The following is a 210,291-nucleotide window of genomic DNA, read 5'->3' as shown; positions in this document are numbered from 1 at the left end:
CCCGCGGAGCGGGTACCCCATCGCTGCGCGATGGGCAAGCGCACACCCCCGCTTCGCGGGGGTGTGGCGGTTCGCTGCGCTCACCGCGGCCACGGCTTCGCCGTGGCCGGCTCCCTTCGCTGCGCTCCGGGAGCCTAGGGAGCCGGCCGGCTGCGCAGGCCGGGGGGCGTCCGCTTCGCGGACGCCCCGGGGGGGTTGCGAATTGCAATGTTTTCAGCCTGATGTGGTTGAGAGTCAGGGTGGCTAGCGCCACCCTGGGGAGGCGGGTCCGCTGCGCTCCCCCGCCTGACGGTCCTTCCGGCTGCGTCTCCAGGATCGTCGAGGGCCCGCTGGTGCGGTCCGTGCTGGCTGCGAGGGGTGGGGGTTCAATCGTGTCGGTGGAGTGTGTGCATCACTGATGCAGCATGTACCATTGGTGGAAATAAAGGGTAGCTAGGGTCGTCTATGAATCAGATCGGGACGACAGATTTCGCAGGGTCCTCGCTGGGCCTGCACTTCGCTGCGTGGGACGGACTGAACATCATGGGTCTCGTCTCCTCTCCAACGAGCGTAGCGCTGCCCATCTTTGATTCCTTCACAGCTAGGCGTCCTGTGGTAGACGCTCCCGCCTTTGGTGACATACACCCTCCGGGGAAGCTCCGATCGTGCTGTGCGGCAGTGGTCACACTGGGAGCTGGGCAGGAGCATCACTTCGCAGAAGCCTTCATCCATACCTCCCATTCTCTCGTGCCGGTACCTCCGTGACCACCTCATATAAGTCAACTACCGTGTCACCACGGATTTTGACGCCCTGCATGAAACCGTGACCTAAGCCCTAGATTTGCGAGTCTGTCAAGAGATGCATGTGAGGTTTGAATCTCGATGATCCAGCTCCGTGAGCACCAAGTCGACCAGAAGTCGGCGTTTCGGAAATGGGTGGGATTTCCTGCAAGGTCATCAGTGTCCCCTGTGGGAGCCCGGGGCACGATCGTGTCCGCAACCGGATCGGGGAAGACGATCACGGCCGCCGCGTGCGCGCTGGAGTGTTTCCCGGGCGGGCGGATCCTCGTCACCGTCCCCACTCTGGACCTGCTCGCCCAGACCGCCCAGGCGTGGCGCCAGGTAGGGCACCGGGCGCCGATGATCGCGGTGTGCTCGCTGGAGAACGACCCGGTTCTGAACGAGCTCGGGGTGCGCACCACCACCAACCCGATCCAGCTGGCGCTGTGGGCCGGTCACGGGCCCGTGGTCGTCCTCGCCACGTACGCCTCCCTGGTGGACCGCGAGGACATCGACGCACCCGAGGGCCAGCGGAAGGTCCGTGGGCCCCTGGAAGCCGCCCTGGCGGGCGGGGAGCGCCTCTACGGCCAGCAGATGGCGGGCTTCGACCTCGCGATCGTCGACGAGGCCCACGGCACCGCCGGCGACCTCGGACGCCCCTGGGCCTCGATCCACGACAACGCACGCATCCCGGCGGACTTCCGGCTCTACCTCACCGCAACCCCGCGCATCCTCGCCGCGGCCCGGCCGCAGAAGGGCGCCGCGGACGAGAAGCTGCAGATCGCGAGCATGGCCGACGACCCGGACGGCACCTACGGCCCGTGGATCGCCGAGCTGGGGCTCTCAGAAGCGATCGAGCGGGGCATCCTCGCCGGATTCGAGATCGACGTGCTGGAGATCCGCGACCCCTCCCCCGTCCTGGGCGAGTCCGAGGAGGCGCAGCGGGGCCGGCGCCTGGCGCTCCTGCAGACCGCACTCCTAGAGCACGCGGCGGCGTACAACCTGCGCACCGTCATGACCTTCCACCAGAAGGTCGAGGAAGCGGCCGCGTTCGCGGAGAAGATGCCCCAGACCGCCGCCGAGCTCTACGCCACCAATGCCTCCGACGCCGACCTAGCCGCCGCGGCCAAGCTGCCGAAGTCCTCAATCGACGCCGACTTCTACGAGCTGGAGGCCGGCCGCCACGTCCCGCCCGACCGGGTCTGGTCCGCGTGGCTATGCGGGGACCACCTCGTCACCGAGCGCCGTGAAGCCCTCCGGCAGTTCGCAGGCGGCATCGACGCCAACAACCGGCGCGTACACCGCGCGTTCCTCGCCTCCGTACGCGTCCTCGGCGAGGGCGTCGACATCACGGGCGAGCGGGGCGTGGAGGCGATCTGCTTCGCCGACACCCGCGGCTCCCAAGTCGAAATCGTCCAAAACATCGGCCGCGCACTCCGCCTCAACAAGGACGGCTCCACCAAGGTCGCGCGGATCATCGTGCCCGTCTTCCTGGAGCCCGGCGAGGATCCGACCGACATGGTGGCCTCCGCCAGCTTCAAGCCGCTCGTAGCGGTCCTCCAGGGCCTGCGCAGCCATGACGACCGCCTGGTCGAGCAGCTCGCCTCCCGCGCCCTCACCAGCGGAAAGCGCAAGACCCACCTGCGCCGCGACAAGGACGGCCAGATCGTCGGCACCGGAGGCGAGGGCAAGGGCGAGGACAAGGAGGACGACGCCGACGCCGACGCCGCGGCCGATTCACCCCTGCTGCACTTCTCCTCACCCCGGGACGCAGCCACCATCGCCGCGTTCCTGCGCACCCGGGTCTACCGGCCCGAATCCCTGGTATGGCTGGAGGGCTACCAGGCCCTGATCCGGTGGCGGGCCGAGAACGGGATCACCGGCCTCTACGCCGTCCCGTACGACGTAGAGGTCGAGGTCGGCATCACCAAGGCGTTCCCGCTCGGGCGGTGGGTCCACCAACAACGCAAGGCCCTGCGCGCCGGAGAGCTCGAGGACCGGCGCAAGGTCCTCCTGGACGCACCAGAGGCAGGGATGGTCTGGGAGCCCGGAGAGGAAGCCTGGGAGGCCAAGCTCGCCGCACTCCGGACCTACCGGAAGGCCACCGGACACCTCGCACCCCGACAGGACGCCATGTGGGGCGAAGACGACGAGATGGTCCCCATCGGACAGCACATGGCCAACCTCCGCCGCAAAGGCGCAAAGAACGGCCTGGGCAAAGACCCAGACCGCGCCGCGAAACGCGCAGCGCAGCTCACCTCGATCGACGAGGACTGGAACTGCCCCTGGCCGCTCCACTGGCAACGGCACTACCGGATCCTCGCCGACCTCGCCGCCGACGAGTCGGGCGGGCAGCTGCCCGACATCGCACCCGGCGTCACCTTCGACGGCGACGACATCGGCAAATGGCTCCAACAGCAGAAACAGCCCGCCACCTGGGCGCGGCTGCTGCCCGAACAGCAGAAACGGCTGACCACGATCGGCGTACAACCCGACAAGGCGCCTGCTCCCGCCCCTACCCCCCGCCACGGAGCCAAGGGACCGAGCAAGACACAGCAGGCATTCCAGCGCGGCCTGACAGCCCTCACGCAGTGGGTGGAGCGCGAAGGCGCCCACCGGCACGTCCCCCGCGCCCACAGCGAGGAGATCACCGTCGACGGCGAAGCAGAGCCGGTGACCGTGAAGCTCGGCGTATGGATCTCCAACACCAAAACCCGACACCACAAACTCACCCAAGACCAGCTGGACGCGCTGCGGGAGCTCGGCATCCACTGGACATGACAGGCTGCCCGGCTCGTCGTTGAGCGGGGAGGTCAGCGAAGTGGAGGCCCCGGGACCTCGTGACGGCCCCCGGGGCCTTCCTCCTGCCTCCCTGTATTGGATCGTGGTGCAACGGGCTGCAACACAGAGGCAGCCGCGCTGATCGTCCCGCGTCTCGCCGCCGCGCTGACGTCGGTGCTTGACCAGCGGAAACTGCTGGCCCGGCCACAGGTGTCGGTCTAGCTAACAGCCTCTGGACGAAGCAGCACATGCCGAGGTGCGGGGTGTGTCAGCGGCCTGCGGCATGATGCTGGGTGTGACGGCGCAACTTCCGAGTCCGTCTGTAACAGGGGGCTTTGTGCACAAGTTGTTCGCAGATGAGGTAGGGGTCACGGAGGATCCGCAACTGCACTATGAAAGGTGGCAGTGGGGCGGAAGGCTGCCAAGCAAGAGGCTGCGCGGTGTCCGCGGGAGCAACGTCCTGGGTCTGCTCACCTTCGACAGTGACCTGGTGCACTGTCGCGGGACCCGACGTCCAGCGTTCAGTGGCATTGCCCAGGGCTGGCAGAGGGGCAGGCACTCGGGTCAGCGGGGCGGGCGGCTGCGGGTCGGTGTCCGCCTCTGGTCAGCTGGCCATGGGGTGGGTGGCCTGGGGGCCGTGCCAGTCCAGGCACAGGACGGTGGCGTCGTCCTTGGGCGGGCGGCCTTCGTAGGCGTCGGAGACCGCACCGACAAGCGTGCGTACGACCTCGCGGGGGTGGTCGTCGGCGGTCTTGCGTAGCAGACCGGCAAGGTCGACGGTTTCGGCGTCGCGTTCCTGCATGCCGTCGGTGTGGAGGAGCAGCCGGTCACCGGGACGCAGGTCGAGGCCCTGTACCTGGTAGGCGCCCTGCAGCTCGACGCCGAAGGGCATGTTCACGGCCAGAGCGAGTTCGGTGACCGCGCCGTCGCGCAGCCGCAGGGGCCAGGGGTGGCCGGCGTTGACGAGCTGGGCGCTCGTGCCGTCCAGGGCGATGCGCAGGAGCTGTCCGGTGGCGATGCTGTGCTCGCCGTGGTCGATGAGGGCCTGGTGGAGCTGGCGGGCTTGTTCGGCGAGGTCTTCGCCGGCGCGGCGGGCGCCGCGGGAGGCATTGACCAGGAGGGTGGCCATGAGGGAGGCGCTGACGTCGTGGCCCATGGCGTCGGTGATCGACAGGTGCAGGGTGTTCTGGTCGAGGCTGTAGTCGTATGTGTCGCCGGCGATGTCGGAGGCGGGCACCAGTGCGCCGGCGAGCGTGAACTGGGGCGCTTCGCAGGCCGAGGCGGACGGCAGGAGCTGGCGCTGGATCTCCGCGGACAGGCTGACCGTCGTGGTGCGGTTGCCCCAGTGGTAGAGATCGGTGAAGCGGCGGTCCGTGACGATGATGTACGCCAGCGCGTGCGCGGCCTCTTGGACCTGCTCCAGCACGCCCCGGGTGACGTCGGTGAGGAAGAGTTCCAGGACACCGATCGTGTCCCCGCGGTTGGTGACCGGGGCCAGGACGCGCCGGCCTTGCCCGCCGTCCGCTGCCAGGAGCAGTCGCTGGTTTCGCAGGACCTCGTCGTAGACGCTGCTCCCGGCGAGCGGTACCTGCGCGGCACGGTCCTCCCGCTGCGGGCCCGCCGTGTCGTGGACCCGCAGCAGGCGCCGGCCGACGACATCGACGAACAGGAACGACACGTACTGGGCGCCGAACCTGTCGCGCAGATTGGACGCTACGACGTCGAGGGAGTTCACCGGCGCTGCGGCCTCTGCCGCCGCGAGCACCTCGGCCAGCCCGATCCGATCATCCGCCACATCAGCCTCCTAGGGGTCTGCAAGCTCTCCTTCCCGTCTTTATGGGTAAACAGCGGTTGTCGCCGGTTCGGGCGGATAGGGGTCGGGCACGATGTCCAGCCCGAGTGCGCCGACTGCGGCGAGCAGGCGGGCGGGCAGGACGCTGGTCGTTCTCGCTGTCGAAGCTGGGAAACAGCTCCGGGTCGCAGTCGACGGACGGGCTCGCCAGCTCCTCGCGAGCCCCGCCGACGAGCTCGACCAGCGCTCGCATACGGCGCCACCCCGGCCCGGCAGGGTGGGCGGGGGCCGGCGGCGGCCGTCAGGCGACCGCTGCACGGCGACGGCAGCACGAGGAGCCGCGGCCTCGGCACCGGCCCCCGCGGCGCCGTGGACGCTGGTACCTACGACCCGGCGGGACGCCGGGGCCCGCAACAGTACGAGCACCTAGTGATGGTCGTCTCTCGAAAGCTCCCGCTTACGGCCGGAGCAGCCACCCCCGCCAGGGGCGCAGGTCTCGAACGTGGACGACGTTTGCAGCGCGGATGGACGCCGCCCCCCTCCCCGGGGCCATCACCGGGCCTCACCGAACGGGATGCCGACCTCTGCCGCTGCAACGTCGAGGATGGGGACCGATCTCCGCAGCAACGTCCGCGGCTTCGGCCGGGGTGGCTGCATCAGCAGCCCGATCCTCCAGCGCGCAGGCCCTCGGTGTCGCCGACGGCTGCGGGCCCGCGACACGCGTGGTCGGCCGACCCGATATTGAGTGAAATACGGATTTAGCGATTAATGCTCGGTTTGAGGGTAAGTGCGTGGTAAATCACTTCTTTCTCTGGAGGTCACCATGGCGTCGATGCACCGCGCCCCTATAGAGGAGCACCCCGACCTCGTGGAACTGCGTGCGCGTCACGACCGTGCGGCAGCGACGCCAAGGGCCCAGGCCGTTGAAGCCTGCGCGCTCATCACCGGCGTGTACCTCGCCGCATCCCCCTGGATCGTCGGCTTCAACGGGTTCACCACCCTAGCCGTCACCAACCTGATCGCCGGCATCGCCTACATGCTCCTGCTGGGCGGACTCGGCAACTCCTACGAACGCACCCACTCGATGGCCTGGGCTGCCGCTGTCATCGGCATCTGGACCTGCATCGCCCCCTGGGTCGTGGCCGGGGACGTCGCCCACACACGTTCCATCACCAGCAACCTCATCACCGGCGCCGTCGCCACCGTCCTCGCCCTCGCTGCCGCGTCAGGCGCCCGCGACCGCGCCCACCACGGCAGCCGCGCCGCCTCGCCTGACCACCGCATGATGCCCGGCACACGCCCCTGACTGCTGAACCGGAAATGGCGCCGCCAGGGTCCACTGGCGGCGCTCGGGGGCGTCGCGGCCACCCTGCGCACCGCGCACCGACGTAGTGGGCGAGCCGCCGGGACCTCGGGCGGGTCAAGGAGGCGTGCGGTGGCGCCGGGCAGGGTCACTGTCCCCTCGGCCTACTGGCGTGCGTGTCCCGGCGGGGTCAGCGCTTGCGGCGGAAGGCCGCTGCGGTCAGGCATACGGCGGCCGCCGCCAGTGCGGCGATGACTGCCCGCCGCCGCCCGGGGGTGTGACTCAGCAGATCGCGGGCACGGTCGAACGGGCTCAGGGGGACGGCTGCCAGCGCGTTGCCCGGTGGGCGGCGCGGAACGGCCGGGTGGGGGCGTGTGGGTGCGGTGCGCCGTACGGTGTCCCATGCCGCACCCAGGCGTCGCAACCGCGCGGCATCGTGCCCGACCGCCTCCTGGAGGCGTGGCAGCAGCTCGTCTTCCTCGTCCCGGATGTCCTGGCGGATCAGGGCGAAGGCCGCCGCGACGAGCTGGTCGTGCCGGGTGCCGCCCGGGTGGGTCGAGTCGATCGCGGCGACGAGGTCGTTGATCTGCTGGTGTTCCTCTTCCACCCGCGAGGTCAGCTCCTCGCCGTCGGGAGCGAGCCGCCGCAGGGCTGGCCACAGGACGGTCTCTTCGGCGAAGGCGTGGCTGAAGGTGAGCTGGACGATGTCCTGGAGCAACTCCTGCCGCTCCGGCAGGGGCAGGTCTTTCGCTTCGTAGAGGTGCATGAGCCGGTCGAGTTCCGCGTGGTCGCGGCGCTGACGGGCCAGGACGCTGGACCGTCCGCCGAGCTCCTCGACGCTTTGCCGTGCAATGGACAGGGACATGGGACGGTCCTTCTTCAGAGACGCAGTGCCGGCCTGGGCGGCCGAGCAGGACGCGGCGGTTGATCATGCCGACGCCGGCAGCGGAGTCGTCACGCCGCCGGCGATCGGGTAGGCGCGGGCTCTCTCCTTCCGCGGGGGCGGGTAGGGGGCGACGGTTACGTCCCCGGGCGGATGACGGCGCGTACGCAGCCGTCCGTCTTGTGCTTGAACATGTCGTAGGCCTCCGGCGCCCGCTCCAGGGGGAAGGAGTGAGTGGCCAGGTGGGAGGTCCGGAGTTCTCCCGCGGCCAGGCGTTCCAGGAGCATGGGGATGTAGCGCTGGCCATGCATCTGTGCGCCGCGCAGAGTCAGGCCCTTGTTGACGACGGCGCCGAGGGGGAACTTGTCCACGGCCCCGGTGAAGACACCAAGGACGAACACCGTGCCGGCCTTGCGGCAGGCGTGGATGGCCTGCCGTACGGCCGTGGGCCGGTCGGTCTGCAGGCGCAGCCGCTGTTTGGCCTGGTCGTAGAGGTGCATCGGGCCGTCGCTGTGGGCTTCCATGCCCACTACCTCGATGCAGACGTCCGGTCCGCGGCCTCCTGTGCGCTCGCGCAGTTCAGCGGCGACATCGGTGGATGTGTAGTCGAGGGTTTCGGATCCGGCGAACCGCTGGGTCATGGCCAGCCGTTCGGGGATGCGGTCGATGGAGATGACGCGTTCGGCTCCGAGGAGGAACGCCGCCCGCGCGGCCATTTGGCCGACGGCACCGCAGCCCCATACGGCGACGGTGTCGCCCGGCGTGACACCCCCGAGGTCGGCGCCCATCCAGCCGGTCGGCACGGAGTCGGAGACGAACAGGGCGCTGGTGTCGTCAATGCCCTCGGGAACGGCGAAGGCGCCGTAGTCGGCGAAGGGGACGCGCACATACTCGGCGTGGCTTCCCCGTAGCCCTCCCATGGCGTGGGAGTAGCCGAAGATGCCGGCCGATTCGTAGCCGAAAAGAGCCTGTCCTATTCCGGGGTTGGTGTTGGTGTTGTCGCACAGTGACCACAGGTCGTGGGCGCAGTACCAGCACCGGCCGCAGCCGACGAACGAGCAGACGACCACCCGGTCGCCGACCCGGTGGCGCCGGACGTCGGCGCCGGTCTCTACGACCTCGCCGATGAACTCGTGCCCGATGACGTCACCCGCCTGCATGGCCGGCACGTAGCCGCTGATCAAGTGGAGGTCCGACCCACAGGTGGTGCCGGCGAGGAGCCGTACGATCATGTCCTGGTCGTTGCGGAGCTGCGGATCGGGCACCTGTTCGACGGACAGCTTGTTGACGCCTTCCCAGCACAACGCCTTCACAGCACTCCCTCCCCGCCTGAGCGGCGGCTGATCCAGCCGACGAGCTTGCCTGCGGGCGTACCACCGGTCGCAGTGGGCGGGTAGTCCGGCAGCATGACCTCTCCCGTCTCCAGGAGTGCCTTGGCCTCGCGCAGGGCGGTGCGGACCTCCTGCCGGGGGTCACGGCCGGCGAGCCGCGCGGGCCACGAGGCGGCCTTCGGCGGAACGGGGCGGCGTATCCGCGCCGCGAGCTCCGTGCCGTGGTCGCCCGGCGCCGGGCGGACGCGTACCTCGAGCTCGTCGCCGAACCGGTCCAGCGGCTTCGGAGGAGCGCCCTGTATGCCCACGTCGGTGGGGGCGCGGTTGACCGTGACGACGAGCCAGCGGTCCGCTTCCTGCGCGGCCCGGCGTCGGCGCGCGCGGACCCAGCCCAATCGCGCGGCGGCGGTCAGGACGGTGGCGAGCATGACGGCGCGGTACGACCACTTCACTTCTGCCTCCATGGCAAGTGGTCTCGCCCTGCGGCTGCCCCGGGGAAGGGGCTGCAAACGACCGCCGGGGCAGAGTCCTGAGGCGGCGAAGCGCCTCGGCGCCTTACCTGCACGCACAGCCCCTGCTGGCGGCGTTTCCCCGAAGGCGTGAAGACCAGAGACTGCCGGGGACTCGCGGACGTGCTGACTTCCAAGGCTGTGCGCGGAGCCGACCGACGGGTCGTGTCTTCGCCGGCTCGGAGGCTCGACCCGAAGCGGCCCCCTGCGAGAGGGCCCGTCGGGCGCGTCGTCGTGCGTTGAGCAGCCAGTGGGGGGAACTACCGGCCGTATGCCCGGCCGCGGGGCAGGGGGCCTACGTCGGCCTGACGTCCACGGCGGAGGGCGGCGTGGCGACGTCCGGGTCCGGGGCCGCCGCCTGCGGCGAGCGCATCGGCGACGGCGCCCGCGGTGAAGGCGTAAACCGTCTTGTGGAGAACGTCGATGACGAGCTCCTGGCGGGGCCAGGTGGACGGCGGGGCACCCACTCCGGTGGCGTTCTCCAGGATCTGATCGTTGGTGAGGCGCACGACGGCGAACTGCGCCGAGGCCAGCGGGCCGCGAAGTCCGGCGTGGGCCATCACCGACCGCAGCACCCCGATAAGGGCTGCCTGGCCGAAGTGCATGCCCCAGTTCACCGGCAGCGGCTGCCGGCCCGGCTGTTCGGCCATGCCGGTCAAGCGTTGGAGGACCCGCGCCGGCACGTGCGAGTCGGGCCGTCGAGTGAGGGCCTGTTCGATCTTCTCGCCGAACGTCATCACGATGCCGCCTGCGGTGCCGGCGATCAGTCCCTGCCACAGCGCACGTTTCATCATGCCCAGCGGGTACCCGCTTCCAGGCCGCTGACCCAGAGGCCTTCCGCCCACACCCGCGGACCGGTGGCACTACCCGGTGTGGGGGGGCGGTCCTGAGCCGCATGCGGCGGTCCTCCGGGCTGGGAGTCACCGCCTGGGGCCTTACGGATGCCCGCCCCCAAGCCGCGGTGTGAGGCTGAGGCGGTCAGCAGATCCACCCCGTCACCGACCGGTCTGGTCTGCCGGTCGCGGTCGCCGTCCCGTCGCGCCGATACCGCCGATCCGCAGCCGCCGCGGTCCCGCAGGCGGCCCGACAAGCCCCCACGGAGACGAAGGCTACGACTACCCTCACCTGCGGCGGTGGCTCCGCGGGCGGGGCATCACGCCCCGGATCGCCCGTCCGGGGACCGAACATCACAGCGACTGGGACGTCATCGTTGGGGGGATCGCCTCGACGAGCCGGTCGCGCAGTGGGCCAGGGACGCGAAATCCGTCCTCGGCATCAAGGCAATGCACCCGCACCGACATGGACCGCGCCGACATCTGCACCGCCACCGCCGCGGTCCTCTCCCGCCACAGCGGCTACGACGCCAGCATCACCCGCGCGATCCTCCAGGCGTGCACCGTGGCCTGCAAGGCGCTCGGGAGTGTCCGCGTGGGAGGCGGGCGCACTCGTTGCGAACGCAAGATGACGCCCCTCGGCGCGGTCGCGCCCGGCAGCACGGGCCGCCCGCCCGTGCCCGGGTCAGTTCGCGCCGAGCATCTTCTTCATCTGGGTGATCTCCGCCTTCTGGGCGGTGGTGATGTCGTCGGCGAGGTCCTCGGCGGGAATCAGGGGCGTACCAATACGGCACAGACAAAGACACCTCATGCAGTTGGCCTGTCAAGGGGAGGCAGTCGTGGCCTCATGTAGCGTGGCTCCTCGTTGATCGGAATCGGGGGGCAATGGACATCGCACGGATCATGGAAACGCTGGCCGAGCAGGGTGTCACGGTCACCTTCAAAGCAGATGCCGAGCGCATGCGCGACGGCACCAAGCCCTGGACGTTCGTGGCCAGCGGGGCGCCGTTTCGGCAGGGTTTGCTTGTCCGCACCGACGCGAAGTCGATGGAAGACTGCCTGGCGGTCTGTCTTCCCCGGCTCAGGGAAGCTGGTCTGATCGTCCCGGAGTGAGCCCCAGCGGGATCAGCCGGCCACTGGGAAGGCCGTCGGCTCATCGAAGTCACAGCGATCGAGCAGACAGTGGCGGAGCTGGCCGAGCATGCGGTTGAACAAGCGCCGCAGAGCCTGCATGCGCCAGCCCCCAGTGGTCCGTCGGCGCCGGTAGCGAGCGTCCGCGCCGGACGAACCGCTGAGGGAGGCGAAGGCCCAGAGATGGCCGACGTGGTTGAGCCGGTTGTTTTTGACGAACCGGCGTCCGACGTAGCGGCGCTTGCCCGACGCCCGGGTGATGGAGGCCGCGCCCGCGTACGCCTTCAGCCCTCCGGCGGTGGCGAACCGCGTGCGGTCTTCCCCGGTCTCCGCCAGGATCCGTGCGCCGGTTTGGGCACCGATGCCGGGAAAGCTCAGCATGATCGGGGCGCCCGGGATGGGATCGAAAGGCTACCTCAGTAGCCTGGCCAAGGTCGGCGACTGCTTCGCAGGCGGCGTCCAACTGCAGCAGCAGGGCCGCGGCCTGCTTACCCATCGCTTCTTCGACCAGCGGGACCTGGTGGGGCGCCTCCCGGCGGAAAAGCTGCTGCAGACGCTCGGCATCGGCCTCGATGTTCCAGCGCCGGCCAGCCCGCGCGCGTGCCACCCGGCGCATGCAGCGCGCAAGCCACTGCTCGAACGCGGGAGCCTGCCCGAAGAGTTCTTCGCTCCGCTGATGGCCGCGGCCGTCCACGACCCCGCCCCGAGCTGCTGCCGCTGGTTTGTCGGGCCGGTGGTCTACGCGTTCGCACGCCGCCGGGTCTTGGCGACACTGCTCCACTACCTACTGACGGGCACGGACGCCGAACGGGCTGGCGACAAACGGGCCTGGTACTGCGCGCACGTGGCGCTGCACGCGTACAGGTCCCCGGCATACGCGCCCGGTGGGCGCCGCGATCCCGCCCTGGACGAAATCCGCGACCTGGTGGACGAGTGGCTGGAGTACGCAGCCGTGCCCGGCCGCAGCGACGTCTGATCCCGCGCACCGAGCGATCGGCGATCGGTACCCCACCTTCTCGGCTGTGGGCAAGCCTCCTGAGCAGGGGTTTTGAGACTGGGCCAGCCTCGCCGCTTAGGGGCCAGCCCTGACCCCGAATCCGGCCCGCCCCTGGGGGCGGACCGCCGTATTGCCCTGGAGGACTGTCCGCGGGTCAGCGGCCGTCTCCATCCTGGCGATCGGTGCCCACGAGGCCGGAGGACGGCTCGGTGGAACCCGCAAGAGTAGTGCGGTCCGAGTTCTGCGGGTGGAACTGCATGGTGTGCCCGCTCTGCCGACGATTGGCTGGAGGCACACGCACAGCACGGTTCCGGCAGCGCCGGGCGAGAGAGAGACCCCTGATGAGAATCCGAAGCGGTATCGCGGCGGCCCTGACCGCGATATGCGTGACCATCGCGCCGGCGCCTTCGGTTCAGGCAGCCGAGCCAGCCGTCGGCCGTTCGGACTCCGTTGAGAACGAGGCGACCCGGCTGTGCCTCTGCTCGGACACCGACGGGCACGTCCACACGGCGGAGTGTCGCTGGAACAGCCCGTACCGGCAAGGGGTGCCGGAGGTGACGACCCCATGGGGCACGTCCAGAAACGTCGGCTACAGCCGGAAGGCACGGTCCGACACGGGCACGCCCCCTCGACTCGGACGCCCCGGCCACGGCGGGCCACCGGTACCAGGGCGGAGTGTCCTACCGCAGCTTGCCCACCTGTCGCCCTCTCCCAGGACGACGGACGTCCCGGCACGCCACCACATGCGCAAGTACCACCGGGCAAAGCGCCACTGGGCACCGCGGTCCTCCCGGTGGGCCGGGCAGGCCTGCCAGGTTGCACGTTCGCGGCCCATCGGATCGCAGCGGGTGCCTTCGACCGTCCTGGGTGGCGTGTCTTGCCGCAGTGAGGGCGCCGGGCTGACAGCAGAGCCGACCTGCCGTACGTAGCGCCCGTCGTCGGGCCCGCAGGCGACCCCTGGACCGGTGTGCGAACGGTCCGGCCCACCGGACGTGAGCGGCCCCTTTGTGACGTTCGTGCTTGCGGGTCAGCTGTGCACACCCGGCGGTTTCACCGACCGGGGGCAAACGTTGTACGCACGCGACCGTGCATGTGGCGCACCGTCAGTGACCTCCCGCGTAACCAGCCTTGGAACGCGACATTTCAGAGAGAGAGAACGATGAAGGCAAGAATCGCCACGGCCGCCGTCGCGGTTGCCGTGCTCGCCACCGGTTCCGGCGCCGTGATCACCGTCGCCACCGCCTCCGCTTCGGAGACGGCCGACGCCGCCGTCTCGGCCCAGGCCGCGACGGTCGCAGCGAAGCCGGCGGCCACGGTCGCGGCGGAGCCGAACGCCACGGTGGCGGCGCAGCCGAACGGCTCTGTGCTCGCTCCGCAAGCGGGCGGTACGACGGCACCGCCGTCGAAGCCGAGCAAGACGCCGGCTCCGTCGGGCAGCCCGCAGCCGGACACGAGCACCACACCTCCCCCGAAGCCGGGCAAGACCGCGACGGCCTCTCCGCAGCCGGACAAGCCTGGTGAGACCTACAAGGGCACCGCGACGTTCTACTCCCCCGGCCTGGGTGCGTGCGGCAAGGTCATCAAGGCGAGCGACTTCGCCGTCGCGCTCGATCCCACCATGTTCGGGCCCGGGTACCCGTCGAGCAACTGCGGACGCAAGGTCGTCATCACCTACAAGGGGAAGTCCATCACGGCGACGGTCCTCGACGAGGCTCCCGGCGCGGGCCGACACGGCCTCGACCTCACCCCGGGGGCGTTCAAGGCACTCGCCCCGCTCGACAAGGGCAAGGTCGACGTCACCTGGCGCTTCGCCAAGTAGCTCTGTTCTCAGGGCAGCGCGCCGACCATACGAAAACGACGCGGGGTTCATGCCGTACCTGGTCCCGACCCGTACGCCGCTGACGCCCGAGCACAAGGAGCGGGGCTTCGGCTACCTCCCGGCGCTGCAGTTGGGTGGCGGCACCGGTGCCGCCGGGCGGGCGGAGGCGGACCCGGAGCCGGCGTTCGTCCTGCTACGGCTGGCCGAGGACAGGCCCGTCACGGCCGTGGACGGAGAGGCTGCCGACCCGTGTACGGCCTCCTTCGTGCGGGACGAGGTCGGGTGCGTGGTGCTGTCCGCGCTGCGGGACGGGCGCGACTCCCCACCGCAGCGGTGCCCGGCATCGACCGCAGCATCATCCGCTTCGTCGAGGTCCTCGACCCCGACGACCACGGAATCACCCGCGCCGCCCTGGAGACGATGCGCGACGAACACCTGGCGCCGGCACGCGCGGCGCACTGCCGAGGGGGCGTCGCCCGTGTGGGCAACCACGGGGCGGCGCCCCCCTCGTAACCCACGAGTCCCCCCAACGGAGGGTCTTGCGCTCCGGCCGCGGAGGACCTGCTCGCCATCCGCTGCTGCCCGGTGGTGACCTCGTCACAGCAAGGAGGTGCGGGTGACCTCGAGGCTCTGTCAGCGTTCGCGCATTCTGGCCCACCACCAGCACGTCGCCGCCCACTCGTTGTAGTGGGGTTCCGGCAGGGTTCGGTGCTCGAACTCCTCATCGATACGAGTGATCAGACGCCCCAAGTCCCTTTTGGCCCCGGGTGGGAGAAAAAGCATCGCCCACTCCAGGTCGTCACGGGCATCTCCCACCCCGGGCGATTCAAACGCGGAGGCGTCCAGGTAGCGCCCAGGCTCACGGAAAGCCCACTCGAAACACGAGAGTGCCTTGGCCACTGCGTTGGGCCACATCTTCTGCTCTTCGACCCGGCGGATCGCGGCACGGGTCCGCGCGGAGACACCGGGGACCCTGAAAACCGGATACTGCCATCGTGGCCGCCACTGCTGAGCGCGGACGGCCTTGGGACGCCTACGCGGCATCGCCCTTTCGGATCAACATGAGGACATCCTGCCACGGCTCGGCGCCTGCATGCACTGGCTATACGTGGCCTTGGCTGCACAGGTCACATCGGACGCGGACGGAGAGCTGATTTCCGATGTGTCTGACGGCGCCCTCGGTGCCCGGAGCTGCTGACGGCCGTCACGGCCAGCCGGTGCCTTTGGAGCCAGCCGTGCCGGCGCACCGGGAGCAGACGGTCGGCCCAGACCTTGGGCCAGGCGTTCGCCCGGTGACCAGGTCCCTGCGCCGGACGCCGTCGCACCAGCGAGCGAGGGGTTGCGTGGGGGTGCTCGGTGACACCTGCCTCATCACCCGCCACGTCCGAGGCCTTTGTCAGGACCTCTTGGACCGTGTCCCATCTCGTGATGCGAAGGGGCCCGTTGGTAGCAGCAGATGGCGGCGGCGAGGTCGAGGAAGGCTGGGTGGTTGCGGGGTCGGCGTTCGTAGCGGTGGTTGAGCCGGCGGTAGCCGGTCAGCCAGGACATGGTCCGCTCGATCCCCCACCGCCGACGCCATAATCGTTCGGACGACTCCATGCCTTTCCGGGCGATGCGGACGCCGATCCCTTTGCCACGGGGCGATTTGCGCAGTTCAGGCATGCCGTAGGCCTTGTCGGCGTGCAGGGGCTGGGGTTTGAGTGGCGGCCGCGGTGGGGTCGTGTCTCGTTCGGTGACCGAGCATCATGGGCTTCACGGCCTGGCTGTCGTGGGTGGTGGCGGCCGAGACGCCGACGAGGAGGGGCAGTCCGGCCGCATCCGCCAGGCGCGGGCGGGATCAAGTGTGGATGCGGCCGTTGGTGCCGTCGTGGTGGTCGGCGCTCTCGTCGTCGAACCAGTAGTCGCCAGCGGCGAGGTAGCGAAAGGAGTGACTGCTGTGCGCGGGCAGGGAGACCTGTGCCGCGCGGGTGCCGTCACCGCGGGGTTCAAGGGGGTGGGCGGCGGGGTTCCAGTGGTTGAAGTCCCCGACCACGCTCACCGGTCCGGCAGGGCTGTCTTCCGGCAGGACGAAGGTGGCCTGGGTGCGGCCCTTGAGCTGCTTGCGTTCGAGCACGGTGATCTCCAGCCGTGGAAGTCGGGACAGGCCCGTGGATCGTCGCCCGCTCGGCATCCGGGCGGGCGCGGGGCGGGGGACGTGAGGCCGCCACCGGGTCGGGGAGGGGTGCGTGGCAGGGGCCCGGCCGGGGTGGCTTCTTCGTCCGGCCGGGCCCTGCGTGCGTGGACCTCTCGTCGCCCTGCCACCGTGACACGGGTGGGACGGTCCTGCCCGATGTGCGGGCCGACCGAGGGAAGAACGGTGCGTGGTCCGCGGGTGCCGCGGTCAGGTGTCCGCGAACCGGAACAGGGTGTCGGCGCCGCAATCGCCAGCGGTAGCGAGAACGGGGTCTGGGCGCGCGAGACGAAGCCGCTTGCCCCATTCGCGCTCTGCAGTGACGGCGGCCGGCCGTCAGCGACTCGTATGGACCCCGCCGGTCGGCGTCAAGATCCCGTCAGGGGGCGGCTACGAGGGCACTGGGCCGGGGATAGCTTGCGAGTGCAGCCCCGGACTGCCTCCCCGCAGCGGGGCACCGTCTTGCGTTCACGGCTCCGCGAGGAGGGCCCATGTGTCTCTTCCAGTACGACGACGATCCCGACCCCGAGGAACGGGTCCCGGCCGGGCTCCTCTATGTCCCCGTCCGGCCGGGAACGGCGGAGGTGGTGGTGCGCATCTTCCGCACCCCGCTGGGCGCCCGCACCGCTGTCGGCTTCACCGACCCGGCCCGCCTGGCCGCCACTTTGGGCGCGGAACAGCCGTGGATCCGGCTCTCCGAGCCCGCGCTCCGGGCCCTGGGCGAGCCACTCGGGGCGGCACTGCTGACCGTGGACCCGACGTTCACCGCTCCCCCGGTCGCCGGACCGCCCATGGCGGGCTCCCCCATGACCGGTCCCGCTCCGGTCGCGGCGTCCCGGCGCGTCGCTGCCACCCCCGGCGACCGAGACAGGGAGATCACACGATGACCACTGCGGTCATACCCACACCGGCCTCCGGTACCGACGACCTGTCCGTCTGGCCGGCCTCGGCATCCCGGGTGGCGCGCGGCGGCCTGACCGTCGGCGGGGTCGACCTCGCGGAGGTGGCGGAACGGTTCGACACGCCCGTCTACCTCCTGGACGAGGGCGAGGTGCGCGAGCGCTGCCGGTATTACCGGGACACCTTCCACGGGGCCGACGTCCTCTACGCGGCGAAGGCGTTCCTGTCCCGCGCAATGGTCCGCTGGGTCCACGAGGAGGGGCTGGGCTTGGACGTCTGCTCGGCGGGAGAGCTGGAATCGGCCGTCATGGCGGGGTTCCCGCCTGAGCGGATCGTGCTGCACGGCAACGCGAAGTCGCCCCGCGACCTGGGCACCGCCCTGCGACTCGGCGTCGGGCGGATCGTCATCGACAGTCCCTCGGAGATCGCCCGCATCGCCGCCGCCGTCGGGCCGCAGGGGCGGCAGAGGGTGATGGTGCGGGTGGTGCCGGGCGTCTCGGCCGGCGGCCATGACAAGATCCGTACGGGTACGGACGGGCAGAAGTTCGGACTGTCCCTCACCGACGGGTCCGCCCTGTACGCCGTAATCCGCGTACTGGCCCAGCCTCAGCTGGAGTTGACGGGGCTGCACTGCCACATCGGCTCCCAGATCACCGAAGTGAAGCCCTACCTCACCGCACTCCGCCGCATGGTGGGGCTCATGGCCCGCATCCGTGACTCCCAAGGCCGCATCCTCCCCGAACTCAACCTGGGCGGCGGCCACGGCATCGCCTACCGGCCGGGGGAACCCGCCCTCGACGTCACCGCGCTCGCCCGCAGGCTGCGGAACACGCTGGCCGAGAGCTGCGCCGCCGCCTGCATGCCCGTACCACGACTCGCCGTCGAACCGGGCCGTGCAGTGGTGGGGCCGGCCGGAGTCGCGCTGTACCGGGTGCTCGCCGTCAAGCTCACCGGTGACACCCTGTTCGTGGCCGTCGACGGCGGTATGAGCGACAACCCCCGGCCGGCTCTGTACGGGGCCCGCTACGCGCCCCGGCTGATCGGCCGCTCCCCGACGGCGGCATCCCGTACGGCCACGGTCGTCGGCCGGCACTGCGAGGCGGGCGACCTGCTCGCCGCCGGGGTGGAACTGCCCGGGGACACCCGGCCCGGAGACCTGATCGCCATGCCGGTGGCCGGCGCGTACCACCTCTCCATGGCATCCGGATACAACATGGTGGGCCGCCCGCCGGTGGTGGCGGTCCACGAGGGCACTGCCCGGCTCCTCGTCCGCCGCGAGACCCCGGAGGATCTCCGCCGGCGCGACATCGGAGCGTAGCGCCCGGTCGGCGGAGGAATCCTGCCGGTCTCCCTCCGTCGCGAGGGGACCGGCGGGATACCTCGTGTTTGCCGTACGGAAGGCTCGGCCGACGGGAACGTGTTGTCGGACCGCCCCGGAGGGGCCGTTTCTTCACGGCGGGTCAGGGGGGCGGCGTAAGAGAGTCGTTAAAAATCCCCCCGCGCCCGTATGAACATCATCAAGGCCTCTTAACGCATGGGTCCATCCGCGGTTTGCTCTGTCTCGGCCATTCCGGCCGATTCCGTTTTCGTCACTTCATTCCAGGAGCTCACGATGGCCGATCTGGCCTTCGTCGCCACCACGGTCGCGGTATTCGCGCTGGTGGGCCTCATCGCCAAGGGGGTGGTGAAGCTGTGACCGTCGAGAACATCGTCGGCCTGCTGGTCGCCCTCGCCCTGCTCGGCTACCTCGTCCTCGCCCTCGTCAAGCCGGAGAGGTTCTGAGCACCCTCATGAGTTCCCAGACGGCTGGTGTGCTCCAGCTGCTTGCCCTGATCGCCGCGCTCGCGCTGGCCTACCGCCCCCTCGGCGAATACATGGCCCGGGTCTACTCCTCCGAGAAGCACCACGAGCCGGAGAAGTGGATCTACAAGGCGATCGGCGCCAATCCGACCGCCGAGATGCGCTGGCCCGCGTACCTGCGCGGTGTCCTGGCCTTCTCCGCGGTGGGCGTCCTCTTCCTGTACGCACTCCAGCGAGCCCAGGGCGTCCTGCCCGGGTCGCTCGGCTTCCAAGCCATCGATCCGGACCAGGCCTTCAACACCGCCGCGTCGTTCGTGGCCAACACGAACTGGCAGTCGTACTCCGGCGAGCAGGCCATGGGCCACGTCGTGCAGACCGGCGGCCTCGCGGTGCAGAACTTCGTCTCGGCCGCCGTCGGGATGGCCGTGGCCGTCGCCCTCGTCCGCGGTTTCGCCCGCTCGCGCACCGGTGAGCTGGGCAACTTCTGGGCCGACCTCGTGCGCGGTGTGTTCCGGATCCTGCTGCCCCTCTCCGTAGTCGGCGCGATCATCCTGGTCGCCTGCGGTGCGGTCCAGAACTTCTCAGGTATCCACGAGGTCGGCCGGTTCACGGGCGGCAGCCAGGAGTGGAACGGCGGGGCGGTGGCCTCGCAGGAGGTCATCAAGGTGCTGGGCACGAACGGCGGCGGCTACTTCAACGCCAACTCCGCCCACCCCTTCGAGAACCCCACCCCGTTCTCCAACCTCTTCGAGGTCTTCCTGATCCTGGTCATTCCGTTCTCCTTGACCCGCACGTTCGGCCGTATGGTGGGCAGTCTGCGTCAGGGCTACGCGATCCTCGCGACGATGGCGACGATCTGGATCGGCTTCACCGCGCTGATGATGTGGACGGAGTTCGCGCACCACGGCCCGGCCTTCGAGGTCGCGGGCGGTGCGATGGAGGGCAAGGAGACCCGCTTCGGCATCGGCGCCTCGGCGATCTTCTCGGTGGCCACCACGCTGACCTCGACCGGCGCGGTCAACTCCTTCCACTCCTCCTACACCGGGCTCGGCGGCGGGATCCAGCTGCTGGGCATGCAGCTGGGTGAGATCGCGCCCGGCGGCGTCGGCTCCGGCCTCTACGGCATGCTGGTCATGGCGATGATCGCGGTGTTCATCGCCGGTCTGATGGTCGGCCGCACCCCCGAGTACCTGGGCAAGAAGATCGGCACCCGCGAGATCAAGTTCGCGGCCTGCTACATCCTCGTCACCCCGGCCCTGGTCCTCGGCTTCACCGCCGCGGCGATGGCGCTGCCGACCCCGCCGGACTCGATGCTGAACTCGGGCGCGCACGGCTTCTCCGAGGTGCTGTACGCCTACACCTCCGGCGCCAACAACAACGGCTCCGCCTTCGCCGGCCTCAACGCCGACACCCAGTGGTTCAACTCGACCATCGGCATCGCCATGCTGCTGGGCCGCTTCCTGCCCATGGTGTTCGTCCTCGCGCTGGCCGGCTCGCTCGCCGAGCAGAAGCCCGTCCCCGCGACCGCGGGCACCCTCCGTACCGACAAGCCGCTCTACACCGGTCTCCTCGTCGGCACGATCCTCATCGTCACCGGTCTGACCTACTTCCCCGCCCTCGCGCTGGGGCCGCTCGCCGAAGGGCTCGCATCATGAGCACCGCCACTGAGACCCGTGCCCCGCACGAGGACCTGCCCACCGGCCACAAGCCGCCCGCCGGCCGTGTCGGCGGCGGCCTGTTCGACCCGAAGCAGCTGCTGAAGTCCTTCCCCGATGCGGTGAAGAAGCTCGATCCCCGCAGCATGATCAAGTCTCCGGTCATGTTCGTGGTCCTCGTCGGCTCGGTCGTCACGACCGTGCTGGCCGTCATGGACCCGACGGACTGGTTCGGCTGGGCCATCACGGCGTGGCTGTGGCTGACCACGATCTTCGCCAACCTCGCCGAGGCCGTGGCCGAGGGCCGTGGCAAGGCCCAGGCCGACACCCTGCGCAAGGCCAAGACCGACACCGTCGCCCGCCGCCTCGCCGCCGACGGCACGGCCGAGGAGCAGGTCCCCGGCACCGAGCTGCGCATCGGCGACCTGGTGGTCTGCGAGGCCGGCGACGTCATCCCCGGCGACGGGGACGTCGTCGAGGGCGTCGCCTCCGTGGACGAGTCGGCCATCACCGGCGAGTCCGCGCCCGTCATCCGGGAGTCCGGCGGCGACCGCTCGGCCGTCACCGGCGGGACGAGGGTCCTCTCGGACCGGATCGTCGTCAAGATCACGACCAAGCCCGGTGAGACGTTCATCGACCGGATGATCAGCCTGGTCGAGGGAGCGGCCCGGCAGAAAACCCCCAACGAGATCGCCCTCAACATCCTGCTGGCCTCCCTCACCGTCGTCTTCCTGCTCGCGGTCGTCACCCTCAAGCCCTTTGCGATCTACGCGGGCGCCGACGAGCAGACCTCGCTCATCGTGCTCACCGCCCTGCTGGTCTGCCTGATCCCCACCACCATCGGTGCGCTGCTCTCCGCGATCGGCATCGCCGGCATGGACCGCCTGGTCCAGCGCAACGTCCTGGCCGTGTCCGGCCGGGCCGTCGAGGCCGCCGGCGACGTCTCCACACTCCTGCTGGACAAGACCGGCACCATCACCCTCGGCAACCGCCAGGCCGCCGAGGTCATCCCCGTCAAGGGCACCACCCAGGCCGAGGTCGCCGACGCCGCCCAGCTCTCCTCCCTCGCCGACGAGACCCCCGAGGGTCGCTCGATCGTCGTCCTCGCCGAGGAGGAGTACGGGTTGCGCGAGCGCCACCGGGGTGAACTCACCCGCGCGGAGTGGATCGCCTTCACCGCCCAGACCCGCATGTCGGGCGTGGACATCGACGGCAGGAAGATCCGCAAGGGCGCCGCCGGATCCGTCATCGCCTGGGTCGAGGCGCACGGCGGCCGGGTCGCCGAGGAGGCGGGCTCGCTCGCCGACACGATCTCCCAGGCCGGCGGCACGCCGCTGCTGGTGGCCGTCGAGGACGACAAGGGCGCCCGCGTCCTGGGCGCCGTCCACCTCAAGGACGTCGTCAAGGAGGGCATGCGGGAGCGGTTCGACGAACTGCGCCGCATGGGCATCAAGACCGTCATGATCACGGGTGACAACCCGCTGACGGCCAAGGCGATCGCGGAGGAGGCCGGTGTGGACGACTTCCTCGCCGAGGCCACCCCCGAGGACAAGATGGCCCTCATCAAGCGGGAGCAGGCGGGCGGCAAGCTGGTCGCGATGACCGGCGACGGCACCAACGACGCCCCGGCCCTCGCACAGGCGGACGTGGGCGTCGCGATGAACACCGGCACCTCGGCCGCCAAGGAGGCCGGGAACATGGTGGACCTGGACTCCAACCCCACCAAGCTCATCGAGATCGTCGAGATCGGCAAGCAGCTGCTCATCACCCGCGGCGCGCTGACGACGTTCTCCATCGCCAACGACGTGGCGAAGTACTTCGCGATCATCCCGGCCATGTTCGCGGCGGCCTACCCGGGCCTGGACAAGCTCAACATCATGGGCCTGTCCTCCCCGGAGTCGGCGATCCTCTCCGCGGTCGTCTTCAACGCACTGATCATCGTCGCGCTCGTGCCGCTCGCTCTGAAGGGCGTGCAGTACCGGCCGTCCGGCGCGGACACGATGTTGCGACGCAATCTCGGCCTCTACGGACTGGGCGGCCTGGTCGCCCCCTTCATCGGCATCAAGATCATCGACCTGCTCGTCTCCCTCGTACCCGGAATCGGCTGACCGCCCATGAACACTTCCGTATCCCACACCGTGCGTCTGATCGGCGCGGGCCTGCGGGCCCTCCTCGTCCTGACCGTGATCTGCGGCGTTCTCTATCCCCTCGCCGTCACGGGGATCGCCCAGGCCCTCTTCGGCGACAAGGCCGACGGCTCCGAGATCAAGGACGAGGCCGGGAAGGTCGTCGGCTCCTCCCTCATCGGGCAGACCTACAACCTGCCCGGGCAGAACCCTGACGACCCGGAGGAGGCGGCCAGGCCGGACCTGAGGTGGTTCCAGCCGCGCCCCTCGAACGGTCTCGGCACCAACAGCGTCAACACCCGGTACTCCCTCATCCTCTCCGGCGCCACCAACCGGGCAGGAGACGACGAGGAGCTGATCAAGTGGGTCACCGATGCCAAGGCCGCCGTGGTCGCCGACAACTCCACCGCCGGCTTCAAGGTCAGGCCCCAGGACGTGCCGGCCGAAGCCGTCACCTCCTCCGGCTCCGGCCTCGACCCGCACATCTCGCCCGTCTACGCCGGACTCCAGGTCCACCGCGTCGCGGAGAGGAACGGTCTCGACGTCAAGGAGGTCGAGAAGCTGGTGAGGGACCACACCGAGGGTCGGCAGCTAGGCTTCATGGGCGAGCCGCGCGTCAACGTGCTGGAGCTCAACACCGCCCTCAAGGCTCTGTCCCAGAACTGATGGTTCATGTCGCGTGAACCCGGAACCGGCGTGGGCGGGATTTCCGCGCCCACGCCGGTTCGCCACTGTGTTGCTCGCAACGAAGGAAAGGCTGCACACCGATGACCCGGGTGCTCGTGGTGGAGGACGATCCCCAGCTCGTCCGCGCACTGAGGATCAACCTCCAGGCGCGCAAGTACGACGTCGAGCAGGCGGCCGACGGCGGTACCGCCCTGCGGCTCGCCTCCGCCCGCAAGCCCGACGTCATCGTCCTCGACCTCGGGCTGCCCGACATGGACGGCATCGAGGTCATCAAGGGGGTGCGCGGCTGGAGCCGGGTCCCGATCGTGGTGCTGTCGGCCCGGCACACCTCCGAGGAGAAGGTCCGGGCGTTGGACGCCGGGGCCGACGACTACGTCACCAAGCCGTTCAGCATGGACGAGCTCCTGGCCCGGCTGCGGGCCGCCTCCCGGAGACAGTCGGAGCCGGTCCGGCGGGCCGACGACGTCACCGTCGTCGAGACCGACGACTTCACCATCGACCTGCTGGCGAAGAAGGTCCGGCGCGGTGACCGGACCGTTCGGCTCACTCCGACCGAATGGCACCTGCTGGAGATCCTCGTCACCCATCCGGGCCACCTCGTCACGCAGAGTCGGCTCCTGCTGGAGGTCTGGGGGCCGACCTACAGTGAGAACACGAACTACCTGCGCGTCTACATGGCCCAGCTCCGGCGCAAGCTCGAGGCCGACCCTGCACGGCCCCGGTACCTGATCACCGAGCCCGGCATGGGCTACCGCTTCGAACCCTGAACAGAAGAAGAGCCACCATCATGGGACGCGGAAAGCTCCGGATCTACCTGGGCGCGGCTCCGGGCGTCGGCAAGACGTACGCCATGCTGTCCGAGGCACACCGCCGGATCGAGCGGGGGACCGACTGCGTGGTCGGCTTCGTCGAGCACCACAACCGGCCGCGCACGGTGGTGATGCTCCACGGCTTGGAACTGGTTCCGCGGCGCGACCTGGAGTACCGGGGCACCACGTTCGCCGAGATGGACGTGGACGCGATCCTCGCCCGCAGGCCGGCTGTGGCCCTGGTGGACGAGCTGGCGCACACCAACGTCCCCGGCTCCCGCAACGCCAAGCGGTGGCAGGACGTCGAGGAGCTGCTCCAGGCCGGAATCGACGTGGTGTCGACGGTGAACATCCAGCACCTGGAGTCCCTCGGCGATGTCGTCGAGACCATAACCGGGGTACGGCAGCGGGAGACCGTGCCCGACGAGGTGGTCCGGCGGGCCGACCAGATCGAACTGGTCGACATGTCCCCCCAGGCGCTGCGCCGCCGGATGGCACACGGCAACGTCTACAAGGCCGACAAGGTCGACGCCGCCCTGTCCAACTACTTCCGGCCCGGCAACCTCACCGCGCTGCGCGAGCTGGCCCTGCTGTGGACCGCCGACCGGGTCGACGAGTACCTGCGCGAGTACCGCGGCGAGCACGACATCCGCACCACCTGGCAGGCCCGCGAACGCATCGTCGTCGGCCTCACCGGCGGCTCCGAGGGCCGCACGCTCATCCGCCGGGCCGCCCGCCTGGCCGAGAAGGGAGCCGGCGGGGAGGTCCTCGCCGTGTACATCTCCGCAAGTGACGGGCTGAGCACCGCCTCGCCCAAGGAACTCGCCGTCCAGCGCACCCTGGTCGAGGACCTCGGCGGCACCTTCCACCACGTCATCGGAGACGATGTCTCCGATGCCCTGCTGGAGTTCGCCCGCGGGGTGAACGCCACGCAGATCGTGCTCGGCGTGAGCAGGCGCCGTTCCTGGCAGTACGCGTTCGGGCCCGGGGTCAGCGCGACCGTGGCCCGCGAGTCCGGGCCGGACCTCGACGTGCACATCGTCACCCATGACGCCGCTGCCAAGGGGCGCGGCCTGCCGATCCCGCGCAAGGCGCGGCTGGGGCGGTCCCGCATCATCTGGGGCTGGCTGACCGCCGTCGCCGGCCCGGCCCTGCTCACGCTGCTGCTCAACCAGGTCCTTCCCGGTCTCGGGCTCGCGAACGACATGCTGCTGTTCCTGACCTGCACGGTGGCGGCCGCCCTGCTGGGCGGACTGATGCCGGCGCTCGCCTCGGCGGCCTTCGGCTCGCTGCTCCTGAACTACTTCTTCACCTCACCCCTCCACCGGTTCACCATCGCCGACCCGAAGAACATCGTGGCCATCGCGATCTTCGTGGGGGTCGCGGTCTCGGTGGCCTCCGTCGTGGACCTGGCCGCCCGGCGCACCCAGCAGGCCGCCCGCCTCCGGGCGGAGTCCGAGATCCTGTCCTTCCTGGCCGGCAGCGTCCTGCGCGGCGAGGACTCCCTGGACGCGCTGCTGGAACGCCTCCGCGAAACGTTCACGATGGACTCCGTGTCGCTGCTGGAACGCGCGAGCGAAGTCGAGCCCTGGACACTCGCGGCAAGTGCCGGCAGCCATCCGGTCAGCCGCCCCGAGGACGCCGACGTCGACATGCCTGTGGGCGAGAACCTGTCCCTGGCGCTGTCCGGCCGGGTGCTGGCCGCCGAGGACCGGCGCGTGCTCGGCGCGTTCGCCGCCCAGGCCGCCGTCGTCCTCGACCGGCAGCGTCTGGTCGGCGAGGCCGAGGAGGCCCGACGGCTCTCGGAGGCGAACCGGATCCGCACGGCGCTCCTTGCAGCCGTGAGCCACGATCTGCGCACGCCGCTCGCCGGGATCAAAGCCTCCGTCAGCTCGTTGCGCTCCGACGACGTCGAGTGGTCCGAGGAGGACCGGGCCGACCTGCTGGAGGGCATCGAGGAGGGCGCCGATCGGCTGGGCCAGCTCATCGGCAATCTGCTGGACATGTCCCGGCTCAACACCGGCACCGTCGTGCCGCTCATCCGCGAGAGCTACCTCGACGAGGTCGTGCCGATGGCCCTGGGCGGCGTACCCGAGGACAGCGTCGCACTCGACATCCCGGAAACCCTCCCCCTGGTCGCCGTCGACCGCGGACTGCTGGAGCGCGCCGTCGCCAACATCGTCGAGAACGCCGTCAAGTACAGCCCCGCGGGGCAGCCGGTCCTCATCACTGCAAGTGCCTTGCACGACCGGCTCGAACTCCGCGTGGTGGACCGCGGCCCGGGCGTCCCGGACGAGGCGAAGGACCGCATCTTCGAACCCTTCCAGCGGCACGGCGACGCCCCCGCGGGTGCCGGCGTCGGCCTGGGCCTCGCCGTGGCCCGCGGCTTCACCGAGGCCGTCGGAGGCACTCTCGCCGCAGAGGACACCCCGGGCGGAGGGCTGACCATGGTCCTGACCCTCCCCGTGGCGGGGAGCGAACACCCCGTCTCGGCAGAGTTGCCCGCTTCGGCAGTCAGCTGACGGCCGGCGGTCCCCCTGTCGGGGATATCGGCCGTCCGGCCCGGACGCCGGGAACTCTGGCAGCCGGCCCTCTCCTCGGCCTCGACCGGCAAGGCGATGGCTCCCGCGCCGATCCAGAGGTTTTCGACGGCTCCGCCCTCCCGGCTGGCGAGTCGGGCCCGGCGAGCAGTGTGGGGCCTGGACCGAGGGCGTTCGACGTTAAAAATCCGTATGGATTTCGCGGCGCAGGACGCCGTGCGAGGCTCTGTGGCCGCCTCCGGTAAGGCAGGGCAGGAAGGCCCACGGCATCGCACTGAACGGTGCATTTCCCCGCAAAACGCCGCCTGTTCAGGGCGGAGGTCACGGCCGGCATGGTGCGTGGTCGCCTGCGCAACCTCGGAGGGCGGGTGAGGGGACCGGTCCCTTCGGTGCGGGGCCGCGTCGGCAGCGGGCCCATACTCGGTGATCGACGAGAGGCCCCCGCGCTGGTGGCCAGTTGTGAGCAGGCCGGAGAGGTTGATGGGGGACATGAGGGACGCGGGTCACACGGGTATGCCCGAGGTGGTGGACAGCCCTGCCCTTCCGCCGCAGCCGTCGGGCGGGCTGGGACGGTGGATGCTGCGGCACCGGGTGCAGCCGGTGGGGCCGGCGGCCGACGAGGGCCATGCCAAGCCGCACCCCTGGTGGAAGGTGATGTGCCTGACCGGTGTCGACTACTTCTCCAGCCTCGCCTACGTACCCGCGATCGCCGCTCTCGCCGCAGGGGCGGTCTCGCCGCTGGCGACGCTGCTCATCGTGGCGCTGACGCTGCTGGGCATGCTGCCGATGTACCGGCGCGTGGCGAAGGAGAGCCCGCACGGCGCCGGGTCGGTGGCGATGCTGGAGGACCTGCTGCCCTTCTGGTGGGGCAAGCTTTTCGTCCTGGTCCTGCTCGGCTTCGTGGCCACCTCCTGGATCATCACCATCACCCTGTCCACCGCCGACGCGTCCGTGCACGTCGTGGAGAACCCCTTCTTCCCCGCGGCCCTGCACGGCCACGAAGTCGCCCTGACCGTGGTGCTGCTGCTCGTACTCGGCGGGGTGTTCCTGCTCGGGTTCAGCGAGGCGGTCAGCGTGGCCATCCCGCTGGTCGCCATCTTCCTCGCGCTGAACGCGGTCGTCATCGGCGTCGGACTGGTCCACGTGTTCACCACCCCCGGGGCCTGGTCGGCGTGGACCGACGCCCTCGCAGCGGGCGGAGGCGGCTTCGGCGACCTCATGGGCCCGGCCCTTCTCGCCTTCCCGCTGCTGGTGCTGGGGCTGTCCGGCTTCGAAACCGGCGTGAGCATGATGCCGCTCGTCGCCGCCGAGGGCGCCGATGCCGAGCAGCGGCTGCGCTCGCGGATCCGCAACACCCGCCGGCTGCTGACCACCGCCGCGCTCATCATGAGCGTCTACCTGCTCTCGGCGAGCTTCGTCACCACGCTGCTCATCCCGCACGAGCTGTTCGAACCGGGGGGCGCAGCGAACGGCCGCGCCCTGGCCTGGCTGGCCCACGAGCACGTCGGCGAGGCCTTCGGCACCGTCTACGACATCAGCACCATCCTGATCCTGTGGTTCGCCGGAGCCTCCGCCATGGCGGGCCTGGTCAACATCGTCCCCCGCTACCTGCCGGACTACGGCATGGCCCCGGAGTGGGGACGCGCCGTCCGACCGGTCGTGATCGTCTACACGCTCCTGTGCATCCTCATCACGATCGCCTTCGACGCCGACGTCGACGAGCAGGCCGGCGCCTACGCCACCGGCATCCTCGCCATGATGGTCTCCGGCGCCTTCGCCGTCACCGTCTCCGTCGCACGCCACCGCCGACGTGCCGCGACCGTCGGGTTCGCGCTGCTGACCGCCGTCCTGCTCTACGCCCTGGTCGCCAACATCGTCGACAAGCCCGACGGCATCGTCATCTCCGCGTTCTTCATCGCCGGCATCATCACCGTGTCGCTGGTCTCCCGTGTATCCCGCACCACCGAACTGCGCGCCGACAGCATCGTCTTCGACGCCGATGCCCGGCGGTTCATCGACGACACCCTCGCCCACGACAACGCGATCAACATCATCGCCAACCGCCGCCAGGCCGGCGACGCCGCCGAGTACCGCGACAAGGAACGCGAACAGCGCGGCGTCAACCCCGTCCCCGGCCGCGCCGACGTCATCTTCCTCGAGATCGACGTGGTCGACCCCTCCGAATTCAGCGACACCCTCACCGTCCACGGGGCCGAGGTCGGTGGCCACCGGATCCTCCGCGCGGCCGCCCCGGCCGCACCGAACGCCATCGCCGCCATCCTGCTTGCCCTCCGGGACGCCACCGGCATCCGGCCGCACTGCCACTTCGCCTGGGCCGAGGGCAGCCCGCTCGTCCACATGGTCCGCTACTTCCTCCTGGGACGCGGGGACACGGCCCCGGTCACCCGCGAGATCATCCGCAGCCACGAACCCGACCCCGCGCGCCGCCCCGGCATCCACGTCGGGGGCTGATCACTTCAGCCGCACACACGCCGTTCCCGCGTGCAGAGGCGTCGTGGCGAGGGCTGTGACGGCTCCGGCGGTGGCGATTGCGGACAGCAGGGCGAACAGGGGCGCGTAGCCGCCGAGGGGAGCGGCCAGCAGTGCTCCGGCGAAGGGGCTGAGGGCTGCTGCTGCATGGGCGGGTGCGCCGAGAAGCCCGGAGAGCCGGCCGTAGTGGGCGGTGCCCCAGCGGTCGGTGACGGCGGTGGCCTGGAGGAGGGTCAGGTTGCCGCGGACGATCCCGGCCAGGACGGACAGCACGACGAGGAGGCTGTAGGGGCTGGGGGTGAGGGCGAGGGCCGCGGTGGTGAGTCCGCCGAGCCCGACGAGCGTGGCCGTGCGGGCGGTGGTGCCGGTGTGGCGGGCGAGGGTGGCGTAGAGGGTGCGTCCCAGGACCTGCCCGGCGCCGCCCAGTCCGAGAGCCCAGGCGGCTTGGGTGGTGGTGTAGCCGCGTTCGAGGAAGAGCGGGACGAGGGTGATGACGGCGGCGTACATCGCGAACGCGGACAGGGCGAAGGTCACGGCGAGCATCCGGAACGCCCTGCTGCGGACGGCGGGGTCCGGCCCCGTGGCCGGTGGGTGGATGCCGGCGCCGGAAGCCGGTGGCCACGGGGCGCGCAGGGCGAGGGCGTGGGTGGGGATGGTCAGGGCGGCGAGGATCGCGGCGAGGACGGCGTAGGTCGTGCGCCAGGAGCAGTGGTCGGCCAGGACGGCGGTCAGGGGGGCGAAGACGGTGGAGGCCAGTCCCCCGGCGAGGGTGACGATGGTCAGGGCGCGGATGTGGTCGGGAGCCCACCAGCGGGTGAGGGCGGCGAAGGCGGGCGGGTAGAAGGTGGCGGCCATGGAGGCGCCGGCCAGGAGCCATCCGGCGGTGAATACGGCGAGGTTGGGGGCGGCGGCCACGATGAGGAGGCTGAGCGGGCCGAGGACGGAGCCGGCCGTCATCACGGCGCGCGGGCCGCGGTGGTCCAGGACGCGGCCGACGTGGATGCCGACGGCCGCGGAGACGATGAGCGCGGCGGAGAACGCGGCCGTGGTCGCGCCGACAGGCCAGCCGGTGGCGTGGGTGATGGCGGGGTTGAGAACGGGAAAGGCGTAGTAGAGGACGCCCCAGCCGGTGATCTGCGTGACGCACAGGGCGGGCAGGACGGCGCGTGGCCGCGACCGGACCCCCGTCCCGGTCGCGGCCACGCCGGCCTCGGTGTTCGGCACCGTCAGCAGCCGCCGGAGGAGGCCGTGGCGGGTGCGCCGATGGTGAGGGCGGCCGGTGCCGCGCAGCAGCCGCCGCTCTGCTCCTGCTCGGCAGCCTCGGGCTGGTCGAAGAGGCCGGCGCCGCCGCAGACGCCGGTTTCGGGGAGGGCGAGTTCGACGCGCTCGGCGGCTTCGTGGTCGCCGGCGAGGTGGGCGGCGATGGAGCGGACCTGCTCGTAGCCGGTCATGGCGAGGAAGGTCGGGGCGCGGCCGTAGGACTTCATGCCGACGAGGTAGAGGTCCTTCTCGGGGTGGGAGAGCTCGGCCTGGCCGTGGGGGTAGACGGTGCCGCAGGAGTGCTGGTTGGGGTCGATCAGCGGCGCGAGGGCGAGCGGCGCCTGGAGGCGTTCGTCGAGGCCCAGGCGGAGTTCGTCGAGGAAGGTCAGGTCGGGGCGGAAGCCGGTCAGCACGATCACCTCGTCCACGGCGTCCAGGCGGCGTCCGTCCTCGCCGACCAGGACCAATCGGCCGTCTCCGTCCCGCTCGAAGGCGTCGGTGCGGAAGCCGGTGACCGCGGCGGCGTAGCCGCCTTCGACTGCGGCCTTCGCGGCCAGGCCGAGGGCGCCGCGGGCGGGCAGCTGGTCGGCCTCACCGCCGCCGAAGGTGGAGCCGGAGATCCCGCGGCGCAGGATCCACGTGGCGTGCGTGCCCTGGCCGTCGTCGGTCTTGGCGAGGGCGGCGAGGTAGGCGAGAGCGGTGAACGCGGATGCGCCGGAGCCGATGACGGCGGTGCGCTTGCCCGCGTACCGGGCCCGGACGGCGGGGTCCTTCACGTCGGGGACGCGGTAGGTGATCCGGTCCGCGGCCGCCTTCTCCCCGAGGGCGGCGAGGCCGCCGGCGCCGGCGGGGCCGGGGGTCGACCAGGTGCCGGAGGCGTCGATGACGGCGCGGGCGAAGAGCCGCTCCTCGCGGCCGTCGCCGGTTTCGGTGTGCACCACGAACGGCTGCGCGTCGCGGTCGGCGTCGACGATGCGGTCCCTGCCCGCCCGGGAGACGCCGGTGACACGGGCGCCGTAGCGGACGCGGTCGCCGAGGGCGTCCGCGAGGGGTTGGAGGTAGAGGGCTGCCCAGCCGCCGCCGGTGGGGTAGGTGGCCGGGTCGGGCTTCACCCAGCCGGTCGGTGCGAGGAGCTTCTCCGCGGCCGGGTCGACGACTTCGCCCCAGGTGGAGAACAGGCGCACGTGCGACCACTCGCGGGTCGCGGTCCCGGCGTGGGGGCCGGCTTCGAGGACGAGGAAGTCCAGGCCGCGCTCGCGGAGGTGGGCGGCGGCGGCCAGGCCGACGGGGCCGGCCCCGATCACGACGACGGGCAGCTCGGTGGTGGTCTCGCTCATGACGTGTCTCCGGTGTTCAGCGGCAGCGGGGTGGACGTGGGTGGGGGTCAGCAGCAGCGGGCGCCGGCGGCGACGGCCTCGTGCTTGGCCTGCGGGCCGCAGCAGGTCCCGGCTGCTTCCGCGTCCTCGCGGGTGCCGCAGCACGGGGAGGGGTGGGCAGGGGTCGACTCGGCGTCGGGCTGGACGGGGGCGGGGCCGCAGCAGGAGGCCGCGGGTTCGGTGCGGTGGGGGGTGGTGGGGGTGGCCTGCTCGTTCATGACGACTTCCTGGTGTTTCGACGTTTGTCTATGGCTTGCGTGATCAGCATGGCACCTGTATCGACAGACGTCAACATAGACATTTATCTAATCCTTCGGGGTTGACGGCGGAAAAGGCGGACGCGGTGATCCTCGCGACCGGATACCGGCCCCACCTGCCCCACCTCGCCCGCCTGCACGGCGCGCTGGACTCCGCCGGGCGCCCCCGCCACCGCGACGGCGCCTCCCTCGCCCGCCCGGGGCTCGCGTTCGTGGGGCTGGAGTGGCAGCGCAGCCCGTCCTCGAACAGCCTGCGCGGCGTGGGCCGGGCAGCGCGCCGCCTCGCCGCACACCCGGCCCGGGCCTGCCCGGTGAACCCGGCCACCCGACTGATTCGACATGTGTCAACATAGACGTATGCCGAATGTGAAGGTTCTGCCGCTGCTGGAGCCAGACGTCGTCGCGTGCTGCCCCCCGCTGAACGAGCGCCCCATGTCCGCGGACGAGGCGGAGGTCGCGGCGAAGATGTTCAAGGCTCTCGGCGACCCGGTCCGCCTGCGCCTGTTCTCCGCCGTTGCCTCCCACGAGGGCGGAGAGGCATGCGTGTGCGACATCTCCGACGTCGGCGTCTCCCAGCCGACCGTCTCCCACCACCTCAAGAAGCTCAAGGAGGCCGGACTGCTGTCCTCCGAGCGCCGCGGCACGTGGGTGTACTACCGGGTCGAGCCCGCCGTCCTGGCCGCCATGGGCGCGCTCCTGGCCGGCGCTGCGAAGGCGACCGCATGAGCAGGGTGAGGATCGAAGCACTCCTGCCCGAGCACGCCGAGGACGTCCTGGCCGTCTACCAGGCCGGGATCGACGAGGGCAATGCCACCTTCGAAACCCGGGCTCCCACCTGGGAAACCTTCGACAAGGGCAGGCTGCCCCAGCACCGCTTCGTCGCCCTCGACGACGGCGGCACCGTGCTGGGGTGGGTGGCGGCGAGCGCCGTCTCGGACCGGTGCGCGTACGCGGGCGTGGTCGAGCACTCCGTATACGTCCACCCCGACGCCCGCGGCCGGGGCGTCGCCCGAGCCCTCCTGGACGCCCTGATCGCCTCCACCGAGGCCGCCGGGATCTGGACCATCCAGTCCGGGATCTTCCCCGAGAACACCGCCAGCCTCGCCCTCCACCAGCGGGCCGGCTTCCGCATGATCGGCACCCGCGAACGCATCGGCCGCCACCACGGCACATGGCGGGACGTGATCCTGCTGGAGCGCCGCAGCACGCTCGTGGAGTGAGCGGTGAGCGGACTGTCGGCGTACGCCTGAACGTGCTCAGTGGATGATGCGCCGACCACGGGTTCTCGTCCGCCCGCAACGGAAGGTCGACAAGGTCAGACGGCGGGCACTTCTCATGCCACCTTGATGACACGTTGCCCGAGGTATGACCGCTCTCGACGGTGGCGAGGGCGGCCGGAGCGTCCGAGAGCGGATGGACCGCGGTGATCACGGGTGCGAGTAGTCCGTCGAGGGCCAGTCGGGCCGACCGCTCCAGGTTCTCGCGGTCGACGCGACGCTCGACGAAACGCCCGCCGAGCTCGGACACGGACACATCCCCCACAGAGATGACGTTGCGGGGCTCCTGGGCCAGCGGAGCGACCGTCCGCAGCGAGGTGCCCCCGGCCAGGTCGACGACCCCGTCGAAGCCGTCCGGAACCAGCTCGCGTGCCGCGGTGGCGACGTCCTCGGCGGTGTAGTCGACGAACCGCACCCCGATGACCTCGGCGTGGGCGCGTTTGGCGGTGCTCCCGGTGCCGATCACACGTAGTTCGCGCCCGATGGCCAGCCGGGCGACGGCGAGGCCGACGCCGCCCCCGACTCCGTTGACCAGCCGGGGCGGCCTTCGTCGAGGGCCCGGCGGCGGCCGGTCACCGCGTCGAAGAGGGCCCGGCCGTCGATGTCGTCGGCCAGGTACCGCGGCGGGCGCCGGGCGCCGGATGGGCGTCCAGGACGACGTACTCGATGCCCAGGCGGCGCAGGTGGCAGCCGGCGGCGAGCCCGGCTTGGCCGCCGCCGATCACCACCGCGTCCATGCGCTGCGTCATCGGAGCGAGGGCTCCCCGGCGCTCTGGTCCCGCCTGGTGTCGGTGAAGATCAGGGTGACCAGGCACAGTCCGGCGACGGCGCCGAGCAGCTGCATGGCGATGAAGCCTGCGACCGAGGAGGGGGCGATCCCGGCGAAGGTGTCGGTGAACGCACGGCCGATCGTGACGGCTGGGTTGGCGAAGGAGGTGGAGGAGGTGAACCAGTACGCGGCGCCGATGTAGGAGGCGACCGCGACGGGGGCGAACCGCAGCCGGTCGGTACGGGCGAGGCCGAAGATCAGCAGGACCAGGCCGGCGGTGGCCACCACTTCGCCCAGCAGGAGGTTGCCCGCCGACCTCTCGTGCGTGGACCACTTCACCAGCGGCTGCCCGAACATCGCGTCCGCAAGGATGGCGCCTGCGATCGCACCGGTGATCTGGGCGGGGATGTAGGCGGCGAGCTCGCGGCCGGTGACGCCCGGGCCGCCGCGGCGGGCGGTCCACCACTCGGCGAGGCTGACAGCGGGGTTGAAGTGGGCGCCGGAGACCGGGCCGAGGAGAACGATCAGGACGCCGAGGCCGAAGACGGTGGCGGTGGAGTTGGCCAGCAGCTGCAGCGCGACATCGTCGGTCAACTCGGTGGCCTGGATGCCGGAGCCGACCACGATCGCGACCAGAGCGGCGGTACCGACCAGCTCGGCGGCCGCGCGGGACGGGAGCGGCTTGCACGGCGGGGTTGCCCCCGGTGCGGGGTGCGGCGCCGGAGCGGCGGCTGTGGCGTCGCTCGTGGCGGGTTCGGTGGCGGTCAAGGCGGAGTTCTCCTCGGGCAGGCGGGGGAGGTCAGGGGCAGGACCGCTTGAGGTTCGCCTCGGCGGTGGCGCGTGCGGTCCGGGCGAGGCCGGCGAACTGGCCGGCGAGCGCCTCCAGGACGTCCGGGCGCAGACGGTAGTAGATGAACCTCCCGCACGGCTCCGTGTCCACGATCCCGGCCTCGCGCAGCACCTTCATGTGGTTGGACAGGTTCGTCTGCTTCGCGCCCGTCTCCTCCACGAGGTGGGTGGTGCACAGCGTCTCCTGCGCGAGGAGAGTCACGATCTTGAGCCGGAGCGGGTCGGCAAGCACCCGGATCAGTTCAGTGTCGACTGACGTCAGCATGCACTGATACTGTCACATCATCCGAGGCTGATACCAGCCTGGGGTGAACTGTTTGGCCGATGCGCGGCTCGTCCCTCCCGGCGTGCCGACGGTCGCCCGCTCCCGAAGGAAGAGCCGATGTCCGCCACCCCGCTCGCGTCCGTGCTGTTCGTCTGCATCCACAACGCCGGGCGCTCCCAGATGGCCGCCGGGTTCCTGCGCCACCTCGCCGGCGACCGCGTAGAGGTCCGCTCCGCCGGATCGATGCCCGGCGACCGGATCAACCCCTCCGCGGTCGCCGCGATGGCCGAGCTCGGCATCGACATCTCCGAGCAGACCCCCAAGGTCCTCACCCCCGAGGCCGCCCAGGCTTCTGACTACATCATCACCATGGGCTGCGGCGACGCCTGCCCGTACTTCCCCGGCAAGACCTACCTCGACTGGCAGCTCGAAGACCCGGCCGGCCAGGGCGTCGAGGCAGTCCGCCCCATCCGCGACAAGATCCGGACCCTCATCGAGGGCCTGATCGCCGAGATCGACACCAAGCAGCAGGCATGACCCGGGCCGGCCCGGACCCGCACTGGCGTCACCACGACCTCCTGCCCACCGGAGACCTTCATTCCACCCAGGTGGCCGCGTGGATGCGGTGGTAGGGGCCGCCCGAGGACAGCCACTCCGCCGATCCTTGTCCGCCTTGGAACGGTTCGAGGCGGCGGAGACCGCGATCGGCATGTCCGGGGACGCCTGGTCGTTGGCGTGGGCCTCCCGCCGGGTCGCGCTCCACGGTGTCCGCTCGGAATCGTAGACCTCCATGAGCGGCACGAAGCGGCCGGCTTCCGGGTGCCGCGCGGGCTTTGGCGCCGCCGGGCCGGACCGCAATCGGTCCGGCCCGGTCGCAGTGGCAGGCGGTCGCCGTCGGGGTTGTCGAACGACCGTCAGGGTCTGCTCGCCCGTCCGTCGCGGCCGATCCGCCGGGAGGCGACCCAGTCCGGGGTGCGCTTGCCGCTTCCGAAGGTGGACGCCCGTACCGGCGCGGCTTCTGTACCGGTCGTGGGCGTCATCGGTGCGGCAGGCGATCTCCGCCGACTTCAGGGCGGATCACCATCCGGTCTGCGGCTCGCCCAAGACGTCACTGCCTATGTAACCGGCGAGCTTCCGGGCCCGAAGCAGGTCGCCGAACTTGCCCGTGTGCACGAAGACGGTGTGATGCTCGGCCCACCGGCCCCACTGGGCGTCATCGCCGTGGAACACCACTTGGACCCCGTCGTACTTCGGCGACCCGTGGTGACCGGCCTGCGGTTCGTCCGGCCACGAGCCGTGCCAGTCGATCGCGGCCATGCCCCGGCCGAGAGCGGCTACGAAGCGTTCCTCCACGCTCTCCTTCGGAACGTGCACCATGACGTCCAGCGGCAGGTGCGGCCCCAGTGCGGCATCGTCCGCCGTCGTCACGTCGAGGTCGAACCAGAGGTGCTCACCCGCCGGACCGGTCCGCAACTCCGGGTACTCGAAGCCCGCCTCGGGCAAGACCTCGGCGATCTTCCGCACATCGGCGACCGTGCGCAACTCGGCGAAGAGCCCTGTTTCGTCGTCGCGCTCCGCCATCAGGGCGCACAGGCGCTTGGCTTGCGTATACGCCTCGGCCGCGTCGGTGGTCCGGAGAACGGGATATGCCACGGAGTTGCCCATGCGCCGAACCCTCACACGCCGCCACGGGCCGCCGCCACTGCATTTTGCCTGGTCAAGCCTCTGTCGGTTGTGGCAGGGTGCTCGCATGTCCAGCCCGATCACGTACCCGGTCTTCCGCACCCCCAACCCTGCCCTGGCACTGTCCGTGGCACGTCGGCTTGTGGCGGTCGGTGACCGGCAGCACGCCGAGGTGTCGGTCGACGTCGAGCTGCGCACCGTCTCCGAGGTGCTGCGGATACGGGAGGCTCTGCCGGATGCCTGGTTCCGGAAGGAGGACATCGGGGACTGGACCCGTGACCCCTCCGACCCGACGGGTCTGCACGGTGGTGTCCACGCGTCCGACCTCCGGAGCGATCCGGAGTTCCTCTCTCCGCACCTGCCGCTCTGGGCATCGATGGAGTACCGGCCCGTGGGCTCCATCGAGGACGAGTTCACCGCCTTGGTCGGCTCAAACATCGGCCGGATCTGGTGGTCCGGGCTGCTCTGGCCCGACCTACCGGAGCTCGATCTCCACGGCGAACCCAACAATGCCCGGGTCTTCCTCCTGTTCAACAACCGCCACATCGGTGTCGGCGAACGCACCGACGACCACACCGTTCTCGTGACGGTGCGCCGCCGCGGGTCCTCCCACGACGAACGGCACGCCTCGTGGCTGGCCGAACAGATCGGCCAGTCCGTCATCGGCCCCGGCCAGCAGTAGTCCGTGGCGGTCCCGACGGCCGGACGGCGGCCTCAGGTCGGGAGCGCGGGCCAGACCTCGGGGGCCTCTGGGGGCTCGGGGGGCTTGGGGTCAGGCGGGGCGGGTGGGGGCTCGTAGTTCGATCTCGTATCCGCCTTGTGGGGTGGGTTCGGCGGTGAGGGTGCCGTCGAGCAGTTCGGCGCGTTCTTTCAGGCCGATGAGGCCGTGCCGGGCGCTGGGCAGGGCGACGGACGGGCGGGTGGGGGCGGTGTTGGTGACGGTGACGCCGAAGTGGTCGGCGTCGTGCCACAGGCGGATGTCGGCGCGGGCTCCGGGAGCGTGCTTGCGCACGTTGGTGAGGGCCTCCTGGACGGTGCGGTAGACGGTGCGCTGGGCGGTTGTGCTGATGCCGGGAGGGAGCCCTCCGGTCAGGGTGGTCTCGATGCCGCTGTTGGCGATGAGCTGCTGGAGGTCGGCGAGGGTGGGCTGGGGGCTGAGTTCGGTCGTCTTGCCGCCCGAGGCGCGGAGCAGCGTGACCATGTGGCGGAGTTCGTCGAGGGTGTTCGCGCTCAGGGTGCGGATGGTGCGGGCTGCCTCGCGGGCGTCGGGGTCCTTCGCCGCGACCTGCAGGGCTCCGGCCTGTACGGCGATGAGGCTGACCTGGTGGGAGACGACGTCGTGCATTTCGCGGGCCAGCTGGGCGCGCTCGCGGGCGAGGACGGTCTGGGCGTGCAGGGCGCGTTCGTGTTCCCGGGCCTCCTCGACCTCGACGAGCTGGCGGGCCACGTCCCGCCTGGCCTGCACGAGCTGGCCGAACAGGACGGGGGCGACGGCGGTGGCCAGCGTGTAGACGAACTGGACGAGCGTCCAGGCCCGGTCTTCGGCGAACGCGTCGGCCAACGGCCAGACGAGGGTTCCCGCGGCCGCGTTGAGCAGGGCGCAACCCGCCAGGAGCAGACGGTTGCGGGTCGAGGCGGACAGGGTGTACAGGGCGGCGATCGGGGCGACCGCGACGTCCATGAACAGGGTCATGGGCAGGGTCAGCAGGAAGACGGCCAGCGGGAAGCGTCTGCGCAGGAACAGTCCTGCGGAGCCGACGGCGGCGCAGGCCCACATGACAGGGGTGCCCTCGCCCAGGAGGTTGATCCATGCGTCGAGCGCGGCCAGTGCGACGAGGCCCGTGTCGACGGCCCGGGGCGGCAGTCGCCGCCACGGTGCCCGGCCCGTGCTCACCGGCCGTAGTCCCGGGTCGTGTCGTCGTCGTTGTGGGTGAGCAGGCCGGCCCGCTCGGCGAGGAGTGCGGCCTGGACGCGGCTGCTGACCCGCAGTTTGGTCAGGATCGAGCTGACGTGGTCCTTGACGGTGCCCGTGCTCAGGTGGATGCGGGTGCCGATGTCGGCGTTGGAGAGTCCTTCCGCGATCAGGACGAGGACGTCGCGTTCCCGGTCGCTGAGCAGCCCGACGCGCGCGATGTCGGCGTCCTGCGGTGCTCCGGCCCCGGGGTGGCTGCGGAGCAGCGCGCGCGAGGCCTTCGGCGACATCACCACTCCCCCGGCGGCGAGGGTGCGGACGAGTTGGGCGAGTTGTTCGGGCTCGGTGTCCTTGAGGAGGAAGCCGGATGCTCCCGAGCGCAGTGCGGTGAGGATGTACTCGTCCGTGTCGAAAGTGGTCAGCATGGCCACGTGCGGCGGTTCGGGCAGTGTCCGGATCTGCCGCAGCACGGTCAGGCCGTCCACGTCCGGCATGCGGATGTCGAGGAGGACGACGTCCGGCAGCTCGCGCCGGACGACGTCGGCCGCCTGGGCCCCTTGCGCGGTCGCCACGACCTCGATGCCGTCGGACGCGTTCAGGATCATCTGGAAGCCGGACCGCACCAGGGCCTCGTCGTCCACCACCACTACCCGGATCACCGGTGTCCCGCCTCGCACTCGTCTGCTCCGTTGCTGTATCCGGCTGCTGCCCGGCGACTCGTCCGCCCGGTGCTCCGCGCTCTCGACCGGTGTCCGCCTGGCTCGACCGTACGCCGGGCAGGGTACGCGGTGACGTGATCGCCCGTGAACGGTGGCCACCCGGTGGGTGGGCTCCAGCCGTTCGGGGGGTGCGGCTGCTGCCGTCGGAGTGGCCTGAAGGGCGAGATGCGGGGGGCGCCTTCACGTCACCGTCCGCCCCGGCCCGCCGGTCGGCGGGGCGGTCCTCGCCTGTCGGCGGGGGTCTCACCGAAGCCTGCGGGATGGTCCGCTGCCGTGCAGCACCGGGAGATTCCTCGTATGACACAGATGCAGCCGCCGCAGGCGACGTCAGCTACGCGGGAGAACGCGCCTCCCGTGCCCGCAGCCTCGCCCGACTCCGCCGGGACACCCTCGGGCGGCCCCCCGATGGGACGTTTGGTCGGCGTGGACCTGGCCCGTGCGCTGGCGGTGTTCGGCATGTACATCGTCCACATCGGCCCGGTGCTGTCGTCCACGCACGGTGTCGGCAGCTGGGTCCGGTATCTGGCCGACGGTCACTCGTCCGTCCTGTTCGCCACGCTCGCCGGGTTTTCGCTGATGCTGATCGCCGGCCGCCGTGAGCCGAAGACCGGGCCGGCCGGCAGGCAGGCGACGGCGCGGATCGCGATCCGTGCCGTGGTCCTGCTGGCTTTGGGCACGGTGCTGGCGATGGAGTACGGGGGTGTGATCATCCTCGGTTTCTACGGCGTCTACTTCCTCCTCGCCCTGCCCCTCCTGCGGCTGTCCGCGAAGGCACTGGCGATCACCGCCGCGGGCCTTGCGCTCGCCACACCGCAGCTGGCGTTCGTCCTGAACTCCCGGCTCAGCGAGTCCGTCCGGCAGACCGTCGACGCCTACGACCCGCTCAAGAAGGTCAGCGAGGTGGGCGTGCTGGATCTGCTGCTCACCGGCTTCTACCCGGCGATCACGTGGATGTCGTTCGTCGTCGCCGGTATGGCGCTGGCCCGCCTCGACCTGTCGGCCGCATCCGTCCGCCGGCGCCTGGCCGCGTTCGGTGCCGCCCTGACGGCGGGCGCCTACGGGCTGTCCCTGCAGCTGGCGGGCGAGGACGCGCTGCGGAGCATGGCGGAGGAGGCGAAGTCGTCCGCCGTGTTCGAGAAGACGTCCTCCTTCGGCAGCGGATCCTTCACGACACATCGGCCGGCCTCGGATCTGCTGTCCGCGGGACCGCACAGCGGCACCACGTTCGACATCGTCGGCAGCGTGGGCGTCGCGATCCTCGTGGTCGTGGGCGCGACGGCGCTGATGGACCGCGTACCGCGCCTGCCCAGCCTGGCGAAGCCGGTCATCGCTGTGGGCACCATGTCCCTGACGGCCTACGTCGGCCACTTCCTCGTGCAGTCCGTGCTCGGCGTACCGGCCGGTGAGAGCACCCAGGTGTCCTGGTCGCCGGTGCTGATGTCCATCCTCGGGGCGATCGTGTTCGCCGCGGTCTGGTCCCGTCTGTTCCGCCGGGGACCGCTGGAGGCGTTGCTCAACGCCGCCACCAAGCCGGCCGTGTACGTCCGCTGACGCCTGGCCGGGCCGGGTCCTCCATCGCCCGCCCGGCTCAGCTGCCGTGGCTGCCCGCTCGGAGGGACCGCCGGGACCGGGCGGGCCCGGCGGTCACTCCGAGCGGCTGGGACCCCGGCCCCACGCCTCGTGTGGTCCGCCGTCATCGACGGATGCCCGGTGCCGCTCCGCCACCCGGCAGGGCTGTCCCCGCCGTGCGGCGGGGACAACCCCCGCACTGCGCTCACCTGCCGGGACGCCCGGCCGGGAGCAGGAGCTGGGTCGCGGCGAGCTCCGCGTACAGCTCGTCCTCCGCCACGAGCTCCTCGTGGGTGCCGGTCGCTCGGACCCGGCCGGCGTCCATGACGACGATGCGGTCCGCGTCCGTCACCGTCGACAGGCGGTGCGCCACCACCAGGACGGTGGTCTCGCGTGCCGTCTCGACGATGACATCCCGCAGCGCCGACTCGTTGACCGCGTCGAGCTGCGAGGTCGCCTCGTCGAGCAGCAGCAGGCGGGGCCTGCGCAGCAGTGCGCGGGCGATCGCGACGCGCTGCCGCTCGCCGCCGGACAGCTTCGAGCCGCGGTGCCCGACCAGGGTGTCCAGGCCGTGCGGGAGACGCTCGACGAGGGCGTCGAGCCGGGTCCGGGCGAGGACGGCGCGGATGTCGTCGTCCGTCGCGCCGGGCGCGCTGAAGACCAGGTTCTCCCGCAGGGTGCCGGCCAGCACCGGCGCGTCCTGCTCGACGTACCCGATGGCGGACCGCAGCTCGGACAGCGGCCACCGGCGTATGTCCTCGCCGTCGACCAGGATGCGGCCGCCGGTCGTCTCGTAGAACCGCTCGATGAGCGAGAAGACCGTCGACTTGCCCGCGCCCGAAGGCCCGACGAAGGCGGTCATCCCGGCACCCGGCACCTCGAAGTCCACCTGCCGGTGGATGTACGGCAGCCCGGGCCCGTACCGGAAGGACACGTTTTCGAAGCAGAGCGACGCAGGACGCGGCACGGCTGCCGTCGCCGCGGTTCGCTCCGGCGGGTTCGTGGCCGGCGGCTCCGCCGCCAGGCGGTCCACCTCCTTGATCCGGGAGATCGCGGCCGAGCCCTCCTGGTACGCGGAGGCGGCCTCGACCAGCTTGTACACCGGCTCCATCAGGTAGAACAGGTACAGCAGGAAGGCGATGAGCGTGGAGACGGGGATGTCCCCGGACGCCACTCGCGCTCCGCCGACGGCGAGCACCGCGAGGAACGCCAGTTGGACGGCGAGGTTGTCCGCCGTACCCAGCAGCGCCTCCCACTTGGCACCGCGCACGCCGTGGCGCCACGCCCGCCGGGCCGACGCCTCGACGCGGGCGGTCTCGCGCTCCTCGGCGCCGGACGCCTTCACCGTGCGGAACGCGCCGAGGGCCCGCTCCAGGTCGGTGGACATCTCCCCGACCGCGGCCTGGGAGCGTTCGGCGGCGTGCCCGATCCTCGGCATCACCAGGGCGGCGCCCGTCCCGACGACCGCGACCACGAGGAGGGTGACGCCGAGCAGGACGGCGTCCAGAACGGCCATCACGACGAGCGCCGCGACGAGGGCCAGCACGCCGGTCGCGGCGTTGACCACGGCCTGGGTGCTGACGGCCCGCAGCAGTGTGGTGTCGGACGTCACCCGTGACATGAGATCGCCCGGCTGCACCCGGTCAACCGCCGAAAGCCGCAACCGCAGCAGCCGGCCGATCAGACTGCGCCGAGCGGCCAGGACCACCGACTCCGCCGTCCGCTCCAGGACATAGGCGCCGAAGGCCTCGGCCACCGTGCCGAACAGCACCAGCAGGGTCAGGGCCAGCAGGATGTCGGCGAGCGTGCCGCCGGACGAGAGCCGGTCGACCAGCGCCTTCGTGGCCAGCGGCTGCAGCAGTCCTCCGGCCGTTCCCACCAGCGCCAGCAGCAGACCGAGTACGACGGTCCACCGGTGCGGTCGGACGTACCCGTACAGCGCCTTGAGCGTCTCGCGGGTGCGCGGGGCGTCGGCACCCGTCGCCTCCGGGGCGGATGCGGTGTTCACAAAATTCCTTTCCTACGTGCTCTCCGGCGCAGCGCGTCAGCAGCGGCGGGCATCGGCCCGAACGGCCGTGGCGCTCGGTTCAGGGGGCCGGTTCGACGGCCGTCGCGGCGAGCGCGGGCACAACGGCAGCGCGGAGGTCAAAGCTGACGACAGCCAGACAGATGCCGCTCGCCGCCCGTGCCGTACCGCGGAACTCCCCGAGCGCGCCCTTGCGCAGCCCGGTGTCGCTCCTGCGCACGCTGTGTCATGCCACCAGCCTGGAGGGCCATGCCCTCCGTCGGCCATCCGGCGATCGTCGGGTACATCCCCGCCGAGTGGCTGGAACCCCCGGCCGACCGGGGACAGTCACCCGAGCCTGACGACCTGGTCGAAGTCGGTACGGCCCACGCCGGGGCGGCGGGCGGGCCGGCCCCGGCCGAGGGGAACGTGCCGGTCGAGGGCGGGCAGGTCCCGCAGCGAGCGAGGGCGGCCACCTGGTCCGAGGGGGATGTCGGGGAACCGCGGGCCACCGCCGAGGCGGACCACAGGCCGGCGCGGACCAGGTGGCCGACGGCTGACGCAGGCACCTCGGCCGGTGGAGCGGCACCCCCCGGCGGGCGGCTACTGCTGGTGGAGCCCTCGGCCGGCGAGCGAGAGGAAGGCTTCGCCCACCGCCTCCGACAACGTCGGGTGGGGATGGATATGGCGGGCCACGTCGGACGGCTCGGCGTCCCACCCCACGATCAGCTGGCTCTCCGCGATCATCTCGGACACGTGCGGCCCGACCATGTGCACCCCCAGCACCCGTCCGCCCCGCTCGGCGATGACCTTCACCGTGCCGCCCTGCCCGTGCACCATCCCCTTCGCCACCGCGGTCAGCGGCATCGTGTTCACCACCACGTCGTACGCCGCCTCGCGCGCCTGCAGCTCCGTCAGCCCCACGGCGGCGGTCTGCGGCGCCGAGTAGGTGACCCGCGGCACCGCCGCGTAGTCCACCGGCGCGCTCGCCACCCCGGCCAGTGTCTCGGCGACGAGCAGCCCCTCCGCGAAGGACGCGTGCGCCAGCCCCGGCGAGGGCGGCGGCAGGAGGTCGCCGACGACGTGGATGCCGGGGACGGCGGTCTCCAGCCGGGACCAGTCGGCCGGCGCCACGAACCCGCGTTCGTCGGTGGCCAGTCCGGCCGCTGCAAGGTCGAGCCCGTCGGTGACCGGGACCCGGCCGACCGCCACGAGCAGCTGCTCCGCCTCCAGCCCGCGCAGCTCTCCGCGCGCGGTCCGCACGGTGGCCCGGACGACCCCGTCCCCCACCGCCGCACCCTCCAGCCGGGCGCCCGTCTGGACGTCGATGCCGCGCTTCTTCAGGCCTCGTGCCAGGTGCCGGGACACGTCCGCGTCCTCCGACGGCACCAGCCGGTCCGCCGCCTCGACCAGGGTGACCTCGGCCCCCATGGAACGGTGGAAGGAGGCGTACTCCACGCCGATGGCCCCGCCGCCCAGCACGAGTACCGAAGCCGGCAGCCCGGGCGCGAACAGCGCGTCGTCGCTGGTGACCACCGTCTGCCCGTCGGGCTGCAGCCCGGGCAGTGTGCGCGGCCGGGACCCGGTGGCCAGCACGAGCCCCCGGGTGGCGGTGTACTCCCGCCCGTCCTCGGTCCGGATGGACCGCGGACCGGTCAACCGGGCGCCGCTGCGCAGCACCCGCACCCCGGCGTGCTCCAAATGGCCTTCCACGCCCCTGTGGTTGCGGCCGACGATGTCGTCCCGGGTCGCGCCGAGCGCCGCCCAGTCCACCGACTCCACGCTCGCCCGTACGCCCCAGCGCTCGCGCGCCTCGGCTATGCCGTCGACGAGTTCGGCCGCGTGCAGCATGGCCTTGCTGGGGATGCAGCCGCGGTGCAGGCAGGTCCCACCCACCTTGTCGCGCTCGGCGAGCAGCACGGTCAGTCCGAGGGCCGAGGCGCGCAGGGCGGTGCTGTAGCCGCCGGTGCCGCCGCCGATCACGATCACGTCCGCAGTGCCGTCGCCGAAGCTGTTGCTGTCGTTGCTCATGTACCGAGCCTGTACCGGCCGTTCCCCGCCGTCCAAGGCAAAGATGTTCTGGACCCCATGCAGGTTCCTTATGCTTGCCGATCATGAGTCTGCGTCAGATGGAGTACTTCCTCGCCGTGGTGGAGGAGTCCTCCTTCACCCGGGCCGCCGACGCCCTGCACGTCACCCAGCCCGCCCTCTCCCACCAGGTCAAGGCGTTGGAGACGGCCGTGGGCGGCGCGCTGCTGGAGCGCCTGCCGCGGGGGGTGCGGCTGACCGCCATGGGCCGCGCCTTCCTGCCGCACGCGCAGCTCGCCGTCCGCAGCGCCCGCGAGGCGGAGCGGGCCGCCCGGGCGGCGGCCGGAGTGGCCGGCGGCGAACTGCACATCGCGACCGTGCACGCCATCGCGGTCGGAATGCTCCCGGGCGTCACCGCCCGCTGGCGGGCCCTGTACCCCGGGGTCTCCCTGGTGCTGCGCGAGTACGGTTCCACGGACGCCCTGGAGGAGCAGTTGGAGCGCGGGGCCGCCGACCTCGCCGTGGGCCCCGAGCCCAAGGACTGGACGGGCCCCCTGGTGCGGGTGGGCCGCGAGGAGCTGGTCATCGTCGTCCCGTCGGGCGACCCCCTCGCCGGGCGCGGAGCCGTCCGCCTCGCCGAGCTCGCCGACCGCGACTGGGTCCGCTGCGCGATGGAGCCGCTGGTGGGTGGGCAGCCCGTCCTGGACTGGGCTTGCGGGGCGGTGGGTTTCACCCCGCGCACGGTGCTGCGTACGGACCACACGTCCACGGCCGTGCGGATGGCGGCAGCCGGGGTGGGCACCGTCATGGCCCCCGCGCACATGGTCCGGGGCGCCATCGGCGAGGACTGTCTCCTGCTCTCCCTCGACCCGCCGTGGCACCGCCCCCTGGCGGTGTTCTCCCGCGTCCCGCTGACCGGCGCGGCGGCCGCCTTCACCGAGCTGACCGTCGGCAGCCAGGCGGCCGTCGACACCGACTCCGCAGGCCCGTGGCAGTAAGCGCCCGGGGGATCCGGCGGCGATGGCGAGCGCCGTCCTCGCGGAGGCAGGTTTCCGGCCGGGGCGGGAAGGGATCCGGGAAGTCCGCGGAGCCGGTGAAGACGGGTTCAGCTCGATCGGGGCGGCCCGCAGGCGGCGGGTGCCGCCCCCGTCCGCAGCGAGGGCAGCGGGCCGGGGCGGCAGAGCGGGAACCGGACGTACGGGCCCACGCGCAGGACCGCCACCACCGGCGCGCGGGCCGGCGGGCCGGACGGCTCCGCCGCCCTCTCGTACGGGGTTCCGCGCCGCCCGCGAGGCCGGGGAGCGGGGACCGCGGGCCCGGCGGCAGGAGCAGCGCGATCCCGCGCCGGCCGCCCGCCGCGGCCGGCCCGGCGGAGAATCGGGTGGCCACGACCGCGGGGCCGGGGAGGGGGTCGAGGCCGGGCGGTGTTCCGCCGCCGTGCCGCGGGCGGGCAAGGCCGTCATCCCTCGAACAGCCCGGGCCGGCTGCTGCGCAGCCGCAGCAGGGCGGCGGTGAGCGCCGGCTTCTCCCCGGCCGGCGCGTCCGGCGCGGCCTCCGCGTCGAGCCGGGGCGGCTCCCCCAGCGGGAAGCGGGGGGCGGGAGCTTGGGCGGACGGCGGTACGTGAGCGTCCGTGGCCTCCTCGTGCACCGCGGGCACGGGCGGGCGGGGAATCCCCACCCGCCCGTGCCCGCGGTGCGGTGTCCCCGGCGTCAGTCGGTGCCGTGCACCTGGCGGACGGTGTAGTCCCGGACGTTGAGGTACCGGCCCTTCGGGTCCGAGGAGTACGTCCACGGGGCGTGGCCGATCCAGCCGTCGATCAGCCGGAACTGCTCCAGGGCCTCCGGGTACCGGTCCTGCCAGTACAGGAACCAGGCCAGAAGGTGGCGGACCCGCACCACGCGCCGGTCGTCCGGGTCGGCCGCGTCCACGTCGAGCAGGGCCGCGTCCACCGCCGCCACGATGTGCGGCTCCTTCAGCCAGACGTCCGGGTCGATGTCGTCCTCGTGCTGCTCCTGCTCGAAGCAGGCGTACAGCGGGAGCATCGACAGCAGCTCGCCCGGTTCGCCCTTGGCCGCGGCGGCCCGGGCGAAGGACTCCGCCCGCTCGTGCGAGCCGCACCATTTCGCGCACCAGTACTGCAGGGCGCCGGTGTGCGGGCCCAGGGCCTTGGGGGCCCGCTCCATGATCTCCGCCCAGAGGCGTTCGTACTGCTCGTGCGAGTAGCCCAGGCCCATCGCCATCGGCTGCTCGATCATGTACGGGAGCGGGTCGGCGGGGTCGGCCAGCCGTTGGGCTTCGTGGGCGGCCTCCTGGGCCTTGCCGAGCAGCTGGTGGAAGACCCGGAACTGCTCGCGGGTGGTGTGCTTGGCCCGCAGGGAGCCTCGTACGTTCCACGCGACCAGCACGGCGGCGTCGGCGTTGACCTGCGCCGCTATGGGGTCGGCGGGCCGGGCGGCCTGCCACCGCAGCAGCCAGGCGTCGTCCTCTGCGGCGAGCTCCGCGAGGGCGCGGACGCGCTCCCAGCGTTCGTCCCAGTCCTGGCCGGCCGCCTCGATCCAGGCGGCGCCGGCCTCCCAGTCCCCGGCGCGGACCGCGGTCTCGGCGGCGGTCCGCTCGGCCGGGACCGGTGCCCACGCGTCCGTGTACAGCCGGTCGCCGGGTACGAAGCCGCGGGCGACGACCGCGCGGGCGGCCTCGGCGCGGTTCGCGTCGGTCTCGGCGTCCAGCCGGGCGACCTCCGCCTCCAGCCGCTTGGCCTTGCGGATGAAGTACACGCCGCGCAGCACGTAGCCGACGGCGAACAGCAGCAGTGTGCCGAGCACCGCGAGGAAGATCATCACGAGGCGAGCACCAGTTTCCGCAGCGGTTCGGTGTCGGGGCGATCGGCGACCGCCGCGTCGAGGGCGAGGGTGACCTGCTCGGCGAAGCCGTCGGCCGGGTAGCGGACGCATGCCGCATGGCGGCGCGGCTGACCGTCACGGGGCCGGGAGCTGGACGGCCGGCCGGCGTGCGGCCGGCTCTGGGAGGCGGTCGCGATCAGCCCGCTCGGTCGCGGCATGGACGCTCGCCGTGCTGCCGATCAGCCCGCGCCGGGGCCCCCGGTCCTCGCCGCTTACGTCCAGGACGACCTGTGCGTGATGGTCCCGCCCGGCCCCGGGCACCTGGCCGCGATCCCAGGAGGGCGGCGTCATGACGAGCAGTCCGTACGTCGTCGGCGACGCCCCTGAATCGGGGCCGGCACCGGGAGTCACCGGCTCCGACCCAGCCACCGGCGAACACGGCGGAAAGGAAGGTCTTCCCCCTGGGGTGCCTGCGGCCGACGGTCCGCGCCTGTGCGGCGAGCCCGTTTTGCGAGCCGACCGGAGCCGAATGCGGGCGCCGGATTCCAGGAGCCGCGTACACCCGGGAACCCTGCGCAGAGGGCAGAGCGCAGGGGCAGGCCCGATCAGTTGGCCGGCGTGTTCCGTGTCCTCTCGGCTGCCTCGGAGATGGCGCGTCGTCTGAGATCGCCGAACAGCTGAATCGTGCCGGCGGCCAGGACGTCGTCCCCTCCCACAGTCCTCCCGTCGCCGCGGCGGGTGGACAGGGCGAGGAGGGGGTCCTTGAGCAGCGGGGCCGGGGCCGGCTCGCCCGGCACCATCAGACTGACCGTCCCGAACCGCTTGACCCCGCCCTCGCGGACGACCATGGCCGCGTCCCGGGCCAGGTCCGTCAGGAACACGCTCGCGATTCCGTCCAGGTCGCGGACCGTCGCCGGGACCGCCCTCACCCCCCGACTCCTCAGCAGCCTTCTCACCCCTGCCTCGAACCGGTGGGCGCCGGCCACACCACTCGGTGTACGCGCCCCGCGGCGCTCACGAAGAGACACAAGAGCACCATCGGCGTTGCGCACCTCGCCCATCCGGCCGTGGAAGGTCGGGCTGTGCAGGTACCACGCCGATCCCACCTCCACCTCGACGTTCCGGTCGATCGCCGAGATGAGGTCCTCGGGAGTGAGCCTCTTCCTGCCCTCCTCGGCCGCCGCGCTTCTCGCGCCCTCGATGATCTCCGTCAACACGGTCCGCGTCACCGACGCGGCGGCCCACGCGGCCGACTTGGAGACGTGCAACGACGTCACGTCCCTGAACACTGCTTTGACGAGCTGAGGCTTGAACGGCAGGTCGGTCGCAACGGAAGCGGTCTGCGGACCGCTGTGCCCGGTGCGTGGAGGTTGTGTGGTCATCGAAGAAATGTGCTTTCTGCTGTCGGAGGTGTCAGCGGCCCATACCGGACCGGGCGGCGAGGCCACGGCGCTCTGCGGAGGGCGCCGAGCCGACCACAGGGCCTGCCGGGCTGGGACGCCGGCACACGGAAGTACAGGCGGCCCCCGCTCGGATTCGCGACGTTCCGGCGACCGGGCGTGCGGCAGGGGCTGCCACCCGGGCGACGCGCTGTGGTGCGGCGCCGTGCTCGTGTCACACGTCGGCCGCTGTCCGGGTCGGCGAGGATCCGGACTGTGGCCACCTCAGGTCGTCGGCGTCCGGCTCGTACGCGGACGAGGACACCGCGGGGCACCGTCACCCGATCGTACCGCCGTGGCCGCGAAGGACGGGGGCGAGCAGGAGGGCCGGGGCAAGGATGCCCGCAGCGATGCCGGGCGCTAACGCCATGCAGTCGCAAGGGACATGCTCCTCTGCGTTCGCGACGGGGGTGAGTGGAGGACGCTTCAGGGCGTTCACTTCGCTGATGCTGCCAGCTGGGTCTGACAGTGGCAGTGTCCTTGCTGCGGTCGCAGGGCACCGTCGCCGCGGACGTGGCCTGTGTTTCACGGCGACGTGCCTTCGACAAGGGCGGCCCTCAGCGCGGCTCGTGGCTGCCGGGGCAAGATCGGGGCAGGACGATTCCTCGGGCGGTCGTGCTGTGGTCCGAGCGTGTGGTCTTGCGTGATGGGGCTGGTCCTGTCTGCCGGGATGGGGGCGGGCCGGGGGAAGCCGGTCGTGCTGCTGCACGGCTTGGCCGGTCATGCGGGTGAGCGGCAGGTGGTGGCCTCGCGGCCGATTGCCGGAATCGGATCGTCGCGGCCGATCAGCGGGCGTGGATGCAGGGTGTGATGCCGCGGGTGCGGCACCACCTCAACACCTATAACGGGTATGCCGCGCGGGAGGTGGGCAGATCCAGCAGGACACGGTGGCGCATCCGCAAGTCAGTGGCTTCGGCGAACACCCGCAGGGATGCCTCCGGCCAGGCGGCGTTGATGCCCTGTGACTCGTCCAGCGCGGGATCACGCACCCCGCCGGGTGCGTACGCCGGAGACCGGTCTGCACGCAAAGGGTCACGTGCGCGCTGTACCAGGCCCGCAGACGCACCGGCTCGCTCGGCATCCGTGCCGATCCTCAGGCCCATGCCCGACGGCCGCGGGCACTTGGGCGGAAGAGCACGCGCTCGGCCTCCCCTGGATGCCACCATCACGGCGCGACTGGTGCGATCGCGGCGCCGGAGCCGTCCCCGCGCAGCCCCTTTCTCCGGGCTGAGCCCTCACGCCTTCGGGAACACTGGCGACCGTGCTGCGACGTGGAGGTGCAGATGCGGAACTGCCGGACCGGGTAGGGGTCAACCGATCTCACAAGCAGGTCCGGGCCCGCGTCGAGTACGTCTTCGCCCGTATGACGACACCGAGATCAACCATTCCGCGGCGACCGAAGTGCATTTACGGGACAGCCCCTCGGCGGCTGTGCGGGCGAGATTCTCGGGGTGCGAAGCAAGCCTGGGCCGCCAGGACGGCTTCGGTGTAGCGTCCGGCCCACATCCCCATCGCGCGGATCGGGCCCAGCAGCGCGAGGCCCGCCTCGGTGAGTGAGTAGTCGACGCGCGGCGGGGCCTCCGCGTACGCCCGGCGTACGACCAGGCCGTTGTACTCAAGGCGGCGCAGGGCTTCGTTGAGGACCTTGGGGCTGATCCCACCGATGCGGGTGATCAGCGCACGCGGCCTCATGGGTCCGCTCTCGCCGAGGATGTACACGATCACGCTGTCCCAGCGGTTCGACAGTACGTCGAAAGCCACCCTCGCCTGGCAGTCCGCAGCGTACTCGCGGCCGCCCAGGTACTCGTCCAGGCCTTGTTCGTCTGCCTCTGCCCCCATGTCGCCCATGTGCTGATCCTGCCCGGCCCGATGCACACCATGTGGTGTGCATCGGCGCCCCTAGCGTCTTTTCCGTCACACCTCGCGGATCTTTCGGCATGGACGACAGGAGCAAGCACATGCGCATCGGCATTCTTGGTACAGGGGCGATGGCCACCGCCCTCGGTGCGGCCTGGGTACGGGCCGGCCATGACGTACTCGTGGGTGGTCGGGACACTGGGGCGGCCTCCCGCACCGCCCTGCTCACCGGCGCCTCCAGGCTCGGCAGCCTGGCCGATGCCGCGGCCTTCGGGGAAGCGGTACTCATCGCCGTACCGGCGAGCGCCGCGCCGCAGTTGGCCGAGGAGCTGGCCCACCTGCTCGCCGGGCGGACGGTGATCGACTGCACCGTTCCCATGGCGCCGGGCGAGGACGGCCCGGTCCTGACCACCGGCGGCGCCACCTCCGTCGCCCGGCTCATCGCGGACGCCGCCCCCGGCGCCCACGTGGTGAAGGCGTTCGGGGTATGCCACGAGAGCATCTGGACCACGGAACGGCCGACCTTCGAAGGGTCCCCCCTTGCGGTCCCGTTCTGCACCGACGAGCCGGGCGCCGCCGCGCGCGTGGCAGAAATCGTCACCTCCATGGGCTGCACGCCGCTGCCCTGCGGCGGGCTCGATCGCGCTGCGCTGCTGGAGGCCACTGCCGTCTTCGCCATCGGTGTCTGGTGGTCGGGCGCCGAGGCCCGCTTCGCGTTCCCGGCACCGGCCCTGGCCCCGGGAGCCGTGGACGACTAGGACTTGTCCGGCCGGTCATGTGGGGAGCGGGGTGACCACGACCGCTGGGAGCACGACATCAGCACCTCCGTGCCGGCAGCCCGCATCGTTCGCAAGTTCTCCGACGGTTCGCCGAATGGGTCTCCGTCGAAGTTGGGTGGCCGTCCGCCGTGTGATCCTTTGCGCAGGTGGGCAGCAAGGGCAGTCCGGGCCGGCGCAAAGGCCGTGCGAGCCGGGCGCCGGGACCGCGGGCGTGCGCCACACTGGCCAGGCCGGAGTGAAGGCAGACCACGAGGGGCATCACGGCCGCCCTCAGGATGCCGTGGCGGGCAGCGCACTCTCCGCACCGTCGAGGCGGGGACCTGCGCCGCCCGCGATCCGGCAGGGTGGCTACGCGGCGCCGGCCGCTGCCAGCGCTGCGACCGGCAGGAGCAGAATCCACTGCGGTAGGCGGAGCAGGGGCCGGGGCCAGCCGACGGACAGTGTGACGGCCAGGAACACCGCCGCGTACGCGGTGAAGTGGGCGGCCACGAACCACGCCACCAGGCCGGTACCCGGCGTACCGTTCGCCAGGGAGAGGAAGAGCAGGGCGAGTCCGGAGAGCGCCAGATCGGCGCTCACCATGTGCCAGACGGCGTGCAGGACGCGCTTGGGTTCGTCCGCGAGCCCGCAGGACAGCAGCGGGCGCACCACATCGCGGTGCCCGCCGACGATGTGGATCGCGGTCACGCCCAGAGCGGTGATCCCTGCCGCGAGGAGCCAGCCGTTCACCGGACCTCGATTCCTTTGGCCACGACAGCGGCCAGCAGTGCGGCGAGCTCCTGGTCGGGGTGCTCCCCGATCAGCCCGATGTGGAAGAACACAGCTCCTGCCAGCGTGTCCAGGACCAGGTCCACCGGCGTTTCGCCCGCGATCTCGCCGCGCAGCGCGGCGCGTTCGAAGACGACCAGCAGCCGTGCCTTCGACGGAGCCAGGAAGTCGCCGCGGATGCGCGCCCTCAGCTCCGGGTCCGCTGCGAAGTCGGCCAGCAGCCCCGGGAGTGCCGCCGCGGCGGCAGGCGCGCGGAACTCGTCGACCAGACCCTGCAGCAGCACGGTCAGATCCCCGGCCAGCGTCCCGGTGTCCGGGGGCGGGAGGTCATCGGTGGTCGTGAACACGGCCTCGAAGACCAGCTCCGGCTTGCCCGGCCAGCGCCGGTAGATCGTGTCCTTGCCGACGCCGGCCCGCGCGGCCACCGCCCCGATCGACGTCGCGGCGTAGCCGACCTCGACCATCAGTTCTGCGGTCGCGCGGATGATCGCCTCGTGCGATCGGGGATCCCTGGGACGCCCCCTGGAGGGCGGGGAAGAGCTCATGAGATTTACCCTACGGGTCGACCCGTAAGTAAACAAGGGCCGGCCTTCCCAACCCGGGCGTCGTCCCGGTCTCTGTCGTCGCCGGGCTGCCCGCCTAAGCCGGTGCGAAGACCGCCACCTCTGCTCCGGGCCGCCCGCGGGCAAGGAAGACGGGCACCACAAGGCGGACCAGCACCAGCCGCGCCGTGAAACAGCCCAGGCGGCGCGGGGGCGTTCTGCTGCGGCCAGCCCCTGGACAAACGCGCAGCGACGGGAGCCGAGGCTTTCGAGCCCCTTCGCGATAGATGCGCTGCATGTCAGCCGGTACCACGCGGCGTGCAGGGCGGGCGGGACAGGGCAGGCGCAGGAGTGGAGGGGGCAATTCTCGCCGCCCTGCGAGCCGACGCCGGCCCCGCTCCGCATCGGCTCTGCCGCCGCCCGTAGCAACGTACGCGCGCGGGGGGCCGGCGCGCCTCGTGCCACAGCCGGGAGGCCTCCGCGGCGACAGGCCCGCCGATGCCTGCAGGCCGCCGCTGCGGTCGCACAACACGCACCGACCGGGAGGTCCACGCCCTCGCCCGGGCCCCACACCGACGGTCCCCGCGAAGGGGCGTCGGAGGACGAGGTGGCGGTGGCTGCCGGGCCGCCGGCCGGCATCTGCCGAGAAGGGGACCGTAGATCACCCGCCCGGTGCCCCACCGGCCGGCCGCCGTACCGAGTCGGGGGGAGCAGTCGCCCGGTCCGGTAGTCGCGGTACGCCGAGGCGGCACCGATGACCGCGCCGGCCGCGACGTGGGAGGTGTGTGCGCGCCGCTGGCGACCTGTTCGAGCACCGGGAGCAGCGCGGGGAGGGCGTGGGCGATCCGCACCCTGGGTCGGGCGAGGGCAGGGCCGCGGTGAAGGTGACGGCGGCTGCGGTGTGCCCGGCCCGCCGGCCCTTGCGCTCGTGGCACGCCATGACCGCTGCCGCGCCCCATACCGTTTCGTGTGCTGCGCCGCGCCCTCGAGCAGCGGCCGGCCGCGCACCCGCGGGGACTCCCGGGAAACGGCACGCCGTGTCAGCCGGGCACCGTCCTCCGGCGGGGCGGTCCGGACCTCCGCGGGCGGCGCCTTTCCCCACGCCTGCAACCTCTCCGGCGCGGCGGGGGTCAGGTGAGCAGTCGCCTGCTGACCGCCGCGAGGACCTCCGTGCGGTCGCGCGGGCCGTTGTCGGCCGCGATCAGGTGGTCGCCGATGCGCAGCGAGAAGGTGATCAGGCAGCGGGCCTCGACGTCGTCCTCGTCGTCGCAGAAGGCGCTGTAGAGCCGGCGCAGGTAGTCCATGCGCCGGTTGTCGACCCGGCGGAGCCGGAGGGCGACGCCTTCGTCGCGGCGGGCCCAGTCCCGGACGGCCAGCTCGACGCCGGCGCTGGTCACGGGCGACTCGGCCGACCCCACGAACGCGAAGAGACGCGCGAGCCGCTCACGGGCATCGCCCCCGTCGCGCTCGATCCGCTCGATGACGTCCTCGGCGACGCCCCGTTCCCAGGTGTCGAGCATCTCCTCCAGCAGAGCGCCCCGGTTGCGGAAGTACCCGTAGAAACCGCCCTTGCTGACGCCGAGCCTCTGGGCGAGCACCTCGATGCGGACGGCCTCCGGCCCGCCGGCGTCGAGCGCCCGCAGCCCCTCTTCGATCCACTTGTCCCGCGGCGTGCGGATCGCGCCCATGTCCGTGTCCCTTCTCACCGTCCGAGAGAAGTATACGGAGCCGTATGTGCCGGGTTAGGCTTCATCTATACGTCACCGTATAGAAGGGGGCCTTTCCATGCACGAGCTGCGCCTTCCCGCGACCGAACACACCTCGCGGCCCTGGCGGATCCACGAAATCGCCGGCGACTTCCGCTGCGAGGACGTGTGGGTGCTGCCGACACCCGGAGGCCCGGACGACCTGCACCACCTGGTGCAGCAGATGGCGGACGGCGACGGCGGCCCGCACGGCGGGAACCCCGTGGGCCGCTTCCTGTTCGCGGTGCGCTGGAAGCTCGGAGCGCTGCTCGGCTGGGACGATCCGGCTTCGGGTGTCGGCGGCCGGGCCGGGACGCTGCGCGACCGGCTGCCGGACGACCTGCGCGAGGGGCCGAGGGGACCCGACCTCGGCTCGGCGCCCTTCACGTCGGTCTTCCAGACGCACCAGGAGTGGGCCGCCGAGTACGCCAACAAGACCATGCACGGTGTGATGCACATCGGCTGGGTCCCCGACGGGAACGGCGGCCACCGCGGCCAGATGGCCGTCCTGGTCAAGCCCAACGGACGCCTCGGCCGCCTGTACATGCTCGGCATCAAGCCCTTCCGGTACCTGGGCGTGTACCCGGCGCTGATGCGGTCGATCGGCCGGGAGTGGCAGGAGAACGCGGGGCGTCGAACCCCGGGTCGACAGCCTTCCGCCTCCTGACCTGCAATCTCCTTCGACCGCCGATTCGGTGACCGGGTCTCGCCGGTCGCGAGGCCGGTGGAGGAGAACGCGCGGAGCGCCGGCCCGCAACGACGGTGCTGGCGCTCGTAGGTGCACCCCGCCGGCCGGCGTCCCCATCGGGCAAGGCCTTGGGCTTGGCCCGGCCTGATGGCGGAGTACGGCGCTCGATGACTCGGGGCAGCCCTGCACGCCTGATGGCTGACGGTGCCGGGCCCGGCCGGGCCTGGCGCCGTCGTCCGCGAGTGCTGTTCCCGTGCGCGCCAGGCCTGCGCGGGAGCCCGGCGGCGTACCGACTCTTCCGGTGAACTCGTTCCCCCGAACGGCCCGCCGGCGGTTGCGGGGCGGGCGCCGCCCGTCTGAGGGGCGCTATCCATGGGACGTATGATCCAGAACGCCGTCCGCGGCCTGGCCGCGCTCACCCTGATCCCGCTCGCCCTGCCCGCCTCTGCGCACGCGGCGCCGGGCGCGCCCGGCGCCGTACGCGCCCTCCCCCTCGTCTACGCCGTCGACCAGATCCTCGTGGCAGAGGAGAGCCGGGGTGGCTACACGCGGGAGAAGTTCCGCCACTGGAATGCCGGCCTGGATCCGGCGGACGGCTGCGACACCCGCAGCGAAGTCCTGCTCGCCGAGGCGGCGGAGGCACCGACCGTGGACGCCGGCTGCGGACTGACCGACGGTGAATGGCTGTCGTACTACGACGAGCAGGAGGTCACCGACCCCGCCGCGCTGGACATCGCCCACACCGTCCCGCTCGCCGAAGCCTGGGGCTCCGGCGCCGGCCACTGGCCCCCGGCACGCCGGGAGGCCTACGCCAACGACCAGGACGCCCCGGCCTCCCTCGCCGCGGTCACCGCGCGGACGAACCGCCACAGGGCCGACCGGGACCCGGCCGCCTGGATGCCGCCCGCCCCCGGTGCCACCTGCCGCTACCTCGGCGAGTGGGTCGCCACCAAGCTCCGCTGGGGCCTGACCGCCGACCACGACGAGATCGACACCATCAGGGTCTACGCCGCCGGCCCCTGCGACCGGCACGTCGTCCACTACGCCCCCGCCCCCTAGCGAACCGCCCCCGCCGAGCGCTCAGGGCGTCGGTCGGCTGTGGTAGCCGCAGGAGTCCTCGGGTTGTCGGCGCGCCGTCGGCTGCTGTCCCGCCAACACCTTCGGCGGGGGTCCGCTGTGAAGGTGCGGTGCCGCGCTGCACCGCTCGTACGGGCCGCGACGCCGGGGGCCGTTGCTTCCGCCGGCTGTCAGAGGGAGCGTGCGGCTGACGGGTCCTGCTCGATGCCGTCCGGCGCCTGAAGGACCATTGGGCCGGGATTGGGCCGGGCGATCGCCAGACCGGGAGGTGCGCGCCGCGCGGCGGTGGGCCCCTCCCGGCGTAGAGCGTCAGGACTGGTCGGTGGTGGGGGTGGCGGCGGCCAGTCGGGAGGCCAGGCGGTGGCACGCCTGGGCGAGTTCGGGCGGGTGAAGGTCGGTCAGGTCGGTGTCGAAGGTGGCGAGGATGCCGGCTATGCCGGCCCACGACCAGGCGCCCAGGGTCAGCCGGCAGTGCTCGCTGTCGAGGTGTTCGACGACCGAGCCACTCGGCGCCCAGCGGGCCACCGTACCGGCCGGCAGGGCGAGGCGGGCACGGCCGGTACAGGGCCAGGCGGCGGGGACGTCGCCGCGGTCGTGGCTGCTCATGACGAAGTGGGCGAGGTCGCCGTCGGGGAACGGGCGCGGGGTGAACGGGCGGCCCGTGGGGCGGGCGCGGAGCCGGTCGACACGGTGCACCCGCCACCGGTGGTCCTGGAGGTCGTGGGCGACGACGTACCACCGGCCTGCCCAGACGACCAGGTGGTGGGGCTCGATACGGCGGGCGGGGGTGAAGTCGTCGTCGCCGGGTCCGGGGCGTGAGCCGTCGGCGCGCAGTGTTTCGGTGACGAGTACGTGGTGGTGGCGTACCGCGGTACCCACGGTGGTCAGTGCTTCCGGGTCGGCGGGCGGTGCCGGGAACTCCCAGTAGTTCGGCAGCGCGGTCAGGCGCAGGGATTTCATCGACTCGCGCAGCGCGGCGGGCATGGCCTGTTCCAGGGTGACCAGTGCCCGGGCCGCGTCGTCCCTGAGGCCGAACACGGTGCTCGGTGCGGTCTGGAGGGCCACCGCGGCGGCGAGGGCCTGGTCGTGGTCGAACAGCAGCGGAGGGAGGGTGTGGCCCGTGCCGAGCCGGTATCCGCCGCCGGGTCCGTGGACGGTGGTGATCGGGTAGCCGAGCCGGCGCAGGGTCTCGATGTCGCGGCGGACGGTGCGCTCGCCGGCCCCGAGCCGGGCGGCGAGGTCCCGCAGGGGCCACACGCGGCGGGAGCCGAACAGGGACAGGAGCCGTAACGCCCGTCGTGAGGTGGTTGCCATCCGCTCATCCTGCCCGGTGGCGGCCACTCGGCGTCCACTACCGGTGTCAGCGTGGTGCCAACGCAGGCTGAGAAGGCAGAGGAGCGGATGCGGATGCGTGTCGTGGTGGTGGGTGGCGGGATCGGCGGGCTCGCGCTGGGGGCGGGGCTGCGCCGCAGGGGGTTCGAGGTGGCGGTGTTCGAGCGGGACGGCGACGTCCGGGCGACGGGCGGCTACCACCTCACCCTGGACGGGCGGGCCCAGGCGGCGCTGCGGGAGCTGGTGGCCCCGGAGACCATGCGGCGGCTGCTGGCCTCGGCGTCCGCGCTGCGGCTGCGCGACCGGGACGCGTACTGGGACCGCCGCGGCCGGCTGCTCGGCCACGGACCGGATCTCCGCGGTGACGCGGGTATCGATGTCGACCGGATCACCCTGCGCACGCTGCTGGCGCAGGAAGTCGGCGCGGACCTGCATCTGGGGCGGACGGTGGCCGGGATCGCAGCGGGTGACGGCGGGCCCCGTGTGCTGTTCGCCGACGGCGCCTCCGCCGCCGGGGATCTGGTGGTGGGAGCGGACGGTGCCCGCTCCGTGGTCGCCCGGCATCTGGCGGGCGGCCCGACCAACAGCCCGGCCGGCATCGTCGGATTCTCCGGGCGGACGCTGCGGGGGGATCTGAGTCGCGGTGAGCGGGAGCGGCTCGGACGGCGTTCCGGGATGTCGGTCGGCCCGCGGGGCGCGGGGCTGTACGTCGGCTACCTGGATCCGGTCGGCAACGCCGCGCTGGACGCTCCGGAGCTGCGGATGTCCGTCACCACCGGACCCACCTACATCTGGGGTGCCATGTTCCCCGAATCCGTCGCGGCCGGCCTGCGGGGCCTGCAGGGCGGCGCGTTGCGGGATGCGCTCGTGGGGCTGTTCCGTGAGCGGCGCTGGGCCGAGCACACGCTGGAGGTCATCGCCCGCGCCGATCCGCACGGCCTGGCCGCGTACCGCTTCAACGCCGCCGCGACGCGTGCCGCCGAGCTCGCGCCGTGGTCCGCGGGTCCGGTCACCGCGCTCGGCGACGCCGTCCACGCCACGCCGCCCACCGCCGGGATGGGGGCGGGAGCGGCCATCCGCGATGCCGCCGACCTGATCCGGCACCTCTGCGACGGCCGGACCGCTCCGGTCGACGCCGTGCACCGGTTCGAAGCGGACATGCGCCGGCGGGGCAGCGAGGTCCTGACCCTCGCCATGAGAACCGTCCGGTTGATCCTCGCCACCGACACCGCGGCCGGCGCCGCCGCCACCGCCGTGTGCATCCCGGTCCTGGCCGCTGCCGCACGGTTGCGTCACCGGCGCCCCGTGCCCGGGTAAGCCGCCGGCCGGCCGCACACCGCCCGACCCCGGCGCCGCCGAGTGTGGCCTACCCCTGGTGGAGAGGGCTGCCGCTGCCTGAGCGGGCACCGGCTCCGGCTCGTGGGGACGCTCCCCGCCGAGCCCCAACGCCTTCGGGGACTGCTGCCGTTGCCAGCCGGCGGCCGCCTGGGGTGTGGGGCGCCCGTGAAGGACCGCCTCCCTCTTCGCCGGGGCCTCGTTGCCGGAAGGCTGCCCGGTAGGCGTAGGGGGAGGTTCCGGTGTGGCGGGTGAAGTGGTGGCGCAGGGTCGCCGGTGAGCCGAATCCGGTGCGGTCGGCGAGCAGCGTGACGGGCAGGTCGGTGGTCTCCAGCAGCAGCCGGACGCGGTCTATGCGGGCACTCAGCAGCCATTGCAGCGGGGTCGCCCCGGTTTGGGCCCGGAACTGGCGATTGAGCGTCCGGACACTGATCTTGGCGTGGCCGGCGATCTCGGCCAGTGTGAGGGGGCGGTCGAGGCGGCCCTCCATCCACTGCATGACGGGCTGCAGCGCGCCGGGATCGGTCGGGGCCGTGGGGCGTTCGATGTACTGGGCCTGACCGCCGTCGCGCTGGAGGGGCATGACGATGCGCCGGGCGGTGGCGGCCGCCGGTGCCGCGCCGAGGTCGTGGCGCACCAGGTGCAGACACAGGTCCAGTCCGGCGGCCACCCCGGCCGATGTGAGCAGACGGCCGTGGTCGACGAAGAGCACGGCGGGATCGACGACGATGCGCGGATGGCGGCGGGCGAGCGCGTCGGCGTACTGCCAGTGTGTCGTGGCGCGGTATCCGTCGAGCAGACCGGTGGCGGCCAGGGTGAAGGCGCCGACGCATACGGCTGCCAGGCGCGCCCCCCGCGCCGCCACCTGCTGCAGCGCCTCGATGACGGCAGGGGGCGGGGGTGCCAGGAAGCCGGCGTGGGCGGGGATGACGACGGTGTCGGCCTCGGCGATGCCCTCGAGGCCGTACGGGGTGCCGATCCGGAACGCGCCGTGCTCGGGGGAGGTCGTTGCGCTGCGGCCGGGAGCACAGACCCGGAGTTCGTAGTGCGGGGTGCCGGCGGCCTCGTTGGCGGTGCCGAAGACCTGGCCGGGGGTGGACAGTTCGAAGGGGACGACGCCGTCCAGTGCGAGTACGGCCACCTTGATGGTCATGGCCAGAATTTAGCGCATGACGGCATTGCGGCCGCTGGCCGGGCGGCGCGGGGGGCCGCACGATCAAGAGGTTCCCCGCTGTCACACATGAGGAGTCGCTGCGATGGCTGTCCCCCTGCCTGCCGTCTACGACGCATTCGACCTGCCCCGCACGGAGCTGGCCGCCCAAGCCCTGCGCCATGCCGAGGACGTGGAGCCCGAGGTCATCTTCCGACACAGCGTGCGCAGCTATCTCTTCGCCCGGGCGCTCGCGGACCACGACGGCATGAAGGCTGGAGAGGACTTCGACGACGAGCTGGTCTTCCTGAGCTGTGTCCTGCATGACCTGGGGCTGTCCGAACAGGGCAACGGAGACCAGCGGTTCGAAGTCGACGGTGCGGATCTGGCGGCGCGCTTCCTTCGTGAGCGCGGCACCGATGAGGGTGCGGTGACGGTGGTCTGGGACGCCATCGCCCTGCACACGTCGGTGGGCATCGCCTCCCGCAAGGGGCCGGAAGTCGCACTGGCCCATGCAGGCATCACGGTGGACGTTCTGGGCCTGGGCAGGGAGAGCCTCCCCGCGGGCTTCGCCGACCGCGTGCACGCCGCGTTCCCGCGCACTGATCTCGCGTACGAGATGACGGACCTGATCACCCGCCAGGCTCTGGCCAACCCGGCGAAGGCCGGCCCGCTCAGCTTCCCCGGCCAGCTCCTGCGCCGCCACCTGCCGCCCGGCGCGCTGCCCGACTGGTACGACCTGATCGCCGAGGCCGGCTGGGGCGACCGGCCGCCTGCCCACCCGGACACTCCCACCGCCTGACGGCATCCCGTGGTAGGACCGATGCCGCGGTGCCCCGTGCCGCGGCGGGCCGGAAACGGCAATGGCAAGGAGAGTGCTCTCCTTGCCGCTCTCAACTTATAGCGCACCCCGGGGCTTGCCGCAAGGCCCCGGGCAGGGCGCAGAATCGCTGCCCGAGCCAATGACCGCCCAGGAGGCAGCGCAGTGAACGAGCAGTACGTGTGGAGCCTTCACGAGGTGGACGAGACCCGGACCGCGACCTTCGGCGGCAAGGCCGCACACCTGGGCACGCTGTCCCGCATCGAAGGGGTCCGCGTGCCGGCGGGCTTCTGCGTGACGACCGAGGCCTTCCGGCGGATCGTCGCGCAGGCACCCTCGGTCGGCGACCTGCTCGATCGGTTGTCGCATGCGGACCCGGACGACCGGGAAGCGGTCCGCGCGCTCAGTGCGCAGATCCGCCGGACCATCGAGGAAACCGCGGTGCCGGACGACCTCGCGGCGGCGATCACCCGCGCACTTGCCCGCTCCGGCGAACGGGCCGCCTACGCCGTCCGGTCCAGCGCCACGGCCGAGGACATGCCGACGGCCTCCTTCGCCGGCCAGCACGACACGTACCTCAACGTCGTCGGGCCGACGGCGGTCCTCCGGCACATCAGCCGGTGCTGGGCCTCGCTGTTCACCGAGCGCGCCGTGGCCTACCGCCGTCGCAACGGCATCGACCACCGTACGGTCCACATGGCCGTGGTCGTGCAGCAGATGGCCTTCCCGCAGGCGTCCGGCGTCCTGTTCACGGCCGACCCCGTCACCGGCAACCGGAAGGTCGCCACCATCGACGCCGCATTCGGCCTCGGCGAGGCGCTGGTCTCCGGCCTGGTGAATCCGGACGTCCTCAGCGTGCGCGACGGCAGGATCGTCGCCCGGAAGATCGCCGCGAAGCAGCGCGCCCTGACCGCCCGGCCGGCCGGCGGCACGCACGAGGTGGCGGTCCACCCGGAGGAGCAGGAGCAGCCGGCGCTGACGGATGCGCAGGCCCTGCGGCTGGTCGAGCTCGGACGGCGGATCGAAGCGCACTTCGGCCGCCCCCAGGACATCGAATGGTGCCTGGTGGACGACGGCTTCCGGATCGTGCAGAGCCGGCCGATCACGACGCTGTTCCCCGTACCGCAGAGGGGCGACCGGGACAACCGCGTCTACGTCTCCGTCGGCCACGCGCAGATGATGACGGACCCCATGAAGGCGCTGGGGTTCTCCATGTGGCAGCTGACGGCGATGGTGCCGATGCACGAGGCCGGCGGGCGGCTGTTCGTGGACGTCACCCAGCGCCTGGCCTCGCCCGCAAGCCGTGCCGCCCTGCTGGACGCCCTCGGCAAGGGCGACCCGCTGGTCAGGGACGCCTTGGAGACGGTCCTCGACCGCGACGGCTTCGTTCCCCCGCTCCCCCGGCCGGCCCCGGGAGCGGGCGGGCCGCCGCCGGGCGGTGGCGGTGCGCCCGAGCCCGTCGAGACCGATCCGGCCATCGTCGCCGACCTGATCGAACGCAGCCGGGCCTCCCTTGCCGCCCTGGAACGCGACATCCGGACGAAGAGCGGACCGGCGCTGTTCGACTTCCTGCCGGAAGCCTTCGAGGAGCACAAGCGCCTCCTGAGCGATCCCCTGAGCATGCAGGCGATCATGGCGGGCATGGAGGCCACGTGGTGGCTCAACGACAAGCTCGAGGATTGGCTGGGAGAGAAGAACGCCGCCGACACGCTGACGCTGTCCGCCCCCGGCAACATCACCTCGCAGATGGGACTGGCCCTCCTCGACGTCGCGGACGTCATCCGCCCGCTGCCGGAGGTGGTGGCGTACCTGCATGACGTGCAGGACGACGGCTTCCTCGAGGAGCTGGCGAAGCTCCCGGGAGGGCCCGAGGCACGCGACGCCATCGAGGCCTACCTGGACCGGTACGGCATGCGCTGCGTCGGCGAGATCGACATCACCCGGCCCCGCTGGCGCGAATGCCCCGGCGCGCTGGTCCCCGTGATCCTCGACCACGTGCGCACCTTCGCACCGGGTGCCGCCGAACGCCGCTTCGAGCTGGGACGGCAGAAGGCGCACAGGAAGGAACAGGACGTGCTGGCACGCCTGCGCGCCCTGCCGGACGGGGACCGCAAGGCCGACGAGACCCGGCGGATGATCGACCGGGTCCGGACCTTCATCGGGTACCGGGAGTACCCCAAGTACGCCATCGTCAGCCGCTACTTCGTCTACAAGCAGGCCCTGATGCGGGAGGCCGAACGCCTGGTCAAGACGGGCGTGCTCGCCGAGCGGGAGGACGTCTTCCACCTCACCTTCCAGGAGCTCGACGACGTCGTGCGCTCCGGTCGGCGGGTCGACCCGCGGCTCGTGCGGCAGCGCAAGGATGCGTACCGGGCGCACCTGGACCTCACCCCGCCCCGGGTGCTCACCTCGGACGGCGAGGCCCTCACCGGGTCCTACCGCCGGGAGGGCGTCCCGGCCGGTGCCCTGGCCGGCGTGGCGGTCTCGGCCGGGACCGTCGAAGGGCGGGCCCGGGTCGTCCTCGACATGGCGGACGCCGAACTCGAACCGGGCGACATCCTGGTCACCGCCTTCACCGACCCCAGCTGGTCGCCGCTGTTCGTGCGGATCGCGGGCCTGGTGACCGAGGTGGGCGGCCTGATGACCCACGGCGCGGTGATCGCCCGGGAGTACGGCCTGCCGGCCGTCGTCGGCGTGGAGCGGGCCACCCGCCTGATCCGGGACGGCCAGCGGATCCGCGTGCACGGCGCAGACGGGTACATCGAGATCCTCCCCTGACCGGCCCCACCGGGCGCACCGGGCGTGGCCGGCCGCGGGGTCGTGTGCGGAGGTGCGCGGTGCCGGTCCACCGGGACCACGACGGGGCCCGCCCCGACGGCGTCCAGCCGGACGAGGCCGCGGCCGCGGCCTGCGGTCGCCGACGTCCTGCGCCAGGTAAGGGACGGCCCGTCACGGCAGTGCCTGGGCAAGCCGCCTTTCGCAGGCGGCTTGCCCAGGGCGCCTTGGGCTTGCGCGCACGCGCGCGCCTGCCGCTACTTCAGCAGGGTGCGGAACTCCTCGAAGTCGAGGACTCCGTCGTGGTTCGCGTCGGCCGCCATGGCCTTCTTGACCTCTTCGGCAAGGTGCCCCTGAGCGCCCTCGGCCTTGAACCCCTCCGCCAGCTCGACGATGTTGATCCGCCCGTCGCCGTCCGTGTCGATCTGATCGAACAGCGCCCTGAGCTCGGCCTCGTTCACGACATACCCCTTTCACGTTCCCAGGCCCCGAAGGCCCACATGCCCCACTACCCTGCCACACCATCGACATCGTGCCTGCCGCCGAGCACGGCGCCGGCTGCCACGGCACCGGCCGGGAGGCAGGAGACCCCCCGCAGGCAGCTCGGCCGGACTCCCCTTCAGCGGCGCAGCAGTGGTGTGGAGGCAGGGCATTCCTCGCCGGCGATCGTCGGCGTGGCGGATGCCGCACACGGTCCGGTCCCGGCCAGGCGGAACTCGGAGTCCGCCGAAGGGACCGCTGCGGCATGGTCCTCCTGTCCGGTGCGGGGGCCGGGCGCCCGTGGCGGATCACCAGTGCCGGTGGCGTCCGATTTCGTCGGCGGCCGACTGAGCGAAGCCCGCCACGTTCCGCGGGCAGCGCCAGGAGGATCCGGGGCCGGTTCCGGCGCCGCGACCGTCGAGGTCCTCCCAGGTGTAGTCGGATTCACCGGCCAACAGTGACAGCCACACCTCGAAGGACTCCAGGTGCGCGTCCAGGTCGTCGTCGCACGGGTGGCTCTCGTGGTGGCACACGGTCTGCCCGGCGCCGGGGTCAGAGGCGGCGGCCGACAGTGCCGCCACGACCTGCCGTGCGACGTCCGGGTCCGCGTCACACGACGTGTGGGCGTACGTCCACACGAGGCCCAGGGTGTAGAACGCCGTCGTCTCCGGATCACGCGGGCGGACGGCACGTGCCTCGTCGAGTCGCTGCACGCACTGCAGCAGGGTCTCGTCGTGCTCCCCGAGGAAGTACCCCTGGTATATCGACTCCCAGTCGTCCATCACGTCGCGCGCATCATTGATCATGATCGTAGGAGACGGTCAGCAGGAGGTTCCGGTTCCCGGTGGCATGCTGCAGCGCGCTGCGACCGTCGGACCCGGCCCTTCGTGCACCTGCCGCTGGGCCACGGGCGCCAAGCGGGCCCGGCGCGGCTGCCACCTCGGCGGCGCGCATCGTGAAGCGGTAGGCGCTGTCCTCTCCATCGCCAGGAGACCACAGGCCGCCGCCCCGCGGGCGGTTGGAGCTTGGTCAGATCGTGACCGGGCCGTTGGCGGTGGCGAACTCGACCGAGACCAGGCCCGGTTCCTCGTCCTCGACCCAGGTGACGTCGATCTGGTCGAGGGGATGGTCGGCCGGCTCGCCCAGGAATTCGGCGATGGAGGCGGCGTCGCCGGCGATGGAGAGCCCGTGGATGGTGGTGGAGGTGCGCGGGTCGGCGCTCGGGCGCTCCTCGCTGGGCACCAGCCACTGCAGGAAGTAGGGCAGTTGCGGGTCTTCCATCAGTTCCAGCAGGCCGATCTGCTTCCAGCGCAGGTCGAACCCGTCGGGGCGGACACGGTGGCCCTCGGCCGCGGCGCGGCCGAGACGGTCCTCGATCGGGGTGATGTCGTCGACGCCGACCACCCATCCGAGCCAGCCGCCGCCCTCGGCAGCGCGGCGCGCGACCGCCCGGCCGAAGGGTGCACGGTCGGCGGCGGGGTGGTCGAGCGTGGTGACGACCTCGACGTAGGTGCCGCCGCTCAGCGGCAGGATGAAATTGCGGGTGCCGAATCGCGGGTGCACGCCGCCGTCGACGAACCCGGCGCCGAGGGCCGATCCGATCCACTGGACGGTCGAGACGAAGCTGTCGCGGGCCACCGCATAGGACACGTGGTCAAGTCGCACTGCGCCATCATCGCCCGACAGCCCGCACACACCCGGGCGCCACGCCCGCCGCGCGGGCCGTGTCCGCCGTGGATTCGGTCGTGGAGCGGATCGATTCGGCCCGCGCACGGCTGAAGTGCCGAGCCATCGACGGACACGCACACGCCGCCCGGTTGCGGGTGCCCCGGCGGATCGGCCGCTTCCGGACCACGCCCAACGCGGTCCTGGCCGACAAGGCGTATGCACCCCGGGGACCGCCACCGCCTTGTGATCCCGAGGGGCGGCCTCAGACGCGCTCGAGGTCGGTGAGGGTGGTGCGCAGCCAGGCGAGTTCCGCCTGGCTCGTCGCGCGGGCGATCGTGAGGATGCCTTGGCGGAAGCGGTCGTCGAGGTCCTCCGCGCGCAGAGGGTGCTCGCCGGCATAGAAGAAGCTGGCCGGTTCCTCCAGGAAGGCGAGGCGGCGGCGCAGGACGGAGGCTTGGGCTGCCGGGTCGTCGAGGTGGCGCAGGAAGGCAAGGAGGGTGAACCAGCGGTTCTCGTCGGTGATGTCGGGTCCGTCGGCCGCGGCGAGGCGGCGCAGGAGTTCGTCCCGGCCGGCCGGGGTGAGCGTCAGGACCTGCCGCGGGGCGGCGGCCGGGCCCGGCTGTGTCTCCCGGACCAGCAGGCCGGCTTTCTCCAGGCGCTTGATCGCCGGATACAGCGTGGACTCGCCGACCGGGCGTACGTGGCCGGTGAGGGCGGTGATGTGTTTGCGCAGCTGGTAGCCGTGCAGCGGGGTCTCGTAGAGGAAACCGAGGATGGAGAGTTCCAGCATGGCGTCATCTTGCCTCATACCCTTCCACGCCGTCGCAGTACTCCGACAGCGCATTACTACGTTGACGTAGTACTGTGGCAGCTAAGTGTGGAGAAGGTCGCTGCGAGGGTGTGGCGGGGAGAGGGGTGGACGGTGCGCGAGGCTCCAATCGATGGGCAGGGCAGTGTGATTCGGTGGACCGAGTCGGTCGGCAAGGGGCCGGCGGTGGTGTTCGTACACGGCTTGGGGGCCGCCTCGACCGTGTATCACGCCCACATTGCAGGTCGCAGTGAACTGGCCGGGCGACGGATGCTGTTCGTGGACCTGCCCGGGCACGGCATCAGCGACCGGCCGGCCGAGTTCGGCTACCGCCTGGAGGACCATGCGGACGCCTTGGCCGCAGCACTTGACGTGGCACAGGTACGCGGTGGCGTGGTCGCCGGGCACAGCATGGGCGGCGCGGTCGCCATCGTCCTCGCCCACCGCAGGCCGGACCTGGTGGGGCGGCTCGTCGTCACCGAGGGCAACCTCGACCCGTTCCCGCCGCCGACGGCGGGCAGCAGCGGCATCGCCTCCTACACGGAGGAGGAGTTCGTACAGGGCGGTGGGTTCGCCCGCGTGCTGGAGCGCGTCGGACCCACCTGGGCGGCGACCATGCGCCTCGCCGACCCGCTTGGCCTGCACCGCTCCGCCACCCATCTGGTGCGGGGAAGCCGCCCCGTGATGCGGGAGATGCTGCAGGCCGCTCGCATGCCGCGCACGTATCTGCAGGGCGAGTTGAGCGGTGATGTGGTCGGCGCGGGCGGGCTGCGGGCGGCCGGCGTGGACGTCGTGACCATTCCCGGAGCCGGCCACAACGTCATGTTCGACGCTCCGGCCGCATTCGCACGCGCGGTCGCGGCGGCGGCGTGAGGCGGCCCTCCGGGGGGGCCGCAGCACATAGGCCCGGGGGGCGTTCCGGCCCGGCCAGCACCCCCGCGGAGCTGCTCGAGCCGGCCAGGCGGGGCGGGTGGTGCTACTCGGCGGCCTTGGCGCAGGTCACCTTCGCGAACTTCGAGGTGACGGTGTAGGTGTCGTTGGGGACGCCGGTGAACTCGAAGAACCCGTCCTGGATGGTTTGCGTGGTGTTCAAGACGGTGCCAGAGCTGTTCTTCAACGTGACCGTCTCCGCCACCGGGAAGCCCCTGCCGGACACTCCGTAGGTCGTTCCCGGGCCTTTGGTCACGGTGCACTTGATCGCAGCTTCCTCGTCCGAAACGAACTTCGGGCAGGTCGCCCTGGCGCGGCGTCCCGCGGCGCTGTAGGTGTCGTTCGGCAGTCCCGTGACCTCGAAGAAGCCTCCGGTGATGGCTCTGGTCGTGCGTACCGTGGTGCCCTGTGAGTTCTTCACGGTGACGCGTTCGCCGGGCCTGAATCCTTCGCCCGACACACCGAACGTGTTGTCGGGGCCTTCCGAGAGGAAGCAGGTGGCGCCGGGTGCGGCTCGTTCCGCTGGGTGCGCCGTCGTTGCGGTGACGGCTGTCCACCCGCCGAACGCCACGGCAACCGCAACCGCGGTGGATAGGGTCTTCCTTCGCATGAGATGTCCCTTCCCTCGGCTGAAGGCAGTCGCTTCACCCGAAGAGGGCCTCGTTCACGTACGTTGTCCACGCCTCGCGGAGGAATGGTGGCGGTGAACGAGCCTTCAGCGCGGCGGGCCTCAGAGCCGCCGCGTGAGGGTTCGGGCTCGGGTCCCGCCGGTTGGTGTGGGGAGTTCAGCGCCTTCGGCTTCGGCATGCAATGGAGTTGCCGACGATACGTGGAGGTCCGTGAACACCCGCGCCCCCAGGGGTGGCGTCCGCCCGCTCCCCCCACTATTCCACTGGGCTGGACGGGCCGCATGTGGGCGTGGTCGGTGATGCCGGGGAGGGTACCGGAGGACCTCCTGCCGCCTGCCCCGAGCCCCGCCGGCCGGGCCCGGTCCGGGAGTTTTCGCGGTGGTAGCGGCCGCCGTCGCCGTCGCGGGTGAAGCGATGCGAGACGAGCACCTGCTCGACCAGCTCGAAGGTGTCGAAGCCGAGATGCTGCCGAGAGACGTCGAACGGCACCGCGACCCGGCCGGGCGGCAGGAGCCGCAGCGGCGGCACCCCCGGCCCGATGACGAACCGGCCCGCCGGGCTCCGGATGCCGTGCGGCGTTGCGGAAGCACTCGACCTGCTCGTCCTGCGTCAGCAGGTTCGCGATGGTGTCGTAGACGAGGTAGACCAGGGTGAACCCACCGGAAACGACCGCGGTGGCCATGTCCCCGATGACTACCGGGAGGGGGTCGTCGATCTTGCGCCGCAGCACCGCTGCCATGTGCTCGGACGGTTCGATGCGCACCACCGGCACACTCGTTCCCGGAGCGGGACTCCCACCCGGCCGGTTCCGATGGCGAACTCCAGCGCCCGGCCGTCTCCGGCGGGCTCGGCGAGGAAGGCGAGGGTCGGTTCGAGGACGGCAGCCGAGGACGCCTCGGCTTCCTCGGCGTCGTAGCGGTCGGCGGTCGCGCGGGTCCACAGGCTGTCACGCGTGCTCAGCGCCATGAGTACGGGCACAAGGTGACCTGAGTACGATGGCCCACGCGCAACAGCGCCGGAGCCGCTTGGCTGGAGCCATGCACCGAACAGCCCCCGGAACAACCACCGGCAGCAATGCAGCCCCCGCCATCGACGCCGTACCCATGTGGACTACGGCCGTAACGGCGGCACTGGTGCCGGTCGCCTTTCTCTTCGGCGGTCTGGCCCCTATGGCCGGCGAGGCTCACCCTCGGACCGTGGCCGTCGTCACTGCCTGCTGGTGGGCTTCCTGGACGGTCACCCCCGTCCTCGTGGTGGCCTCCCGACTGGCTGCTCGGCGCCCGGTTGTCACCAGGGTTCGCCGTTGGGCGGGGCTCGTCGCGCCGGTGCCGCCAGTCGTTACGGTCTTGTTGACCATGGGGTTGTGAGCACCCCGCTCGCGATCCCGCATACCCGACGCAGCGGCGTGAGCCTGGAGTGGCCCGCGGCCGTCGATACGCGAGCAGCGGGTGGTCCGGGCCGGGTCTCCTTGCTCCTCCCCCGCCGCGCGCCGTGCACCCTGCGGGCCGGAGGGGCAGGGCGAGGAGGGGGGATGCCTGGTCGGGGTCAGGTCGTGGGGCGCAGGCCCGTCAGGAGGCGGTCGAGGGCCTGCTCGGCGGCTTCGGCGTTTCCGCCCTGCGCGATCCAGAGCGCGGCCTCGTTCATTGCCCCGGAGAGGAGTCGGGTCAGGGGCTCCACCGGCTGGTCGGCGATGATGCCGGCGGAGGCGAGTGCCGTCAGGGCGTCCGCGAGGTGGCGGGCGGAGGCCTCCTCGTCCATGGCCCGCCACTCGTCCCAGCCGAGCACCGTCGGCGCGTCGAGCAGGAGGATCTGCCGTACCGCGGGGTCGGTGCCCGCGGACAGGAAGGCCCGGCAGCCGGCCCGGAACTGTTCCCAGAGGTCCACGTGCTGCTCGGCTGCTGCCGCGACCCGCTCGCCCAGTTCCTGCTGGACCTCGCTGACGACGGCCCGGAAGAGCCCGGCCTTGCTGTCGAAGTGGTGGTAGGCGGCGCCCTTGGTGACGCCTGCGGCCCGCGCCACCTCGGCCAGCACCACGTGGTGGTAGCCGTCGGCGGCGAACTGCCGTCGCCCTTCCGTCAGCAGTGCGCGCCGCGTGGCCGCGCGCTGTTCCGCTCGGCTGACCGTCATTGACGGACACCGCCCTTCCCCATTGACATACCGAGGGTATGCTAGCGCTATGATTCACATACCCGGGGTATGTGAAATGAGGATGGGAGACCCACTGCCATGACGGACGAGCGCACCACCCTGCCCGCGGCCGAGCTGGGCGGCTTCTACCCGGTGCTCGCCACCCGGGACGTGGCGGCCGCCCGCGACTTCTACACGAGCCACTTCGGGTTCGAGGTGACCTTCGCGGCGGACTGGTACGTCAGCCTGCGCCGCCCCGACGCCCCGCAGTACGAGCTGGCCCTCCTCGACCACACCCACCCGACCGTCCCGGAAGGCCACCGGGTCGCGCTCCAGGGCGGCTTGCTGCTGAACTTCGAGGTGGACGACGTCGACTCCGAGCACCGGCGGCTCGTGGCCGAGGCCGGCCTGCCGGAAGTGCTGCCGCTGCGCACCGAGGAATTCGGCCAGCGCCACTTCATCATCGCCGCTCCGGACGGTGTGCTGATCGACGTCATCACCGTCGTGCCGCCCAGCGGGGAATACGCCGCCCAGTACACCGGCGTCTGACGGTCGGGCCGGGCCTGGCGCCAGCCGTGCTTTCGGCCGCTGCTTGGGCATCACCGGCGGGGCGGGCGTGCTTCCGCAGTCCCTGGAGGAGCTGGACGAGCACACGAAGGTCCACGACGGAAACGGGCCGAACGACGCCCCGCGCGTCGTGTTCGAGACCCCGTGGAGACACTGGACCGGTTCGACGAGCTGACGCAGAAGCGCAGCCGGGTGGAGATCTTGGGAGGCAGAGTTGTTGTTCCGCAACGACGAGGAGCTGGACGTGACGGTCGTCGCGGTCGCGTCGGTGGGCGCGAAGGTGGAGGTGGAGGGAGCCGAGGGCGTCTTCGGCTTCATCGACCAGGTCAAGCACCCGTCGTGGTGGGATGCCGAGGTGGCCCCGCCCCAGGCCGGTGACAGGCTGCACGTGTGCGTCCTGGATGCGACGCGGGAACCGTTCCCGCGGTTGAGCGCCCTGCAGGACGACATCGCCATCGCGCGGCGCCGGCGGGGGGACGCCTGACGTTCGGCCGAGTCACCGCGCGGATCGATCCGGCCGCGCGCAGTGTGGCACGCGGTGGCACGGGAGCCCCTTGAGGCGCGTCCCCTCGCGGACGTGTTCTGTGGTGTCGTACCGAAGTGGCCTGGTCGCGCTCTGCCGGGTGGCCCGAAGTGCCGTCACCTTCGAAGGGGAGACAAGTCGAGCGAAAGGTACGCCTTGGCCACGTCCGCAACGCCCTCACCGCGCAACACGTTGACCGCCTGGCAGGGCCGGATACTGCTCCGCTTCGTCGCACTCGTGCAAGGCACACTGGCCCGCCACCCCTTCCGGCCGGATGTGGCGCTGCGCAACGCCTCCATGCGGGCGGCACACAGGTGCGGCGTGTCCAAGTCCGACCTGATCCGCGCCACAGGACTGACGGGGCAGACCGTCACCAAAGCCCTGGCCGGCAAACCCACACCCGAGTAGCCGACCCACCGAAGCTGCGCGCTCCTCGAGGATCAGGGGCCAAGCGGCCCAGTGGACAACAGCCGAGGGCGGCTGTCCGATCAACGGTGGCGGCTACTCCGTCCGCAGCCGCCACACGGAGCGAGGCGCAGGCTCCGGCTGCCTGCTTCGGCCCCGACGACTGCCACGGCGTCGCCCGGTCGCTGCTGCATCTGATCGAGACAGGGCAACCGGCCCGGTCCCCCTGGGGACGCCCGGTTACAGGGGGCGGTACCAGTCCGTGCCCGGGTGGGTGAGGGCGTTGCGGAGGAAGGGTTCCAGGCGGGGAGCGATCCAGGTGCGGCTGTCCGTTTCGTGGTCCCAGACGAACACGTCGTCTCGGCTGGGTGTGCGGACGAACGCGAACTGGTCCCCTCCCCCGTTCTCACCGAAGAACACGAGCGGCTCGAACGGCATGTAGAGGGAGCGGAACGAGGGCTCGCTGCGGAAGGACAGGTTCGCTTCCAGGATGCGGGTGATTCCCCAGACGACCTCTGTGCCGTACTCGTCCGAGACCCCGTTGCATTCGAGGAGGAGGTCCCGCAGTGCCGTCGGCAGGGGTTGGTCGAGGACTTGTTCGGCGCGTGCCAGGTGTGAGGGGTCTGCCGGAGGAGAGGGGGTCGCCCCGTCGTACTCGGATATGGTCTTCAGCCACATTTCGGCTTCTCGTTTCGGAGGGGTGGGCCGGCGGGGGCATCGTCCCCGTCGGCACTGCGGGGGGGGGCCGTGTGTGGTGGGTCTTCGGCCGCAGCGGGGTCAGGGTGTTCTGCGGCGTTTCACGGCGTAGAAGGCGGCGCCGGCGAGGACGAGGGCTGCTGCGCCGATGCCGACCGGCAGGGCGAGCTTGGCGAGGGGCGAGTCGTCGTTCGCCGGGGCGGCCGCCTGGCTGCCGGTGGGGTTGGCGCCGGCCGGGGCGGGGCCCTGGGCCGCGTCGTCGCCGAAGTGGAACACCGGGCCGGTGTCGGCACTCGGGGTGCCGGAGACGTCCACGGTCAGCGAGATCGGGACCACGATGCCCTTGGCTTCCTTCTTGGGCTCGGCGACCTGCGCCTGGATGTAGTACGTGCCGGGAACGTCGTAGCCCTTGGCATCGGAGCTGCCGGCGCCCTCGCCGGTGATCTGCCACGGGCCGCAGACCCGCTCGATACGGCCGGTCCTGCCGGCGAGGAGCTCGGTCGCGCCGGCCTTCTTGTTGCACTCAGCCGCCTCGCGCTTGGCGTTGTAGACGGTGAGGCCCCACCCGGTGGTGACGGAGGTCGGGAAGTCGGCGGGGACCTCCACACCGGCCTTGACCGTCAGCTTCTGGCCCGCCTTCAGTTCCACTCGCCAGAACGGGGCTTCCCCCACGGCGATGGACTGGCGGTGCGTACCCGGTCCGATCGGGGTGGCGCTGTTGAAGGAGAACCCGCCCTCGGCGTCCGCACCGGTGCGGGGTTGCGGGGTGCGGGCGCCGGTCTCCCGGGTCGACTTGTCGGCGATGCCGACGAGGAGTTCCACCTGCATCGGCTTGTCGCCGGCCTTGGTCACGCTGTTCTCGACCACGATGCAGCCGGTGTCGTCCGGGGCGGGCTTGTCCTCGCCCGCGCCGGGCTTGCTGCGGCCGCCGGTGGTGATGATGTTGGCCCATCCCATCGACTGGTCGAACTCGCGCAGCCAGTCACGGGGCTTGCCGCCCTCCTCCGGGGGGCCGGCCGCGACGGCGATGAGGGAGCCTCGGTCGTATCCGTCCTCGGCCACGGCGGTGGCGCTCACCTGGAGCCGCTGGTCCGGGCGCTTCTTCACCCTGTAGTAGAGGTCGCGTCCCCCGGTGAACTTGTCCAGGTACTGGCCGGGCGCGACCAGCGGGGCGTCCCGGCAGCCGCCCGGCGAGCCCTCGACGGGCTTTCCGGTGGCGTGGTAGGTGCGCCATTCCTTGCGGAAGAGGGTGGACAGGTTCGCGGTGAGCGAGTCTGCGTCACCGGCGTCCGCGTACGACCCGCCGGTCACATCGGCTATGCACTTGAGCTGCGAACGCGCCGAGGAGGGGGTGCGGAAGCCGATCACGTCCACGGCGAGGTCGACGCCCTGGGCCTTGAGTTCACGGGCCACGTCGCACGGGGGCGGCGGCGCGCAGGTGTCCTCGCCGTCCGAGACGAGGATGATGCGGCGCTCGCCGCTCGGGCCGAGGTCCTTGGCGGCTTCGCGGAGGGAGACCCCGATCGGGGTGAAGCCGACCGCCTTGAAGCCGGCCACCTGCTTCCTGGCGTCGGCTCGGGCGGTTTTGTCCATCGGGGTGACCGGAAGGACCTGCTGGGTGTCGGCGCAGCCCTGCTTCTTGTCCTGGCCGGGGTAGGTGGCGCCGTAGACGCGCAGGCCCAGGGGGGCCTGTTCCGGGGCGGTGTCGATGATCCGGGTGACCGCCTGCTTGGCGGCGGCAAGGCGGGTCTGCCCGCCGGCGTCGTTCTCGTTCATCGAGCCGGACAGGTCGAGGACGAGGTCGATCCGGGCGGGGGCCGGGGCGTTGGGCGCCGGTGCCGCCGGGGTGGCGCCGGCTGTCGCCGAGGGCGCGAGGAGGGCGCCGCCGAGGGTGAGCGCGGGGAGGGCGGCGAGCACGCGTCGGCGTGGTCTCGGATGCATGAAGGTGGTCTCCAGGGGTTGTCATTCGGAGAGTCGGGGACGGGAGGGTGGTGCGGAACTCGACCTCTTTGACGATAAGCATGTGCGAACGGTTCCAACCTTGCCTGGAAGCAGGCCACTTGCGTCCCGGGTGCGGCTTGCTGGGCGATTGGTGCCGTTTGCAGTCGTTGGTGTCGCTTCTCGGCCCAGGTGGGGGCCGGGATCGCTGCACGCCTGACTGCTTCATCGGGATGCCGGATCGGTGGTCGGCTGGTCGGATGCGTACGCGCCCTTGCCGATTACTGGTGCGAAGTACCGGAGGAGAGCCCGGGGCGGTGTCGGCGCCAGTGGCCAGTGGCCGGTGTCCACGGTCCGGCCGGCCTCCAGGCCGATACGGCCGCGGAAACCGCCCTCGTTGCGCGTGACCGTGATCGGGGGCCGTCGGCCGTCCTGCGGGAATTCGTCGTGGAAGCCGTGCAGGTCGTTCGGGGCGTATGTCAGGTCGCGGGGCGGATGCAGAGCCCGTCCACGTGCTCCCGCCACGCCATGACGGCGCGCGGCGCCTGCCGGGAGGAGTTCCCGGCGCTTCCGGCGGGCCCCTCCACCGGACGGCCGCGTCGCCTTCGGACCAGGTCAGCAGAAGGTGCGGGCCGATGGGCGTCACCGGGGGCTCTCCTTGCCGTCACGCGGGCCCCTTGCCGGCGGGCGCGCGCCGTCGTCAAGGGGTGGGGGCGTCGCCGGTCGGGGGGAGGGTCGTTTCGATGTGGGCCAGGTGGGCCGCCAGGATTTCTTCGAAGGCTGCTCGGCGGTCCGCACCCAGGGGGGCGACATCGCGGGCGAAGTGGGACAGGGCGGGGAAGCGGTCCGGGTCGGCGCCCAGGACGGCCACGCGGAAGAGTTCCATGCCCTGTTCGTACTCTTCCGGGGTGATGGTGCTGACCCCGGCCTCGGAGGCGATCAGGGCGGCGATGAGGACGGCGAGGCGGTGGTAGCGCGCCGGGATCTCCTCGTCTGGGAGGCCCGACGCGCGCAGGGCCTGCAGGACCTCTTCCATGACCAGGCGGGAGCCGGCGCCCCCTGAGGCGTACCGGCCCCAGACCGCGGCGAGTTGGGGCTGCCGGCCGAATGCCTCCCGCATACGCAGGGCGAGGGCGGTGAGGCGCTGCTTCCAGTCGCCTTCGGCGCGGTAGCCGTCCATGGATTCGACGAGGATGCGGTCGGCGACCGCGCGCAGCAGTTCCGTCTTGCTGCGGAAGTGGCGGTAGAGGCTGGAGGAGTCGGTTCCGAGCGTCGCGGCGAGTTTGCGCAGGCTGAACGACTCCGTGTCCGTGGTGCGGAGCAGGTCTGCTGCCGCGTCCAGGATCTCCTCGCTCGTCCAGCGCCTTCGGCCTGCCATGCCGCCCCTCTCGTTCGTCACGGCGAGTTTAGCCTATGCACTTGGCGTTGCACGCGGTGCGTGCATACTGGGGTGCGTAAGCGGGGACCCGGCTCTGAGGCAACCGAAAGGACGTGTGTCGTGAGGAAGTCACTGGATCCGGCGGCGCTGGACGCCGCCGTCGAGAACGTCCGCCGCGCCGGGGTGCCCGGCGTGTTCGCCGAGGTGCGCGAGGGCGGGGAGGTGTGGCGTGGTGCCGCCGGGGTCGCCGATGTGGAGACCGGGCGTCCCGTCTCCGCAGCCATGCGCCACCGGGTCGGCAGCATCACGAAGACCTTCACCGCGGCCGCGGTGATGAAGGAGGCCGAGGCCGGCCGGATCGGGCTCGACGCGCCGATCGGCCGCTACCTGCCGGGGCTCGTTCCGGGGGCGCGCGGGGAGGCGATCACGGTGCGGATGCTCATCAACCACACCAGCGGCCTCGCCGAGTACTTCCCGTACGCGTTCCCGTCCTTCAAGGCGTTCCCCGCCCTCGCGGACACCCGGCCCGACAGCCTGGAGGACCACCGGTTCACGCGGTTCGACCCCGTCGAGCTGATCGGGATGGGGGTCGGCGCGCCGCCCGCCGGGACCCCGGGTGGTACGCCCGGGGTGTACTCCAACACCAACTACCTGCTGTTGAGCCTGCTGCTGGAGCAGGTGAGCGGCGAGAGCGCCGAGCAGTGCATCACCCGGAACGTCATCGAGCCCGCCGGTCTCCCCGACACCGGGTTCCCTGCCGGGCCGGAGGTGGACGGGCCGCATTCGCGGCTCTACGAGGCGTGGTTCGGGATGCTCGAACCGCCACGCGACTTCAGCGTGTACGACATGTCGTGGGTGGGGCCGTCGGCGTCGCTGGTGTCGACCGTCGCTGACCTGAACCGGTTCTACGCCGCGCTGCTGGCGGGAGAGATCGTCAGCCCGGCGTCGCTGGCGCAGATGCAGCGGACCGTTCCCGTCGTGTCCCAGGAGCAGAAGACCGTCCCCTACGGCCTCGGCCTGCACCCGGTGGAGGGGCCGCACGGGCAGGGCACGTACTGGGGCCACGGCGGCACCGTGTGGGGCGGCGGGACGCTCGCCGCGATCCGGGACGACGGCGAACGGCAGATGGCGGTCGCCGTCAACCTGCAGCGGTGGAACCGGCTCGACGCCGCCGGGACGCCGCAGCCGCACCCCGTCGACCGCGCGCTCGCGGCCTTCCACCGCCTGGCCATGTACGGCTGAGCGGGCGCGGGTGCGGCCGGTGGTGCTCCCCCGCCCCTGCGGGGGAGCACCACGTCATACTGCGGCCCGCCGTCAGCGGTTCTCGCGGATGTCGGCTTCGGCCCGCGGGGCGGTGAAGTCGTGCTGGGCGGACGGCGCCGCCGAGCGTGCGGTCGGGCCCGCCGGGGCGGGCTTCTTGCCGCAGAAGGCCGCTTCGAGGGTGCCGCCGAGCGCGGTGTTCGCCGCGCCGCGGTTCGAGGTGTTCGCCATCGCGCTGAGGCTGCGGCGGCCGTCGCGGGTGGTGAACGCGTAGGTGTAGAAGCCCTGCACGGTGCCGGTGTGCCCGTACACGGAAGTGCCGCAGGTGAGGTCGTAGCGGCGCAGGCCCAGGCCGTAGAAGCGGGTGTTCGTCGCGTCGGTCGGGGTCATGGTGAGCATCGCGTCCAGCGTGTCCGCGGGCAGCAGCCGGCCGCCGAGCAGGGCCGACATGAAGGTGGAGAGGTCGGCCTCGTTCGAGATCATCGCGCCGGCGGACTGGGCCCAGGAGACGGTCTGCTCGGTGGAGTCGACCAGGGGTGCGCCCTCTTCGTCGGGGTGCAGGTAGCCGCGGGCGTGGCGGCCGTTGATGGCCGTCGACGGGTGGACGTACGAGGTGTTCTTGAGCTTCAGGGGCTTGATGATGCGCTGCTCGTACGCCTTGGCGACGGGCTTGCCGGTCAGCTTCTCGATGAGCATGCCGACCACGACGAAGTTGGTGTTCGAGTAGCGGTACGCGGCGCCGGGCTCGGTCGTCCGGGGCTCGCTCAGCGAGAGGTCGACGAGCTCCTGGTAGGTGAAGACGCGGTTGCGGACGGACTCGAAGCCGGGGACGGTCCGCTCGAACATGGCGTTCGTGTAGTCCGACAACCCGCTGCGGTGGCTGAGGAGGTGGCGCACCGTGATCCGGTCGTCGGGCAGCACACCGGGCAGGTGGGCGGTGACCGGGTCGTCCAGGCGTATCTTGCCTTCCGAGACGAGCTGGAGCAGGACGACGGTGGAGAACGTCTTGGTGACGCTGCCGATGCGGAAGCGGGAGGCGGGATCCATGGCGGCGCCCGTGGTCCGGTCCTGGACGCCCTCGGTGCGGTGCTGGACGCCGCCGGGGCCGGTGAATCGGGCCATGGCGCCGGGCGCGCCGGCGGCGAGGGTGTTGCGCAGTGCCTGCGATATCCCCTCCAGGTCCGGGGCGGGTGCGGGCGCCGCCGCCGGGCGGGCGGGGGCGGGCGGGGCGGCCACTGCGGCGGACACCGGGGTCACCGTCATGGCGACGGCGAGTGCGGCGGCACCGAGGGTGAGGCGTCGGTCGATGGTCAGGCGCACGGTTCTCCTCAACTGGTCGTGAAAGGGGGCCGGTTCGCAGGCGGACCGGCCCCGGACGCCGAGCCTACTCAAGATCGACAAAAGGTGCGGCACCCGGCCCGGTGCGGCCGTCGCCGGGCCGGACGGACCCGGGCGGGAACTCCCGGCGGCGGGGTGCCCGTCCGGTCACTCCGCGTGGTCGGACGGGGCGGGCCCACCCTCCCCTGGGGTCACCCACATGGCGTAGTCGCGCGCGCTCTCGGGTGCATCGTGCAGTCAGTCTTGGAATGACCCGAACGGGTTAATCCCGAGAGGAGCAAGCCATGCGCGTTCGACGACTGCTCGGCCTGGCCCTCGCCTCGCTGGCGTTGGCCGGGACGGGCGTCACCGTCTCCCACGCGGCCTCCGCGGCCGCGCCCCAGGTGTCCTGGGGCGACTGCAAGTACGGCGGCGGCGCACCCGTGAAGCACAGCAGCGGCTACTGGTACTGCCAAGGCGGCACGTACGACGGCCAGCGCATCTACGGCAGCACCGGCTACTGACCGACCAGGGACGCCCCCGGGTCGCCGGCTCACCCGCCGGCGGCCCGGGGGCGGTGCTCCTGGCCGGTGTGCGCAGGAACGCTCGCCGGGGCGCGCGGGGTGTACGGAAAAGAGACCGGTTCGCGGAGAGCGCGGGGCGGCGCTGCGGCGGTGCGTGCAGGATGCCTGCGCATGTGCCCCACCGACACCGTATCCGCGGAGGCGCGATGGACCGTTCACCACAGCCGTTACCCCCGCCCGACGCCGGCCCGGCGGCAGCGGGGGAGCCGCCGGCGCCGCCCGGCCCGACGGGTCCGCCCGACGCTCCGGCCGTGGGGCCGTCGCCGCGGGAGGAGTTCGCATCCGATCTGACCCGCCTGCGGGAGGAGGCCGGCCTGACCGTGCGGGTGCTCGCCGCCCGGGTGGAGTCGCCCGGCGCGCACACCACGATCGGCGGCTGGCTGGCCGGTCAGAGCCTGCCGTCGCTGGGTTCGCTGCCGCTGTTCCGCCGGGTGCTGGAGGAGCTCGGCGTCAAGGATCCCGAGGAGGCCGGCCGCTGGCTGGAGCGGCTGGCCGACCTGCGCCGGTCCCGCACTCCGCGGGCCGCCCGCGGCGTCGTCCCGTACCGGGGGCTCGCCCGCTTCGAGGAGCACCACGCGGACTGGTTCTTCGGCCGGGACCGGCTGCGGGACGCGGTCGTGGAGCGGCTCCTCGCCGACGGGCCGGACGTCCCCCACCTCCTGGTCGGCGCCTCCGGCTCGGGCAAGTCGTCGCTGCTGAGGGCCGGGGTGCTGCCGGTGCTGCGGGCCGGGCACGGCTTCGTGCCCTGCCTGCCGGCCCCGGGGCGGGCTCCCGCGTCGGAGCTGGTCCGGGCCGTACGCGCCCTGACGGGCGGAGCGGACGCGGTGCCCGACACCCCGGCCGGGCTCGCCGCACACCTGCGGGAGTGGGCGGAGCGGCGGGGCGTCCGGGTGCTGGTGGCCGTGGACCAGTTCGAGGAGGTCTTCACGGTCTGCCGGGAGCCGGCCGAGCGGGAGCGGTTCCTGGCCTTCCTGGCCGCGCTCCCCTGCACCCGCGTCCACGTCCTGGGCGCGCTGCGCGCCGACTTCTACGCGCAGGCCCTCCAGGAACCCGAGTTGGCGGCCGCCCTCCAGCGCGGGCAGATCGTCGTCGGGGCGCTCACCACCGACGAGATCCACAGCGCCGTGCACGGGCCGGCCGCCCGGGCCGGGCTCGCCGTCGACGAGGGCTTCGCGGACCTGCTGGTCGCCGACCTGCGGGACTCGGGCGCCGGCGGGCTGCCTCTGCTCTCGCACGCCCTGCTGTCGACCTGGGAGCGGGGCCGCGGCAGCGTCCTGACCATCGCGGACTACCGGGCCGGCGGCGGGATGTCGGCGGCGGTCTCGGCGAGCGCGGAGGAGGCGTACGCCGCGCTCAGCGACAGCCGGCGCGCCCTGGCCCGGACGCTGTTCCTGCGCATGGTGACGGTCGGGGACGGTGTTCCCGACACCCGCCGGGTGCTGCCGCTGCCCGGCTCCTCCTCCCCCGCGGACGAGTGGTGCGGCGCGCGCGCCGAGGAGGTGTACGAGGTGCTGGAGTGCTTCGTCGACCGGCGCCTGGTGGGGCTGGACGGCGACGGCGCCCGGATCACGCACGAGGCGCTCCTGACGGCCTGGCCCCGGCTGCACGGCTGGATCGAGGCCGACCGCGCGGGGCACCTGGTGTGGCAGGACCTGGCGCGCGACGCGGAGCGCTGGCGGTCGGCGGACCGGGAGTCCTCGCTGCTGTACCGCGGCATGCGGCTGGCGCTGGCCGCCCGGTGGGCCGAGCAGAGCGGCCATGCCGGTGAACTGACCCCCACGGAAGGCGAGTTCCTGGCCGCGAGCCGGTCCGCGGAAGAGCAGCGGGCCCGCCGGGAGCGGCAGCACGCCCGGCGGCTGCGGCGGCTGCTGGTGCTGCTGACGGTCCTGGCGACCCTCGCGGGCTGTCTGGCCTCGGTGGCGCTGGTGCAGCGGCGCGATGCCGAGCAGCAGCGGAGGACGGCGCTGTCCCGCCTGGTCGCGGCCCGCTCGGAGCGGCTGCGGGGCAGCGACGTCGCGCTGGCCGCGCAGTTGAGCCTGGTGGCGTACCGGACCGCGCCCACGGCGGAGGCGCGGGCGGCGCTGACGGACGCCTCGGCGATGCCCGCGGTGACCCGGCTGCTGGCGTTCCGCGGGGTGGTGCAGGCGGTTGCGCTCAGCCCGGACGGGCGCACGCTCGCGGCAGCGGGCCTGGACCGCACGGTCGCGCTGTGGGACCTGCGGGACACGGCGCGGCCGCAGCGCCTGGACGCACCGTCGCCGCCGTTTGCGGACACCGTGTACGCGCTGGCGTTCAGCCCGGACGGCGGGCTGCTCGCTGCGGGCGCGGGCGACGGGACCGTACGGGTGTGGGAGCCGGGCCGGGGCGCCGCCGCGCCCGGCGCCTCGGGCCAGGGCGCCGGCGCGGCCGGGAGCTCGGTGGCCGGCGGCGCGGACGGGAGCTCGGGCCGAGGCGCCGGCGCGGCCGGGAGCACGGTGGCCGGGGGCGCGGCGGCCGGGGCTGTGCTGCCCGGGCCCTCGTCGGCCGTGTACGGGCTGGCGTTCGCCCCGGACGGGGCCCGGCTGGCCGCCGGGTCCGCGGACGGCGGGGTGTACGTGTGGGAGCGCGCCGGGGGCGCCCGCCCGGCCGCGTCCGCCCCCGGCGCGGGTACGGGCGCCGGCGGCTTCGGGCCGGCCGTCCGGCTCGGCGGCTCCGACCGGCCCGTCCACTCGGTCGCCTTCCGCTCCGGCGGCCCGGCCGTGCTCGCGGCCGGCGGGGCGGACGGGGCGGTCCGCCTGTGGGACGCCTCCGGCAGCGACCGGCCGGTGCCCTTCGCGGAGCCGCTGGCCGGGGCCGCGGGGCCGGTGCTCGGGCTGTCGTTCAGCCCGGACGGCCGGCGGCTCGCGGCCGGCAGCCAGGACCGGTCCACCCGGCTGTGGACGGTTCCGGGCGCCGGGGACGGCGCGCCGCCGTCCCCCGACGTCATCGCAGGCGCCCCCGCGGCCGCGGACGGCCCCGCCAGCTACGTGAACACGGTCGCGCACAGCACCGACGGGCGGTGGCTGGCCACGGGCAGCGCCGACAACCGGGTGCGCCTGTACGACGCCGCCGGCCGCACCCCGCTCGGCGTGTTCCCGCACCCGGGCCCGGTGACCTCGCTGGCGTTCCTCCCCGACGGGCAGGGAATGGTCAGCGGCGCCGCCGACGGCACGGTACGGATCTGGCGGCTGCCCGCGCGCCCCCTGCACGGCGTACAGGGCACCGTCAACGCCGTGGCCTACAGCCCCGACGGGAGGCTGCTTGCTGTGGCGGGACGCGAGGTGCACCTGTGGGACGTCCGCGATCCGTGGCTCCCCCGCCCTGTGGGCCGGCCCCTCCCCAATCCGACGGGCTATTCGGGCACGCTGTCCTTCACCCCGGACGGCCGCACGCTGGCCGTGGGCGGCCGCGACGGCAAGGTGTGGCTGTGGGACACGAGCCGTCCCGAGCAGGCCGCGCCGCGCGGCGAGCCGCTCGCCGGCGGCACCGGAACCATCCAGTCCGCGGTTTTCTCGCCGGACGGCGGCACCCTGGCGGTGGGCAGCGAGGGCCGTACCGTCCGGCTGTGGGACACCCGGGACCCGGACCGGCCCCGACAGGCGGGCGAGCTGACCGAGCCGACGAACTTCGTGTACGCGGTGGCGTTCAGCCCGGACGGGCGGCGGCTGGCCGCGGGCACCGTCGACAAGCAGGTGCTGCTGTGGCGGCTGCCGGAGGGCGGCGCCGCCCCGCGGGCGGAGGCCGTGCTCCAGGGGCCGGGGAGCTATGTGATGTCGGTGGCGTTCAGTCCGGACGGGCGGACGCTCGCCGCCGGCACCGGCGACCGGGACGTGTGGCTGTGGAGGTTCGACGGCACGGCGGACGGCGGGCGTCCGGTGAGCACCGGCCCGCCGCTGACCGGTCCCAGCAGCTACGTGTACGCGCTCGCTTTCGCCCCGGACGGCGCGACCCTGGCCGCGGCGAGCACCGACAGCACCGTCTGGCTGTGGGACACCTCCGGCGCCGGGCGTGCCGGGGCGCGGCCGCCGCAGGCGCGGGCCGTGCTGAGCGGCCTCGGCGGCAAGGGGTACGCCGTCGCGTACAGCCCCGACGGACGCTCGCTGGCGGCCGGCGGCTCGGCCCCGGCGGCCCTGGTGTGGAGCACGGGCGCGGAGGACGCCGCCCGGCACGTCTGCGAGCGGGCCGGCTCGCCGATCACCCGGGCCGAGTGGGCGTCGCTGCTGCCCGGTCTGCCGTACGCGCCGCCCTGCCGCTGACGCACGGGCTGTACGGAGTTGTACGGAGCGGCGTCCGGACCCGTCCGGCCTGCGGCGGAGCCCTTCCGCCGGGCGGGTCCGGACGGGCTTGCTGGTTGGGCGCCGCCGGGTCACCGAGCAGTGCCCCGGCGGCGGCTTTGACCTCCACGACGCGAAGGAGCACCACCATGCGACGCTTCACCGACAGGCTGCGGACCCGGACGGCGCTCGCGGCGGCCGCCGCGGGCCTGGCCCTGACCGGCGTCCTCGCCGGCGGCGGCGCGGCCGAGGCCGCCGGCAGCTACATCTGGTCCAACAGCGGCGGGGCGAACGTCCGCTCCTGCGCCAACACCGGCTGCGGCTCGTACGGCTACCTCGGCAACGGCACCGGGGTGGGCATGCAGTGCTGGCTGGACAGCCAGTGGGTGTACCCGCCGAGCTCGAACTACGCCTCGAACCGCTGGTTCCGGGTCTCCAGCCCGGTGGGCACCGGGTACGTGCACTCGTCGCTGGTCGCCGCCCAGACGTCCGTGCCGCACTGCTGACCGGAGGGCGCGCCGCGTAGGGCCGCGGGGGCCGCTCCGGGACGACCGGAGCGGCCCTCGCGGGCTACCCGGGCGGGCCGTCGTCGCGGAGGGCGGTGCGGACGCCGGTGACGACCACGGTGACCAGGCAGAGGGCGATGACGGTCTCGGCCCACAGGAACGCGAACCAGTCCAGCACACAGCCGATCGGCGGTGTGCCGGGGGCGGTGTTGCGGAACGCGGCCAGCGCGAACAGGGTGGCGGCCATCCAGGCGAGCGCCGGCCAGACCAGGCCCAGGTTGCGGGTCGTCAGGTACCAGGCGCCGAGGAGCACGGACCCCGCCAGGGCCCACATGACGGCCATCATGAAGACCGCGAAGACCAGCAGACTGCCCGAGCGGGACAGCGTCAGCACCATCACGGCCCCCTCCTGTCCGGAGGGCGCGGGGCGGGCCTTCATGGCGAAGAGCGTGTCGTTGTTGGCGACGAGCAGGCGCACCGGCACCTGTTTGCCGCCCATCTGCGCCCGGAAGGCGATGCCGGTGCGGTAGGTGTCGAACGGGTAGTCGCCGACCGACCCGCCCGTGAGCGCGACCTGCACGTCCTTGCTCTCGATCCGCTCGTGCGCCGCGAACTCCAGGTCGCCGACGGTCGCCCCGGAGGTCTGGAGGTCGAGGTCGGCCGCGGGGGCCGTGCCCTCCGCCTCGCCGAGCGTCCCGCGCGGGGTCACCCAGACGCGCAGCACCAGCTCCCTGGCCACGGCGTCCACGTGCTGGACGACGGCCTCCACGTCGACCCGGTCGGCGGCCCGGGATCCGACGGTGTGCACCGTGTCGCCCGCCTGCCGCTCGCCGAACTGCAGCCACGAGCCGACGCCCACCGCCGCGACGACCAGGAGCGCGAGGGGGAGGAGGACGGGCAGGAGCGACGCTCCGGAGCGGCGCGGGCGGGGCGGGGCCGGCGGTGCTGCCATGGGGACTCCGACGGGGTGGGAGGGGGTGCGGGCTCGTCCGGGGCCGGGCGCCGCGGCGCGTCCTCCATCGTGGCGGACGGGGTGGCCGATACGGGTCGCGGCGGGTCGGGGTGCACCCGAACGCGCCACTGCGGGGTGTCGGGGGTCGGGGCACCGCCGGGACGGGCGTGACGTGCGGGCGGCCGTCCGGGTTGTGCAGGCGTGACGGTGCTGCGCGGACCGGGGATGCGCCGGTCGACGTTCCTGCGGGCGGCGGCCGCGGCGGCCCTCGGGGCCGGCCCGGTCGGGCGTACCGGAGGCCGGGGCCCCGACGGGCCCGAGGGCGCCGGACGGGGCGGGCCCGGGGAGCTGCGGGTGGGGAAGGTGCGCGATCTGACCGGCCCGGGCATCACGACGCGCTTTCGCATGGAGGCCACCGACCTCGGGATTCCGGTCCGGGTGCCGGACGGCCGGATGCTCTTCGTGTTCGGCGACACCTTCGAGGAGGCCCGCGTGGGCGGCGGCTGGTGGCGCTCCCCCGTCGGCCTGTACTCGGACACCTCGCGCCTCGATGAGGGGATCGCCTGGAGCGGGGCCGTCGGAGGGGAGCACGCCCGGCAGCTGTGGGCGTACGCGCACGACAACCCGCTCTTCACCACCGTGCTCCCGTCCGACGTGATCCTGCTGGACGGCAGCCTGTTCCTGCATGTCAGCGTGCACCGCGGGTGGGGGAACGTGCTGTCAACGGAGATCTGGCGGTCGGACGACGCGGGCACGACCTGGCGGCACACCGGGGCCCGCTTCCCGGGCGACGCCCACGGCGGCCTGTTCCAGCTGCTGACCTGGGCGCTCGCGGACGACTGCCATGTCTACGCGTACTCCACGGGCTACGGGCGGAACGGGCCGCTCCTGCTGCACCGGGTCGCGGCGGACGCGCTGGCCGATCCGGCCGCGTACGTGCCGTGGGGTTACCGGGCGGGCTCCTGGGGCTGGGGGAACCCGCCGACGCCGGTCCTGGAGGGGGGTTTCGGGGAGCTGTGCCTGCGGCGGCTCGACGGGCACTGGCTGCTGGTGTGCTTCGACGCCGCGCAGGCGCGCATCGACGCCCTCGTCGTGGACCGGCCCACCGCGGACCTCGGGGCGGCGTACCGGAAGACTCTGATCCAAGGGGCGGCCTGGGGCGAGGAGGGCGGTGCGCACGTCGCCCAGCCGTACGGGGGGTACGTCGTCCCCGGCTCGCGCCTCGACGACCTGCACCTGACGGTGAGCCAGTGGCGGACGGGGGCCGACTGGCCCTACCGGGTGATGCAGTTCCGGGTCCGTGGGCTGGGCCGGGGCTGACGGCGGCCTCCCCTGGTATCGGGTCAGGTCCAGCGCTGCCGGTCCGAGCCGTCGCACGTCCGGGCGGCCAGGGCCGCCGGACCGGCCTCCAGGCAGGTTCCGGTGGCCAGGTTGCGGAGCTGGACCGTCCCGTCGTCCCGGCTCGTGACCGTCCAGTCCTGGTGGGTGGAGCCGGTGCACGAGCGGGCGCGGGGTGCCGTACCGCTGTTGTCCAGGCAGGCTCCGGTCGCCCGGTTGCGGAGCTCGCCGGGGCCGGAGCCGCCGGGGCGCAGTTCCCATTCCTGGTAGTGCAGGCCGTTGCAGGGCCAGCTCCGCAGCCCCTCGACGCTGTCGTCCAGGCAGGTTTCGGTGGCCTTGTTCCGGAACACGCGGGCCGGGTCCGGGGCCGGCGTCGCGTCCCACAGCAGGGTGCCGCCGACGCCCAGTGCCAGGCCGGCCACGAAGGCGGCAGCCGTCCAGCGCCGGCGGCCGGAGGCGGACGGCCGTGCAGGGCGCTCCGGGGACCGGGGCGGGGACTCGGCAGACGCGTCGTCAGGAGCCGGGCGCGGCTCCGGCCTCCCCTCCGCGGACAGGCTCGGGGCTGCCGCCCGTTCCGCGTCCGCGGCCGGTTCCGCTGCAGTGGCCGGGCCGGGCTGCGGGCGGTTCTGCGTGCGGTCGGCGGCTTCCCACAGGGCGCGGTAGTCCGCCGGATCGGTGTCCATGGCCCGGCAGATGTCCCGTACGACGGTCCAGGGCGGCACCGTCGACCCGCGGAAGTAGCGGGAGAGGGAGGAGTCGCTGACCAGGGCCCGCCGCTCAAGGTCCCTGAGCGTCAGCCCGGACCGCTGCTGGAGCGCCCGCAGGGCCTCCCCCAGCCGACGGGCCGGCGTCGCACGCCGTTCGACGCCGTCGACGTGGCCCATGCGTGCCCCCGTATCCCCGTGGAAGATTCCCGGTTCGCCCGCCCGGGGTGCCCCCGCGGCGGCGCGCCTGTCCCGGGACGGGCACGTCCCGGCAGGTCAGGAGGGTAGGGATCCCGACATGGGCGAAGCAACCGGGACAACGTTGCGGGACCTCCCGGACCGGCACAAACTCGGAGCATCCAGTCGGCGGTTCACCCCGTGAGGTGAAGCACGCGGCTCCCGTCCCCCGCATTCCCTGCGCGGCACCGGTATGCCCGCCGCCGGCCCGTTTCCGAAACGAAAGGCCACTCGACCATGCGCTTCGACATCCGCACGGCCCGCAACCTGTCGGCCGGCGTGGCGCTCACGCTCCTGCCCCTGGCCACGGTGGAGGGGGCCGCGGGCGCCGCGGAGGGGAACGCCCGGACGGCCCCGGCGCCCGCCGCCGCGGTCTCCTACCGGGTCCAGATCAGCAACCGGTGCCTGGACGCCGACACGAACACCATCAACGACAACGGCGGGCGGGCCCAGGTATGGGACTGCAACCACGCCGCCAACCAGCGCTGGATCCTGGAGCCGAACGGGGCGCTGAGGGTGGACTTCAACAACAACAAGTGCCTCGACGCCGACACGAACACGATCAACAACAACGGCGCCAAGGTCCAGCTGTGGACGTGCAACGGCCAGCCGCAGCAGCAGTGGTACCGCGGCCCGGACAACACGATCCGCTCGAAGTTCAACCACAAGTGCCTGGACCAGGACACCCACGAGAACCGCAACGGCGGCAAGGTCCAGCTGTGGGCGTGCAACAAGAGCCCGCAGCAGAGCTGGCTCTGACGCTCGGGTCCCGCCCCGGCACCGGCTCCGGCCCGGTGCCGGGGCGGGGAAGCCCGGTTCCGCTCCCAGGCCCTGCCGTTCGACGACCGGGAGTGGAGCCATGTGTACCGGGCCGACGCCTTGCCCTCATCGGCACACGAGATGCAGATCCTGCTGCCGTTCCGCGTGGAGGAGGAGGTTCCGGCGGAGGGGCCGGTCGACGCGTTCGTGCGCGCCCTGGGGTACGGTCCCGCCTCGGTCTACCGGGGCGGGTACTGGCCCGACGTGCCGGAGCTCGGCATCGAGGCGTACGCCAAGTACGAGGCGGTCCAAGCGGTCTTCAACAGCGACGGCCTCGACGGGGAGGAGCCCGCGGGCCACCACACCCTGTTCGTCCACCTGTCGAAGTGGGGGGACCTCCCGCGCGCGGAGTGGCTCGCCGGACAGCTCGGCACCCGGGTCATCGGCGAGGCCGTCGCAGGCCGCTGACCCGGCGCCCCGTCCGGGCCGGGGCAGCCGAAAGTGAGTGGCATCCGGCCTCTCCGTCCAGCCACTGGTCCGTGGGGGCGAGTCCGGCTGCGGCGGTGACTGCCGCGGACGCCGCGCGGACGGGGCGGATGTGGACGACGCGTGGCGGACATGCCCTCGCTCCTCGGCCGTCCGGCGCCCCGCGCGTGGCAGAGTCGGCCATCGCGCCGGTGTCCGCTGCATCCACGGCGGACCGCGGCGGCGAAGGACGCCGTACCGGCGCGGGTGCCCGGGCTGCGGAGGCGAGGAGTGCTGTCATGACGGTCCCCCACTGGTTGTTCGGCGACCAGCTCGGTCCGCACTTCCTGGCCTCCGGAGCCGACGTGCCGGTGGTGATGGTCGAGGCCCGCTCGGTCTTCCGGCGCCGCCGGTTCCACCGGGCCAAGGCTCACCTGGTGCTGTCCGCGATGCGCCACCGGGCGGCCGAGCTCGGCGACCGGGTGCGGTACGTGCGCGCCGAAACCTACCGGGAGGGCCTGCGCGCGGCGGTCGGGGAGGGCCCGGTGACGGTGCACCACCCGACGTCGTACGCGGCACTGCGGCTGGTGCGGTCGCTGCCCTCGGTGACCGTGCTGCCGGCGCGCGGTTTCCTCGTCGCGCACGAAGACTTCCGGGCCTGGGCCGGCGGGCACGCCGGTCGGCGGCTGCGGCAGGAGGACTTCTACCGCTGGGTGCGCCGCTCGCACGACCTGCTGATGGACGGCGACCGCCCGGCCGGCGGCCGGTGGAACCACGACCGCGACAACCGGGAGCCCCCTCCGAAAGGGGCGCGCACCCTGGGGGCCCCGCCGCCCTACCGGCCGCGGGAGGACGACATCGACGAGGAGGTGCGCCACGACCTCGATCGCTGGGAGCGCGAGGGCTCCGTCGCCTTCGTCGGCCGGGACGGCCCGCGCCGGTTCCCTGCGTCGCGGCGGGAGGCCCTGGCCGCGCTGCGTCGCTTCACCGGGCACCGGCTCGCCGGGTTCGGGCCCCACGAGGACGCGATGCTGGCCGGGGATCCGGTGATGAGCCACAGCCTGCTGTCGTCGTCGCTCAACCTCGGCCTGCTGGACCCGGCGGAGTGCGTGGAGCGGGCCGAAAGTGCCTGGCGGGCGGGGCGGGCTCCGGTGGGCAGCGCGGAGGGGTTCGTCCGCCAGGTCGCCGGATGGCGGGAGTACGTCTGGCAGCTCTACTGGTATTTCGGGGAGGACTACCGCCGCAGCAACGCCCTGCGGCACCGAGAGCCGCTCCCCCGGTGGTTCCTGGAGCTGGACGCGGACGCGGTGCGGGCGCACTGCCTGGCGACGGCGCTCGCGCAGGTGCGGGACACCGGCTGGACGCACCACATTCCCCGGCTGATGCTGCTGGGCGGCTACGCGCTGCAGCGGGGCTGGGATCCGCAGGCCGTCACGGACTGGTTCCACCGCTGCTTCGTCGACGCATACGACTGGGTGATGGTGCCCAACGTCGTCGGGATGTCGCAGTACGCCGACGGCGGGCGCATGACGACCAAGCCCTACACGTCCGGCGGGGCGTACGTGAACCGGATGAGCGACCTGTGCGGCGGGTGCGCCTACCGGCCCGGCGACCGGGTCGGCGAGCGGGCCTGTCCGTACACCGCGGGCTACTGGGCCTTCCTGCACCGGCACCGGGCCCGTCTGGAGCGCAATCCGCGGATGGCGCAGCCGGTCCGCGGCCTGGACAGGCTGGCGGACCTGGAGGAGGTGCTGCGCCGGGAGGGGTTGCGGGGCGGCGACCCGCCCTGACCTCCGGCCCGTCGCCGGCTGCGGTCGTACGGGGGCGTTCAGGGCCGGCCCGGGAACCCCAGGTCGCGCAGCACCTCGCGGGCGGCCCGCGCACCCGAGGCCAGCGCGCCCTGGACGGAGCCGGTGGCACGGTGGTCCCCGCACACGTACCGGCCCGGGGCGACCCGCGTGGTGCGGGTGAGCGGTTGCGGCGGCGCCATGGCGGGCAGGGCGTCCTCGACGGTGCGGGCGGCCAGCAGGTCCCAGCCGTCGGTCGCGGTGCCGTACGCCTCGGCGAGCGCCGCCCGGACCCCCCGCTCGCGGCCGTCCGCATCCCGGCCGAGGACGGAGGTGGCGACGAGGGCGTGGCCGGCCGGGGCGTACCGGGGGGCGACGGCGCTGAGGACGCAGGTGTTGAGGAACCGGCGCCGGGTGTCCAGGAGGAGCGTCGGCTCGCCGAGTGGGCTGCGGGGGGCGACGTGGTAGTAGGTGGTCACGACCCGGTAGGCGGGCAGGGCGACTTCGGGGAGCAGTGAGGGGACGGCCCCGGGCCCGGTGGCGACCACGACGGCGCGGGCGGCGACCTCCCGGCCCGCGGCGGTGAGCACGCCGTCGCCGGTGAGCTCCGCAACGGGGCTTCCCAGGTGCACGGTGCCCTGGGGCAGGGCGGCCGCGAGGGCCTGCGGCACCGCCCCGATGCCCCGGTCGGGCAGGGAGAGGCTGCCGCGCAGCATGCTGCGCCAGACCAGGTGGAACATCCTGGCGGAGGTCTCCAAGCGGTCTTCCAGGAAGACCCCCGACAGGAAGGGGCGGAAGAACCCCTCGACGAGGGCGTCGGAGATTCCGGCGTCGGCGAGCGCGGTGCGCGCGGTGGTGTCCGGGAGGCGTTTGATCCGGTTCGCGGGCAGCAGCCCGTCGCGGGCGCACAGCAGGCCGAGGGCCGCCAGGTCCCGCGGGCCGGCGAGGCGGCCCGTGAGCAGGTCGGGCAGGATGCGCGGGCGGCGGGCGGGGTCGCCGAAGCGGAGTCTCCCGGAGGGGCCGTGGACGAGGACGCCGGGAGTGAACGGATGCAGTCCGAGCGCCTTCGGCAGGAGTCGGCGGCGGACCTGGGGGTAGGAGGTGTTGAACACCTGGAAGCCGCGGTCCACCGTGAAGCCGTCGACCAAGTCCGACCGCATCCGGCCCCCGACGTCGTCGCCCGCCTCCAGCACGCGGACGCCGGCACCGGCCGCCAGCAGGTCCCGGGCGCACGCCAGCCCGGCGAGGCCGGCCCCCACCACCAGCACGTCCACCGTGTCCGGGGATGCTGCCACGGGTCGCCTCCCTTCACTGCCGTGCGGCCCGGACGGGCCGTACACACCATGGATTCGGCCGGTCCGTCCGCCCTGGATGCGCCGGACCCCGTCCGGTGCCTGACGGCGGCCACCCGGGGGGCAGCCCCACCCTGAGCGGGTGGTCGGCAGGGCGCCGCGGGCCGGCTCCGCCGGACCAACCACGTGGTCGCGGGCCTGTCGGTGGAGGAGGTGACCGGGCGTTCCCTCGCCGCGGAGATCGAACGGCGGGTCATCCGGCGCGCCGGGCTGCGCCACGCCTCCGTCCCCGCCCCCGGCGAGCTGCGCCTGTGCGAGCGGCACCCGAAGGGCTGCCACCGGGCGTCCCCGGACGCGCCGTTCGCCGACGCGGCGGAGCGGGATCCGTCGCGGGCGCGGGCGGGGCGAAGGGCGATCGGGGGGAGGGCTGACCCGACGGGCGGGCGTTCACCGTGCGAGGAGGTCCTGGAGCGGCCCGTCGAGGTCCAGGGTCTCCGTCCCGGCCGGGACGAGGGCGTACGTCTGCTCCAGGAACTCGGCGACGGTCGCCGTGTCCGTGCCGACCACGGCCGTCCGCCGGTCGGGCGCCGTGTGGTCGCGGAGCTCCATGAGGACCTCGTCGCCGTCCTCCGTCCGCTGCGGCCGGAAGACGACGTCGCCTTCGCCGACGCGGCGGTGGAGGCCCTCGGCGAGCATCTGGCGGTCGAAGTGCCAGCGGGCCAGGGCCGTTCCGCGGTCGAAGAACTGGACCTGCACCGTGTACGGGTCGGTGGAGTCGTAGTAGAGGTGGGCCAGGAACGGCACGCGGCCGGCGCCGGCCACCGCCATGTGGACGTCGGCCAGGGCGGAGTGCGTGGGCATCGGGGAACCTCCAGAAGGGGACGCGACGGCTGCCCGCGTATGCCCGGCCGTGCGGGAACCACACGGCGCCGTCCGGATCCGTTCGCACAGCCTTCCGCGCCGGGCCGCACGACGGGGTGGTGTGGGAGGTGCGGCCGGGACTCGGCGTGACGCTGCCGGCCGGTGCCGGCACCCTCGCGTTCGGGATGCCCGCGGACGAGGTGCGCGACCTGCCGGCGCCGCCGCGCCCGGACTCCATCGCGCCCGGCAGTGCACGCCGTTGGCGCGCGGCGGCCATGCGGAGCTCCGGCACGCCCAAGCCGCATGGCTGTACGGGCTGCTCTTCGACCCCGCGTGGACGGCGGTCGACGTCTTCGGCGACGTGGCCGTCGCGGGCGGCGGGCCCGGCCGGGGCGGACCGCCTCACCCGGATCGGGATCGAGGCCGGTGCCTGCGCGGGTGCGCCGTCCGGGGCGGTGCCGGTGGTGTGGGACGGCGTCGGCCTGTTCGGGCATCCGCCCTGCGACGTCGTATCCGTACTGCCGGGGGCCGCCCGCCCTCCGGAGGTGCCGCCGGGCGACGCCGTGGTGGAGGCGTGGGGGGCCGTGGCTGCGCGGGAGGCCGTCCGCAGGCGGCCGGTGGTCGCGGCTCGTTGCTCATCGGGGCTCCCGCGGGGCGGGAGGCGTGCTGTGGAGGGACCTTCGCGTGCGCCGCAGGTGGGGGCGACCTCGCGGGAATCCTCCACTGACCCGCGTAGGGGCGCGGTGAACCCGGACGGCCCGCCCGTGAGGGCCGAACGGCCCTGCGCGGACGGGCTCCTCTGCCCGATGCTGGGAGGGAAGGGGCGGCCGGACGGGCCGCGCCCGCCGAACCGGTAGGGAGGCACCCCATGACCCGCGCCATCGCGGTAGGAGTCGACGGATCCGCGGAGAGCCTGGCGGCAGCCGACTGGGCGGCACGCGAGGCCGCACTGCGCGGCGTGCCGCTGCGCATCGTGCACGCCTGGCTGTGGCAGCCGTTGGACGTACCCGTGGTGCAGGACGAGGAGAGCCAGGCCCGCTCGGCCGACGCCGTGCTGCGGGAGGCCTCGAAGCGGGTCGCCGACCGGTTCCCGGACCTTCCCGTGACGGCCGGGGTGAAGCCGGCGGGCGCGGTCGCGGCGCTGCTGGAGGAGGGCGAGCGGTCGCAGATGCTGGTCCTCGGCTCCCGGGGGCACGGTGCGCTCCTCGGGTTCCTCCTCGGGTCGTACGGGCAGGAGGTGATCGCCGAGGCCTCGGTGCCGGTCGTGTCCGTACGGGAACGCGACGCGCAGGCGGGCGGCCCGGCCGGGGGCGGGGAGGTCGTCGTCGGCCAGCAGGGCGACCCGGAGGACAGCGAGGCGGTGCTGGGCTTCGCGTTCGAGGCCGCCGCCGCGCGCGGGGCGGCGCTGCGGGCCGTACGGGCCTGGACGCTGCCGCCGGTCTTCGCCTACAGCCCCGGGTCGCTGCGCCTGGCGGACGAGGCGGGCGGGCTGGAGCCCTTCGAGCGGAAGGCGCTGGCCGAGGCGCTCGCCCCGTGGCGCGAGCGGTACCCGGACGTGCCGGTGACCGAGCACGTGGAGATCGGCAGCGCGGGGCAGGTCCTGCTGTCGGCGGCCTCCCGGGCGCAGCTGCTGGTGGTGGGCCGCCGGGTGCGGCGGGTGCCCCTGGGCAGCCGTATCGGGTCGGTCGCCCATGCGGCCCTGCACCACGCGGGCTGCCCCGTGGCGGTCGTACCGCCCGCGTGACGGGCGCCGGCCCGGGCGCGGCACCGGGGCGGGGGTCAGCCGCGGGGGCCGCCGTCCTTGGGGGCCAGCGCCTGGGCGGCGATGACGGCGGCCTGCACCCGCCGCTCGACGCCCAGCTTGGCCAGCAGCCGGGAAATGTTGTTCTTGACGGTCTTCTCGGCGAGGTAGAGCCGCTTGCCGATCTCCCGGTTGGTCAGTCCTTCGCCGACGAGGGCGAGGATGTCGCGCTCCCGGTCCGTGAGGCCGGGCAGGGCCTGCGGCTCCTCCGGGCGGGGGGAGTCGCCGCGCAGCCGGGCCATGACGCGGGCGGTGGCGCCGGGATCGAGCAGGGACTGGCCGGAGGCGACGGTGCGGACGGCGTGGACCAGGTCCGTTCCGGTGATCTGCTTGAGGACGTAGCCGGACGCGCCGGCCATGATGGCGTCGAGGAGGGCCTCCTCGTCGTCGAACGACGTGAGCATCAGGCAGGCCAGGTCGGGCATGCGGGAGCGCAGTTCGCGGCAGACGGCGACGCCGTCGCCGTCGGGCAGCCGCACGTCCAGGACGGCGACCCGGGGGCGCAGGGCGGGGACGCGGACGAGTGCCTCCTCGGCCGTGGCGGCCTCCCCCACCACCGTCAGGTCGGGTTCGGCGTCCAGCAGGTCGTGCACGCCCCGGCGCACCACCTCGTGGTCGTCGAGCAGGAAGACCCTGACCGGTGCCCCGCCGCTGCTGTCCGTCATCGCTACTCCTCGTCTGTCGTCCGCCGCCTGCGGATCCCCTCCATCGTGCCCGGTCGCAGGGATCTTCGGCCAGGGCCGGACGGCCCTGCCGGGGCTGCCGCACCGGGGAGCTCGAACGCGGCCGACCTGGGAGGGGGACCTTCGGCCCCCCTCCGGGGACTTGCCGGCCCTGCCGTGCCCCGTGCGCCGCGTGGTGGACTCCAGGGGCGGGCGCATCGGGGCCGCAAGGGGCTCCGTAGGGCACGCGGGAAAGGGGTTGCAGCCATGGCCACGGCCGAGATCAGCCTGACGGTGGTCGGGGGCGGGCCGGACACGGTGGCGGTCGCCGTGTCCGGGGAACTGGACATCCACACCGCCGGACGCGTCGAGTGGGCGCTGGCCGGCCTGGCGGGCGGGGCGGAGCGGGAGCTGCTCCTCGACCTGGCGGGGGTCACCTTCTGCGACAGCTCCGGGGCGGAGTCCCTGCTGCGGGTCCACGAGCGCTGCGTGGCGAGCGGACGGCGGCTGAGCCTGCGGCGGGTGCAGCGGCTGCCCGGTCGGGTGATCCGCGCGCTCGGCGTGGACCGGGCGGTGTCCTGTTCCTTCGCCTGAACCCCGACAGACCAACGGGTCCTGTCCTCGTGAGGCCGCCGGAAGGGAGGTGGGCGTATGAACGGCGAAGCCGCGCTCCGGACGGTGTACGGGCCGGGTGCGGGGCCTGCGCCCCGGCGCATGCTGCCGCTCGGCCGGGCGGAGGCCCTGCGGCTGCTCGGCACGGTCTCGCTCGGGCGCCTGGTCTTCACCCACCGGGCGCTGCCTGCCGTCGTCCCGGCCGTCCACCTCATGGACGGGCAGGACGTCGTCGTACGGCTCCACGACGGTGCGCCGCCGGCGGCGATCGAGGCTCCCGCGGACACGGCGGGCGTGGTGGTGGCGTACGAGGCGGACGGCATCGACCCCGAGACGCACCTGGGCTGGGGGGTCGTGGTCACCGGCTACGGGCTCCTCGCCGGGGGTGACGGCCGGGCCGCGGGTCTCGCCGCCCGCCTGCGCCCGTGGGTGTCGGACCCTCCGCGCGGTGCGGGCGGGTCGACGGACGCCGTACTGCGCATCCGGCCGGACATGGTGACGGGATTTCGGCTGACCGAATAGGCGGCCGTAGGGCGGTGCGCGCCCGGGCCGCCGTACGGTCAGCCGGTGTGGCCTGCGGCGAGCGGCGCCCGGAACACGAGCCGGCTGCCGCCTCCGTCGGGGCGTTCGACCAGCAGGGTGCCGCCGACGCTGCGGGCCCGCTCCTCCAGGTTGCGCAAGCCGCTGCGCCGGCCGCCGCCGGGGATGCCGCGGCCGTTGTCCGCGACGGTGAGGACGACGTCCTCGGACCGGGCCTGCACGGAGACCTCGACGCGGGTCGCGTGGGCGTGGCGGGCAGCGTTGCTGAGCAGTTCGGTGAGGGCCGCCATGACGTGGTCGGCGAGCTGCGGCGGTACGTCCGTGTCGAGCAGGCCCTCCATGCTGAGGCGGGGAGGGAAACCGAGCACCGTCGCCGTCTCCCCCACCGTGCGGGCGACCCGCGCGCGCAGGCTCACTCCGGCGTCCTCCTCGCGGGCGCGCAGGCCGAAGATCGTGGACCTGATGATCTTGATGGTTTCGTCGAGGTCGCCGACGGCGCGCGAGAGCCGTTCGGCGGCGCCCTGGTGCTGGACGAGCCGTGCGGCGCTCTGCAGGGTCATCCCCGTCGCGAAGAGCCGCTGGATGGCGAGGTCGTGCAGGTCGCGGGCGATGCGGTCGCGGTCTTCGAGGAGGGCGAGCTGCTCGGCGTCGCTGCGGCGCTCGGCGAGTTCGAGGGCGAGGGCGGCCTGTCCGGCGTAGGCCTGGAGGGCCTCCAGGTCCGCCTCGGTGAAGACGGCCCCCGTCTCCTCGCGGGCCAGGAGGAGGACGCCCCGGGTGTCCTTGGCGGCGGTGCCCAGCGGCACGGCGACGGCGGGGCCCGGTGTGGCGGACCGGTCGCCTTCCGCGCCGCGGGGGCCGTCGTGCGCGGAGCCCGCCGCGGCAACCGGGGTGCCGGCCTCGTACGCGGTCCCCGCCAGGGTGCCCTCGATCGGGACGGCGAGGCCGCGGCGGGTGTCGCCGTCCGCGCCGAGGGAGAGTTCGACGACGAGGCCGTCCGTCCCGGGAACGGGCACGGCCACCTCGGCGAGCACCGCCCCGGTGATCTCCTGGGCGCGGCGGGCGATGAGCCCGAGGACCTCCAGGCGGGGGCTGCCGGAGAGGAGGCTGTTGGTGATTTCCGCGCTGGCGCGGAGCCAGCGCTGCTGGCGCTGGGAGGCCTCGTACAGCCGGGCGTTGTCGATGGCGACGCCGGCGGCCACGGACAGGGTGGCGATCACCGATTCGTCCTCGGCGTCGAACTCCTGGCCGCCGTGCTTGTCGGTCAGGTAGAGGTTGCCGAAGACCTCGTCCCGGACGCGGATGGGCACGCCGAGGAAGGTGCGCATCGGCGGGTGGTGGGCGGGGAAGCCGTACGAGGCCGGGTGGGCGCCCAGTTCGGCGAGGCGCAGGGGCTCGGGCCGGCGGATGAGCTCGCCGAGGATGCCGTGCCCGGCGGGCAGCGGCCCGGACCGGGCGACCTCCTCGTCGGTGAGGCCCACGGTGAGGAACTGCGACAGGGTCCGGCCGTCCGGGCCGATCACGCCGAGGGCCCCGTACTGGGCGTCGACGAGCAGGGCGGCTGCCTCGACGATGCGCCGCAGCACCTGGGAGAGGTCCAGTCCGCGGCCGACGGAGACGACCGCCTCCAGGAGGCTGTGCACGCGGTCCCTGGTGCCGCGCGCGGCGTTGATGCGGGCCTGCAGTTCCTCCAGCAGCTCGTCGAGCCTCATCTGGGGCATCCGCGACAGCGGCTCCTCCACGCCCACCGGCCCTCCTGGCCTCGGTCTTCCGGTCTTCGGGGCCAGCCTATCGGCCGTACGGGTGAGGCGCGGCCACCGAGCCGGAAGGGGCGGTTCCCGCCGGTGTGTCGGGATCCGGGGCCTCGGGGCGCCGCACGGCGGCCGGGGGCGGTGCGGCGCTCCGGGGCGGGTCAGTGGTCCCAGGTCCAGTCGGCGACCTCGGGCATGTCGGTGCCGTGTGCGCGGATGTAGGCGTGGTGGCGGGTGCGGGCGTCGGCCATGGCCTGCCGGACGCCCGCGGCACGGGCGGCGAGGCCGGGGACGCGGTCGACCACGTCCATGACGAGGCGGTAGCGGTCGAGGTCGTTGCGCACGACCATGTCGAACGGGGTCGTGGTGGTGCCGACTTCCTTGTAGCCGCGGACGTGCAGGTCGGGGTGGCCGTGCCGGCGGTAGGCGAGCCGGTGCACGAGCCAGGGGTAGCCGTGGTAGGCGAAGACGACCGGCCGGCCGGGGGTGAAGAGGGCGTCGTACTCGGGGTCGGTCATGCCGTGCGGGTGGTCCTCGCGGGGCATGAGCCGGGTCATGTCGACCACGTTCACGACGCGCACCGCGAGGTGGGGCAGGTGCCGGCGCAGCAGGTCGGCCGCCGCGAGGACCTCCTGGGTGGGGACGTCGCCGGCGCAGGCCAGGACGACGTCGGGTTCGCGCGTGCCGTCCTCGGTGCCCGCCCACTCCCACACCCCGGCGCCGCGGGCGCAGTGGGCGCGGGCCACGTCGAGGGAGAGCCAGTCGAAGCAGGGCTGCTTGCCGGCCACGACCACGTTGACCTGGTCGCGGCTGCTCAGGATGTGGTCGGCCACCGACAGGAGGGTGTTGGCGTCCGGCGGCAGGTAGACGCGGACGACTTCGGGGCTCTTGTTCAGGACGTGGTCGACGAAGCCGGGATCCTGGTGCGAGAAGCCGTTGTGGTCCTGCCGCCACACGTGCGAGGTGAGCAGGTAGTTGAGGGAGGCGACGGGGGCCCGCCAGGGCAGGGCGCGGGAGGTCCGGAGCCATTTGATGTGCTGGTTGACCATGGAGTCGACGATGTGGACGAAGGCCTCGTAGCAGGAGAACAGGCCGTGGCGGCCCGTCAGCAGGTAGCCCTCGAGCCAGCCCTGGCAGGTGTGCTCGGACAGGATCTCCATGACCCGCCCGTGCCGGTCGAGGTCCTCGTCCGAGGGCAGGACCTGCTCCTGCCAGGCCTTGCCGCTGGCCGCGTACACCGCCTGCAGGCGGTTGGAGGCGGTCTCGTCCGGGCCGACGAGCCGGAAGTCGCGGCGGTCGGCGGTGGCGGCCATGACGGCCTGGAGGAGGTCTCCCAGCACCCTGGTCGGCTCGTGGCGGCTGCCGCCCGGGCGGTCCACGGGGACGGCGAACCGCTCCAGGGGCGGCAGGGGCAGGTCCCGTACGAGGAGGCCGCCGTTGGCGTGACGGGTGGCGCCGAGCCTGCGCGGGCCCTCCGGTACGCAGGCGAGCACCTGGGGGCGGGGCCTGCCGTCGTCGTCGAAGAGCTCCTCGGGGCGGTAGGAGCGGAGCCAGGCCTCCAGTCGGGCGCGGTGGCCGGCGTCCTCGCGTACGGCCGGCAGGGGGACCTGGTGGGCGCGCCAGGTCCCTTCGACGGGCAGGCCGTCCACTTCGGCGGGGCCGGTCCAGCCCTTGGGGGTGCGCAGGACGATGACGGGCCAGCGGGGTCGGCTGCCTGCCGCACCGCTGCGCGCCTGCTGCTGGAGGCGGCGGATGCGGTCGACGGCCGTGTCCATGGCGGCGGCCATGGCCTGGTGGACCCGGCGGGGGTCGTCGCCGGTGACGTGGAGGGGGTCGTGGCCGTATCCGCGCAGCAGGTCGTCGAGTTCGGACTCGGGCAGGCGGGCGAGGACGGCCGGGTTGGCGATCTTGTAGCCGTTGAGGTGGAGGATCGGCAGGACCGCTCCGTCGTGGACGGGGTCGAGGAACTTGTTGGAGTGCCAGGACGCGGCGAGCGGTCCCGTCTCGGCCTCGCCGTCGCCGATCACGCAGGCCACGAGGAGGCCGGGGTTGTCGAAGGCGGCGCCGTACGCGTGGGACAGGGCGTAGCCGAGTTCGCCGCCCTCGTGGATGGAGCCGGGGGTTTCCGGCGCGACGTGGCTGGGGACGCCGCCGGGGAAGGAGAACTGGCGGAAGAGGCGGGCCATGCCCTCCTCGTCGCGGCTGACGTTCGGATAGGTCTCGCTGTAGCTGCCTTCGAGCCAGGCGTTGGCGAGGACGGCGGGGCCGCCGTGCCCGGGCCCCCAGATGCACAGGGCCTCCAGGTCCCGGTTCCGGATCACCCGGTTGAGGTGGGTGTGGACGAGGTTCAGGCCGGGTGAGGTGCCCCAGTGGCCGAGCAGCCGCGGTTTGACGTGGGCCGGTTCCAGGGGTTTGCGCAGCAGCGGGTTGTCCATCAGGTAGATCTGGCCGGCCGACAGGTAGTTGGCCGCCCGCCAGTGGGCGTCGAGGGCGCTGAGCTCGTCGTCGTCGAGCGGGGCGTTCTGCGGACGCTGGTCGCTGCGCATGCTTCCTCCATCGTCGTGCGTCGTCGTGGCTCGCGGGGCCGGCCGACCGGACCGGCGGGTCCGGGACGGGTGCGGACCCCCCGCCGTCGTACCGGACGGGACCCCGTACGGCACGGTGGCACGGGCGCGGAGCCGGCGATAAGGGCCGGATGGGCCAGCCCGCGTGGGCCGCGGGTCTCGGCACCGGGCTCGGGACGGCCGCCGCGCGGGCGGCCCGGCGCGGCACGGTGCTTGCGGGGTTCGGTCACGTGTCGCGAGTGCCCGCTGCGGCGGCGGAGTACCGTCGCCGCGGGGCGGGCTCCGGCGCAGCGGCGGGCCCGTCCGGCCCGCCGCCACCGGTTCAGATGGTCCAACCGGAGAGCCTGACCCGCGTGGTGCCCCCCGGCTCGTGGTACAGCTCGAGTGACAGGGCGTCGGCGCGGCGGGGTTCCCCGTCGTCCGCGGGGGCCGTCCGGATGCGGCCGGGCAGACTGCACGCGTCCGCCTGCCGGCAGTCGCCGGACAGCTCCGTTCCGGGGTACGAGGCCTGCAGCCAGTCCTCGACCTCCTCGCGCGGCGCCCTGAAGTCCAGCTCGTACGAGATGCTCTGCCACTGGCCGGCCGTGCACCGCCGGTCGTGCGCTTTCGGCGGCAGCGGAGCCGCCTTGGCGAACCGGGCGGCCTCGTCGCAGGGCACCCCGAGGGTGCCGTCGAGAGCGGCCAGGACCCGGGACACGTACCAGCAGCCACCCACGAGGCCCGCGACCACCACGGTGCAGACGAGCCGGATGACGGTGCGTCGACGCTGCGGCGACATTCCCACTCCTTGATCACATTTCTTTGAACGTGTTCAAGGACGGAGGTCCGCCCGGGAGCGGTTCCCTGCCCCGCCCTCCTGTGATGATCACCACGCGGCACGCTCCCGCGCCGCTCAGGGCGTGGTGGCGCTCCGGATGTCGGGGTGGAGGGTGAAGACCTGGTCGAGGCCGACGATCCGCATGATGCGGAGGGTGTTGGCGGGTACGGCGGCGAGCGCAAGGTCCGCCCGGGCGGCGTGGGCGTGGCTTCGGGCCGCGATCAGGGCGGTGAGGCCGCTGGAGTCGCAGAACTCCATCCCGTCGAGGTCCAGGACCAGGCGCAGTCCGGGGCGGAGGGTGAGGGCGGCGACGCGTTCCCGCAGCTCGGGGGCGCCGGCGTAGTCGAGGTCGCCGGAGACTTCCAGGACCGGCCCGGTCACGGCCTCCCGGGCGGTGATCCTCAGCGGGGTCACGGGGTGCCTCCCGTCGGGCGGTCAAGGGCGGGTACGCCGAGGGCCAGGAGCGCGGTGTCGTCGTCCAGGCCGTCGCCGAATCCGGCGAGCAGGCCGGTCAGGGCCTCGACCAGGGACGCCGGGGAGGTGCCGGCCCGCGCGGCGTGCCCGGTGGCGAAGGCGAGCACGGCCTCCTCCCCGTACAGGTCGGTGCGGGTCTTGCCGGTGCGGGCCTCGGTGAGGCCGTCGGTGTAGAGCAGCAGGGTGTCTCCGGGACACAGGACGGTGGTGGCGGTGGTGAAGGCGGCGTCGGGCAGGACGCCGACGAGGAGGCCTCCGGGGGTGCGGAGGTAGGCGGCCGTGCCGTCGGCGCGGAGGACGAGGGCCGGCGGGTGGCCGCCCGAGGCGAGGTGGACGGTGACGTGCCCGGTGGCGGGGTCCGGCTCGAGCGTGCCGAAGACGGCGGTGCAGTAGCGGGTGTCGCCGCCGGCGGCGTACCGCTCGTGGAGGACCGTGTTCAGGGTCGTGAGGGCGGAGACGGGGTCGGGGTCGTGCAGGGCGGCCGCGCGGAGCGTGTACCGGGTCAGGGAGGTGACCGCGGCGGCCTGCGGGCCCTTGCCGCACACGTCGCCGAGGAAGAAGGCGAAGCGCTTGCCGTCGACGGGGAAGACGTCGTAGAAGTCGCCGCCGAGGCGGTCGGGCGAGGCGGTGTGGTAGTGCGCCGCGGTCTCCATCCCGGGCACCGCGGGCAGGGTGTCGGGCAGCAGCGACTGCTGGAGCACGGCCAGGGCGTCCTGCAGGCGGGCGCGGTCGGCTTCGGCCTGCCGGCGCGCCGCCTCGGCGGCCTCGCGGCCGCGCAGGAGCTCCTCCTCGTAGGCACGCCGGTCCCGGGCGTCGAAGACGGTGGTGCGGATGAGCAGCGGCTCGCCGGTGCTGCCGTAGCACCAGGCCGAGCGCGGAGAGCATCTCGAAGTCGTGGGCGTCCTCGACGAGGACCGGGCCGGGGGTGTGCGGGCCGAGGAGGATGCCCGCGAGCATGAACAGCGGGATCGTCGGCAGTCCGATCCGCCGGCCGAGGCGCGCGAAGACGGCGGCGGCCAGGAAGGCGCCGCCCATGGCGAGCAGGGTGTCGGCATGTCCCACGGGTCACCGCCTTCCGCAGCGTGGGGTGGGCGTGGGGTGGCGTGCCGTGCCCGGCGGCAGCGGATGCGGCCTCCTCGGGTGCGGTGCCGGTCAGGGGCAGGCAGCCCCCGGCCGGCTGTCGTGGACCGGCCCGGACAAGTGGACCGGCCCGGATAGGGGGAGGTCGAGGCGGTCCCGGTCGTACGGCGGAACCAGGAGGTACGTCGCCATTCCTGCGGTGACCAGGCCCGTCGCGAGGAGCAGACCCTGCGGCAGGATCATGCCCGCGACCAGCATCGCCACGGAGAGCGCCAGCAGTGCCTGCGCCGGGCGGCGTCCCCGCCGGTGCGGGCCCGGCCGGAACGGGTCCCCTGTGTCGGGGGCGGGGGCCGGGGCGGGGGCGAGGCGGGGTTCACCGTGCCGCGTCCGGGCCGCGCGGCCGTGCAGGGGGTCGGTGTCGTGCTGTGTCATGACTCCTCCTTCCGGGGACCGGTCATCGGGGTCGACACCACCGTCACACGCGCGCCGGCCGCACCGCCATCGGGCCCGGCACCCATTTCCGTCCGGGCTCCCCCGGCGCCGCGGAAGCCCCTCAGCCCCCGCCTGTCAGGAGCAGCGCGGCGGGGGCGGCGGTGTCGGCCGGGGTCCAGGTCCGGCGCGGCCGAGTCGGCGGGAGGGTGCGCGGCCGGGCGAACGGTCCCTCCCTCCCCGCGTGATCAGGGCCGCACAGCCCCCTCCCCGTGCCGTACGGCAGGGCCCGGCTGGGGACGGCCGTGCGGATGCCGGTGGGGGCGGAGGGGGTCGGCGCCGGTGAGCGGGTCGTGGCGGATCCGGTCTGCGGGCACGCCGAGGGCGGACAGCTGCCGCACCGTGGCGGATGCCATGGCGGGCGGGCCGCTGACGTAGGCGAGGTGCGCGGACCAGTCGCCGCCGCGGGCGACCGCCTCCGCGAGCGCGGTGTGGTCGGCGTCTGCGGCGGCGTCCCCGCCGAGGACCGGGACCACGCGCAGCCACGGGCAGCGGTCCTCCAGGGCGGCGAGGGCGGGCGTGTCGTACAGGTCGCCGGGCGTGCCGGCCGAGAGGAACAGGCGGGTGCGCGGCGGCCGCGGCCTGCGCTCCAGCTCTTCCAGGATGGCCTTCGCGGCGGCCCAGCCGGTCCCCGTCGCGGCGATGAGGACGTCCCGGTCCGGGGCGCCGTCCACGGTCATCACGCCCTGGGCGGGACCGATCCGCAACCTGTCGCCGACGCCGGTGCGCGCGACGAGCGCCTCGAAGACCTCGTCGGCGCCGCCGCCCCGGACGTGGAACTCCAGCCGGCCGTCGGGGCGCGGGGCGCAGGCGAGGGAGCAGGGCCGCCAGGCGTGCGGCAGGAGCGGCGTCTGGACGTGGGCGTACTGCCCGGCCCGGTAGGGGTACGGCTCGGCGGTGCGCGCGTGGACCACGGCGAGGTCCGGTCCGCACAACCGGTGCCCCGTCACCACCGCGTCCCAGTACGGCGGTTCGGCCAGCGCCTCCTCGGCCCCTGCGACCATGGCCGCGACGGCGAACCGCAGCATCCGCAGCCACGCCTGCTCCAGGTCCCGGCTCCAGCCCGCGCCCGCGCACCCGCGGAGGGCTTCGGCGAGGGACGCCTCGAAGACCTCGTAGTGCACCGGGCGCACGCCCAGCTTGCGGTGGTCGCGGCCGAGCCGGGTGCAGAAGGCGCGGAGCTCGTCCGGCCGGTGCAGGTGGTCGATGAGGTGGCGCAAAGCCCGCTCCAGGTGGGCCCGCTGGAACGCCATCGACTCGGGGAACAGGCCGCGCAGGTAGGGGTGGTGCTCGAACATGGCGTCGTAGAGGCGGTCGATGAGCTCCGGCGAGGGGCCGGCGAGGGGAAGGTTCGCGGTGATGAGCCGCTGGTCGGCGGCGCCGTCATAGGCGTCCGGGTGCGGGCCGTACGCGGCCGGCCGCCGGGCCGGGGCCGGTGCGGGCGCCGTGATCCGCCGGCGCAGCCGCATGGCGTCCTGCCGTGCCAGGAGCGCGTGGTAGGTGTCGTACTGGTTCACGTCGTGTGCTTCTTCCGCTCGTGCCTGCCTCCCTGTCGCGTGCGCGCCCCGGGCGGGGGCCGGCAGGCCCCTCCCGCGCGCCCCGTGTATCGCACCGTCGGCGGGGCCGGCGTCACGGCAGCGTCTCCCAGTGGGCGTGGAAGCGTGTGGCGGTGAGCAGGACGATGACGCCGTACCAGGTGGTCGGCACGGCCCAGTGGAATTCCCGGACACCGCTGGCCAGGGCGCGCGGGGCGCGGATCACGCCGTGCCGGAGGTTGTGGACGGCGGTGTACCGGAACAGGGCGATCGTGGCCGCCCAGGCCGGACGGCACCGCAGGCGCAGGGCCCCGGTGTCGTACAGGGCCCGGCTCGTCAGCCGCATGCGGAAGCCGTCGCCGAGGAGGGTGCCGACGTTGTGCCGGGTCCGGAACCACGGGCGGTGGCGTGCGGCCGCGAGAAGGCCGCAGCCTGCGGCGACGACGGCCGGGTAACCGGCGTGGCCGATCAGCGGGTGGGGGAAGCCGGAGACGGAGGCCTGCGCGCTGCTCATGACGTCGGCGCAGGACAGCACCGCGCCGGGGTTGCCTGAGGGGGCGAAGTCCGCGTCCCGCAGCAGTGCGAACTCGTCGACGGTGATGGCGAACGAGGCGATGAAGATTGCGCCGCCCGCGGCTCCCGGCAGCCAGGTGAAGCCGCGCCCCGCGCCGACGGTGCCCCGCCGGGCGGCGGCTCCCCCTACGCGGGGGCGCGCCGTGGCCGCGGGGTCATGCAGGGCGCCGGGCAGGGCCGGCCCCCTTCCCGGCGGACGGAGCGGCAGGTGCCCGGTCGCGCTGCGCCGCCGGGTGCAGGGCCGGCGGGTGCGCCGGGTGGCGCCCTCGAGCCGGACGACGCCGACGGGGGTGCCGTGGGCACGGGCGCGGGCCACCGGGCGGGCGGTCGCGCCACGGCCGTCGGGCGGGGAGCCGCCCCGTACGGCGGGCAGGCGGCGGCTCGTACGGATCATCCGCTGGTCGGCGCCGATGCAGGCGGCCCGGTCGTCCGGGTCGACGTCCACCGGGCCGGCACGGTCGGCCGGGACGAGCAGCTCGCCGGCGGCCCTGCGGTCGCCCGGCGGCAGCGGGGCGGGTGCGGCCCCGTCGGCCGAGAGCAGCGGCACCGGCCGCCGGCCCGCCGCGCGCACAGCCCGCGAGCGTGCGACGGGGAGCCCGGCGCCGGCGCGGACCACGACCGGGGCCTCCGGCGCCGGACGCCGCTCCAGCCGGGCCCGCACCGCCGACTCCGCCAGGTCGAGCGTCTCCGCTGTCAGGCGGGCATCACCCACCGCCGTCGTCATCCGTCCGCCCGCTTCCCCGCCATCAGGTGCCGCCCTCCGCTCGTCCCGCGTACGTACGGCCGGCCCGGCCGTTGCCGGGGGGCGGCCCCGGACGACGAGTCAACACGCGGGCGCGGCTGCCGGGTAAGGGCCCGAACGGCCCCGGGGACGGCGGCGCCGGGGCCGAACGTCCCTCCCTCCGGTGGCCGTCGGCTCCGGCGGCAGGGGCGGCAGGGGCGGCGTACTGGCGAGTTGTGATGGTTCGGTGCAGGGGCCGCGGAGAGCGGGTGTGCGGAGTGAAGGGGGTGCGGGGGCCTCTTCGAGAAACGTTGTCGATCATGCGTTTCCGCGGGGTGCGTCCTTGATTTGCTCCTGTCAAGCGGAACAGGGTTGAACCGAACGTTTGACGCCCCACACGTCAACCGGAGGAGAACTCCTTTCATGGCAACTCACAAGCGTCCCAACCGGCTTCGGCATGCCGCGATTGCGGCTGGAGTGGTAACGGCAGTGGCCGGAGCCTGGTTTGCGGTCCCCGTCGCCGGCGCGGCGACCCCCGCCGAGGGAACGGTCCACGGCCTCGGTGCACCGGGTGCGGTGGACGGCAGTTTCGTCGTCATCCTCGACGCATCCGCGAACAAGGAAGACCTGGCGAAGAAGTACGGGGGCAAGCTGGAGCGCTCCTACGGCTCCGCCGTCAACGGCTTCTCCGCCTCGGGCCTGACCGAGACGGAGGCTCGGCGCCTCGCCGCGGACCCCGCGGTCGGCACCGTCGTGCAGAACAAGCGCTTCACCGTCAACGAGACGCAGCAGAACCCCCCGTCCTGGGGGCTGGACCGGATCGACCAGACGGAGACGGCAGGTGACAGCAAGTACACGTACCCGGACAACGGCGGCGAGGGGGTGACGGCCTACGTCATCGACACCGGCGTCAGGATCACGCACAAGGACTTCGCCGGCCGGGCGAGCCACGGCTTCGACGCGGTGGACAACGACGACTCGGCGGACGACGGCAACGGGCACGGCACCCACGTCGCCGGCACCATCGCCGGGACGGCGCACGGGGTCGCGAAGAAGGCCAAGGTCGTCGCCGTGCGGGTGCTGGACGACAACGGGTCCGGCACCACCGAGCAGGTCGTGGCGGGCATCGACTGGGTGACCCAGAACCACTCCGGCCCGTCGGTCGCCAACATGAGCCTCGGCGGCGGCGCGGACGAGGCGCTCGACGCCGCAGTGAAGCGGGCCATCGCCGCCGGCGTCACCTTCGCGGTGGCCGCCGGCAACGAGTCCTCGGACGCCGGGCAGAAGTCGCCGGCCCGCGTCCCGGAGGCCATCACGGTCGCCTCCAGCACCGAAGGCGACGAGCAGTCCGGGTTCTCCAACTTCGGCGCCGTGGTGGACCTGTACGCCCCCGGCTCGGAGATCACCTCTGCGTGGCACGACAGCGACACCGCCACCAAGCGGATATCCGGCACGTCGATGGCGTCCCCGCACGTGGCCGGCGCCGCCGCGGTCCACCTGGCCGCCAATCCCTCGGCGACCCCCAAGGACATCGCCGCGGCCCTGTCCGCGGCGGCGACCAGCGGAGCGGTGAAGAACCCCTCCACGGGCACCGCGAACAAGCTGCTGAAGGTGGCTCCCTAGTCCCCTGGACTGCCGCCGGGCCGTGCCCGATCCCGCCCGGCGGCAACCGGACCCCGCCGCCCGTACCGCGCGAGCCACTCGCGTGCGGTACGGGCGGCGGGGTCCGGGCCGTTCGGGAAGGGGAGGCCGACCGGCATGCCCCGGCGGGACGAATGTCAAGGAGTTCTTGACAAGTGCGCGACGTCAAGGTTTTCTTGACGCATGTTGATCTTGAGGGCGAAGGCCCGACAGCGCGATTCCGTTCCCGCCGCACCGTCCACCGCCGCGGCCCTGCCGTTCGCCGTGAGCCTGCCGGCCCTGGCCGTCGTGTTCGGCGACCGGCTCGGGACTGCCGCCACCGCCGCCCTGGTCGCGGCGGGGCTCGTACTGGTCGCCTGGACGGCGGGCGCGGCCGCCCGGTCGGCGGCACGGACGTCCGCCGAGCAGGCGCGCCGCGACCGGGAAGTCCTCGACTCCCTCGATCCGCTCGCCGGGCTGGGCCGATGAGCGACCAACCGCTGCTCCGGCCCGCGGAGACGGACCGGATCCGGGAGGGGATCGCCGCGGCCGTGCTGGGTGCGCCCGACGGGCTCGCCGAGTCGCTCGAACACGATCCCCACGGGTACCTGCGCCTGGTGGACGCCTCGCGCGTCGGCGCCCAGGAGGCGAGCCGCCTGCTGTACGAGGCGGTCCAGGGCGCCAGAGCCGCCGGGCACAGCTGGGACACGGTGGGCCGCGTCCTCGGGGTGAGCCGCCAGGCCGCCCAGCAGCGCTTCGCCGGGAAGGGCGCCTCCGCGGGCCTGTCCGAGCCGGCCGCCGGGGCCGAGCGCCGCACCCTCGGCGGGTTGACCGCGTTCAACGAGATGGCGGCCCTGGAGGAGGCCGGGCGCGACGGCTGGCACATGGTCGGCTACGGGCCCTTCTTCCACGAGGTGGAGGCGTCCGACCGCCCCTGGGAGCACCTGCGGGTCACCCTCCCCACCGCCGCGCGGCACCGCCGTCTGGAGGACGACGGCTGGATTCCCGTCGGCGCCGGCTGGTTCCCGTGGCGGTACTACAAGCGGCCGGTCGGCACAGGCGGGTGACGTGCTGGGCTGGTCAGCGCGTGAGGTGGGCCCCCACCGCGCGGACGGCCCGGCGGACCGCCGCCCGGGCGGTGTCCGTGTGGTCCAGGGTTTCGAAGCCGTGGCGGCCTTCCGGCACGTCGATCACGTCCACGTGCGCGCCGCAGCTGCGGGCCGCAACCAGGAACTCCTCGACGGTGGCCGCGAATTCGGGGCTCTCCCGGCCCGCCCGGGTCAGGACGACCGGCAGGCCTCCCGACTCCCGGACCGCTTCCGCCGGACGGAACCGGCCGCCGGGCACCCCCCACGCCGGCGGCGGTGCGAGCAGCGGATAGGTGAGGGCCGCGCAGCGCAGCCACTGCGGCGGCCCCTGCAGCCAGTCCGCGCAGAGGAGGCCGCCGCCCGAGAAGAACCAGAGGGCGACGCGGTCCGCGTCGACCCGCGGGTCGGCCCGTACGCGTTCCACGGCCGCGGCGACGTCCCGCGCGGCGAGCGCGTGGTCGCCTGTGCCGTGCAGGCGGTGGTCGACCGTCGCCGCCACCAGGCCCTGCCCGGCCGCGAGACGGGCGTACCCGGTGAACGCCGGCCAGTCCCGCGGGGTCGGCCGCGCACCGGCGGGCACCGGTCCGCCGTGGACGAACACCACCGCCGGCCGCGCACCGCCGGGCCCGTCGCCCCGGGGCACGTACAGGTCGAGGGCACCGGTCCGTTCGCGCGGGACGTCGGGCAGGTCGGGCTCGCCGATGAGGAACGGACGCAGGTGCGGCGCGGGTTCCCCCGATGCGGGGGTGAGCCGGCGGCCGCCGCCCTCGGCCGCGGACAGCAGGGTGGCCGCCAGTGCGGCGGGGACGGACAGCATCGGCCAGTGGCCGGTGGGCAGTTCGAAGAAGGTGGTGCCGTGGTCGGCGAGGGCCCGCAGCGCGGGGTCGCCGAGGGCGACCTGCATCTGCACCATGTCGATGCCCGATCCGCCGGCGGTGCACAGCACGCCCGTGGCCGGCACCCCCGACACCGCGCCGGTCAGCCGCAGCGGTTGCAGCAGGGTGCCGAGCGGCTGCGGGGCGGCGAGCCGGGTCAACCTGTCCAGTGCCTGCCCGGAGAGGCCGGCGGTGCTGCCCCAGCGCTGCCATTCCGCGGCCGCGGCGGGAGGCGCCAGCGTGCCGCCGTCCGCCTTCGGCCCCGCGTCCGCCAGTTCTTCACGGAGGGCCTGGTCCGGGACTGCGCCCAGCGCCGGCATCCCGTCGCGCGCCGGGCCCGCGTCGAGGTAGACGAGGCGGGCGATGCGGTCGGCCCGACGGTCGGCGGCCGCCAGAACCGGGTGGACTCCGTAGTCGTGGCCCACCAGCACGAGGTCCGGGCCGGCCGCGGGCGGGATCGAGTCGATCACTCGCAGCACGTCCGCGACATGGGTCTCCAGGTCCGCGGCGGGGCCGGCGTCCGCGCGGTGCGCGCCGAGGCCTGTGAGCTCCACCGGATGCGCCCGCGCCCCCACCCCCGCCAGGTGCGCCGCCGTCTCCTCCCAGATCCAGCCGCCGGTGAACATTCCCCCGACCAGGATGAATGCGGTCATGGTCCTCTCCTCGCCTCCTCGCGACGTCCTCCGACGTCCCTACGTCCGTGCGTTCGACCCGCGGGTACCGTAGGAACTCCCCCTGAGGGAGCTTCAAGTGGAGGTCGCGCGTGCCCGGTCCGGATGACGGCCTGTGGAGCATCGGGGAACTCGCCGAGCGCGCGGGCGTCACCGTCAAGACCGTCCGCTTCTACTCCGACCGCGGGCTGCTGCCCGAGACCGCCCGCAGTGCGGGCGGCCACCGCCGGTACGGGAGCGGTGCGCTCGACCGGCTGGGGCTGATCCGCTCGCTGCGCGCGCTGGACCTGCCGCTGCCCGAGGTGCGGCGCGTCGTGGAGGACGAGGCCTGGGACGGCGGTGCCGGCGTGGTGCTGGAGGACGCGGTGGCGGCCCGACTGGGCCGGCTGGGGCAGCAGTTGGCGGCGCTGCGCTGGCGCGAGGCCGGGCTCCGGCTGGTGCAGGACTGCCCGCCGCGGGAGCGGGCCGACCGGCTCCGGCTGATCGCGGCGGTGGCCGTACCGCCCTCCACGGACGCGCTGGCGCGGTTCTGGCGGGCCTGGCTGCCCCCGCGGATGCCGGCCGGGGCCACCGCCGCCTTCCTGGAACACGCCGTGCCGCAGCCGCCCGGCGACCCGGCGCCCGCGCAGGTGCTGGCCTTCGCCCGCCTGCACGCCCTGGTGACCGGCCCCTGCCCGGCGGCCCGGCCCTGCCAGCCCGCCGCACACGGCGCCGACGCGCGTTCCCGCGCCGCGGTGCTGTACGCGGGGCTGATCGAGGCGTACGGGCTGGCAGCCGAGCCGCTGCGGAACGGCCGGGCACCGTACGCGGGGGCCGCCCTCGACTGCTTCGTTGCCGCGTACGCGGCGGCGTACGGGACCGGTGACGGTACCGGCTTCCGCCGCCGGCTCCGCGACCGGCTCTCCGCGGACCCGCGCTTCGACCGCTACTGGGAGCTCGTGGCCGAGGTGGCGGGCCCCCGGGACGGCCGCCCGGCCGTCACCCCGGGCACGGCCCACGACTGGCTGCTCGCGGCGCTGGACGCGGACGTGGAGCGGGCGGCCTGAGCGGCGCTCGTGTCGGGGCTGCCCCCCGCACAGGGGTAGCCGCCGATCCCGTGCTCGAAGCGGCGGGCGTACTCGGCCGGTGCGTCCGGAGAGCGTGGCCGTGTACGGGGTTGGCGTACGGTCCTGGTGCGCCTGCACGGCGAAGGCGGCGGACGGGTGCTCCGCCCGGCGTCGCGGGTGCTCGGCGGGGACGTGGACGGCGCGGCCGGGGGGCAGCACGTCGCCCGGCCGTGCGCCCGCCCGGACGATCACCGCCGTCGCGGCTCCGGCAGTCAGGGCGAGGCGGTGCGGAAGACGTCGGTGACGCGGCAGGTGACGGGCCGGTCGACCTGCGTCAGGCTCTGCGCCGTGTCGCGGGCCTGCTGCCCCGGCGCGACCCGGGTGAGGAAGACGTGCGCCTCGTCGAGCCGGAGCCCGCCGGGGGCGAGGAACTCGACGCTGATGTGGTAGTCGCTGGGCTTGCTGCTGCGGTTGGTCACCACCAGCACGGCGCTCGGCCAGCGCGTCGCGGCATCGACGCGGCAGGCGGAGAGCCGCACGTCCCCGTCGTGGCCGTCCCGGTGGGGGTCCTCGTACGCCGGAAGCACGGCGCCGAGGCCCACCGCGGCCAGAACTGCGAGTCCCGTGAGGGCGAGGCCGGCCACGAGGCAGGTGCGTACGGGCCGACGCCGCGGCCGGCCGGCGGCCCCCTCCGGTACCGGGCCCGACGGCCCTCGGCCGCCCGGCCGGGACGCGGCCGGGCCCCGCCCGAGGGGCTGCTGCTGCGGGCCGCGCTGCCCGGAGCGGTCCTCCCACCCCTCGTACCGCGGCTCAGCCGGTTCTCCCATGGCGCCCGCCTCCGTCGCTTCGGCCTCGGCACCACGGTGCGCGCGCCTGGGCGGATCGGCACGTCGAGCGGGGCCGCTCGCCGGTCACTCCCGCAGGCGGCCGAGGGCCTGCATGGCCTCGCGTTCGGTGCGGGCCAGGTCGCGGAGGACCGAGCCGGCCTCGGCGAGCGGCTCCGCCCGGCCCGACTCCCCCGCCTGCGCGATGAGTTCGGCGGTGCGGGTCCACAGGGACGCCGCCTCCGCGTACAGCCGGTGCCCGGTGCGCAGGTGCGGGCTGTCCACGTGGGCGAGGCACTCGGCGAGGAAGTCGCGGTACAGGTTGCGGAAGAGGGCGCCGCCGGTTCCGGCGCGCTCCATCAGCAGGGCGGCCTGCGGCAGGTCCCGCTCGGGCCGGTCGGAGCGGTCGAGCCAGCCGGGGACCAGTCGGGCGGCCTTGTCGATGCCGCGGTGGCCGAGGTTGGCGATCGGCGGGTCGAGGAAGGCCTCCGCGCAGGCGGTCACGGCGGCCGTGATCCGGGTCCGCGGGTCCGGCAGCGCCCGGGGAGCGGTGATCGTGAAGGACCGGTTCCGGGCCGTCATCGGCCCGCGTGCCGACCGGGCCAGGGCGAGGCTCTCCAGGGAGGTCGACACGGCGCCGCCCTGCTGGTCGGTGTCCACCAGGTGGGCGCGCTGTCCGTCGTACCCGTACAGGGCCACGACGTGGCCGCCGAAGTGCACCTTCGAGGTGAAGTAGTCCAGGTGGAAGCTGTCGAGCTGGAGTCCCACGGGCAGGCCGGCGGCGAGGGGTTCCGCCGCGTTCTGCCAGGCCTTGCGCGGAGAGGCCGTCTCGCGGACGTCGAGGCCCAGTCCCAGGGCGGCCGCCAGGTTCCTGGTGAGTTCGAAGGGGCGCACCCGTCCCCCGAGGAAGGGGAAGTCGAGGTTCTTGGCGTCCCAATAGACGAAGGACAGGCCGCGGCCGAGGCCGAAGAGCATGGGTTCGGACAGGTCGATGCCCTGGTGGCGCAGCAGCACCCCGAGCGCGGTCGTCTCGCAGTGCCGCATGCCGCGGGCCTCGACGTCGAGCACGGTGGCCGCCATGCCGCATCCTCCTCCTGGACGGGGACGACCAGACGGGTCGTCAGCTCCCGGGGCGCGGCGTGTGCCGGTCCGGTCGGGTACGCCTCGTGCACCGGGCCCTGGGGGGCCAGGCCCCCGCTCGTGGAACGCGGCGAAAGGGGCATGGTAGGCCACGGTGAGCCGGCTGTACGGACCGGACGTGCACGGTCTCCGCCACGGGCCCGCGGGGAGGGGCGAGCAGCTCCGGCCCGGGCGGCGGATCCGCGTCGGCCTGCACTCCGGCGGCGATCTCCATGCGCCCGGCGACATCGAGCGGGTACAGCCCCCGCGGCGGTGGCTTCCAGGCGGTCCCGGCGGCGCCGAGCGCGGGCAGCAGCCTGCCGACGCAGTCCCCCATGCCGTCTGCGATGCCCGCCGCAGTGCAGCGGGCGCGGACCACGGCCAGGCGGCGTTCCGGTTCGCGGCCCCAGGTGACCTCGTGGCCGGGCGCGTGGCAGCGGTAGCCGGAGGCGGGGTCCACGCGGGCCGGGGCCGGCAGTCCGGTCTCGTCGTAGTGGCGGAGCTGCTTGACGCTGAGCCGGCACAGGCGGGCGAAGCGCCGGGTGGTGAGGAGTTCGTCGCGCAGGGAACCATGGTGGACCCTCCCACGGGGGGGAGGGTCCAGTGCGGCCCGCATGGAAACGGCGGGGGCGGGCAGGCGCGGTGGCCGGAGCCCGCGCCCCGTCCGCGGGAGAGACTGCGGGGCCGGCCCGCGCCACCAGGGGTGCCGTGTACCAGGGCCTCCGTGTGTCCGTGAGAAACCGTGGCACTGCGTAAGGCACCTGCGATGCACGATCTTCACAAGCACCCGGCCGGCGGCGACGCGCGCCGGGCTCCGATCGCCTCGGTGGCGTGCCGTACCGGCCGGGGCGGTGTGTGCGTGGTCACCCTGGTCGGGGAGTTCGACCTGGACTCCGCTCCCGACGTCCGCAGGGCGCTGGACGCCGTGGCACAGACCTCCACCGCCCGCCACACGATCATCGACTGCACGAGCATCACCTTCGCCGGGTCCGCCCTGCTCGACGTGCTGCTCGCCGCCCGCCGCCGCCAGGACCTGGTTCTGGCCGGCCCGCTGCCGCGCGCCCTGGGGGTGCTCCTCGACCTGACCGGCAGCGCCGGCCTGTTCACCGTCGCGGACAGCCTGGACGCGGCCCGCCGGCGCTTCGAAGACCGGTCCCCCGCCGCCCCCGGGCCCGGCCGCTGACCGGTCGGGGGCGCGCGGCGGTCCTCAGACCGCGGTCCGGGGCCCCGCGGCGCGGCGCAGCCGGTTGGCGATCGCCAGGCCGAGGTCTTCCTCCGCGGGCAGGGAGGCGATGATCAGGTCGCAGCCCTGCTCGTCCAGCTCGCGCAGGAACCCGTACAGTCCGCGCGCGTACGCGTCCAGGGAGCGGGGCACGGCGACCACGGCGTGTGCCTTGACGGGGGTGCCGGCGAGGGCGGCGGGGAGGAAGACGCCCACCCGGTGCCCCGCCTCCTGCGCCAGCGCGGCTTCGGCGGCGACCGCCTCCGGCTCGACGAGGACGACGCGGGCGCGGGGGGCGTAGTGCGAGGGGTGCTGGCCCGGCACGCGGACGGTGCTCGCGGCGGGGACGGCGAGCGGCCGCCCCAGCACTTCTTCGAGGTCCTCGCGCGTCACGCCGCCCGGGCGGAGGATGCTCGGGGCGTCGCCGGTGACGTCGACGATCGTCGACTCGACGCCGACCTCACAGGAGCCGCCGTCGAGCACGAAGTCGACGGCGTCCCCGAGCTCGGTGCGGACGTGGGCCGCGGTGGTGGGGCTGACGGAGCCGAACCGGTTCGCGGACGGGGCGGTGACGCCGCCGCCGAAGGCGGCGAGCAGCTCCAGGGCCACGGGGTGGTCGGGGACGCGTACGGCCACCGTGTCCAGGCCGCCGGTCGCTTCGAGGGGCACGCGGGCCCCGCGCCGCAGGACCAGCGTGAGCGGCCCCGGCCAGAAGTGCTCGGCGAGCAGGCGGGCGGTCGGGGGCACGTCCTGCACCCAGCTGTCGAGCTGCTCCGCGCCGCCGATGTGCACGATCAGGGGGTGGGAGGGCGGACGCCCCTTGACCTGGAAGATGCGCGCCACGGCGGCGGGGTCCTCGGCGTTGGCGCCCAGGCCGTAGACGGTCTCCGTGGGGAGGGCGACGAGCCCTCCGGCGCGCAGCACGGCGGCTGCCTTCTCGATGTCAGTGGTTGTCGTACCCATTCCAGGAATTCTAGGAGACCGCAGGGGCGGGGACGGCCGGGTCGGGCCCGGCCGGGCTGCGGAGGCTGACGTGGAGGGCGCAGACGTCGTCGCGGCGGGCCACGGGGTCCACCAGCGCGTTCAGGATGCCCTCGAGGACGCCGCTGTCGGCGGCGCTGCGGACGGCGGCGCCGGCGAGGCGCGCCAGGCTGGTGTCCAGATCCTCACGGGGCTTCTCGATCAGGCCGTCCGTGTAGAGCAGGAGCTGGTCGCCGGGCCGCAGGTGCATGCTCGCGGCCTCGTAGCGGGGGTCGGGCACCGCGCCCAGCAGGATGCCGGCGGGTGCCGCGAGGTAGGCGGCACTGCCGCGGCGCAGGAGCAGCGGCGGCGGGTGTCCGGCCTGCACCCAGGTCAGCTTGGAGGTGGCGGGCTCGTAGTGGGCCATGATCATGGTGGCCGTGCTGAAGCTGCGCTCGGCTGTGTGCAGCAGCAGGGTGTTCAGCCTGGTCAGGATCGCGGGGAGGGGCATCCCGGTGATGGCCATGCCCTTGGCGGTGAAGCGCAGCTGGGCCATGGTGGCCACGGCGTCCAGTCCGTGGCCGGCGACGTCGCCGATGACGAGGAGGGCGCTGCCGTCGGGCAGCTTGATCGCGCTGTACCAGTCGCCGCCCACGTTGAGGCCCTCCTGGAGCGGGTGGTAGGCGACGTCCACGGTCAGGCCGGCCATGCTCAGGGACTGGTGCGTCAGCGGCAGCAGGGCGTGCTGCAGCCGTTCGGCGACATCGCGCTCGGCGGTCAGCTGGCTGCGGTGGACGAGGGCGGCCTGCTGGCTCTCCAGGAGCTGGGCCTGGGCCCGTTTCGCGGCGGTGAGGTCCTGGAAGAAGCCGTGGACCTCGACCGGGCGGCCGCGTACGTCCGATTCGGCTTCCGCGACGATCCGCACGTGCCGGACCTCGCCGCCGGAGGTGGTGAGGCGGAAGGTGTGGTCGACGGGCCGGCACGTGCCCAGCAGGCCCTCCATCGCCCCGCTCAGCTCCGGGAGGTCCTCGGGGACGGCGTGCGCGGCCAGGTCCTCCAGGGTGATCGGGCCCGCCGCCCGGTCGCGGTCGAAGACCGTATAGGTCTCGTCCGACCAGGTGATCGTGTTCTGGACGAGGTCCCAGTCCGCCCATCCCATGCCGCCGAGGCGCTGCATGACCGCGAGGCGGCGCTGCTCCCGCTCGCCGCTGTCGAGCCGCACCCAGGAGACGATGAGTCCGCCCAGGGAGGCCGAGGCGCGTACGGCGAACCGGGAGAGGCGGGGGATTCCGGCGAGGACCTCCTGGTACTCGAACGGCTCCCCTTCGTAGCGGACGCCGGTCCGCAGGGCCTGCAGGTACCCCTCCCACAGTGGGGATCCGACCACGGTCGGGTAGGTGCCGGCCACGCTCAGCCCGATCAGCTCCTTGCCCCGGCGGGCGCCGATGTCGAGCGCCTCGGGGGAGGCCGCCGCAATGTGGAAGTCGGTGACCGCGCCGTCGGCGTCGGACACGGGGAGGAGGAAGGTCACCGAACCCGGGATGCCGTCCAGCATGGACTGCACCGCGGGCACCGGCAGGGTGCCGGCCGGCTCGCCGGCTCCGGGTGGCCCGGAGGCCGTGTCGTGGTGCGGGGAGTAGACCGACTCAGCGTCTCCCGCAGCGGTGGCGGCGCCGTCGGACCCGGGCCGCAACGGCTGCACGTGGTCAGTCATGGAACGAGCATGTCACATCGCCGGTCCCCCTTCGATGCTGCCCGTCGCCTCCTGCGGCGACCCGGACACCGTGCCGGAAGCGGCTCGCGCCGTGCCGCATCGCCAGGCGGGAATGATCTCCACGGTACTGGCAGTGGCGGGGCAAGTCCTCGGTTCGGAGAAGGCGTTCCGGTACGGCGGTGCAGGTCGGGTCGGTTCGCGGCTGGGCAGCTTGCGGACGATCCGGAAGCGGCCGTCCCCTTCCCCGAGCGGCTGACCGGCCGGACGGCCCGGCGGTTCGCCTTCGCGGGTGGGGACCTCGCGAGCGTGCGGCCCTTCCTCCTGTACTGCGGTCCGGGCGACGCCGTGAGCGGGTCGCAGGGGCGGCCGGCGCGGCAGCCGTCTCGCCGGGCTCTCCCCGGCTGGTCCTGGGACGGGAGTGAGGCAGTCGGGTGAACCGGGGGAACGGGCCGGAACCGATGCCGGAAAAAGGGGGTTGCACTTTCGTGCGCCGATTGCGGCGCCCTTCGGAAAGGAAATCCCGTGAAGAGTGTCCTGCGCACCGCCTCGGCCATCATCCTCGCGCTCGGAACCGCCGTATTCGGGAGCGGCAGCGCCGTTGCAGCGGCCTTCTCCGAGGACGTGCCGGTCATCATCCAGTGCAACAACCCGACGAGCGTTTCCCTCGTCGACGCATCGGGCGGGGATTCGCTCGTGAGCCAGTTGATCGCGGTTCTCGCGGAAGACGACGGGGTGGGTGCGAACGACGGCAACAACGCCTCCGCCGTCGACACCGGTTCCGGGGGCACTGCCAGCGGCGGCGACGCCTCCCAGTCGGCGAACAACAACCGCTGCGGCCTGAGCTCGGACGTCGACGCGAGCACGCGCATCGACAACAGCCAGCGCATCGACAACAGCCGCCGCCTCACGTTCGACAACGGCCCCGGCCTGCTCTGATCCGCTCCGGGGGGGGCTGGGTGGTCAATTCTTCGTGCTGTCTAATGCGGCAGCCTCCGGAAAGGCACATCAGTGAAATCCCTCTTCCGTACCATCTCCGTCGTCGCCCTCGCTTTCGGCACGGCTTGGGTCGGAAACGGCGCCGCTGTCGCGGCGGCTTCGTCCGGAGAACTCCCGGTCGTCATCCGGTGCAACAACCCGGCGAACCTCGCCGCCGTCGACGCCTCGGGCGGAGACTCACTGGTCAGGCAGCTGATCTCCCTCGCCTCCGAGGGGAACGCCACGAACGACGGCAGCTCCGCCTCCGGCGTCATCACGGGTTCGGGGGGCGAGGCCGTCGGTGGCGACGCCTCACAGTCGACCAACAACAACCGTTGCGGCGAAAGCTCGGGCCTCGACGTGAGCACGCGCATCGACAACAGCCGGCGCGTGGACAACAGCCGGACCCTCGACATCGACAACGGTCCCGGACTGCTCTGAACCGCATCCGCGCCCCGCGCGCCCGCCGCCCCTGGCCGGACATCGAACCGGATGGGCGCGGGGGCGGCGTGCTGCGCGGTTATCTTGGCGCCATGGACGTGCAGTCGGCCGTGGCAGGGTTGGTCACAGAGGCGGAGCAGCAGGTTCGGGACGGGGCGTGGGACCTGACGCCGGCCGACCGGGCCCTGGCGCTCGGGGCGGCCGCCGGCCTGGAGGAGGCGGTCGGCGATCCGCCCCCTGAGGACCCGCTGCCCGACATCGAGCGGCTGGCGCACCTGCGCGAGGCGCTGGCCGCCCTGGCCATCGCCCTGGCCCGGACGCACGGCCGCCTCGCCTGGTTCCTCGCCGCGTGCATCGAGGCGCTGACGCCGGTGCTGCACTGGCGGGCGCTGCCGCCGGGCGACGGGCCCGATTTCGACACCGTGCAGCCCGCACGGGAGCAGCTCGCGGACGCCGAGGACGCGGTGCGGCGGCTGGCCGCGGTACTGGCCCGGATCGGCGCGTAGCCGACGGCGGGCGGCGCCTCTCGGATCACCTCCGGCAGGACCAGCCGCGGCTGCGGCTGCGGCTGTGGCCTCGGCGGAGGATCAGGAGGAGGGCGAGTGCCACCGCGCCGGCGGCGATCAGCGGCGTCCGGTTGGACCGTGCCATCGTCGCGGCGGTGCCGGCCTTCTCGCGCAGCGGCTCGGGGGTCCTCTCCGCGGCGAGGTGACCGGCCCGGGCGGCACCGTCGCGCAGCTGTGCGGCAGCGTGTGCCGCCTTGTCGCGGACGGGCTCGGGAGTCTTGTCCCTGACTAGTTCGGCCGCGTGCGCCGCCTTCTCCCGCAGCTGGTCGGAGGCGTGTGCGGCCTTCGCGGCCGCCTGCTCCTTGATCTCCGCCGCCTTCTCCTTGGCCTGCGCTTTGACGTCGGCCTTGGCGGCCAGCGCCTCCACGGTCACGCCGAGCTCCTCCCGGGTGTGCTCGACCTGCTCGCGCAGCTCCTCGGGGTCGGATGCGGATGCGGATTCGCCGCTCCGGGGCTGTTCGCTCATCGGTGTGCCTTCTCCCTGATCTCGGCCACGTCGGCCTTGATGCTGTCGATGGTCCGCTCGGGAGCGGGGGCGCCGGCCTTGGCGACCTGCTGTTTGCCGGCCAGGGCCAGTACGGCGGCCACCGCCGCGAGCAGGGCGGCGATGACGAGGGCCGACGCCCAGACCGGCAGGACGAGGGCCAGGGCCGCGATCGCTGCGGCGACCAGCGCCTGGGCGGCCAGGACGCCGACGAGGCCGGCGCCGCCGAAGAGGCCGCCGCCCACTCCGTAGCGTTTTCCCTTGCTGGTCATCTCGGCGCGCGCCAGCTGCATCTCCTCCCGGACGAGCTCCGAGAGCTGCTGGGATGCCCGTGTGACGAGCGCGCCAACCGACTCGTCCTGGCCTGGACTGCGTCCAACGGAGCTCATTGCATGCCCGCCTTCCTCCGCGTGCCGGTGATGGTCCCGGCGCGCGCCTACCCCCTGACCGGCCTGGCATCCGCCCCAGCCGTCACCCTCACGGGTGGCGGGCCTCCGGACGGCCGGGCGGCGGTTTCACCCGGCAGGGGGACGGGGCCGTCCCGCCGGGCCGACCGCGGCGGCACGGGCGAGGAGGTCCGCACGGCTGACGGCGCCGGTGCGCGTCGACGGGACGGTGCAGGCGTGCGCCCCTGCGATCGCCCCGTACAGGGCGCAGCGGCGCGCGTCCTCGCCGTTCAGCCGGCCGAACAGGAAACCGGCGGCGAAGGCGTCGCCGGCGCCGTTCGTGTCCACGACCGGGCCGGGCGGCTCGACCGCCGGTATGCGGATCAGCTCGCCGTCCGCCAGCAGGAGGGCGCCGTCGGCGCCGGCCGTGGCGACGACGGTGCGGGCCCGGCCGCGGGAGGCGATGTCGCGCAGGGTGCGCTCCGGGTCGGTGAGGGCGGCAGTGGACAGGAAGACGAGGTCCGCGGCGAGGGCGTACGGCTCGTGGTACGGGTCGGCGCCGTCCCAGTCGTGCAGGTCGGTGGAGAGGGTGGTCCGGGCCTCGCGGAGCAGGGGCAGGGCGTGCATCCAGGGGCGGGTGATGACGACGTGCGCGTGGCGGGAGGCGGCTGCGAGCCGGCGCACGGGCGACTCGGGCAGCCGGTCCGGGCCGTCCGTGCGGGTCGCGTCGTAGAGGGACTGCCGGCGCCCGTCGGGGCCGACGAGGTTGACGGCGCGCTTGGTGCCCGCCGGGTGCGGTAGCGCGGTCAGGGGGATGCCGTGGTCGCGGTGCAGGGCGCGGACCAGGTCTCCTTCATGGTCGTCGCCGAGCAGGTCCACGTGGTGGGTGCGCAGGTCCAGCGCGGTCAGCCCGAGCGCGACGAAGTCACCGCTCTGCCCGGCGCGGGTCGTGATGCCGGGCCGGATCATGTGGCTGTCGGCGAAGGGCAGCGGCAGTTGCGGGACGTGGACGATCGTGTCCACGCCTGCGCCGCCCAGGACCAGGACGTCGATGTCGCGGGGCATCGGGTTCCTCTCGGGCTGTCGGGAATGATCGGTGCATGAGGATTCTGATCGTCACGGCCGGCTCGCGGGGGGACGTCGCCCCGTTCACGGGGCTGGGGAGGCGCCTGCGCGACGCCGGCCATGAGGTCGCCGTCGCCGCGCACCCGGCGCTGGCGGGCCTCGTCAGGGGGTGCGGTCTGGAGTGCCGGCCCCTGCCGGGGGACCCCGAGGGGCTGATCCGGGGCTGGTCGCGGGCGGCGTCCCGGGAGGAGGCGAGGGCGCTGACGAGGGCGTACGCGGAGGGGCTCGCGGACGGGGTGGCGGAGGCGGCGGAGGGCGGCGCGGACCTCCTGCTCACCGCTTTCGGCCCGGCGCCGCTCAGTCTGGCGGCCGGGGAGGCGCTCGGTGTCCCCGTGATGGGGACCTACCTCACCCCGTCGTTCGCCACCCGGCGGTTCCCGCTGCCCCCGCAGGCACCCGGGGAAGGGTTGGGGCCGGAGGGGAACCTCGCCGCGGGCCGGGACGTGGTGGCGCGTGCGGCCGGGGTCTTCGCCGGCTCCGCGGCCCGGCTGCGCAGGCGGCTCGGGCTGCCGGCCGAGGCTCCTGCGCAGCCGGACCGCCTCCGGCCGGTGTTCCACGGCTTCAGCCCGCTGGTGGTGCCCCGCCCCGACGACTGGCCCGCCGGGGTCGGCGTGTCGGGGTACTGGTGGCCCGCGCGGCCCGACGGCTGGCGGCCTCCGGCCGGCCTGGCCGACTTCCTGGAGGCGGGACCGCCGCCGGTGTTCATCGGGTTCGGCAGCATGGCCGCCGGGGAGGGGGAACGGCTCGGCGCGCTGGTGGCCGCGGCGGTGCGGCGGGCGGGGGTGCGGGCGGTGGTCCAGGCCGGGTGGGCCGGCCTGGACGCGCGGGGGGACGGGGTCCTGGCCGTCGGCGACGTCCCGCACGACTGGCTGTTCCCCCGCACCGCGGCCGTCGTCCACCACGCCGGGGCGGGCACCACCGGGGCCGGGCTGCGGGCCGGGGTGCCCGCGGTGCCGGTACCCGTCATGGCCGACCAGCCGTTCTGGGCGGCCCGGCTGCACCGGCTGGGAGTCGCCACCCGGCCCCTGCCGCTCCGGGACCTCACCGCCGAGGCCCTCGGCACCGCGATCGGCGCCTGCCTGGCCGAGCCGGCCCACCGCCGCCGGGCCGCCGCGCTGGCCCGCCGCATGGCGGCGGAGGACGGCGCCGGCGCGGTGCTCGCCCGCATCGGCTCGCGGTACGCCGGCTGACACCCCGTACGGGCGGCGTATCCGGGCCTGACGCGCCTCAAAGGGCGGAGAGTTCGCCGAGCAGGTCGTCCAGGCCGAGCGAGCCCTGCGACAGGGCGGCCATGTGCCAGGCCTTGAGGTCGAAGTCCGCGCCGTGGCGGGCGCGGGCGGCCTCCCGGCCCGCCAGCCAGACCCGCTCCCCCAGCTTGTAGCCGATGGCCTGGCCGGGCATGCCCAGGTAGCGGGTGATCTCGCTCTCGACGTAGTCGGCGGGGCGGCTGGTGTGCCGGCCGAGGAACTCCTGGGCGAGGGCGGGCGTCCAGCGTTCGCCCGGGTGGAAGGGCGAGTCCTCGGGGATCTCCAGTTCCAGGTGCATGCCGATGTCGACGATGACGCGGACGGCCCGCATCATCTGCGCGTCCAGGTAGCCGAGGCGGCGCTGCGGGTCTGCCAGGAAGCCCAGTTCGTCCATCAGGCGCTCCGCGTACAGCGCCCAGCCCTCGGCGTTGGCGCCGACGAGGCCCAGGGTGGTCTGGTAGCGGGAGAGCTCGTCTGCGACGTGCGCCCACTGGGCGAGCTGGAGGTGGTGGCCGGGTACGCCCTCGTGGTACCAGGTGGTGACGAGGTCGTAGACGGGGAAGCGGGTCTCGCCCATGGTCGGCAGCCACGTGCGCCCGGGCCGGGAGAAGTCCAGGGACGGCTCGGTGTAGTAGGGGGCGGCGGCGCTGCCCCGCGGGGCGATGTGCGACTCGACCCTGCGGACGCGCGGGGCGAGCTCGAAGTGGATGCCGTCGAGGAGGTCGATGGTGTCGTCCATCAGCCTCTGGAGCCACTGCCGGGTCTCCTCGACGCCTTCGACGGCGTCGCCGTGCCGGTCGCACCAGGCCAGTGCCTCCCACGGGTCGGTGGCACCGGGCAGGACGCGTCCGGCCTCGGTGCGCATCTCGGCGAGCAGCCGGCGGAACTCGGCCCAGCCGTAGGCGTACGCCTCGTCCAGGTCGAGGTCGGTGCCGTTGTGGTGGCGGGCGAGGCGGACGTAGCGCTCCCTGCCGGCCACGTCCGGCGCGTCCGCGACGGCCGGCGCGTAGGTGTCGCGGAGCCAGTCGCGGAGCTCCGCGAGGGCGCCGGTGGCGGCCGCGGCGGCCCCGGCGAGCTCGGTGCGCAGGGGCTCGGGGCAGGGGTCGGTGAACTCCTGGAACCAGCTGCGGTCCGTGCCGGTCCACTCGTTCAGCTGGCCGATGACGGCGGCGGTCTGCCGCGGCCCCGCCGTCAGGCCGCGGGCGAGGCCGGTGTCGAGGGAGGCGCGGTAGCCGGCGAGGGCGTCGGGGACGGCGTACAGCCGCCGTCCGATCGCCGCCCAGTCCTCGGGGGTGTCCTGGGGGGTGAGGGTGAAGACGTCGCGGACCTCGTGCAGGGGCGAGCCGAGGTTGCCGACCGTGCGGAGGTGCTCGCCGGCCTCGTGGACGGCGAGTTCGGCGGTGAGCCGCTCGCGGAGCAGGCGGGCGCAGCGGCGTTCGGCGGCGGTGTCGGCGCCGGGTGCCCGCTCGGCTTCGGCGAGCTGCCGCAGGGTGGTGCGGGCCAGGTCGGCGACGGCGTGCCGGCCGTCGGGCGAGAGGTCGGGGAGCCGGTCGGCCCCGGCGGCGACGCCGAGGAAGGTCGCGGCGATCGGGTCGAGGGCGACGAAGGCGTCGACGTGGGCGTCGGCGACCTCGCGGGGCAGCCTGCCGCCGCCGGGGGAAGTGGTGTGGGGCATGCGAGCCGTCCTTGTACGGGTGCGTGCGTCGGCGGGATGGGGGCCTTCGGGTCGGTGCGGTGGTGTGCGCGGCGGCGGGGTGGAAACGGGGGCCGGTGGGCGGCCGGGGTTCAGATCCACTCCCGTTCGCGGGCCATGCGCAGCGCGTCGATGCGGTTGCGTGCGCCCATGGCGGACACGACGGCGGAGACGTAGTTGCGGGCGGTGCCCTCGGAGAGGGAGAGGCGGGCGGCGATCTGCGGGACGGGGTCGCCGCGGTGGAGTAGTTCGAGGACGGCGAGCTGCCGGCGGGTGAGCGGGCAGTCCCCGCCGGCCGCGGCCGCGTCCGCGAGCCCGTCGTCGAAGACCCGCTCTCCGCGGTGCACGCGGCGGACGGCCTCGGCGAGGCGTTCGGGCGGGTCGCTGCGGCGGACCATGCCGTCGATGCCGGCGGCGAGTGCCCTGCGGACGACGGGCCGGGTGCAGGCGGTGGCGAGCAGCAGCGTGCGGCAGCCCGGGAGGGCGGCGATCTTCTCGGCGACCTCGACGGTCTCCTCGTCCCGGCCGCCGAAGCTGATGAGGACGACGTCGGGCCGGTGGAGTTCGGCGAACTCCAGGGTGGCGTAGGCGCTGGCGGCGGATCCGACGACGGTGAGGCCGGGGAAGCCGTCCAGGAGGGCGGTGAGGGCGGCGCGGGACAGGGCGAGGTCGTCGTGGACCAGCACGTCGGTGTTCATGCGGTTTCCGCCTGTCGGTCGGGACGGTGCGGCAGCGGCAGCGGCAGCGGCAGGGCGAGGAGGTCCACGCCGTGGGGCGGGCCCGTCAGCCGGCCCGCTCCGGTCCAGCCCCACCGCCGGTACATGTCGCGGGCCGGAGCCTTCGCGGACGCGGCGAGGACGGCGTACGGCTCGGTGCGGTCGGCCAGCAGCCGGTCCAGCAGTCGGCGGCCGTGCCCGTGGCCGCGGGCCTCCGGGACGACCGCGAGCTCGTACACGTAGAACAGCGGCCGGCAGCGCAGCCGCCGCGGTGCGGGGGCGGCGGCCCGCGGGTGCCACCAGCCGGCCTCGCGGTGGACTCCGTACGCGAATCCGGTCAGGGCCGCGCCGTCGCGGACGGTGGCGACGGCGAAGCCGGGCAGCGCGGCGTGGTCGGCGAGCTGCCGGGCGAAGCCGTCCGCCTCCGCCGCGCCCTCGTGGTAGGGCGGTTCGCGGTAGACCCGGTGGTAGACCTCGCGGAACTCGCCGGGGTGCAGGAGTGCGGAGCCGGGCTCAGACATCGGCGGTCTCGCGCTGGACGTGGGCGGGCAGCACCCGGTTCAGCCGCTGGAGCAGGACGACCGCGACGAGGCAGAAGGCGCACAGCATGAGCCACGGCAGGGCGGCCCCGAAGGCCAGCAGCCCGGTGAAGACGGTCGGCGCCAGCACCTTGGCGAGGCTCCACATCAGCTCCTCCATGCCCAGGTACCGGCCGCGGAGGTGCCCCGCGGCCATTCCCACGATCAGCGCGCTGGTCGTGGGGGCCTGGAGCAGCTCGGCGACCGTGAAGACGACCATGCCGAGGACGAGCCCGCAGAAGGCGAGGCTCGCGTGGTCGCCGGGCACGGCCGCGATGACCACGAAGGACGCCATCCACAGGACGGCCGCCGTCTGGAGCACGGCGGGCCGCCGGTACTTCTCGACGGCCTTGGCCAGGGCGGTCTGGCCGAGCACCACCATGACGGTGTTGATCGCGAACAGCATGCCGGGCTGCCACTCCGGGAGCCCGCGCCCCTCGATGACGTACGCGCTCAGCAGCAGGGTCAGCGCCAGGTCGCACAGGGCGAACACCCAGGTGGTCGCGAGGACGGCGAGGAACGGCCGGTCGGCGAGGACCTCCCGGTAGCCGGCGCGCGGCTCCGTCTCCCGGGCGGCTTCGGCGGGGGCGGCGCCGGCGGGGCGCGGGAGGGCGCCCCGGCGCCAGGTCGCGACGAGCCCGGCCGCGAGGAGGAACGACAGGGCGTTCAGGGCGACGACGGCGGTGTAGCCGGAGGTGCCGCCCCAGCCGACGAAGGTGCTGCCGATGAGGCCGCCCGCGCCGATCCCGGCGTTGCGCAGGGAGCGGTCCATCGCGTACCAGCGGGCCCGGTGCCCGTCGTCGGCGACTTGGGCGACGAGGGCGAAGACGGAGGGCCGGAACAGGCTGTCGCCCCACATGGTGGCAGTGACGAGGACGACGAGCAGCCAGGGGGTGTCGGTGAACACGTAGGCGGTGAAGGTGAGGACGCGGATCAGGTTGGCGGAGACGAGGACGCGCCGCGGCCCGATCCGGTCGATCAGCCTGCCTCCCAGCGGGCCCGCGGGCAGCGAGAGCAGGGCGCCGGTGGACAGCATCAGGCCGACCGTGGTCAGGGGGATGCCCTTGGCGGCGTGGAAGTACACGACCGCGAAGGGCAGGAAGAGGCCTGTGCCCAGGGCGTCGACGATCTGCGCGACGATCAGGGGCCTGCGGCCCTTGGTGTTGGGCAGGCCGAATGTGTCGATGACAGCCATCGTGTCCCTCACGCGTGGGGTAGGGGGAAGACGTTGTACTCGCTCTCGGCGAGCGGCTGCGCCCACCAGCCCAGCCGGACGCCGGCGCGGCCGATCCTGCCGTCGCCCCACATGGGCATGCCGGCGGGGAAGTTGGAGACGAGGCCGGGCACGATCGTGTGCGCGGCGGAGAACCCTGCCGCTTCGGCGTCGCAGGTCGTCAGGTCGACGCTGATGACCTCGAAGCCGCGGGCCTCGACGCGTTCGCGGTAGGCGGCCAGGCGCCGTTCGCCGAGGGCGGGCAGGCCGTGCCAGGGGCGGACGGGCAGGTCGTGCAGCCAGGGCGCGATGCGGTCGCCGGCCCTCGGGTCGAGGTGGAGCTGCTGTTGGCACAGCAGGTCGCGGACGTCCGCGAAGTCGGGGCGGTAGGAGTCGAGGTAGCGGCGGTCTGCGCGGTGGGGTTTGAGGTTGCCGAGGTGCGGCAGGTCCGCGACGCCGTCCCCGAGGGCCTTCTCGTCGTCGAGGAAGCGGAAGGTGTGGTGCAGGGTGAATCCCTCGGCGAGTGCCTTCTCCGCCGCTTCGTGCGGGTCGGGGCGGGTGGCGAAGCCGATGGCCGGCCAGCCGGTGGCGCGGTCGCGGACGACGGCGGCGAGGACGGGGACGTCGAACTCGTTGTCCAGGGGGATCAGGGTGGTGTCGTAGGCGTCGGCGCTGTCCGCTGTGAGGGCGCGGAGCCGGTCCGTCATCGGCAGCCGGGGCAGGCGGGCGGCGTTCGCCCACCACAGCATGGTCGTGTCGCGTTCGATGACCTCTTCGAGGCCGGAGGTGACGGCGTGCTCCTCGCTGGTGCCGCAGGCCACGCCTGCGACGAGCGGGTCGGAGTACGGGACCGGGTCGTGCTCGCCGTGCGCGACGAGGAAGGCGGGCACCCAGACCGGTTCGCCGGTCGTCCAGGAGCGGCCCTCGACCCAGGAGCACTCGGCGTCGGTGGTCAGCGGGGCGAAGGGGAAGGCGTCGCTTCGGTACTGCCGCTCGGAGTACAGGTGCAGGCGGCGCGGGTCGAGTGCGGGCACCCCGGCCCGGCGCAGGCGGTCGTAGCTGCCGAAGCGGAGGCGGTCCTCGGGGAGCCGGCTGCCGCAGTAGCGTTCGACCGCCTCGCCCACGGCGCTGCGGCGCGCGGCGTCGAAGTCGGACCAGGACGTGCCGAACGCCTGCCGGTCGTTGGGCCAGTCCGCGACGCGGCGCATGTCGGCGACGTCGACCGCGCACACCCGCAGCTGCGCGGGCATGCCGGGGAGCGGGGCCAGCTCCTGCACTCCGGTCACCACGCCGACCTGGTCGTCGAGGAGCAGGTCGTCGTCGGGGTTGCCGCGGGTTACGGGCCGCGGCCGGGTGGGGACGGGCAGGACGGTGCGTTCGAGGCGGGTGAGGCGGCGCGGATCGAGCTCGGTCTCGTCGACGGTGGCCTCGCCGCCGATCCAGCGCTCCAGGCCGACGGCGAGTTGGGAGGCGGTCCAGCGGACGTCGCCGTCGCGGAGCCGGCGGGCCCCGGGCGGCGGAGCCGCCCGCATGGCTTCCGGAATCCGCGGGTCGGCCGCCGCGCTGAGCCGGCGTTCCAGTACGTCGGTGAAGTCGGCCGAGGTGCCCGGGGTGATGGCGGGGCCGAGGACGGCCCGGCCGCGTTCGTGGCGCAGCGGCAGCCAGCGCAGGCCGAGCCGCGCACACAGCCCGTCCAGGCGGCCGAGTTCGGCGTGCGCGGGGTGGGGGAAGGCGGCGACGAGCACGGTGTCGGCGGTGTCGGCGGCGTCGATCTCGCTGAGGTCTTCGGGGGCCGGCCCGACGTACCGGTATCCGGTGGTGGCGAGCGCGTGGGCGAGGGGGGCGGTGAGCTCGGCCGCGCCGGTGAGGAGCACGGTGGTGCGGGCGATGCGTGCGGCGCGGTCGGTGTCGCGGGCGGCCCGGGCCGGGCGCAGGCAGCCGTCGTCCCGCAGGACGTCGACGACCTCGGCGTAGTCGGGGGACATTCCGGCGAGGAGTTCGGCACGGGTCCTGGTGCCGTCGCAGCGCGCCAGCCAGGCGCGGAACTCGTCGGGCGGGGCGGAAATGTAGAACTGTCCGCCGTTCGGTGTGGCAAGAAAGCACATATCCCGCTCGAGGTCGTACACCTCGGCGTCCACGAGTTCCCAAGCGGTGTCGTCCGCCGGCATTACTGCCCCCATGAAACGAGTTCCGATACAAAGGGCCACGGCCCCGGGGGATGGATCCCGGGACCGTGGGAGAAGGACCTTAGGCGGTCAGCTTCACTTGGCCACCGTGCGGTTGTGCACGACCGCACGGTTGTGGACGACGGCCCGGTTGTGGACCACGGCGCGGTTGTGGACGACGGCGGTGACGGCGCTGGCCTTGACGGTGGAGATCATGGTTTTTCCTCCTGTTTTTCGTTCGGTCGTGCTTACGGGAAATACGTTACGGGCCTCCAGGGGACTTGCACAGATGCGTTTTTCACATTCCGCCGCAATTAAAGCGGCACTCCATCCATACTCCAGATTTCTCCTCGCGGGAGGGCTTGTCCTGCGGAAATTTCCGCTGGTCACCGGCAGTTTTGGCTTCGTCCGGCGAATGCAAATTGCCCCGGGGCCTCCGTTTGGGCGGGCCGGGCCGGGGCACACGGCCTCGAAACGACAGCCACAGCCACACCGGGAGGGAACCGTGTCCGGACTACTCACCAGGCTCAAGGCGTTCAGCCGCAGCCCCCAGGGGCAGCGGGCCATCGCGTCGGTACGCCGGGCGGCTGCGGACCCGCGCAAGCAGGAGCAGGCGCGCAGGCTCCTCGGCAGGCTGCGCGGACGGCGCTGACGGACGAAGGGAAGGAGGGGCGGGGGTTCTCCCCCGCCCCTCCTTCCCTTCGTCCGCCGACTCCTGCGACGGCGCCGTCAGTGGAGCCGGTTGACGACGTTCTTGACGGTGACGTTCTTGAAGTGGTCGACCGGCGGGGCGCTCCAGTTGCTCTCCCACTCCACGATCGTGACGGTCATGCCGTCGCGGCCGATCCCGAACAAGTGGTTGTGGTACGTGTCATCGAAGGTGTACGTGACCCGCATCCCCAGGACGGTGGCCCCTTCCTCCACGTCCACGGTGCCGTGGTCGTAGAGCGTCTGGACCGTGTGGGGCCCGGCGATGCCGGGGCACTCCGCGTAGATGCGGCGCGCGTGGTCGGCGAAGGCGATCGCCTCCGCCTCGGTGTCGAAGACGATGGTGTTCTGGCCGCCGGCCGCCGTCTCCGATGTCCAGACCTCCCGGTTCCAGACGTTGACCTCCGGGAAGGTCCACGAGCGGCCGCAGGCGGGCTGGCGCCAGCCGCGGGACGGGCCCGCCCCGTACCAGGTGGTGCCGTCCTTCGGCATGTCGGAGAGGTACAGCATGCCCGGCCGGGGCCGCCATTCGGCGGCGGCGGCCTCCGCTCCCGACGCGGCCACCGCGAGTGCGGCTGCGGCGGTTGCGGTGACGGCGGCGCGGAGCCGGCTCCGTATGGTCATGTCGGATCCCCCTGTGCATGAGGTGGTGCGTGCGGTGGCGTCGGCCGGCCGCGGGCGGCCGGACGCCCGGTCGCGGTTCGAAGTCGACCGTAGGGGTGCCCCCGATTGCGGGGCACCCGCCGGTTCAGGGGGGTACCGGGCCGCATGGTGGCGGGCGGCAGGGTCCGGCTCGCGCCCCACCCCGGCCGCGCCGCCCCCTCCCTCTTCGCCGTCTGTTCGATTTCGGGCGGCGTCTGCACGGCCTCGCTGGGGCGCTTTGTCCTCTTTGCATGGATACCCTGATAGATGTGATCGAGACCGGACGGCCGCAGCCCCGTCGGCGCCCCGGCCCGGGCAGGTTTGTGCGGCTGTCGCCGGTCATCCTGACCGTCGTCATCGCCAGCCTGGCCTACGCCACACCGCCGGAGATGGCCTTCAGCCGCCTCCTGCCCGCGGCTCCGGCCCTCGCCGCCGCCATGTGGCCGGTCCTGCCCACCGTCCTGCTCGGGACGGTGTGCCTCTTCCTGATGATCGGCCTCGGCCTCGTCTTCCCCGACCTCGGGACCTGGTGGACGGCCGCGGGGATCATCGCGGTCACCGTGGCCGCCGCATACGGGAGCCACGCCCGGCTGCAGCGGGAGCGCACCCTCTTCCAGGTGCGGCTCGTGGCCGACGCGGCACAGCAGGTGGTGCTGAGCCCCCTGCCGCGCCGCTTCGGGAACGTCGAGATCGAGTCGCTGTACCTGGCGGCCGCGGCGGAGGCCAGCATCGGCGGGGACTTCTACGAGGTGGTGGACACCCCGTACGGGGTCCGGCTGCTCATCGGGGACGTCCGCGGCAAGGGCCTGCCGGCGGTCGGGGCCGCCGCGGCCATCGTCAACGCCTTCCGGGAGGCGGCGTACGGCGAGGACGACCTGGTCGAGGTCGCACGCAGGCTGGACGCCAGCAGTGCCCGCTACAACGCCGCCTTCCCCCCGGACGGGCCGATGGAGCGCTTCGCCACCGCGCTCCTCGCCGAGATCCCGCACGAGGGGGGACGCATCCGCATCCTCAACTGCGGGCACCCGCCGCCGCTGATCCTGAACCGGAGGGAGCTCCGCGTCCTGGAGCCCGCCTCGCCTTCGCCGCTGCTCAGTCTGGCGGAGCTGATCGGCGAGCACTACACCGTGGACACCTTCGACCTCGCCCCCGGTGACCTGCTGCTCCTCTACACCGACGGGATCGCCGAGGCCCGCTCCCGCGACGGCGAGTTCTTCCCGCTGGCGGCCTGGATGCGCCGGCAGCCGCAGACGCCGCCGCGCGAGCTGCTCACCGCCCTGCACGGCGACCTGCTGCGCTACAGCCGGGGCCGCCTCGACGACGACGTCGCCGCCCTCGCCGTCCGGCTGGGCGAGGGCTGAGGCACCCCGTTGCGGGATCAGCCCGCCGGTGCGCGGAACGGTCCGGCGACCGTGTGCTGCCGTCCTTCGGCCGTGGCGGCCTTCGCGGTGTACGTGTCGGCGGCCGCGGCCCGCGGGCCCTGGGCGTGGTTGTACTGGACGGCGAAGACGTGCTGCCCCGGGGGGACGGTGCGGCCCGGCTTGAGGGTCCACCGGTAGACGACGGTGCCGCCGTCCCCGTCGGCGGTGGTCAGCGTGAGATCGCCCTCGGGCAGGGTGCGCCACGCACCCGTGGGGGCGACGCCGCCCGTCTGTGCGATCCGGACCTCCAGCGTGAGCGCGCCCAGGGGCACGCCGGTGCGCAGGGTGATGCTGCTCTGGGACCAGTACGGGTTGCCGCCGGGGTCGACCGCGCCGTCGGACCGCAGCGGCCCGTCCTGGGTGCGGGGCGGGGGCGCCGAGCCGTCCGCCGCGGGCGGGGGTGTCGGCGGCGGCGCGGCCGGCGCCCGTCCGTCCGGACCGGAGGGGGCGGTGCCGACGGCCGCGTACCCGCCGGCCAGGAGCACCGCCGTCGTGGCGAGGGCGGCGAGGGCGACGCGGGGCCAGGACAGGCTCCCGGCCGGACGGCGGGCCGGGCGGCGGGCCGGGCGGCGCGGGGTGCGGCGGGTGTCGGCGGCGACGCCCTGGCGGATGCGCCGCAGCATGCCGTCCCGGTCGGGTTCGTGGGCGGCGGCCGCTTCCCGCAGCCGGCGCTTCAGGTCCTCCATCGGCTCCCCGTTCCCGTCAGTTCTTCGGCGGCCTGCACGCCGAGGATGCGCTGCAGTTCGGCCATGGCCTTGGAGGTCTGGCTCTTCACCGTACCGACGGAGATCCCGAGCGCGAGCGCGGTGTCCTTCTCCGACAGGTCCAGGGCGTGGCGGAGCACGACGCAGGCGCGCTTGCGGAACGGCAGGCGCGCCAGCGCGCGGCGCACGTCCACGACGGCGTCGACATCCGGGCCGTGGGTGCGGGTGGGGCGGGCCGCCCAGAAGAGGTGGATGCGGCGCCGCTCGCGCACGGCCGAGCGGATGCGGGCCCGGGCCATGTGGGCGACCACGCCGCGTGCGTAGGCCACCGGGTGGTCGGCGCGCACGACGCGGTCCCAGCGGTGCCAGAGCGCGACGAACGCATCCGCGGCCAGGTCGTCGGCGGTGTCGGCCTCACCGGTGAGCAGGTGCGCGAGGCGGGCCAGTTCCGCGTGGTGGTGCTCGAAGAAGGCGTGGAACTCCGCGGCCGCGTCGTCGTCGAAGGGCATGCCGGAGTCTCCGTACGGTGCTTCCGCGCCCGGGGGCGGGGGCGGGGCGGGGGCGGTGAGCGTACCAGCCATGCGGTCAGCGCCTTTCCGTGTCCTGCGGGGCCGGGCCCTGCGCCCCCGGGCGGCCCGGTTGGCGGGTCACTTCAGGACGCCGGCGCCCGCGGTGCGGGCGAGGGAGGCGGGCAGGCCGGCGGCGGAGGCCTCCAGTCCCCGGGAGAGGGCGGGCCGCCACGCCGCCTCAGCCTTGATCTTCTTCTTGTTCGCGGCGTTGTGGGCGGCGACGAGGTCGGTGACGGTGCCGTTGACCATGTTGCCGCTGCCGGCGAAGGAGCCCGTGCCGTCGCCGGACAGGAGCTGGGACGCCTTGCGGTCGGAGGACAGCGTCCAGTGGTTGTGCTGCGCCACGATCTGCACGCCGGCGCGGGCGTTCACGCTGTAGTGGTGCGCGTAGCCGTTGCGCGCCGTGGTGTCGAAGTGGTTGTTGTAGAGGTGGACCTGTCCTGCGCGGGCCAGCGGGGCGCGCTGCACGATGCCTTGGAAGACGTTGTGGTGCAGTGTCACGCGGAGCTTGGTGTCCTTGTCGCTGCTGCCGATGAGCATGGTCTTGTCGTGGTCGGTGAAGCGGTTGTACGAGACGGTCACCAGGTCGGAGGCGTTGGTGATGTCGAGGGCGCCGTCGTGGACCTGGTATGCGCGGCCGAAGTGGCGCGGGTTTCCGGAGTCGAAGTTCGGGCGGTCGGTGAACGTGTTGTGGTCGATCCACGCGTGCGTCGCGCCGCGGAGGGTGACGGCGTCGTACGCGGAGTTCCAGTTGCCGTCCGAGCCGTCGGTGGGGTCCCACTGGGGGAAGCAGTCGCGGGTGTCGGCGAAGGTCAGGTTGCGGATGATGACGTTGTCGGCCTTCTGGACCAGGAGGCTGCCGCCGTTGATGCCCGCGTCGGTGCCGGGCACGCCGACGATGGTGGTGTTCGACGGCACGGCGATGGCGATGCGCTCGGCCTGCCGGGCCTGGGCGGCGGCCCGGGCCGACTCCTGGGCGCCCGCGGGCAGCTTGGACCGGCCCCAGACGGCGGGGTCGTACGCCTTCAGGTAGGCGGCGAGGGTGTAGCCGGTGCCCTTCGCGTAGTCGTCGCAGCCGAGGCGGCGGCCCTGGTCGTCGGTGTTGGCGTCGATCCGGCCCCTGATCCGGATGATCCTCGGGGCGCCGGAGGGGCCGGCGCGGAGCGCCTTGACCAGCTCGGCGCGGGTGGTGACCGTCGTGTCGTGCGCCGCGTCGGCGGCCTGGCCGCCGGTGGTGCCGGAGCCGCTCGACGCCCAGCCGTCGCGGGCGGCGAGTGAGGTACGCGCGAGGTCGGGGGTGCCTGCGTCGGCGCGGGTGGCGAAGGGCAGCACGCCGACGCCGGCGACGGCGGCGAGTCCCGCGGCCGCGACGGCGAGACGGCGGGGGCGGAGGGAGGGGACGCTCATGGGGTGGTGTTTCCTTCGTGGAACGGGCTGTCCGGAACTGCTCTCTGTCGGATTCCAGTTGCCGCCGCGACCGTGAGGGTTGCCGTACAGGGCGGGAATGATGTGAGAGCTACGCCACACCGGAGGCTCGCCGAACTCCGGTTTTGGTGAGGGGTTTTGACGGGTGGTGGCACCGACCCCGGTTCGCGCCGCGGCCGGCAGCCAAGTGATCATGGGTTCGGGTCCGTGTGCCTGCCCGGGCGGACACACGAGGGGGGACCCGACCCGGCTGTGCCCCCGCGCCGTTCAGGCCGGCCCGCCACCGCAACCGAAGAAGGCCGTTCCACCATGACGACGACACGCAGACTGCTCCGCGCGGCCGCCAGTCCCGCACTGGCCGCCGCCCTCCTCGCCTCCACCGCCCCCTCCGCCTCGGCGGCCGACCCGCAGCCCGTCTACGGCGAGTTGGCGGCCAACGGCACCTTCGCCGCCGGCACCGCCGGCTGGTGGTCCGCCGGCGCGTCCATCGCCTCCGCCGGCGGCGCACTCGTCGCGACCGTCAACGGCGGGACGCAGAACCCGTGGGACGCCATCGTCGGCCAGAACGGCATCCGACTGCGCCCGGGGGCGACGTACACGCTGTCCTTCGACGCCAAGGCGTCCGCCCCGGCGAAACTGCGCGCGACGGCGCAGCTCGGGGGCGCCCCCTACACGGCGGCGCTCGACCGCACCGTCGACCTGACGACGGTCTCCAAGCGCTTCACCTGGACGTTCACCTCCGGCATCGACACCACCACCGGGGCCCTCAACTTCCAGATCGGCGGGCAGCCGGCGAAGACGGACATCACCCTCGACAACGTCTCGCTGACCACCTCCACAGCCCGCGAGGGCTTCTACGTCGACCCGGCGAACAACGCGGCGGCATGGGTCGCGGGCAACCCGGGCGACCCGCGCGCCGCGAAGATCAAGGCGGCGATCGCGGACCACAACACGTCGAAGTGGTTCGGGGACTGGGACGCCGACCGGAATCCCGCCACCGGAATCCAGACGGAGGTGTCCGACTACGTCGGCGCCGCTGCGGCGAAGGGCCGGCTGCCGGTGCTGGTCGCCTACAACATCCCCGGCCGGGACTGCGGCGGCGCCTCCTCCGGCGGCGCGGGCTCCCCGACCGCGTACAAGGCCTGGATCGACAAGTTCGCGCAGGGCATCGCGGGCCGCCCGGCGATCGTCGTGCTGGAACCCGACGCGGTGGCCCAGTCCTCCGACGACGCGTGCATGAAGGGTGCCGCCGAGCAGCGCTTCGACATGCTCCGGTACGCGACGCAGAAGCTCCGGGACCAGGGCGGGTTCGTGCAGACGTACCTGGACGCCGGCAACGCCACCTGGACGCTCGGCCCGGACCTGAGCGGCACGCAGGGCATAGGCCTGGAGCGGATGGCGTACCTGCTCAACCGGTCGGGGGTTGCGGCGGCGCGCGGCGTCTCCGTCAACGTGGCGAACTTCGACGCGACGGCCGTCGCCGACGACTACGGCAAGCGGCTGGCGGCCCGGCTGAAGGCCGACTTCGGGGTGACGAGCCGCTGGGTGGTCGACACCGCCCGCAACGGCAACGGCGGGTACGTCGTCCCCGGTGATCCGGGCAGCGGCCACGTCGGGTTCTGCAACCCGCCCAAGCGCAAGCTGGGCGTGACGGCGCGGGCCGGCAGTGCGGGCGGCGCCGAGTACCAGCTGTGGCTGAAGAACCCCGGCGACTCGGACGGCAACTCGGCCGAGTGCCCGGCTGGTTCGCCGCCGGCCGGAACGTTCTCGCCGGTGCTGGCGGAAGCCCTGGTCGACGGGCGCTGACGGACGGCGCCCTGCGGCGGTGCGGCCGGGTCCCTACTCGCCGCATCCGCCGCAGGAGCCGTGCCGGCTGTCGTCGCGGGCCCACCAGGAATTACACCGGCACACGCCGAAGGGCGACCGGCAGGCGGCGCATTCCGGCTCCGGCGGATCCTCGGGGGCCGCGACCGGGCGGGGCTCGTCGGGGATGCCCGCCCGGCTCTCGCGGCACTCGCAGGAGAGGCTGCCCCGACAGCTGCCGCCGCGCAGGACGGAGTGGACGATCCGCTGGTGGCCGCACTCCGCGCACCGGTATCCGGGCACGGGCGGCCTTATCCGGCCGGGGCGGGGGCCGGGGGCGGTACGGCTCGTGCCGCGGTGCGGGCGGTGCCGAAGACGGGGCGCATGCGCCCAGCATGGCGCAACCGGCGCTGCCGTGCACAGGGTTGGGTACGCCCACCCCGGCGGCGGACGTACGGTATCCGGGCCGTGGGGTGCGTCCTGGCCGGAACGACCGTTCGCGGGGCCGGGAGGCCTGTGCGAGACTCCCCGTCGATCTTGGAGGTTCCGTGTCCGTCATACGCATGTCTGCGGCGGCAGTCTTCGTGGGGGCGGCTGTCCGCGCTGCCCACCGCCACGCCTGGACGGGGCACCGGTGAAGCTGCCCGTCACCGTCCACGAGGTCCGACTGGGGGCCCGGGAGTTCAGGGTGGTCCGGCCTGCCGGGCCCCTGGCGCATACGGCGCTCGTCGACCGCGACCGGTACATCGACGCCCACCTCGACGCGGACGCAGCGTGCAGCGTCGCCGCCCTCTGGCTGCTGGCCGCGCGCTCGCCCCGCTCGCTGGTCCACCTGCCCCTGCGGGCCGACCGGTCTCCCGTCCCGGAGGCACCGGGCCCCTTCGCCGGCCGGCTCGACCTGGTGCTGCTGCACCACTCGCTCCAGTTCGCCCCGTCCCGCTGGAAGCAGCTGCGCAGCCGTCTCGGCCACGGGCGTCCCGCGTCCGTGGCCGTCCCCGGGACGGGGCGCGGGGAGGCCTCGGCGGCCGACGACGGCGCCCGCCACCACCGGGAGAACCGCGACCTTCTCCACCAGCACGTGCACGCCGAGACGCTGTTCGTGACGGGGAGCGCGAAAGTGTTCCGGGACACCGCGGAGCACTTCCTCGAAGTCGCCCGCGAGGGGCCGGGCCACACTCCGACCCACAGGCGCTGCCCGCACTTCTGCACCCGCCTGTACACGGACGCCGGCATCCTCGCCAACGGCCGCGAGATCCACATCCAGTACCGGGACCGGTGGGACGCGTGAGCTCCGGCTGAGGTGAGGCCGGGATACTCGTGCCATGACGAACTCCCCTGTCTCTCCCGTCCCTTACTCCCGGATCAAGATCCGTGTCGGGGGGCTGGTGTTCTGCGGCAACGACGTGGCGCTGATCCGCCGCGACCGTGCCGGCTCGACCCACTACACCCCGCCCGGCGGCAACGTCGAGGACGGCGAGGACCTCGTCGCCGCGCTCAGCCGGGAGCTCGCCGAGGAACTGCGCCTGGACACGGCGGCGGCGCAGGGCGGCGACCTGCTCTGGGTGGTCGACCAGCGCGTCTCCCGCCCCGGCCCCACCCCTCCCCCGCGCAAGCTCCATCTGATCTACCGCTTCCACATCGACCCGGGGATCCGGGCGACCCTCGCCGTAACGGAGGTCGACGAGCTCCCCGGCGGCGGGCACGAGGTCGGGGTGGTCGAGTGGGTCGACTACCGCGAGACCGCCGGCCTGCCGGTCTTCCCGCCCATCGGGCGGGCCCTCGCCGCCCTCGCCCATCCCCGCGCCGCCGTGGCCGACGCGGCCCTGGAGGCAGTCACCGACGCCACCTATACGTGGGTGTGACCGGCGGGGAGGCAGGGGCCGCCGCGGCGGCGCCCGCCGGAGCGGCCGCCGGGCCATCCTGTCCGGGACGACTCTTGCCCCGTATTCGTAATACGTATAACTTGACCCGCGTCGAGAGGGTGAGGTGGCCTGCAGGACGCGGCCCCGGCCTTCCCGGCGCCGTCCGTCCCCCCGCGATCCGTCGCCGCACCGAGAAACCAGGCATGACCAGCACCGTCACCTCCCTGTCGCCCGACACCATCGCCCGGCTGCCCAAGGCCGTGCTCCACGACCACCTCGACGGAGGCCTGCGCCCCGCGACCCTGGTCGAGCTCGCCGCGTCCGTCGGCCACCGGCTCCCGACCACCGACCCCGCCGAGCTCGCGGCCTGGTACGTCGAGGCCGCCGGTTCCGGCGACCTCGTCCGGTACATCGGCACCTTCGAGCACACCCTCGCCGTGATGCAGCACCGCGAGGGCCTGCTGCGGACCGCCGAGGAGTACGTCCTCGACCTCGCCGCGGACGGCGTCGTCTACGGCGAGGTGCGGTACGCGCCCGAGCTGATGGTGCGGGGCGGGCTCACCCTGAACGAGGTCGTGGAGGCGGTCCAGGAGGGCCTCGCCACCGGCATGGCCAAGGCCGCCGCGGACGGCACCCCCGTCCGGGTCGGCACCCTGCTGTGCGGCATGCGCATGTTCGACCGGACCCGCGAGATCGCCGACCTGGCCGTGGCCTACCGGGACGCCGGCGTCGTCGGCTTCGACATCGCCGGTGCCGAGGACGGCTTCCCGCCGGCCGACCACCTGGCCGCGTTCGCGCACCTGCGCTCCGAGAGCGTGCCCTTCACCATCCACGCCGGCGAGGCCCACGGCCTGCCGAGCATCCACCAGGCCGTGCAGACCTGCGGCGCCCTGCGCATCGGGCACGGCGTCCGCATCACCGACGACATCGTCGACGGCCGGCCCGGGCGGCTGGCGTCCTGGATACGCGACCGCCGGATCGCCCTGGAGATGTGCCCCACCTCCAACCTCCAGACGGGCGCCGCCGCATCTATCGCCACCCACCCGATCACCGAACTGCGGAAGCTCGGCTTCCGGGTGACTGTCAACACCGACAACCGGCTCGTGTCGGGCACGTCGATGACCCGCGAGATGTCGCTGCTGGTGGACGAGGCCGGCTGGACCCTCGACGACCTCCGCGCGGTCACCGTCGACGCGCTGGAGAGCGCCTTCATCCCCCTCGCGGAGCGCGAGGCGCTCATCGCCGACGTGGTGCTGCCCGCGTACGCTGCGCACGCCTGACCCGACGGAACCGGCCGCCCCTCCCCCGGGGCGGTCGACACCCGATGTAGTGCCCCCCAGGAGGGACGGACGATGGCCCGGCGCATCGAGGACCTGCGGATCGGCTTCATCGGACACGGGCAGCACGCCCGTGCCAACCTCTACCCCGCCCTCGCACTCGCCGGCGGCCGGCTCACGAGCATCGCCACCCGCGACGGTGCGGCGGCCGCCCGCGCCGCGGCCCTCCACGGGGCGGCCCGCGGGCACGGCGACCACCGGCGCATGCTCGCCGAGGACGGCCTCGACGCGGTGTTCGTCAGCGTCGCCCCCGAGGACCAGGCCGCCGTCACCGAGGACTGCCTGCGGGCCGGTGCCCACGTGTTCGCGGAGAAGCCGCTCGGCTTGGACGAGGCCGAGGCCCGCCGCGTCGCGGACACCGCGGAGCGCGCACGGCGCAGTGTGGCCGTCGGATTCATGAAGCGCCACGCCCCGGCCTACCGGCGGCTGGCTGCGCTCACGGCCGACGAGGCGGCGTTCGGGCGGGTGCTTTCCTTCCACGGGTTCTTCGCGTTCAGCCCGTGGACGGACACGCTCCGGGACGACACCTACCTGAAGTTCGGCGCCGTCCACATGGTCGATCTCGTGCGGTGGCTGTTCGGGGAGGTGGCGGAGGTCTCGGGGCACACCAACTCCCGGGGCTCCGACATCAGCATGGCGGCGACGCTGCGTTTCCGCAGCGGCGTGATCGGCAGCCTCACGCTGGCCGGGGTGCCGGCCTGGAGCCGCGAACAGGAGGAGCTCACCGTGACCGGGCAGCGCGGGTTCGCCCGGGTCGAAAACCTCTCCACGCTCGCCTACCACCACGCGCGACGCGCGGAGCCGGGCCGAGGTGAGGCCTGGCAGGAGCTGGACGAGGACACCGTCGTCGTCCGCTCGGTGAACTCCCCCGCCTCCGGCGGCCACCAGGACCTGTACCTGCGGGGGTTCGCCGGGGAGGTACGGCACTTCCTGGAAGCGGTCGCGAACGGCACCCCGTCGGCTGCCTCGGCGGCGGACAACACCGCCACGATGGCCCTGTGCGACGAGCTGCTGCGCAGCCTGCGCCCCTGCTGACGCATCCCGGGCACGGCCCCAACCTCTGAACTTGCTCAAACCGGGCTTCGACGGGATGCCGCACAGGGCATCGTCGGGGCACGACCGGTACGGAGAGAGAACGGGGGGGTCAGAGGATGGAAGTCGTCCTGGCCATCGCAGTGGTCATCGTCGTGGTGGGCTTCAAGGTATGGCTCTCGGATGGGCGTCGCTCGAAGCGGCGCAAGAGCTGGTGGAGCGGCGGCGGCTCCTCGGGAGGCGGCGGCGCGGCGTGCGGTTCGTCCTGCGGCTCGTCCTGCGGAGGCGGGGGCGGGGGCGACTGAGGGCGTGTTGCGGAAGTGGGCCGTCTGTCAGACCTGCCTGGGATGCTCCGAGGATGGAGATGACAGTGCAGCTGACGATCGACTGCTCCGATCCGCAGAGAATGGTCACCTTCTGGGCCGAGGCCCTGGGATACGTGCCTGAGCCTCCACCGGGCGGGCACACCACGTGGCGCGCCTACTTGGACAGCCATGGGGGTCCCCGAGACAGAGTTGCCGGCCGGTGCCGGGGATGTTCCGGAGTCGATCATCGATCCCGCGGGACGCGGACCGAGGGTGTGGTTCCAGCAGGTTCCGGAGCTGAAGGTCGCCAAGAACCGGTGGCACTTCGACCTGAGGGTCGGCGGGGGCCGTGACGTCCCGCTGGACGTCCGCACACAGCGGGTCAGTACCGCGGTGGAGCGGCTGGTCAAAGCTGGTGCCACCGTGCTGCGGATCAAGGATGAGCCGGACGTGGGGCTCTACGCCGCCGCCATGCAGGACCCCGAGGGCAACGAATTCGACGTCGTCTGAGGGCCGTCGTGACGGTGCTGGTCACAGCCGTTCGTCGATGGCAGCGGCCGGCACTGTTGTCCACGCGCCGCAGCCCGCGATCATGCACAACCTTGATCCGCTCTTGCGACAGACCCTGGAGGGGGGGCCGAGGGCGTACCGCGGCCGGCTACCGGCCCGCGCCGCGCAGGCCGAGCACGTACGCCGCCGTGGAGGCGACGACCCGGTCCCCGTCGTGGGAGAGGTCGGCGAGGGCGCGGTCGGCCGCGGCGCCGGGGACGTCCGCGAGGGCCTGGATCAGGCGGCGGCGGGCGGGCGCGGGGGTGGTCGGGTCGCCGAGGCGGTCGACCAGGGCGGCGGCGATGCGGTCCGCCAGGGCGTGATCGCCCGCCAGGGCGGCCAGTGCGTCGGCCGCGTCGGCGTCGCTGCGGTCCTCGACGACCATGGTGATGAGCACCGGGACCGCGCCGGCCGCGCCGCGCGCCCCGAGCGCCAGGGCCGCGCGGCAGCGTACCTCCGTGTCGGGGCCGGTGAGCGCCTCCGCCAGGAGTGCGGTCGCCTCGCCGCCCGGGATCTCGGCGAGGGCCCGGACGGCGCGTTCGCGCACCTCGGGCGCCGCCGAGCGCAAACCCTCCCCGAGCAGTACCGGCACGTCGCCGCCCGCCTGCGCCAGGGCCCATCGGAGGGCTCCGGCGACGTGCGGGTCCGCCTCGCCGAGCGCGGCCTCCACCAGCGCCTCCACCGGTACGGGGGCCTCGGCGGCCGCCGACAGGGCCGCGCGCTGCCGGGCTCCCGCGCTGTGCGAGGTCAGTGCCTGCAGCAGGGCGACGGTCTGCAGGACGTCCTCCCAGTCGCCCGGCTCCGCGGCGCCGATCCGGCTCAGCCGCGTGAGCAGCTCGGTCTCGGCCGCGATGCGCTCCCGCGTCCGGCCGATGAGGTCCTCGACGAGTCCGGCGGGCGCGAAGCCGGGGTCGTCGAGTGCACGGCCGACGTCGCGCAGCGACAGCCCGAGGGAGCGCAGGCTCTCGATGTGGAAGATGCGCCGGATGTCCGCGTCGGAGTACTCCCGGTAGCCGGAGGCGGTCCGCACCTCCGGACGCACCAGGCCGAGCGATTCGTAGTGCCGGAGCATGCGGGCGCTGACGCCGGAGCGCCGCGCGACGTCGCCGATCAACACTGCCTGCCGCCCCTCACTGTCCGGCCCCGCCGAGGGCCGTGACGCGTTTCGCCTCCTCGATCGCGAACTCGAACCCGGCGTCCGGGTCGCGCCGCAGCCGCTCCGTGGCCAGCGCGTGCGTGCGGACGCGGGGGTCGGGATGCCGCGTCGCGGCGTCCACGGCCGGCAGCATCGCCTCCCGGAGCGCGACCAGCGCCCGGCTGAGGCTCAGCTGCGTCTCGCGTCCGCCGCGCCCGAGCTGCGTGGCCAACCCTACGGCCAGGGCCTGCTCCTCCCCGTCGGGTACGAGGACCACCGCGGCCCGCCAGGCGCTGCGGGCCACCTCGTCGTCGGGGTCGGCGAGCAGGGCGGGCGTGATCACCGGCCACGCCCGCCGGTCCCCGATCTTGGAAAGGGTGTGCAGCGCCTGACTCCGCGCCTGCCCCTGCCCCGAGCGCACCTCGTCGACCAGCAGCGGCACGGTCGCCGAGGCCCCGTGGCGGGTGAGCGCCCAGGTGAGCATTTCGCGCACGGGGAACTCGGGCTCGACGCCGCACCGCCCGATGAGCGGGCGGACGTTGCCGGGGCCGGGCGCCGAGCCGACCGCGAGCGCCGCCCGCAGCCGGACGGACGGGTCGCCGTGCGCGAGCGCCGCAAGGGCGCGCAGGGCCTGCGGGTCGGTTTCCGACGTGGTCATGGGAACCACCTCCTGGCCGGCAGTGAAGCCCTTGCCACGGTGTCAAGGTCAAGCGCCCGGTAAACGGACGTTGCGGTGTCATCCTTGGTCGAGTCGGAGGCCGGGGGCGGGACGTTGCTTTCTCGCCCGTCTGGGGGAGGCACCTTGAAGACACGCCACGAGGACCGAGGGGTGCCCAATCCGGGCGCCCCCTGGAACGAGGTCGCAACGGGGCTCTGGATGGGCGGTCACTACTGGACCGACGCCCTGGGCGACGGCCACCCGGTGGTCGTCGGCACCGAGTTCGGGCCCGTCATCAGCTTGTTCAGCCGTCCTGGCCACGGGCCGTCTCCCGGCGTCGAGCACCTGGTCGCGGAGATTCCGGACGGCCCGCTCACGGCCGCGCAGCTGCACAGCGTCCAGCAGCTCGCCGGGGCTGCCGCCCGCGCGGTGCGGGCCGGGCGGACCGTCCTGGTCCGGTGCAATGCCGGCTACAACCGCTCCGGTCTGGTCGTGGCGCAAGCCCTCGTCGAGCTGGGTTGGGAGACGACCACAGCCATCAAGGACATCCGGAAGAAGCGGTCGCCCTCAGCCCTGAACAACCCGCTCTTCGCGGACTACCTCGCCACGGGGCTCACCGTTGCCCGGCTCCTCGTCGACCTGGAGACCCTCACCTGATGCCCGGGCAGGCGAGGGCGGCGGCTACGGCTGCTTCGGCGTGGAGGCGGGACGTGGGGAAGAGGGGGACCGGGCTGTCCTCGGGGCCTATGAGGAGTTCGATTTCCGTGCAGCCGAGGATGATGCCTTCCGCGCCGGCGGACACCAGGTTCCGGATGACCTTCCGGTAGGCGGCGCGGGATTCCTCGCGGATGGTGCCGCGGCAGAGTTCCTCGTAGATCACCTGGTGGACGAGGGCGCGGCCCTCGGCGTCCGGGACGGTGACGCCGAGGCCCGCCGCTTCGAGGCGGCCGCGGTAGAAGTCCTGCTCCATGGTGAATGCCGTGCCGAGCAGGCCGACCCGGCGCAGGCCCGAGGCACGGACGGCGGCTGCCGTGGCGTCGGCCAGGTGCAGCAGCGGGACGGACACCGCCGCCGCGACGGTGTCGGCGACCTTGTGCATGGTGTTCGTGCAGATGAGCACCATGTCGGCGCCGGCCGCCTCCAGGGATCCGGCCGCGGCGGCCAGGGCGTCGCCGGCCTCCGCCCAGCGTCCCTGGACCTGGAGCTGCTCGATGTCCGCGAAGTCCACCGAGTAGAGCACGCAGCGGGCCGAGTGGAGTCCGCCGAGGCGGTCGCGCGTGAACTCGTTCAGGAGGCGGTAGTACTCCGCCGTCGACTCCCAGCTCATTCCGCCGATCAGCCCGATCGTCTTCATCGCCGCTCCCCGCTCGTCCGTCTGGTCGACACCATCCTTCCATAAGTTGAATAAGGGATTGAGCTTCCTTCTATAAGTACGCCTTTGAGTGCGGTCGCCGCCACACGTTCGGCGGGTCGGGGGTTTGCGATCGCGTCGAGTGGCCAGACAGTAGGCATCCTGCTCGTCGACAGGGAAGGTTCGTCATGGCAAACGTGGTGCTGCTCACCGTGCCGATGCTGGTGGCCGTGCTCCTCACCGTCACCAGGCGTGAGGGCGGCCGGCATGCGGGAGGCCGCCGGTGACGGGTGTGCGCAGTGTGGGCGTGGAAGAGGAGCTGCTGCTGGTCAGCCCCCGGACCGGGGAGCCGATCGCGCTCGCGGCCGCCGTGCTGGAGGCGGCGCGCATGGCGCCCGGCGGGGGCGAGGAGGTCTTCGAGCGGGAGCTGAAGAACGAGCAGGTCGAGTTCGCGACCCGGCCCGTGACGCAGATGGGCGAGCTCGCCGAGGAGATCACCCGGTGGCGGGCGGAGGCCGCGCGCCACGCCGGGGAGGCCGGGGCGGCGGTCGCCGCGCTCGCCACCTCGCCCCTGCCGGTGGAGCCGTCGAGGAGCCCCGGGGAGCGCTACCGCTGGGTGGGCGAGCAGTTCGGCCTGACCGAGCAGGAGCAGCTGACCTGCGGCTGCCACGTCCACGTGTCGGTGGAGTCCGACGAGGAGGGCGTGGCCGTACTGGACCGTATCCGCCCCTGGCTGCCCGTCCTGACGGCCATGAGCGCGAACTCCCCCTTCTGGCAGGGCCAGGACAGCGGGTACGGCAGCTACCGCAGCCGCGTGTGGAACCGGTGGCCGTCCGCCGGGCCGGTGGAGGTCTTCGGCAGTGCCGACCGCTACCACGAGCAGGTCCGGGACATGCTCGGCACGGGCGTCCTGCGCGATGCGGGGATGGTGTACTTCGACGCCCGCCTGTCGGCGACGTACCCGACGGTGGAGCTGCGCACGGCCGACGTGTGCCTGGACCCCTCCGAGCCCGTGCTGCTGGCCACCCTGGCCCGCGCGCTGGTGGAGACCGCGGCACGCGCCTGGCGGGCGGGCGAGCCGCCGGCCCGGATCGGCGTCGGCCTGCTGCGGCTCGCGTCGTGGCGGGCGGGCAAGTCGGGCCTGGACGGCCCGCTCGTCGACCCCCGCACCATGAGGCAGGCCCCGGCGGAGGCGGTGGTCGAGGCGCTGATGGACCATGTGGGCGAGGCCCTGGAGGACAGCGGGGACGCAGCAGCCGCCCGCAAGGGCGTTGCGGAGCTGTTGGAACGGGGCAACGGGGCCCGCGTACAGCGCCGGCTGCTGGAGGAGCGCGGCGGGCTGCCGGAGGTCGTGGCCGAGTGCGCCCGGCTGACGGTGGGCGAGGCGGGCCTGCCGTAGCCCGCCGGGCCGCGGGTCCGGGGGTCAGGTGCGGCGGTCGTCGATCTGCACGGAGATGTGCGGCCACGCCGCCGTCAGCCGGGCCAGGTCGTCGGTCGTCGGGCCGCCCGCGTCCCGCAGCGCGCGGGCGGGGAGGAAGTGGACGGTGGTGCCGGTCGTGCCGTCGTCCGGGACGGGGTGCAGGCCGGTGGCGGGCACACCGTGTTCGTACCGCTGCGTCCAGGCCCCGTTGCGGCGGCGGTTGGTGTGGACGAGCCACGTGCTGAGCGCGGCCACGACGGACATGCCCCGCCGGGCGTGGGCGTCGGGCAGGGGCGGCGCGGCGGGGTGGTCGAAGAACCGGAGGTCCTTCGTCGCCATGACCGGCTTCTTCACCGGGTGCCCGTGTTCGTCGAGGCGGGTGTCCGTGCCGCGCCCGTCGTCCGCGACGGTGACGGAGCCGTCGGGGTGGAGGGTGAGACGGCAGTGGCCGCCGTTGCCCGACGCGGCCTCGTCGGCCGCGTAGGCGACGACTTCGAGGGCGAGGTGCGTGGTGCCGCCCGGGGCGTAGACGGCCGGGTTCCGGCGGATGTGCTCCAGGTGGCCGAGGTCGACGGCGCTCGCCCAGTCGTGCGTGGTGTTCTGCCAGGAGGCCCGCGGGGTGGTCGTCATCCCGGAAGTATGCCTCGGGGTCGTTGCGTTGACGGCTGCCGCCCCGGCGTGGATCGCCGGGGCGGCAGCCGTTTCCGTCTGTGCCGGGGTCCGTGTGGGCGCACGGGCGGGCCGGCTACCGGACCCGCAGGGCCTCCAGGCGCTGGGCGAACGGCACGACCTCGAAGCCGTCCGCCGGGTCCACCGACGTGATCGCGCCCGTCAGCGACCGGGGGGCGATCGCCGCGGCGGTGTCCGTGTCGGGGGCGCCGGCCCGGTCGGCCGGTGCCATGAAGCGGGCCAGTTCCGCACCCGCGCGGGCGATCCGCCGGTCGAGGCCCTCCTCGCCCCAGTCCTCCGAGGCCGCGTACACGGCGGTCGGCACGGCGAGCGCGCGCAGGTACGTGAACAGCGGGCGCAGGGCGTGCTCGGTGGCCAGGGAGTGGCGGGCCGTGCCGCCGGTCGCGCCGAGGAGCACCGGCTTCCCGGTGAGGGCGTCCTTGTCGAGGACGTCGAAGAACGACTTGAACAGGCCGCTGTACGAAGCCGCGAAGACCGGCGTCACGGCGATCAGGCCGTCCGCGGCGGCCACCGCGTCGAGCGCGGCGGCCAGGCGTGCGGGCGGGAACCCGGTGGTGAAGTGCCGGGCGATCTCGGTTGCCAGGTCACGCAGTTCGATCACCTCGGGCTCGGCGTCGACGTGCATCAGCGTCGCGGCGGTGAGCCGGTCGGCGAGCAGCCGGGTCGAGGAGGGCGAGCCCAGTCCGGCCGATACGGCGATGAGCTTCATGCCTGCGTCTTCTCCTTCGGGGTCTCCCGGGCCGCGGCGACGCGGGCCGAGTGGGTGGGCGCGTCCGGCACGCCGGCCGGGCGGAGGCTCGCGAACTCCTTGCGCAGGACGGGCACGACCTCCTCGCCGAGCATGTCGATCTGCTCCAGGACGGTCTTCAGGGGCAGGCCGGCGTGGTCCATCAGGAACAGCTGGCGCTGGTAGTCGCCGACGTAGTCCCGGAAGGAGAGGGTCCGCTCGATGACCTGCTGGGGCGAGCCGACGGTGAGGGGCGTCTGGGAGGCGAACTCCTCGAGGGAGGGGCCGTGGCCGTACACCGGGGCGTTGTCGAAGTACGGGCGGAACTCGCGGACCGCGTCCTGGGAGTTGCGGCGCATGAACACGTGGCCGCCGAGGCCGACGACGGCCTGCTCGGGGGTGCCGTGGCCGTAGTGGGCGTAGCGCTGACGGTAGAGGTTGACCATCTGCCGGGTGTGGGAGGCCGGCCAGAAGATGTTGTTGTGGAAGAAGCCGTCGCCGTAGTAGGCGGCCTGCTCGGCGATCTCCGGGGAGCGGATGGAGCCGTGCCATACGAAGGGGGCGACGCCGTCGAGGGGGCGGGGGGTGGAGGTGAAGGACTGCAGCGGCGTGCGGAACTTGCCCTTCCAGGTGACGGTGTCCTCGTCCCAGAGGCGGCGCAGGAGGGCGTAGTTCTCGATGGCGAGGTCGATGCCGTCGCGGATGTCCTTGCCGAACCAGGGGTAGACCGGGCCGGTGTTGCCGCGGCCCATCATGAGGTCGACGCGGCCGTCCGCGAGGTGCTGGAGCATCGCGAAGTCCTCGGCGATCTTCACCGGGTCGTTCGTCGTGATGAGCGTGGTGGAGGTCGAGAGGATGAGGTTCTCGGTGCGCGCGGCGATGTAGCCGAGCATCGTCGTCGGCGAGGAGGGGACGAACGGCGGGTTGTGGTGCTCGCCGGTGGCGAAGACGTCGAGGCCGACCTCCTCGGCCTTCAGCGCGATCGCGAGCATCGCCTTGATCCGCTCGTGCTCGCTGGGCACGCGTCCGGTGGTCGGATCGGGCGTGACGTCACCGACGGTGAAGATCCCGAACTGCATGGCTCCCCTTCCCAAGGTTGTTTACGATTCAACTATATCCGGGAACGGGGGCGCCCTGCGAGGTATTCCCGGCCGCGGCGCGGAGGACGGCCCGGGGCCCGGATGCGGGCGCCCCGGCCTTCCCTGCACGTCCCTGCCTACCAGTCCTGCGGCCCGCCGGGACACGGCGCCGGCGGCGGTGTGTCACCTTGCCGCCCGGCCGTGCCGGGCGGTCGTCACAGGCTCCACGACCACGTGCCGTCCGCGGCGACGAGGCAGGCGAGGACCACGACGTCGGCCACGCCCAGGGCAATGCCGAGGCGGGCCCGGGCCGGCCTGGCGGTGCCCTTGCGCAGGGCGAGCGCACCGAGGACGGCGGCGGTCGGGCCGAGGACCAGGTTCGCCACGAGCAGGCCCACGAGGCCGAGGACGAACGCCGTCACGGCCATCGCGTCGGCGTCCCGGAGCCGGGCCGCGTACGGGCGGGGCCCGCCCTGCCGGCTCCCTTCGGCGGTCGGAGCCTGGATGCGTTCACCGGTGCGCGGGCTCATCGGCCGGCACCTCCCCGGTGGCGGGTGCGGCCCTGCGATCCCGCCCGGGCCGGGCCGGAGAGCCGCTCGCGGGCGGCGAAGACGGCGAGCCAGAGCGCGATGGCGAGGCCGCCGGCGACGCTGACGGGGACGGGTACGTGGGCCACGGCGCCGAGGAGGACCCCGAGCAGCAGCAGTGCGGCCACGAGGAAGAGCATCGGACGTCCCTCCGTTCGGTAGCGGATGTTCCGGATGACTCGGTACCACTCGGGTACCACTCGGTCCGGTTACCCCCTAACCGGCAGCGCACTACCGGCACTTCGCCGGCACGGGCGGGTCGGGAGCGGGGCGGGAGCGGATCTGAGTACGCGTACTCAAGCCGTCACACGGGGCGCCGGGCACAGTGTGAACATGACACAGCCAGGCAGCAGCCCCTCCCCGGCCGCGCCGCCGCCCGCCCTGCGACGGCCCCGGCTCCGTCCGGCGGCCGACGCGGTGGCCGCAGTCTCGCTGCTGGTCCTCGACGCGGCGGCCGCGTTCGTCGCCCTGCTCGTCGGCCTCGGCCACACGGACGCGAACCTGTTCGAGGACACGACCGGCACCGACTGGACGCCGGTCGCCGTCGCACTCCTCTTCCCGGCCGCGCTGACCGGGCTCAGTGCCTGGCCGCTGCGGCGCCGCGCGCCCGTCTCCGCCGCCCTGCAGGCCCTGGCCGCGCTCGCGCTCGCCGGCGCCGCGGTGCTGATCGTGCTCGACACCGGGGGGCCCGGCCGCCGGTGAGCGCGCAGGGGGCTTCCTCGGTAGCGTGGGAAGCGGACCGTTGCGTCTTCCCCTCCGTTCAAGGAGCGCCGCGCGCATGTCCACTCCTCCCCCTCCCCCACCGCCGCCCCCGCCGCCGTACGGCAGCCCCCAGGGCTGGGATGCGCAGCCTCCGCCGCACGGCCCGGCGGCGAAGACGAACACGCTGGCCGTCGTCGCGTTCGTGCTGTCCCTGCTGTGCGTCCTGCCGCTGATCCCGATGATCCTGGGCATCGTCGCGATCCGGCAGATCCGCGCCCGCGGGGAGAAGGGGACCGGGCTGGCCGTCGCGGCGATCGTCCTCAACGGCATCACGGTGATGCTCGCCGCCGGCGTCCTGTGGGGCGGGCTCTCGGACATGTCACCGCGCAGGGACAGCAGCGGGGAGGTCACCCGGCCGGGATCCGGCGAGACGCAGGACATCCGCGTGGGCGACTGCTTCAACACCCCCGACGACATACGGGACTACGACGCCAGCGCCGCGCCCGCGGACCCGTCCGTGGACATCGTGCCGTGCGGGCAGCCGCACGACGGGGAGGCCTTCGCGGTGTTCACCGTGGAGAACGGGGACGGGGCGTTCCCCGGCGCCGACAAGATCCGGGTCATGGCCGAGCAGAAGTGCGGCGAAACGGTCGTCGCCGCCTACCGCGGCACCGACGCCGCCCTCCCGCAGGACCTGGAGCTGTACTACTACCTGCCGACGGAGAGGTCGTGGGATGACGGCGACCACGAGGTCACCTGCTTCGTCGGCGACCCCGCCGGGCAGCGCACCGGATCGATCCGCACGTCAGGCTCCTGACGCGCGCAAGGCTGCGCGAGCGTGCGCGCAACGGCCCCGCCCGGTGGTACGGGCGGGGCCGTCGGCGTGCGCGTCGCCGCGGATGTCAGCAGGTGACGACCTTGCCGTACGAGCCGCGGCCCCACGTCCACTCCCACTGCTCGCCCGGCTGGTAGGTCAGGCACGGGGAGTCGGAGCCCCAGTCGATGACGACCTTCAGGTGCATCGTCTCACGGCAGGTGTTGGTCACCTTCACGTAGTTCCGGTGCTTGACGACGTCCCTCTTGACGCACGCGGGCGCCGTCCCCGTGACCCCGAGTGCCGCCGCCGGGGCTGCGGTGAGGACGGGGGTGAGGGTCGCTGCCGCGAGGACCGCCGCGGTGCCCAGTGCCGTTCGTGCGGTGAGGCGAAAGCGCATGACGTCTCCCTGTTCGGTGGATGCCGGATCGGCCGCACCGGCCGGTCGCTGCCGGGCGGCGTCGGCTACGACTCTTCCGCCCCGGCCCGGCGCGAGTCCAGCCGATGCCCCGAAAGGGGGTACCGCGGGACGTCCCGGGCGCCGGCCTGCTGGGACGCGCCGCGGCCGGACGCGGCCGTGGGACGCCCGGCACACAGGGGCGGCCGTACGCCAGGGGTCGGCGGGGGTGGGCCGCGGCCCCGGCGGCCGTATCATCGAGTCCGCGTTCGGCCCGGTACGGGGAGGGGCCTGCACACCCTGGCCCACCCGCCGGCCCACCCACCCGACAGATCAGGCGAGGACGTGCACAGGACCGTCACCGAACTCGCGGACGGCCGCGAGCTCATCTACTACGACACCGCCCCCGGCCGGGACCGCCGGGCCCGGGACCGCCGGCCGCCGGACCGCGTCGAGAGCGTCCCGGAGCTGCGCCGGGACCCGGCCACCGGCGACTGGGTGGCGATCGCCGCGCACCGGCAGTCGCGCACCCACCACCCGCCCGCCGACTCCTGCCCGCTGTGCCCCTCGCGGGAGGGGCGGGAGAGCGAGATCCCGGCCGCCGACTACGAGGTGGCCGTCTTCGAGAACCGCTTCCCCTCCCTCTCCGGCCCCACGGGCCGCTGCGAGGTGGTGTGCTTCACCCCCGACCACGACGCCGGCTTCGCCGACCTCACCCCGGAGCGGGCTCGGCTCGTCCTCGACGCATGGACCGACCGGACCGCCGAGCTGTCCGCCCGCCCCGGCGTGGTGCAGGTGTACTGTTTCGAGAACCGGGGCGCGGAGATCGGGGTGACCCTCCCCCACCCGCACGGCCAGGTCTACGCGTTCACCGCCGTCGCGCCGCGGACCGCCAAGCACCTCGCCGCCGCGGCAGCCCACCGGGCCGAGACCGGGCGGAACCTGTTCGAGGACCTGCTGGCCGAGGCCCGCGCCGCCGACGAACGCATCGTCCTCGCCGGGGAGCACTGGACCGCGTTCGTCCCCTACGCCGCCCGCTGGCCGTACGAGGTGCACCTGTACCCGCACCGCCGGGTGTCCGACCTGACCCGGCTCACCGAGGCGGAGCGCGCCGAGTTCCCCCGCCTCTACCTCGACCTGCTGCGCCGGTTCGACCGCCTCTTCGGGCTCGCCGCGCCCACCCCGTACGTCGCCGCCTGGCACCAGGCGCCGCTCAGGGGCGGGGGCGAACTCGCGCTGCACCTGGAGCTGTTCACCGTGCGGCGGACCGCCGACAAGCTGAAGTACCTGGCCGGGACCGAGTCCGGCATGGAGGCGTTCATGAACGACGTGGCCCCGGAGACGGCCGCCCGGCGGCTGCGGGAGGCGCGGTGACCGCGGACGCGGCCGGAGCCGTCCGGGAGGGGTTCCGGCGGGTACACGGCGGCTCTCCGGAGGGGGTCTGGGCGGCGCCCGGCCGGGTCAACCTGATCGGCGAACACACCGATTACAACGACGGGTTCGCCCTGCCCATGGCGCTGCCGCAGGCGGTGGTGGTGGCTGCACGGCGGCGCGGGGACGGCCTGCTGCGGCTGCACAGTGCCCAGGGCGGCGCCGCCGCGACCGCCGTACTGCGGGTGGAGGACCTCGCCCCGGGCGCGACCGAGGGCTGGGCCCGCTACCCGGCGGGCGTGGTCTGGGCGCTGCGCGAGCGCGGGCTGGCGGTCGGCGGCGCGGACGTGTACCTGGACAGCACGGTCCCGGCGGGGGCAGGGCTGTCCTCCTCCGCGGCCCTGGAGTGTGCGGTGGCCGTCGCGTACGACGAGCTGTACGGGCTCGGGATGGCGCGGCCGGAACTGGCGCGGGCCGCGCAGCACGCCGAGAACGCGTACGCGGGGGTGCCGTGCGGGGTGATGGACCAGATGGCGTCGGTGTGCTGCGCCGGCGGCCACGCGCTGCACCTGGACAGCCGGAGCCTGGAGGTGCGCCAGGTGCCGTTCGACCTCGCCGGGCATGGGCTGCGCCTGCTGGTACTGGACACGCGCGTCAAGCACGACCTCGCCGACGGGGCGTACGCGGCCCTGCGGGCCGGGTGCGAACGGGCCGCCCGCCTGCTCGGCCTGCCGGCCCTGCGGGACCTGGACGGTGCGGGGCTGCCGGCGGCGCTGACCCGGCTGCCCGGTGAACTCGTCCCGCTGGTGCGGCACGTGGTCACCGAGAACGCGCGGGTGGGCCGGGCCGTGGCGGAGCTGGCCGCCGGTCGGCCCGAGGCGCTGGGGCCGCTCCTGACGGAGGGGCACGCCTCGCTGCGCGACGACTACGGGGCGTCCTGCGCGGAGACCGACCTGGCGGTGGCGGCGGCGGTCGCGGCGGGGGCGCTCGGCGCGCGCATGACGGGCGGCGGGTTCGGCGGCTCGGTGATCGCCCTGGTCCGCGCCGGGGAGGCGGCGGACGTGGCCGCCGCGGTGGCGGAGGCCTTCGCGGCAGCCGGCCGGGCGGCGCCCGCCGTACTGGAGGCCGTACCGTCACCGGGCGCCCGCCGCATCGGCTGACCGGCACACCGCTCGGCCGCGGGCCCCGTACCGGCAGGCCGTGCGGGGCAGGCCGGCCGGCGTGCCGGTCGAGGGGGCGCCGGGCGCAGACGGCGCACGAGCCGCCGTACGCCCGCCAGGCCGGCAGGCGCGTCGGCTGATGGCAGCGCGTCGCCCGGGCCCGCAGGCGCCGTGACGAGCCGCGCCGTACACCCGCCGGGCCGGAAGGCGCGCCGCCGGCGGGCTCCCTGCGGGGCCGCAAGCGCCGCACCGGCAGCCGCACGGGGCGGGGCCGGCCGGCGCGCGGCTGACCCGCGGGTTGCCGGGACCGCCGGCCCTGCACGTGAGGCCGACTGGCACCTGGCGGGCCCCCGGCCGGCCGCGAGCGGCGTCCCGGCGGGTGCGCGGGCGTCAGGCGGGCCAGCGGAGTTCGACCACCGTGCCCTCGCCGGGATGGCTGTCCACGCGGGCCGCGCCGCCGGCCGCGGCCATCCTGGCGTGTACGGAGCGGCGCAGGCCCGTCCCGGCGCCGGCGGGCTCCGCCGTGTCGAAGCCGGCGCCGCGGTCGGCGATGGTGACCTCCAGTCCGTCGGCGCGGCCGGCCGCGGTGAGGTACGCCTGGCCCGTTCCGGCGTGCCTGCGTACGTTGTTCAGCGCCTCGGAGGCGGCCGCCGCGACGGCCTCGGCCACTTCCTCGGGGAGCTCCGGCACCGCGTGGTACTGCGCCTTCACCACCAGTCCCAACGCCTCGGCGGAGCGGACGGCCTCCTCCAGGGCGGCGGTGCCGGCCGTGCCCCCCGCCGCGGGCAGGTGCCCGGGATCGTCGGTGAGCTGGACGAGCCGCCGCAGGTAGGCCGCTTCGCGGGCGCAGCGGTCGCGTACGGCCTGCGCGTTGGCGTCGACCCCGCCGGAGGCGATGGTGGTGAGCGTGGCGAGGACGGTGTCGTGCAGCGCGGCGTGGTGGGCGGTCCGCTCGGCCTGGCGGGCGCGGGCGGCCTCGGCGGCCAGCGCCCGCTGCTGCGCGTCGTCCAGGAGGATGCCCTGGCGTCTGACGTACCACCAGCCGGCGGCCATCAGGCCGCTGCTCATCGAGAGGGCGCTGAGGTGCTCCAGGAGTTCGGCCGTGTCGGGTCGGCGCACCACCTGGTGCACGGCGAGCGAGGTCGCCGTCAGCAGAACGAAGCAGAGGACGGTGCCGCGCCAGCGGAGCGACACGACGGCGGCCGCCGAGGCGGAGAGCGCCTGGACCGCCAGCCAGCCGTGCCCCTCCGCGGCGGGCCCTTCCCCGATGGCGACGGCGGCCGTGAGCGGGAGCAGGCAGCCGTTCACGCCCACGTCCGTCCACATCAGGCGGTCGGGGATCCGGCCGTGCCGCAGTCCCGCCGCGTAGACCGCCAGGGAGACGGCCCATACGGCGGCCAGGAGGACGGCGGCCCGGACGTCGACGGGATCGGCCGTCACCACGCCGCTCGCGTACAGCAGGTGCGCCAGCCGGTAGAGCCCGGCGACCTGCACGGCGACGCGCCGCGCACGCTGAAACCCCACTCCGTCCCCCCTGTGGACCGGTCCCCCGCCGTCGTCCGCCGCGCGGGCGGGTGCCGTGGCCTTCAGTGGATCCCGCCGCAGGAGGGCCGTCAAGGCGGTCCTCGGCCGACGCGTGCCGGCCGCGGGCCCGGGGCGGAGGGCGGTCACGGGACCAGGTCCCGCACGAGGTCGAAGAGGGCGGCGACCCCCGCGGCCAGGGCGACCGCGGTGCCCAGGAGCACGGCGGTCACCCCGGAGCAGCCGCCTCCGGCGCCCGCTGCCGGCTCGTCCCGCCCGCCCGCTTCCCCGTCGAAGAAGTCCATGCCCCGGTCCCCCCCCTCCACGGGCCGGGCCGCCCGGCCCCGCGACGGAGGGAAATCTCGCACGGCGCGGCCGCCGGGCGGAGCCGTGCGGATACTCAGGACGGGTGCGAAAACTACTCAGGCGCCCCGGCGGACCGCGCGGTCGGGTACGAGGTACTGCTCCAGCCAGTCCGCGGCTGCCCGTCGGTAGAGGCGGCGGGTGTCCGCCCGCAGGAAGTCGTGGCCCTCGTTGCGGAGGGTCAGCAGCTCGGCCGGGACTCCCTGCGCGCGGGCGGCCCGGACGAACTGCTCGGACTCGGTCGGCGGCACGTTGGTGTCGTGTTCGCCGTGGACGGCGAGGACGGGCGCGCGCAGCCGGTCGATGCGGCTCATCGGGGAGAGGGCGCGCAGCAGTTCCCGGTCGTGCTCGGGGTGGCCGTACTTGGCGGCCGCGGAGCGGGCGATCCAGGGCTCGGTGCCGGCGAAGAAGGTGGTGAGGTCGGACATGCCGCAGACGGCGACGCCCGTGCGGAAGAGCTCCGGGTGCCACACCAGGGAGGCCATGGTGAGGTAGCCGCCGTACGAGCGTCCCATCACCGCCAGGCGGAGCGGGTCGGCGTGGCCTTCGGCGACGAGGTGTGCGGCGCAGTCCGCGACGTCGTCGATGGCGGCGAAGCGGCCGGTGCCGAGGTCGGCGTCGACGAAGGAGCGCCCCCAGCCCGAGGAGCCGCGGACGTCGGGGGCGAAGACGTCGATGCCGCGGCCGAGGATCTCGTGGTAGAGGGGGTTGAACACGGGGCGCTCCTGCTCTTCGGGGCCGCCGTGGAGGTGGACGACGCAGGGCCCGGGCCGGCCGGGGTCGCGGTCGGGCGCGCGGTAGTACCAGCCGCCGAGTACGAGGCCGTCCCGTGCCCGGCAGCGCAGCGGCACGGGGCGGACGGGGGGTCGGCCGGGCGGGGCCGCTTCTTCGTCGGGGGCCGTCCAGCCGGTTCGGACGGGCCCGAAGGGCCCGTCGATCTGCCAGATGCCGGGCCGGCGGCGGGAGCCGGAGAGGGCGGCGAAGAGGCCGCCGCGGGCGACGGACGCGATGCGGGTGACGACCTCGTGCGGGAGCTCGGAGCGGTGGTGCGGCCCGACGGCGTCGCCCGCGCCCGGTCCTTCTCCGGGGCCGGCGCCGTCGAGGCCGACGCTCTCCAGGTCGCTCGCGCCGTGGGCGTTCCAGGCGAGGAAGGCCCAGCGGCCGTGGTCGGGCAGGCTCAGCAGATCGAGCTGGGAGCCGTCCCGTTCCGCCGCCACGGACACGTCCTCGGCGGTCCCGTCCTCGGCGAGGCGGACCCGCAGCAGGGCGGCGAACTCGCGGTCCGCGTCGCTGCGCAGCCACAGGGTGCGCGAGTCGGGCGAGAGCCGGCCGATCCACGGGTCGCCGTCCGCGACGTGCAGGCGGAAGGGGATGCGGCCGGTGGCCCGGTCCAGGAGGAGGGCCTCGCGGCGGCCGCGCGGCCCGCGGCGCAGCAGGACGAAGCGGTTGTCGGCGGCGATGTCGCACACGCGGAGGGAGGCGGCGCCGGGCTCGGTGTGGAGGAGGACGGGGGCGTGCGTGCCGTCCGGGTCGATCAGGTACGCGGACAGGGCGCCGTCCGGGGCCGCGGGGGCGGCTGAGGGCGGTCGGACGGGCGCGCCGTTGACGTGCGCGGCGGGGGCGGCCGCCGGGTGGCCGGGCGGGAGGAGGATCGCCGCCTGCCCGGCGCGGGCGGCGCGGGCCGCCGCGTACGCACCGTCGGGGAGGGCGCCGTCGGAGAAGCCGGGTTCGGCGTCCTGCGGCATGTGGCCGGGGCCGGTGTGCGCGCCGGGGCCGGCGGGCTGGGCGACGGTGACGCCGAGGGCGGACCCGTCGCGGCTCCAGCGGCCGATGTGGGCGGAGGCGCCCGGTTCGGCGCCGGCGAGGACGTGCCGGTCGGTGCCGTCCGGGCGGACCACCAGGACGCGGGTGTGCTCGCCGCCGCCGGGAGCCGAGGTGTACGCGATCCACCGGCCGTCCGGTGACCACGACACCTCGGTGACGGGGTCGGGGTCGGCGTCGAGGACGTGGGCTTCCGAGCCGTTCGCGGGGCCGCTCCACAGCTGCGGCACGCCGGCGCGGTCGCAGATGAACGCCACGCGGTCGCCGGTGGGGTCGGCGGACGGGTACCAGCAGCCGTGGACGGTGAGCACCGCCGGCGGGTCCGCCGCGCCGGTGTCGGCCAGGTGGAGCACGGCCGGGGCGGCTCCGGCGGGTGCCGGGGCGGCGGCGGGCGCGGGGCCCGGTGCCGGGTCCGGGGCGGCGGGTGCGCCGGCGGTGCGGGGACGGTGTCGGTGCGGGGAGCGGTCAAGGGGCATGCGGGCCTCTTCGAGGGCTTCCGGGGGACAGTCACCGCTCGGTGTCGGTTGTCAGACGATGCCGTGGGTCTGGAGCCAGATCTCCAGCGAAGCCACCTGCCACAGGGTGCTGGCTCCGCGTTTCGTGCGGTGGCGCGCGGGGTCGGCGAGCATGTCGGCGACGCGGCCCTGGTCGAAGATACCGCGGCGGCGGGCTTCGGGGGCGGTCAGCGCGTCGCGGACGCGGGTGAGGACCGGTTCGGCCATGTGCCGGACGGCGGGCACCGGGAAGTAGCCCTTCGGCCGGTCGACGACCTCCAGGGGAAGGACGCGGCGTCCTACGTCCTTGAGGATGCCCTTGCCTCCCTGGCCGAGTTTCAGCTCGGGCGGGCAGGCTGCGGCCAGTTCGACCAGCTCGTGGTCGAGGAACGGCACGCGCGCCTCCAGGCCCCAGGCCATGGTCATGTTGTCGACGCGCTTCACGGGGTCGTCGGCCATCAGTGCATGGACGTCGAGGCGCAGGGCGGCGTCGAGCGCGGTCTGTGCGCCGGGCGCGGCCATGTGGGCCGCGACGAACTCGCGCGGGGTGTCGCGGTCGGCGGCCAGGTCGCGGTGGAGCAGGTCGTTGACTCCGTGGTGCGTGCGGTCGAAGTAGGCGTCCGCGTACGCGTCGGCGGCGTCGGGGCGGGCGGCCTCGGCGATGCCGGGGTACCAGTGGTAGCCGGCGAAGACCTCGTCGGCGCCCTGCCCGCAGAGAACGACCTTGACGTCCTTGGCGACCTGCTCGGCGAGCAGGTGGAAGGCGACGGAGTCGTGGCTGACCATGGGCTCGTCCATGGAGGCGATCGCCCGTTCCAGCGCGGCGGGGAGCCGGTCGGAGGGGATCATGAATTGGTGGTGGTCGGTGCCGAAGCGCCGGGCGACCAGGTCGGAGTAGTGGAACTCGTCGCCGTCCTGGCCGCTCTCGGATTCGAAGCCCATGGCGAAGGTCGCGGTGCCGCTCTGGCCGTGCTCCTCCAGCAGGGCGACGATCAGGCTGGAGTCGAGTCCGCCGGACAGCAGGACGCCCACGGGGACGTCGGCCACCATGCGCCGGCGCACGGCCCGGCCGAGGGCCTCGTGGACGGCTTCCCGCCAGGCCTCCGGGTCGTCGCCGAGCTCGCCGCCGGGTCCGGCGCCGCGGGTGTAGGACGGCTGCCAGTAGCAGTGCTCGGTGGAGGTGCCGTCGGGCTCGATCACGCGGACCGTGGCCTGGGGCAGCTTGCGCACGCCCCGCAGGACGGTGCGGGGCGCGGGAACGGTGCCGTGCCAGCTCAGGTACTGGTGCAGGGCGACCGGGTCGGGGCTGGTGTCGACGCCGCCGCCGGCCAGCAGGGCCGGCAGGGTGGAGGCGAAGCGGAGCCGGTCGGCGTCCTCGGTGATGTAGAGGGGCTTGATGCCGAGCCGGTCGCGGCCCAGCACCACGCGCCCGGTGTGGTGCTCGACCACCGCGAAGGCGAACATGCCGAGCAGGTGCTCCACGCAGGCGGGACCCCACTGCCCGTACGCCTTGAGGAGTACCTCGGTGTCGGAGCCGGAGAAGAAGTGGTGGCCCAGCCCCTCCAGGCGCCGGCGCAGCTCGCGGTGGTTGTAGATGCAGCCGTTGAAGGCGGCGGTGATGCCGAGGTGCGGGTCGCTCATCGGCTGGGCGCCGCTCTCGGACAGGTCGATGATCTTCAACCGCCGGTGGCCGAGGGCGACCGCGCCCTGCGACCAGGCGCCTCTGCCGTCCGGACCGCGGTCGGACATCTCGTCGGTCATGCGCTCGACCGCCGCCAGGTCCGGGCGCCGGCCGTCGAAGCGCACCTCACCGCTCAGACCGCACATGCCGCACCCCCCTGGATACGCGCGCCGGCATGCCGGCGCGTGGCCGCTCCTGCTCCGGGGGTCCGGAACACCTGCACCATGTGAGTTCACTCCCTCGTGCTGCCCGTCCGGCCGCGACACCGGCGGGACGGGCGATCGACGTACAGGCCGCCTGCCCCACCAGGCGGTTTCCATTCGGGGCGGTTCCCGGGCCGATCTTGGGGCGCTTCCTCCAATATGCCCCGCGGTGCCCGTGCGCGCGTGGCGGGCGGCGGCGGACCGGACGGCGGCCGACGGCCGGGCGTGCGGTGTGAACAGCGGGTTCTGCCGCCCCGCCAATGGGTAGACAAGCGAATAATTCCGGCATATCGCTCGCCTATGCGCGTGGGAGGGAGGGCCCGCATGGAACCGTGGCTGCTCTGGCTGATCGCCGCGGCGGGGCTGGCCGTCGCGGAGGTGTTCTCCCTCACCGCGGCGCTCGGGCTGCTGGCCGCGGCCGCCGCCGTGACCGGGGGCGCCGCCGCGCTCGGGCTGCCGGTGCCCTGGCAGTTCCTGCTGTTCACCGCCGTCGCCGCGCTGAGCCTGCTGTTCGTACGCCCGACCGTGCTGCGCCGCCTCCAGCCCGCCCAGGAGGCGCGGTTCGGCGTCGACGCGCTGATCGGCAGGGTGGCGTACGTCGTCAGCGAGGTGTCCGGGCGGGACGGCCGGGTGCGCATCGGCGGCGAGGAGTGGACCGCCCGCGCCTACGACGAGACGCTGGTCATCCCTCCCGGCGCCGCCGTCGACGTCATCGAGATCAGCGGCAGTACCGCCCTCGTCTACCCCCGGGAGTGAGCCATGGATGCATCGGGGTCCCTGATCATCGCCCTGGTCCTCGCCGCCCTCGCCGTGTTCACCGTGGTGCGGGCCGTGCGGATCGTGCCCCAGGCGCGGGCCCGCAACGTGGAGCGCCTCGGCCGCTACCACCGGACGCTGAAGCCCGGCCTGAACGTCGTCATCCCCTACATCGACCGCGTGTACCCGGTGATCGACCTGCGCGAGCAGGTCGTCTCCTTCCGGCCGCAGCCGGTGATCACCGAGGACAACCTGGTGGTGGAGATCGACAGCGTGCTGTACTTCCAGGTCACGGATCCGCGGGCGGCCTCGTACGAGATCGCGAACTTCCTCCAGGCGGTCGAGCAGCTCACCGTCACCACGCTGCGCAACGTCGTCGGCTCCATGGACCTGGAGAAGACCCTGACCTCGCGCGACACGATCAACAGCCAGCTCCGCGGTGTGCTGGACGAGGCGACGGGCAAGTGGGGGCTGCGCGTCAACCGCGTGGAGATCAAGGCCATCGACCCGCCGCAGTCGATCAAGGACGCGATGCAGAAGCAGATGCGGGCGGAGCGGGACAAGCGGGCGGCGATCCTGGCGGCCGAGGGCCAGCGGCAGGCGCAGATCCTGACGGCGGAAGGCGACAAGCAGTCCGCGGTGCTGCGTGCTGAGGGCGCCCGCACTGCGGAGATCCTCAAGGCGGAGGGCCAGTCCCGGGCGATCGACGAGGTCTTCCAGGCGGTGCACCGCAACGACCCCGACCCGAAGCTCCTCGCCTACCAGTACCTCCAGGTGCTGCCGCAGCTCGCGCAGGGGCAGGGCAGCACCTTCTGGGTGATCCCCGGCGAGGTGACCTCCGCCCTGGGGGCGGTCTCCCGGGCCTTCGGTGAGGTGCTCCCTCCGTCGCCCGCGACCCGGGAGCGGTCGGCGGACGGCGCCGACGAGACGGCGACGCAGGCCGCGAGCGACGCCGCCCGGGCCGCGGAGGCCGCGGCGGAGGCCCTGGCGGACGCGGCCGAGGCGGACACCTCCGGCGGACGGCTGCCGTAGCCGGTTCCCGGCGGCACGGCAGGGGTCGGCGGGCAGCGCGGCGGGATCAGAACGGGTCGATCTCCACGTGGCCCCGGGACGCCGAGCAGACGTCCCAGCGGTCGCCGCTCCGGCGCAGCTCCAGGGTCACCGCGATCCGGTCCCCGGCGGGCGGGGCGAGGTCGGCGTTGACGACGGCGCTGTCGCCGCTGCGGGTGGAGGAGACGATGCGGTGGCCGAACTCCGCCGCGAGGGCGCGGAGGGAGGCCTCGGGGTCGCTGCCGGCGGGGCAGCGGGCGTCCGGCCCCAGGGCGGGTGCGGGGGCGCCGCGGCCGACCGGCCCCAGGTAGGCGTCCACCGCGCGGTGCAGCGGGCTCGGCGCGGCGGAGCTGCCGCTGCCGAGGACGACGGCCACGACGGTCCCGGCCACGGCCAGGGGAAGCCCCACCGCGAGGGCCACCGTCCATCCGCCCGCCCTGGGTCCTGCGCGCACTGCCCCTCCTCCCCCGGCGCCGCGGCGCCGGCCTGCTGGACCGGTCCGGCCGGCTCCGTCGGAGGGGAGGACGCAGGCCCGCGCGGGACCGTTCCCGTAACCCCGGCCGGGGCAGTCAGCGGTCAGCGGTGTCGGACGCGGGCGGGCCGGGCAGGCCTGAAGGCGGCGCTCCCCCGCGGGCCGCCGGCGCCGCCGCGGCTACCCCTCCGCCGCCCGGACGAGGCGCGCGTACGCGAGCTGCATCGCGTCCGCCGCGGCCACGGCGGCGAGCGTCCGCTCCACCGCTCCGGTCGCGTGCGGCCACAGCGCCCGGGCACCGGTCAGGGTGGTGGCCACCCACACACCGAGGCAGAACGGGCAGCTCAGGAGCGAGCCGGCCACGCGCCGGCCGGCTTTCGGGGTCTCGTTCAGCTCGGCCGGCGCTCCGGGGCCGTCGACGTCGGTGAACGGCGCCCGCAGCGGACGGGTGATCTTCGCTTTGGTGATGAGGCGGCTCAGGCGGAAGGTCGCCGCACCGGTCAGCAGCACTCCGGAGGCCCGCCCCGACGCGGCGTCGGGACTGCCGTGCCGCTCCGCCGCCTGCGCCCACGCGGCCGCGTAGAGGCCGAAGGCTGCCAGGGCGGCCAAGTGGAGGTGTTCCGCATCGTCCCGTGCCGTGGTCGTCGATTCGGTCATGCCCTGCGCCTGCCCGCCCGGCGGCCGGGGATGCCCCCTGGCGGGGCGGCACTCGGCGCGTTCCCCCGAACGGGGCCGGGACGCCGCATGATGGGGGCATGCGTACCCGGCCTGTGCTCGTCTACGACGGTGACTGCGGCTTCTGCACGACCTCGGCGCGGCTCGCCGAGCGGTACGTGCGGCCCCGCTGCGACGTCGTCCCCTGGCAGTTCGCGGACCTCGACGTCCTCGGCGTGAACCGGGACCGCGCCGCGTACGAGGTGCTGTGGGTGACCCCGTCGGGGGCGGTGCACGGCGGCGCCCGGGCCGTCGCGAAGGCGCTGCTGAGCGCGGGTGGCGCGTGGCCGGTGCTCGGCGGCGTGCTCGGGCTGCCCGGGGTGCGGCGGGCCGCGGACGGGGTGTACCGGCTCGTCGCGGCCAACCGGTACCGGCTGCCGGGAGGAACGGCGGCCTGCGCCGTCCCGCGCGATCGGTAGGGGCTCCCCGCGGCGGGCGGCCTGACTTGGCGCAATGCTTTTGGGAGCGCTCTCACAGCCGCCGTCCGGCGTTTATCCTGTTCCGCGTCGGACAGCGGCGCGGCGTCGGCCGCGGATGGAGTCAGGAGTGCCTGCCGTGCCGGAGCAGACCACGGGGTCGTCCCGCCCCACGCTGGAAGCCGTTGCCGCGCGGGCCGGCGTCTCCCGGGCCACGGCCTCACGGGTCGTCAACGGCGGTGCGGGCGTGCGGCTCCCGCTGGCGGAGAAGGTCCGCGAGGCGGTCCGGGAACTGGGCTACGTCCCCAACCACGCGGCGCGCTCGCTGGTCACCCGGCGGCACGGCGCCGTCGCCGTGATCATCGCGGAGCCCGAATTCCGGATCTTCTCCGACCCGTTCTTCGAGAAGCAGGTCCGCGGGATCAGCCGGGAGCTGACCGCCCACGACACCCAGCTGGTGCTGCTGTGGGTGGAGGGCCACGGCGACCACGAGCGCATCTCGCGCTACCTGGACGGCGGGCACGTCGACGGCGCACTGGCGTTCTCCCTGCACACCGCCGACCGGCTGCCCGCGGTGATCGCCCGGAGCAGGATCCCCGTCGTGTTCGGGGGGCGCCCGGTGTCGGGGGCGGAGTCGGCCGTGCCGTTCGTCGACTGCGACAACCGGGGCGGGGCGCGGGAGGCCGTCCAGTACCTGGTCTCGCTCGGGCGCCGCCACATCGGCCACCTCGCCGGGCCGTGCACGCAGACGTCCGCGCTCGACCGGCTCGCCGGCTACCGGGACGTGCTGGTGGACGCCGATCCGGCGCTGGTGTGCCAGGGCGACTTCACCCGGGAGAGCGGGGCCCGCACGATGGCCGAGCTGCTGGAGCGGCGGCCGGACGTGGACGCCGTGTTCGCCGCGAACGACCTGATGGCGGCGGGGGCGCTGCGAGTCCTGCGCGAGCGGGGGATCCGGGTCCCGGAGGACGTCGCGGTGGTGGGGTTCGACGACATGGACGCCGTGGTGCGGGCCACGGAACCCGCCCTGACCACGGTGCGGCAGGACATCGAGGGAATGGGCCGGCTGATGGTCCGGCTGCTGATGCGGATGCTGGACGGTGCGGCGGACGCCGCCTCGGCCTCCGTCATCACGCCGACGGGGCTGGTGCGGCGGGAATCGGCATGACGGCGGCATGACGGCGGCGGGTGCAGGGAGGACCCCGCACCCGCCGCCGCGGTGCCGCGGCCGGATGTGTCAGTCGTACGGGATGACGACCACGGCCGTGTCGGTGCCGGTCTGGAGCCGGGAGTCGGCGTTGCCGATGGCGCTCCACACCTCCAGGCGGACCGTTCCGCCGCGCAGGTCGCCGAGCGTTCCGGTGGCCGACTTCAGGCCTCGGGCCTGCCGGTAGTCCTCCCAGCCGGCGACGGGGTCGGTGGCGAAGTAGTGGTAGGTCTCCGTCCGGTCGAAGGTGCCGTCGCCGGTGAGGTCGTACGAGATCCGGGCCTGCTGGCCGAGGCCGACCGCGGTGCCGGCGTCCACGGGAAGTCGGAACGCGGTGGCGGCGCCCGCCCGGAGCGTGCCGTTCACGCCCTTGGCCTCGTAGACGAGCGGCCGGTAGGGGGTGCCGTCGTGGTTGGCGCCGCCGGCCGACGGGATGGTGTCGCTGCCGGCCGCGGTGCCGCCGGCGGTGGTGAGGACGCCGCCGGAGCGGAGCCGGAAGGTGTTGCCGGTCGAGGGCTCCGGGTCGGGGCCGGGGCCCGTGCCGGTTCCGGTGCCGGAGGCGGTGGAGCGGGCCGGCACGGTGAGGGTCCTGCCGTCGGAGAAGGTGACGGTGCGGGCGGTGGCGCCGTGGTTGTGGGCCGCGTAGGTGCGGGTGCCGTTCCGGTTGAAGACCGCCGAGGTGGGGATGGAGCCGGTCACCGACGGGTCGGGGGCGCCGAGTGCGTCCAGGGTGGTGATCCAGTGCTGGGTGTGCGCCTTGGACTCGCCCGCCTCAGGGGTGTAGCCCGCATTGCCGGCGTCCCACTTCGCCTTCGCGGCGGCCGGGTCGGCGAGCGCCTGGAACTCCCAGAGGATGTCGCGCCATTCGACGGCGGGGCCGCCGTTCTCCCGCTCCATCTCTGCGATGTTGCGGCGGATCGCCTGCTGGTGTCCGCCGAGGTGGAGGGAGCCGCCGGTCACGGGGAGGACGTTGATGCCGTGGATCTCCTCCGGGTTGGCGGTCCACCAGGTGGCGTACGCGGCGCCGCTGCCCCACACCATGCCGGCCGTGTCGTGGCCGAAGGAGGCCGGGAAGACCTGCCCGTCGCCGTCGAACCAGTACTGGGCGATCGCCTCGCCCTCGGTGGCCAGCAGGTAGGAGCCGAGGTCGCGCAGGCCGGTGTCGCCGGTGGCCGAGCCCCACAGCACGAGGGCGGCGCTGAGGTTGGTGGACTCGGAGGAGGACTCCTGGTTGTTGCCGGCGGCGAAGCCCTGGTGCCCGGAGGCCCAGCTGTGGCCGGCGTACACGTCGAAGCCGCGCAGGAACGGGAAGGCCGTGTCGGTGCGCGAGGGGTTGGCGGTGTCGCGGATCAGGGTCTTGACCATGCCGCCCCAGGCGGAGTCGGCGGCCCAGCCGGGGTCGTACTGGGCGGTGATCGCGGCCGCGTACACGTAGTAGCCGTAGTGGAAGTGGTGGTCGTTGAGCTCGGTGTCGCTGCCGTAGGAGGCCGGGTAGCCGGTCAGGGTGCGCCACGTGCGGTCGTAGGAGAACTCGCCGGCGCCGCCGGCGGTGAACCACTCCTGCAGGCGCCCCTTGAGGAGGCCGAGGAGCTTGTCGCGGACGGCGGTCTCGCCGATCTGGTCGGCTATCGGGACGAGTTGGGCCAGCTTGCCGAGCGCCTTGCCGGTCCAGTAGGTGTCCACGGCCCCGGAGAACGGGTCGGACGCGTTCGCGGCCTCGTGCAGGCGGGCGCGGAGCGCGGCGGTGTCGGCCGCGCCGGTGCGCGGCAGGGCGGGCAGCACGGGGGCCGCCTTCTGGGTCGTGGTGAAGGAGGCGCCCTCGCGGACCTTCATGGTGCCGCGCGGCGAGACGTACGTGTACGGGGTGAGGGGGTCGGCGGTGTGCAGCCACTGGTGCCGGTAGAGGGCCTGGAGGGTGCCGCGCTCGGTGCCCTCCTTGGCCTCGGTGGAGAGCGTGTAGGTGGCGCGGACGGTGCCGTCGGAGGTGCTCCAGTCGACGCGGGAGCCGGTGACGAAGCTGAAGGCGTACTTGCGGTAGGCGGCGAGCGCGTCCGGTGAGGGCAGGACGGCGACGGAGAAGTAGTTCCGGCCGCCGAGGGCGGCGCTGATCGCGGTCCCGTCGACGTTCCAGTCGGCGCCGGTCGGCGCGAAGAGGGCGTAGTGGTGCCCGGCGACGGTGATGCCGAGGACGTTGCCCTGGTCGGCGAAGACGGCCGGGGCGGACGCGGTGGTGATCCGGGCGTCGCCGCCGGATCCCTGGGCGTACACGAACGGGCTGCCGTGGCCGATGGTGGTGCGCAGGGTGCGGGCGCCGTCGGACCAGTAGGGGGTGACCGTCCAGTCGGACCAGGCGTCGGCCTTGGTGTCGGGCGAGTTCAGGCCGGCGAGGCCGATGGTCAGGTCGCGCTTGTGGGCGAACTCGTACTGGCGGCCGTCGCCGACGACGGCGGGGCTGGTGGGGTAGCCGACGTCCAGGCCGCCGGCGGCCGCCTGGTAGGTGAGGGGGTGGCCGTACATGGGGGTGGAGTACGGGTTGTCGCCGTAGCGCTGGAAGGCGAGGGAGGACCACCAGTCGTTCGTGGGGACGGGTCTGCCCTGGGCCGCGGGGGTCACCTTGGGGGCGACGGGCGTGCCGGTGTTGGTGGTGGGGCCGGAGGTGCCGGCGGGGCGGGTGTCGGAGTAGCTTCCGGCGCCCACCGGGACGGTGGCGGCCGCGGCGGGGGCCGCGGCCGGTCCGAGGCCGATGCCGAGTCCGGCGGCCGCGAGGGCGGCGGCGAGGACGGGCGGGGCGGCTCGGCGCGGGAGGAGGACGGGCATGCGGGGAACACCTCGTGTCTTGGCGGGGACGTACGCAGGTGGTGTCGGGGTCGCGTCCGGGAACCGTAGAAGAGAGCGCTCTCAACTGGCCGGAAACGTAGAACTTCCGAAAGACGGGTGTCAAGGGAGTGCGCAAGACCGGAAGTTGATGTCCATTCCGGTCTGTTGCGGCTTCGAGTCTTGACGGATGGCACGCGCCGTGGGCACGCTCCCCTCGCTTGATGAGAGCGCTCTCAGAAGCGTTCTCCCCCGATCCAGGAGCCCAGGAGGCCCCCATGTCCCACGCCCGAGCCGCCGGAAGAACCGCCGCCCGCCTGGGGGCGGCCGCCCTCGCCGCGGTGCTGCTCGCCGCCTGCGGCGGTTCACCGGAGGGCGCCGCCGGCGGCGCGGACGGCAAGGTCACCGTCACCGTGGACCTCTTCGGCTCCTTCGGCTACGAGGAGGCCGGGCTCTACGCCGAGTACGAGAAGCTGCACCCGGGCGTGACCATCAAGCAGACCGACACCGAGGACGAGGCCGACTACTGGAAGTCGCTGCAGACCCGCCTGGCCGGCGGGGGCGGCCTCGCCGACGTCCAGGCCATCGAGGTCGGCCGGATCGCCTCCGCGGTCCAGCAGCAGGCCGACCGGTTCGAGGACCTCCGCGCGTACGGCGCCGAGGGCCTCAAGCCCGGTTTCCCGGAGGCGAAGTGGGCCGCCGCCACCGGGAAGGACGGCCGGATCGTCGGGCTCGGCACCGACGTGGGGCCGGAGGCCATGTGCTACCGCACCGACCTCCTGGCGCAGGCCGGCCTGCCCACCGACCGCGAGGAGCTCGCCCGGCGGTGGTCGACCTGGGAGGGGTACCTGGAGCTGGGCCGGCAGTACCAGGCGAAGGCCCCCGCGAAGAGCGCCTGGATCGACAGCGTCGGCAGCCTGTACTCCGTCATGATCGGCCAGCAGAAGGAGCGCTACTACGACGCCTCCGGCACGCTGATCTGGGACACGAACCCGGCCCTGAAGGCGGCATGGGACGCGTCGGTGTCCGCGGCGCAGAGCGGGCTGAGCGCCAAGCTGGACCAGTGGTCGCCCCAGTGGAACCAGGCGTTCGCCGCCGGCTCCTTCGCCACGCTCCCCTGCCCGGCGTGGATGCTCGGCTACATCAAGGGCCAGGCCGGCGAGGCCGGCAGGGGCAAGTGGGACGTCGCGAAGCTGCCCGCGGGGGCCGGCAACTGGGGCGGCTCGTACCTGGCCGTGCCGCGCGCGGCCAAGCACAAGAAGGAGGCCTACGAGCTGATCGCCTGGCTCACGGCGCCCGAGCAGCAGGCGAAGCTCTTCCGCAAGCAGGGCAACTTCCCGTCGGCCTCCGGCGCCATCGCGCAGATCGCCGACGCGACCGACCCGTACTTCTCCGGTGCGCCGATCGGTCGGATCTTCGGCGAGGCGGCGAAGGCGGCTCCGGTGCAGGTGCTCGGCGTCCACGACCAGAACATCGCCCAGCAGATCACCAACGCCCTCGGCGAGGTCGAGCGCAAGGGCACGGCGCCCGAGCAGGCCTGGGGGAACGCGAAGAAGGGCGTCCAGAACACCGTCGGCTGAGACCGCGCCGTCCGCTCAGACCCCGCCGTCGGCAGACCCGGGGCGGGCCGGCGCCGGCCCCGCGCCGCCTCCGGCCCGCTCCGCCCGTCCCTCCTTACCCGGCCGCCCAGCCCGCACCACCCGCCCCGACTCCCCCGAAGGGCCGCATCGTGACCCTGACCGCACCCGCCCGGACCGCGCCCCCGCCGGCGCTGCCCGGCCGCGCCCCCGGCGCCCGCCGCGCCTGGCGCAGGGCGTCCCCGTACGCCTACATCGCCCCCTTCTTCACGCTGTTCGCCGCGTTCGGGCTCTTCCCGCTGCTCTACACCGCGTACGTGTCCCTGTACCGGGTGGAGCTCCAGACCCCCGGCGACATGCAGTGGCGCGGCCTCGGCAACTACACCGCGCTGTTCGCCGACGAGTTCTTCTGGACCTCGCTGCGGAACACCTTCACCATCGGCGTCCTCTCGACCGTCCCGCAGCTGGCGATGGCGCTCGGCCTCGCGCACCTGCTGAACCACCGGCTGCGCGGGCGCACCTTCTTCCGCACGGCGATGCTGCTGCCGTACGCGACGTCGGTGGCCGCCGCCACGCTCGTCTTCTCCCAGCTGTACGGCCGCGACTTCGGGCTGGTCAACTACGTGCTCGGGCTCGTCGGCACCGACCCGGTGGACTGGCAGTCCGGCACCTTCGCCTCCCAGGCAGCCGTCTCCACCATCGTCATCTGGCGCTGGACCGGCTACAACGCCCTCATCTACCTGGCGGGCATGCAGTCCATCCCGCACGAGCTGTACGAGGCCGCGGAGATGGACGGCGCCTCCCGCTGGCGGCAGTTCTTCCACGTCACCCTTCCGGGGCTGCGGCCGACCATCGTCTTCACGGCCGTCGTCTCCACGATCGGGGCGACGCAGCTCTTCGGGGAGCCGCTGCTGTTCGAGGGGTCCCTCTCCGGCGGGATCTCCCACCAGTACCAGACCCTCGGCCTGTACATGTACGAGCAGGGCTGGGGCTTCTTCCACCTGGGGCGGGCTGCCGCCGTCGCCTGGGTGATGTTCCTGCTGATCGTGCTGCTCGTCGGCGCCAACGCGCTGATCGCGCGCCGCCGCACCCGCAAGGAGGCCGGCCGATGACCGCGCTCGCCGAACCGCCCGTCGGCCACCGGCCCCCCGACCGGCCCGCCCGGGGCGGATCCCGCGGCGCAGCCCGCCGCGCCCGCTCGGGGGCCGGGCGGACCATGCAGGGCGGGAGGCTCACCCATGCGGTGCTGGTGCTCGCCGTGCTCGTCTCGGCGTTCCCGCTGTACTGGACGGTCGTCGCCGCCAGCCGCTCCAACGCCGACCTGGCCCGCGTCCCTCCGTCCCTGCTGCCCGGGCCGCACCTGATGCGGAACTTCGAGGCGGTCGTACGGGAGGCGGACATCGGGCGGGCGCTCGTCAACTCGTTCATCGTCTCGGGGTCGATCACCGTCGGCACGGTCCTGTGCTCCACGCTCGCCGGGTTCGCGTTCGCCAAACTGCGCTTCCGCGGCCGCGGCGCGCTGCTCGCCGTCACCGTCGGCACGATGATGATCCCGCCGCAGCTGGGCGTCATCCCGCTGTTCATCCTGATCGCCGAACTCCAGTGGGTGAACCAGCTGCAGGCCGTGATCCTGCCGGGCCTGGTCTCCGCGTTCGGCGTGTTCTTCATGCGGCAGTACCTCGCCCAGTCCCTGCCGGACGAGCTGATCGAGGCGGCCCGCGTCGACGGCGCCTCCTCCGCGCGGATCTTCTGGTCGATCGTCGTGCCCGTCGCCCGGCCCGGCATGGCCGTGCTCGGCCTGCTGACCTTCATGGCCGCCTGGAACGACTTCTTCTGGCCCGTCGTCGCCCTCTCCTCCTCCGAGCCGACCGTGCAGGTGGCGCTGCGGCAGCTCGGCGGAGGCTACGTCAACGACCAGTCCGTCATCATGGCCGGCACCCTGCTCGGCACCCTGCCCGTGCTGCTCGTCTTCGGGCTGCTCGGCCGGCAGATCGTCGGCGGCATCATGCAGGGCGCCGTCAAGGGCTGAGCCGCCGGGCCGGCCATCCCCGCACACCCCCACTTCTCACCTCCGGGAGACGCAACGCCATGACCGCGCTCGACGCCCGCCCCCGCACCGGGACGATGCTCCGCTTCCCCGAAGCCTTCCGCTGGGGCACCGCCACCGCCGCCTACCAGATCGAGGGCGCCGCGGGCGAGGACGGCCGCTCCCCGTCCATCTGGGACACCTTCAGCCGGACCCCCGGCAAGGTCCGCAACGGCGACACCGGCGACACCGCCGCCGACCACTACCACCGCGTGGACGAGGACGTCGCCCTCATGCGGAGCCTCGGCGTCACCGACTACCGCTTCTCCCTCGCCTGGCCTCGCGTCCAGCCGACCGGCCGCGGGCCCGCCGCCCGCAAGGGGCTGGACTTCTACCGGCGCCTCACCGACCGGCTGCGCGAGGCGGGCATCCGGCCCGTCGCCACCCTCTACCACTGGGACCTCCCGCAGGAGCTGGAGGACGCGGGCGGCTGGCCCGAGCGGGAGACCGCGTACCGCTTCGCCGACTACGCGGCCCTCGCGGCGGATGCGCTCGGCGACCGCGTCGCCACCTGGACCACCCTGAACGAGCCCTGGTGCTCGGCCTTCCTCGGCTACGGCAGCGGGGTCCACGCCCCGGGCCGCACCGGCGAGGCCGACGCGCTGCGCGCCGCCCACCACCTGAACCTGGCGCACGGCCTCGGCGTCCGGGCGCTGCGCGCCGCACTGCCCGCCGGGGCGGAGGTGTCGCTGACCCTCAACCTGCACGCGGTGCGCCCCCACACCGACACCCCGCAGGACCGGGACGCGGTGCGCCGGATCGACGCCGTCGGCAACCGGATCTTCCTGGACCCCGTCTTCCGGGGGAGCCTCCCGGACGACCTCGTCCGCGACACCGCCGACGTCACGGACTGGTCCTTCGTGAAGGACGGCGACTGCGCCGCGGCCGCCGAGCCGATCGACTCGCTGGGCCTCAACTACTACTCCCCCGCCGCGGTCGCGGCCCGCACCACCGCTGACGACGATGCCGCCCCGTCGGGTTCGCCGTCGCCGTGGGCCGGTGCGGAGCGGCACGTCCGCTTCGTCCCCCTCACCGGGCCGCGCACGGCCATGGACTGGCCGGTCGACGCCGCCGGCCTGTACGAGCTGCTGCTGCGGCTGCGCGACGAACTCCCCCACGTCCCGCTGCTGATCACGGAGAACGGTGCGGCGTACGAGGACTACGCCGATCCCTCGGGCGAGGTGAAGGACCCGGAGCGGGTGGCCTACCTGCGCGCGCACCTGGAGGCCGTGCACCGGGCGATCGGGGCGGGCGCCGACGTCCGCGGCTACTTCCTGTGGTCCCTCCTGGACAACTTCGAGTGGGCGTACGGATACAGCAAGCGGTTCGGCATCGTCCACGTCGACTTCCCCACCCAGCGGCGGACGCCCAAGAGCAGCGCCCGCTGGTACGCGGACGTCATCGCCCGGGGCGCCCTGACCGACTGACGGCCTGACGGGGCGCACGGGAAGGGGTGGGCGGAGGGGTTTCCTCCGCCCACCCCTTCCGTCGTGCTCCGCTCCGCGCGTCCCCGGCTGCGTGCGACGGAGTTTGAGGGTGTGTCGGGCGGCCATACGCGGCAGGGAGGAAGTCATGGCCGAGAGAACCGACAACCGCACATCCGACAACGCGGCGGACGGCAAGCCGCTCTCCGCGGCCCGCGTGATCCGCGCGGCCGCCGACCAGCTGGCCGACCTCCTCGGCCTTCAGGCCGAGGCCGTCAGCTCGTGCACCCGTACCGAAGACGGCTCCTGGCGCCTGTCGGTCGAGGTCCTGGAACTCGCCCGGATCCCCGACACGATGAGCCTGCTGGCCTCGTACGACGTCGAGGTCGACGCGAACGGAGACCTGACGGGGTACCGGCGCACCCGCCGCTACGAGCGGGGGCGCGCGGACCGCACCTGAGCGGTCCGTCCGCCGCCCGCTCCCACACGAGAGGGAACCGGAACAATGACAGTCGTCCCCGCACAACCCATGCCGGCCGCCTCCGGAGGCGGCGGCTCCAGCGGCCTGTACGACGTCCTGGAGCTGGTCCTGGACCGGGGCCTCGTGATCGACGCGTTCGTCCGCGTCTCCCTGGTCGGCATCGAGATCCTGAAGATCGACGTCCGTGTAGTCGTCGCCAGCGTCGACACCTACCTGAGGTTCGCCGAGGCGTGCAACCGCCTCGACCTGGAATCCGGGCCGCGCAAGAACCCCGGCCTGCCCGACCTGGTCGGCGAGATGACCGAGTCCGGGGCGCGCGGCAAGGCGAAGGGGGCCCTCAGCGGGGCCGCCCGGACCATCTCCGACGCGTTCGAGCAGGCCCGTTCGGAGGCGGAGGAGAAGAAGACGAGCAGCCGGTCCGGCCGCAGGTCCGGCAGCAGCCGCAGCAGCAGCAGCGGGGAGGAGAAGGAATGAGCACCTACGTGTACGCGATCACCCGTGCCTCCCAGGAGCTCCCCGACAGCCTGGAGGGCATCGGCGAGCCGGCGCTTCCCGTCCGCACCGTGCGCAGCGGCCGCCTCCTCGCCCTGGTCAGCGATGCCCCCGCCGAGCTGCGGCCCAAGCGGCGCGACCTGCTGGCGCACCAGCGGGTGATCATCCGGGCCGGGGCGGGCGGGCCGGTCCTGCCGCTCCGGTTCGGCGGGGTCTCCCCGGACGACGAGACGGTCGCCGCGGTGCTGGAGGAGCACGAGGGCAGCTACCTGGAGCGGCTGGAGACGCTGGAGGGGAAGGACGAGTTCAACGTGAAGGCCTCGCACGAGGAGGAGGCCGTCCTGTACAAGGTGCTGTCCGAGGACGCCGCCCTGCGGGCCCGGCACGAGGCGAACCGGGCGGCCGGCGGCGGCACGCACGACGACCGCCTGGCCTTCGGCGAGCAGGTGGCGCGGGCCGTCGCCGAGCAGGAGCGTGCCGATGCCCAGCTGATCGAGGCCGCTCTGACACCGTGTGCGGCGGGCCTGCGCCGGGGGCCCGAGAGCGACGGCTGGCTGGCCAATCTGTCCTTCCTCGTGGAGCGGGACCGGCAGGAGGAGTTCCGCGCCGCGGTCCGGGCGCTGCACGAGGAGCACGCCCACCTGCGGGTGCAGCTGACGGGCCCGCTGCCTTCGTACAGCTTCGCGGAAGCGGGTTGACGATGGGACTGCTGAGCGAGGTGCTGCTGCTGCCCGCGGCCCCCGTGCGGGGCACAGTGTGGGTGCTGCGGCAGGTGGCGGCGGAGGCGGAGCGGCAGTACCACGACCCGGCCGTCGTGCAGCGTGAGCTCGCTCGGCTCGTCGCCGCGTACGAGCGGGGCGAGATCGGCGACGCCGAGTTCGACCGCCGGGAGGACGAACTCCTGGCCCGACTGGAGGACGGTGCGCGAACGCGATGAACGACCGCGTGGCGATGGGGCTGGCCCTGGGCGGCGGCTACGTGCTGGGCCGCACCAGGAAGGCGAAGTGGGCGCTCGGGGCCGCCGCCCTGCTGGCGGGGCGGCGGCTGGCCCCCGACGCGGCGGCGCTGGCCGGCTTCGTGCGCGACAGCCTCGGCGGCAGGCCGGGGCTGGAGGAGATCCGCGCCCGGATCGCCGAGGATCTGCGCGGCGTCGGCTCCGCGGCGGTGGCGGTGCTGGTGGAGCGGCAGCTGGGGGCGGTCGCCGACCGGCTGCACGACCGTACGGAAGAGGTACGGGACCGGCTGGCCGCCCTCACCGGCGGCGACGACGGTGGCGGCAGTGAAGACGGGGACGATCCGGACGGCGACGGCGGGGCGGACGGGGGCGGCGACGATGGCTGAGCCCTTGGCGGTCCGGCTCGCCGCCGCCCCCGGGGCCGACCGGGTGAAGGAGGAGCTGGCGGCGTACGCGGCGGCGCGGGCCGAGTGGGCGCTCGCGGCGGCCGGGCGGGCGCTCGGCCGGCTCTCGGCCCTCGCGGCCGCCCTCGCGGACGGCGACAGCCCCGCGCTGCACGCCCTGGCGCTGGACTGGGCCCGCCGCATCACGGAGGGGCGGGACCCGCGCCGGGCGGCCGTCGAGGTGGGCGCCGCCCGGCTGCTGACGTGCGCCGCCGGGCGGTCGGGGCGCGGCGGCCCGGCCCGCGACGGGCCCCGGGCGGGCGGGCGGCCGCTGCGGGTGGCGGCGTCGGTGGACGTCGGGGTGGGCGTCGACGAGGCGTACGAGTGGTGGGCGCGGCGTCCTGACTTCGCCGGCGAAGCGGGACGCCGGGGCGACACCGCGGTGCACGTGGTGGACCGGGCGCCGGGGGTGCGCCTGGCCTGGGCGACCGCCGGTCCCGGTGGAACGTCCCGCAGCCTGGTGACGTTCCACCGGCTCGGGGACGGCCTCACCCGCGTGCTGCTCGTCTCCGAGCAGCACCCGCGCGGCCCCGTCGAGCGGACGGCACGCCTGTGGGGCGCACAGGAGCGGCGCGCCCGCCGGACGCTGGCCGCGTACGCCTGCACGCTCGCCCTCCGGGGCGGGGCCGACCGCGGGGAAGGGGCCGGCTCATGACGTTCCCCTCCGGGATGCCCCGGCCCTATGAGGACGGCGGTGGCGCCAACCTGGCCGACATCCTCGAACGCGTCCTCGACAAGGGCGTCGTCATCGCCGGCGACATCCGCATCAACCTCCTCGACATCGAGCTCCTCACGATCAAGCTGCGGCTGGTCGTCGCCTCGGTGGAGCGGGCGAAGGAGATGGGGATCGACTGGTGGGAGCAGGATCCGGCGCTGTCCTCGCGCGCCCGGCGCAGCGAACTGGGCCAGGAGAACGAGGAGTTGCGGCGGCGGATCGCCGAACTGGAGGACCGGCGGGAGGAGCGGCCGTGACCGAGGACCGTCCCCTGGACGGGGACACCCTGTTCTACGTGTACACCGTGATCGAGGCGTCCGCGACGGACGCGCTGCCGGACATGCCGCCGCCGCTCGGGGGCGGCGGGCTGCGGCTCGTGTCCGCGGGTCGGCACGCCGCCGTCGTCGAGGCGGTCGACGCCCTGCACTTCGAGGAGGAGCCGCTGCGCGGCCACCTGGAGGACCTGGAGTGGCTCTCCGCCGTGGCCCGGGCGCACCACGGGGTGGTGGCCGCCGTGGGCGGTGCCACGACGACGGTGCCGATGCGGCTGGCGACCGTGTGCCGCGGCGAGGAGGGCGTACGGCGGCTGCTGGCGGGGGCGGACGAGCGGATCGCCGAGGCGCTGGTGCGGCTGGCGGGCGCCCAGGAGTGGGGCGTCAAGCTGTACGCCGGGCAGCCGCCGGAACCGCCGGGCGGCGGCACGGTGGGCGGCGGGCCCGCGGCGGGGGCGGGCGGCGGGCGGGACTACCTTCGGCGGCGGCTGAAGGACCGCGACGTGCGGGAGGCCTCCCGCACGCGGGCCGCCCGCACCGCGCGCGACCTGCACCGGGAACTGTCCCGGCACGCCGCGGCGGCGGTCCTGCACCCGCCGCAGGACCGCCGGCTGTCGAGGGCGGAGGGCCTGCACGTGCTGAACGCCGCCTACCTCGTGCCGGCCGCGGGCCGCGAGGCGTTCCTGGACGCCGTACCCCCGCCGGATGCCCTGGACGCCGGCCTGCGGCTGGAGGTGACGGGCCCCTGGGTGCCGTACTCCTTCACGGCCGGCGCCGACGAGGAGGCGGGAGCGGCCCTGTGACCGGCGACGACGGCGGCATCGCCCTGGTGGACCTGCTGGACCGGCTGCTCGCCGGCGGGGTCGTCCTGGCCGGCGACCTGACGCTGCGCATCGCCGACGTCGACCTCGTACGCATCGATCTGAAGGCGCTCGTCAGCTCCGTGGACGACGCCGTCCCCTCACCCTGGAAGCAGGTGGAGCCGTGAGCCGGCAGCAGCGGGTCGAACTCGACCCGGACACCGTCGAGCGCGACCTCGCGCGCCTGGTGCTGACCGTCATCGAGCTGCTGCGGCAGCTGATGGAGCGCCAGGCGCTCAGGCGCGTGGAGGTCGGAGACCTCAGCGAGGAGCAGGAGGAGCGGCTGGGGCTGACGCTGATGCTGCTGGAGGACCGGATGGCGCTGCTGCGCCGCCGCTTCGGCCTGACGGCGGAGGACCTCAACCTGGACCTGGGCCCGCTGGGCACCCTTCTCTAGCCGAAGGAGGAACCACGTTTGAGGAACGCGAAGTCGGCCAGACGCACACCATGACTGCATCTCGGAAACCCACCACCAAGTCCGCTTCCGACAACGCCGGTTCGAACGGCGGCACGACGCGTGGGCGCACCGCGAGCGCCGCGGCGAAGGCCGGTGACGAACTGAAGGAGCACAGCGTCGGCACGCTGACCGCCCTCCCTTCCCAGATCGCGGAGAAGACCACCACCGCCGCCCAGGTCCTCCGCTCCACCGCCGGCCGGGCCGGCCTGCTGTGGACGCTGGTCCGGGCGCGCAAGGCGGCGGCCGCGGGAACGGCGAGCGGGACGTTCGCGCTCGTCGCCGTCTCGTACGCGGCGGGCCGCCGCGCGGGCCTCCGCCGCCGCGGCCCGCTGTCCCGCCTGACCGGCGGCCGCCTCTGACCGCCCGACACCACCACACCACCGGGGCGGGGGCCCGAAGCCCCCGCCCCCGCCCGTGTCCGCGACCGTTCCGCTCCGGCACCGCCCCGGTCCCGGCGGCGGTCCGGGCACAATCGCCGGCATGAAGCCCCTTCCCACGCTTTCAGCCCCGCAGATCCTGACCGGCCGCCTCAGGTTGCGGAGGGCGCACGACGCCGACACCGGCGGCCTCGTCGAGCTCCGGACCGATCCGGAGGTCCGCGCCCACCTCGGGGGCCCGCAGCCGCGCGCCGCCGTCGAGGGGTACTTCGCCGCGTACGGGGTCGGCGCCTTCGCCGACAAGCCCGGCGCCTACGTCATCGCCGACAGGTCGACCGACCGGTGTCTGGGCGTGCTCGTGCTCGACCGCCGCTCGGCCGAGCTCCCCGGCCACGTCGACCGGGCCGGAGGGGAGCTGGAGCTGTCCTACGTGCTGCGCCGCACCGACTGGGGTGCGGGGGTCGCCTTCGAGGCGGCCTCGGCCGCTTTGCGCGCCGCCGCCGAGGAGCTGCCCGACCAGCCGGTCCTCGTCGTGACCCAGGCGGCCAACGCGCGGGCGGTCTCGCCGGCCGTGCGTCTGGGGTTCCGCGCTGCGGCCTCCTTCGAGGCGTACGGCGCGGAGCAGCTGCTCGCCGTGGCCGACCTCCACGCGTTCGAGGCACCGCCCCCCTTACGTCAACCACGGTTGACAGGGCGCAGCTTGTCAACGTAAATTGACAACATGACCGATGCGACCGATCTCGCCGCCCGTGCGGGCGACCGCGACCCGAGGGTGGGACTGCGGGCCGTGTCCGCACTGCGGCGGCTGCTGGAGCAATTGGAAGCCGTCCAGGTACGCAGTGCGCGCAACCAGGGGTGGTCGTGGCAGGAGATCGCGACCGAACTGGGCGTCAGCCGGCAGGCCGTCCACAAGAAGTACGGGAGGCAGTGATGTTCGAGCGATTCACGCAGGCCGCACGCGCCGTGGTGAAGGGGGCGTTCGAGTACGCCGAGCGGACCGGCGCCACCACCGTGACCGAGGAGCACCTGCTGCTGGCGCTCCTCGACCGGGAGGACACCCGGGCCGCGGCGGCGCTGCGCGAGCTGTGCCCGCCGGAGCGCCGGCCCGCGGTGGCCGCCGCCCTGGCCGACGCCCGGCGGCGGGCCGGGCTGTCCCGGGCCGACACGGAGGCCCTGGAGGGACTCGGCATCGACGTCGGCGCGATCGTGGCCCGGGTGGAGGAGGCGCACGGGCGGGGTGCACTGGCCAGGAACCGGAAGGGCATCGGCCGGCGGTCCGGCCGCACGGCCTTCTCCCGGGAGGCGAAGAAGGTGCTGGAGAAGTCCCTCCGCGTGGCACTCGCCCGCAAGGACCGGGAGATCGGCGACGAGCACATCCTCCTGGCCCTCACCACGACCGGCGGCGTCGTCGCGGAGGTCCTGGCGGACCACGGGGTGACGTACACGTCGGCCGACGCCGCCCTCTCCGCCGCTGTCGCACCCTGACCTTCCGGGACCCAAGCCGCTCCTCGAAACCGCTCAGCTCCCCGAGGCGTTGTTCGCCCCGCTGATGGCGGCCGCCGTACACGACCCGGATCCCGGCTTCTGCCTCCGGTTCGTCGAGCCGGCGGTCTACGCGTACGGGCGCGGCGCAATCCGCGATCCGGCGCTCGATGACACAGGGGATGCCGAGGCGGCATGGAGGGAAGCCCGCCGACAGCTCCCCCTGCACAACCTAGGCTGATCCCATGGATCTTCAGGCCGAACTGCTCGAACGCCCCTACTCCGCGTACGAGATGCTGCGGGACGCCGCACCCGTCTGCCGGATCACCGGTACCGACGGCATGCCGGCCTGGCTCGTCACCCGGTACGACGACGTGCGCGCCGCCCTCGCCGACCCCCGGCTGTCGTTGGACAAGGCCCGCGCCAACGAGGGGAGCTACCGCGGGCTGTCGCTGCCGCCCGCCCTCGACGCCAACCTGCTCAACATGGATCCGCCCGACCACACCCGCATCCGAAGGCTCGTGAGCCGTGCCTTCACCCCGCGCCGCACCGAGCAGTTGCGCGCGCCGATCCGCGCGACCGCGGACCGCCTCCTCGACGCCCTCGGCGCGGCCGGTACGGCCGACTTCGTCGCCGCGTACGCCGCACCGCTGCCCGTGATCGTCATCTGCGACCTGCTCGGCATCCCCGAGGACCGCCGCCTCGACTTCCGCGCCTGGACCGACACCCTGATCGCCCCCGATCCCAGCCGGCCCCGCGCCGCGAAGGAGGCGGTCGGCTCGATGCTCGGCTTCCTCACCGAGCTGATCGGCCACAAGCGGAGCCGCCCTGCCGACGACCTCCTCTCCGACCTGATCGCCGTACGCGACTCCGACGGCGACCGGCTCGGCGAGGACGAGCTGATGTCCCTCGCCTTCCTCATCCTCTTCGCCGGCTACGAGAACACCGTCCAGCTCATCGGCAACGCCGTCCACGCCCTCCTGGAACACCCGGCGCAGCTGGAGCTGCTCCGCAAGGACCCGGCGCGGATCCCCGCAGCCGTCGAGGAGTTCGCGCGGTACGAGGGGCCCGCGCTGCTCGCGATCCGCCGCTTCCCGACCGAGGACGTCACCATCGCCGGGGTCACCGTCCCGGCCGGGGAGACCGTCCTGCTGTCCCTCTCCGCGGCCAACCGCGACCCGGCCCGCTTCTCCCGCCCCGACGTCCTCGACGTCGACCGCGACACCGCCGGGCACCTCGCCCTGGGCCACGGCATCCACTACTGCCTCGGCGCTCCCCTGGCCCGGGCGGAGACGGAGATCGCGCTCGCGGCCCTCCTGGAGCGCTTCCCCGTCCTCGAAGCCGCGGGAACGCCGCGCCGGCGCCCGTCCCTGCGCGCCCGCGGACTGGCCGAACTGCCCGTCCGGTACGCCGCCGCGGCGGCCGGTCCCGCCTGAGGGCGGGGCGCGGCCAGTCCGCCACGTGGGCAGCCGGGCCGGCGCGCCGCTCGGCATCGCCTCCGCCGGAGCCTCCGGCCCGTGCGGGCCGCCAGTGGCAGTCGGGACAGGGGCGGCAGGTGTGCCGGTTGCGGCCGCTCCCCCGCCGGCTGCGACCATGGGGCCATGCCCCACGCCCTCGTCACCGGCGCCACCTCCGGGATCGGCGCGGCCTTCGCCGAGCAGCTGGCCGCCGCCGGGTACGACCTGACGCTGGTCGCCCGCGACCCGGACCGGCTGGCCCGCACGGCCGACGCCCTGCGCCGGGACCACGCGGTCCGCGTCGCCGTCCTCGCCGCGGACCTCGCCTCGGACGAGGGCTTGGCGCGCGTCGCGGAACGGGCGGCGGCGGAGCCGCTCGACCTGCTGGTGAACAACGCCGGGTTCGCGCACCCGGCCGGCTTCCTGCGGGTGCCGGCGGCCGACGAGGTGCGGATGCTGCGCGTGCACTGCGAGGCGGTGCTGCGGCTGACCCACGCCGCCCTGCCCGGCATGAACGCCCGCGGCCGCGGCGGCATCGTCAACGTCTCGTCCCTGTGGGCGTTCTTCCCGCGCAGCACGTACGGGGCGTCCAAGGCCTGGATCAACGCCTTCAGCCGGAGCCTCGCCGACGCGCGGATCGCCCGTCCGGGCGTGCGGGTCATGGCGCTCTGCCCGGGCTACGTCCGCACCGCGCTCCACGAGCGCTCCGGCCGCGACACCTCCTCGATCCCCCGCGTGATGTGGACGGGTGCGGACGCGGTCGTACGGACGGCGCTGCGCGACCTGGAGCGGGGCCGGACCGTGTGCGTGCCCGGCGCCCCCGACAAGGCCCTGGTGGTCCTCGGCCGTCTCACCGGACCGCGCTTCGCGGGCCGCATCCTCCAGCGCCTCGGCTCCCGCCCGAGCCGCCCCGGCCCGTAGCCGGGGCCGTGTACGGCGCTTTCCACCGCGGCGGCATACAGGAACCGGACAGTCCGGGCGGCCCGGTGCGGCCCGCGCACCGCGGGTTACCTTGCCCGCATGATCGTCGGCGCGGTGCCGGTGACAGCGAGGGGTGGGGGCGTTCGGAAATGGTCGGTCAGGTGTTCGGCGGCGCTGGACGGGTGCGGGTAGGACTGGTGGGCGGCGTCGCGGCCGGCGCCGCCCTGTTGTCGGGGTGTGTGCCGTCGGGGACGGACGGGAAGGCGGGCGGGCCCGCGTCTTCGCCGTCCGCCGCTCCTCCCGCCCCGGCCCTGGTGATCGGCAAGGAGCAGGCCGAGAAGGTGTTCAACACCTTCGCCTGGGAGCAGTCGCAGTTCGTCAAGCCCGGAGGGCAGCAGGGCATCGCCTCGGTCGCGACCGATCCGCTGCTCGCGGAGTACCGGGCGCGGGCCGGGGTGCCCTCCGACCGCGGCACCGCCCCGACGCCGCAGACCGGTCCGCAGTACCTGATCCCGGCGGAACGCGACTGGCCCTCGCACCCCCGGTGGTTCGCCGTCGTCTCCCGGAACCACAGCCAGAGGGTGGAGCGGGCCGCGATGACGACCTACTTCACACAAGCCGAGCCGGGCGGCCAGTGGAAGGCGGCCGCGATGACGTGGATGCACGACAAGCCGGCCCCGCAGCTCGGGGAGGGCGAGTTCGAGGACCGCGGGTACGAGCGGTTCGGCTTCGCGGTGCGGGACGAGGAGGTCGCCGAGGTCACCCGGGACGCCGCCGGCGCCGCCGCGGCGGTGCCGGGCGCGGAGGAGGACCGGCGCGTGTGCGGACGCTACGCGGACCACCTCTCCTTCACCGCCCCGAACGGCGACCCGGACAGCGAGCACTTCGCGCCCGGCAAGCTCACCTCCGACGTGGTACGCGACTACAACCACCCGGAGGACGAGCTGGGCGGCGTACGGCGCAGCTACGGGCTGGAGGTGACCGGCCCCGCCCTGCCGGTGCTGCGGCTGGCGAACGGCAAGTCGCTGGTGACCTGCTCGTTCGTCCGGACCGACCACTGGCAGGGCAAGTCCGGCGGGGGTACGTCATGGAGGTTCAAGTTCGGGAAGGACGACCCGCGCAACGCGCTCCTCGGCGGCGGCTCCGCGTACTGGCGGAAGGCGACGGTACGGCACAGCATGACGGTCACCTTCGAGGTGCCGCCGCAGGGGAAGGCCGACGTGGTGGGGTGCAACTGCCTCAAGCCGGCCCTGCTCTCCGCCGAGGGCACGGCCTCCTAGGACGCCGGCCCGGCACGGACCGCTCCCATGGGCGGCCGGCGCCCGTGGGGGCCGTTTCGGGGTGGGGAAGCGGGGCATGCGGCGAGGTCGTGACGGGGTGTCACGGCTCGGCGGACGGAGGACCCATGGCAGGATCCGCGCAGCGGCAGTACAGGACGATCACCACCCGGGTGCCGGCGCGCCTCGACCGGCTCCCCTGGTCCCGCTGGCACTGGATGATCGTGATCGGCCTCGGGACGGTGTGGATCCTCGACGGCTTGGAGGTGACGGTCGTCGGCGCGATCGCCGGCCGCCTCTCCGAGGAGGGCAGCGGGCTGCCCGTCACCGACGCCCAGGTCACCGGTCTGGCGGCCGCGCTCTACGTGGCCGGCGCCTGCGCCGGCGCCCTCTTCTTCGGCCGGCTCACCGACCTGTTCGGACGCAAGAAGCTCTTCCTCATCACCCTGGCGGTGTACCTCGGTGCCACTGCGATGACGGCGCTGTCGTTCTCGTCCTGGTGGTTCTTCCTCTTCCGCTTCCTGACCGGCTTCGGCATCGGCGGCGAGTACGCCGCCATCAACTCGGCCGTGGACGAGCTCATCCCGAGCAAGTACCGCGGCCGCGTGGACCTCGTCATCAACGGCAGCTTCTGGCTCGGCGCGGTCGCCGGCTCGCTCCTGTCGGTCGTCGTCCTGGACACGTCGCTGTTCGCCCTGGACGTCGGCTGGCGGCTCGCCTTCGCCCTCGGGGTGGTCCTGGGCTTCGCCGTGCTCCTCGTCCGGCGGCACGTCCCGGAGAGCCCCCGCTGGATGCTGATCCACGGTCGGGCGGAGGAGGCCGAGCGCCTCGTGGACGACGTCGAGGCGCAGGTCGCGGCCGAGCACGGGGGCCGGCCCCTCCCGGAGCCCGGGCGGGCGATGACGGTGCGGCAGCGGCGCAGCACCGGCTTCGGGGAGATCGCGGGCACCCTCGTGCGCACGTACCCCAAGCGGGCGGTGCTCGGCTTCTCTCTGTTCGTCGGGCAGGCCTTCCTGTACAACGCGATCACGTTCGGCTTCGGCACCATCCTCGTGCGGTTCTTCGACGTGCCGAGCGGCTCCACCGGCTACTACTTCGCCGTCATCGCGCTCGGCAACTTCCTCGGGCCGCTGCTGCTCGCCCGCTCCTTCGACACGGTCGGGCGCCGTCCCATGATCGCCGGGACGTACGTCGTCTCCGGGCTGCTCCTCTTCGCCACGGCATGGCTCTTCGGAACGGGCCGGCTGTCGGCGGTGACGCTGACGGCGTGCTGGTGCGTGGTGCTCTTCTTCGCCTCGGCAGGCGCCAGTTCGGCGTACCTGACGGTCAGCGAGATCTTTCCGATGGAGACGCGGGCCATGGCCATCGCGTTCTTCTACGCGGTCGGCACGGCGGCCGGCGGCATCGCCGGGCCGCTCGTCTTCGCCGACCTCACGTCCAGCGGCGTCCCCGGCGAGACGGCGCTCGCCTTCTGCGTCGGCGCCGCGCTGATGACGGCCGCCGGCCTGGTCGCGGCCTTCTTCGCCGTACCCGCGGAGGGCCGCTCCCTGGAGGACATCGCCACCCCGCTGTCCGTGACGGCGCCGTCCCCCGAAGACGCGCCGACGCCGGCCGCCCCGGCGTCCCGCGAGCGCTGAGCCCCTGTAGGCCGATCCGATGAGATGACCGCGACTTGCCGCCGCGTCGGCTCCCGGTTCACCGAAAGCGGGAGAAGCTCCAACTGGTTCCGGCCGGATCCCACGACTGTTCGTACGAGGCACACCCGTACGGAGACGTACGGAAGAGGAGCAGAGCTATGCGTTCTGTACAGCGGGCGACCAGGCGCACCTGGGGCATGCGGGCCTTCGCCCTCCCGGCCGCCGTCGTGTTGGCGGGGCTGGCCTCGCCGGCCGTGGCGACGGGGCCGGTCCCGGGGGCCGGCGAGACGGACCGCGGCGGAGGAGCGGTCGCCGCGCCGGTCCCCGGACCCGAGGCCGCCAAGCCGGCGGCCGGGGCCGCGGACCGGGACGACAAGGACGAGGACGACAAGGACGACGGCAAGGAGAGCAAGAAGACCAGCAAGAAGCCCAAGACGACCAAGGGCGAGAAGGGCGACCGCGGCCCCAAGGGCGAGCGCGGGGAGAAGGGCGAGCGCGGCGAGCCCGGACCCAAGGGCCCGAAGGGCGACAAGGGCGAGAGGGGCGAACGGGGCGAGAAGGGGCCGAAGGGCGACCGCGGCCACGACGGGCCGTGCGTCGAGATCGACACCGTCTCCTACACCCCGGACGGCGAGTTCAGCGTCGCCCTCAACCACGACCGGGCCTTCGTCGGCTACCGCAGCAGCCTGTACGCGCCGTACGTGTGGCGGGACCTCTCGACCCGCGACAACCCGGGCTTCCCGCGGAACGCCTGCGCGGCGTCGATCTCGCTCGGCGTACCGGCGGTCGGCCCGCAGGTGTACGTGAAGGTGATCACTCGGGGCGGCGACGTGTACGAGACGAGCTGCACGTACACCCTGCCCGTCGCCCTGGACACGCTGGTCTGCCCCTACGGTTGGACGGCCCTGGCGACGCCGCGCCCGACGCCCTCCCCGACGCTGCCCGTGCCGCCGCCGGCGGGTGCCGGCGCCGAGGGCGCGGGTGCGGCGCCCGCACCGCAGCCGCTGCCGAAGCCCGCGCCGCAGCCGGCCGGCAAGCCCGCCCCGGAGGGCCCGGTACGCCTGCTGCCCGCACCGGGCGTCTGATCCCGGCGGTGCGCGCCGCCCCGCACCCGAAGCCGCCGCGTGCCGCCCCGCAAGGGCGGGTACGCGGCGGCTTGGCGGGTGCTGCGGGGCGGCGGGGTCAGTCGGCCTGTTCCGAGGCGGCGGAGGCGGAGAGGTCGCGTCCCCAGGTGGTGACCAGGCGGGCGCTGCCGTCGGCGAGCCGGTAGGACATGCCGACGACCGCGGTGCGGCCGGCGGCGACCCGCTCGGCCAGGGCGCGGGAGCGCTCCATCAGGAGGCTGACCGTGTGGCGGATGTGCTCGTCGACGATGTCGTCGCCGGACGTGAGGCCCGCGGCGCGGGCGGCCAGGACGCTGGGCGTCACGCGCTCGATGACGTCGCGGACGAATCCGGTCGCCGTCACGCCGTCTTCGAGCGCGGAGCGGGTGGCGGCGACGGCGCCGCAGGAGTCGTGGCCGAGGACCACGACGAGCGGGGCTTCGAGGACACTGACCCCGTACTCGATGCTGCCCAGCACCTCCGTGCCGGCCACGTGTCCGGCGGTGCGGACCACGAACAGGTCGCCCAGGCCCTGGTCGAAGATGATCTCGGCCGCGAGTCGCGAGTCGGAGCAGCCGAACACGACGGCGAACGGGCGCTGGCCGGGGGCCGTCTCGGCGCGGCGCGCGGCGTCCTGGTTGGGGTGCTGCGGCGTGCCGGCCACGAACCGCTCGTTTCCGGCGAGCATGGTCTGCAGGGCCGTGGAGGGCGTGAGGGTGTTGGCGTCGGTCATGCGAGCAGCCTACGGCCCCCTTGCGCGCGCCGTGGCGGCGGGTGGGCGATCTCTTCCGCGCGTCAGGCCCGGGGCCCGTCCTCCGGCCGACGGGGGTGCTGGCCGGGGCCGGTGGGCGGTCCGCTGAGCGGGGTGGGCGACAGGTCCGCCGGCTCCTCGCCCGCCTCCAGGAGGGTGTCGGCGGAGCCGACGATCAGCGGGTCGGGGTGGCCGACCGCCTTCTCGTCCTTGCTGGCGTAGTCGATGCGCCAAAGCAGGCTGCGGATCGCCTCCAGCCGGGCGCGCCGTTTGTCGTTGCTCTTCACGACGGTCCAGGGCGCGTGCTCGGTGTCGGTGGCGCGGAACATGGCGACCTTGGCGTCGGTGTAGGCGTCCCACAGGTCCAGGGAGGCGAGGTCGGTCGGCGAGAGCTTCCACTGGCGCACCGGGTCGACCTGGCGGATCGCGAAGCGGGTGCGCTGCTCGGAGCGGGAGACCGAGAACCAGAACTTGACCAGCAGGATGCCGTCCTCGACCAGCATGGCCTCGAAGGCGGGGCACTGGTGCAGGAAGCGCTCGTACTGCTCGTCGGTGCAGAAGCCCATGACGCGTTCCACGCCCGCGCGGTTGTACCAGGAGCGGTCGAAGAAGACGATCTCCCCGCGGTCGGGCAGGTGGGCGGTGTAGCGCTGAAAGTACCACTGGCCGGCTTCGCGCTCGGTCGGCTTGTCGAGGGCGACGATGCGGGCGCCGCGGGGGTTGAGCCGTTCGGTGAAGCGCTGGATGGTGCCGCCCTTGCCGGCGGCGTCGCGGCCCTCGCAGATCACGACGACCCGGGCGCCGGTGTCCTTGACCCAGCGCTGGAGCTTCAGCAGCTCGATCTGCAGGATGCGCTTGGCGCGCTCGTACTCGACCCTGCGGATCTTGCGGGTGTACGGGTAGTTCTCCCGCCAGGTCCGGATGGGCTGCCCGTCGGCGTCCAGCAGCACCGGCTGCTCGGGCCGGCTGGCGTCGATGCTGAGCCCTTCGAGGAGCGCGTCCTCCAGTCCCGGCGCGGGCTGTCCCCCGTCGTGCCGCCGGCCGTCCTCTTCCCGCTCCTGCCCCTGCGCGTCCATGGCGGACGTATACCCCGGGCCGGGCGGCACTATCGCCGACCTGCGGTGTCGTACGCGGATGCCGACCGCGCGGCGTTGCGCCCACGGGGACGGCCGCCCCGGCCGCGGCTGCGGCTCGGCGGCCGGGGCCCGCAGGCGGCCAAGGAGGTAGAAAACCCGGCTGCCGGTGTCATCCGGCAGGCCGGCCGGGGAATGGGCGCAGGTATGCCCCAGATGATCAGCACCCTCTCCCGCTTCGCCCGCCGGCACCGCGAACCGGTCGCGGTGCAGGCCCTGCGCTCCACCGCCGCCGCCGTCATCAGCTACGTGATCGCGCTGCGGCTGAGCAGTGAGCCGGCCCCGCTGACCGCCCCGCTGACCGCCCTGCTCGTCGTCCAGGTCACCCTCTACTCGACGCTGACCACCGGCATCCGCCGGGTGAACTCGGTGGTCGCCGGGGTGCTGATCGCGATCGGATTCAGCGTTCTGGTGGGGCTGACCTGGTGGAGCCTGGGCCTGGTCATCCTGGCGTCGCTGCTGGTGGGCCATCTGGTGCGGGTGGACGAGTTCGTGCCGGAGGTGGCGATCAGCGCCATGCTGGTGCTCGGCGTCACCCAGGTGGCGGACACCGCCTGGGACCGGGTGCTGGAGACCCTCATCGGGGCGGCCGTCGGACTGCTGATCAACCTGCTCGTCGCGCCCCCGGTGTGGGTCGGCCCGGCGAGCAGCGCGATCACCGACCTCGCGGCCCGGATGAGCCGGCTGCTCGGCCACCTCGGCGAGGACTGGCCGTCCGGTCCCGCGAAGGTGGAGGAGGCCGCGGCCCGCCTCCACGAGGCGCGGCGCCTCGACAACGACATCGCGCTGGTGGACGCGGCCCTGCGGCAGGCCGAGGACAGCCTGCGGATGAACCCGCGGGTCAAGGAGGGCCTGCTGTTCCGGCTGGTGCTGCGGACCGGCCTGGACACCCTGGAGATCTGCGCGGTGGTCCTGCGGGTGGCCTGCCGGACGCTGACCGACCTGGCGAAGGCGCGCCCCGACAGCCCGCTGTTCACCGCCGAGGTGAAGGCGGCGCTGCGGGAGCTGCTGGACCACACGGCGCGGGCGGTCGAGAGTTTCGCCCAGCTGATCACCGCGCAGGTCAGCGCCAACGCGGAGAAGGCGGAGGAGCGGCTGGCCGGGGAGCTGCTGGTGGCCCGGGCGAGCCGCGACCGGCTCGCGGACCTGATGTTGGAGAAGGTGCAGGAGGACCCGGCCGAGTGGCAGCTGCAGGGTGCGCTCCTCGCCGAACTGGACCGGGTGCTGGACGAACTGGGCGTCGACAAGCGCTCGCAGCGCCTGCTGGAGGAGCTCGACCGGCACACCCGCACGCGGCGCGCCGGCCGCTTCGCCCGGCGCGGACGGGACGGCGCGGAGCGGCGCGCGTGATCCGGGCGGCGGCCCAACTGGTGTGCGGGGCCCCGCGGTCGGGCCCCTCCCCCGCCGGGGGGTGCCGCAGCCGCGCACTAGGATCGGGGGCATGCCGCTGACCATGGACGACGTCGAACGCTTCGAGGCCGCGAGGCCGCGCCTGGAGGCCATCGCCTACCGCATGCTGGGCTCCGCGGGCGAGGCGGAGGACGCCGTGCAGGAGGCGTTCCTGCGCTGGCAGGCCGCGGACGTCTCGCTCATCGAGGTCCCCGAGGCGTGGCTGACGAAGGTCCTGACCAACCTGTGTCTGAACCAGCTCTCGTCGGCCCGCGCCCGCCGGGAGACGTACGTCGGCCAGTGGCTCCCGGAGCCGCTGCTGGAGGGGGACCCGATGCTCGGCCCGGCGGACACCGCGGAGCAGCGGGAGTCCGTCTCGTACGCGGTCCTCGTGCTGATGGAGCGGCTGTCGCCCAACGAGCGGGCGGTGTACGTGCTGCGGCAGGCCTTCGACTACCCGCACCGGGAGATCGCCGAGATCCTCGACCTGACGGAGGCGGCCAGCCAGCAGATCTTCCACCGGGCCAAGAAGCACCTCGCGGAGGGCAGGGCGCGCACCGAGATCGACCGGGCGGCGGCCCGGCGGGTGGTGGAGGAGTTCCTCGCGGCCGCGACGAGCGGGGAGACCGAGCCGCTGGTGCGGCTGCTGACCTCCGACGCCATCGCGGTCGGCGACGGCGGCGGGAAGGTCCCGGCGCGGGCCAGGGCCTTCGAGGGCGCGATGGCGGTCGCGAGGTTCATGCGGGGGCTGTTCAAGCCGGCCCCGGCGAAGCGGAAGCTGGTCGGCGGCGCGGCGGACATGTACGCGACGACCGCGAACGGCGAGCCGGCCGTCGTGGCGGTCGTCGGCGGCCGGGTCATCGGCGTCATCTGCCTCCAGGTCACACCCGAGGGCATCGCCGCGTTCCGCAGCCAGGTCAACCCGGACAAGCTGGAGCGGGCCACGGAGGCCTGGGCGTCCAGGCCCCACGGGGAGCCCCTCCTGCGGGCGTTCTAGGGGCGGCGCCAGTCCTCGCTCTCGAGGTGGGAGCCGGCCATGGGGCCCATGCGGAGCATGCCGCCGTCGACCGCCCAGGAGGCGCCCGTCACGTACGAGGCGTCCGGGCCAGCCAGGAAAGCGATGACGGCGGCCACCTCGCGGGCGTCGCCGGGGCGGCCGAGGGGGACGCCGGGGCGGTGTTCGCGGTGCACGTCGGTGTCCTCCTGGCCGGTCATGGGGGTGGCGATCTCGCCGGGGGCGACGGCGTTCACCGTGATGCCGTGCTCGGCCAGTTCGAGCGCCATCACCTGGGTGAGGAGGCCGAGGCCGCCCTTGGCCGCGCAGTAGGGTGCGGAGCCGACGCGCGGCTGGTGCTCGTGAACGGACGTGACGTTGACGATGCGGCCCCCGCCGCCCTGGGCGATCATGCGGCGGGCGGCGTGCTGGGAGCACAGGAACGGGCCGACCAGGTCGACGTCGAGGACCTCGCGCAGGGTGTCCGGGGCGATGTCGAGGAACGGGGTTGCCGTGCCGGTGCCGGCGTTGTTGACCAGGACGTCGAGGCGGCCCAGCTCGTCGGCGAGGTCGTCGACGATCCGGGCGGCGGCCGGCAGGTCGGTCAGGTCGAGGCGGGCGACGGCCGCCCTCCTGCCGTGGCCGCGTACCTCGGCGGCCGTCTCCCGGGCTCCCGCTTCGTCGGTGTGCCAGGTGATGCCGACGTCCATCCCGGCTTCGGCGAGGCGGGCGGCGGTCGCCCGGCCGATGCCGGAGTCCGCGCCGGTGACCACGGCCGCCCGGGGGGCGGGCTGGGGCTGTGACATGGGCCTGTCCTCCTGCCTGTGCGTGGGTGCTGTTCCCCGGGCGTGGATCCGGGGCGGTCCGCGCCTGCCCGCCGACCGGCCCCGCAATCCCTCCGCCGGTGGGGCCGGCTCATCCGGCGGGGGGCTGCGGCCAGAGCTCGTCCGGGCCGTCGACGACGCGGGCGCCCATGTTCTCCACCATCATCCGCAGGGCCGCCTCGGCGAGGTCCGCGTGGATGTGGGCGACGGCGTTCCGCGGTACGACGACGTCGAGGTGGCGGATGTGCGCGTCGAGCGCGGAGTACAGCACGCACTGCTCGGTGACCTGACCGGCCAGCACCAGGCGGCCGACGTCCATCGTGCCCAGCAGGTAGGCCAGCGGCGTCTCGAAGAACACCGAGTGGCGGGCCTTGACGACGAAGAGGGAGTCCTCGTCCGGCAGGACCGGCTCCACCAGCTCGGGGTGCGCGCCGGCCATCGCGACGTCGACGATCTGGCCGTGGTGGGAGCGCCACTGGCCGAAGTTGTCGTTGACGTAGATGACGGGCACCTGCGCGGCCCGGGCCGCGTCGAGCAGCTCCACGATGCGGGGCAGTGCGGTGCGGACGGAGGGGACCAGCAGGTCGGCGTCCTCGTGCCGGTAGGGGTTGAGCATGTCGATGACCACGACGGCCGTGTTGTCCATGCCGTCGAATCTGTGGGGCGGGCGGGGCGGGCGCGGCCGCCGCGCCGCAGGCGTCCCCCCTTCGGCCCATGTCCGGCGCACCGGGCCGGGGCCGGCGGGGTGGTCCCTCAGGCGAGGGCGGGCGGGGCCCCCTCCGCGGGTGGGGCGGGGGTGTCGCGCAGGCCGAGGCGGAGGTGTTCGACGTGGTAGAGCGCCTGGTCGAGGAGGTGCGCGACGTGGTCGTCGTAGAGGGAGTAGACGATCGAGCGGCCGTGGCGCTCGCCGGCGACCAGGCCGAGGTTGCGCAACAGCCGGAGCTGGTGGGAGCAGGCGGACGCCTCCATGCCGACGGCGTCGGCGAGGTCCCCCACCGAGCAGGGGCCCTCCTGGAGGCGGGCGAGGATGTGCAGCCGCGAGGGGGTGGCGAGGGCCTGGAGGGTGGCGGCGACGTCGGCGCTGCCGACCGCGTCGAGGCGCTCGCGGGTGGTTCTGCCCTGGCTGACGGTTCCGTGGCCCATGGCCCCATGATACCGACGACACTTGAAGACCTCTTCAGATGTTCTTGTATGGTGGTCGCGGTCCTCCCACCCGCCCCCCGAAGGGTCGTTCTGCCATGTCCTCAGGCCTGGAACAGCGCGCCGCTCCGGCCGGCGCCGGAACCCGCCGCGCCGCCCCGCCCGTCCGGCGTACGCGCGTCCTCGCACTGCCGGAGGCCCGGTGGGCGCTGGCGGCGCTGGTGCTCTTCCTGCTGGCCCTGCCCGCGTACCTGCTGGGCGGACCGGCCTGGCTGTGGGGGCCGCTGTTCGCCGGCTGCTACGCCGCGGGCGGCTGGGAGCCCGGCCGGGAGGGTCTGAAGGCCCTGAGGGAGCGGACGCTGGACGTCGATCTGCTGATGGTGGTCGCCGCGCTCGGCGCCGCCGCGATCGGACAGGTCCTCGACGGAGCGCTGCTGATCGTCATCTTCGCCACCTCCGGCGCCCTGGAGGCCCTTGCGACGGCGCGCACCGCGGACTCGGTGCGCGGGCTGCTCGACCTCGCCCCGCCTGCCGCAGCCAGGATCCGCGGCGACGGGACGGAGGAGGAGGTCGACGCCGCGCGGCTGGAGGTCGGGGACACGATCCTCGTCCGGCCGGGCGAACGCGTCGGCGCCGACGGCCGGGTGCTGGCCGGGGCGAGCGAGGTCGACCAGGCGACCATCACCGGCGAGCCGCTGCCGGTCGCCAAGCAGGCGGGCGACGAGGTGTTCGCGGGCACGGTCAACGGCACCGGCGCGCTCCGCGTGCGGGTGGAACGCGACCCGGCCGACTCGGTCATCGCGCGGATCGTCCGGATGGTCGAGGAGGCCTCCGGGACGAAGGCCCCCACCCAGCTGTTCATCGAGAAGGTCGAACAGCGGTACTCGGCCGGCATGGTCGTCGCGACCCTCGCCGTCTTCGGCATCCCGCTGGCCTTCGGCGACGACCTCTCCTCCGCACTGCTCCGGGCGATGACCTTCATGATCGTCGCTTCGCCGTGCGCGGTCGTCCTGTCCACGATGCCGCCGCTGCTGTCCGCCATCTCCAACGCCGGCCGCCACGGCGTGCTCGCCAAGTCCGCCGTCGTCATGGAGCGGCTCGGCCAGGCCGACCTCGCCGCCCTCGACAAGACGGGCACCCTGACCGAGGGCACCCCGCAGGTCACCGACGTCCGGCCGCTGCCCGGCAGCAGCCTCGGCCCGGACGCCCTCCTGCTGCTCGCCGCCCGCGCCGAGCACTCCAGCGAACACCCGCTGGCCCGTGCGGTGGTCGCCGCCGCCCGGGAGCGGCAGCCCGTACCGGGCGGTGCCACCTGCTTCGCCTCCCTCCCGGGGCGGGGCGTCGCGGCCACCGTCGACGGGCGGCGCATCGAAGTGGGCTCCCCGTCCGCACTCCTGTACGGCCGCCCCGGCTCCGGGCCGGGGCAGAGTGGCGGTCCCTGTGCGGCGGAGGTGGCCGCCCTGGAGGAGGCTGGGCGCACCGCGGTCGTCGTCCTGCGCGACGGCGCCCCCGTGGGCGTGATCGGCATCGCCGACCGGCTGCGGTCCGACGCGCGGGCGACCGTGGCCGCCCTCGCGGAGCTGACCGGCCGCAGCCCCGTGCTGCTCACCGGGGACAACGAGCGCGCTGCGCGCCGCCTCGCCGCCGAGCTGGGCATCACCGACGTGCGCGCCGGGCTGCTGCCCGAGGACAAGGCCGCCGCCGTCCGGGCGTGGGAGGCGGAAGGCCTGAAGGTCCTGGTCGTGGGGGACGGCGTCAACGACGCCCCCGCGCTCGCGGCCGCCCACTGCGGGATCGCCATGGGCAAGGCGGGCTCCGACCTCGCCCTGGAGACCGCCGACGCGATCGTCGTCCGCGACGAACTGGCCGCCGTGCCCGCCGTCGTCGCCCTCTCCCGCACCGCCCGCCGGCTGGTCGTGCAGAACCTGGCGATCGCCGGGGCCTTCATCACCGTCCTGGCGGCGTGGGACCTGATCGGCACGCTGCCGCTGCCGCTCGGCGTCGCAGGGCACGAAGGGTCCACCGTCCTCGTCGGCCTCAACGGGCTGCGCCTGCTGCGCGAAGCCGCCTGGCCGCGGCCCGCGGCGCCGTAGGCCCGGACAGGGCGCCGGGGGCGGAGCACCGGTCAGCCGTCGCACCTGACGTGCAGGAACTCCTGGTCGCAGCTGAGGGCGAAGCCACCGGAAGGCTCCACTGCGCCGTGCTCGCGCAGGTAGGCGGCGACGGTGTCCCGCGCATCCGGCGAGTCGAGCGGGCCGACGACGAGTTCGCTGGCCTCCAGGGCGGTGGCGAGGTCCGGGAGCCGCAGGGACGCCGGCTGGACGTGGCGCCGCGCGGTGTACGGCCGGCCCGCCGCCGCGTCGTCCAGCAGGGCCGCGGCCCCGTCCAGGACGGGCGTGCGGATGCCGAAGTGGCGGGCCATGGCCACGCAGTCGCTGCCCGGGTGCTGGAGGACGAGGACGAGCTCCCCGCCGGGGCGCACCCAGGACAGCAGGGCGGCGAGGTGCCCGGGCCATTCGGCCTCGGGGATGTAATAGAGGACGTGCGAGCACAGCACGAGGTCGGCGGGCTCGGGGACGGCCGCGGCGGAGATCGGCACCGGGAGGACCTCCGCTCCTGGGCAGGCGGCGCTCAGTTCGCCGCGCAGGGCGGGGTCGGGTTCGACGGCGACGGTCCTGCGGAAGCGGGGGGCGAGGGCGGCGGTGAAGTAGCCCGTGCCGGCCCCGGCGTCCACGAAGACGTCCCGGCGGGGCAGGCCGTCCACCACGTCGAGGAGGTGGTCCCGTTGGCGTTCCTTCTCGTCGGTGTGCGCGAGGTAGGTGCGGAAGACCTGCCGGTAGCGGGGGTGGGAGGGGTCGAGCTCCCGCCATGCGCGGTCGTCCATGTCGGGTCGTCCTTTCGCCGGGTGCCGTCGTGGGCGGTGCGGCGCGCGGCGCAGGGCGCCGGCCGGCACCGTGCCGGGCCAGCGTAGGGCCGCGGGGCGGCGCGACGGCGCTGCGGCGGAAGAAGGGTGCGTCAATCGGCCGTGCGGGGGCAGGCGAGCGGGCATGACAGGAAACCAGCTCTCGTTACTGGCCGCCGAACCGGCCCCGCCGGGGCCGGTCTGGCTCCATCTGCTGCTGCTCGCCTTCGCGTTGGGCGTGCTCATCCACAGCCTGGCCGGGGGCCGCTGAGCCGCTCCGGCCCGGCCGCCGCATCCCGAGAACCGCCGAGAAAGGAACCGAAGCCCATGACCGGGAACATCTGGGTCTACCGCCTCACCGTCGGCCGCCTGGAGGGCGTCGACCTGACGGGGTACAAGGTGGAGGCCGTCGACGGCAGCATCGGCAAGGTCGACAAGCACTCGGACGAGGCCGACGCCTCCTGGATCGTCGTCGACACCGGGCCCTGGATCTTCGGTCGGCAGGTGCTGCTGCCCGCCGGGACGATCACCCGCATCGACGCCAACGAGCGGAAGATCTACGTCGACCGGACCAGGGAGCAGGTCAAGGACGCGCCGGAGTTCGTCCGGGAGAAGCACCTGGGCAGCGCCGACCACCACCGGGAGGTCGGCGGCTACTGGGGCGACGCGCCGCTGGGCCGCTTCTGACGGGGCCCCGGGCGCGGCCGCCCCGGGCCGCCGGACCGCCCGGCCTCGCGGGCGCGGCCGACCGGGTGACGTTCCGTCACGGGTGGCCGAGCACCGCCCGGCGTTTCGGCCGCACGCCCTGCACAGGTCGGGGAGGGTGGGGAACCACAGGCGGCTCGCCGTGGGCCGCCGTCCGCCGGGGAGTGTGAACCATGCGCCGACCTGTTCCCGTCGTCCTCGCCGCCGCCGCACTGACCGGGGCGCTCGCCGCGCCCGCCGCCGCGGCGGACCCGGCTCCGATCACGTCGCCGTACGTCCAGGCCGCGGCCGACGTGAGCCCCTCCGGGGTGCTGAGGCGGGCGAAGAACATCGACTGGGTGCGGCACATCGACCGCGGCCGCTACTGCGTCAACGTGGGCGACCAGGTGAACCTGGCGTTCAGCATCGTCCAAGTCGAGCTGCCCAACTCCAACCGCCGCAGCTTCAGCACCGCTCCGAACGCCGTCTGCGGCAACAACTCCGTGACCGTGTACACGTACGACCTGAACGGCAGCTACGTCGACAACGCCTTCACGGTCGCCGTCCTCTAGGACTGTCCGGCGGATCAGGCGAGGGCGCGCGGCCGCGACTGGACCCCCGTCCCGGTCGCGGCCCCGCGGTCGTACCCCCATCCTCTGCCGGGCCCCGCGGCCGGCCCAGGGGCACTTCCCGCCACCGGGGGGACCCGGCGCGCCACCGGGGGACCGCGGGCGCCACGAGGGGGGCATCCCGCGCCGGACTCCGCGAAGGGCTTGTGCCGGGACCTGCCCTATGCTCACGCCCTGTGGTTTCGCATGCGCATCCGGGGACGACCTCCTCCGCCCTCACCCGACTCAGCGTCAACGTCGCGTCCCTGCTCGGCGTCCCCCGAGCCGGATACGGCCACCTCCTCGGTGTGGCGGCGGAGCACCTCCACGACGACCTGTGCCGGACGCCCGCGGCCACGAGCAACCGGATCGCGGAGCTGTCGACGGCTCATGTGTCGTGGCCGGAGCTGTCCCTGCTGCTGGCGCAGCAGTCGGCCGTCGGGACGTTCGGCGTGTGGGACTACCTGATCACCTCGGCGCCCACCCCGCTCGAAGGCATCCGGGACGCCGCCGCGCACCTGGCCGTCGTCGCCGACACCAGCACGGACACCCTCCGCGTCACGGAGGACGGCGAGCAGGTGACGATCAGTCACGTGAACCACGCCGACATCGGCCACGATGCCGCCTGCGCGGTCCGCGGCTACGCCCTGGGCCTCTACCGGCAGCGCCTGGGCGACGCCGCACGGCGCCGACTCGTCCCGGTCCGCGTGACCCTGGCTGCCGAGGCCCCCCGCCGGCACGACGCGCTCATCGAGCTGTACGGCACCCGCGCCATCGACTTCGAGGCCCCGGCCAGCTCGATCACCTTCCTCGCCTCCGACCTCACGGCGCCGACGCCCCACGCCCAGCCCGGCCTCTCCGCGGTGCTCCGCCGGCACGCCGAGCAGACCCTCGCCTCCGCGATCCCCCTGCACGACTGGCTGGACCTGTTCCGTACGGCGCTGGCTTCGGCGAACGACGGGGCAGGCCCGTCCCTCGCGGGGGTGGCGCGGCGGATGGCCGTCAGCACCCGCACCCTCCAGCGGCGCCTCGACGAGCACGGCACCACCTGGAACGGCGAACTGGAGACGCTGCGCCGGGACCGGATCACCCGGCTGCTCCACACCACCGACCTCGGCATGGACGCGATCGCCGCCCGCAGCGGCTACGCCGACGCCCGCGCGCTGCGCCGCGCGGTGCAGCGCTGGTACGGCACCACGCCGGCGGCCCTGCGCAGCGCGGCCCGCGGATGCCCGGGCGCCGTCCTGCCCTGAGGCGGAGCGCTCCCGCTCCAGGGGGCGCGTACGCCGCACGGCCGCACGCGAAACGGCTCCGGCCGCCCGGGAGACCGGGCGGCCGGAGCGTGCTGACACGCGGGGAGGGTCAGCCGGCGAGGAGCGTGAGGGTGTCGATCACGCGGTTCGAGAAGCCCCACTCGTTGTCGTACCAGGCGACCACCTTGACGTGGCGGCCGTCGACGCGGGTGAGCGCCGAGTCGAAGATCGAGGAGGCGGGGTTGCCGACGATGTCGGCGGAGACCAGCGGGTCCTCGGAGTACTCCAGCACGCCGGCGAGGGGGCCCTCGGCGGCGGCGCGGTACGCCGCGAGGACGTCCTCGCGGGTCACGTCGCGCGACACGGTGGTGTTCAGCTCCACGATCGAGCCGACCGGGACCGGGACGCGGATCGAGTCGCCGGACAGCTTGCCGTCGAGGTTCGGCAGGACGAGGCCGATCGCCTTGGCGGCACCCGTCGTGGTGGGCACGATGTTGACGCCGGCGGCGCGGGCGCGGCGGGGGTCGCGGTGGGGGCCGTCCTGCAGGTTCTGCTCCTGCGTGTAGGCGTGCACCGTCGTCATGAAGCCGTGCTCGATGCCCGCGAGGTCGTCGAGGACGGCGGCGAGCGGCGCGAGCGCGTTCGTGGTGCAGGAAGCGTTCGAGACGATCGTGTGCACGGCCGGGTCGTAGGCGGAGGTGTTCACGCCGTAGGCGAGGGTGACGTCCGCGCCGTCCGACGGGGCGCTGACCAGGACCTTCTTCGCCCCGGCCTTGATGTGGGCGGAGGCCGCGGAGGCGGACGTGAAGCGGCCGGTCGCCTCCAGCACGATGTCGACGCCGAGCTCCGCCCAGGGGAGCTGCTCCGGCTCGCGCTCGGCGAGGACCTTGATGCGGCGGCCGTCGACGACCAGGACGTCGCCGTCGACGGTGACCGGGCGGCCCAGGCGGCCGGCCGTGGAGTCGAACGCGAGCAGCCGCGCGAGGGTGGCCGGCTCGGAGAGGTCGTTCACGGCGACGACCTCGAGGTCGGTGTTGCGTTCGAGCAGCGCGCGCAGCACGTTGCGTCCGATGCGGCCGAACCCGTTGATGGCGATGCGAGTCATGAGCGGTGTCCCCTTCTGTTCGGCTACAGATTCGCCCGCCGCGCCCCGGCGGGGACAGTGGCGTGATCGCCACGGTTCAAAAGGATCTCGCCAGTCGAGCGGGGGCTTGCAGCCGCTCGCTACTCGCCGCGGGTGAACGTGCGCCGGTACTCGGTGGGGGTCGTGCCGAGGATCCGCTGGAAGTGCAGCCGCAGGTTCGCGCCGGTGCCGAGGCCGACGTCCGCGGCGATCTGCTCGACGCTGCGCTCCGAGCGCTCCAGCAGCTCACGGGCCCTGTCGATGCGCGCCCGCATGATCCACTGCATGGGCGTGTAGCCGGTGTCGTCGGCGAAGCGACGCGAGAACGTCCGGGAGGAGACCGCCGCGTGCTCGGCCAGCGCCTCCAGGGTCAGCGGCTCGGCCAGTCGGCGCAGCGCCCACTCGCGGGTGGCGGCGAACCGCTCCCCGAGGGGTTCGGGCACGCTGCGCGGCAGGTACTGCGCCTGGCCTCCGCTGCGGTAGGGGGCCGCGACCAGGCGGCGGGCCGCGTGGTTGGACGCGGCGACCCCGAGGTCGCCGCGCAGGATGTGCAGGCACAGGTCGATGCCCGACGCGGCGCCCGCGGAGGTGAGCACGCTGCCCTCGTCGACGAACAGGACGTTCTCGTCGAGCCGGATCCGCGGGTGTTTGGCGGCGAGCGCCCGCGCGTAGTGCCAGTGCGTGGTGGCGCGCTTGCCGTCGAGGAGGCCCGTCGCGGCCAGCGCGAAGGCGCCCGTCGAGATGGCGGCGAGCCGGGCGCCCCGCTCGTGGGCGGCGGTCAGGGCGGCGAGGACGGCCTGGGGCGGGTCGTCGCGGTCGGGGAAGCGGTAGCCGGGGACGAACACGATGTCGGCCCAGGCCAGCGCGTCGAGCCCGTGGTTCACGTGGTACGACAGGCCGTCGCCGCCCGTGACGAGGCCGGGGGCCGCACCGCACACCCGCACCTCGTACGGCATGCTCGCGCGGGTGGTGAAGACCTGGGCGGGGATGCCGACGTCGAGCGGTTTCGCTCCTTCGAGGACGAGGACGGCGACGCGGTTCAGACGGGTTGACGACACCCGTCCGAGGGTACGCGCCGGTGCGCCGGGCGCCGCGGGCCGGGCGCGGCGGGCGTCGTCAGCCCGGGTGCCACTCGACCAGCAGGATCGTGGCGTCGTCGCGCAGCTTGTGCTCCTGGTGCCCGCGCACGAACTGGATCAGCCGGCGCAGCGCCTCGGGGGCGGTGTCACCGGCCGCGGTGGAGCGGATGACGGTGTCGGCCAGGCGCTCCTCGCCGAAGAAACTGCCGTCGGGACCGCGCGCCTCGGTGACGCCGTCGCTGTGGATGAGCACACGGTCGCCGGGCTGGAGGCGTTCCCGGTGCAGGGCCGGCGGTTCCTCGCTGTGGAGGCCCAGCCCGAGCGGCAGCTGCGGGGTCCGCTCCAGCACCCGGGGCAGGACGTGTCCGTCGCGGATGAGCAGTGGCGGCGGGTGGCCGCAGTTGACCCAGGTGAACTGCCCGCCGACCGTGTCGAGGTGGGCGATGACGGCGGTCATCAGGCGGCCGGGGATCCACTGGTCGAGGGTGCGGTCGATGGTGCGGGCGATGTCGGGGAGGGTGCCTCCGGCGCGCCGCGTGGCCCGGCAGGCGGCGAGGCCGGTGGCGCTGGCGCCGCCGGAGGCGAGGTCGTGGCCCATCGCGTCGAGCAGGGTCAGGTGCAGGCCGTCCTCGGTGAAACTGTGGTCGAAGGCGTCGCCCCCGATGTCGTACGCCGGCTCCAGCACCGCGGACGAGGTGGCCTCGGCGGTGCCGATGGTCCGCGGCGGCAGGAACGCCCACACCAGCTCCGCCTGGACGGTCATGGGGCGCAGCCGCTCCCGCTTGACCACCAGGTCGTTGTACGGAGACTTCGACATGAGCACCAGCGTCGCCAGCGTCGCCAGGGCCCGGCCCGCGTCCAGCAGGGCCGGGGGGAACGCGGGCGCGGTCGCCTGCATGACGCCGACCCGCTCGATGCCGTCGATCATCGGCACCCAGGCGGTGCCGCCGTCGCGGGGCACTTGGACCTGCCGGGTCCGGTAGGCGAGGCCGCCGAGCGAGGAATCGATGTCGAGGGCGTCGGCGTGGCCGCCCGTTGCAGGACCGGTCTGGGGCATCGCGACGAGCCGGACCTGCTGGAGGTCCGCCACGTACATGCGCGTCCCGGTCAGCCCGAGGCGCCTGCCTGCGGCCTCGACGAGGTCGGGGACTTCGCGTGCGGCCACGCGGTGCGAACTCTCCAGCAACTCGGCGAATACGGCGTCACTCCCAGTCACGGCCGCTCCCCTCGTCGCGGTGGGCCGCCCGGCCCCGCCGCCGCACTGCCGGGCCCGGGGCGACAGGCCGTTCGTCTCGGGTGGGCCGCCACCCGGTGGGCCACCTCCAGCGTGCCCCACTTTCCGGGTGGGCCGCCATTCGCCGCGGGGCGTCAGGAGGTACGCACGGAGGGGCAGGGCCGCCGGCCCGATGGCGGCCCTGCCCGAGCGGCACCGGGGGCGGCTACGGCCACCGGCACCGTGCGGCTCCTCGGACGGGTCCGGACGGCTTCTGCCCGCCTGGCTGCCACTCATGCCGCGCCGTGGACGGCCGCGGCGCGCCGGCGCAGCGCCCGGCGGCGGGTGCGGCCCGTGGCGGCGTACCACTGGACTGCGAGGACGAGGGCCAGGCCGATCTCGACGGCGTCGCCGCCGTAGTACATCAGCACCGCGCCGGCGCGCAGGTCGCCGGGGGTGACGGCGAGCCCGGGCGGCGGGACCGCGTACAGGCCCTTGGCCAGGACGGCGTGCGCGGCCCCGGCGGCGAGCAGCGTCCCACCGCGGATGCCGAGCCCGCCGCCGCTGCGCCGTACGGGGTCCAGCCTGCAGACGGCGAAGGTGAACAGCAGCCCGGCCAGGAGCATGTGGGCGTGCACCGCGGCGTGGAGCAGCGGCCGCTCCCCGGCTGCGGCGAGGAGAGGGGTGCGGTGGAGCAGCCACAGCCCGCCGATGTCGGCCAGGGCGGCCACGGGGGGCAGGACGGGCAGCGCGGCGGCCCGGGAGCGGCCGGCGGCGGTGAGCGCCCGGCGCGCACGCGCCGGCGGCAGGACGCGCAGGAGCAGCGTCACCGGGCGGCCGAGGACGAGCAGGAGCGGGGCGGCCATTCCGGTGAGGAGGTGACGGCAGACGTGTGCGGTGAACGGCTCTCCGGGCAGCGGGCCCAGGGCCGCCCAGGCGAGCGCGGCGGCGCCGGCTGCGAACGAGGCGTCCCGGCGGCGCGGCCAGGCGTCGCCTCGCCGCCGGAGGCGGGCGGCGGCGACCGCGTAGGCCGCGGCGGCGAGGAGCACGGCAGCCGCAGCAGCGAGTGCGTACACGCCGGTACCGGCGGCCGCGTCGGGGTGGGTGTGGGCGCCGGTCACCCGTGCTGCTCCCGTCCGGCGCGGCGACGGCGGTGCGCGCGGAGGGCGAGACCGCAGCCGGCGAGGAGGAGTACCGCGCCGGCGGCGTTCCAGGCCAGGTCGTACGGGGCGAGGTCGACGCCGTAGCGGATCTGGTGCACGCGCAGCAGCTTGTGGTCGACGATGCCGTCGAACACCTGGAAGCCGCCGAGGCCGATGAGGGCGCCGGCACGCGCGTCCGGCCGGGAGAACGCGCCGCGGCGGCGCAGGTCGGCGTAGAGGAAGAGGCCGGCGACGAGGGCGAGCAGTTCCGCGGTGTGCAGCAGGCCGTCGGAGAGCAGGCCGACCGCGGGTGTGGAGCGGTCGTAGAAGTGGTGCCAGCCGAGGATCTGGTGGAAGACGATCTCGTCGGCGGCGGCCATGACGGACGCTCCGATGAGGGCGCAGACGAGGAGGGAGCGGCGGGCGTCGGGGCCGTCGTTCGTGCCGACACCGGCCTGCTGCACTTCCCGACGGCCTTTCACCGCGGCGCGAGGCGGGCAGGGCGCGGCCGTGAGTCGCGTTCGCCGCCGGCCTGCCGGGCGGTGAACCGGCCCTCCATCAGGTCGACCATGTCGTCCAGGACTTGTACGAAGTCCCGCCACGGCGCGGGCCCACCCTGTGCGTGCTCCTCGCGCCGACTCCGCGGCGGCTCGGGCTTGGCCATGACCCACCTCCCGGGTCGATCCGGCGGCCGGGCGCGGTGCGGGACGCACCGGGCCGCTGTGGAGAGAGCCTCTGCCCGCGAGCGGAGCGTTCATGCGGCCGCGGACGGACGGGCGGACGGGCGGGCGGGCGGCAGCGGATGGGTCGCGGACGGCCGCGGACGTGAGGAGACACCGCCCGTTTTCACCCGCCGTGGCGGGGCAGCCGCCCTGCGGGAGGCGGCCGCAGCGGCAGCCCGGAAGCGAAGGGGGCGTTCTTCGCCGTCGTCACCTCCGGCGTCGTCCGCCGCCGGCCGCCCACGTCCGCGTCACCGCCCCCAGCGGCAAGGAGCACGTCATGGCCCTGCACACCCGAGCCCAGCCCAGGACCGCCGTACAGCTCGCCGCTCTCGCGGTGGGCGCCGTCTTCCTTCTGATCAGCATCCTCGGCTTCATCCCGGGGATCACCACCGACTACGACACCCTGCGGTTCGCCGAGCACCACTCGGAGGCGAAACTGCTGGGCGTCTTCCAGGTGTCGGTCCTGCACAACATCGTGCACCTGCTGTTCGGCGCCGCCGGCCTCGCCATGGCCCGCGCCGCCGGCAGTGCCCGCGCCTACCTCGTGGGCGGCGGCGTGGTCTACCTGCTGCTGTGGCTCTACGGACTGATCATCGATCACGACAGCGCCGCCAACGTCATCCCGCTCAACGACGCCGACAACTGGCTGCACTTCCTGCTGGGCATCCTCATGGTGCTCCTCGGCGTGCTGCTGTCCCGCCGGCGCGTGCCGCGGGCATGACCGGGGACGCGGATGCCGCCCGCGGAGGGAGAACGGCGCGGCCGGCCGGTCCCCGGCGGCAGTGAGGGAGCGGCCGGCGCTGCCGGTGCCCGCCGCGCCGCGGTTTTCCGCCGCATCACGGCGGCCCTGGAGCGGAGTGCGCCCGAGGACGTGCCCGGCCGGTTGTGCGCGGAGCTGGCGTCGATGCTGCCGGCGCGGGGGCTCGCGATCAGCCTCCTCGCCGTCGGCGGCGTTCCCGGCAGCACCTGGTGCGCGAGCGACGCGGTGGCCCGGCGGCTCGCCGACCTGCAGTTCACGCTGGGCGACGGTCCCGGTATCACGGCCGCCGAGGTGTTCGCACCCGTCCTGGCCCCGGACCTGTCGTCCGCCAGGGAGGCACGGCGGTGGCCGCTGTTCACTCCCCCGGCCCTGCGGGCGGGGGCCCGCGCGGTGTACTCCGTTCCCCTGGGCAGCAGCAAGGACGTCGTCGGCACCCTGGACCTGTACCGCGACGCCCCCGGCATCCCCGCCCCGCCGGAGCTGGCCACGGCCGTCATCGCGGCCGACGCCTCCACCCAGGTGCTCGGCGCCCTGAGGCGCCGCGACGGCGGCGGGGACGTCACGGCCTGGCTCCACCCCGGCCTGACACCGCCCGAGGCGAACGAGATCCACCAGGCCGCCGACCTGATCACGGCGGTTCGGGGCATCGACGTGGACGAGGCCTTGGCCCTGCTCCGCGCACGCGCCTTCCGCGAGGACCGCACCGCCGCCGAGGTGGCCCACGACGTCGTCCGGGGCACCCTCCGCCTCGACACGGACTGAAGGGGAACGCGGCCGGGTGGAAAGTCCCGGGCCCCTTTGAATCGGTGCCCCGATTGCGGGCAGCGGCCAGGCGACGGACCCCGAGGGCGCAAGCCCGGATCAAACGAAGAGGAGACCGACATGGCCGATATCAGCCCCATCGACGTACAGAAGGCCCTGAAGGGCGCCGAATACCCCGCCAGCAGCGACGACCTGGCCTCCCTGGCCGAAAGCAACGGGGCCGACGACAACGTCGTCGAAAAGCTCCGCAGCTCCCGCTCGAAGCAGTACGACGGCCCCGATGACGTCCAGAAGGCCGTCTTCGGAAGCGGCTCGTGATCCGACCCCCCGCCCGGGCCTGACCGGTGCGGCGCACCGGTCAGGCCCGGGCCGTCGGGAGAGAGGGAGAAAGCGATGTCGGTCTATCACCATCAGCAGATCCAGCAGCAGACAATGCCGCGAGCGGATGCGCAGCACATTCTGCGCCAAGGGTTCCACGACCAGATCCTCGGCCTTCTCATGTTCATCGCCGCCACCGCCCTGTGGGTGGTCCCGATGGCCACCCAATCGGGACCCAAGGACGCCCAGGTCAACGAAGCCGTGGTCGGCATCCTGTTGACCTTCGTCGTGGGCCGGCGGCTCTACCTCGGCGGGGGTGTCCGGTCCGATGTGGTCGTGGGCCTGTGCGGCCTCTGGATGATCGTCTCGCCGTTCGTCCTCGGCCTGCAGAAGACCGCCGTCGACAGGGCGAGTCTCATCCTCGACGTGGCGGTGGGCAGCGTCCTCGTCCTCCTGTCGGCGATTTCGCTCCTGGTGCTCCGCGCGGACCGCAGAGCGACGGAGGGGGCGGCGGGGCGACGACGGGAGCCGGTTGGCGGGAGCTGACGACTCGGTGTCGGTGTCGTGCGGGGGCGTCCCGTCAGCCCATTGTCCTTCCGGCGCGGGCCGGCCCGTCAAGGGCGCTCCCTGCGGTCGCGTCGCTCCGCGATGGCCTGACGGCCACCCTTGACCGACCGACCCACTCCGGAAAGACAAAGAGCTGCCGGGAAGCCCCCAGGGGGAGGAACGGCCTGGAGGAACACGAGGCACGAGGCCGCATCAGGGAGCCTTCTCTCCCGCCCCGGCAGGCACATTCCGTCCCACCCGCATCCAGACCCGTCGGCGGAGAGCCGGGGCGACGTCCCTGCACGAATCGACGCCCAGAGCATCATCCGGAGACAGGAGCGCCCCAGATAGCTACGTGGACACTCTCCACTCGGCGGCCGACCGCCGCCTGGGGCCGCGAAGCGCCCAGCCCGCTGCTTGCCCCTCGTATATCGGCGCCAGACGGCAGGTTGCCCTGGATCCGGCGGTCAGTCGCCGAGCAGACGGCGTCCCGGTAGCGATCGGACGCGCCGCCCGGCCCCTGACGGCCGCCGGACGCTGGAGAATGCCGGGCCGCGTAGCGATCTGGGGCGCTTGTGTCACCGGATGATGCTCTGGGCATCGTTTCCCGACGTCACAGCCCACCCGACTCCTGCCGACGGGTCGACTGATGCCGGTGGGACGAAAGGGGCCCCTGGGGCGGGAGAGAAAGCTCTCTGATGACCCCTCATGCCGCACGCTACCTCCAGGCCGTTCCCCCGGGGGCTTCCCGGCAGCTTGTTGGCATTCCGGGGCGGGTCGTCCTGTCAAGGGTGGCCCGCAAGGGCCATCGCGCAGCGACGCGACGACGAAGGAGGAGCGCCCTTTACAGGGCGGCCCGACCCGGAAGGACAATGGGCTGCCGGGACACCCCCCGCACCCACCGACCCCGAGTCGTCGGCTTCCGCTCCCCGGAGCCCACCGTCTCGGTTCCTCCCCCGCCCCACTGGCCCAGATCCCACCGTCTCTATTCCTCCCCCGCCCCACTGGCTCACCCCTCATCCCCACCCCTCACCCCCGTGCCAGCCCCCGCGCCGCCTCCAGGGCCGCCCCCACTTCCGGCAGGGCCGGCACCGCCGGCTGTACCGCCTTGATCAGGCGGCGGGTTTCCGACTGGCCCGCCGCCACCGCCAGGGGGACCCGGCGGGCCGTGCAGTGGCGGTGGAGGGTGAGGACCGTGGCCGCGGCCGATGCCGTGGCGGCCGCCGGCGGCAGTTCGACGACGACGCAGTCCGGGCGGTGCGCGTCCAGCAGGGTCCGGACGTACTGGACGAGCCCCTCGCGCCGGTCCGGGTCGGGCGGACTCCACAGCGTCACGACGAGACACCGCTCGCGTACGACGTGCGTGACGGGAGGCCGACCCGGCCTCCGCGCGGCCGGACCCGAGCCCCCCGCCGTCTCCGCCCCCGCACCCGCCTCAGACCCGCCTGGAACTCCCCCCGCCGGTGCGGGGACCGCCGTGGCGGGGCCCTGCGGCGCGGTGCGGCCCGGGCGGGCTGCGAGGGTGCGGCTGGGAGACGTCCCGTACGCGTCGCGGTAGGCGGCGGCGAAGCGGCCGGGGTGGGCGAAGCCCCACCGGGCCGCGGTCTCGGTGACCGTGCTCTGCCCCGGCATCGCCGAGGCGAGCTCCTCGTGGACGCGGGCCAGGCGGACGCCCCGCAGGTAGGCGAGGGGGGTGGTGCCGGCGTGGCGGGCGAAGGCGTACTGCACGGCGCGCGGGCTGACGGGGATCGAGGCGGCGATGTCGGCCAGCGTGATGTCGAGGTGGGCGTTGGCCTCGATGAACCCGATCGCCCGCTGGAGGGTGGCGTCCCCGGGCGCGGCCGCGGGGCGCGCCCCGGGCGTGGTGTACGGGAATGCGGCCAGGACGGCGGCGGCGAGCAGCTGGCCGCAGGTCGTGTCGATGAGCGGCGGCCGCGGGCGCGGAGGCGGGGCGAGGACGCTGTCGCGGAGGAAGGCGATGGTGGCGGCGAGCTGCCGCCCGGCCCCGGCGGTGGTGGGGCGCCGGTCGGTGAACAGGATGGGCCGGCGGGCGGTCTTGTCGCAGGCCTGGAGGGTGTCGGCCAGCAGGTCGGGGTGGAGGAGGGCCGCGGTGTAGCGGGCGCCTGAGACGGCTCCCCCGTACGGCCGGTGTCCGGCGGTGTGGAGGAACACCTCACCCGGTCCGAAGACCTCGTCGGGCAGTCCGCTTTCCCGGACCGCGACGGTGCCGGTGTGGAGGACGACGACGCAGACGGCGTTCAGCGGGTCGGCGGTGAACGACATCTCACAGCCGATCCGCAGGTCTTCGACGGAGAAGCGGTCCGCCGTGTGCCGGACCACCTCCGTGCGGGCGTCCGGCGAGGCGTGGACGGTCACCTCGGCGTACTGCCGGGAGAGGTAGGCCTCCGTCTCGGCCGGGTCGGAACTCCGGAACACCAATCCCACGACAGCCCCGTCCGCTCACCCCCACTGCCAGTGCCAGTGCCAGTGCCGCACGCGCGCGGCTCGCTCCCCCGCTGCCGACGCTACGCCCCGCCGTCCGGTGGGCGAAGCGCGACCCGTCACCGGGTTCGCTCCGCGGACCGGGGTCTTCGCGAAACGGATGCCGCCTCGGACGGCACCACCGGGTGGACCGGGCGGCGGATGTACTCGCGCGCCGACCCGCCGACCCGCCGACCCGCCGGTCAGCCGTCCCCCATGGCGCGCCGGACGGCGTCGCGCACGCGGTCGGCGACGGCGGCCGCGGGCCCGAGGGCCAGATTGGCAGCGGCGCCCTCGACGCCCGGGTGGGGACGGGTGGGAGCGGCCGCTTCCGCCGCCTTGACGGCCTTCGCCATGAGGGCGAGACGGTCGGGCGGGGTGGTGCGGCGCAGCTGCGCGAACTCGTAGCGCTCCTCGGACCGGGCGTGGACCAGTACGGCGTCGCGGAGGGAGAGCAGGGCGGGCATGAACCGCGGGTCGGAGGTGTCCATGTCGTCCAGTGCGGCCAGTTTCTCCTTGGCGGCCTTCTCCTCGGCGAGGCGCTCGGCGACGACGTCCCCGCCGCCGTCGAAGGCGGACCGCGCGGCGGGGTGCACCACCTCCTCCTCGGCGGTCTCGTGTACGGCGAGCAGGTGCACCAGGCGGCGGAAGGCGGCGGCGCGCTCCTCGCCGTCCGCGGCGCGGACCTCTTCGAAGAGGGTGTGGATCCGTCCGTGCTGGCGCATGAGCAGGGCGACGACGTCCTCGGTCACCGCCGGGTCGCCCTGCCCGGCGTCCTCGTCCACGGGGGTGTCCTTCCTGGCGGGCATCAGGCGCGCTCGGATGCGACGGGGTGCGGGCCCTCGGTTTCGAGGCGGTAGTCGCGGTCGAACATCTCGCGGTGCTGGTCGATGACGCGGTCGCTGGGCGGGCGCTCGCCGTCGTGGAGGCGCTGCTGCATCTGCTCGAACCGCTCGTGGGCTTCGCGAACGTAGCCGGCGCCCAGGGTGGTGAGGTCCATCTGGGTGGCGAGCAGTTCGCGGAGGTGGTCCTTGTTCGGCTCGAAGGTGAGGACGTTCGGCAATTGCGGGGCGAGGATCTCCTCGGGTTCGCGGCCGTCGTGGCGGCGCATCAGGTCGCAGGCGATGCGCAGGTGTTCCAGTTCCATGTTCAGGTGCAGCTCCCACAGTGCCTTCACCTTGGGGTGGGACTCCTGCTCCATGAAGGAGTGGTACAGGTAGCACTCGTTGTACTCGTGGTTGACGAGTTGCTCCCACCAGGTCTCCCCCGGGTCGACGAGGGACTCGTAGTGGGTGACGTGCTCTTCCTCGATGAGGCCGATCTCCTGGTAGAGCTGGCGGGCGATCGGCTCCATGTAGGTGGGGCCGGTGTTCATGTAGAAGTTCATGGTCTGCTGCTCGGCGGCCATGACCGTCAGGGCGTGCAGTTTGGACAGGGGGTCGGTGGCCGCCCGGTCGTAGGGGTCGCGGACGTTGTCGAAGGGGTGCCGGTGGTGCATCCGGGTGGGCCGGCCGGGCATGACCTCCGTGAGACCGTCGACGATGGCCTCGGCCTTGCGGTGCTCGATCATCTCGTAGAGGTTCGCGTACCGGTACAGGTGGTCGAAGTCCTCCAGCACCCCGAACTCGTAGGCCTGCCGCAGGTAGGGGTCGGGTTCCATCCGTGCGATCCACGCGGTGAGGTCCACCGCCACCTGTTCGTAGGCGATCGTCGTCTCCAGCACGGAGGACACGCCCGGCAGGAGCCAGTTCACGGCCTTCTGCTGCTGGGCCTCCACGTAGCGGACCTCGGCGAGGCCTCGCTTGACGTCCGGGTCGACGGTGTTGCGGGCCAGCTGGTGGCTGAAGAGGATCGCCTCGACTTCGATGCCGTTCATGGTGATCACCCGGCAGCGGGTGTACGGGTCGGAGGCGTCCGGGTCGATCGGCGCGACGTTCAGCTCCCGCCAGCTGCGGATCTGGCGGTCGAGGGGGATGCCCCGCTGCTCCAGGGGGTTGAAGGTCATGCGGCACCAGCCTTCGGGTGGGGGCGCGGACTGCGGCAGTGGGCATCCTGCCGTCCTTCGCGCCTCCGGCTGCTGCGCCGACTGCGCGCGCCGCGCGCCCGGCCTTGCGTCCCCTGGACAGGGGGTGGCGTACAGCCGCAGGTAGGACGGGTGGCTGTCCGCAAAACGACGACTGCCGCCGCCTCACGCCACGTCATTCGGGCGGCCCAGCGGCCGGGTGCCGGATCGGTCGGCTGCCGTTCACTCTGCGGGTACGGGTGTGCGGCATTCGGATGATGCGGCGGACTGTTCGCTTCGCGGATGGCCGGGCGCCCCACCTGCGGTTCCTCGGCGCGGCCGTCCGTATTGCGCGAACCCTGCGGTGCGCGGCCCGCGGTTCGGGTCGGGCACCGGAGTGCGGCGGGCCGATATACGGAGGGTGTGCGGCCGTCGGCCGTGCCTACACCTTCTCCGAGGGGGCGCGTTGTCTGCTTCCGCTGTCACCGAGCCGGTCGCGCCGGTGCCCACGCCGGGCCGGACGCCCGGCCAGGTCGTGGTGTCCTGGCTGTCCACCACGGACCACAAGAAGATCGGCCACCTCTATCTGATCACGTCCTTCGTGTTCTTCCTGGCGGGCGGTGTGCTGGCGCTGGCGATCAGGGCGGAGCTGGCCCGTCCGGGCCTGCAGATCATGTCCAACGAGCAGTACAACCAGGCGTTCACCATGCACGGCACGATCATGCTGCTGCTGTTCGCGACGCCGACGTTCGCCGGGTTCGCCAACGCCATCATGCCGCTGCAGATCGGCGCACCGGACGTGGCGTTCCCCCGATTGAACATGCTGTCGTACTGGCTGTTCCTCTTCGGCGGGCTGATCGCCTTCGCGGCGTTCCTGACCCCGCAGGGCGCGGCCGACTTCGGCTGGACGGCATACACGCCGCTGAGCAATGTGGAGCGCAGCCCCAGTATCGGCTCCGACATGTGGATCATGGGGCTGGCGCTGGGCGGCTTCGGGACGATCCTCGGCGCCGTCAACTTCGCCACCACGATCATCTGCATGCGCGCCCCCGGCATGACGATGTTCCGGATGCCGATCTTCACCTGGAACGTGCTGCTGACGTCGGTGCTGGTGCTGTTCGCGTTCCCGGTGCTGGCGGCGGCGCTGCTGGTGCTGGAGTCGGACCGGAAGTTCGGCTCCCACGTGTTCGACCCGGCCAACGGCGGCTCT

At 73.6% G+C, this 210,291-nt stretch carries 206 protein-coding genes and 7 pseudogenes; 109 read left to right on the top strand and 104 right to left on the bottom strand.

From position 1 onward, the window contains the following. Nucleotides 1-861 precede the first annotated feature (861 nt). Nucleotides 862-3,540, top strand: a complete 2,679-nt coding sequence (locus tag IE170_RS19680) for a DEAD/DEAH box helicase (protein WP_189810716.1) — start codon at nt 862-864, stop codon at nt 3,538-3,540. Nucleotides 3,541-4,144: 604 nt separating this feature from the next. Here IE170_RS19680 and IE170_RS19675 read toward each other — a convergent pair. Further along, a complete protein-coding gene (locus tag IE170_RS19675) occupies nt 4,145-5,335 on the bottom strand; it encodes a PP2C family protein-serine/threonine phosphatase (protein WP_189810715.1) in 1,191 nt (396 codons plus the stop codon). An 820-nt stretch (nt 5,336-6,155) separates the two neighbouring features. Between IE170_RS19675 and IE170_RS19670 the strand changes: the two genes are divergently transcribed. Further along, the gene (locus IE170_RS19670) at nt 6,156-6,638 is read left to right on the top strand and encodes an SPW repeat protein (RefSeq protein ID WP_189810714.1); all 483 of its coding nucleotides are present in this window, start codon (nt 6,156-6,158) and stop codon (nt 6,636-6,638) included. 187 nt (nt 6,639-6,825) lie between these two features. On the opposite strand, the gene IE170_RS19665 is transcribed toward IE170_RS19670, so the two are convergent. The 4 genes from IE170_RS19665 to IE170_RS19650 all read right to left on the bottom strand — a co-directional run bounded on the left by IE170_RS19665 (nt 6,826) and on the right by IE170_RS19650 (nt 10,152). Next, complete coding sequence (locus tag IE170_RS19665; RefSeq protein WP_189810713.1) at nt 6,826-7,500, bottom strand: hemerythrin domain-containing protein; 675 nt, start codon at nt 7,498-7,500, stop codon at nt 6,826-6,828. A 155-nt stretch (nt 7,501-7,655) separates the two neighbouring features. Then, nucleotides 7,656-8,831 (bottom strand): zinc-dependent alcohol dehydrogenase, encoded by a 1,176-nt coding sequence (locus IE170_RS19660; RefSeq protein ID WP_189810712.1) that lies wholly within the window; start codon nt 8,829-8,831, stop codon nt 7,656-7,658. Then, the gene (locus IE170_RS19655) at nt 8,828-9,313 is read right to left on the bottom strand and encodes an SRPBCC family protein (protein ID WP_223856286.1); all 486 of its coding nucleotides are present in this window, start codon (nt 9,311-9,313) and stop codon (nt 8,828-8,830) included. The genes IE170_RS19660 and IE170_RS19655 overlap by 4 nt, the downstream gene beginning before the upstream one ends. 305 nt (nt 9,314-9,618) lie before the next feature. Continuing rightward, the gene (locus tag IE170_RS19650) at nt 9,619-10,152 is read right to left on the bottom strand and encodes a hypothetical protein (protein WP_189810711.1); all 534 of its coding nucleotides are present in this window, start codon (nt 10,150-10,152) and stop codon (nt 9,619-9,621) included. A gap of 182 nt (nt 10,153-10,334) precedes the next feature. Between IE170_RS19650 and IE170_RS33500 the strand changes: the two are divergent. Further along, nucleotides 10,335-10,572 (top strand): annotated as a pseudogene (locus IE170_RS33500) (IS5/IS1182 family transposase); the annotation flags it as partial. A gap of 67 nt (nt 10,573-10,639) precedes the next feature. Next, nucleotides 10,640-10,777, top strand: a pseudogene (locus tag IE170_RS32770) (four-helix bundle copper-binding protein); the annotation flags it as partial. Between the two features lie 99 nt (nt 10,778-10,876). Here the strand turns inward: IE170_RS32770 and IE170_RS33215 are convergent. After that, nucleotides 10,877-11,002, bottom strand: a complete 126-nt coding sequence (locus IE170_RS33215; RefSeq protein ID WP_263406990.1) for a hypothetical protein — start codon at nt 11,000-11,002, stop codon at nt 10,877-10,879. A gap of 74 nt (nt 11,003-11,076) precedes the next feature. Here IE170_RS33215 and IE170_RS19640 point away from each other — a divergent pair, with 74 nt between their 5' ends. Then, nucleotides 11,077-11,304 (top strand): hypothetical protein, encoded by a 228-nt coding sequence (locus tag IE170_RS19640; protein ID WP_189810710.1) that lies wholly within the window; start codon nt 11,077-11,079, stop codon nt 11,302-11,304. 12 nt (nt 11,305-11,316) lie between these two features. On the opposite strand, the gene IE170_RS32765 is transcribed toward IE170_RS19640, so the two are convergent. Continuing rightward, nucleotides 11,317-11,703, bottom strand: coding sequence for a transposase (locus IE170_RS32765; protein ID WP_223856287.1), 387 nt, complete (start codon nt 11,701-11,703; stop codon nt 11,317-11,319). Between IE170_RS32765 and IE170_RS32760 the strand changes: the two genes are divergently transcribed. From IE170_RS32760 to IE170_RS19620, 3 genes are all read left to right on the top strand, one after another. Continuing rightward, nucleotides 11,702-12,298, top strand: coding sequence for a hypothetical protein (locus tag IE170_RS32760; RefSeq protein ID WP_223856288.1), 597 nt, complete (start codon nt 11,702-11,704; stop codon nt 12,296-12,298). The two genes, IE170_RS32765 and IE170_RS32760, sit on opposite strands and share 2 nt — an antisense overlap. A 1,180-nt stretch (nt 12,299-13,478) precedes the next feature. Further along, nucleotides 13,479-14,138, top strand: coding sequence for an RlpA-like double-psi beta-barrel domain-containing protein (locus tag IE170_RS19625; RefSeq protein WP_189810708.1), 660 nt, complete (start codon nt 13,479-13,481; stop codon nt 14,136-14,138). A gap of 333 nt (nt 14,139-14,471) precedes the next feature. Next, nucleotides 14,472-14,651, top strand: a complete 180-nt coding sequence (locus IE170_RS19620) for a hypothetical protein (protein ID WP_189810707.1) — start codon at nt 14,472-14,474, stop codon at nt 14,649-14,651. A gap of 858 nt (nt 14,652-15,509) precedes the next feature. Here the strand turns inward: IE170_RS19620 and IE170_RS19615 are convergent. Both IE170_RS19615 and IE170_RS19610 read right to left on the bottom strand, forming a co-directional pair. Then, nucleotides 15,510-15,963 (bottom strand): annotated as a pseudogene (locus tag IE170_RS19615) (transposase); the annotation flags it as partial. A 12-nt stretch (nt 15,964-15,975) separates the two neighbouring features. Next, nucleotides 15,976-16,251, bottom strand: a complete 276-nt coding sequence (locus IE170_RS19610; protein ID WP_189810706.1) for an isoamylase early set domain-containing protein — start codon at nt 16,249-16,251, stop codon at nt 15,976-15,978. Between the two features lie 548 nt (nt 16,252-16,799). Here IE170_RS19610 and IE170_RS19605 point away from each other — a divergent pair. From IE170_RS19605 to IE170_RS19560, 10 genes are all read left to right on the top strand, one after another. Then, on the top strand, nt 16,800-17,195 hold the full coding sequence (locus tag IE170_RS19605) for an SAV_915 family protein (protein WP_223856290.1): 396 nt from the start codon (nt 16,800-16,802) through the stop codon (nt 17,193-17,195). Next, nucleotides 17,192-18,526, top strand: coding sequence for a diaminopimelate decarboxylase (gene lysA / locus IE170_RS19600; protein WP_189810705.1), 1,335 nt, complete (start codon nt 17,192-17,194; stop codon nt 18,524-18,526). The genes IE170_RS19605 and lysA overlap by 4 nt, the downstream gene beginning before the upstream one ends. Before the next feature lie 216 nt (nt 18,527-18,742). After that, entirely contained in the window at nt 18,743-18,904 is a 162-nt protein-coding gene (locus IE170_RS19595) for a hypothetical protein (RefSeq protein ID WP_189810704.1), read from the top strand. After that, nucleotides 18,901-18,990 (top strand): K(+)-transporting ATPase subunit F, encoded by a 90-nt coding sequence (gene kdpF / locus IE170_RS19590; protein WP_189810703.1) that lies wholly within the window; start codon nt 18,901-18,903, stop codon nt 18,988-18,990. The genes IE170_RS19595 and kdpF overlap by 4 nt, the downstream gene beginning before the upstream one ends. Nucleotides 18,991-18,998: 8 nt before the next feature. Next, nucleotides 18,999-20,663 (top strand): potassium-transporting ATPase subunit KdpA, encoded by a 1,665-nt coding sequence (kdpA, locus tag IE170_RS19585; protein WP_189810702.1) that lies wholly within the window; start codon nt 18,999-19,001, stop codon nt 20,661-20,663. Beyond that, a complete protein-coding gene (gene kdpB / locus IE170_RS19580; RefSeq protein ID WP_189810701.1) occupies nt 20,660-22,771 on the top strand; it encodes a potassium-transporting ATPase subunit KdpB in 2,112 nt (703 codons plus the stop codon). The genes kdpA and kdpB overlap by 4 nt, the downstream gene beginning before the upstream one ends. A 6-nt stretch (nt 22,772-22,777) precedes the next feature. Continuing rightward, nucleotides 22,778-23,455 carry a potassium-transporting ATPase subunit C gene (locus IE170_RS19575; RefSeq protein WP_189810700.1) on the top strand — a complete coding sequence of 226 codons (678 nt, stop codon included), beginning with the start codon at nt 22,778-22,780 and terminating at the stop codon, nt 23,453-23,455. Nucleotides 23,456-23,556: 101 nt separating this feature from the next. Then, nucleotides 23,557-24,243, top strand: a complete 687-nt coding sequence (locus IE170_RS19570) for a response regulator (RefSeq protein WP_189810699.1) — start codon at nt 23,557-23,559, stop codon at nt 24,241-24,243. Between the two features lie 20 nt (nt 24,244-24,263). Continuing rightward, nucleotides 24,264-26,807 carry a DUF4118 domain-containing protein gene (locus tag IE170_RS19565; RefSeq protein WP_189810698.1) on the top strand — a complete coding sequence of 848 codons (2,544 nt, stop codon included), beginning with the start codon at nt 24,264-24,266 and terminating at the stop codon, nt 26,805-26,807. Nucleotides 26,808-27,338: 531 nt separating this feature from the next. Further along, on the top strand, nt 27,339-29,297 hold the full coding sequence (locus tag IE170_RS19560; RefSeq protein ID WP_373299017.1) for an APC family permease: 1,959 nt from the start codon (nt 27,339-27,341) through the stop codon (nt 29,295-29,297). On the opposite strand, the gene IE170_RS19555 is transcribed toward IE170_RS19560, so the two are convergent. Genes IE170_RS19555 through IE170_RS19545 form a run of 3 tightly spaced genes read right to left on the bottom strand, consistent with a single transcriptional unit; the run spans nt 29,298 to nt 32,169 of the window. Further along, nucleotides 29,298-30,539, bottom strand: coding sequence for an MFS transporter (locus tag IE170_RS19555; RefSeq protein WP_189810696.1), 1,242 nt, complete (start codon nt 30,537-30,539; stop codon nt 29,298-29,300). Nucleotides 30,540-30,541: 2 nt separating this feature from the next. Then, on the bottom strand, nt 30,542-31,912 hold the full coding sequence (locus IE170_RS19550) for an FAD-dependent oxidoreductase (RefSeq protein ID WP_189810695.1): 1,371 nt from the start codon (nt 31,910-31,912) through the stop codon (nt 30,542-30,544). 47 nt (nt 31,913-31,959) lie between these two features. Beyond that, entirely contained in the window at nt 31,960-32,169 is a 210-nt protein-coding gene (locus IE170_RS19545) for a hypothetical protein (protein ID WP_189810694.1), read from the bottom strand. Between the two features lie 101 nt (nt 32,170-32,270). Here IE170_RS19545 and IE170_RS19540 point away from each other — a divergent pair, with 101 nt between their 5' ends. From IE170_RS19540 to IE170_RS19530, 3 genes are read left to right on the top strand one after another with little or no spacing between them, the layout of a single operon-like run. Beyond that, nucleotides 32,271-32,561, top strand: a complete 291-nt coding sequence (locus IE170_RS19540) for a hypothetical protein (protein WP_308428418.1) — start codon at nt 32,271-32,273, stop codon at nt 32,559-32,561. Between the two features lie 4 nt (nt 32,562-32,565). Next, entirely contained in the window at nt 32,566-32,934 is a 369-nt protein-coding gene (locus IE170_RS19535; protein ID WP_189810693.1) for an ArsR/SmtB family transcription factor, read from the top strand. After that, nucleotides 32,931-33,428: a GNAT family N-acetyltransferase gene (locus tag IE170_RS19530; protein WP_189810692.1), complete on the top strand. Its 498-nt coding sequence runs from the start codon at nt 32,931-32,933 to the stop codon at nt 33,426-33,428. The genes IE170_RS19535 and IE170_RS19530 overlap by 4 nt, the downstream gene beginning before the upstream one ends. A gap of 142 nt (nt 33,429-33,570) precedes the next feature. On the opposite strand, the pseudogene IE170_RS32755 reads toward IE170_RS19530, so the two are convergent. The 4 genes and pseudogenes from IE170_RS32755 to IE170_RS19510 form a co-directional block, all read right to left on the bottom strand. Further along, a pseudogene (locus IE170_RS32755) lies at nt 33,571-33,900 on the bottom strand (zinc-binding dehydrogenase); the annotation flags it as partial. 157 nt (nt 33,901-34,057) lie between these two features. Then, nucleotides 34,058-34,234, bottom strand: coding sequence for an NAD(P)-binding protein (locus tag IE170_RS19520; RefSeq protein ID WP_189810691.1), 177 nt, complete (start codon nt 34,232-34,234; stop codon nt 34,058-34,060). Next, entirely contained in the window at nt 34,231-35,022 is a 792-nt protein-coding gene (locus IE170_RS19515) for an aquaporin (protein WP_189810690.1), read from the bottom strand. Before IE170_RS19515 ends, IE170_RS19520 begins: the two co-directional genes overlap by 4 nt. Nucleotides 35,023-35,053: 31 nt before the next feature. Then, on the bottom strand, nt 35,054-35,368 hold the full coding sequence (locus IE170_RS19510; RefSeq protein ID WP_189810689.1) for an ArsR/SmtB family transcription factor: 315 nt from the start codon (nt 35,366-35,368) through the stop codon (nt 35,054-35,056). Between the two features lie 117 nt (nt 35,369-35,485). On the opposite strand from IE170_RS19510, the gene IE170_RS19505 reads away from it, so the two are divergent. Then, entirely contained in the window at nt 35,486-35,905 is a 420-nt protein-coding gene (locus tag IE170_RS19505) for an arsenate reductase ArsC (RefSeq protein ID WP_189810688.1), read from the top strand. Nucleotides 35,906-36,445: 540 nt separating this feature from the next. On the opposite strand, the gene IE170_RS19500 is transcribed toward IE170_RS19505, so the two are convergent. Further along, nucleotides 36,446-37,033: a hypothetical protein gene (locus tag IE170_RS19500; protein ID WP_189810687.1), complete on the bottom strand. Its 588-nt coding sequence runs from the start codon at nt 37,031-37,033 to the stop codon at nt 36,446-36,448. An 85-nt stretch (nt 37,034-37,118) separates the two neighbouring features. On the opposite strand from IE170_RS19500, the gene IE170_RS19495 reads away from it, so the two are divergent. Continuing rightward, nucleotides 37,119-37,733 (top strand): hypothetical protein, encoded by a 615-nt coding sequence (locus IE170_RS19495; protein ID WP_189810686.1) that lies wholly within the window; start codon nt 37,119-37,121, stop codon nt 37,731-37,733. 90 nt (nt 37,734-37,823) lie between these two features. On the opposite strand, the gene IE170_RS19490 is transcribed toward IE170_RS19495, so the two are convergent. Then, entirely contained in the window at nt 37,824-38,945 is a 1,122-nt protein-coding gene (locus IE170_RS19490) for a sensor histidine kinase (protein WP_189810685.1), read from the bottom strand. Further along, nucleotides 38,942-39,622, bottom strand: a complete 681-nt coding sequence (locus IE170_RS19485) for a response regulator (protein WP_268255659.1) — start codon at nt 39,620-39,622, stop codon at nt 38,942-38,944. The genes IE170_RS19490 and IE170_RS19485 overlap by 4 nt, the downstream gene beginning before the upstream one ends. A 465-nt stretch (nt 39,623-40,087) precedes the next feature. Here IE170_RS19485 and IE170_RS19480 point away from each other — a divergent pair, with 465 nt between their 5' ends. Beyond that, nucleotides 40,088-41,233 carry a DUF418 domain-containing protein gene (locus tag IE170_RS19480; protein WP_223856291.1) on the top strand — a complete coding sequence of 382 codons (1,146 nt, stop codon included), beginning with the start codon at nt 40,088-40,090 and terminating at the stop codon, nt 41,231-41,233. Nucleotides 41,234-41,456: 223 nt separating this feature from the next. On the opposite strand, the gene IE170_RS19475 is transcribed toward IE170_RS19480, so the two are convergent. From IE170_RS19475 to lpdA, 3 genes are all read right to left on the bottom strand, one after another. After that, nucleotides 41,457-43,259 carry an ABC transporter ATP-binding protein gene (locus IE170_RS19475; RefSeq protein ID WP_189810683.1) on the bottom strand — a complete coding sequence of 601 codons (1,803 nt, stop codon included), beginning with the start codon at nt 43,257-43,259 and terminating at the stop codon, nt 41,457-41,459. A 79-nt stretch (nt 43,260-43,338) separates the two neighbouring features. After that, nucleotides 43,339-43,497, bottom strand: a complete 159-nt coding sequence (locus IE170_RS19470) for a hypothetical protein (protein ID WP_189810682.1) — start codon at nt 43,495-43,497, stop codon at nt 43,339-43,341. A gap of 362 nt (nt 43,498-43,859) precedes the next feature. Further along, nucleotides 43,860-45,287, bottom strand: a complete 1,428-nt coding sequence (gene lpdA, locus IE170_RS19465) for a dihydrolipoyl dehydrogenase (RefSeq protein ID WP_189810681.1) — start codon at nt 45,285-45,287, stop codon at nt 43,860-43,862. 83 nt (nt 45,288-45,370) lie between these two features. On the opposite strand from lpdA, the gene IE170_RS19460 reads away from it, so the two are divergent. Continuing rightward, nucleotides 45,371-46,282, top strand: a complete 912-nt coding sequence (locus IE170_RS19460; RefSeq protein WP_223856292.1) for a LysR family transcriptional regulator — start codon at nt 45,371-45,373, stop codon at nt 46,280-46,282. Nucleotides 46,283-46,743: 461 nt separating this feature from the next. Here IE170_RS19460 and IE170_RS19455 read toward each other — a convergent pair whose 3' ends face one another. From IE170_RS19455 to IE170_RS19430, 5 genes are all read right to left on the bottom strand, one after another. Beyond that, entirely contained in the window at nt 46,744-46,941 is a 198-nt protein-coding gene (locus IE170_RS19455; protein WP_189810680.1) for a hypothetical protein, read from the bottom strand. A 53-nt stretch (nt 46,942-46,994) separates the two neighbouring features. After that, a complete protein-coding gene (locus tag IE170_RS19450; protein WP_189810679.1) occupies nt 46,995-48,125 on the bottom strand; it encodes a hypothetical protein in 1,131 nt (376 codons plus the stop codon). Continuing rightward, nucleotides 48,122-48,343: a hypothetical protein gene (locus IE170_RS19445; protein ID WP_189810678.1), complete on the bottom strand. Its 222-nt coding sequence runs from the start codon at nt 48,341-48,343 to the stop codon at nt 48,122-48,124. The genes IE170_RS19450 and IE170_RS19445 overlap by 4 nt, the downstream gene beginning before the upstream one ends. A 387-nt stretch (nt 48,344-48,730) precedes the next feature. Further along, nucleotides 48,731-49,507 (bottom strand): hypothetical protein, encoded by a 777-nt coding sequence (locus tag IE170_RS19440; RefSeq protein WP_189810677.1) that lies wholly within the window; start codon nt 49,505-49,507, stop codon nt 48,731-48,733. 1,464 nt (nt 49,508-50,971) lie between these two features. Continuing rightward, complete coding sequence (locus tag IE170_RS19430; protein WP_189810730.1) at nt 50,972-51,403, bottom strand: winged helix-turn-helix transcriptional regulator; 432 nt, start codon at nt 51,401-51,403, stop codon at nt 50,972-50,974. A 98-nt stretch (nt 51,404-51,501) separates the two neighbouring features. On the opposite strand from IE170_RS19430, the gene IE170_RS19425 reads away from it, so the two are divergent. Further along, nucleotides 51,502-52,179, top strand: a complete 678-nt coding sequence (locus IE170_RS19425) for an NADPH-dependent F420 reductase (protein ID WP_189810676.1) — start codon at nt 51,502-51,504, stop codon at nt 52,177-52,179. A 369-nt stretch (nt 52,180-52,548) separates the two neighbouring features. Here IE170_RS19425 and IE170_RS19420 read toward each other — a convergent pair whose 3' ends face one another. From IE170_RS19420 to IE170_RS19410, 3 genes are all read right to left on the bottom strand, one after another. Next, nucleotides 52,549-52,929, bottom strand: coding sequence for a hypothetical protein (locus IE170_RS19420; RefSeq protein WP_189810675.1), 381 nt, complete (start codon nt 52,927-52,929; stop codon nt 52,549-52,551). After that, nucleotides 52,926-53,513, bottom strand: coding sequence for a TetR/AcrR family transcriptional regulator (locus tag IE170_RS19415; RefSeq protein WP_189810674.1), 588 nt, complete (start codon nt 53,511-53,513; stop codon nt 52,926-52,928). The genes IE170_RS19420 and IE170_RS19415 overlap by 4 nt, the downstream gene beginning before the upstream one ends. Before the next feature lie 1,127 nt (nt 53,514-54,640). After that, complete coding sequence (locus IE170_RS19410) at nt 54,641-55,198, bottom strand: TetR/AcrR family transcriptional regulator (protein WP_189810729.1); 558 nt, start codon at nt 55,196-55,198, stop codon at nt 54,641-54,643. A 97-nt stretch (nt 55,199-55,295) separates the two neighbouring features. Between IE170_RS19410 and IE170_RS19405 the strand changes: the two genes are divergently transcribed. Both IE170_RS19405 and IE170_RS19400 read left to right on the top strand, forming a co-directional pair. Beyond that, entirely contained in the window at nt 55,296-55,922 is a 627-nt protein-coding gene (locus IE170_RS19405) for a DUF2867 domain-containing protein (protein ID WP_189810673.1), read from the top strand. 402 nt (nt 55,923-56,324) lie between these two features. Further along, a complete protein-coding gene (locus tag IE170_RS19400; protein ID WP_189810728.1) occupies nt 56,325-57,002 on the top strand; it encodes a DUF1524 domain-containing protein in 678 nt (225 codons plus the stop codon). A gap of 327 nt (nt 57,003-57,329) precedes the next feature. Here the strand turns inward: IE170_RS19400 and IE170_RS19395 are convergent, their stop codons facing one another. Continuing rightward, complete coding sequence (locus IE170_RS19395; RefSeq protein ID WP_189810672.1) at nt 57,330-58,334, bottom strand: helix-turn-helix transcriptional regulator; 1,005 nt, start codon at nt 58,332-58,334, stop codon at nt 57,330-57,332. Between the two features lie 93 nt (nt 58,335-58,427). Here IE170_RS19395 and IE170_RS19390 point away from each other — a divergent pair, with 93 nt between their 5' ends. Further along, nucleotides 58,428-59,669: an FAD-dependent oxidoreductase gene (locus IE170_RS19390; RefSeq protein WP_189810671.1), complete on the top strand. Its 1,242-nt coding sequence runs from the start codon at nt 58,428-58,430 to the stop codon at nt 59,667-59,669. A 49-nt stretch (nt 59,670-59,718) separates the two neighbouring features. Here IE170_RS19390 and IE170_RS19385 read toward each other — a convergent pair whose 3' ends face one another. After that, entirely contained in the window at nt 59,719-60,840 is a 1,122-nt protein-coding gene (locus tag IE170_RS19385) for a GlxA family transcriptional regulator (RefSeq protein ID WP_189810670.1), read from the bottom strand. A gap of 103 nt (nt 60,841-60,943) precedes the next feature. Here IE170_RS19385 and IE170_RS19380 point away from each other — a divergent pair, with 103 nt between their 5' ends. After that, nucleotides 60,944-61,639, top strand: a complete 696-nt coding sequence (locus IE170_RS19380) for an HD domain-containing protein (RefSeq protein WP_189810669.1) — start codon at nt 60,944-60,946, stop codon at nt 61,637-61,639. Nucleotides 61,640-61,822: 183 nt separating this feature from the next. Further along, nucleotides 61,823-64,435 carry a rifamycin-inactivating phosphotransferase gene (rph, locus tag IE170_RS19375; RefSeq protein ID WP_189810668.1) on the top strand — a complete coding sequence of 871 codons (2,613 nt, stop codon included), beginning with the start codon at nt 61,823-61,825 and terminating at the stop codon, nt 64,433-64,435. A gap of 254 nt (nt 64,436-64,689) precedes the next feature. Here the strand turns inward: rph and IE170_RS19370 are convergent, their stop codons facing one another. The 4 genes from IE170_RS19370 to IE170_RS19355 all read right to left on the bottom strand — a co-directional run bounded on the left by IE170_RS19370 (nt 64,690) and on the right by IE170_RS19355 (nt 67,370). Continuing rightward, nucleotides 64,690-64,893: an EF-hand domain-containing protein gene (locus tag IE170_RS19370; RefSeq protein ID WP_189810667.1), complete on the bottom strand. Its 204-nt coding sequence runs from the start codon at nt 64,891-64,893 to the stop codon at nt 64,690-64,692. A 327-nt stretch (nt 64,894-65,220) separates the two neighbouring features. Beyond that, on the bottom strand, nt 65,221-65,718 hold the full coding sequence (locus tag IE170_RS19365) for a hypothetical protein (protein WP_189810666.1): 498 nt from the start codon (nt 65,716-65,718) through the stop codon (nt 65,221-65,223). Between the two features lie 223 nt (nt 65,719-65,941). After that, nucleotides 65,942-66,577 carry a VOC family protein gene (locus IE170_RS19360; RefSeq protein WP_189810665.1) on the bottom strand — a complete coding sequence of 212 codons (636 nt, stop codon included), beginning with the start codon at nt 66,575-66,577 and terminating at the stop codon, nt 65,942-65,944. A gap of 265 nt (nt 66,578-66,842) precedes the next feature. Next, a complete protein-coding gene (locus tag IE170_RS19355; RefSeq protein WP_189810664.1) occupies nt 66,843-67,370 on the bottom strand; it encodes a PadR family transcriptional regulator in 528 nt (175 codons plus the stop codon). 132 nt (nt 67,371-67,502) lie between these two features. Here IE170_RS19355 and IE170_RS19350 point away from each other — a divergent pair, with 132 nt between their 5' ends. Next, entirely contained in the window at nt 67,503-68,261 is a 759-nt protein-coding gene (locus IE170_RS19350; RefSeq protein ID WP_189810663.1) for an alpha/beta fold hydrolase, read from the top strand. A 103-nt stretch (nt 68,262-68,364) separates the two neighbouring features. Here the strand turns inward: IE170_RS19350 and IE170_RS19345 are convergent, their stop codons facing one another. The 3 genes and pseudogenes from IE170_RS19345 to IE170_RS19335 form a co-directional block, all read right to left on the bottom strand. Beyond that, nucleotides 68,365-68,928, bottom strand: coding sequence for a hypothetical protein (locus IE170_RS19345; RefSeq protein WP_189810662.1), 564 nt, complete (start codon nt 68,926-68,928; stop codon nt 68,365-68,367). A 382-nt stretch (nt 68,929-69,310) separates the two neighbouring features. Continuing rightward, a pseudogene (locus IE170_RS19340) lies at nt 69,311-69,913 on the bottom strand (methyltransferase domain-containing protein); the annotation flags it as partial. Between the two features lie 579 nt (nt 69,914-70,492). Next, nucleotides 70,493-71,074, bottom strand: a complete 582-nt coding sequence (locus IE170_RS19335) for a TetR/AcrR family transcriptional regulator (protein ID WP_189810661.1) — start codon at nt 71,072-71,074, stop codon at nt 70,493-70,495. Nucleotides 71,075-71,173: 99 nt separating this feature from the next. On the opposite strand from IE170_RS19335, the gene IE170_RS19330 reads away from it, so the two are divergent. From IE170_RS19330 to IE170_RS19320, 4 genes are all read left to right on the top strand, one after another. Then, nucleotides 71,174-71,623 (top strand): VOC family protein, encoded by a 450-nt coding sequence (locus IE170_RS19330; RefSeq protein WP_189810660.1) that lies wholly within the window; start codon nt 71,174-71,176, stop codon nt 71,621-71,623. 67 nt (nt 71,624-71,690) lie between these two features. After that, entirely contained in the window at nt 71,691-71,816 is a 126-nt protein-coding gene (locus tag IE170_RS33210; RefSeq protein ID WP_263406991.1) for a hypothetical protein, read from the top strand. 39 nt (nt 71,817-71,855) lie between these two features. After that, a complete protein-coding gene (locus tag IE170_RS19325) occupies nt 71,856-72,125 on the top strand; it encodes a hypothetical protein (RefSeq protein WP_189810659.1) in 270 nt (89 codons plus the stop codon). Nucleotides 72,126-72,320: 195 nt separating this feature from the next. Continuing rightward, nucleotides 72,321-72,572, top strand: a complete 252-nt coding sequence (locus IE170_RS19320; protein WP_189810658.1) for a hypothetical protein — start codon at nt 72,321-72,323, stop codon at nt 72,570-72,572. Between the two features lie 237 nt (nt 72,573-72,809). Here the strand turns inward: IE170_RS19320 and IE170_RS19315 are convergent, their stop codons facing one another. The 3 genes from IE170_RS19315 to IE170_RS19305 all read right to left on the bottom strand — a co-directional run bounded on the left by IE170_RS19315 (nt 72,810) and on the right by IE170_RS19305 (nt 76,581). Beyond that, nucleotides 72,810-73,247, bottom strand: coding sequence for an SMI1/KNR4 family protein (locus IE170_RS19315; protein ID WP_189810657.1), 438 nt, complete (start codon nt 73,245-73,247; stop codon nt 72,810-72,812). Nucleotides 73,248-73,346: 99 nt separating this feature from the next. Then, the gene (locus IE170_RS19310; RefSeq protein WP_189810656.1) at nt 73,347-75,206 is read right to left on the bottom strand and encodes a vWA domain-containing protein; all 1,860 of its coding nucleotides are present in this window, start codon (nt 75,204-75,206) and stop codon (nt 73,347-73,349) included. Between the two features lie 697 nt (nt 75,207-75,903). Then, complete coding sequence (locus IE170_RS19305; protein ID WP_189810655.1) at nt 75,904-76,581, bottom strand: TetR/AcrR family transcriptional regulator; 678 nt, start codon at nt 76,579-76,581, stop codon at nt 75,904-75,906. A 120-nt stretch (nt 76,582-76,701) separates the two neighbouring features. Here IE170_RS19305 and IE170_RS19300 point away from each other — a divergent pair, with 120 nt between their 5' ends. Then, the gene (locus IE170_RS19300; protein ID WP_189810654.1) at nt 76,702-77,823 is read left to right on the top strand and encodes a serine hydrolase domain-containing protein; all 1,122 of its coding nucleotides are present in this window, start codon (nt 76,702-76,704) and stop codon (nt 77,821-77,823) included. 72 nt (nt 77,824-77,895) lie between these two features. Here IE170_RS19300 and IE170_RS19295 read toward each other — a convergent pair whose 3' ends face one another. Further along, nucleotides 77,896-79,104 carry a serine hydrolase domain-containing protein gene (locus tag IE170_RS19295; protein WP_189810727.1) on the bottom strand — a complete coding sequence of 403 codons (1,209 nt, stop codon included), beginning with the start codon at nt 79,102-79,104 and terminating at the stop codon, nt 77,896-77,898. Nucleotides 79,105-79,463: 359 nt separating this feature from the next. Between IE170_RS19295 and IE170_RS19290 the strand changes: the two genes are divergently transcribed. The 3 genes from IE170_RS19290 to IE170_RS19280 all read left to right on the top strand — a co-directional run bounded on the left by IE170_RS19290 (nt 79,464) and on the right by IE170_RS19280 (nt 84,540). Next, on the top strand, nt 79,464-79,682 hold the full coding sequence (locus tag IE170_RS19290; protein ID WP_189810653.1) for a hypothetical protein: 219 nt from the start codon (nt 79,464-79,466) through the stop codon (nt 79,680-79,682). 311 nt (nt 79,683-79,993) lie between these two features. Continuing rightward, nucleotides 79,994-84,016: an nSTAND1 domain-containing NTPase gene (locus IE170_RS19285; protein ID WP_189810652.1), complete on the top strand. Its 4,023-nt coding sequence runs from the start codon at nt 79,994-79,996 to the stop codon at nt 84,014-84,016. A 167-nt stretch (nt 84,017-84,183) separates the two neighbouring features. After that, nucleotides 84,184-84,540 (top strand): hypothetical protein, encoded by a 357-nt coding sequence (locus IE170_RS19280; RefSeq protein WP_189810651.1) that lies wholly within the window; start codon nt 84,184-84,186, stop codon nt 84,538-84,540. Between the two features lie 64 nt (nt 84,541-84,604). On the opposite strand, the gene IE170_RS19275 is transcribed toward IE170_RS19280, so the two are convergent. Next, complete coding sequence (locus tag IE170_RS19275) at nt 84,605-85,492, bottom strand: DUF4436 family protein (protein WP_189810650.1); 888 nt, start codon at nt 85,490-85,492, stop codon at nt 84,605-84,607. A 225-nt stretch (nt 85,493-85,717) separates the two neighbouring features. On the opposite strand from IE170_RS19275, the gene IE170_RS19270 reads away from it, so the two are divergent. Beyond that, nucleotides 85,718-86,812, top strand: coding sequence for a glycoside hydrolase family 183 protein (locus IE170_RS19270; protein ID WP_189810726.1), 1,095 nt, complete (start codon nt 85,718-85,720; stop codon nt 86,810-86,812). Between the two features lie 23 nt (nt 86,813-86,835). Here IE170_RS19270 and IE170_RS19265 read toward each other — a convergent pair whose 3' ends face one another. Then, nucleotides 86,836-87,714, bottom strand: a complete 879-nt coding sequence (locus tag IE170_RS19265; protein WP_189810649.1) for an RICIN domain-containing protein — start codon at nt 87,712-87,714, stop codon at nt 86,836-86,838. A gap of 294 nt (nt 87,715-88,008) precedes the next feature. Between IE170_RS19265 and IE170_RS19260 the strand changes: the two genes are divergently transcribed. From IE170_RS19260 to IE170_RS19250, 3 genes are all read left to right on the top strand, one after another. After that, nucleotides 88,009-88,530, top strand: a complete 522-nt coding sequence (locus tag IE170_RS19260) for a ricin-type beta-trefoil lectin domain protein (protein ID WP_189810648.1) — start codon at nt 88,009-88,011, stop codon at nt 88,528-88,530. A gap of 141 nt (nt 88,531-88,671) precedes the next feature. Further along, nucleotides 88,672-88,998, top strand: coding sequence for a hypothetical protein (locus IE170_RS19255; RefSeq protein WP_189810647.1), 327 nt, complete (start codon nt 88,672-88,674; stop codon nt 88,996-88,998). Between the two features lie 296 nt (nt 88,999-89,294). Further along, nucleotides 89,295-90,785 (top strand): cryptochrome/photolyase family protein, encoded by a 1,491-nt coding sequence (locus IE170_RS19250; protein WP_189810646.1) that lies wholly within the window; start codon nt 89,295-89,297, stop codon nt 90,783-90,785. A gap of 38 nt (nt 90,786-90,823) precedes the next feature. Here the strand turns inward: IE170_RS19250 and IE170_RS19245 are convergent, their stop codons facing one another. Together IE170_RS19245 and IE170_RS19240 are read right to left on the bottom strand one after the other, a co-directional pair. After that, nucleotides 90,824-92,077, bottom strand: coding sequence for an NAD(P)/FAD-dependent oxidoreductase (locus IE170_RS19245; RefSeq protein ID WP_189810645.1), 1,254 nt, complete (start codon nt 92,075-92,077; stop codon nt 90,824-90,826). Between the two features lie 444 nt (nt 92,078-92,521). Next, nucleotides 92,522-92,935, bottom strand: a complete 414-nt coding sequence (locus IE170_RS19240; protein ID WP_189810644.1) for an SsgA family sporulation/cell division regulator — start codon at nt 92,933-92,935, stop codon at nt 92,522-92,524. An 868-nt stretch (nt 92,936-93,803) separates the two neighbouring features. Here IE170_RS19240 and IE170_RS19235 point away from each other — a divergent pair. Continuing rightward, the gene (locus tag IE170_RS19235) at nt 93,804-94,679 is read left to right on the top strand and encodes a universal stress protein (RefSeq protein WP_189810643.1); all 876 of its coding nucleotides are present in this window, start codon (nt 93,804-93,806) and stop codon (nt 94,677-94,679) included. Nucleotides 94,680-94,714: 35 nt separating this feature from the next. On the opposite strand, the gene IE170_RS19230 is transcribed toward IE170_RS19235, so the two are convergent. Then, nucleotides 94,715-95,401 carry a response regulator gene (locus tag IE170_RS19230; RefSeq protein ID WP_189810642.1) on the bottom strand — a complete coding sequence of 229 codons (687 nt, stop codon included), beginning with the start codon at nt 95,399-95,401 and terminating at the stop codon, nt 94,715-94,717. Between the two features lie 264 nt (nt 95,402-95,665). Here IE170_RS19230 and IE170_RS19225 point away from each other — a divergent pair, with 264 nt between their 5' ends. Next, entirely contained in the window at nt 95,666-95,992 is a 327-nt protein-coding gene (locus IE170_RS19225; RefSeq protein ID WP_189810641.1) for an STAS domain-containing protein, read from the top strand. 57 nt (nt 95,993-96,049) lie between these two features. Beyond that, a complete protein-coding gene (locus IE170_RS19220; protein ID WP_189810640.1) occupies nt 96,050-96,532 on the top strand; it encodes a pyridoxamine 5'-phosphate oxidase family protein in 483 nt (160 codons plus the stop codon). 38 nt (nt 96,533-96,570) lie between these two features. Here the strand turns inward: IE170_RS19220 and IE170_RS19215 are convergent, their stop codons facing one another. The 8 genes and pseudogenes from IE170_RS19215 to IE170_RS19175 all read right to left on the bottom strand — a co-directional run bounded on the left by IE170_RS19215 (nt 96,571) and on the right by IE170_RS19175 (nt 106,554). Further along, nucleotides 96,571-98,268 carry a sensor histidine kinase gene (locus tag IE170_RS19215; RefSeq protein ID WP_411912146.1) on the bottom strand — a complete coding sequence of 566 codons (1,698 nt, stop codon included), beginning with the start codon at nt 98,266-98,268 and terminating at the stop codon, nt 96,571-96,573. A gap of 191 nt (nt 98,269-98,459) precedes the next feature. Further along, nucleotides 98,460-100,844: a phosphoketolase family protein gene (locus tag IE170_RS19210; protein ID WP_189810639.1), complete on the bottom strand. Its 2,385-nt coding sequence runs from the start codon at nt 100,842-100,844 to the stop codon at nt 98,460-98,462. Nucleotides 100,845-101,184: 340 nt separating this feature from the next. Further along, entirely contained in the window at nt 101,185-101,640 is a 456-nt protein-coding gene (locus IE170_RS19205) for a hypothetical protein (protein ID WP_189810638.1), read from the bottom strand. Between the two features lie 114 nt (nt 101,641-101,754). Continuing rightward, entirely contained in the window at nt 101,755-102,093 is a 339-nt protein-coding gene (locus IE170_RS19200; protein ID WP_189810637.1) for an STAS domain-containing protein, read from the bottom strand. Then, nucleotides 102,090-103,013, bottom strand: a pseudogene (locus IE170_RS19195) (PP2C family protein-serine/threonine phosphatase); the annotation flags it as partial. The pseudogene IE170_RS19195 and the gene IE170_RS19200, both read right to left, overlap by 4 nt. 292 nt (nt 103,014-103,305) lie before the next feature. Beyond that, nucleotides 103,306-103,665, bottom strand: coding sequence for a hypothetical protein (locus IE170_RS19185; RefSeq protein WP_189810636.1), 360 nt, complete (start codon nt 103,663-103,665; stop codon nt 103,306-103,308). 245 nt (nt 103,666-103,910) lie between these two features. After that, nucleotides 103,911-105,239 (bottom strand): globin domain-containing protein, encoded by a 1,329-nt coding sequence (locus tag IE170_RS19180; RefSeq protein WP_229884967.1) that lies wholly within the window; start codon nt 105,237-105,239, stop codon nt 103,911-103,913. A gap of 112 nt (nt 105,240-105,351) precedes the next feature. Next, complete coding sequence (locus tag IE170_RS19175; RefSeq protein ID WP_189810635.1) at nt 105,352-106,554, bottom strand: vitamin K epoxide reductase family protein; 1,203 nt, start codon at nt 106,552-106,554, stop codon at nt 105,352-105,354. Nucleotides 106,555-106,974: 420 nt separating this feature from the next. Here IE170_RS19175 and IE170_RS19170 point away from each other — a divergent pair, with 420 nt between their 5' ends. The 3 genes from IE170_RS19170 to IE170_RS33205 all read left to right on the top strand — a co-directional run bounded on the left by IE170_RS19170 (nt 106,975) and on the right by IE170_RS33205 (nt 109,238). Beyond that, nucleotides 106,975-108,174: a S8 family peptidase gene (locus tag IE170_RS19170; RefSeq protein ID WP_189810634.1), complete on the top strand. Its 1,200-nt coding sequence runs from the start codon at nt 106,975-106,977 to the stop codon at nt 108,172-108,174. A 201-nt stretch (nt 108,175-108,375) separates the two neighbouring features. Then, entirely contained in the window at nt 108,376-108,660 is a 285-nt protein-coding gene (locus tag IE170_RS19165) for a hypothetical protein (RefSeq protein ID WP_189810633.1), read from the top strand. Beyond that, a complete protein-coding gene (locus IE170_RS33205; protein ID WP_189810632.1) occupies nt 108,657-109,238 on the top strand; it encodes a hypothetical protein in 582 nt (193 codons plus the stop codon). Before IE170_RS19165 ends, IE170_RS33205 begins: the two co-directional genes overlap by 4 nt. Before the next feature lie 13 nt (nt 109,239-109,251). Here IE170_RS33205 and IE170_RS19155 read toward each other — a convergent pair whose 3' ends face one another. Continuing rightward, the gene (locus IE170_RS19155) at nt 109,252-110,787 is read right to left on the bottom strand and encodes an alpha/beta hydrolase family protein (RefSeq protein ID WP_189810631.1); all 1,536 of its coding nucleotides are present in this window, start codon (nt 110,785-110,787) and stop codon (nt 109,252-109,254) included. Nucleotides 110,788-110,897: 110 nt separating this feature from the next. On the opposite strand from IE170_RS19155, the gene IE170_RS19150 reads away from it, so the two are divergent. Next, complete coding sequence (locus IE170_RS19150; protein ID WP_229884959.1) at nt 110,898-111,851, top strand: MerR family transcriptional regulator; 954 nt, start codon at nt 110,898-110,900, stop codon at nt 111,849-111,851. Between the two features lie 272 nt (nt 111,852-112,123). On the opposite strand, the gene IE170_RS19145 is transcribed toward IE170_RS19150, so the two are convergent. Then, a complete protein-coding gene (locus tag IE170_RS19145; protein ID WP_189810630.1) occupies nt 112,124-112,678 on the bottom strand; it encodes a hypothetical protein in 555 nt (184 codons plus the stop codon). Nucleotides 112,679-112,762: 84 nt separating this feature from the next. After that, nucleotides 112,763-113,755: a BtrH N-terminal domain-containing protein gene (locus IE170_RS19140; RefSeq protein WP_189810629.1), complete on the bottom strand. Its 993-nt coding sequence runs from the start codon at nt 113,753-113,755 to the stop codon at nt 112,763-112,765. An 805-nt stretch (nt 113,756-114,560) separates the two neighbouring features. Here IE170_RS19140 and IE170_RS19135 point away from each other — a divergent pair. Next, on the top strand, nt 114,561-114,977 hold the full coding sequence (locus IE170_RS19135; protein WP_189810628.1) for an STAS domain-containing protein: 417 nt from the start codon (nt 114,561-114,563) through the stop codon (nt 114,975-114,977). A 24-nt stretch (nt 114,978-115,001) separates the two neighbouring features. On the opposite strand, the gene IE170_RS19130 is transcribed toward IE170_RS19135, so the two are convergent. Both IE170_RS19130 and IE170_RS19125 read right to left on the bottom strand, forming a co-directional pair. Continuing rightward, complete coding sequence (locus IE170_RS19130) at nt 115,002-115,979, bottom strand: L-threonylcarbamoyladenylate synthase (RefSeq protein ID WP_189810627.1); 978 nt, start codon at nt 115,977-115,979, stop codon at nt 115,002-115,004. 10 nt (nt 115,980-115,989) lie between these two features. After that, the gene (locus IE170_RS19125; protein ID WP_223856294.1) at nt 115,990-117,690 is read right to left on the bottom strand and encodes a PP2C family protein-serine/threonine phosphatase; all 1,701 of its coding nucleotides are present in this window, start codon (nt 117,688-117,690) and stop codon (nt 115,990-115,992) included. A gap of 522 nt (nt 117,691-118,212) precedes the next feature. Here IE170_RS19125 and IE170_RS19120 point away from each other — a divergent pair. From IE170_RS19120 to IE170_RS19110, 3 genes are all read left to right on the top strand, one after another. Continuing rightward, nucleotides 118,213-118,626, top strand: a complete 414-nt coding sequence (locus IE170_RS19120; RefSeq protein ID WP_189810626.1) for a hypothetical protein — start codon at nt 118,213-118,215, stop codon at nt 118,624-118,626. A gap of 72 nt (nt 118,627-118,698) precedes the next feature. After that, nucleotides 118,699-119,106, top strand: coding sequence for a hypothetical protein (locus IE170_RS19115; protein WP_189810625.1), 408 nt, complete (start codon nt 118,699-118,701; stop codon nt 119,104-119,106). A gap of 92 nt (nt 119,107-119,198) precedes the next feature. Beyond that, nucleotides 119,199-119,612 (top strand): hypothetical protein, encoded by a 414-nt coding sequence (locus tag IE170_RS19110; protein ID WP_189810624.1) that lies wholly within the window; start codon nt 119,199-119,201, stop codon nt 119,610-119,612. Nucleotides 119,613-119,637: 25 nt separating this feature from the next. Here IE170_RS19110 and IE170_RS19105 read toward each other — a convergent pair whose 3' ends face one another. The 3 genes from IE170_RS19105 to IE170_RS19095 all read right to left on the bottom strand — a co-directional run bounded on the left by IE170_RS19105 (nt 119,638) and on the right by IE170_RS19095 (nt 121,607). After that, complete coding sequence (locus IE170_RS19105) at nt 119,638-120,138, bottom strand: DUF3618 domain-containing protein (protein ID WP_189810623.1); 501 nt, start codon at nt 120,136-120,138, stop codon at nt 119,638-119,640. Continuing rightward, nucleotides 120,135-120,545, bottom strand: a complete 411-nt coding sequence (locus tag IE170_RS19100) for a phage holin family protein (protein ID WP_189810622.1) — start codon at nt 120,543-120,545, stop codon at nt 120,135-120,137. Before IE170_RS19100 ends, IE170_RS19105 begins: the two co-directional genes overlap by 4 nt. 126 nt (nt 120,546-120,671) lie before the next feature. After that, complete coding sequence (locus IE170_RS19095) at nt 120,672-121,607, bottom strand: adenosine kinase (RefSeq protein ID WP_189810621.1); 936 nt, start codon at nt 121,605-121,607, stop codon at nt 120,672-120,674. Nucleotides 121,608-121,642: 35 nt separating this feature from the next. Between IE170_RS19095 and IE170_RS19090 the strand changes: the two genes are divergently transcribed. Continuing rightward, entirely contained in the window at nt 121,643-122,857 is a 1,215-nt protein-coding gene (locus tag IE170_RS19090; protein ID WP_189810620.1) for a glycosyltransferase, read from the top strand. Between the two features lie 37 nt (nt 122,858-122,894). Here the strand turns inward: IE170_RS19090 and IE170_RS19085 are convergent, their stop codons facing one another. From IE170_RS19085 to IE170_RS33200, 5 genes are all read right to left on the bottom strand, one after another. Then, nucleotides 122,895-124,589: a DUF885 domain-containing protein gene (locus tag IE170_RS19085; protein ID WP_189810619.1), complete on the bottom strand. Its 1,695-nt coding sequence runs from the start codon at nt 124,587-124,589 to the stop codon at nt 122,895-122,897. A 110-nt stretch (nt 124,590-124,699) separates the two neighbouring features. Beyond that, complete coding sequence (locus IE170_RS19080; protein ID WP_189810618.1) at nt 124,700-125,305, bottom strand: response regulator transcription factor; 606 nt, start codon at nt 125,303-125,305, stop codon at nt 124,700-124,702. Continuing rightward, nucleotides 125,302-125,844 carry a GNAT family N-acetyltransferase gene (locus IE170_RS19075; protein WP_189810617.1) on the bottom strand — a complete coding sequence of 181 codons (543 nt, stop codon included), beginning with the start codon at nt 125,842-125,844 and terminating at the stop codon, nt 125,302-125,304. The genes IE170_RS19080 and IE170_RS19075 overlap by 4 nt, the downstream gene beginning before the upstream one ends. Continuing rightward, entirely contained in the window at nt 125,837-127,096 is a 1,260-nt protein-coding gene (locus tag IE170_RS19070; protein ID WP_189810616.1) for an MDR family MFS transporter, read from the bottom strand. The genes IE170_RS19075 and IE170_RS19070 overlap by 8 nt, the downstream gene beginning before the upstream one ends. A gap of 8 nt (nt 127,097-127,104) precedes the next feature. Continuing rightward, the gene (locus IE170_RS33200; RefSeq protein WP_263406992.1) at nt 127,105-129,294 is read right to left on the bottom strand and encodes a YcaO-like family protein; all 2,190 of its coding nucleotides are present in this window, start codon (nt 129,292-129,294) and stop codon (nt 127,105-127,107) included. Nucleotides 129,295-129,784: 490 nt separating this feature from the next. On the opposite strand from IE170_RS33200, the gene IE170_RS19060 reads away from it, so the two are divergent. Next, nucleotides 129,785-129,931, top strand: a complete 147-nt coding sequence (locus IE170_RS19060; protein WP_189810615.1) for a hypothetical protein — start codon at nt 129,785-129,787, stop codon at nt 129,929-129,931. A 77-nt stretch (nt 129,932-130,008) separates the two neighbouring features. Here the strand turns inward: IE170_RS19060 and IE170_RS19055 are convergent, their stop codons facing one another. Then, complete coding sequence (locus IE170_RS19055) at nt 130,009-130,611, bottom strand: hypothetical protein (RefSeq protein ID WP_189810614.1); 603 nt, start codon at nt 130,609-130,611, stop codon at nt 130,009-130,011. Nucleotides 130,612-130,898: 287 nt separating this feature from the next. Here IE170_RS19055 and IE170_RS19050 point away from each other — a divergent pair, with 287 nt between their 5' ends. Then, nucleotides 130,899-131,990 carry a PP2C family protein-serine/threonine phosphatase gene (locus tag IE170_RS19050; RefSeq protein WP_189810613.1) on the top strand — a complete coding sequence of 364 codons (1,092 nt, stop codon included), beginning with the start codon at nt 130,899-130,901 and terminating at the stop codon, nt 131,988-131,990. Nucleotides 131,991-132,007: 17 nt separating this feature from the next. Here IE170_RS19050 and IE170_RS19045 read toward each other — a convergent pair whose 3' ends face one another. The 3 genes from IE170_RS19045 to IE170_RS19035 form a co-directional block, all read right to left on the bottom strand. Then, nucleotides 132,008-132,736 carry a hypothetical protein gene (locus tag IE170_RS19045; protein ID WP_189810612.1) on the bottom strand — a complete coding sequence of 243 codons (729 nt, stop codon included), beginning with the start codon at nt 132,734-132,736 and terminating at the stop codon, nt 132,008-132,010. Beyond that, entirely contained in the window at nt 132,724-133,263 is a 540-nt protein-coding gene (locus IE170_RS19040; protein ID WP_189810720.1) for a SigE family RNA polymerase sigma factor, read from the bottom strand. The genes IE170_RS19045 and IE170_RS19040 overlap by 13 nt, the downstream gene beginning before the upstream one ends. A gap of 138 nt (nt 133,264-133,401) precedes the next feature. Next, nucleotides 133,402-134,730 (bottom strand): pectate lyase family protein, encoded by a 1,329-nt coding sequence (locus tag IE170_RS19035; protein WP_189810611.1) that lies wholly within the window; start codon nt 134,728-134,730, stop codon nt 133,402-133,404. Nucleotides 134,731-135,057: 327 nt separating this feature from the next. Here IE170_RS19035 and IE170_RS19030 point away from each other — a divergent pair, with 327 nt between their 5' ends. The 6 genes and pseudogenes from IE170_RS19030 to IE170_RS19005 all read left to right on the top strand — a co-directional run bounded on the left by IE170_RS19030 (nt 135,058) and on the right by IE170_RS19005 (nt 141,597). Beyond that, nucleotides 135,058-136,554: a glycoside hydrolase family 6 protein gene (locus IE170_RS19030; RefSeq protein WP_189810610.1), complete on the top strand. Its 1,497-nt coding sequence runs from the start codon at nt 135,058-135,060 to the stop codon at nt 136,552-136,554. Between the two features lie 631 nt (nt 136,555-137,185). Beyond that, nucleotides 137,186-137,839, top strand: a complete 654-nt coding sequence (locus IE170_RS19025) for a hypothetical protein (protein ID WP_189810609.1) — start codon at nt 137,186-137,188, stop codon at nt 137,837-137,839. A 34-nt stretch (nt 137,840-137,873) separates the two neighbouring features. After that, the gene (locus IE170_RS19020; protein WP_189810608.1) at nt 137,874-138,413 is read left to right on the top strand and encodes an NUDIX domain-containing protein; all 540 of its coding nucleotides are present in this window, start codon (nt 137,874-137,876) and stop codon (nt 138,411-138,413) included. Between the two features lie 203 nt (nt 138,414-138,616). Then, a complete protein-coding gene (locus tag IE170_RS19015; RefSeq protein WP_189810607.1) occupies nt 138,617-139,693 on the top strand; it encodes an adenosine deaminase in 1,077 nt (358 codons plus the stop codon). Nucleotides 139,694-139,765: 72 nt separating this feature from the next. After that, nucleotides 139,766-140,785, top strand: coding sequence for a Gfo/Idh/MocA family protein (locus tag IE170_RS19010; protein WP_189810606.1), 1,020 nt, complete (start codon nt 139,766-139,768; stop codon nt 140,783-140,785). 355 nt (nt 140,786-141,140) lie between these two features. Beyond that, nucleotides 141,141-141,597, top strand: a pseudogene (locus IE170_RS19005) (VOC family protein). 148 nt (nt 141,598-141,745) lie between these two features. Here IE170_RS19005 and IE170_RS19000 read toward each other — a convergent pair. After that, the gene (locus tag IE170_RS19000; RefSeq protein WP_189810605.1) at nt 141,746-142,753 is read right to left on the bottom strand and encodes a MerR family transcriptional regulator; all 1,008 of its coding nucleotides are present in this window, start codon (nt 142,751-142,753) and stop codon (nt 141,746-141,748) included. Nucleotides 142,754-142,766: 13 nt separating this feature from the next. Next, a complete protein-coding gene (locus IE170_RS18995) occupies nt 142,767-143,429 on the bottom strand; it encodes a HEAT repeat domain-containing protein (protein WP_189810604.1) in 663 nt (220 codons plus the stop codon). Nucleotides 143,430-143,573: 144 nt separating this feature from the next. Between IE170_RS18995 and IE170_RS18990 the strand changes: the two genes are divergently transcribed. After that, nucleotides 143,574-144,086, top strand: a complete 513-nt coding sequence (locus IE170_RS18990) for a protein-tyrosine phosphatase family protein (protein ID WP_189810603.1) — start codon at nt 143,574-143,576, stop codon at nt 144,084-144,086. On the opposite strand, the gene IE170_RS18985 is transcribed toward IE170_RS18990, so the two are convergent. Next, nucleotides 144,079-144,783 carry an aspartate/glutamate racemase family protein gene (locus IE170_RS18985; RefSeq protein WP_189810602.1) on the bottom strand — a complete coding sequence of 235 codons (705 nt, stop codon included), beginning with the start codon at nt 144,781-144,783 and terminating at the stop codon, nt 144,079-144,081. The two genes, IE170_RS18990 and IE170_RS18985, sit on opposite strands and share 8 nt — an antisense overlap. A gap of 289 nt (nt 144,784-145,072) precedes the next feature. On the opposite strand from IE170_RS18985, the gene IE170_RS18980 reads away from it, so the two are divergent. After that, the gene (locus IE170_RS18980) at nt 145,073-146,179 is read left to right on the top strand and encodes a glutamate--cysteine ligase (RefSeq protein WP_189810719.1); all 1,107 of its coding nucleotides are present in this window, start codon (nt 145,073-145,075) and stop codon (nt 146,177-146,179) included. Nucleotides 146,180-146,203: 24 nt separating this feature from the next. Here the strand turns inward: IE170_RS18980 and IE170_RS18975 are convergent, their stop codons facing one another. From IE170_RS18975 to IE170_RS18955, 5 genes are all read right to left on the bottom strand, one after another. Next, a complete protein-coding gene (locus tag IE170_RS18975) occupies nt 146,204-146,830 on the bottom strand; it encodes a DNA topoisomerase subunit B (protein ID WP_189810601.1) in 627 nt (208 codons plus the stop codon). Between the two features lie 115 nt (nt 146,831-146,945). After that, on the bottom strand, nt 146,946-147,599 hold the full coding sequence (locus IE170_RS18970) for a CE1759 family FMN reductase (RefSeq protein WP_189810600.1): 654 nt from the start codon (nt 147,597-147,599) through the stop codon (nt 146,946-146,948). Further along, a complete protein-coding gene (locus tag IE170_RS18965) occupies nt 147,596-148,696 on the bottom strand; it encodes an LLM class flavin-dependent oxidoreductase (protein ID WP_189810599.1) in 1,101 nt (366 codons plus the stop codon). The genes IE170_RS18970 and IE170_RS18965 overlap by 4 nt, the downstream gene beginning before the upstream one ends. Nucleotides 148,697-148,911: 215 nt before the next feature. Continuing rightward, nucleotides 148,912-149,226, bottom strand: a complete 315-nt coding sequence (locus tag IE170_RS18960; RefSeq protein ID WP_223856295.1) for a DUF4190 domain-containing protein — start codon at nt 149,224-149,226, stop codon at nt 148,912-148,914. Next, nucleotides 149,223-149,423 (bottom strand): hypothetical protein, encoded by a 201-nt coding sequence (locus tag IE170_RS18955; RefSeq protein ID WP_189810598.1) that lies wholly within the window; start codon nt 149,421-149,423, stop codon nt 149,223-149,225. The genes IE170_RS18960 and IE170_RS18955 overlap by 4 nt, the downstream gene beginning before the upstream one ends. 193 nt (nt 149,424-149,616) lie before the next feature. Here IE170_RS18955 and IE170_RS18950 point away from each other — a divergent pair, with 193 nt between their 5' ends. Both IE170_RS18950 and IE170_RS18945 read left to right on the top strand, forming a co-directional pair. Further along, nucleotides 149,617-149,985, top strand: coding sequence for a DUF6234 family protein (locus tag IE170_RS18950; protein ID WP_189810597.1), 369 nt, complete (start codon nt 149,617-149,619; stop codon nt 149,983-149,985). A 76-nt stretch (nt 149,986-150,061) separates the two neighbouring features. Further along, entirely contained in the window at nt 150,062-150,802 is a 741-nt protein-coding gene (locus tag IE170_RS18945; RefSeq protein WP_189810596.1) for a DUF4190 domain-containing protein, read from the top strand. A gap of 85 nt (nt 150,803-150,887) precedes the next feature. Here the strand turns inward: IE170_RS18945 and IE170_RS18940 are convergent, their stop codons facing one another. Then, nucleotides 150,888-151,199 carry an alpha-amylase inhibitor gene (locus tag IE170_RS18940; RefSeq protein WP_189810595.1) on the bottom strand — a complete coding sequence of 104 codons (312 nt, stop codon included), beginning with the start codon at nt 151,197-151,199 and terminating at the stop codon, nt 150,888-150,890. A gap of 342 nt (nt 151,200-151,541) precedes the next feature. Here IE170_RS18940 and galT point away from each other — a divergent pair, with 342 nt between their 5' ends. Together galT and galK are read left to right on the top strand one after the other, a co-directional pair. Next, complete coding sequence (gene galT, locus IE170_RS18935) at nt 151,542-152,570, top strand: galactose-1-phosphate uridylyltransferase (protein ID WP_189810594.1); 1,029 nt, start codon at nt 151,542-151,544, stop codon at nt 152,568-152,570. Beyond that, nucleotides 152,567-153,727 carry a galactokinase gene (gene galK, locus IE170_RS18930; protein WP_189810593.1) on the top strand — a complete coding sequence of 387 codons (1,161 nt, stop codon included), beginning with the start codon at nt 152,567-152,569 and terminating at the stop codon, nt 153,725-153,727. Before galT ends, galK begins: the two co-directional genes overlap by 4 nt. A gap of 390 nt (nt 153,728-154,117) precedes the next feature. Here galK and IE170_RS18925 read toward each other — a convergent pair whose 3' ends face one another. The 4 genes from IE170_RS18925 to IE170_RS18910 all read right to left on the bottom strand — a co-directional run bounded on the left by IE170_RS18925 (nt 154,118) and on the right by IE170_RS18910 (nt 159,753). Beyond that, entirely contained in the window at nt 154,118-155,251 is a 1,134-nt protein-coding gene (locus IE170_RS18925) for an ATP-binding protein (RefSeq protein WP_189810592.1), read from the bottom strand. 143 nt (nt 155,252-155,394) lie between these two features. Continuing rightward, entirely contained in the window at nt 155,395-155,553 is a 159-nt protein-coding gene (locus IE170_RS18920) for a hypothetical protein (protein ID WP_189810591.1), read from the bottom strand. 117 nt (nt 155,554-155,670) lie between these two features. Then, on the bottom strand, nt 155,671-157,908 hold the full coding sequence (locus IE170_RS18915; RefSeq protein WP_189810590.1) for a S9 family peptidase: 2,238 nt from the start codon (nt 157,906-157,908) through the stop codon (nt 155,671-155,673). 51 nt (nt 157,909-157,959) lie between these two features. Beyond that, the gene (locus tag IE170_RS18910) at nt 157,960-159,753 is read right to left on the bottom strand and encodes an N-acetylglutaminylglutamine amidotransferase (RefSeq protein ID WP_189810589.1); all 1,794 of its coding nucleotides are present in this window, start codon (nt 159,751-159,753) and stop codon (nt 157,960-157,962) included. A gap of 381 nt (nt 159,754-160,134) precedes the next feature. Between IE170_RS18910 and IE170_RS18905 the strand changes: the two genes are divergently transcribed. Beyond that, complete coding sequence (locus IE170_RS18905; protein ID WP_189810588.1) at nt 160,135-160,566, top strand: NfeD family protein; 432 nt, start codon at nt 160,135-160,137, stop codon at nt 160,564-160,566. Nucleotides 160,567-160,569: 3 nt separating this feature from the next. Next, complete coding sequence (locus tag IE170_RS18900) at nt 160,570-161,598, top strand: SPFH domain-containing protein (protein WP_189810587.1); 1,029 nt, start codon at nt 160,570-160,572, stop codon at nt 161,596-161,598. Nucleotides 161,599-161,644: 46 nt separating this feature from the next. On the opposite strand, the gene IE170_RS18895 is transcribed toward IE170_RS18900, so the two are convergent. Both IE170_RS18895 and IE170_RS18890 read right to left on the bottom strand, forming a co-directional pair. Further along, nucleotides 161,645-162,070 carry a hypothetical protein gene (locus IE170_RS18895; RefSeq protein WP_189810586.1) on the bottom strand — a complete coding sequence of 142 codons (426 nt, stop codon included), beginning with the start codon at nt 162,068-162,070 and terminating at the stop codon, nt 161,645-161,647. A 198-nt stretch (nt 162,071-162,268) separates the two neighbouring features. After that, nucleotides 162,269-162,745, bottom strand: coding sequence for a DUF1360 domain-containing protein (locus tag IE170_RS18890; protein WP_189810585.1), 477 nt, complete (start codon nt 162,743-162,745; stop codon nt 162,269-162,271). 98 nt (nt 162,746-162,843) lie between these two features. Between IE170_RS18890 and IE170_RS18885 the strand changes: the two genes are divergently transcribed. Further along, complete coding sequence (locus IE170_RS18885) at nt 162,844-163,221, top strand: thiol-disulfide oxidoreductase DCC family protein (RefSeq protein ID WP_189810584.1); 378 nt, start codon at nt 162,844-162,846, stop codon at nt 163,219-163,221. Nucleotides 163,222-163,336: 115 nt separating this feature from the next. Continuing rightward, the gene (locus IE170_RS18880; protein ID WP_223856296.1) at nt 163,337-164,386 is read left to right on the top strand and encodes a LacI family DNA-binding transcriptional regulator; all 1,050 of its coding nucleotides are present in this window, start codon (nt 163,337-163,339) and stop codon (nt 164,384-164,386) included. Nucleotides 164,387-164,455: 69 nt separating this feature from the next. On the opposite strand, the gene IE170_RS18875 is transcribed toward IE170_RS18880, so the two are convergent. Beyond that, nucleotides 164,456-167,242 carry a glycosyl hydrolase gene (locus tag IE170_RS18875; protein ID WP_189810582.1) on the bottom strand — a complete coding sequence of 929 codons (2,787 nt, stop codon included), beginning with the start codon at nt 167,240-167,242 and terminating at the stop codon, nt 164,456-164,458. Nucleotides 167,243-167,517: 275 nt separating this feature from the next. Here IE170_RS18875 and IE170_RS18870 point away from each other — a divergent pair, with 275 nt between their 5' ends. The 23 genes from IE170_RS18870 to IE170_RS18760 all read left to right on the top strand — a co-directional run bounded on the left by IE170_RS18870 (nt 167,518) and on the right by IE170_RS18760 (nt 185,237). Beyond that, nucleotides 167,518-168,819 carry an ABC transporter substrate-binding protein gene (locus IE170_RS18870; RefSeq protein ID WP_189810581.1) on the top strand — a complete coding sequence of 434 codons (1,302 nt, stop codon included), beginning with the start codon at nt 167,518-167,520 and terminating at the stop codon, nt 168,817-168,819. A 149-nt stretch (nt 168,820-168,968) separates the two neighbouring features. Beyond that, complete coding sequence (locus IE170_RS18865; RefSeq protein ID WP_189810580.1) at nt 168,969-169,928, top strand: carbohydrate ABC transporter permease; 960 nt, start codon at nt 168,969-168,971, stop codon at nt 169,926-169,928. Next, on the top strand, nt 169,925-170,845 hold the full coding sequence (locus IE170_RS18860; protein WP_189810579.1) for a carbohydrate ABC transporter permease: 921 nt from the start codon (nt 169,925-169,927) through the stop codon (nt 170,843-170,845). Before IE170_RS18865 ends, IE170_RS18860 begins: the two co-directional genes overlap by 4 nt. A 59-nt stretch (nt 170,846-170,904) precedes the next feature. Then, complete coding sequence (locus IE170_RS18855) at nt 170,905-172,329, top strand: GH1 family beta-glucosidase (protein ID WP_189810578.1); 1,425 nt, start codon at nt 170,905-170,907, stop codon at nt 172,327-172,329. A 145-nt stretch (nt 172,330-172,474) separates the two neighbouring features. Continuing rightward, on the top strand, nt 172,475-172,786 hold the full coding sequence (gvpO, locus tag IE170_RS18850) for a gas vesicle protein GvpO (protein WP_189810577.1): 312 nt from the start codon (nt 172,475-172,477) through the stop codon (nt 172,784-172,786). Nucleotides 172,787-172,831: 45 nt separating this feature from the next. Further along, nucleotides 172,832-173,281 carry a gas vesicle structural protein GvpA gene (locus IE170_RS18845; RefSeq protein ID WP_189810576.1) on the top strand — a complete coding sequence of 150 codons (450 nt, stop codon included), beginning with the start codon at nt 172,832-172,834 and terminating at the stop codon, nt 173,279-173,281. Next, nucleotides 173,278-173,997, top strand: a complete 720-nt coding sequence (locus IE170_RS18840; protein ID WP_189810575.1) for a GvpL/GvpF family gas vesicle protein — start codon at nt 173,278-173,280, stop codon at nt 173,995-173,997. Before IE170_RS18845 ends, IE170_RS18840 begins: the two co-directional genes overlap by 4 nt. A gap of 2 nt (nt 173,998-173,999) precedes the next feature. Then, the gene (locus IE170_RS18835; RefSeq protein WP_189810574.1) at nt 174,000-174,236 is read left to right on the top strand and encodes a gas vesicle protein GvpG; all 237 of its coding nucleotides are present in this window, start codon (nt 174,000-174,002) and stop codon (nt 174,234-174,236) included. After that, nucleotides 174,233-174,640 carry a hypothetical protein gene (locus IE170_RS18830; protein ID WP_189810573.1) on the top strand — a complete coding sequence of 136 codons (408 nt, stop codon included), beginning with the start codon at nt 174,233-174,235 and terminating at the stop codon, nt 174,638-174,640. Before IE170_RS18835 ends, IE170_RS18830 begins: the two co-directional genes overlap by 4 nt. Then, nucleotides 174,633-175,352 carry an SRPBCC family protein gene (locus tag IE170_RS18825; protein WP_189810572.1) on the top strand — a complete coding sequence of 240 codons (720 nt, stop codon included), beginning with the start codon at nt 174,633-174,635 and terminating at the stop codon, nt 175,350-175,352. The genes IE170_RS18830 and IE170_RS18825 overlap by 8 nt, the downstream gene beginning before the upstream one ends. Further along, nucleotides 175,349-175,669 (top strand): gas vesicle protein, encoded by a 321-nt coding sequence (locus tag IE170_RS18820; protein WP_189810571.1) that lies wholly within the window; start codon nt 175,349-175,351, stop codon nt 175,667-175,669. The genes IE170_RS18825 and IE170_RS18820 overlap by 4 nt, the downstream gene beginning before the upstream one ends. After that, entirely contained in the window at nt 175,666-176,487 is an 822-nt protein-coding gene (locus IE170_RS18815) for a GvpL/GvpF family gas vesicle protein (RefSeq protein WP_229884956.1), read from the top strand. The genes IE170_RS18820 and IE170_RS18815 overlap by 4 nt, the downstream gene beginning before the upstream one ends. After that, nucleotides 176,484-176,672, top strand: coding sequence for a gas vesicle protein (locus IE170_RS18810; protein WP_189810570.1), 189 nt, complete (start codon nt 176,484-176,486; stop codon nt 176,670-176,672). The genes IE170_RS18815 and IE170_RS18810 overlap by 4 nt, the downstream gene beginning before the upstream one ends. Then, nucleotides 176,669-176,941 carry a gas vesicle protein K gene (locus tag IE170_RS18805; protein ID WP_189810569.1) on the top strand — a complete coding sequence of 91 codons (273 nt, stop codon included), beginning with the start codon at nt 176,669-176,671 and terminating at the stop codon, nt 176,939-176,941. The genes IE170_RS18810 and IE170_RS18805 overlap by 4 nt, the downstream gene beginning before the upstream one ends. Nucleotides 176,942-176,991: 50 nt before the next feature. Next, on the top strand, nt 176,992-177,360 hold the full coding sequence (locus IE170_RS18800; protein ID WP_189810568.1) for a hypothetical protein: 369 nt from the start codon (nt 176,992-176,994) through the stop codon (nt 177,358-177,360). A 121-nt stretch (nt 177,361-177,481) separates the two neighbouring features. Beyond that, nucleotides 177,482-178,090, top strand: a complete 609-nt coding sequence (locus IE170_RS18795; protein WP_189810567.1) for a GNAT family N-acetyltransferase — start codon at nt 177,482-177,484, stop codon at nt 178,088-178,090. A 9-nt stretch (nt 178,091-178,099) separates the two neighbouring features. Beyond that, nucleotides 178,100-178,309 carry a helix-turn-helix domain-containing protein gene (locus IE170_RS18790; RefSeq protein ID WP_030315760.1) on the top strand — a complete coding sequence of 70 codons (210 nt, stop codon included), beginning with the start codon at nt 178,100-178,102 and terminating at the stop codon, nt 178,307-178,309. Continuing rightward, nucleotides 178,309-178,863 carry a Clp protease N-terminal domain-containing protein gene (locus IE170_RS18785; RefSeq protein ID WP_189810566.1) on the top strand — a complete coding sequence of 185 codons (555 nt, stop codon included), beginning with the start codon at nt 178,309-178,311 and terminating at the stop codon, nt 178,861-178,863. The genes IE170_RS18790 and IE170_RS18785 overlap by 1 nt, the downstream gene beginning before the upstream one ends. Before the next feature lie 242 nt (nt 178,864-179,105). Further along, on the top strand, nt 179,106-180,296 hold the full coding sequence (locus IE170_RS18780) for a cytochrome P450 family protein (protein ID WP_189810565.1): 1,191 nt from the start codon (nt 179,106-179,108) through the stop codon (nt 180,294-180,296). 165 nt (nt 180,297-180,461) lie between these two features. Next, on the top strand, nt 180,462-181,238 hold the full coding sequence (locus tag IE170_RS18775; protein ID WP_189810564.1) for an SDR family NAD(P)-dependent oxidoreductase: 777 nt from the start codon (nt 180,462-180,464) through the stop codon (nt 181,236-181,238). 182 nt (nt 181,239-181,420) lie between these two features. After that, a complete protein-coding gene (locus IE170_RS18770; protein WP_189810563.1) occupies nt 181,421-182,518 on the top strand; it encodes a DUF8094 domain-containing protein in 1,098 nt (365 codons plus the stop codon). Nucleotides 182,519-182,643: 125 nt separating this feature from the next. Next, entirely contained in the window at nt 182,644-184,152 is a 1,509-nt protein-coding gene (locus IE170_RS18765; RefSeq protein WP_189810562.1) for an MFS transporter, read from the top strand. Nucleotides 184,153-184,310: 158 nt separating this feature from the next. Next, entirely contained in the window at nt 184,311-185,237 is a 927-nt protein-coding gene (locus tag IE170_RS18760) for a collagen-like protein (RefSeq protein WP_189810561.1), read from the top strand. A gap of 97 nt (nt 185,238-185,334) precedes the next feature. Here the strand turns inward: IE170_RS18760 and IE170_RS18755 are convergent, their stop codons facing one another. Further along, a complete protein-coding gene (locus tag IE170_RS18755) occupies nt 185,335-185,988 on the bottom strand; it encodes a carbonic anhydrase (protein ID WP_189810560.1) in 654 nt (217 codons plus the stop codon). A gap of 62 nt (nt 185,989-186,050) precedes the next feature. Then, nucleotides 186,051-187,082 (bottom strand): polyphosphate kinase 2, encoded by a 1,032-nt coding sequence (ppk2, locus tag IE170_RS18750; protein ID WP_189810559.1) that lies wholly within the window; start codon nt 187,080-187,082, stop codon nt 186,051-186,053. A 213-nt stretch (nt 187,083-187,295) separates the two neighbouring features. Here ppk2 and IE170_RS18745 point away from each other — a divergent pair, with 213 nt between their 5' ends. Both IE170_RS18745 and IE170_RS18740 read left to right on the top strand, forming a co-directional pair. After that, the gene (locus IE170_RS18745; protein WP_373299016.1) at nt 187,296-188,489 is read left to right on the top strand and encodes an aromatic acid exporter family protein; all 1,194 of its coding nucleotides are present in this window, start codon (nt 187,296-187,298) and stop codon (nt 188,487-188,489) included. Between the two features lie 91 nt (nt 188,490-188,580). Continuing rightward, nucleotides 188,581-189,525 (top strand): RNA polymerase sigma-70 factor, encoded by a 945-nt coding sequence (locus tag IE170_RS18740; protein ID WP_189810557.1) that lies wholly within the window; start codon nt 188,581-188,583, stop codon nt 189,523-189,525. Here IE170_RS18740 and IE170_RS18735 read toward each other — a convergent pair. From IE170_RS18735 to IE170_RS18725, 3 genes are all read right to left on the bottom strand, one after another. Continuing rightward, the gene (locus tag IE170_RS18735) at nt 189,522-190,328 is read right to left on the bottom strand and encodes an SDR family oxidoreductase (protein WP_189810556.1); all 807 of its coding nucleotides are present in this window, start codon (nt 190,326-190,328) and stop codon (nt 189,522-189,524) included. The two genes, IE170_RS18740 and IE170_RS18735, sit on opposite strands and share 4 nt — an antisense overlap. A gap of 109 nt (nt 190,329-190,437) precedes the next feature. Continuing rightward, nucleotides 190,438-190,992, bottom strand: coding sequence for a cysteine hydrolase family protein (locus IE170_RS18730; RefSeq protein WP_189810555.1), 555 nt, complete (start codon nt 190,990-190,992; stop codon nt 190,438-190,440). A 107-nt stretch (nt 190,993-191,099) separates the two neighbouring features. After that, nucleotides 191,100-191,489: an ArsR/SmtB family transcription factor gene (locus IE170_RS18725; RefSeq protein WP_189810554.1), complete on the bottom strand. Its 390-nt coding sequence runs from the start codon at nt 191,487-191,489 to the stop codon at nt 191,100-191,102. Between the two features lie 95 nt (nt 191,490-191,584). On the opposite strand from IE170_RS18725, the gene IE170_RS18720 reads away from it, so the two are divergent. Then, on the top strand, nt 191,585-193,579 hold the full coding sequence (locus IE170_RS18720) for a heavy metal translocating P-type ATPase (RefSeq protein WP_189810553.1): 1,995 nt from the start codon (nt 191,585-191,587) through the stop codon (nt 193,577-193,579). A 32-nt stretch (nt 193,580-193,611) separates the two neighbouring features. Here IE170_RS18720 and IE170_RS18715 read toward each other — a convergent pair whose 3' ends face one another. Further along, nucleotides 193,612-194,370, bottom strand: a complete 759-nt coding sequence (locus IE170_RS18715) for a class I SAM-dependent methyltransferase (RefSeq protein ID WP_189810552.1) — start codon at nt 194,368-194,370, stop codon at nt 193,612-193,614. 163 nt (nt 194,371-194,533) lie between these two features. Here IE170_RS18715 and IE170_RS33195 point away from each other — a divergent pair, with 163 nt between their 5' ends. The 4 genes from IE170_RS33195 to IE170_RS18700 all read left to right on the top strand — a co-directional run bounded on the left by IE170_RS33195 (nt 194,534) and on the right by IE170_RS18700 (nt 196,933). Next, the gene (locus IE170_RS33195; RefSeq protein WP_263406993.1) at nt 194,534-194,659 is read left to right on the top strand and encodes a hypothetical protein; all 126 of its coding nucleotides are present in this window, start codon (nt 194,534-194,536) and stop codon (nt 194,657-194,659) included. Between the two features lie 56 nt (nt 194,660-194,715). After that, nucleotides 194,716-195,075: a PRC-barrel domain-containing protein gene (locus tag IE170_RS18710; RefSeq protein ID WP_189810551.1), complete on the top strand. Its 360-nt coding sequence runs from the start codon at nt 194,716-194,718 to the stop codon at nt 195,073-195,075. Nucleotides 195,076-195,266: 191 nt separating this feature from the next. After that, complete coding sequence (locus IE170_RS18705) at nt 195,267-195,644, top strand: hypothetical protein (protein ID WP_189810550.1); 378 nt, start codon at nt 195,267-195,269, stop codon at nt 195,642-195,644. Between the two features lie 233 nt (nt 195,645-195,877). After that, entirely contained in the window at nt 195,878-196,933 is a 1,056-nt protein-coding gene (locus IE170_RS18700; RefSeq protein ID WP_189810549.1) for an AraC family transcriptional regulator, read from the top strand. 109 nt (nt 196,934-197,042) lie between these two features. Here the strand turns inward: IE170_RS18700 and gap are convergent, their stop codons facing one another. The 6 genes from gap to IE170_RS32710 all read right to left on the bottom strand — a co-directional run bounded on the left by gap (nt 197,043) and on the right by IE170_RS32710 (nt 202,154). Next, on the bottom strand, nt 197,043-198,038 hold the full coding sequence (gene gap / locus IE170_RS18695) for a type I glyceraldehyde-3-phosphate dehydrogenase (protein WP_189810548.1): 996 nt from the start codon (nt 198,036-198,038) through the stop codon (nt 197,043-197,045). Between the two features lie 119 nt (nt 198,039-198,157). Next, nucleotides 198,158-199,114: a GlxA family transcriptional regulator gene (locus IE170_RS18690; RefSeq protein ID WP_189810547.1), complete on the bottom strand. Its 957-nt coding sequence runs from the start codon at nt 199,112-199,114 to the stop codon at nt 198,158-198,160. 58 nt (nt 199,115-199,172) lie between these two features. Beyond that, nucleotides 199,173-200,351 (bottom strand): PP2C family protein-serine/threonine phosphatase, encoded by a 1,179-nt coding sequence (locus IE170_RS18685; protein WP_229884951.1) that lies wholly within the window; start codon nt 200,349-200,351, stop codon nt 199,173-199,175. A gap of 290 nt (nt 200,352-200,641) precedes the next feature. Next, nucleotides 200,642-201,469, bottom strand: a complete 828-nt coding sequence (locus tag IE170_RS18680) for a cytochrome c oxidase assembly protein (protein WP_189810545.1) — start codon at nt 201,467-201,469, stop codon at nt 200,642-200,644. Beyond that, nucleotides 201,466-201,954 carry a DUF2243 domain-containing protein gene (locus tag IE170_RS32715; protein WP_268255658.1) on the bottom strand — a complete coding sequence of 163 codons (489 nt, stop codon included), beginning with the start codon at nt 201,952-201,954 and terminating at the stop codon, nt 201,466-201,468. Before IE170_RS32715 ends, IE170_RS18680 begins: the two co-directional genes overlap by 4 nt. A gap of 14 nt (nt 201,955-201,968) precedes the next feature. Beyond that, a complete protein-coding gene (locus IE170_RS32710; RefSeq protein ID WP_223856297.1) occupies nt 201,969-202,154 on the bottom strand; it encodes a hypothetical protein in 186 nt (61 codons plus the stop codon). Nucleotides 202,155-202,489: 335 nt separating this feature from the next. Here IE170_RS32710 and IE170_RS18670 point away from each other — a divergent pair, with 335 nt between their 5' ends. From IE170_RS18670 to IE170_RS18655, 4 genes are all read left to right on the top strand, one after another. Then, nucleotides 202,490-202,933, top strand: a complete 444-nt coding sequence (locus IE170_RS18670) for a DUF4383 domain-containing protein (protein ID WP_189810543.1) — start codon at nt 202,490-202,492, stop codon at nt 202,931-202,933. Between the two features lie 12 nt (nt 202,934-202,945). Next, entirely contained in the window at nt 202,946-203,734 is a 789-nt protein-coding gene (locus IE170_RS18665; RefSeq protein ID WP_189810542.1) for an ANTAR domain-containing protein, read from the top strand. Between the two features lie 120 nt (nt 203,735-203,854). Then, nucleotides 203,855-204,052, top strand: a complete 198-nt coding sequence (locus IE170_RS18660) for a DUF2795 domain-containing protein (protein WP_189810541.1) — start codon at nt 203,855-203,857, stop codon at nt 204,050-204,052. A gap of 75 nt (nt 204,053-204,127) precedes the next feature. Further along, nucleotides 204,128-204,598 (top strand): SPW repeat domain-containing protein, encoded by a 471-nt coding sequence (locus IE170_RS18655; protein WP_189810540.1) that lies wholly within the window; start codon nt 204,128-204,130, stop codon nt 204,596-204,598. 1,029 nt (nt 204,599-205,627) lie between these two features. Here IE170_RS18655 and IE170_RS32705 read toward each other — a convergent pair. From IE170_RS32705 to IE170_RS18640, 3 genes are all read right to left on the bottom strand, one after another. Next, nucleotides 205,628-207,034 carry a helix-turn-helix transcriptional regulator gene (locus IE170_RS32705; RefSeq protein WP_229884949.1) on the bottom strand — a complete coding sequence of 469 codons (1,407 nt, stop codon included), beginning with the start codon at nt 207,032-207,034 and terminating at the stop codon, nt 205,628-205,630. Between the two features lie 248 nt (nt 207,035-207,282). Then, complete coding sequence (locus IE170_RS18645) at nt 207,283-207,888, bottom strand: hemerythrin domain-containing protein (protein ID WP_189810539.1); 606 nt, start codon at nt 207,886-207,888, stop codon at nt 207,283-207,285. Next, nucleotides 207,888-209,084, bottom strand: coding sequence for a hypothetical protein (locus IE170_RS18640; RefSeq protein WP_189810538.1), 1,197 nt, complete (start codon nt 209,082-209,084; stop codon nt 207,888-207,890). The genes IE170_RS18645 and IE170_RS18640 overlap by 1 nt, the downstream gene beginning before the upstream one ends. Before the next feature lie 463 nt (nt 209,085-209,547). Here IE170_RS18640 and IE170_RS18635 point away from each other — a divergent pair. Then, nucleotides 209,548-210,291 (top strand): cytochrome c oxidase subunit I (locus IE170_RS18635; protein ID WP_229884947.1); only part of this gene is annotated, 744 nt, incomplete at its 3' end.

It is taken from the genome of Streptomyces toxytricini, from assembly GCF_014649915.1.
In the GTDB taxonomy this organism is placed as follows: Bacteria; Actinomycetota; Actinomycetes; order Streptomycetales; family Streptomycetaceae; genus Streptomyces; species Streptomyces toxytricini.
The sequence above is the reverse complement of the archived record's forward strand: the minus strand, read 5'-3'. Positions and strand labels throughout refer to the sequence as shown.

Excerpts from the sequence above, each read along its gene's own strand:
- IE170_RS19665 (WP_189810713.1), bottom strand. The coding sequence starts at position 7,500 with ATGTCCCTGTCCATTGCACGGCAAAGCGTCGAGGAGCTCGGCGGACGG.
- IE170_RS18880 (WP_223856296.1), top strand. The coding sequence starts at position 163,337 with ATGGAGTCAGGAGTGCCTGCCGTGCCGGAGCAGACCACGGGGTCGTCC.
- IE170_RS19330 (WP_189810660.1), top strand. The coding sequence starts at position 71,174 with ATGACGGACGAGCGCACCACCCTGCCCGCGGCCGAGCTGGGCGGCTTC.
- IE170_RS19215 (WP_411912146.1), bottom strand. The coding sequence starts at position 98,268 with ATGCCCCAGATGAGGCTCGACGAGCTGCTGGAGGAACTGCAGGCCCGC.
- IE170_RS19085 (WP_189810619.1), bottom strand. The coding sequence starts at position 124,589 with ATGCCCCACACCACTTCCCCCGGCGGCGGCAGGCTGCCCCGCGAGGTC.
- ppk2 (WP_189810559.1), bottom strand. The coding sequence starts at position 187,082 with ATGGACGCGCAGGGGCAGGAGCGGGAAGAGGACGGCCGGCGGCACGAC.
- gap (WP_189810548.1), bottom strand. The coding sequence starts at position 198,038 with ATGACTCGCATCGCCATCAACGGGTTCGGCCGCATCGGACGCAACGTG.
- IE170_RS19095 (WP_189810621.1), bottom strand. The coding sequence starts at position 121,607 with ATGCCCCGCGACATCGACGTCCTGGTCCTGGGCGGCGCAGGCGTGGAC.
- IE170_RS18940 (WP_189810595.1), bottom strand. The coding sequence starts at position 151,199 with ATGCGCTTTCGCCTCACCGCACGAACGGCACTGGGCACCGCGGCGGTC.
- IE170_RS19010 (WP_189810606.1), top strand. The coding sequence starts at position 139,766 with ATGGCCCGGCGCATCGAGGACCTGCGGATCGGCTTCATCGGACACGGG.
- IE170_RS19510 (WP_189810689.1), bottom strand. The coding sequence starts at position 35,368 with ATGCTGACGTCAGTCGACACTGAACTGATCCGGGTGCTTGCCGACCCG.
- IE170_RS32710 (WP_223856297.1), bottom strand. The coding sequence starts at position 202,154 with ATGGCCAAGCCCGAGCCGCCGCGGAGTCGGCGCGAGGAGCACGCACAG.
- IE170_RS18820 (WP_189810571.1), top strand. The coding sequence starts at position 175,349 with ATGACGTTCCCCTCCGGGATGCCCCGGCCCTATGAGGACGGCGGTGGC.
- IE170_RS19225 (WP_189810641.1), top strand. The coding sequence starts at position 95,666 with ATGGCCACGGCCGAGATCAGCCTGACGGTGGTCGGGGGCGGGCCGGAC.
- IE170_RS18760 (WP_189810561.1), top strand. The coding sequence starts at position 184,311 with ATGCGTTCTGTACAGCGGGCGACCAGGCGCACCTGGGGCATGCGGGCC.
- IE170_RS18985 (WP_189810602.1), bottom strand. The coding sequence starts at position 144,783 with ATGAAGACGATCGGGCTGATCGGCGGAATGAGCTGGGAGTCGACGGCG.
- IE170_RS18785 (WP_189810566.1), top strand. The coding sequence starts at position 178,309 with ATGTTCGAGCGATTCACGCAGGCCGCACGCGCCGTGGTGAAGGGGGCG.
- IE170_RS19385 (WP_189810670.1), bottom strand. The coding sequence starts at position 60,840 with ATGACCATCAAGGTGGCCGTACTCGCACTGGACGGCGTCGTCCCCTTC.
- IE170_RS32765 (WP_223856287.1), bottom strand. The coding sequence starts at position 11,703 with ATGCTGAGCTTTCCCGGCATCGGTGCCCAAACCGGCGCACGGATCCTG.
- IE170_RS18745 (WP_373299016.1), top strand. The coding sequence starts at position 187,296 with ATGATCAGCACCCTCTCCCGCTTCGCCCGCCGGCACCGCGAACCGGTC.
- IE170_RS19655 (WP_223856286.1), bottom strand. The coding sequence starts at position 9,313 with ATGGAGGCAGAAGTGAAGTGGTCGTACCGCGCCGTCATGCTCGCCACC.
- IE170_RS18840 (WP_189810575.1), top strand. The coding sequence starts at position 173,278 with ATGAGCACCTACGTGTACGCGATCACCCGTGCCTCCCAGGAGCTCCCC.
- IE170_RS19495 (WP_189810686.1), top strand. The coding sequence starts at position 37,119 with ATGTCCAGCCCGATCACGTACCCGGTCTTCCGCACCCCCAACCCTGCC.
- IE170_RS18915 (WP_189810590.1), bottom strand. The coding sequence starts at position 157,908 with ATGCCCCTTGACCGCTCCCCGCACCGACACCGTCCCCGCACCGCCGGC.
- IE170_RS19155 (WP_189810631.1), bottom strand. The coding sequence starts at position 110,787 with ATGACCGCATTCATCCTGGTCGGGGGAATGTTCACCGGCGGCTGGATC.
- IE170_RS18825 (WP_189810572.1), top strand. The coding sequence starts at position 174,633 with ATGGCTGAGCCCTTGGCGGTCCGGCTCGCCGCCGCCCCCGGGGCCGAC.
- IE170_RS19550 (WP_189810695.1), bottom strand. The coding sequence starts at position 31,912 with ATGAGCGAGACCACCACCGAGCTGCCCGTCGTCGTGATCGGGGCCGGC.
- IE170_RS19505 (WP_189810688.1), top strand. The coding sequence starts at position 35,486 with ATGTCCGCCACCCCGCTCGCGTCCGTGCTGTTCGTCTGCATCCACAAC.
- IE170_RS19170 (WP_189810634.1), top strand. The coding sequence starts at position 106,975 with ATGGCAACTCACAAGCGTCCCAACCGGCTTCGGCATGCCGCGATTGCG.
- IE170_RS19255 (WP_189810647.1), top strand. The coding sequence starts at position 88,672 with ATGCAGATCCTGCTGCCGTTCCGCGTGGAGGAGGAGGTTCCGGCGGAG.
- lpdA (WP_189810681.1), bottom strand. The coding sequence starts at position 45,287 with ATGAGCAACGACAGCAACAGCTTCGGCGACGGCACTGCGGACGTGATC.
- lysA (WP_189810705.1), top strand. The coding sequence starts at position 17,192 with ATGACCACTGCGGTCATACCCACACCGGCCTCCGGTACCGACGACCTG.
- IE170_RS33195 (WP_263406993.1), top strand. The coding sequence starts at position 194,534 with ATGACAGGAAACCAGCTCTCGTTACTGGCCGCCGAACCGGCCCCGCCG.
- IE170_RS19235 (WP_189810643.1), top strand. The coding sequence starts at position 93,804 with ATGACCCGCGCCATCGCGGTAGGAGTCGACGGATCCGCGGAGAGCCTG.
- IE170_RS19415 (WP_189810674.1), bottom strand. The coding sequence starts at position 53,513 with ATGAGCTCTTCCCCGCCCTCCAGGGGGCGTCCCAGGGATCCCCGATCG.
- IE170_RS18975 (WP_189810601.1), bottom strand. The coding sequence starts at position 146,830 with ATGACGACCACCCCGCGGGCCTCCTGGCAGAACACCACGCACGACTGG.
- IE170_RS18705 (WP_189810550.1), top strand. The coding sequence starts at position 195,267 with ATGCGCCGACCTGTTCCCGTCGTCCTCGCCGCCGCCGCACTGACCGGG.
- IE170_RS19030 (WP_189810610.1), top strand. The coding sequence starts at position 135,058 with ATGACGACGACACGCAGACTGCTCCGCGCGGCCGCCAGTCCCGCACTG.
- IE170_RS18870 (WP_189810581.1), top strand. The coding sequence starts at position 167,518 with ATGTCCCACGCCCGAGCCGCCGGAAGAACCGCCGCCCGCCTGGGGGCG.
- IE170_RS18665 (WP_189810542.1), top strand. The coding sequence starts at position 202,946 with ATGCCGCCCGCGGAGGGAGAACGGCGCGGCCGGCCGGTCCCCGGCGGC.
- IE170_RS18855 (WP_189810578.1), top strand. The coding sequence starts at position 170,905 with ATGACCGCGCTCGACGCCCGCCCCCGCACCGGGACGATGCTCCGCTTC.
- IE170_RS19240 (WP_189810644.1), bottom strand. The coding sequence starts at position 92,935 with ATGCCCACGCACTCCGCCCTGGCCGACGTCCACATGGCGGTGGCCGGC.
- IE170_RS19355 (WP_189810664.1), bottom strand. The coding sequence starts at position 67,370 with ATGCTGGAACTCTCCATCCTCGGTTTCCTCTACGAGACCCCGCTGCAC.
- IE170_RS19680 (WP_189810716.1), top strand. The coding sequence starts at position 862 with ATGATCCAGCTCCGTGAGCACCAAGTCGACCAGAAGTCGGCGTTTCGG.
- IE170_RS19265 (WP_189810649.1), bottom strand. The coding sequence starts at position 87,714 with ATGGGCCACGTCGACGGCGTCGAACGGCGTGCGACGCCGGCCCGTCGG.
- IE170_RS18720 (WP_189810553.1), top strand. The coding sequence starts at position 191,585 with ATGTCCTCAGGCCTGGAACAGCGCGCCGCTCCGGCCGGCGCCGGAACC.
- IE170_RS19100 (WP_189810622.1), bottom strand. The coding sequence starts at position 120,545 with ATGAGCTCCGTTGGACGCAGTCCAGGCCAGGACGAGTCGGTTGGCGCG.
- IE170_RS18995 (WP_189810604.1), bottom strand. The coding sequence starts at position 143,429 with ATGACCACGTCGGAAACCGACCCGCAGGCCCTGCGCGCCCTTGCGGCG.
- IE170_RS19175 (WP_189810635.1), bottom strand. The coding sequence starts at position 106,554 with ATGACGACGGCGGTGGGTGATGCCCGCCTGACAGCGGAGACGCTCGAC.
- IE170_RS19080 (WP_189810618.1), bottom strand. The coding sequence starts at position 125,305 with ATGAACACCGACGTGCTGGTCCACGACGACCTCGCCCTGTCCCGCGCC.
- IE170_RS19460 (WP_223856292.1), top strand. The coding sequence starts at position 45,371 with ATGAGTCTGCGTCAGATGGAGTACTTCCTCGCCGTGGTGGAGGAGTCC.
- IE170_RS19130 (WP_189810627.1), bottom strand. The coding sequence starts at position 115,979 with ATGGGTACGACAACCACTGACATCGAGAAGGCAGCCGCCGTGCTGCGC.
- IE170_RS19430 (WP_189810730.1), bottom strand. The coding sequence starts at position 51,403 with ATGGGGGCAGAGGCAGACGAACAAGGCCTGGACGAGTACCTGGGCGGC.
- IE170_RS19055 (WP_189810614.1), bottom strand. The coding sequence starts at position 130,611 with ATGACCATACGGAGCCGGCTCCGCGCCGCCGTCACCGCAACCGCCGCA.
- IE170_RS18910 (WP_189810589.1), bottom strand. The coding sequence starts at position 159,753 with ATGTGCGGTCTGAGCGGTGAGGTGCGCTTCGACGGCCGGCGCCCGGAC.
- IE170_RS19090 (WP_189810620.1), top strand. The coding sequence starts at position 121,643 with ATGAGGATTCTGATCGTCACGGCCGGCTCGCGGGGGGACGTCGCCCCG.
- IE170_RS18790 (WP_030315760.1), top strand. The coding sequence starts at position 178,100 with ATGACCGATGCGACCGATCTCGCCGCCCGTGCGGGCGACCGCGACCCG.
- IE170_RS19560 (WP_373299017.1), top strand. The coding sequence starts at position 27,339 with ATGCCCGAGGTGGTGGACAGCCCTGCCCTTCCGCCGCAGCCGTCGGGC.
- IE170_RS18730 (WP_189810555.1), bottom strand. The coding sequence starts at position 190,992 with ATGGACAACACGGCCGTCGTGGTCATCGACATGCTCAACCCCTACCGG.
- IE170_RS32760 (WP_223856288.1), top strand. The coding sequence starts at position 11,702 with ATGATCGGGGCGCCCGGGATGGGATCGAAAGGCTACCTCAGTAGCCTG.
- IE170_RS19295 (WP_189810727.1), bottom strand. The coding sequence starts at position 79,104 with ATGACGGTGACCCCGGTGTCCGCCGCAGTGGCCGCCCCGCCCGCCCCC.
- IE170_RS19140 (WP_189810629.1), bottom strand. The coding sequence starts at position 113,755 with ATGGCGGCCACCGTGCTCGACGTCGAGGCCCGCGGCATGCGGCACTGC.
- IE170_RS18710 (WP_189810551.1), top strand. The coding sequence starts at position 194,716 with ATGACCGGGAACATCTGGGTCTACCGCCTCACCGTCGGCCGCCTGGAG.
- IE170_RS18795 (WP_189810567.1), top strand. The coding sequence starts at position 177,482 with ATGAAGCCCCTTCCCACGCTTTCAGCCCCGCAGATCCTGACCGGCCGC.
- IE170_RS19125 (WP_223856294.1), bottom strand. The coding sequence starts at position 117,690 with ATGACTGACCACGTGCAGCCGTTGCGGCCCGGGTCCGACGGCGCCGCC.
- IE170_RS19400 (WP_189810728.1), top strand. The coding sequence starts at position 56,325 with ATGATCCAGAACGCCGTCCGCGGCCTGGCCGCGCTCACCCTGATCCCG.
- IE170_RS19410 (WP_189810729.1), bottom strand. The coding sequence starts at position 55,198 with ATGGGCGCGATCCGCACGCCGCGGGACAAGTGGATCGAAGAGGGGCTG.
- IE170_RS19480 (WP_223856291.1), top strand. The coding sequence starts at position 40,088 with ATGGGACGTTTGGTCGGCGTGGACCTGGCCCGTGCGCTGGCGGTGTTC.
- IE170_RS19290 (WP_189810653.1), top strand. The coding sequence starts at position 79,464 with ATGCGCGTTCGACGACTGCTCGGCCTGGCCCTCGCCTCGCTGGCGTTG.
- IE170_RS19220 (WP_189810640.1), top strand. The coding sequence starts at position 96,050 with ATGAACGGCGAAGCCGCGCTCCGGACGGTGTACGGGCCGGGTGCGGGG.
- IE170_RS19230 (WP_189810642.1), bottom strand. The coding sequence starts at position 95,401 with ATGACGGACAGCAGCGGCGGGGCACCGGTCAGGGTCTTCCTGCTCGAC.
- IE170_RS18800 (WP_189810568.1), top strand. The coding sequence starts at position 176,992 with ATGACTGCATCTCGGAAACCCACCACCAAGTCCGCTTCCGACAACGCC.
- IE170_RS19205 (WP_189810638.1), bottom strand. The coding sequence starts at position 101,640 with ATGTCGCCGCAGCGTCGACGCACCGTCATCCGGCTCGTCTGCACCGTG.
- IE170_RS19380 (WP_189810669.1), top strand. The coding sequence starts at position 60,944 with ATGGCTGTCCCCCTGCCTGCCGTCTACGACGCATTCGACCTGCCCCGC.
- IE170_RS19545 (WP_189810694.1), bottom strand. The coding sequence starts at position 32,169 with ATGAACGAGCAGGCCACCCCCACCACCCCCCACCGCACCGAACCCGCG.
- IE170_RS33205 (WP_189810632.1), top strand. The coding sequence starts at position 108,657 with ATGAGCGACCAACCGCTGCTCCGGCCCGCGGAGACGGACCGGATCCGG.
- IE170_RS19500 (WP_189810687.1), bottom strand. The coding sequence starts at position 37,033 with ATGGGCAACTCCGTGGCATATCCCGTTCTCCGGACCACCGACGCGGCC.
- IE170_RS19575 (WP_189810700.1), top strand. The coding sequence starts at position 22,778 with ATGAACACTTCCGTATCCCACACCGTGCGTCTGATCGGCGCGGGCCTG.
- IE170_RS18660 (WP_189810541.1), top strand. The coding sequence starts at position 203,855 with ATGGCCGATATCAGCCCCATCGACGTACAGAAGGCCCTGAAGGGCGCC.
- IE170_RS19365 (WP_189810666.1), bottom strand. The coding sequence starts at position 65,718 with ATGATCAATGATGCGCGCGACGTGATGGACGACTGGGAGTCGATATAC.
- IE170_RS19305 (WP_189810655.1), bottom strand. The coding sequence starts at position 76,581 with ATGGCAGGCCGAAGGCGCTGGACGAGCGAGGAGATCCTGGACGCGGCA.
- IE170_RS18830 (WP_189810573.1), top strand. The coding sequence starts at position 174,233 with ATGAACGACCGCGTGGCGATGGGGCTGGCCCTGGGCGGCGGCTACGTG.
- gvpO (WP_189810577.1), top strand. The coding sequence starts at position 172,475 with ATGGCCGAGAGAACCGACAACCGCACATCCGACAACGCGGCGGACGGC.
- IE170_RS18670 (WP_189810543.1), top strand. The coding sequence starts at position 202,490 with ATGGCCCTGCACACCCGAGCCCAGCCCAGGACCGCCGTACAGCTCGCC.
- IE170_RS18970 (WP_189810600.1), bottom strand. The coding sequence starts at position 147,599 with ATGAAGCTCATCGCCGTATCGGCCGGACTGGGCTCGCCCTCCTCGACC.
- IE170_RS19270 (WP_189810726.1), top strand. The coding sequence starts at position 85,718 with ATGCGCCGGTCGACGTTCCTGCGGGCGGCGGCCGCGGCGGCCCTCGGG.
- IE170_RS18950 (WP_189810597.1), top strand. The coding sequence starts at position 149,617 with ATGACACAGCCAGGCAGCAGCCCCTCCCCGGCCGCGCCGCCGCCCGCC.
- IE170_RS18920 (WP_189810591.1), bottom strand. The coding sequence starts at position 155,553 with ATGGACTTCTTCGACGGGGAAGCGGGCGGGCGGGACGAGCCGGCAGCG.
- IE170_RS18725 (WP_189810554.1), bottom strand. The coding sequence starts at position 191,489 with ATGGGCCACGGAACCGTCAGCCAGGGCAGAACCACCCGCGAGCGCCTC.
- IE170_RS19015 (WP_189810607.1), top strand. The coding sequence starts at position 138,617 with ATGACCAGCACCGTCACCTCCCTGTCGCCCGACACCATCGCCCGGCTG.
- IE170_RS19565 (WP_189810698.1), top strand. The coding sequence starts at position 24,264 with ATGGGACGCGGAAAGCTCCGGATCTACCTGGGCGCGGCTCCGGGCGTC.
- IE170_RS19070 (WP_189810616.1), bottom strand. The coding sequence starts at position 127,096 with ATGGCTGTCATCGACACATTCGGCCTGCCCAACACCAAGGGCCGCAGG.
- IE170_RS18905 (WP_189810588.1), top strand. The coding sequence starts at position 160,135 with ATGGAACCGTGGCTGCTCTGGCTGATCGCCGCGGCGGGGCTGGCCGTC.
- IE170_RS19595 (WP_189810704.1), top strand. The coding sequence starts at position 18,743 with ATGGGTCCATCCGCGGTTTGCTCTGTCTCGGCCATTCCGGCCGATTCC.
- IE170_RS18845 (WP_189810576.1), top strand. The coding sequence starts at position 172,832 with ATGACAGTCGTCCCCGCACAACCCATGCCGGCCGCCTCCGGAGGCGGC.
- IE170_RS18835 (WP_189810574.1), top strand. The coding sequence starts at position 174,000 with ATGGGACTGCTGAGCGAGGTGCTGCTGCTGCCCGCGGCCCCCGTGCGG.
- IE170_RS18960 (WP_223856295.1), bottom strand. The coding sequence starts at position 149,226 with ATGAGCCCGCGCACCGGTGAACGCATCCAGGCTCCGACCGCCGAAGGG.
- IE170_RS18775 (WP_189810564.1), top strand. The coding sequence starts at position 180,462 with ATGCCCCACGCCCTCGTCACCGGCGCCACCTCCGGGATCGGCGCGGCC.
- IE170_RS19530 (WP_189810692.1), top strand. The coding sequence starts at position 32,931 with ATGAGCAGGGTGAGGATCGAAGCACTCCTGCCCGAGCACGCCGAGGAC.
- IE170_RS18755 (WP_189810560.1), bottom strand. The coding sequence starts at position 185,988 with ATGACCGACGCCAACACCCTCACGCCCTCCACGGCCCTGCAGACCATG.
- IE170_RS19390 (WP_189810671.1), top strand. The coding sequence starts at position 58,428 with ATGCGTGTCGTGGTGGTGGGTGGCGGGATCGGCGGGCTCGCGCTGGGG.
- IE170_RS19135 (WP_189810628.1), top strand. The coding sequence starts at position 114,561 with ATGCACGATCTTCACAAGCACCCGGCCGGCGGCGACGCGCGCCGGGCT.
- IE170_RS19040 (WP_189810720.1), bottom strand. The coding sequence starts at position 133,263 with ATGCCCTTCGACGACGACGCGGCCGCGGAGTTCCACGCCTTCTTCGAG.
- IE170_RS19405 (WP_189810673.1), top strand. The coding sequence starts at position 55,296 with ATGCACGAGCTGCGCCTTCCCGCGACCGAACACACCTCGCGGCCCTGG.
- IE170_RS18965 (WP_189810599.1), bottom strand. The coding sequence starts at position 148,696 with ATGCAGTTCGGGATCTTCACCGTCGGTGACGTCACGCCCGATCCGACC.
- IE170_RS19260 (WP_189810648.1), top strand. The coding sequence starts at position 88,009 with ATGCGCTTCGACATCCGCACGGCCCGCAACCTGTCGGCCGGCGTGGCG.
- IE170_RS18890 (WP_189810585.1), bottom strand. The coding sequence starts at position 162,745 with ATGACCGAATCGACGACCACGGCACGGGACGATGCGGAACACCTCCAC.
- kdpA (WP_189810702.1), top strand. The coding sequence starts at position 18,999 with ATGAGTTCCCAGACGGCTGGTGTGCTCCAGCTGCTTGCCCTGATCGCC.
- IE170_RS19110 (WP_189810624.1), top strand. The coding sequence starts at position 119,199 with ATGGACGTGCAGTCGGCCGTGGCAGGGTTGGTCACAGAGGCGGAGCAG.
- IE170_RS18715 (WP_189810552.1), bottom strand. The coding sequence starts at position 194,370 with ATGGACGACCGCGCATGGCGGGAGCTCGACCCCTCCCACCCCCGCTAC.
- IE170_RS18945 (WP_189810596.1), top strand. The coding sequence starts at position 150,062 with ATGTCCACTCCTCCCCCTCCCCCACCGCCGCCCCCGCCGCCGTACGGC.
- IE170_RS19335 (WP_189810661.1), bottom strand. The coding sequence starts at position 71,074 with ATGACGGTCAGCCGAGCGGAACAGCGCGCGGCCACGCGGCGCGCACTG.
- IE170_RS33215 (WP_263406990.1), bottom strand. The coding sequence starts at position 11,002 with ATGAGGTGTCTTTGTCTGTGCCGTATTGGTACGCCCCTGATTCCCGCC.
- IE170_RS18860 (WP_189810579.1), top strand. The coding sequence starts at position 169,925 with ATGACCGCGCTCGCCGAACCGCCCGTCGGCCACCGGCCCCCCGACCGG.
- IE170_RS19570 (WP_189810699.1), top strand. The coding sequence starts at position 23,557 with ATGACCCGGGTGCTCGTGGTGGAGGACGATCCCCAGCTCGTCCGCGCA.
- IE170_RS19250 (WP_189810646.1), top strand. The coding sequence starts at position 89,295 with ATGACGGTCCCCCACTGGTTGTTCGGCGACCAGCTCGGTCCGCACTTC.
- IE170_RS19145 (WP_189810630.1), bottom strand. The coding sequence starts at position 112,678 with ATGGGAGAACCGGCTGAGCCGCGGTACGAGGGGTGGGAGGACCGCTCC.
- IE170_RS19445 (WP_189810678.1), bottom strand. The coding sequence starts at position 48,343 with ATGCCGCGACCGAGCGGGCTGATCGCGACCGCCTCCCAGAGCCGGCCG.
- IE170_RS19210 (WP_189810639.1), bottom strand. The coding sequence starts at position 100,844 with ATGCGCAGCGACCAGCGTCCGCAGAACGCCCCGCTCGACGACGACGAG.
- IE170_RS19640 (WP_189810710.1), top strand. The coding sequence starts at position 11,077 with ATGGACATCGCACGGATCATGGAAACGCTGGCCGAGCAGGGTGTCACG.
- IE170_RS19020 (WP_189810608.1), top strand. The coding sequence starts at position 137,874 with ATGACGAACTCCCCTGTCTCTCCCGTCCCTTACTCCCGGATCAAGATC.
- IE170_RS19520 (WP_189810691.1), bottom strand. The coding sequence starts at position 34,234 with ATGACGCAGCGCATGGACGCGGTGGTGATCGGCGGCGGCCAAGCCGGG.
- IE170_RS18645 (WP_189810539.1), bottom strand. The coding sequence starts at position 207,888 with ATGCCCGCCAGGAAGGACACCCCCGTGGACGAGGACGCCGGGCAGGGC.
- IE170_RS18875 (WP_189810582.1), bottom strand. The coding sequence starts at position 167,242 with ATGCCCGTCCTCCTCCCGCGCCGAGCCGCCCCGCCCGTCCTCGCCGCC.
- IE170_RS18735 (WP_189810556.1), bottom strand. The coding sequence starts at position 190,328 with ATGTCACAGCCCCAGCCCGCCCCCCGGGCGGCCGTGGTCACCGGCGCG.
- IE170_RS19315 (WP_189810657.1), bottom strand. The coding sequence starts at position 73,247 with ATGTGGCTGAAGACCATATCCGAGTACGACGGGGCGACCCCCTCTCCT.
- IE170_RS19310 (WP_189810656.1), bottom strand. The coding sequence starts at position 75,206 with ATGCATCCGAGACCACGCCGACGCGTGCTCGCCGCCCTCCCCGCGCTC.
- IE170_RS19395 (WP_189810672.1), bottom strand. The coding sequence starts at position 58,334 with ATGGCAACCACCTCACGACGGGCGTTACGGCTCCTGTCCCTGTTCGGC.
- IE170_RS19440 (WP_189810677.1), bottom strand. The coding sequence starts at position 49,507 with ATGACCACACAACCTCCACGCACCGGGCACAGCGGTCCGCAGACCGCT.
- IE170_RS19075 (WP_189810617.1), bottom strand. The coding sequence starts at position 125,844 with ATGTCTGAGCCCGGCTCCGCACTCCTGCACCCCGGCGAGTTCCGCGAG.
- IE170_RS19625 (WP_189810708.1), top strand. The coding sequence starts at position 13,479 with ATGAAGGCAAGAATCGCCACGGCCGCCGTCGCGGTTGCCGTGCTCGCC.
- IE170_RS18885 (WP_189810584.1), top strand. The coding sequence starts at position 162,844 with ATGCGTACCCGGCCTGTGCTCGTCTACGACGGTGACTGCGGCTTCTGC.
- kdpB (WP_189810701.1), top strand. The coding sequence starts at position 20,660 with ATGAGCACCGCCACTGAGACCCGTGCCCCGCACGAGGACCTGCCCACC.
- IE170_RS19650 (WP_189810711.1), bottom strand. The coding sequence starts at position 10,152 with ATGATGAAACGTGCGCTGTGGCAGGGACTGATCGCCGGCACCGCAGGC.
- IE170_RS18765 (WP_189810562.1), top strand. The coding sequence starts at position 182,644 with ATGGCAGGATCCGCGCAGCGGCAGTACAGGACGATCACCACCCGGGTG.
- IE170_RS19035 (WP_189810611.1), bottom strand. The coding sequence starts at position 134,730 with ATGAGCGTCCCCTCCCTCCGCCCCCGCCGTCTCGCCGTCGCGGCCGCG.
- IE170_RS19185 (WP_189810636.1), bottom strand. The coding sequence starts at position 103,665 with ATGACACAGCACGACACCGACCCCCTGCACGGCCGCGCGGCCCGGACG.
- IE170_RS19670 (WP_189810714.1), top strand. The coding sequence starts at position 6,156 with ATGGCGTCGATGCACCGCGCCCCTATAGAGGAGCACCCCGACCTCGTG.
- IE170_RS18640 (WP_189810538.1), bottom strand. The coding sequence starts at position 209,084 with ATGACCTTCAACCCCCTGGAGCAGCGGGGCATCCCCCTCGACCGCCAG.
- IE170_RS19605 (WP_223856290.1), top strand. The coding sequence starts at position 16,800 with ATGTGTCTCTTCCAGTACGACGACGATCCCGACCCCGAGGAACGGGTC.
- IE170_RS19535 (WP_189810693.1), top strand. The coding sequence starts at position 32,566 with ATGCCGAATGTGAAGGTTCTGCCGCTGCTGGAGCCAGACGTCGTCGCG.
- IE170_RS18780 (WP_189810565.1), top strand. The coding sequence starts at position 179,106 with ATGGATCTTCAGGCCGAACTGCTCGAACGCCCCTACTCCGCGTACGAG.
- IE170_RS19345 (WP_189810662.1), bottom strand. The coding sequence starts at position 68,928 with ATGCGAAGGAAGACCCTATCCACCGCGGTTGCGGTTGCCGTGGCGTTC.
- IE170_RS18955 (WP_189810598.1), bottom strand. The coding sequence starts at position 149,423 with ATGCTCTTCCTCGTGGCCGCACTGCTGCTGCTCGGGGTCCTCCTCGGC.
- IE170_RS18900 (WP_189810587.1), top strand. The coding sequence starts at position 160,570 with ATGGATGCATCGGGGTCCCTGATCATCGCCCTGGTCCTCGCCGCCCTC.
- IE170_RS19275 (WP_189810650.1), bottom strand. The coding sequence starts at position 85,492 with ATGGCAGCACCGCCGGCCCCGCCCCGCCCGCGCCGCTCCGGAGCGTCG.
- IE170_RS19280 (WP_189810651.1), top strand. The coding sequence starts at position 84,184 with ATGCGACGCTTCACCGACAGGCTGCGGACCCGGACGGCGCTCGCGGCG.
- IE170_RS33200 (WP_263406992.1), bottom strand. The coding sequence starts at position 129,294 with ATGGGGGCAGTAATGCCGGCGGACGACACCGCTTGGGAACTCGTGGAC.
- IE170_RS19165 (WP_189810633.1), top strand. The coding sequence starts at position 108,376 with ATGTTGATCTTGAGGGCGAAGGCCCGACAGCGCGATTCCGTTCCCGCC.
- IE170_RS18740 (WP_189810557.1), top strand. The coding sequence starts at position 188,581 with ATGCCGCTGACCATGGACGACGTCGAACGCTTCGAGGCCGCGAGGCCG.
- IE170_RS18655 (WP_189810540.1), top strand. The coding sequence starts at position 204,128 with ATGTCGGTCTATCACCATCAGCAGATCCAGCAGCAGACAATGCCGCGA.
- IE170_RS19045 (WP_189810612.1), bottom strand. The coding sequence starts at position 132,736 with ATGGAGGACCTGAAGCGCCGGCTGCGGGAAGCGGCCGCCGCCCACGAA.
- IE170_RS19425 (WP_189810676.1), top strand. The coding sequence starts at position 51,502 with ATGGACGACAGGAGCAAGCACATGCGCATCGGCATTCTTGGTACAGGG.
- IE170_RS19105 (WP_189810623.1), bottom strand. The coding sequence starts at position 120,138 with ATGAGCGAACAGCCCCGGAGCGGCGAATCCGCATCCGCATCCGACCCC.